This window comes from Flavobacterium sp. B167r, from assembly GCF_056824315.1.
In genome coordinates, this window is sequence record NZ_CP124859.1 from 1,723,112 (window position 1) to 1,953,797 (window position 230,686).

205 protein-coding genes, 6 tRNA genes and 1 riboswitch (2 of these 212 cut by a window edge) are annotated in these 230,686 nt (G+C 33.6%); of the genes, 109 read left to right on the forward strand and 102 right to left on the reverse strand.

Features of this window, described 5'->3' with window-relative positions:
- The 8 genes from QLQ96_RS07715 to ahcY all read right to left on the reverse strand — a co-directional run.
- A protein-coding gene (locus tag QLQ96_RS07715) for a 2OG-Fe(II) oxygenase (RefSeq protein WP_482496045.1) crosses the window boundary here: on the reverse strand, positions 1 to 372 show its 5' portion. Its footprint begins 342 nt before the window's first position; only the first 372 of its 714 coding nucleotides appear in the window; its start codon is at positions 370 to 372; its stop codon lies beyond the left edge, outside the window.
- Positions 373 to 504: 132 nt separating this feature from the next.
- On the reverse strand, positions 505 to 1,347 hold the full coding sequence (locus QLQ96_RS07720; protein ID WP_482496047.1) for a bifunctional helix-turn-helix domain-containing protein/methylated-DNA--[protein]-cysteine S-methyltransferase: 843 nt from the start codon (positions 1,345 to 1,347) through the stop codon (positions 505 to 507).
- A 138-nt stretch (positions 1,348 to 1,485) separates the two neighbouring features.
- Complete coding sequence (locus QLQ96_RS07725) at positions 1,486 to 1,818, reverse strand: DMT family transporter (RefSeq protein ID WP_482496049.1); 333 nt, start codon at positions 1,816 to 1,818, stop codon at positions 1,486 to 1,488.
- A 41-nt stretch (positions 1,819 to 1,859) separates the two neighbouring features.
- Positions 1,860 to 2,939: a WG repeat-containing protein gene (locus tag QLQ96_RS07730; RefSeq protein ID WP_482496051.1), complete on the reverse strand. Its 1,080-nt coding sequence runs from the start codon at positions 2,937 to 2,939 to the stop codon at positions 1,860 to 1,862.
- Between the two features lie 10 nt (positions 2,940 to 2,949).
- Complete coding sequence (locus tag QLQ96_RS07735) at positions 2,950 to 3,234, reverse strand: hypothetical protein (RefSeq protein WP_482496053.1); 285 nt, start codon at positions 3,232 to 3,234, stop codon at positions 2,950 to 2,952.
- Between the two features lie 31 nt (positions 3,235 to 3,265).
- The gene (locus tag QLQ96_RS07740) at positions 3,266 to 3,604 is read right to left on the reverse strand and encodes a hypothetical protein (protein ID WP_482496055.1); all 339 of its coding nucleotides are present in this window, start codon (positions 3,602 to 3,604) and stop codon (positions 3,266 to 3,268) included.
- 264 nt (positions 3,605 to 3,868) lie between these two features.
- Positions 3,869 to 6,184: a patatin-like phospholipase family protein gene (locus tag QLQ96_RS07745; protein ID WP_482496057.1), complete on the reverse strand. Its 2,316-nt coding sequence runs from the start codon at positions 6,182 to 6,184 to the stop codon at positions 3,869 to 3,871.
- Positions 6,185 to 6,403: 219 nt separating this feature from the next.
- The gene (gene ahcY / locus QLQ96_RS07750) at positions 6,404 to 7,720 is read right to left on the reverse strand and encodes an adenosylhomocysteinase (RefSeq protein WP_482496059.1); all 1,317 of its coding nucleotides are present in this window, start codon (positions 7,718 to 7,720) and stop codon (positions 6,404 to 6,406) included.
- 311 nt (positions 7,721 to 8,031) lie between these two features.
- Here ahcY and QLQ96_RS07755 point away from each other — a divergent pair, with 311 nt between their 5' ends.
- Complete coding sequence (locus QLQ96_RS07755; protein ID WP_482496061.1) at positions 8,032 to 8,682, forward strand: 4'-phosphopantetheinyl transferase family protein; 651 nt, start codon at positions 8,032 to 8,034, stop codon at positions 8,680 to 8,682.
- 35 nt (positions 8,683 to 8,717) lie between these two features.
- Here the strand turns inward: QLQ96_RS07755 and QLQ96_RS07760 are convergent, their stop codons facing one another.
- From QLQ96_RS07760 to QLQ96_RS07770, 3 genes are all read right to left on the reverse strand, one after another.
- Positions 8,718 to 9,116 (reverse strand): group III truncated hemoglobin, encoded by a 399-nt coding sequence (locus QLQ96_RS07760; protein WP_482496063.1) that lies wholly within the window; start codon positions 9,114 to 9,116, stop codon positions 8,718 to 8,720.
- The gene (locus QLQ96_RS07765; RefSeq protein WP_482496065.1) at positions 9,113 to 9,400 is read right to left on the reverse strand and encodes a hypothetical protein; all 288 of its coding nucleotides are present in this window, start codon (positions 9,398 to 9,400) and stop codon (positions 9,113 to 9,115) included. Before QLQ96_RS07765 ends, QLQ96_RS07760 begins: the two co-directional genes overlap by 4 nt.
- Before the next feature lie 80 nt (positions 9,401 to 9,480).
- Entirely contained in the window at positions 9,481 to 10,077 is a 597-nt protein-coding gene (locus QLQ96_RS07770; protein ID WP_482496066.1) for a Crp/Fnr family transcriptional regulator, read from the reverse strand.
- A gap of 94 nt (positions 10,078 to 10,171) precedes the next feature.
- On the opposite strand from QLQ96_RS07770, the gene QLQ96_RS07775 reads away from it, so the two are divergent.
- The 5 genes from QLQ96_RS07775 to QLQ96_RS07795 all read left to right on the forward strand — a co-directional run bounded on the left by QLQ96_RS07775 (position 10,172) and on the right by QLQ96_RS07795 (position 16,474).
- The gene (locus tag QLQ96_RS07775; protein ID WP_482496068.1) at positions 10,172 to 10,900 is read left to right on the forward strand and encodes a phosphoglycerol geranylgeranyltransferase; all 729 of its coding nucleotides are present in this window, start codon (positions 10,172 to 10,174) and stop codon (positions 10,898 to 10,900) included.
- Between the two features lie 21 nt (positions 10,901 to 10,921).
- A complete protein-coding gene (gene pnuC, locus QLQ96_RS07780) occupies positions 10,922 to 11,545 on the forward strand; it encodes a nicotinamide riboside transporter PnuC (protein WP_482496070.1) in 624 nt (207 codons plus the stop codon).
- On the forward strand, positions 11,506 to 13,620 hold the full coding sequence (locus QLQ96_RS07785) for a DUF4301 family protein (RefSeq protein ID WP_482496072.1): 2,115 nt from the start codon (positions 11,506 to 11,508) through the stop codon (positions 13,618 to 13,620). Before pnuC ends, QLQ96_RS07785 begins: the two co-directional genes overlap by 40 nt.
- A 1-nt stretch (position 13,621) precedes the next feature.
- Positions 13,622 to 14,026 carry an alternative ribosome rescue aminoacyl-tRNA hydrolase ArfB gene (gene arfB / locus QLQ96_RS07790; protein WP_482496073.1) on the forward strand — a complete coding sequence of 135 codons (405 nt, stop codon included), beginning with the start codon at positions 13,622 to 13,624 and terminating at the stop codon, positions 14,024 to 14,026.
- A 282-nt stretch (positions 14,027 to 14,308) separates the two neighbouring features.
- A complete protein-coding gene (locus QLQ96_RS07795) occupies positions 14,309 to 16,474 on the forward strand; it encodes a TonB-dependent receptor (protein WP_482496075.1) in 2,166 nt (721 codons plus the stop codon).
- 52 nt (positions 16,475 to 16,526) lie between these two features.
- On the opposite strand, the gene QLQ96_RS07800 is transcribed toward QLQ96_RS07795, so the two are convergent.
- Entirely contained in the window at positions 16,527 to 16,943 is a 417-nt protein-coding gene (locus QLQ96_RS07800; protein ID WP_482496076.1) for a Rieske (2Fe-2S) protein, read from the reverse strand.
- Between the two features lie 158 nt (positions 16,944 to 17,101).
- Here QLQ96_RS07800 and greA point away from each other — a divergent pair, with 158 nt between their 5' ends.
- Both greA and QLQ96_RS07810 read left to right on the forward strand, forming a co-directional pair.
- The gene (greA, locus tag QLQ96_RS07805) at positions 17,102 to 17,578 is read left to right on the forward strand and encodes a transcription elongation factor GreA (RefSeq protein ID WP_194138675.1); all 477 of its coding nucleotides are present in this window, start codon (positions 17,102 to 17,104) and stop codon (positions 17,576 to 17,578) included.
- Between the two features lie 62 nt (positions 17,579 to 17,640).
- Positions 17,641 to 18,030, forward strand: coding sequence for an HIT family protein (locus QLQ96_RS07810; protein ID WP_482496078.1), 390 nt, complete (start codon positions 17,641 to 17,643; stop codon positions 18,028 to 18,030).
- 62 nt (positions 18,031 to 18,092) lie between these two features.
- On the opposite strand, the gene QLQ96_RS07815 is transcribed toward QLQ96_RS07810, so the two are convergent.
- Complete coding sequence (locus QLQ96_RS07815) at positions 18,093 to 19,244, reverse strand: sensor histidine kinase (protein ID WP_482496080.1); 1,152 nt, start codon at positions 19,242 to 19,244, stop codon at positions 18,093 to 18,095.
- Positions 19,245 to 19,404: 160 nt separating this feature from the next.
- Between QLQ96_RS07815 and QLQ96_RS07820 the strand changes: the two genes are divergently transcribed.
- From QLQ96_RS07820 to QLQ96_RS07835, 4 genes are all read left to right on the forward strand, one after another.
- On the forward strand, positions 19,405 to 20,280 hold the full coding sequence (locus QLQ96_RS07820; RefSeq protein ID WP_482496082.1) for a flavin reductase family protein: 876 nt from the start codon (positions 19,405 to 19,407) through the stop codon (positions 20,278 to 20,280).
- A 32-nt stretch (positions 20,281 to 20,312) separates the two neighbouring features.
- A complete protein-coding gene (locus tag QLQ96_RS07825) occupies positions 20,313 to 20,684 on the forward strand; it encodes a DUF3127 domain-containing protein (RefSeq protein WP_482496084.1) in 372 nt (123 codons plus the stop codon).
- 186 nt (positions 20,685 to 20,870) lie between these two features.
- Positions 20,871 to 21,509: a leucyl/phenylalanyl-tRNA--protein transferase gene (aat, locus tag QLQ96_RS07830; protein ID WP_482496086.1), complete on the forward strand. Its 639-nt coding sequence runs from the start codon at positions 20,871 to 20,873 to the stop codon at positions 21,507 to 21,509.
- Between the two features lies 1 nt (position 21,510).
- Positions 21,511 to 22,305: an MOSC domain-containing protein gene (locus QLQ96_RS07835; RefSeq protein ID WP_482496088.1), complete on the forward strand. Its 795-nt coding sequence runs from the start codon at positions 21,511 to 21,513 to the stop codon at positions 22,303 to 22,305.
- On the opposite strand, the gene QLQ96_RS07840 is transcribed toward QLQ96_RS07835, so the two are convergent.
- The 12 genes from QLQ96_RS07840 to QLQ96_RS07895 all read right to left on the reverse strand — a co-directional run bounded on the left by QLQ96_RS07840 (position 22,302) and on the right by QLQ96_RS07895 (position 31,930).
- Positions 22,302 to 23,012, reverse strand: a complete 711-nt coding sequence (locus QLQ96_RS07840) for a HesA/MoeB/ThiF family protein (RefSeq protein WP_482496090.1) — start codon at positions 23,010 to 23,012, stop codon at positions 22,302 to 22,304. The genes QLQ96_RS07835 and QLQ96_RS07840 overlap by 4 nt on opposite strands.
- Positions 23,013 to 23,100: 88 nt before the next feature.
- Positions 23,101 to 24,213 (reverse strand): 2-iminoacetate synthase ThiH, encoded by a 1,113-nt coding sequence (gene thiH, locus QLQ96_RS07845; protein WP_482496092.1) that lies wholly within the window; start codon positions 24,211 to 24,213, stop codon positions 23,101 to 23,103.
- Between the two features lie 75 nt (positions 24,214 to 24,288).
- Positions 24,289 to 24,666 carry a GxxExxY protein gene (locus tag QLQ96_RS07850; RefSeq protein ID WP_482496094.1) on the reverse strand — a complete coding sequence of 126 codons (378 nt, stop codon included), beginning with the start codon at positions 24,664 to 24,666 and terminating at the stop codon, positions 24,289 to 24,291.
- Between the two features lie 135 nt (positions 24,667 to 24,801).
- Complete coding sequence (locus QLQ96_RS07855; RefSeq protein ID WP_482496096.1) at positions 24,802 to 25,578, reverse strand: HisA/HisF-related TIM barrel protein; 777 nt, start codon at positions 25,576 to 25,578, stop codon at positions 24,802 to 24,804.
- Positions 25,559 to 26,197, reverse strand: a complete 639-nt coding sequence (locus QLQ96_RS07860; RefSeq protein WP_482496097.1) for a thiamine phosphate synthase — start codon at positions 26,195 to 26,197, stop codon at positions 25,559 to 25,561. Before QLQ96_RS07860 ends, QLQ96_RS07855 begins: the two co-directional genes overlap by 20 nt.
- Positions 26,190 to 26,930, reverse strand: a complete 741-nt coding sequence (locus QLQ96_RS07865; protein WP_482496099.1) for a hydroxymethylpyrimidine/phosphomethylpyrimidine kinase — start codon at positions 26,928 to 26,930, stop codon at positions 26,190 to 26,192. The genes QLQ96_RS07860 and QLQ96_RS07865 overlap by 8 nt, the downstream gene beginning before the upstream one ends.
- Positions 26,888 to 27,496: a thiamine phosphate synthase gene (locus tag QLQ96_RS07870; RefSeq protein WP_482496101.1), complete on the reverse strand. Its 609-nt coding sequence runs from the start codon at positions 27,494 to 27,496 to the stop codon at positions 26,888 to 26,890. The genes QLQ96_RS07865 and QLQ96_RS07870 overlap by 43 nt, the downstream gene beginning before the upstream one ends.
- A gap of 30 nt (positions 27,497 to 27,526) precedes the next feature.
- Positions 27,527 to 29,347, reverse strand: a complete 1,821-nt coding sequence (gene thiC / locus QLQ96_RS07875) for a phosphomethylpyrimidine synthase ThiC (RefSeq protein WP_482496103.1) — start codon at positions 29,345 to 29,347, stop codon at positions 27,527 to 27,529.
- A gap of 137 nt (positions 29,348 to 29,484) precedes the next feature.
- Positions 29,485 to 29,691: a sulfur carrier protein ThiS gene (thiS, locus tag QLQ96_RS07880; RefSeq protein WP_482496105.1), complete on the reverse strand. Its 207-nt coding sequence runs from the start codon at positions 29,689 to 29,691 to the stop codon at positions 29,485 to 29,487.
- Positions 29,692 to 29,756: 65 nt separating this feature from the next.
- Positions 29,757 to 29,853: riboswitch (TPP riboswitch) on the reverse strand.
- A gap of 99 nt (positions 29,854 to 29,952) precedes the next feature.
- Complete coding sequence (locus QLQ96_RS07885) at positions 29,953 to 30,513, reverse strand: DNA-3-methyladenine glycosylase I (protein ID WP_482496106.1); 561 nt, start codon at positions 30,511 to 30,513, stop codon at positions 29,953 to 29,955.
- Between the two features lie 59 nt (positions 30,514 to 30,572).
- Positions 30,573 to 31,253: a hypothetical protein gene (locus QLQ96_RS07890; protein WP_482496108.1), complete on the reverse strand. Its 681-nt coding sequence runs from the start codon at positions 31,251 to 31,253 to the stop codon at positions 30,573 to 30,575.
- 14 nt (positions 31,254 to 31,267) lie between these two features.
- Positions 31,268 to 31,930: a queuosine precursor transporter gene (locus QLQ96_RS07895; protein WP_482496110.1), complete on the reverse strand. Its 663-nt coding sequence runs from the start codon at positions 31,928 to 31,930 to the stop codon at positions 31,268 to 31,270.
- Between the two features lie 170 nt (positions 31,931 to 32,100).
- On the opposite strand from QLQ96_RS07895, the gene QLQ96_RS07900 reads away from it, so the two are divergent.
- On the forward strand, positions 32,101 to 34,164 hold the full coding sequence (locus QLQ96_RS07900) for a M3 family metallopeptidase (protein ID WP_482496112.1): 2,064 nt from the start codon (positions 32,101 to 32,103) through the stop codon (positions 34,162 to 34,164).
- 63 nt (positions 34,165 to 34,227) lie between these two features.
- Here the strand turns inward: QLQ96_RS07900 and tsf are convergent, their stop codons facing one another.
- The 6 genes from tsf to QLQ96_RS07930 form a co-directional block, all read right to left on the reverse strand.
- Positions 34,228 to 35,190 carry a translation elongation factor Ts gene (gene tsf / locus QLQ96_RS07905; protein WP_482496114.1) on the reverse strand — a complete coding sequence of 321 codons (963 nt, stop codon included), beginning with the start codon at positions 35,188 to 35,190 and terminating at the stop codon, positions 34,228 to 34,230.
- A gap of 138 nt (positions 35,191 to 35,328) precedes the next feature.
- The gene (gene rpsB, locus QLQ96_RS07910; protein WP_482496116.1) at positions 35,329 to 36,093 is read right to left on the reverse strand and encodes a 30S ribosomal protein S2; all 765 of its coding nucleotides are present in this window, start codon (positions 36,091 to 36,093) and stop codon (positions 35,329 to 35,331) included.
- A gap of 176 nt (positions 36,094 to 36,269) precedes the next feature.
- The gene (gene rpsI / locus QLQ96_RS07915) at positions 36,270 to 36,656 is read right to left on the reverse strand and encodes a 30S ribosomal protein S9 (RefSeq protein ID WP_008466792.1); all 387 of its coding nucleotides are present in this window, start codon (positions 36,654 to 36,656) and stop codon (positions 36,270 to 36,272) included.
- Positions 36,656 to 37,111 (reverse strand): 50S ribosomal protein L13, encoded by a 456-nt coding sequence (gene rplM, locus QLQ96_RS07920; protein WP_095927953.1) that lies wholly within the window; start codon positions 37,109 to 37,111, stop codon positions 36,656 to 36,658. Before rplM ends, rpsI begins: the two co-directional genes overlap by 1 nt.
- A gap of 194 nt (positions 37,112 to 37,305) precedes the next feature.
- Entirely contained in the window at positions 37,306 to 38,118 is an 813-nt protein-coding gene (locus QLQ96_RS07925; protein ID WP_482496119.1) for a ferritin-like domain-containing protein, read from the reverse strand.
- A 25-nt stretch (positions 38,119 to 38,143) separates the two neighbouring features.
- Positions 38,144 to 38,890 carry a ferritin-like domain-containing protein gene (locus QLQ96_RS07930; protein WP_482496121.1) on the reverse strand — a complete coding sequence of 249 codons (747 nt, stop codon included), beginning with the start codon at positions 38,888 to 38,890 and terminating at the stop codon, positions 38,144 to 38,146.
- Between the two features lie 205 nt (positions 38,891 to 39,095).
- Here QLQ96_RS07930 and QLQ96_RS07935 point away from each other — a divergent pair, with 205 nt between their 5' ends.
- Positions 39,096 to 40,121: a LacI family DNA-binding transcriptional regulator gene (locus QLQ96_RS07935; protein ID WP_482496123.1), complete on the forward strand. Its 1,026-nt coding sequence runs from the start codon at positions 39,096 to 39,098 to the stop codon at positions 40,119 to 40,121.
- 34 nt (positions 40,122 to 40,155) lie between these two features.
- On the opposite strand, the gene QLQ96_RS07940 is transcribed toward QLQ96_RS07935, so the two are convergent.
- Both QLQ96_RS07940 and polA read right to left on the reverse strand, forming a co-directional pair.
- Positions 40,156 to 41,274, reverse strand: a complete 1,119-nt coding sequence (locus QLQ96_RS07940; protein WP_482496125.1) for a hypothetical protein — start codon at positions 41,272 to 41,274, stop codon at positions 40,156 to 40,158.
- A 136-nt stretch (positions 41,275 to 41,410) separates the two neighbouring features.
- Positions 41,411 to 44,260 (reverse strand): DNA polymerase I, encoded by a 2,850-nt coding sequence (polA, locus tag QLQ96_RS07945; protein WP_482496127.1) that lies wholly within the window; start codon positions 44,258 to 44,260, stop codon positions 41,411 to 41,413.
- Positions 44,261 to 44,553: 293 nt separating this feature from the next.
- Between polA and QLQ96_RS07950 the strand changes: the two genes are divergently transcribed.
- The 6 genes from QLQ96_RS07950 (at position 44,554) to QLQ96_RS07975 (ending at position 49,040) form a co-directional block, all read left to right on the forward strand.
- Positions 44,554 to 44,766: a hypothetical protein gene (locus QLQ96_RS07950; protein ID WP_482496129.1), complete on the forward strand. Its 213-nt coding sequence runs from the start codon at positions 44,554 to 44,556 to the stop codon at positions 44,764 to 44,766.
- A gap of 187 nt (positions 44,767 to 44,953) precedes the next feature.
- A complete protein-coding gene (locus QLQ96_RS07955) occupies positions 44,954 to 45,628 on the forward strand; it encodes a response regulator transcription factor (protein ID WP_379700042.1) in 675 nt (224 codons plus the stop codon).
- Positions 45,629 to 45,638: 10 nt separating this feature from the next.
- Positions 45,639 to 46,967: a sensor histidine kinase gene (locus QLQ96_RS07960; protein ID WP_482496131.1), complete on the forward strand. Its 1,329-nt coding sequence runs from the start codon at positions 45,639 to 45,641 to the stop codon at positions 46,965 to 46,967.
- 104 nt (positions 46,968 to 47,071) lie between these two features.
- Positions 47,072 to 47,266, forward strand: a complete 195-nt coding sequence (locus QLQ96_RS07965; RefSeq protein WP_482496133.1) for a hypothetical protein — start codon at positions 47,072 to 47,074, stop codon at positions 47,264 to 47,266.
- A gap of 161 nt (positions 47,267 to 47,427) precedes the next feature.
- Entirely contained in the window at positions 47,428 to 48,663 is a 1,236-nt protein-coding gene (locus QLQ96_RS07970) for a metallophosphoesterase (RefSeq protein ID WP_482496135.1), read from the forward strand.
- A 32-nt stretch (positions 48,664 to 48,695) separates the two neighbouring features.
- On the forward strand, positions 48,696 to 49,040 hold the full coding sequence (locus QLQ96_RS07975; protein WP_482496938.1) for a thioredoxin family protein: 345 nt from the start codon (positions 48,696 to 48,698) through the stop codon (positions 49,038 to 49,040).
- Positions 49,041 to 49,064: 24 nt separating this feature from the next.
- Here the strand turns inward: QLQ96_RS07975 and QLQ96_RS07980 are convergent, their stop codons facing one another.
- Together QLQ96_RS07980 and QLQ96_RS07985 are read right to left on the reverse strand one after the other, a co-directional pair.
- The gene (locus QLQ96_RS07980) at positions 49,065 to 49,706 is read right to left on the reverse strand and encodes a polysaccharide deacetylase family protein (protein WP_482496136.1); all 642 of its coding nucleotides are present in this window, start codon (positions 49,704 to 49,706) and stop codon (positions 49,065 to 49,067) included.
- A gap of 99 nt (positions 49,707 to 49,805) precedes the next feature.
- Entirely contained in the window at positions 49,806 to 53,084 is a 3,279-nt protein-coding gene (locus QLQ96_RS07985; RefSeq protein ID WP_482496138.1) for a glycosyltransferase family 117 protein, read from the reverse strand.
- Positions 53,085 to 53,330: 246 nt separating this feature from the next.
- On the opposite strand from QLQ96_RS07985, the gene QLQ96_RS07990 reads away from it, so the two are divergent.
- Together QLQ96_RS07990 and QLQ96_RS07995 are read left to right on the forward strand one after the other, a co-directional pair.
- Positions 53,331 to 53,401: transfer RNA gene (locus QLQ96_RS07990), tRNA-Gln, on the forward strand.
- Between the two features lie 108 nt (positions 53,402 to 53,509).
- Positions 53,510 to 53,580: transfer RNA gene (locus QLQ96_RS07995), tRNA-Gln, on the forward strand.
- A 65-nt stretch (positions 53,581 to 53,645) separates the two neighbouring features.
- Here QLQ96_RS07995 and QLQ96_RS08000 read toward each other — a convergent pair.
- The 3 genes from QLQ96_RS08000 to QLQ96_RS08010 all read right to left on the reverse strand — a co-directional run bounded on the left by QLQ96_RS08000 (position 53,646) and on the right by QLQ96_RS08010 (position 56,927).
- Positions 53,646 to 54,452, reverse strand: a complete 807-nt coding sequence (locus tag QLQ96_RS08000; protein WP_482496140.1) for a helix-turn-helix domain-containing protein — start codon at positions 54,450 to 54,452, stop codon at positions 53,646 to 53,648.
- 63 nt (positions 54,453 to 54,515) lie between these two features.
- A complete protein-coding gene (locus tag QLQ96_RS08005; protein WP_482496142.1) occupies positions 54,516 to 55,937 on the reverse strand; it encodes an aldehyde dehydrogenase family protein in 1,422 nt (473 codons plus the stop codon).
- 165 nt (positions 55,938 to 56,102) lie between these two features.
- Positions 56,103 to 56,927 (reverse strand): universal stress protein, encoded by an 825-nt coding sequence (locus QLQ96_RS08010; RefSeq protein WP_482496144.1) that lies wholly within the window; start codon positions 56,925 to 56,927, stop codon positions 56,103 to 56,105.
- Between the two features lie 174 nt (positions 56,928 to 57,101).
- Between QLQ96_RS08010 and rimP the strand changes: the two genes are divergently transcribed.
- The 4 genes from rimP (at position 57,102) to QLQ96_RS08030 (ending at position 62,428) form a co-directional block, all read left to right on the forward strand.
- Positions 57,102 to 57,566, forward strand: a complete 465-nt coding sequence (gene rimP / locus QLQ96_RS08015) for a ribosome assembly cofactor RimP (protein WP_482496146.1) — start codon at positions 57,102 to 57,104, stop codon at positions 57,564 to 57,566.
- 19 nt (positions 57,567 to 57,585) lie between these two features.
- Positions 57,586 to 58,839, forward strand: a complete 1,254-nt coding sequence (gene nusA / locus QLQ96_RS08020; protein ID WP_482496148.1) for a transcription termination factor NusA — start codon at positions 57,586 to 57,588, stop codon at positions 58,837 to 58,839.
- A gap of 60 nt (positions 58,840 to 58,899) precedes the next feature.
- Positions 58,900 to 61,773 carry a translation initiation factor IF-2 gene (gene infB, locus QLQ96_RS08025; RefSeq protein WP_482496150.1) on the forward strand — a complete coding sequence of 958 codons (2,874 nt, stop codon included), beginning with the start codon at positions 58,900 to 58,902 and terminating at the stop codon, positions 61,771 to 61,773.
- 145 nt (positions 61,774 to 61,918) lie between these two features.
- Positions 61,919 to 62,428, forward strand: coding sequence for a DUF4920 domain-containing protein (locus QLQ96_RS08030; protein ID WP_482496152.1), 510 nt, complete (start codon positions 61,919 to 61,921; stop codon positions 62,426 to 62,428).
- 126 nt (positions 62,429 to 62,554) lie between these two features.
- On the opposite strand, the gene QLQ96_RS08035 is transcribed toward QLQ96_RS08030, so the two are convergent.
- Positions 62,555 to 62,944, reverse strand: a complete 390-nt coding sequence (locus tag QLQ96_RS08035; RefSeq protein WP_482496153.1) for an SPOR domain-containing protein — start codon at positions 62,942 to 62,944, stop codon at positions 62,555 to 62,557.
- Between the two features lie 220 nt (positions 62,945 to 63,164).
- Between QLQ96_RS08035 and QLQ96_RS08040 the strand changes: the two genes are divergently transcribed.
- The 14 genes from QLQ96_RS08040 to QLQ96_RS08105 all read left to right on the forward strand — a co-directional run bounded on the left by QLQ96_RS08040 (position 63,165) and on the right by QLQ96_RS08105 (position 90,050).
- Positions 63,165 to 64,496: a cytochrome c3 family protein gene (locus QLQ96_RS08040; RefSeq protein WP_482496155.1), complete on the forward strand. Its 1,332-nt coding sequence runs from the start codon at positions 63,165 to 63,167 to the stop codon at positions 64,494 to 64,496.
- Between the two features lie 32 nt (positions 64,497 to 64,528).
- Positions 64,529 to 67,579, forward strand: a complete 3,051-nt coding sequence (locus QLQ96_RS08045) for a TAT-variant-translocated molybdopterin oxidoreductase (protein ID WP_482496157.1) — start codon at positions 64,529 to 64,531, stop codon at positions 67,577 to 67,579.
- Positions 67,580 to 67,613: 34 nt separating this feature from the next.
- Entirely contained in the window at positions 67,614 to 69,017 is a 1,404-nt protein-coding gene (gene nrfD / locus QLQ96_RS08050; RefSeq protein ID WP_008466839.1) for an NrfD/PsrC family molybdoenzyme membrane anchor subunit, read from the forward strand.
- A complete protein-coding gene (locus QLQ96_RS08055; protein WP_008466841.1) occupies positions 69,010 to 69,534 on the forward strand; it encodes a DUF3341 domain-containing protein in 525 nt (174 codons plus the stop codon). The genes nrfD and QLQ96_RS08055 overlap by 8 nt, the downstream gene beginning before the upstream one ends.
- 8 nt (positions 69,535 to 69,542) lie before the next feature.
- Positions 69,543 to 70,088 (forward strand): c-type cytochrome, encoded by a 546-nt coding sequence (locus QLQ96_RS08060; protein WP_482496160.1) that lies wholly within the window; start codon positions 69,543 to 69,545, stop codon positions 70,086 to 70,088.
- A 27-nt stretch (positions 70,089 to 70,115) separates the two neighbouring features.
- The gene (locus QLQ96_RS08065) at positions 70,116 to 71,510 is read left to right on the forward strand and encodes a quinol:cytochrome C oxidoreductase (RefSeq protein WP_482496162.1); all 1,395 of its coding nucleotides are present in this window, start codon (positions 70,116 to 70,118) and stop codon (positions 71,508 to 71,510) included.
- Positions 71,511 to 71,529: 19 nt separating this feature from the next.
- Positions 71,530 to 72,720 (forward strand): cytochrome c oxidase subunit II, encoded by a 1,191-nt coding sequence (locus QLQ96_RS08070; protein ID WP_482496164.1) that lies wholly within the window; start codon positions 71,530 to 71,532, stop codon positions 72,718 to 72,720.
- Positions 72,721 to 72,750: 30 nt separating this feature from the next.
- Positions 72,751 to 74,553 (forward strand): cytochrome c oxidase subunit I, encoded by a 1,803-nt coding sequence (locus QLQ96_RS08075; RefSeq protein WP_194138723.1) that lies wholly within the window; start codon positions 72,751 to 72,753, stop codon positions 74,551 to 74,553.
- Positions 74,554 to 74,660: 107 nt separating this feature from the next.
- A complete protein-coding gene (gene ruvB, locus QLQ96_RS08080) occupies positions 74,661 to 75,683 on the forward strand; it encodes a Holliday junction branch migration DNA helicase RuvB (protein WP_482496166.1) in 1,023 nt (340 codons plus the stop codon).
- 13 nt (positions 75,684 to 75,696) lie between these two features.
- Complete coding sequence (locus QLQ96_RS08085) at positions 75,697 to 77,043, forward strand: cytochrome P450 (protein ID WP_482496168.1); 1,347 nt, start codon at positions 75,697 to 75,699, stop codon at positions 77,041 to 77,043.
- The gene (gene queG, locus QLQ96_RS08090) at positions 77,043 to 77,966 is read left to right on the forward strand and encodes a tRNA epoxyqueuosine(34) reductase QueG (RefSeq protein WP_482496171.1); all 924 of its coding nucleotides are present in this window, start codon (positions 77,043 to 77,045) and stop codon (positions 77,964 to 77,966) included. The genes QLQ96_RS08085 and queG overlap by 1 nt, the downstream gene beginning before the upstream one ends.
- Before the next feature lie 505 nt (positions 77,967 to 78,471).
- Complete coding sequence (locus tag QLQ96_RS08095; RefSeq protein ID WP_482496172.1) at positions 78,472 to 87,069, forward strand: Ig-like domain-containing protein; 8,598 nt, start codon at positions 78,472 to 78,474, stop codon at positions 87,067 to 87,069.
- A gap of 48 nt (positions 87,070 to 87,117) precedes the next feature.
- Positions 87,118 to 88,029, forward strand: coding sequence for a PorP/SprF family type IX secretion system membrane protein (locus QLQ96_RS08100; RefSeq protein WP_482496174.1), 912 nt, complete (start codon positions 87,118 to 87,120; stop codon positions 88,027 to 88,029).
- A gap of 8 nt (positions 88,030 to 88,037) precedes the next feature.
- Positions 88,038 to 90,050, forward strand: a complete 2,013-nt coding sequence (locus QLQ96_RS08105; RefSeq protein ID WP_482496176.1) for an OmpA family protein — start codon at positions 88,038 to 88,040, stop codon at positions 90,048 to 90,050.
- 265 nt (positions 90,051 to 90,315) lie between these two features.
- On the opposite strand, the gene QLQ96_RS08110 is transcribed toward QLQ96_RS08105, so the two are convergent.
- Positions 90,316 to 90,654, reverse strand: a complete 339-nt coding sequence (locus QLQ96_RS08110) for a hypothetical protein (RefSeq protein WP_482496178.1) — start codon at positions 90,652 to 90,654, stop codon at positions 90,316 to 90,318.
- Between the two features lie 89 nt (positions 90,655 to 90,743).
- Here QLQ96_RS08110 and QLQ96_RS08115 point away from each other — a divergent pair, with 89 nt between their 5' ends.
- From QLQ96_RS08115 to QLQ96_RS08195, 17 genes are all read left to right on the forward strand, one after another.
- Positions 90,744 to 90,983, forward strand: coding sequence for a helix-turn-helix domain-containing protein (locus QLQ96_RS08115; protein ID WP_482496180.1), 240 nt, complete (start codon positions 90,744 to 90,746; stop codon positions 90,981 to 90,983).
- 571 nt (positions 90,984 to 91,554) lie between these two features.
- Positions 91,555 to 91,980, forward strand: a complete 426-nt coding sequence (locus QLQ96_RS08120) for a CBS domain-containing protein (protein WP_482496182.1) — start codon at positions 91,555 to 91,557, stop codon at positions 91,978 to 91,980.
- 153 nt (positions 91,981 to 92,133) lie between these two features.
- Positions 92,134 to 94,425: an NADP-dependent malic enzyme gene (locus tag QLQ96_RS08125; RefSeq protein ID WP_482496184.1), complete on the forward strand. Its 2,292-nt coding sequence runs from the start codon at positions 92,134 to 92,136 to the stop codon at positions 94,423 to 94,425.
- Positions 94,426 to 94,503: 78 nt separating this feature from the next.
- A complete protein-coding gene (gene ruvA, locus QLQ96_RS08130; protein ID WP_482496186.1) occupies positions 94,504 to 95,085 on the forward strand; it encodes a Holliday junction branch migration protein RuvA in 582 nt (193 codons plus the stop codon).
- A gap of 25 nt (positions 95,086 to 95,110) precedes the next feature.
- Positions 95,111 to 102,310: a T9SS outer membrane translocon Sov/SprA gene (gene sov, locus QLQ96_RS08135; RefSeq protein WP_482496188.1), complete on the forward strand. Its 7,200-nt coding sequence runs from the start codon at positions 95,111 to 95,113 to the stop codon at positions 102,308 to 102,310.
- A gap of 86 nt (positions 102,311 to 102,396) precedes the next feature.
- Positions 102,397 to 102,777: a glycine cleavage system protein GcvH gene (gene gcvH, locus QLQ96_RS08140; protein ID WP_482496190.1), complete on the forward strand. Its 381-nt coding sequence runs from the start codon at positions 102,397 to 102,399 to the stop codon at positions 102,775 to 102,777.
- Positions 102,770 to 103,153: a VanZ family protein gene (locus QLQ96_RS08145; protein WP_482496192.1), complete on the forward strand. Its 384-nt coding sequence runs from the start codon at positions 102,770 to 102,772 to the stop codon at positions 103,151 to 103,153. Before gcvH ends, QLQ96_RS08145 begins: the two co-directional genes overlap by 8 nt.
- A 114-nt stretch (positions 103,154 to 103,267) precedes the next feature.
- Positions 103,268 to 104,011, forward strand: a complete 744-nt coding sequence (gene deoC, locus QLQ96_RS08150; protein ID WP_482496194.1) for a deoxyribose-phosphate aldolase — start codon at positions 103,268 to 103,270, stop codon at positions 104,009 to 104,011.
- Positions 104,012 to 104,030: 19 nt separating this feature from the next.
- On the forward strand, positions 104,031 to 106,154 hold the full coding sequence (locus QLQ96_RS08155; RefSeq protein ID WP_482496196.1) for an energy transducer TonB: 2,124 nt from the start codon (positions 104,031 to 104,033) through the stop codon (positions 106,152 to 106,154).
- 157 nt (positions 106,155 to 106,311) lie between these two features.
- Positions 106,312 to 107,214, forward strand: coding sequence for a heme o synthase (cyoE, locus tag QLQ96_RS08160; protein ID WP_482496197.1), 903 nt, complete (start codon positions 106,312 to 106,314; stop codon positions 107,212 to 107,214).
- Between the two features lie 2 nt (positions 107,215 to 107,216).
- Positions 107,217 to 107,804, forward strand: a complete 588-nt coding sequence (locus tag QLQ96_RS08165) for a cytochrome c oxidase subunit 3 (RefSeq protein ID WP_482496199.1) — start codon at positions 107,217 to 107,219, stop codon at positions 107,802 to 107,804.
- Positions 107,805 to 107,846: 42 nt separating this feature from the next.
- Positions 107,847 to 108,833: a cytochrome c oxidase subunit 3 gene (locus QLQ96_RS08170; protein ID WP_482496201.1), complete on the forward strand. Its 987-nt coding sequence runs from the start codon at positions 107,847 to 107,849 to the stop codon at positions 108,831 to 108,833.
- A gap of 18 nt (positions 108,834 to 108,851) precedes the next feature.
- Positions 108,852 to 109,202: a cytochrome C oxidase subunit IV family protein gene (locus tag QLQ96_RS08175; RefSeq protein ID WP_482496203.1), complete on the forward strand. Its 351-nt coding sequence runs from the start codon at positions 108,852 to 108,854 to the stop codon at positions 109,200 to 109,202.
- Positions 109,203 to 109,280: 78 nt separating this feature from the next.
- Positions 109,281 to 109,922 (forward strand): hypothetical protein, encoded by a 642-nt coding sequence (locus tag QLQ96_RS08180; protein ID WP_482496205.1) that lies wholly within the window; start codon positions 109,281 to 109,283, stop codon positions 109,920 to 109,922.
- 11 nt (positions 109,923 to 109,933) lie between these two features.
- Positions 109,934 to 110,620, forward strand: coding sequence for an SCO family protein (locus tag QLQ96_RS08185; protein ID WP_482496207.1), 687 nt, complete (start codon positions 109,934 to 109,936; stop codon positions 110,618 to 110,620).
- Positions 110,621 to 110,622: 2 nt separating this feature from the next.
- Positions 110,623 to 111,165: a DUF420 domain-containing protein gene (locus QLQ96_RS08190; RefSeq protein WP_482496209.1), complete on the forward strand. Its 543-nt coding sequence runs from the start codon at positions 110,623 to 110,625 to the stop codon at positions 111,163 to 111,165.
- Positions 111,155 to 111,415, forward strand: coding sequence for a hypothetical protein (locus QLQ96_RS08195; RefSeq protein ID WP_379699155.1), 261 nt, complete (start codon positions 111,155 to 111,157; stop codon positions 111,413 to 111,415). The genes QLQ96_RS08190 and QLQ96_RS08195 overlap by 11 nt, the downstream gene beginning before the upstream one ends.
- Positions 111,416 to 111,434: 19 nt before the next feature.
- Here the strand turns inward: QLQ96_RS08195 and QLQ96_RS08200 are convergent, their stop codons facing one another.
- A complete protein-coding gene (locus tag QLQ96_RS08200; RefSeq protein ID WP_482496211.1) occupies positions 111,435 to 112,841 on the reverse strand; it encodes a DUF4403 family protein in 1,407 nt (468 codons plus the stop codon).
- Between the two features lie 180 nt (positions 112,842 to 113,021).
- On the opposite strand from QLQ96_RS08200, the gene QLQ96_RS08205 reads away from it, so the two are divergent.
- The 7 genes from QLQ96_RS08205 to tsaB all read left to right on the forward strand — a co-directional run bounded on the left by QLQ96_RS08205 (position 113,022) and on the right by tsaB (position 120,853).
- Entirely contained in the window at positions 113,022 to 113,723 is a 702-nt protein-coding gene (locus tag QLQ96_RS08205) for an ABC transporter ATP-binding protein (protein WP_482496212.1), read from the forward strand.
- The gene (locus QLQ96_RS08210; protein WP_482496214.1) at positions 113,716 to 114,960 is read left to right on the forward strand and encodes an ABC transporter permease; all 1,245 of its coding nucleotides are present in this window, start codon (positions 113,716 to 113,718) and stop codon (positions 114,958 to 114,960) included. The genes QLQ96_RS08205 and QLQ96_RS08210 overlap by 8 nt, the downstream gene beginning before the upstream one ends.
- Before the next feature lie 2 nt (positions 114,961 to 114,962).
- Positions 114,963 to 116,228, forward strand: coding sequence for an ABC transporter permease (locus QLQ96_RS08215; protein WP_482496215.1), 1,266 nt, complete (start codon positions 114,963 to 114,965; stop codon positions 116,226 to 116,228).
- Between the two features lie 38 nt (positions 116,229 to 116,266).
- The gene (locus tag QLQ96_RS08220) at positions 116,267 to 117,382 is read left to right on the forward strand and encodes an efflux RND transporter periplasmic adaptor subunit (protein ID WP_482496216.1); all 1,116 of its coding nucleotides are present in this window, start codon (positions 116,267 to 116,269) and stop codon (positions 117,380 to 117,382) included.
- 85 nt (positions 117,383 to 117,467) lie between these two features.
- Positions 117,468 to 118,850, forward strand: coding sequence for a TolC family protein (locus QLQ96_RS08225; RefSeq protein ID WP_482496217.1), 1,383 nt, complete (start codon positions 117,468 to 117,470; stop codon positions 118,848 to 118,850).
- A gap of 6 nt (positions 118,851 to 118,856) precedes the next feature.
- On the forward strand, positions 118,857 to 120,149 hold the full coding sequence (locus tag QLQ96_RS08230) for an efflux RND transporter periplasmic adaptor subunit (protein WP_482496218.1): 1,293 nt from the start codon (positions 118,857 to 118,859) through the stop codon (positions 120,147 to 120,149).
- Positions 120,150 to 120,181: 32 nt separating this feature from the next.
- Positions 120,182 to 120,853 (forward strand): tRNA (adenosine(37)-N6)-threonylcarbamoyltransferase complex dimerization subunit type 1 TsaB, encoded by a 672-nt coding sequence (gene tsaB, locus QLQ96_RS08235; RefSeq protein WP_482496219.1) that lies wholly within the window; start codon positions 120,182 to 120,184, stop codon positions 120,851 to 120,853.
- Positions 120,854 to 120,855: 2 nt separating this feature from the next.
- On the opposite strand, the gene QLQ96_RS08240 is transcribed toward tsaB, so the two are convergent.
- The 3 genes from QLQ96_RS08240 to QLQ96_RS08250 form a co-directional block, all read right to left on the reverse strand.
- The gene (locus tag QLQ96_RS08240; RefSeq protein WP_482496220.1) at positions 120,856 to 121,668 is read right to left on the reverse strand and encodes a mechanosensitive ion channel family protein; all 813 of its coding nucleotides are present in this window, start codon (positions 121,666 to 121,668) and stop codon (positions 120,856 to 120,858) included.
- 86 nt (positions 121,669 to 121,754) lie between these two features.
- Positions 121,755 to 122,162 carry a YtxH domain-containing protein gene (locus QLQ96_RS08245; RefSeq protein WP_482496221.1) on the reverse strand — a complete coding sequence of 136 codons (408 nt, stop codon included), beginning with the start codon at positions 122,160 to 122,162 and terminating at the stop codon, positions 121,755 to 121,757.
- 144 nt (positions 122,163 to 122,306) lie between these two features.
- A complete protein-coding gene (locus QLQ96_RS08250) occupies positions 122,307 to 123,206 on the reverse strand; it encodes a NifU family protein (protein WP_482496222.1) in 900 nt (299 codons plus the stop codon).
- A 143-nt stretch (positions 123,207 to 123,349) separates the two neighbouring features.
- On the opposite strand from QLQ96_RS08250, the gene QLQ96_RS08255 reads away from it, so the two are divergent.
- Entirely contained in the window at positions 123,350 to 124,339 is a 990-nt protein-coding gene (locus QLQ96_RS08255; RefSeq protein WP_482496223.1) for a PorP/SprF family type IX secretion system membrane protein, read from the forward strand.
- 10 nt (positions 124,340 to 124,349) lie between these two features.
- Complete coding sequence (locus tag QLQ96_RS08260) at positions 124,350 to 124,868, forward strand: gamma carbonic anhydrase family protein (protein ID WP_482496224.1); 519 nt, start codon at positions 124,350 to 124,352, stop codon at positions 124,866 to 124,868.
- Between the two features lie 81 nt (positions 124,869 to 124,949).
- On the opposite strand, the gene QLQ96_RS08265 is transcribed toward QLQ96_RS08260, so the two are convergent.
- The 6 genes from QLQ96_RS08265 to QLQ96_RS08290 form a co-directional block, all read right to left on the reverse strand.
- The gene (locus QLQ96_RS08265) at positions 124,950 to 125,663 is read right to left on the reverse strand and encodes a LytR/AlgR family response regulator transcription factor (protein WP_482496225.1); all 714 of its coding nucleotides are present in this window, start codon (positions 125,661 to 125,663) and stop codon (positions 124,950 to 124,952) included.
- 109 nt (positions 125,664 to 125,772) lie between these two features.
- Complete coding sequence (locus QLQ96_RS08270; RefSeq protein WP_482496226.1) at positions 125,773 to 126,483, reverse strand: dioxygenase family protein; 711 nt, start codon at positions 126,481 to 126,483, stop codon at positions 125,773 to 125,775.
- Between the two features lie 13 nt (positions 126,484 to 126,496).
- Positions 126,497 to 127,612: a sensor histidine kinase gene (locus QLQ96_RS08275; RefSeq protein ID WP_482496227.1), complete on the reverse strand. Its 1,116-nt coding sequence runs from the start codon at positions 127,610 to 127,612 to the stop codon at positions 126,497 to 126,499.
- Entirely contained in the window at positions 127,613 to 127,939 is a 327-nt protein-coding gene (locus QLQ96_RS08280; RefSeq protein WP_482496228.1) for a DUF4907 domain-containing protein, read from the reverse strand.
- Entirely contained in the window at positions 127,929 to 128,936 is a 1,008-nt protein-coding gene (locus QLQ96_RS08285; RefSeq protein ID WP_482496229.1) for a Kelch repeat-containing protein, read from the reverse strand. Before QLQ96_RS08285 ends, QLQ96_RS08280 begins: the two co-directional genes overlap by 11 nt.
- Positions 128,937 to 128,950: 14 nt before the next feature.
- Entirely contained in the window at positions 128,951 to 129,793 is an 843-nt protein-coding gene (locus QLQ96_RS08290) for a DUF6268 family outer membrane beta-barrel protein (RefSeq protein WP_482496230.1), read from the reverse strand.
- 231 nt (positions 129,794 to 130,024) lie between these two features.
- Here QLQ96_RS08290 and QLQ96_RS08295 point away from each other — a divergent pair, with 231 nt between their 5' ends.
- Positions 130,025 to 131,353 (forward strand): DUF4270 family protein, encoded by a 1,329-nt coding sequence (locus QLQ96_RS08295; RefSeq protein ID WP_482496231.1) that lies wholly within the window; start codon positions 130,025 to 130,027, stop codon positions 131,351 to 131,353.
- Positions 131,354 to 132,589, forward strand: a complete 1,236-nt coding sequence (bamG, locus tag QLQ96_RS08300; RefSeq protein WP_482496232.1) for a BamG family beta-barrel-assembly machinery protein — start codon at positions 131,354 to 131,356, stop codon at positions 132,587 to 132,589. It abuts the gene before it with no gap.
- A gap of 4 nt (positions 132,590 to 132,593) precedes the next feature.
- Here the strand turns inward: bamG and murI are convergent, their stop codons facing one another.
- The 8 genes from murI to QLQ96_RS08340 form a co-directional block, all read right to left on the reverse strand.
- Positions 132,594 to 133,370: a glutamate racemase gene (gene murI / locus QLQ96_RS08305; RefSeq protein ID WP_482496233.1), complete on the reverse strand. Its 777-nt coding sequence runs from the start codon at positions 133,368 to 133,370 to the stop codon at positions 132,594 to 132,596.
- A 148-nt stretch (positions 133,371 to 133,518) separates the two neighbouring features.
- The gene (locus QLQ96_RS08310; RefSeq protein ID WP_379699214.1) at positions 133,519 to 134,022 is read right to left on the reverse strand and encodes an OmpH/Skp family outer membrane protein; all 504 of its coding nucleotides are present in this window, start codon (positions 134,020 to 134,022) and stop codon (positions 133,519 to 133,521) included.
- Positions 134,023 to 134,036: 14 nt separating this feature from the next.
- Positions 134,037 to 135,071, reverse strand: a complete 1,035-nt coding sequence (locus QLQ96_RS08315) for an OmpH/Skp family outer membrane protein (protein ID WP_482496234.1) — start codon at positions 135,069 to 135,071, stop codon at positions 134,037 to 134,039.
- A gap of 42 nt (positions 135,072 to 135,113) precedes the next feature.
- On the reverse strand, positions 135,114 to 137,861 hold the full coding sequence (locus QLQ96_RS08320) for a BamA/OMP85 family outer membrane protein (RefSeq protein ID WP_482496235.1): 2,748 nt from the start codon (positions 137,859 to 137,861) through the stop codon (positions 135,114 to 135,116).
- Positions 137,794 to 138,534, reverse strand: a complete 741-nt coding sequence (locus QLQ96_RS08325) for an isoprenyl transferase (protein WP_482496236.1) — start codon at positions 138,532 to 138,534, stop codon at positions 137,794 to 137,796. The genes QLQ96_RS08320 and QLQ96_RS08325 overlap by 68 nt, the downstream gene beginning before the upstream one ends.
- 3 nt (positions 138,535 to 138,537) lie before the next feature.
- The gene (porG, locus tag QLQ96_RS08330; protein WP_482496237.1) at positions 138,538 to 139,230 is read right to left on the reverse strand and encodes a type IX secretion system protein PorG; all 693 of its coding nucleotides are present in this window, start codon (positions 139,228 to 139,230) and stop codon (positions 138,538 to 138,540) included.
- Between the two features lie 173 nt (positions 139,231 to 139,403).
- Positions 139,404 to 140,288: an NAD kinase gene (locus QLQ96_RS08335; RefSeq protein WP_482496238.1), complete on the reverse strand. Its 885-nt coding sequence runs from the start codon at positions 140,286 to 140,288 to the stop codon at positions 139,404 to 139,406.
- 73 nt (positions 140,289 to 140,361) lie between these two features.
- Positions 140,362 to 141,021, reverse strand: a complete 660-nt coding sequence (locus QLQ96_RS08340; protein ID WP_482496239.1) for a CBS domain-containing protein — start codon at positions 141,019 to 141,021, stop codon at positions 140,362 to 140,364.
- 115 nt (positions 141,022 to 141,136) lie between these two features.
- Here QLQ96_RS08340 and QLQ96_RS08345 point away from each other — a divergent pair, with 115 nt between their 5' ends.
- From QLQ96_RS08345 to QLQ96_RS08355, 3 genes are all read left to right on the forward strand, one after another.
- Positions 141,137 to 141,850: a pyridoxine 5'-phosphate synthase gene (locus QLQ96_RS08345; protein ID WP_482496240.1), complete on the forward strand. Its 714-nt coding sequence runs from the start codon at positions 141,137 to 141,139 to the stop codon at positions 141,848 to 141,850.
- A 78-nt stretch (positions 141,851 to 141,928) separates the two neighbouring features.
- Positions 141,929 to 144,205, forward strand: coding sequence for a TonB-dependent receptor plug domain-containing protein (locus QLQ96_RS08350; RefSeq protein ID WP_482496241.1), 2,277 nt, complete (start codon positions 141,929 to 141,931; stop codon positions 144,203 to 144,205).
- Between the two features lie 4 nt (positions 144,206 to 144,209).
- Positions 144,210 to 145,076, forward strand: coding sequence for a DUF4249 domain-containing protein (locus tag QLQ96_RS08355; protein ID WP_482496242.1), 867 nt, complete (start codon positions 144,210 to 144,212; stop codon positions 145,074 to 145,076).
- 42 nt (positions 145,077 to 145,118) lie between these two features.
- Here the strand turns inward: QLQ96_RS08355 and QLQ96_RS08360 are convergent, their stop codons facing one another.
- The gene (locus tag QLQ96_RS08360) at positions 145,119 to 146,471 is read right to left on the reverse strand and encodes a hypothetical protein (RefSeq protein ID WP_482496243.1); all 1,353 of its coding nucleotides are present in this window, start codon (positions 146,469 to 146,471) and stop codon (positions 145,119 to 145,121) included.
- Between the two features lie 208 nt (positions 146,472 to 146,679).
- On the opposite strand from QLQ96_RS08360, the gene QLQ96_RS08365 reads away from it, so the two are divergent.
- The 5 genes from QLQ96_RS08365 to clpX all read left to right on the forward strand — a co-directional run bounded on the left by QLQ96_RS08365 (position 146,680) and on the right by clpX (position 151,697).
- Positions 146,680 to 147,444: an alpha/beta fold hydrolase gene (locus QLQ96_RS08365; RefSeq protein WP_482496244.1), complete on the forward strand. Its 765-nt coding sequence runs from the start codon at positions 146,680 to 146,682 to the stop codon at positions 147,442 to 147,444.
- Between the two features lie 55 nt (positions 147,445 to 147,499).
- A complete protein-coding gene (locus QLQ96_RS08370; RefSeq protein WP_482496245.1) occupies positions 147,500 to 147,844 on the forward strand; it encodes a phage holin family protein in 345 nt (114 codons plus the stop codon).
- A gap of 113 nt (positions 147,845 to 147,957) precedes the next feature.
- Entirely contained in the window at positions 147,958 to 149,280 is a 1,323-nt protein-coding gene (locus tag QLQ96_RS08375) for a trigger factor (protein ID WP_482496246.1), read from the forward strand.
- A 323-nt stretch (positions 149,281 to 149,603) separates the two neighbouring features.
- A complete protein-coding gene (gene clpP, locus QLQ96_RS08380) occupies positions 149,604 to 150,278 on the forward strand; it encodes an ATP-dependent Clp endopeptidase proteolytic subunit ClpP (protein WP_482496247.1) in 675 nt (224 codons plus the stop codon).
- A 186-nt stretch (positions 150,279 to 150,464) separates the two neighbouring features.
- Complete coding sequence (gene clpX, locus QLQ96_RS08385) at positions 150,465 to 151,697, forward strand: ATP-dependent Clp protease ATP-binding subunit ClpX (protein ID WP_482496248.1); 1,233 nt, start codon at positions 150,465 to 150,467, stop codon at positions 151,695 to 151,697.
- Positions 151,698 to 151,780: 83 nt separating this feature from the next.
- On the opposite strand, the gene QLQ96_RS08390 is transcribed toward clpX, so the two are convergent.
- Complete coding sequence (locus QLQ96_RS08390; RefSeq protein WP_482496249.1) at positions 151,781 to 152,746, reverse strand: GlxA family transcriptional regulator; 966 nt, start codon at positions 152,744 to 152,746, stop codon at positions 151,781 to 151,783.
- A 140-nt stretch (positions 152,747 to 152,886) separates the two neighbouring features.
- Between QLQ96_RS08390 and QLQ96_RS08395 the strand changes: the two genes are divergently transcribed.
- The 6 genes from QLQ96_RS08395 to serB all read left to right on the forward strand — a co-directional run bounded on the left by QLQ96_RS08395 (position 152,887) and on the right by serB (position 156,601).
- Positions 152,887 to 153,297, forward strand: coding sequence for a VOC family protein (locus tag QLQ96_RS08395; protein WP_482496250.1), 411 nt, complete (start codon positions 152,887 to 152,889; stop codon positions 153,295 to 153,297).
- 22 nt (positions 153,298 to 153,319) lie between these two features.
- On the forward strand, positions 153,320 to 153,724 hold the full coding sequence (locus QLQ96_RS08400) for an SRPBCC family protein (protein ID WP_482496251.1): 405 nt from the start codon (positions 153,320 to 153,322) through the stop codon (positions 153,722 to 153,724).
- A gap of 130 nt (positions 153,725 to 153,854) precedes the next feature.
- A complete protein-coding gene (locus QLQ96_RS08405) occupies positions 153,855 to 154,265 on the forward strand; it encodes a VOC family protein (protein ID WP_482496252.1) in 411 nt (136 codons plus the stop codon).
- Position 154,266: 1 nt separating this feature from the next.
- On the forward strand, positions 154,267 to 154,704 hold the full coding sequence (locus tag QLQ96_RS08410; RefSeq protein ID WP_482496253.1) for an SRPBCC family protein: 438 nt from the start codon (positions 154,267 to 154,269) through the stop codon (positions 154,702 to 154,704).
- A 76-nt stretch (positions 154,705 to 154,780) separates the two neighbouring features.
- The gene (locus QLQ96_RS08415) at positions 154,781 to 155,215 is read left to right on the forward strand and encodes a VOC family protein (protein ID WP_482496254.1); all 435 of its coding nucleotides are present in this window, start codon (positions 154,781 to 154,783) and stop codon (positions 155,213 to 155,215) included.
- Between the two features lie 156 nt (positions 155,216 to 155,371).
- Positions 155,372 to 156,601, forward strand: coding sequence for a phosphoserine phosphatase SerB (gene serB, locus QLQ96_RS08420; protein ID WP_482496255.1), 1,230 nt, complete (start codon positions 155,372 to 155,374; stop codon positions 156,599 to 156,601).
- Positions 156,602 to 156,853: 252 nt separating this feature from the next.
- Here the strand turns inward: serB and QLQ96_RS08425 are convergent, their stop codons facing one another.
- The 3 genes from QLQ96_RS08425 to QLQ96_RS08435 are packed head-to-tail and all read right to left on the reverse strand — an operon-like array spanning position 156,854 to position 159,036.
- Complete coding sequence (locus QLQ96_RS08425) at positions 156,854 to 157,096, reverse strand: redox-active disulfide protein 2 (RefSeq protein WP_379699279.1); 243 nt, start codon at positions 157,094 to 157,096, stop codon at positions 156,854 to 156,856.
- A 10-nt stretch (positions 157,097 to 157,106) separates the two neighbouring features.
- Positions 157,107 to 157,508: a YbbC/YhhH family protein gene (locus QLQ96_RS08430; protein ID WP_482496256.1), complete on the reverse strand. Its 402-nt coding sequence runs from the start codon at positions 157,506 to 157,508 to the stop codon at positions 157,107 to 157,109.
- A gap of 16 nt (positions 157,509 to 157,524) precedes the next feature.
- A complete protein-coding gene (locus tag QLQ96_RS08435) occupies positions 157,525 to 159,036 on the reverse strand; it encodes a GH3 auxin-responsive promoter family protein (RefSeq protein ID WP_482496257.1) in 1,512 nt (503 codons plus the stop codon).
- A gap of 238 nt (positions 159,037 to 159,274) precedes the next feature.
- Between QLQ96_RS08435 and QLQ96_RS08440 the strand changes: the two genes are divergently transcribed.
- Together QLQ96_RS08440 and QLQ96_RS08445 are read left to right on the forward strand one after the other, a co-directional pair.
- Positions 159,275 to 160,069 (forward strand): DUF2797 domain-containing protein, encoded by a 795-nt coding sequence (locus QLQ96_RS08440; protein ID WP_482496940.1) that lies wholly within the window; start codon positions 159,275 to 159,277, stop codon positions 160,067 to 160,069.
- 247 nt (positions 160,070 to 160,316) lie between these two features.
- Entirely contained in the window at positions 160,317 to 161,399 is a 1,083-nt protein-coding gene (locus tag QLQ96_RS08445) for a glycosyltransferase family 9 protein (protein WP_482496258.1), read from the forward strand.
- A 147-nt stretch (positions 161,400 to 161,546) separates the two neighbouring features.
- Here the strand turns inward: QLQ96_RS08445 and QLQ96_RS08450 are convergent, their stop codons facing one another.
- The 3 genes from QLQ96_RS08450 to sppA form a co-directional block, all read right to left on the reverse strand.
- Positions 161,547 to 164,150, reverse strand: coding sequence for an AsmA family protein (locus QLQ96_RS08450; RefSeq protein ID WP_482496259.1), 2,604 nt, complete (start codon positions 164,148 to 164,150; stop codon positions 161,547 to 161,549).
- A 177-nt stretch (positions 164,151 to 164,327) separates the two neighbouring features.
- A complete protein-coding gene (locus QLQ96_RS08455) occupies positions 164,328 to 165,275 on the reverse strand; it encodes an alpha/beta hydrolase family protein (RefSeq protein ID WP_482496260.1) in 948 nt (315 codons plus the stop codon).
- A 10-nt stretch (positions 165,276 to 165,285) separates the two neighbouring features.
- Positions 165,286 to 167,043 carry a signal peptide peptidase SppA gene (gene sppA / locus QLQ96_RS08460; protein ID WP_482496261.1) on the reverse strand — a complete coding sequence of 586 codons (1,758 nt, stop codon included), beginning with the start codon at positions 167,041 to 167,043 and terminating at the stop codon, positions 165,286 to 165,288.
- 138 nt (positions 167,044 to 167,181) lie between these two features.
- Here sppA and folK point away from each other — a divergent pair, with 138 nt between their 5' ends.
- Positions 167,182 to 168,315: a 2-amino-4-hydroxy-6-hydroxymethyldihydropteridine diphosphokinase gene (gene folK / locus QLQ96_RS08465; RefSeq protein ID WP_482496262.1), complete on the forward strand. Its 1,134-nt coding sequence runs from the start codon at positions 167,182 to 167,184 to the stop codon at positions 168,313 to 168,315.
- A 102-nt stretch (positions 168,316 to 168,417) separates the two neighbouring features.
- Here the strand turns inward: folK and QLQ96_RS08470 are convergent, their stop codons facing one another.
- The 3 genes from QLQ96_RS08470 to QLQ96_RS08480 all read right to left on the reverse strand — a co-directional run bounded on the left by QLQ96_RS08470 (position 168,418) and on the right by QLQ96_RS08480 (position 171,693).
- Positions 168,418 to 170,607, reverse strand: coding sequence for an Ig-like domain-containing protein (locus QLQ96_RS08470; RefSeq protein ID WP_482496263.1), 2,190 nt, complete (start codon positions 170,605 to 170,607; stop codon positions 168,418 to 168,420).
- Positions 170,608 to 170,649: 42 nt separating this feature from the next.
- The gene (locus QLQ96_RS08475; RefSeq protein WP_482496264.1) at positions 170,650 to 171,186 is read right to left on the reverse strand and encodes an RNA methyltransferase; all 537 of its coding nucleotides are present in this window, start codon (positions 171,184 to 171,186) and stop codon (positions 170,650 to 170,652) included.
- Between the two features lie 75 nt (positions 171,187 to 171,261).
- The gene (locus QLQ96_RS08480; protein WP_223709533.1) at positions 171,262 to 171,693 is read right to left on the reverse strand and encodes a DUF1573 domain-containing protein; all 432 of its coding nucleotides are present in this window, start codon (positions 171,691 to 171,693) and stop codon (positions 171,262 to 171,264) included.
- Positions 171,694 to 171,850: 157 nt separating this feature from the next.
- Here QLQ96_RS08480 and mutS point away from each other — a divergent pair, with 157 nt between their 5' ends.
- The 4 genes from mutS (at position 171,851) to QLQ96_RS08500 (ending at position 175,330) form a co-directional block, all read left to right on the forward strand.
- Positions 171,851 to 174,457 (forward strand): DNA mismatch repair protein MutS, encoded by a 2,607-nt coding sequence (mutS, locus tag QLQ96_RS08485; RefSeq protein WP_482496265.1) that lies wholly within the window; start codon positions 171,851 to 171,853, stop codon positions 174,455 to 174,457.
- 159 nt (positions 174,458 to 174,616) lie between these two features.
- Positions 174,617 to 174,689 (forward strand) — tRNA-Gly (locus QLQ96_RS08490).
- Positions 174,690 to 174,703: 14 nt separating this feature from the next.
- Positions 174,704 to 174,789: transfer RNA gene (locus QLQ96_RS08495), tRNA-Leu, on the forward strand.
- 157 nt (positions 174,790 to 174,946) lie between these two features.
- Complete coding sequence (locus QLQ96_RS08500) at positions 174,947 to 175,330, forward strand: DUF1508 domain-containing protein (protein ID WP_482496266.1); 384 nt, start codon at positions 174,947 to 174,949, stop codon at positions 175,328 to 175,330.
- A 115-nt stretch (positions 175,331 to 175,445) separates the two neighbouring features.
- On the opposite strand, the gene QLQ96_RS08505 is transcribed toward QLQ96_RS08500, so the two are convergent.
- Together QLQ96_RS08505 and QLQ96_RS08510 are read right to left on the reverse strand one after the other, a co-directional pair.
- Complete coding sequence (locus QLQ96_RS08505) at positions 175,446 to 175,661, reverse strand: PG1828 family lipoprotein (protein WP_008467260.1); 216 nt, start codon at positions 175,659 to 175,661, stop codon at positions 175,446 to 175,448.
- 337 nt (positions 175,662 to 175,998) lie between these two features.
- Positions 175,999 to 177,228 (reverse strand): 3-deoxy-D-manno-octulosonic acid transferase, encoded by a 1,230-nt coding sequence (locus tag QLQ96_RS08510; RefSeq protein WP_482496267.1) that lies wholly within the window; start codon positions 177,226 to 177,228, stop codon positions 175,999 to 176,001.
- 137 nt (positions 177,229 to 177,365) lie between these two features.
- Here QLQ96_RS08510 and QLQ96_RS08515 point away from each other — a divergent pair, with 137 nt between their 5' ends.
- The 4 genes from QLQ96_RS08515 to QLQ96_RS08530 all read left to right on the forward strand — a co-directional run bounded on the left by QLQ96_RS08515 (position 177,366) and on the right by QLQ96_RS08530 (position 180,893).
- Entirely contained in the window at positions 177,366 to 178,496 is a 1,131-nt protein-coding gene (locus tag QLQ96_RS08515) for a DegT/DnrJ/EryC1/StrS family aminotransferase (protein ID WP_482496268.1), read from the forward strand.
- Positions 178,497 to 178,541: 45 nt separating this feature from the next.
- Positions 178,542 to 179,558, forward strand: a complete 1,017-nt coding sequence (gene galE, locus QLQ96_RS08520) for a UDP-glucose 4-epimerase GalE (RefSeq protein WP_482496269.1) — start codon at positions 178,542 to 178,544, stop codon at positions 179,556 to 179,558.
- 85 nt (positions 179,559 to 179,643) lie between these two features.
- The gene (locus QLQ96_RS08525) at positions 179,644 to 180,546 is read left to right on the forward strand and encodes a DMT family transporter (protein WP_482496270.1); all 903 of its coding nucleotides are present in this window, start codon (positions 179,644 to 179,646) and stop codon (positions 180,544 to 180,546) included.
- Positions 180,547 to 180,608: 62 nt separating this feature from the next.
- Entirely contained in the window at positions 180,609 to 180,893 is a 285-nt protein-coding gene (locus QLQ96_RS08530) for a hypothetical protein (RefSeq protein ID WP_482496271.1), read from the forward strand.
- Positions 180,894 to 181,063: 170 nt separating this feature from the next.
- On the opposite strand, the gene fabD is transcribed toward QLQ96_RS08530, so the two are convergent.
- Positions 181,064 to 181,936: an ACP S-malonyltransferase gene (gene fabD, locus QLQ96_RS08535; RefSeq protein ID WP_482496272.1), complete on the reverse strand. Its 873-nt coding sequence runs from the start codon at positions 181,934 to 181,936 to the stop codon at positions 181,064 to 181,066.
- A gap of 70 nt (positions 181,937 to 182,006) precedes the next feature.
- Positions 182,007 to 182,369, reverse strand: a complete 363-nt coding sequence (locus tag QLQ96_RS08540) for a DUF983 domain-containing protein (RefSeq protein WP_482496273.1) — start codon at positions 182,367 to 182,369, stop codon at positions 182,007 to 182,009.
- Positions 182,370 to 182,464: 95 nt separating this feature from the next.
- Here QLQ96_RS08540 and QLQ96_RS08545 point away from each other — a divergent pair, with 95 nt between their 5' ends.
- On the forward strand, positions 182,465 to 183,328 hold the full coding sequence (locus tag QLQ96_RS08545) for a helix-turn-helix domain-containing protein (RefSeq protein ID WP_482496274.1): 864 nt from the start codon (positions 182,465 to 182,467) through the stop codon (positions 183,326 to 183,328).
- Between the two features lie 233 nt (positions 183,329 to 183,561).
- Here the strand turns inward: QLQ96_RS08545 and QLQ96_RS08550 are convergent, their stop codons facing one another.
- From QLQ96_RS08550 to QLQ96_RS08565, 4 genes are all read right to left on the reverse strand, one after another.
- A complete protein-coding gene (locus QLQ96_RS08550) occupies positions 183,562 to 184,095 on the reverse strand; it encodes a YceI family protein (protein WP_482496275.1) in 534 nt (177 codons plus the stop codon).
- Between the two features lie 309 nt (positions 184,096 to 184,404).
- The gene (locus QLQ96_RS08555) at positions 184,405 to 185,121 is read right to left on the reverse strand and encodes a pirin family protein (protein WP_482496276.1); all 717 of its coding nucleotides are present in this window, start codon (positions 185,119 to 185,121) and stop codon (positions 184,405 to 184,407) included.
- Positions 185,122 to 185,600: 479 nt separating this feature from the next.
- Positions 185,601 to 185,954 carry a hypothetical protein gene (locus QLQ96_RS08560; protein ID WP_482496277.1) on the reverse strand — a complete coding sequence of 118 codons (354 nt, stop codon included), beginning with the start codon at positions 185,952 to 185,954 and terminating at the stop codon, positions 185,601 to 185,603.
- Between the two features lie 4 nt (positions 185,955 to 185,958).
- Entirely contained in the window at positions 185,959 to 187,440 is a 1,482-nt protein-coding gene (locus QLQ96_RS08565) for a helix-turn-helix domain-containing protein (RefSeq protein WP_482496278.1), read from the reverse strand.
- 211 nt (positions 187,441 to 187,651) lie between these two features.
- Here QLQ96_RS08565 and aceB point away from each other — a divergent pair, with 211 nt between their 5' ends.
- Both aceB and aceA read left to right on the forward strand, forming a co-directional pair.
- Positions 187,652 to 189,253: a malate synthase A gene (aceB, locus tag QLQ96_RS08570; protein WP_482496279.1), complete on the forward strand. Its 1,602-nt coding sequence runs from the start codon at positions 187,652 to 187,654 to the stop codon at positions 189,251 to 189,253.
- Positions 189,254 to 189,457: 204 nt separating this feature from the next.
- Complete coding sequence (gene aceA, locus QLQ96_RS08575; protein ID WP_482496280.1) at positions 189,458 to 190,738, forward strand: isocitrate lyase; 1,281 nt, start codon at positions 189,458 to 189,460, stop codon at positions 190,736 to 190,738.
- A gap of 204 nt (positions 190,739 to 190,942) precedes the next feature.
- On the opposite strand, the gene QLQ96_RS08580 is transcribed toward aceA, so the two are convergent.
- The 3 genes from QLQ96_RS08580 to purT form a co-directional block, all read right to left on the reverse strand.
- A complete protein-coding gene (locus tag QLQ96_RS08580) occupies positions 190,943 to 191,518 on the reverse strand; it encodes a Crp/Fnr family transcriptional regulator (protein WP_482496281.1) in 576 nt (191 codons plus the stop codon).
- A complete protein-coding gene (locus QLQ96_RS08585) occupies positions 191,518 to 191,838 on the reverse strand; it encodes a DUF6370 family protein (protein WP_482496282.1) in 321 nt (106 codons plus the stop codon). Before QLQ96_RS08585 ends, QLQ96_RS08580 begins: the two co-directional genes overlap by 1 nt.
- Before the next feature lie 191 nt (positions 191,839 to 192,029).
- A complete protein-coding gene (gene purT, locus QLQ96_RS08590) occupies positions 192,030 to 193,190 on the reverse strand; it encodes a formate-dependent phosphoribosylglycinamide formyltransferase (protein ID WP_482496283.1) in 1,161 nt (386 codons plus the stop codon).
- Positions 193,191 to 193,779: 589 nt separating this feature from the next.
- Between purT and QLQ96_RS08595 the strand changes: the two genes are divergently transcribed.
- Positions 193,780 to 194,670, forward strand: coding sequence for a hypothetical protein (locus QLQ96_RS08595; protein ID WP_482496284.1), 891 nt, complete (start codon positions 193,780 to 193,782; stop codon positions 194,668 to 194,670).
- On the opposite strand, the gene QLQ96_RS08600 is transcribed toward QLQ96_RS08595, so the two are convergent.
- The 5 genes from QLQ96_RS08600 to QLQ96_RS08620 all read right to left on the reverse strand — a co-directional run bounded on the left by QLQ96_RS08600 (position 194,594) and on the right by QLQ96_RS08620 (position 200,404).
- Positions 194,594 to 196,462, reverse strand: coding sequence for a peptidase U32 family protein (locus tag QLQ96_RS08600; RefSeq protein ID WP_482496285.1), 1,869 nt, complete (start codon positions 196,460 to 196,462; stop codon positions 194,594 to 194,596). The genes QLQ96_RS08595 and QLQ96_RS08600 overlap by 77 nt on opposite strands.
- Before the next feature lie 139 nt (positions 196,463 to 196,601).
- Positions 196,602 to 197,060 carry a hypothetical protein gene (locus QLQ96_RS08605; RefSeq protein WP_482496286.1) on the reverse strand — a complete coding sequence of 153 codons (459 nt, stop codon included), beginning with the start codon at positions 197,058 to 197,060 and terminating at the stop codon, positions 196,602 to 196,604.
- A gap of 169 nt (positions 197,061 to 197,229) precedes the next feature.
- Complete coding sequence (locus tag QLQ96_RS08610; protein WP_482496287.1) at positions 197,230 to 197,685, reverse strand: ferritin-like domain-containing protein; 456 nt, start codon at positions 197,683 to 197,685, stop codon at positions 197,230 to 197,232.
- A gap of 353 nt (positions 197,686 to 198,038) precedes the next feature.
- Positions 198,039 to 199,229 carry a pyridoxal phosphate-dependent aminotransferase gene (locus QLQ96_RS08615; RefSeq protein WP_482496288.1) on the reverse strand — a complete coding sequence of 397 codons (1,191 nt, stop codon included), beginning with the start codon at positions 199,227 to 199,229 and terminating at the stop codon, positions 198,039 to 198,041.
- 77 nt (positions 199,230 to 199,306) lie between these two features.
- Positions 199,307 to 200,404: a fatty acid desaturase family protein gene (locus QLQ96_RS08620; protein WP_482496289.1), complete on the reverse strand. Its 1,098-nt coding sequence runs from the start codon at positions 200,402 to 200,404 to the stop codon at positions 199,307 to 199,309.
- Between the two features lie 107 nt (positions 200,405 to 200,511).
- On the opposite strand from QLQ96_RS08620, the gene rsmG reads away from it, so the two are divergent.
- Positions 200,512 to 201,141, forward strand: coding sequence for a 16S rRNA (guanine(527)-N(7))-methyltransferase RsmG (rsmG, locus tag QLQ96_RS08625; protein WP_482496290.1), 630 nt, complete (start codon positions 200,512 to 200,514; stop codon positions 201,139 to 201,141).
- 57 nt (positions 201,142 to 201,198) lie between these two features.
- Here the strand turns inward: rsmG and QLQ96_RS08630 are convergent, their stop codons facing one another.
- The 7 genes from QLQ96_RS08630 to map form a co-directional block, all read right to left on the reverse strand.
- The gene (locus QLQ96_RS08630) at positions 201,199 to 201,930 is read right to left on the reverse strand and encodes a hypothetical protein (RefSeq protein WP_482496291.1); all 732 of its coding nucleotides are present in this window, start codon (positions 201,928 to 201,930) and stop codon (positions 201,199 to 201,201) included.
- A 273-nt stretch (positions 201,931 to 202,203) separates the two neighbouring features.
- Entirely contained in the window at positions 202,204 to 203,829 is a 1,626-nt protein-coding gene (gene pruA, locus QLQ96_RS08635; protein ID WP_482496292.1) for an L-glutamate gamma-semialdehyde dehydrogenase, read from the reverse strand.
- A 153-nt stretch (positions 203,830 to 203,982) separates the two neighbouring features.
- Entirely contained in the window at positions 203,983 to 204,369 is a 387-nt protein-coding gene (gene apaG, locus QLQ96_RS08640; RefSeq protein WP_008467225.1) for a Co2+/Mg2+ efflux protein ApaG, read from the reverse strand.
- Between the two features lie 79 nt (positions 204,370 to 204,448).
- Positions 204,449 to 205,702, reverse strand: a complete 1,254-nt coding sequence (locus QLQ96_RS08645; RefSeq protein ID WP_482496293.1) for a type IX secretion system plug protein — start codon at positions 205,700 to 205,702, stop codon at positions 204,449 to 204,451.
- A gap of 75 nt (positions 205,703 to 205,777) precedes the next feature.
- Positions 205,778 to 208,681 (reverse strand): DEAD/DEAH box helicase, encoded by a 2,904-nt coding sequence (locus QLQ96_RS08650; protein ID WP_482496294.1) that lies wholly within the window; start codon positions 208,679 to 208,681, stop codon positions 205,778 to 205,780.
- Between the two features lie 122 nt (positions 208,682 to 208,803).
- Positions 208,804 to 209,577, reverse strand: coding sequence for a class I SAM-dependent methyltransferase (locus QLQ96_RS08655; RefSeq protein WP_482496295.1), 774 nt, complete (start codon positions 209,575 to 209,577; stop codon positions 208,804 to 208,806).
- Positions 209,578 to 209,713: 136 nt separating this feature from the next.
- Entirely contained in the window at positions 209,714 to 210,532 is an 819-nt protein-coding gene (gene map, locus QLQ96_RS08660) for a type I methionyl aminopeptidase (RefSeq protein WP_482496296.1), read from the reverse strand.
- A 246-nt stretch (positions 210,533 to 210,778) separates the two neighbouring features.
- On the opposite strand from map, the gene QLQ96_RS08665 reads away from it, so the two are divergent.
- On the forward strand, positions 210,779 to 212,032 hold the full coding sequence (locus QLQ96_RS08665) for a DUF445 domain-containing protein (RefSeq protein WP_482496297.1): 1,254 nt from the start codon (positions 210,779 to 210,781) through the stop codon (positions 212,030 to 212,032).
- Between the two features lie 125 nt (positions 212,033 to 212,157).
- On the opposite strand, the gene gpmI is transcribed toward QLQ96_RS08665, so the two are convergent.
- Positions 212,158 to 213,675: a 2,3-bisphosphoglycerate-independent phosphoglycerate mutase gene (gene gpmI / locus QLQ96_RS08670; RefSeq protein ID WP_482496298.1), complete on the reverse strand. Its 1,518-nt coding sequence runs from the start codon at positions 213,673 to 213,675 to the stop codon at positions 212,158 to 212,160.
- 139 nt (positions 213,676 to 213,814) lie between these two features.
- Positions 213,815 to 216,244 carry a DUF5916 domain-containing protein gene (locus QLQ96_RS08675; protein WP_482496299.1) on the reverse strand — a complete coding sequence of 810 codons (2,430 nt, stop codon included), beginning with the start codon at positions 216,242 to 216,244 and terminating at the stop codon, positions 213,815 to 213,817.
- Between the two features lie 301 nt (positions 216,245 to 216,545).
- Between QLQ96_RS08675 and QLQ96_RS08680 the strand changes: the two genes are divergently transcribed.
- The gene (locus tag QLQ96_RS08680) at positions 216,546 to 217,271 is read left to right on the forward strand and encodes a murein L,D-transpeptidase catalytic domain family protein (protein WP_482496300.1); all 726 of its coding nucleotides are present in this window, start codon (positions 216,546 to 216,548) and stop codon (positions 217,269 to 217,271) included.
- On the opposite strand, the gene QLQ96_RS08685 is transcribed toward QLQ96_RS08680, so the two are convergent.
- Positions 217,260 to 218,843, reverse strand: coding sequence for a L,D-transpeptidase family protein (locus tag QLQ96_RS08685; protein ID WP_482496301.1), 1,584 nt, complete (start codon positions 218,841 to 218,843; stop codon positions 217,260 to 217,262). The genes QLQ96_RS08680 and QLQ96_RS08685 overlap by 12 nt on opposite strands.
- A 1-nt stretch (position 218,844) precedes the next feature.
- Positions 218,845 to 219,282 carry a GNAT family N-acetyltransferase gene (locus QLQ96_RS08690; protein ID WP_482496302.1) on the reverse strand — a complete coding sequence of 146 codons (438 nt, stop codon included), beginning with the start codon at positions 219,280 to 219,282 and terminating at the stop codon, positions 218,845 to 218,847.
- A 134-nt stretch (positions 219,283 to 219,416) separates the two neighbouring features.
- Between QLQ96_RS08690 and QLQ96_RS08695 the strand changes: the two genes are divergently transcribed.
- A tRNA-Gly gene (locus tag QLQ96_RS08695) sits at positions 219,417 to 219,489 on the forward strand.
- Between the two features lie 97 nt (positions 219,490 to 219,586).
- Positions 219,587 to 219,659: transfer RNA gene (locus tag QLQ96_RS08700), tRNA-Gly, on the forward strand.
- A gap of 138 nt (positions 219,660 to 219,797) precedes the next feature.
- Here QLQ96_RS08700 and pepE read toward each other — a convergent pair.
- Positions 219,798 to 220,505: a dipeptidase PepE gene (gene pepE / locus QLQ96_RS08705; RefSeq protein WP_482496303.1), complete on the reverse strand. Its 708-nt coding sequence runs from the start codon at positions 220,503 to 220,505 to the stop codon at positions 219,798 to 219,800.
- 153 nt (positions 220,506 to 220,658) lie between these two features.
- On the opposite strand from pepE, the gene QLQ96_RS08710 reads away from it, so the two are divergent.
- From QLQ96_RS08710 to QLQ96_RS08740, 7 genes are all read left to right on the forward strand, one after another.
- Entirely contained in the window at positions 220,659 to 221,426 is a 768-nt protein-coding gene (locus QLQ96_RS08710; RefSeq protein WP_482496304.1) for a peptidase associated/transthyretin-like domain-containing protein, read from the forward strand.
- Between the two features lie 61 nt (positions 221,427 to 221,487).
- A complete protein-coding gene (locus tag QLQ96_RS08715; protein WP_482496305.1) occupies positions 221,488 to 222,141 on the forward strand; it encodes a carboxypeptidase-like regulatory domain-containing protein in 654 nt (217 codons plus the stop codon).
- Positions 222,131 to 222,886: a BamP family beta-barrel-assembly machinery protein gene (gene bamP, locus QLQ96_RS08720; protein WP_482496306.1), complete on the forward strand. Its 756-nt coding sequence runs from the start codon at positions 222,131 to 222,133 to the stop codon at positions 222,884 to 222,886. Before QLQ96_RS08715 ends, bamP begins: the two co-directional genes overlap by 11 nt.
- The gene (locus QLQ96_RS08725) at positions 222,883 to 223,389 is read left to right on the forward strand and encodes a DUF6702 family protein (RefSeq protein WP_482496307.1); all 507 of its coding nucleotides are present in this window, start codon (positions 222,883 to 222,885) and stop codon (positions 223,387 to 223,389) included. Before bamP ends, QLQ96_RS08725 begins: the two co-directional genes overlap by 4 nt.
- A gap of 66 nt (positions 223,390 to 223,455) precedes the next feature.
- Complete coding sequence (locus tag QLQ96_RS08730; protein ID WP_482496308.1) at positions 223,456 to 225,699, forward strand: M1 family metallopeptidase; 2,244 nt, start codon at positions 223,456 to 223,458, stop codon at positions 225,697 to 225,699.
- A gap of 151 nt (positions 225,700 to 225,850) precedes the next feature.
- Positions 225,851 to 226,198: a Sec-independent protein translocase subunit TatA/TatB gene (locus tag QLQ96_RS08735; RefSeq protein ID WP_008467194.1), complete on the forward strand. Its 348-nt coding sequence runs from the start codon at positions 225,851 to 225,853 to the stop codon at positions 226,196 to 226,198.
- Between the two features lies 1 nt (position 226,199).
- Entirely contained in the window at positions 226,200 to 226,763 is a 564-nt protein-coding gene (locus tag QLQ96_RS08740) for a phosphatase PAP2 family protein (RefSeq protein ID WP_482496309.1), read from the forward strand.
- A gap of 220 nt (positions 226,764 to 226,983) precedes the next feature.
- On the opposite strand, the gene QLQ96_RS08745 is transcribed toward QLQ96_RS08740, so the two are convergent.
- From QLQ96_RS08745 to QLQ96_RS08765, 5 genes are all read right to left on the reverse strand, one after another.
- Positions 226,984 to 227,703 carry a phytanoyl-CoA dioxygenase family protein gene (locus QLQ96_RS08745; protein WP_482496310.1) on the reverse strand — a complete coding sequence of 240 codons (720 nt, stop codon included), beginning with the start codon at positions 227,701 to 227,703 and terminating at the stop codon, positions 226,984 to 226,986.
- A 65-nt stretch (positions 227,704 to 227,768) separates the two neighbouring features.
- Positions 227,769 to 228,410 (reverse strand): O-methyltransferase, encoded by a 642-nt coding sequence (locus QLQ96_RS08750; protein ID WP_482496311.1) that lies wholly within the window; start codon positions 228,408 to 228,410, stop codon positions 227,769 to 227,771.
- A gap of 110 nt (positions 228,411 to 228,520) precedes the next feature.
- A complete protein-coding gene (locus QLQ96_RS08755) occupies positions 228,521 to 228,919 on the reverse strand; it encodes a hypothetical protein (RefSeq protein ID WP_482496312.1) in 399 nt (132 codons plus the stop codon).
- Positions 228,920 to 229,095: 176 nt separating this feature from the next.
- The gene (locus tag QLQ96_RS08760) at positions 229,096 to 229,647 is read right to left on the reverse strand and encodes a hypothetical protein (RefSeq protein ID WP_482496313.1); all 552 of its coding nucleotides are present in this window, start codon (positions 229,645 to 229,647) and stop codon (positions 229,096 to 229,098) included.
- A gap of 11 nt (positions 229,648 to 229,658) precedes the next feature.
- Positions 229,659 to 230,686, reverse strand: the 3' portion of a protein-coding gene (locus QLQ96_RS08765) for a hypothetical protein (RefSeq protein WP_482496314.1). It continues 421 nt past the right edge of the window; 1,028 of the gene's 1,449 nt are visible here — the last part of the coding sequence; the start codon falls outside the window, past its right edge; it ends in the stop codon at positions 229,659 to 229,661.

Sequence of the window (230,686 nt, forward strand, 5' to 3'; positions counted from 1 at the left end):
TGCTTTCAGCTGATTATTGTCGTGACATTGTTGTAGTAATTCTGAATGATTTATTGGAAAAGCGGTATTTATATTTAGCGCTTTCATCCAAGAATTGGCAATTGGAGCCAATTTAGGATAAATTGAAGTTCGAATGTCCTGAATCAAATTGGGAAGAGGATAATTAAAATATTTATATTCCCCTAAACCAAATCGATAGCGTTCCATGACAACGGTTTTTCGATATAAATTTGGATTATCATAATCGAATTTTAAGTCTTCACATTGTTCGTTATTCAAGACATTTGGGATAATAGCGAAGCCATTTTCGTGCATAGATTCGGTAATGCTTTCCCAGTTTTGAGAAGCAATTTTTGATTGTATATTTTGCATAAAGAAGTTTTAGATTGAGATTTTTTTCGCCACGAATTCACGAATTATTTTTAAAATCTATGCGCATAGATTTTGTTTAATTCGTGAATTGCTTCGCCTGTTCGCTATCGCTCGAGTCGTGGCGGAAAAAACTTAAAGATTTATTTGCGCGCCTTCCCAGCCGATTATCGCTGTTTTTCGGGTATTTCCCCACATGTAACCGCCAAATGTTCCTGAAGATTGGATAACACGGTGACACGGAATTAAAAACGCAACAGGATTACTCCCAATCGCTGTTCCAACGGCGCGGGATGCATTTGGCTTTTGAATTTGATTTGCAATGGAACCATACGTAGAAAGCTGTCCCATTGGGATTTTGAGTAAAGTTTCCCAAACTTTCAGCTGAAAATCGGTTCCTTTTAAATGTAGTTTTATTTCAGATAATTTGCTCCAATCGTTTTGGAAAATGAATAAAGCATTTTGTTGTGATAAATCTAGTTTTTTAGAAAATTGAGCATTTTGGAATTTGTCTTTCAAAGCAATAAATCCTGCCATTTCATCTTCGGCGAAAGCCATAAAACAAACGCCTTTTTGCGTTGAAGCAACAACAATATTCCCAAACGGACTTTCGGCAAAACTGTAATTTATTTCAAGGTTTTTTCCTCCGTTTTTATATTCCGCAGGCGTCATTCCTTCTATATTTACAAATAAATCATGAAGTCGGCTTGTTCCTGAAAGACCTGTTTCAAAAGCAGTTTCAGAGATTGTCGCCTGATTTTCTTTGAGTAATTTTTTGGCGTGTTCGATACTTGTATATTGTAAAAACTTCTTCGGACTCGTTCCTGCCCATTCGCTAAAAAGTCGTTGAAAGTGAAACGGACTCAAATGTACTTTTTCCGCAACCTCATCGAGATTGGGCTGATCTTTAAAATTAGCTTTGATATAATCTATGGCTTCAGCGATACGATTATAATTGATGGTTTCCTGTGTGTTCATCTTCTTTCCATTTTACAGTACAAATATCGATTGGTTTTAGAAGGTATAAAATCCGAAACTTGCGGAAATGCTTTTTTGTTTCAGGTTTAAAGTTTCACGTTCCAAGTTGTAACCTGAAACTTTAAACCTGAAACTCTTTTAATGTGCAGTTGTTTTAGAAAAAACATTAATAACTATAACACCAATTACAATTAATGCCAAACCAATAATTGCTGGTAAATCTGGAATTTCTTTGAAGAAAACAGCGCCAATAATTGTGATTAAAACGATCCCAACGCCAGACCAAATAGCATAAGCAAAACCAACAGGAATGGTTCTGATGGCAAAACTTAGAAAGTAAAATGCACCGCAATAGCCAATAACAGTAATAATGCTTGGAAGTAATTTGGTAAATTCTTCAGACTTTTTTAATGCCGATGTGGCAATGATTTCGAAGATTATAGCAAGGCCTAAAAATAGAAAATTCTTCATAGTTCACTTTTTTACAAAGGTAAACTTTAAAGCCAAAACAATTATTTTAGATTATCTTTTCTATCAGAAACAGAGATCAATTTATATCCATTTTCGGTTCGTAAAAACTGAATATGATCTTGTTTAAAATCGGATTTGTTTTTTGGATTTATTACAATGTTTTTAACCGGAAACATCCAATCTTTGGATTCATTACAATTATTGAAATAAATGTCGTATTCAGTAGATTCAAAAATAAACTGATTTAGCCCGTCAGTTGATACGAAATAATCGGTTTTTGGATTTTTGAGCTCCTGAAATTTTAATTTTAAATAAGAATAATTTTGTTCAATAAATTTAGTCTTTGGCGAATTTATCCAACCGTCTGGTTCTTTCCAGTAGGTGATGTTCTCAAAAGAATGTTTCTCCAAATTTGCTTTGGATAAATCTGCTAACAAGGTGTTTTTTAACCAATATTTAAATTCCTTATCATAATTAATGAATGAATAATATTGACCGTCTACACCAAGAAAGCTGTCTCTTGTTTCGTCTTTAGTTTGCGTTTTGGATTTTTCCAGAGAATGAAAATTCAAATCATCATTGTAGTGGAAATTTTCAATCAGGATTTTATTGTTGGTGTCAATTAGTAAATCATCTCCGCCAGTCCAGAAAAAATATTCGCCATCTTTTTTCTTTTCTGCATTTTTTAATGCGATTATCATTCCGTTTCTAACTTTGGTTAAATTGCTATATTCTGCTGGAATTACAATTTTTCCTTCTCCATTAAAAATTCCCATTTTATCGGTTTTAGGATCTCTAAATCTGATAAAACCTTCGTTTTCGCAATCTGGTCCGTTATCAAAAACATACAGACTGTCGCGGCCCACTATTTTTCCTTGTTTGGTTAAATAATAACTTTTCCAGTTGCCTTTTTCTTCTTCGGTAACCGCAATTATATTTTCAAATTCTCGTGCAATTGTATAGCCAGAAAATTTAGGTTCGATTTTTATGGCTCCATTTTTGTCTTTGAAACCTGTAAGTGTGGTGTCTTTGTTCCAAAATGAAGTCCAAATGTCTTTGTTTTGAGAAAATGCCGAAAAATTTAAACAGACAACTAAAGTGGTGATAATAACTTTTTTCATAAAAATATATTTATCTAATGTGAACTTCTGTTTCGTTGTTTTTTGCTTCGTCAAAACAATCGGAACATAACATTTTGAAATCGGCTAAGGTTTCAAAAGAATCGGTCCATTCTTCGCCATTATCCAAAATATATTGCTCGCAGGAACCACACCACGCAATTTGTGGAAGATCTCCTTCGGCTTCTGAATAGTAAAAGCCAACTTGATTTTTGGAATCTATTGCAGTTGCAATATGAATGCAGGCAAAAGACATTTCTTTGGAACCATGTATGTCACACAGAATTTCTTCAATCATTTTTAATGTTTTTTGAGTTTAAAAAGCAGAATTACATTACTTCAATTAACTTAAATCTTAAGTTATTATTGCAGAATTCGGTGTGTAAAGTCAGTTCGGTTTCTTTATTTTCAAGAGTGAAAATTTTTGCTTCGATGCCAAATCCTTCGATAGAATCGTATTTGAAAATGCTGAAATGGGTTTCTAGAATTTTCAATTTTGGTAAATTCTCAGTTTCAAAGTATTCAAACAATTCTTCTTTGATTTCTTCAAAAACAGCTGAATTAATTCCGAAGTCATTTTTTAAGTTTTCGAAATCCATAGAATTGATATTTTCTAATAATTCGGAATTTAATTTGAATGCAATTGGAGAGATGTTTTCTGCGGTCATTTTATGAATTTGAACTTCAAATTTAAAGTTATAAACCAATAAAGCTGTAAATGTCTTGTTAAATTAATCGGTTCTTGGCCTACGTGTGCGTGAGGGATAGGAGCAGTCCGCCGCGGCGGAGCGGATAGCCCGACAGCATGCCGATAAGAGGGCGAATAAATGCAAAGTATTTTGGCCCTCTTATCGGGATGGTGGCACGCCCTAATTATTTTAGATTATAGATTTCTGATTTTAGATTTAAAAATGGCTTCGATTTAATTTGTTTTACGGATTTAGTGACAATCCGACGCTGAAAAACAACCTTACCTTATCGATGTTGTTGATCCATGAAGTATCAAAATGAATTGGGCCTAAAATGGATTCATAAGAAACTGCGGCTCCTCCAGATATTACTAGGCTCGGTTCTATGTTTTCATCCCATTTTCCTTTTGGATTGAAGGCGTGATCAATATAATTGTTAAAAGTATCAAAGCCCACGGTGGCTATATTGAAATGAGGTGTCAGGTAAATTTTTCCGATAAGATTTACTTGAGAAGCAAGTTTGAGTCCCATGTATTGAGTAACATTAAGTTCGTCTTCATGAAGGCCTGGCAATAAAAAACGGTTACTGCCAGAGCTTGGAATTATTCCGCCTAAGAAATATTTTGAAGCATAGCCAAATTCTGAAAATGAAATCTGATCTTTGAGCTTATCCTGAAAAATAAAATAAGAATCAAATCCTACGATTCCTGTGATTTTCTTTTTTATAGTTAATCTTTTTTCAAAAGTAAAGCCAAATTTAGTGTAGTTATTTGTTGAGCCAGAAATGCTTGTTAAATTTGGGTCGGAGAAGGAAGCGTTAATATTGGCAAGGAAGGATCGCGCTATATTCGATTTTATAATGGTTCCGTTTGTTGCAAAATATACTTTATTCATATCATTGTAGGAATAATGCATATTGAATTCGATGTTGTTGAAATTGTAATCGTTTATGGAAATGGAATTAGGATTATATTCTCGATCGTATTTTGGTTTTACATGGGTATAATGATAGTTTAGACCAAAGCCAAAATAGCTTTTGAGGGAGTTTAAATTTCTATTTATTTCATTGTTGAACTCAAAAGTATTATAAAGCATATTATCTGAGGCCTTACCATTGATGTAAAATTCTTGTCTTAGAAAAGCTCCATAAGCTTCAGTTACCCACCACCATTCTCTGTGTCCTCCAAAATTTTTCTGATAATTGATTCTGGCTTTTGGCTGTTCTGCAATATCGGCAGTTATTAAAAGACGGGAAGCGTCTGCGAGAACATTTCTCCCAGTATAATTGAAAATAATTCCAACGCCTCTATAAGTGTCGTAATGGATTGATGTGTTCAGCTGATTTTTAGCGCGTTCAAATCCGAATAGGGTAATTCCGAGTTTGTCTTGGTCTTTTATGAAATAACTGTATGATATCTCTTCAAAAAGATTGGTGCCCATAGCTCTGTTAAGTCCTGCAATTAAATCTTTTGTGGTGTATTTTACATGTGTTTTAAGATTTGCTCTTCCAATTACTAGAGGAAGGTTTTCCGGACTTATTTTTTTATAAACGATGGTATCAAGAATAAAATCTTTGGGCATATCGGGCAGTTTGTGAATTCGCTGAGGAAATGCTTTTAGCTTTTCGGATAAGGCAATTAAAGCAGGAAGATTTTTATTTGTGGCTATTTTTCCGTCTTTGTAGATTTCGTAACTATCGGCAAAATCAGCGGTTGAGAAACGCAGATTGGGCAAGTGATCGACTAATATGGTACACAAATCACGATTTGCTGGGTTTTTAATATTACTCGGAAACATGCTGGTTTGCATTAATACGGTCATAATATTATTTAGTTTATCAACGGGTTCCATTCCGCCACCCACGTCACTGCCGATAATAATATCAGCGCCCATTTGTTTGGCAACGTCGGTTGGAAAATTATTTAGTACCCCGCCATCTACCAATACTGATTTTTCATAAGGCATTGGTTTGAAAATAGCGGGCAAAGACATACTCGCTCTCATGGCATAAGCCAAGCTTCCTCTGCTTAAAATAACTTCTTTTCCTTCGGCGAGATCAGTTGCCATTGCTCTAAAAGGTATCGGAAGACTGTCAAAATTTTTAATGTTATAAACTGGAAAGGTTAATTCAGAAAGATATTCTCTTAGATTTTGATCATTTAAAAGAGAACCGATACTGTTCAATTTTCCATCTTTAATGCCAATTCCGACTAAATATCTTTGAAATTCTCTTTTTTCTTCGGCACTTACAGATCGCAATGCTTGACCTCCGCCAAGGAGTTTGTCCCAATTGATGTTTTTGGTCATTGTTTCGATGCTATCTCCAGAATAACCCATGGCATACAAACCACCAATGATGCTTCCCATACTATTTCCGACAATAAGATCGGGTACAATGTGCAAAGAATCGAGTTTTTGTAAAAGCGGAATATGTGCAATTCCTTTTGCCCCGCCACCGCTTAAGACTAATACGACTTTAGGTTTTTTTTCCTGCGAAAAAATAATTTGTGGAAGAATTAGTGAAAACAGAAAGATGAATAAATAAGAAGTTTTTTTCAAGTTTACAGTGTTTATGTAGTTGAGAAATAGGAACTTATTTTAATTCTTAAAATTAAGTAGTTATTCTTTAAAAAGCATATTTTTTGGTAGAAATCTTTTTTACTCGAAATTGACATTCAGAAAAGCATATAAAAAACAAAACCCGACAGATTTTTTAAAATCTGTCGGGTTTGAATATGTAACTAAATCTAAGATCTACAATCTTAAATCTAAAATAGATTAGTATCTGTAGTATTCTGGTTTAAATGGACCTTGAACTTCAACACCAATGTAAGCAGCTTGATCTTCTCTTAAAACTTCAAGTTCAACGCCTAATTTAGCTAAGTGTAAAGCAGCAACTTTTTCATCTAAATGTTTTGGTAACATGTAAACATCATTGTTGTAAGCAGCGCTGTTATTCCATAATTCGATTTGAGCTAAAGTTTGGTTTGTAAATGAGTTACTCATTACAAAACTTGGGTGACCTGTAGCACAACCAAGGTTTACTAAACGACCTTCAGCAAGAATGATGATGTCTTTTCCAGCGATGTTGTATTTGTCAACTTGTGGTTTGATTTCGATTTTAGATGCACCGTGGTTTTTGTTCAACCAAGCCATATCAATTTCGTTATCGAAGTGACCAATGTTACAAACAACAGTTTTGTCTTTCATTTGCTCGAAGTGCTCTCCAAGAACGATATCTTTATTTCCTGTAGTTGTAATGATGATATCAGCATTAGCAATTACAGTGTTTAATTTTTTAACTTCATAACCGTCCATTGCAGCTTGTAAAGCACAAATTGGATCAATTTCAGTAACAGTTACGATAGAACCAGCACCTCTGAAAGAAGCAGCAGTTCCTTTTCCAACGTCACCGTATCCACAAACAACAACTCTTTTTCCAGCTAACATTAAGTCAGTTGCACGACGTACAGCGTCTACAGCAGATTCTTTACATCCGTATTTGTTATCAAATTTAGATTTAGTAACAGAATCGTTAATGTTGATTGCAGGCATTGGAAGAGTTCCAGCTTTTACTCTTTCGTAAAGTCTGTGAACACCAGTTGTAGTTTCTTCAGAAAGACCTTTAATTCCAGGAACCAATTCTGGGAAACGATCAATAACCATATTAGTTAAATCTCCACCATCATCCAAAATCATGTTCAATGGTTTTCTGTCTTCACCAAAGAATAAAGTTTGCTCAATACACCAGTCAAATGACTCTTCGTCAAGACCTTTCCAAGCGTAAACCTGAATTCCTGCAGCAGCAATAGCAGCAGCAGCCTGATCCTGAGTAGAGAAAATATTACAAGAAGACCAAGTAACTTCAGCACCAAGAGCGATTAAAGTTTCGATCAAAACAGCAGTTTGAATCGTCATGTGCAAACATCCAGCAATACGAGCACCTTTAAGAGGTTGTTCGTCTTTATATTCAGCACGAAGCGCCATTAAACCTGGCATTTCAGCTTCAGCTAGTTCAATTTCTTTTCTTCCCCAAGCCGCTAGAGAAATGTCTTTTACTTTGAAAGCCACATAAGGCGTAGTTGTAGTACTCATTTATATTATATTTGTATAAGTGTAATTTTTTTGCAAATTTAAGGAATAGCTTTTGAATTTTACTATTTTCTGTGAGATTTGTGAAATCTTTAATTTCTTAATCTCTAGAATGTTAGTTTGCAAAACGTTTTTGAACCATATAAGTTATATAAGTTCATTTAAAAAAGGTTTCTTACTATTTATTGCTAATTGCTTATATTTACTAATACATTTTTTGAACCAGTTTATATTTCCTTACATGACTTATATGGTTTAAAATTCAAAAGGAAACGATTTATAATTCACCATCCATAATTTACAATTTAAAAGAAATGCCTTTATTTCAGACCATACAATTCAACGAAACTACTAAAATTTTAATTTGGGAAATAACCGAACCTTTTGACGAGCTATTGAGAAAAGTGGCGTTAAAAGAAAAAACCCAAAAGAGATTGGACGGAATGAAGTCTCAAATGCATCAGCGTGCTTTTCTGAGTGTTCGTATGCTAATTCAGGAAATGGGTTTTACAGATAAAGATCTGCATTATGATGAATTCGGAAAACCGTATTTCGATTGTCACAATCATATTTCAATTACGCATTCGTACCATTTCGCAGCAATTATAATAAGCCACGAAAAGGTTGGAATTGACATGGAATTACAGCGAGAAAAGATTCAGAGAATTGCAGATAAGTTCACAGATTTTGAATGTGATTATTTAGATCCTTCAACAACAGAAGAATACGTAAAAAAACTTACCGTAATCTGGGGAGCCAAAGAGGCGATCTTTAAAATTAGAAATGAAAAAGGTATCAGTTTTAAAGATCATATTAATGTGAGCAACTTTTCTTTAGGAGAAGCCCAAACTCAGGCAAGTCTTCATTTTGATAATTTGATTAAGGACTTTGATGTACATTATCAGGAAGTCCAATCAGATAATTTTGAAGGGAAGTTTACTTTGGTCTATGCTTTTGAGAAATAATTTTTAGTCTCAGTCATAGTGGCAGTTTTCAGTTTTTAAACTTCACTTTCTTTTTGACGGTGCTGAAACATACTCATATACAAAAAAGTGCTCATTTTTCTGGCACGTCTTTTTAATGTTTCTGCGTTTTCACCTTCAAAATGTTCTTCTATGGTTTGAAACCAATGATTCAACCAAATTCCAAATTCGTTTGATGTGATTTTTTCATCAAAATGAGCATCAACTTCATTGTGCACTGCATGCGGATTTCCTTTGTATTTGCGAACACCGAATAAATTGGTTTCCCAAAAATCAGTTAGTTTTTCGAGATGCGCGTCCCAATCAGAAATCATTTCATTAAAATAAAAGCCGATTTCTTCATCGGCTCTTATTTTAGCATAAAACTGATGAACTAAAAAAGAAACATCAGCTCTATTTTCTATTTGTTTTTTCATAGAATAAAACTATTTAAAAGTATAAAGAACACACTTAAGAATCCGCTTAACATAATAAGGTTGAAAACTACTTTATGTTTCATTTGTGCTAAGATTGATGTATTTGCAAAAACACAAGCTAAAACAATAATTCCTAGTTGAATCATTTGCGGAATTGAAGTTCCGTTAGCTAAAACGTACATTGCAGCAGCGCCTCCTAAACAGCTTTGTCCAATTACTGCCATTGCAGCAGAACCCATATAATTTCTATTGAAAATGTTGAATGTTGTTTGATATAGTGTCATGATATTCAGTTTTATATCAACAAAATTACGCCGACAATAGAGCTGCATTTTATGACTTTAATCATAAAATGGGAATTTTTTTATCTGTATACTTTTCGGTTAATAATCTTTAATTCGCCTTTTTTTTCCAATGCTTTTATGGTTCTAATGACGGTTTCAACTCGTAAACCAGTTAAATCTCCAATTTGCTGTCTCGTAAAACTAATTAAATACCCGTTTTTGTCTTTCTGAAAATTGAAATACGCAATTCCGTGATCTATTAATTTTAAGACACGATGTTCTGGTTCGTGTGTTGATATTTCTGCCGCCATAACCGATTTATAATACAATCGTTGCGCAAGATTTTCAATCACTTTAATGCTGAATTTTGGGTTTTCTTCTAATAGCTTCATGAAGCTTTTCTTTGGGAGAATAAAAATCTCAGTGTTTTCTACAGCAACTGCATTTGCAGGATATTTTTGATTTAAGAATAGGGGAGGTTCGCCAAAAGATTGTTCTTTATAGAATATACCTTGGATGAATTCGCGTCCGTCATCATTATAATTGCTCATTTTTACTTCGCCAGAAATAATTTGATAATAATATAATGGAAGATTTCCTTCTTCGAAAATAATATCATTTTTGGCAAATGATTTTTTTAGAACACTATACTTTTCTAGTAATTCAACTGTAATCATAATATATTATTTACGTTATCAAAAAACGTTCAACAAATATAATTCATTCAAGATAGTTCTTCTGCATTAAAAAACTTTTACTTTTACACCTTGTATGCAAGAACAATTACTCACGATTAGACAACAGATTTTAGAAGCTAAAAGCAATGGCCAAAAATTATTGGCAGTGCTTTTGGATCCTGATAAGATTGTGTTGGAAAATTTAAATCATTTAATTGAAAAAATTAATCTATCTCCGGCAACACATATTTTTGTTGGGGGAAGTATTGTTCAGAACAATATTTTAGAAGAATTAATTACTGCATTAAAACAAAAAACAATTCTGCCAGTTATTTTGTTCCCTGGAGATCCTTCTCAAATTTCGCCAAAAGCAGATGGCATTTTGTTTTTATCTTTATTGTCTGGACGAAATCCAGATTATTTAATTGAGTATCAGGTTCAAGCGGCTCCAATTCTTAAAAAGACAAATCTTGAGGTTATTTCTACGGGTTATATTTTAATAGAAAGCGGTAATGAAACTGCAGTTGCCCGTGTAAGTAAAACAAAACCTTTAAGTAGAGAAAATCTTGATTTGGTTTTGGCAACAGCTCAAGCGGGAGAAATGTTGGGTAATCAATTGATTTATTTAGAAGCGGGAAGTGGCGCAAAACAGCCTGTTCCAGCAGAAATGATTGAGATGATTTCTCAAAATATTGAAATTCCTATTATTGTTGGTGGAGGAATTGTAGATTTGCAGGGAATTCAAAAAGCATATAAGGCTGGTGCAGATTTGGTTGTTATTGGAACTGCTTTTGAAAACAACAGTCATTTTTTTGAACAATAAACGCCAAATACCACATTCCAGATGATAGATTTTTTTCTAGAAAGTTACAAAAATGCACCGCTATGGCATATTGCTTTAGAGTTTTTAGTTTTTGTCTGCGGAATTTTGAGTGTTTGGTTTGCAAAAAAAGAAAATATTTGGGTATATCCGACAGGATTAATCGCCACAGTTATATCCGTTTATCTGCTTTATGTTGCAGGTTATATTGGAGACATGATTATTAATGCTTATTTCTCAATAATGAGCATTTACGGTTGGTATCTATGGGGAAAAGGAGCAACTGCTGAAGACAATTTGCCGATTAGCCGTACAAGTTTTAATGAAAAAATAATCGGAATCTTACTGTTTATTGTGACCGTTTTTGTAGTTTTCGGCATTTATAAATATTTTGATTATGAAATTCATAAAGACAATTATGTTGATATGATTTCGTCTGGAATATTTTTTGCTGGAATGTGGTACATGGCCAGAAAAAAAATAGAAAACTGGACACTTTGGATTATTGGTGATATTATTGTTGTGCCTCTTTATGCTTATCGCGGCTTAGGGATGCTGTCACTTCAGTATATAATTTTTACAATTTTAGCTATTTCAGCTTATTTAGAATGGAGAAAGATCTTAGACAGCAAAAAACAACAATCATAAAAATTGCTTTGTTTGGTCCTGAAAGTACAGGCAAAACAACGTTGGCAAAACAACTTGCAGATTACTACGAAACAGAATGGGTTCCTGAGTTTGCACGTGATTATTTGCAAGAAAAATGGGAGGAAAATAAGCATATTTGCGTGGCAGATGACATGATGCCTATCGCTTATGGGCAGACTGCATTAGAAAACGAAAAATTGGCAAACGCAAATAAATATTTGTTTTGTGATACCAACTTGATGGTTACTAAAGTATTTTCTGAAATGTATTACGGTTTTTGTGATCCGCTTTTGAATGAAGCGGCATTAAAACACGAATATGATTTGTTTTTCTTGACCGATATTGATGTGCCTTGGGAAAAAGATGATATTCGTGATACTGCTGAAGGACGTGAAACCGTTTTTTCTGCTTTTAAACAAACCTTAATAGATACAAAAAAGCCTTTCATAATCTTATCTGGTGATAAAGAAACGAGATTGGCAAAAGCAACCGCAATAATTGATAATTTAACTATTGCTAAAGAAAATGATTTCTCTCCAAATGATTTTGTGCAGATATACAATAGAGGAATTTCTTTTGATGCTATTTTAAAACAGCTAAAAAGTTTTAAAAAAGGTATCGCTAAAAGTAATCTTCTTAGACCCGCCACTATAAATGATGGTATTTTAAATTTATCGGATAACGAATTTCAGCAGAAAGCTTTGTTTTTTGACGAACAAAAAGATAATTTTAAAATTAAAAAATTTGTTCCTGCTTCTGGCGCTGCCACAAGAATGTATAAGTTTTTAACAGCGTTTCTGAATGATTTTGATATTAAAAAAGAAACTATAAATGCTTACGTCAACAGAAAAAACGATAAAGAGCTTGCTATTTTTATTGTTGGTATGGAGAAGTTTCCTTTTTTTGAAACAGTAGATAAAAAGCTAAGAGAAATTTATCCTGATTTTGAGACTTTAGAAAGAGATTATAAAAATTATTATTTTATAAAATTGCTTCTGTCTCCAGATTATTTTAATTCAGCAAATAAACCAAAAGCTGTTTTGCCTTTTCATCAATACAAAACTCATATTGCCAATCCGATTGAGGAACATTTGAACGAATGTGTGCATTATGCTTCATCTAAAAACATTTCTAACTTACATTTTACGGTTTCAGAAATACATCAGGATTTGTTTGAAAAAGCTGTTATTGAAGTAAAAGAAAAAATTGAAAAACCATCTGGAATTAAGATCAACATAGGATATTCTTATCAAAGCAAAAGCACAGATTCGATTACAATTGATACAAAAAACAAACTGGTAAAAGATAAAGAGGGTAATCTGATTTTTAGACCTGGAGGACATGGGGCTTTGATTGAGAACCTGAATAATCTTGATGCTGATGTCATTTTTATTAAAAACATAGACAATGTAATTCAAAATCATATTGATCAAATTACCTTATATAAAAAGTCTTTGGCAGGCATTTTAATCGAAATGCAACAAAAAGTTTTTGAAAATTTAAGATTAATCGACCAAGGGAAAATTAAAGAAGAGAATATTGAAGGAATACTTCGTTTTTTGGAGAAAGACTTTAATGTAGAAATGACTACAGACTTCAATAAATTTACTTTTGAAAATAAAATAAGCAAACTTAAAGAGCTTTTGAATAGACCAATTCGCGTTTGTGGAATGGTTAAGAATGAAGGAGAGCCTGGTGGAGGACCTTTTTGGGTTTTGAGTGGAAAAGGAATAAAGTCGCTTCAAATTGTTGAAACCTCACAAATAGATCTGCAAGATAAAAAACAAGAAAAAATCTTGGCAGAAGCAACGCATTTTAACCCAGTAGATTTAGTTTGCGGAATCAAGAATTACAAAAACGAAAGATTTGATCTATTAGAATTTGTTGATCAAAAAGCTGGTTTTATTGTAGAAAAAAGTGTTGAAGGTAAGCCTGTTAAAAATTATGAATTACCAGGTTTATGGAACGGTTCAATGTCAGATTGGCTGACTATTTTCGTGGCTGTTCCTTTGATTACTTTTAATCCAGTAAAAACAGTAAATGATTTATTGAAAGCGGCACATCAGCCACAATAATATGGATGCAGAAAAAATTATATCAGAATTAAATTTTAAAGCCGTTAGAAGCAGTGGTTCGGGCGGACAAAACGTAAATAAAGTTTCGTCAAAAGTAGTTTTGAATTTTGATTTGAATGCTTCTCAAGCTTTGTCTGATGAAGAAAAACTGCTTTTGCAAGACAACATATCGGCAAGATTAACTTCTGAAAATATTCTGATTTTAAATTGTGACGAAGACCGAAGTCAGCTTAAAAACAAAGAAATTGTAATTAAACGATTTCTGGAAATTATCAAAAAAGGTTTGTACGTTCCGAAAGTTAGAAAGGCTACAAAAATCCCCAAATCGGTAATTAAAAAGAGAATTAAAGACAAAAAGAATGTTTCTGATTTAAAACAATCCCGAAGAAAACCAAACTTGGAATAAATCCCAATTTTAAAAATTCCAAATTCAAAAACAATCTTAATAAGTCTGTTTTTGAATTTGGAATTTCTTTTTTGGAGTTTTAAATATTTTAACATTACCTTTGCACTGTCTCAAAGGGGTGCTCTAAATAACGAGCTGAGATCATACCCAAAGAACCTGAGCGAGTAATGTTGCTAAGGGAAAAAACGACACTATCGAGCGTGCACACTTTATTTTGTCGTGAAACAAATTTATTAATTTAACAAAAGAATAATTCCCCCTTTTATTCGTAATTCTTTACGAATGAAAACTATTTTTGAAGGTACTAAGGTACTAAGTTGCAAAGGTTCTAAGGTTGAAAATCTCAATAGAACCAAATCTGTTTTATTTCTTTCTTCTTTCTTCTTTACTCTATTATCTTTTGCGCAACAGCAGCAGAAAGATTCTACAAAAGTAAATTCTCTAGATGAGGTTTTGGTTTCTGCTGTTCGTGTTACTTCAAAGACTCCAGTGAGTTTTAGTAATATGGATAAAAAAGAAATTAAATTTAGAAATTTAGGTCAGGACATTCCTGTTTTGATGAATTATCTTCCTTCGGTTGTAACAACTTCAGATGCTGGAAACGGTGTTGGTTATACCGGAATTCGTGTGCGTGGAAGTGACGCCACACGTGTAAACGTTACCATTAACGGAATTCCGTACAATGATGCAGAAAGTCAGGGAACGTTTTGGGTTAATATGCCCGATTTTGCTTCTTCTGTAGAAAGTCTTCAATTGCAGCGTGGAGTTGGAACATCTACAAATGGTGCTGGTGCATTTGGTGCAAGTTTAAATTTACTAACAGACAGCTATGCTAATAAAGCTACGGGCGAAATTTCAAGTTCTGCAGGATCTTTCAATACATTTAAAAATACTGTGAAATTCAGCACAGGTTTAATGAATGATCATTTTGAAATTGCGGGGCGTTTGTCTACAATAAAAACAGATGGGTATATTGATCGCGGTAGTGCAGACTTAAAATCATATTTTCTTCAGGGAACTTATGTTGGCAAAACCACTTTGATTAAGGCGTTGGTTTTTGGAGGAACTCAAAAAACATATCAATCTTGGAACGGAATTGATGGAGAAACTTTAAACAGCGATCGTACTTTTAATTCTGCGGGAATGTATACGGATGAAGCTGGAAATGTTCGTTTTTACGATAATGAAACGGATAATTATAACCAAGATCATTATCAATTGCATTGGAGCGAATCTATTTCTGATAAATGGAGTACAAACTTTGCGCTTCATTATACAAAAGGAAAAGGTTATTTCGAAAATTATAAAGAAGATTCAGATATGGCGGAGTACGGTTTAAATCCTGTTGGAGCTGTAACAACGACAGATTTGATTCGCCAAAAATGGTTGGATAATGACTTCTACGGAACTACTTTTTCTGCTAAATATGTAACAGAAGATTTGAATGTTATTGTAGGCGGAGGCTGGAACAAATACGAAGGTGATCATTTCGGAAAAGTAATTTGGGCAAGATATGCTTCCCAATCTGAATTAGGAGATCATTATTACGATGATTACTCTGCAAAAACAGACGGAAATATTTTCGCGAAAGCAAATTATCAATTCACAGAAAAATTAAGTTTCTATGGAGATTTACAATATAGAAATGTAACCTATAAAGCCAATAGTGCAGAAACAGGTTTGGTAGATGATAATTTCAATTTCTTCAATCCGAAAGCAGGTTTGAATTATGCTTTTACTCAAAATAGCACTTTGTATTTTTCTTATGCTAGAGCGAATCGCGAGCCAAACAGAACCGATTATGAAGGCGGAAATGTAAAACCAGAAAAATTAAACGATTATGAGTTAGGATGGAGATTCAATACAGAGAAATTCCAACTAAATTCTAACGTTTATTATATGGCTTACAAAGATCAGTTAATTTTAACGGGAAGATTAGACGATGTTGGAAATCCGATTCGTGCGAATACGGAAAAAAGTTACCGTTTAGGTTTTGAGTTTGATGCAACAATTGCACTTTCTGAGAAATTTACTTTAAGACCAAACTTTACTTTAAGCTGCAACAAAAATGTTGATTTGGCAGTTGATGGAGAATATTACGGAACAACTAAAATCGCGTATTCTCCAGAAGTTATCGCAGGAAACGTTGTGGTTTATAAGCCAATTGAAGGATTGTACCTTTCGTTATTGCAAAAATATGTTGGTGAACAATACATGAATAATATTGAACTTCCGGCAGCAAAATTGGCAGATTACTTTGTAAATGATTTTAATGCTTCTTACGAAATAAAACCAAACAAGATATTTAAATCAATAACTATTACGGCTTTGGTTAATAATATTTTCGACAAAAAATATGTTTCAAACGGAGCAATGTATGATGTTTATCCTTATTACTATCCTCAAGCAGGAACAAACTTCTTAATTGGTTTGAATTTGAAATTCTAATTAAGTTAAAACATATAAAAAAGCCTGAAAATTTACTTTCAGGCTTTTTGTTTTAATTGTATACGTGAATGACAGTTCCAGAAGATTCTACACGATATTGTTTCATTGGATATTCTTTTTCTCCAAGTCCTGTAAATAAATTGTATTGAGCTTTATCGCAAGAGCAGACAGCATAAATTCCGTCTAATGTCATGGCTGTACAAGAAGTTAGCGCTTGATTTGGACAGGCTGCATCAAAAGCAGTATAGGTTCCTTCTCCGGTTTTCATTACTATAATTCCTTTTGCGCCATAATTGGAAACATAAACAGGGTTACTAGGATACAACAATTTGTTATATGTTGGCAAATTGGTGTCAAGATATGCGTTTATAGAATAATTAGGGATGTAAGGATTGCTGTTGCTTCTGTTGTTGTCACTGCAAGCGAATAAAACAGCAGTAAATGCGATAAAAAACCAGATTTTTTTCATTATTTGAATAAGAATTAGTTAAAAACAAAAATAATTTATTTAGATTTGAAATCTATATGATTAACATATAATTATGTACTATTAAAAATTATAGTATATTTGTGGTAAGAAAATCCCGTCGCGATGGGATTTTTTGTATTTATATAAACGATGAAGTTATGAGTAAAGTATCTTATTATACAGCTGAAGGATTAAAAAAATTAAAAGATGAATTGGAGCACCTGAAAAGTGTAATGCGTCCAAAGGCATCCCAAGATATTGCAGACGCAAGAGATAAAGGTGATTTGTCTGAAAATGCAGAATATGATGCGGCAAAAGAAGCACAAGGTTTATTAGAAATGAGAATTGCTAAACTGGAAGAAGTTTACTCAAACGCAAGATTAATTGACGAATCTCAATTAGACGTTTCTAAAGTTTTGGTTTTATCAAATGTAAAAATCAAAAATCAAAGCAATGGAATGGAGATGAAATATACGCTTGTTGCTGAAAGCGAAGCTGATTTAAAAACAGGAAAAATCTCTGTAACTTCTCCTATCGGGAAAGGTTTACTAGGGAAATCGGTTGGAGAAGTAGCTGAAATTACAGTTCCAAACGGAGTTTTAAAATTCGAAATCCTTGAAATTTCAAGAGACTAAATTTTAGTTTAACTGGTTAATCGTTTATTCGTTTAACCGATTAACGATTAAATAAATAAACAATGAGTTCAATATTCACTAAAATAGTAAACGGAGAAATTCCTGCATACAAAATTGCTGAAGACGAAAACTATTTAGCATTTTTAGATGTAAATCCAAATGCAAAAGGACACACACTTTGTATTCCAAAACAAGAAATCGATAAGATTTTTGATATGGATGAAGAACTGTATTTAGGTTTAATGAAGTTTTCTAAAAAGATTGCAGTAGCTTTAGAAAAAACAGTTCCATGCAAAAGAGTAGGAATTGCAGTTGTCGGACTTGAAGTGCCTCACGCGCACGTACATTTGATTCCGTTAAACGAAATGGATGAAATGCGTTTCATAAATAAAGTTTCGCTTTCTAAAGAAGAATTCGAAGCTTTAGCAAAAGATATTCAATCTAATTTGTAATGCAGAATTGTCAGGCTGAGCGAAGTCGAGCCTTAGTTATATTTAAAGTGCAGTAAAATCAATTACTGCACTTTTTTATTTAATGCTATTTGAAAAGTAGTTCCTTTTCCAATTTCAGAATGCAGCACTTTAATTTTTCCAGCGTGATATTCTTCGACTATCCTTTTCGTTAAAGAAAGACCAAGTCCCCAACCGCGTTTTTTGGTAGTGTATCCTGTTTCGAAAATAGTTTTAAACTGTTTTTTAGGAATTCCAGTTCCCGAATCTTTAATGTTGATTTTTATCTGATGGGCATCTTGTTCAATTTGAAGATCAAGAGTTCCTTTTCCTTTCATGGCATCAATTGCATTTTTAACCAGATTTTCTATAGTCCAACTGTGCAATGTTGGGTTTATCATTCCTAAAATAGGTTCGTTTGGCGCTTGAAGCGAAAATGCAACTTGTTTAGAAAAACGAGATTGCAAATATTCATAAGCCGTTTTTGTTTCTTCAACAATATCATGAAGTTCTAAGACAGGTACAGAACCAATTTTAGAAAAACGATCTGTAATAGTCTGCAGGCGTTCTATATCTTTTTCGATTTCAATGCTAATAGAAGGATCAATCTCTTCAGTTTTTAAAATTTCAACCCATCCAATTAATGAAGAAAGCGGAGTTCCTATTTGGTGTGCCGTTTCTTTTGCCATTCCTGCCCAAAGTTTGTTTTGTGTCGCCATTTTGGTGCTTTTGTAAAAATTGTAAATCAAAGCAATACACAAGAATATAATCAAAAGCAATGCGATCGGATAATATTTAAGTTTGTTTAACAGCGCAGAATTACCATAATATAAGGTTTGGTATTTTCCTGGTGCGTATTCAAAAGTAATAGGTTCGTTTTCGTTTTTTAGCTTATTTAAAAAAGCCGTTCTTTTTTTCTTATCATTAAGAATTTCATCAGGAACGTTTACAGAGCTCACGACGTTATCATAAAGCATTATAATACCCGGAATAGAAGTGTTATTGCTAAAAATCTGGAGAGGTAGCTCTACATCGGTATTTTCATTTGCATTTACAAGGGTAATCTGGGCATTTACAAAAAGGTTCATTTTTAAACGTTCCTCATTTTTAAAAATTTGGAAGAAAGAATAAGTGTTCCAAAGAATTAGAGAAATGATTATAAAACAAACAGAAATAATAATCCAGCGGATTGTATTTGTTCTTTCAGAAAAAGACATATCAGATATTTTGAGGTATAAATATAACGAAATATACACATTTTATATTTTGCGAAAGCCTAAAGATTTTTTGTTTTATCTACAAAACTATTTCTTCTAATTAAACGATTTCTATACTTTTGTAACAGAATAAAGTGAGATTCTGTTTAAATAAAAAAGTATGATTAGCATTAATCCAAAAGAAATTCCAACGGCCAAATTGCAAGGCTACCTGCAGAGTTCAATTGGGCCGAGACCGATTGCTTTTGCGAGCACAATTAGTGAAGCAGGAATTCCGAATTTATCTCCGTTCAGTTTCTTTAATGTGTTCAGTGCCAATCCGCCAATTTTGGTTTTTTCGCCATCAAGACGTGTTCGCGACAATACAATTAAACATACTTTAATTAATGCCGAAGCGACTCGCGAAGTAGTAATTAATGTTGTAAATTACGATATCGTACAGCAAACTTCTTTGGCAAGTACAGAATATGGAGATGGTGTAAACGAATTTATTAAAGCGGGACTAACGCAAATTCCTTCAGATTTGGTAAAACCATATCGAGTAAAAGAATCTCCAGTTCAGTTTGAATGCAAGATTACACAGATTATTCCGTTAGGAACAGAAGGAGGAGCAGGAAATTTGATTTTGTGCGAAGTAGTAAAAATTCATATCGCCGAATCTATTTTGGATGAAAACGGAGCTATCGACCAGCACAAAATTGATTTAGTCTCACGACTTGGAAATAACTGGTATTCAAGATCAAATCAAGGACTTTTTGAAGTAGCAAAACCCTTGACAACACTTGGAGTAGGGGTAGATGCGATACCTACTTTTGTAAAAGAAAGCGATGTTTTTGATGGGAATGATTTAGGAAAATTAGGCAATATAGAATCCTTGCCTACAAAAGAAGAAGTTACTATATTTGTGAAAGAAAATTTCGCGGTCAAAGGAGTTTTAAGCTCAGATGACCAGAAAAAAGTACACTTAGAAGCCAAAAAATATCTGGATAGTGGCGATGTAGAATCGGCTTGGAAAGTGCTTTTAGCTAAGAAATAAAGAAATAGAAACAATAATTAATATAGACGAAGATGGAAGTTACAGGAAAAGTAAAAGTGGTTAACCCAGAGCAGCAAGTTAGTGCCTCATTCAAAAAAAGAGAGTTAGTTGTTACTACTGAGGAGCAGTATCCACAACATATTTTAATCGAATTTACACAAGATAAATGCGATTTATTGAGTAGCTATAAACAAGGAGATGCAGTAAAAGTTTCTATCAATTTAAGAGGAAGAGAGTGGGTTAATCCACAAGGAGAAACTAGATATTTCAATAGTATTCAAGGTTGGAGAATCGAAAGATTAGCTCCAGAAGGACCTAGCCAAGGTGCACCAATGCCAGCAGCAGAAACTTTTGCGCCAGCAACAAGTATAAACGAAGATGAACCAGACGATTTACCGTTCTAAGAGTTTAGAAATCACAATATTTTAAATTCCAAATTCCAATTCATTCGACTGAATTTGGAGTTTGGAATTTTATTTTTGATCTAGTTTTGTCATTTTGACTAAAGGAGAAATGGTAAAACTAAAGAAAATTGGAATTTCAGCATTGAAATTTTGAGATTGGAATTTAAAATTTGATTATTTTAAAAGATGTATTATTTATTCAACGATTTATTTTTTCCGCCAGTTACCGAAGCAGATGAAGAAGGTATTTTGGCAATCGGTGGCGATTTAAGTACAGAACGTTTGTTGCTGGCTTACAAAAGCGGTATTTTTCCTTGGTTTAATGAAGGAGAACCTATTCTTTGGTGGGCTCCAGATCCGAGAATGGTATTGTTTTTTGATGAATTGGCGATCTCCAAAAGCATGAAAAAGATTCTCAATAAGAAAATCTTTAAGGTTACTTATAATAAAAACTTCAGAGAAGTAATTTCAAATTGCCAGAATATTAAACGAGAAGGTCAAGACGGAACGTGGATTTCTGACGAAATGATCGAAGCATACTGCAAATTAAATGCAGAAGGAATTGCTAAATCTGTTGAGGTTTGGCAAGACGATGTCTTGGTTGGCGGTTTGTACGGAATTGATTTGGGGAATATTTTTTGTGGAGAAAGTATGTTTTCTAAAGTTTCAAATGCTTCAAAAACGGCATTTATTGCTTTAGCCTTATATTTGAAAAAGGAAAATTATAAACTATTAGATTGTCAGGTTTATAATCCGCATTTAGAAAGTTTGGGTTGTCGCGAAATTGATCGTGAGGAATTTATGTCTATTTTAAAAAGTAAATAAAATGAGTGGAGTTCATGTTGTAAAGGAAATTTACATTTATCCGATAAAAAGTTTGGCCGGAATTAGCTTAAAAAGCGCTTCCGCAGAAGAAATGGGATTTGAAAATGACAGAAGATGGATGCTGATTAATGCTGAAAATGTTCATGTTACGCAAAGAGAATACCCAATAATGAGTCAGTTTTATCCGGAGATTTTAGGTGATAAAATCCAGATTAGTTTTGAAGGAGAAACGCATGAATTTTCTATAAAAGAACACTTAGAAAAAGCAATAGAATCTCAAGTTTGGGATGACAAAAGTGAGGTTTTCGAAGTAAATAAAAACTCTTCGAAATGGTTTAGCGATAAATTAGGTTTCGAATGCAGATTGGTAAAAATCAATAAAATTGGTGCCCGTAAACATGAAAGTTCGAGAACAAATGAAACGTATAATGTTAGTCTTGCCGATGGATACCCGTACTTATTAATTGGAACTGAAAGTCTTGATTTTTTAAATGGAAAATTAGAAGAAAAAATTACCATTAAAAGATTTCGTCCAAATATTGTTGTGAGTACAAAAAAAGCTCATGAAGAAGATGATTTTAAGTCTTTTACAATTGGAGAAGTTCAATTTAAAAATATAAAACCCTGCGGAAGATGCATCATGGTTAACAACGATCCGCAGAAAGGAATTGTAAAAAAAGAACCTCTAAAAACCTTGAGCAAATACAGAAACGTTGACAATTCTGTTTTATTCGGAACTAATCTTGTGAGTCTGAATTCGGGAATTATCAGCGTAGGAGATGAGGTTGTTTTTTAAAAATCCAACTTTGTCAAATTCCAGTTTATCGTATTAAAAATCAATATTTCATTTTTTAAAGTCGGCAATTCTAAAATCAATTTTAGCGTTTCGTGCGCCATCATATTTCCGATAATTCCGGGCAAGGTTCCTAAAACACCATTTAAGCTGCAATTCGGAACATCTTTTGGATCCGGAGATTCCGGAAATAAATCGCGTAAATTTTTGCTTCCCTCATGATTGAAAACAGCAATTTGTCCTTCAAATTTTAAAATACTTCCGTAAACTAAAGTCTTTTTTAATGCAACGCAAGTATCGTTTACCAAATAACGAGTAGAAAAATTGTCCGATCCATCGACAATAATATCATATTTTTCAATAATTTGAGATGCATTTTCAGCGGTCAATTTTTTATTAATCGCCACAGTTTCAATCAAAGGATTTAGTTCCGAAATTACTTTTTGAGCCACAATTGCTTTGTGCTGACCAATTTCTTTTTCGGTATATAAAATCTGTCGGTGAAGATTATGAATTTCGATAACATCAAAATCCATAATTCCAATAAATCCAACTCCAGCGGTTGCAATATATTGTAAAATCGGACAGCCCAAACCGCCCGCTCCAATTACTAAAACCCGTGCTTTTTTTAGTTTTTCCTGACCTTCGTCTCCAATTTCAGGAAGAATAGTTTGTCTGTTGTAACGAAGGAATTCTTTTATTATACTCATTTTGAAATTTTAGATTTCTGATTTTAGATTTTAGATTGATGTTGGATTTTGGAATTTGGAATTTGTCCCGAAGCTTCGGGATTGGAATTTAAACAAAAGCTTTTGTCCAATCTTTCCAAACTGGTTCGTAGCCAGCATTTTTTATAATTTTTGAAATTTCTTCTGCGGAGCGTTCATCACTGATTTCGAATTGTTCCAAAGATTGCGGATCAACAACATAACCACCCGGATTTGTTTTAGAGCCCGCACTCATACTCGTAACACCAATTGGGATAATATTGTTTCTGAATTTTTCATTTTCGCGCGTTGAAATGGAAATTTCTAAATCTTCGTTCCATAATCGGTAAGCACAAATTAGCTGTGTCAAATCTTTGTCGTCCATGATAAAATTAGGTTCGATAATTCCTTCAGCAGGACGAAGACGCGGAAAAGAAACCGAATACTTAGTCTTCCAATATTTCTTCTGCAAATAATCTAAATGCAAAGCATTGAAATAACTATCTGTACGCCAATCTTCCAAACCTAATAAAACGCCTAAACCAATTTTATGAATTCCGGCAGTTCCAATTCGGTCAGGAGTTTCCAAACGAAAATCGAAATTTGATTTTTTACCTTTTGTATGATATTTTTTGTAAACTTCCTGATGATACGTTTCCTGATAAACCAAAACAGAATATACTCCAGCATCGTGTAAACGCTCGTAATCCTCTGTAGAAAGTGGTTGCACTTCAACAGAAATAATCGAAAATTCTTCTTTGATTAAATTAATCGCATTGAGGAAATAATTAATGTTTACGGTATAATTTGCTTCGCCTGTTACCAGTAAAACGTGATCGAAACCAGTGTTTTTTAAGGCTTCAACTTCCAACTTAATTTCAGCATCTGAAAGTGTTTTTCGTTTGATTTTATTGTCCAGACTAAATCCACAATAGGTGCAAATGTTTTGGCATTCGTTGCTCAAATAAAGAGGCGCATACATCTGGATGGTTTTCCCGAAGCGTTTTTTTGTGATTTCATGGCATTTTTGCGCCATTTGTTCTAAATAATTTTGAGCAACAGGTGAAATCAAAATCAAAAAATCATCGAGATTGTATTTGGTTTTTGCCAAAGTTCGTTCGACATCTTTTGATGTGGCTTTGTATATCTTGGATTGGACTTCATCCCAATTATATTGCTCGAAAATGGATTTGAATGTTTTCATATTTTTATTTTGGTTTCACGCAGATTTTGCAGATTTAAGCAGATTAATAATGATTTTATTTTTATCATCTGCCGATTAGATTTTATTGGCGATTCTTTTAATATCATTAAGAATGTTTGTTGTATTGAAATTTACCAGCAAGCCTAATTTCTTTTGCGTTAATCTTAAATATGTTTCTAATTGTTTATAGTGAATTGGCGCTAAATCTTCTACTGATTTTAATTCAATTATTACTTTGTCTTCAACTAAAATATCAATCCTAAATGCTGGATCTAATGTTATTTCTTCATATGGAATTATAATTTCAACCTGTTTCTGAATTTCTAATTCCAGTTTCTCTAATTCATAAAACAAAGCACTTTCATAAACAGATTCAAATAAACCCGGTCCTAAATTGTTATATACTTTAAAAATTGCGCCTCTTATTAAATATGATATTTCATTCTCAGTCATAATTCTTTAATTTTTACTAATATCAAAAATAAAGAATTTTCTTTCTTTTCTAAGCTTTTGTTTTGCGCAGATTTAAGAGAAATAAAATCATTATTAATCTGCTTAAATCTGCCAAATCTGCGTGAAACAAAAAAATCACTCATAGAGAAAAGAAGTCAAAGGACTAGAAGCCGAAGCATAATTTTGCTGATTAGCAACTTTAGCTTCAAAAGCTTTTCTTCCTGCAATAACTGATTCTCTAAAAGCCTCAGCCATCAATTTCGGATTACCGGCAACGGCAATAGCAGTATTCACTAAAACAGCATCGGCACCAATTTCCATGGCTTTAGCGGCATCGGATGGAGCACCAATTCCGGCATCGATAATTACCGGAACATTACTTTGTTCGATAATAATTTCTAAGAAATCAATCGTTTTTAATCCTTTATTACTTCCAATTGGGGAACCTAACGGCATAACGGCTGAAGTTCCGGCGTTTTCTAAATGTTTGCACAAAACTGGATCAGCATGGATATACGGAAGTACAATAAAACCAAGTTTCGCCAATTCTTCCGTTGCTTTTAAAGTTTCAATCGGATCAGGCATCAAATATTTTGGATCAGGATGGATTTCGAGTTTTATCCAGTTGGTTCCTAATGCTTCGCGCGCTAGTTGTGCTGCAAAAACAGCTTCTTTCGCATTTCGCGCGCCCGAAGTATTGGGTAATAAATTGATATTCGGATGATTTAAGTGCGATAAAATGGCATCAGTATCGGTTTCGAGATCGATACGTTTTAGTGCTACAGTAACCAACTCACTTTCTGAAGCTAAAATGGCGCTTTCCATTTCTTCATTCGAACCAAATTTTCCCGTTCCAAGAAACAAACGGGATTTAAAGGTTTTATCTCCGATATTAAACAATGATGTTTGCATATAATTTTTCGTTTAGTTGTTGAATTAATTTTTCTTTTTCATCACTTTCCGTAATGATTCCAGAAACGGCAATTCCATGAATTCCAGTCTCCATTAACGAACTCACATCTCGTAATGTGATTCCTCCAATGGCATAAACAGGAATCTCTATTTTATTTTTTTTCAATTTTTGAAGTATGTCAAAATAGCCCGATAATCCTAAAATCGGACTTAGTTTTTCTTTTGTAGCAGTAAATCGAAAAGGCCCCAAACCAATATAATCACAGCCATTTTTAACATGATTTTGAATGTCTTCAAAAGTATTAGCGGTTCCTCCAATGATTTTTGAGGTTCCTAAAAAAGCTCTAGCTTTGTCGATTTTAGTATCGGTTAAACCTAAATGAACACCGTCAGCATCAATTTCTTTAGTAAGATGCAAATCATCATTTACAATAAAATGGGCATTGTACTTTTCGCATAACGGTTTTACCGCTTCCGCTAAAGTGAAGGTGTCTTTTTTTGTCTGATTTTTAAAACGCATTTGCACCCAATTACAGCCTGCGTCAAGCGCCTTATGAATGTTGTACAATTGTTTTTCGATAGTTTCGCCCTGCGAGATATATTGAAGTTTGCTATACATAATGATATCCGATTAAAGTTGATGTTGAACTCAGGTAATTTTCGATATAGATTTTGGCATTTTTGCAGGCTTCTTTAAGCGTTTGATTTAAAGCCAAATTAGAAGTAATTGCAGAAGAAAGCACACAACCTGAACCGTGTTTTTCGAAACATTTTTTTTCTGACGGAAGTAATTCTAAAACTTCATTTTTTAGAAATAAACGATCTGTTCCCAAGGCTTTTTCGTTATGTCCGCCTTTCAGCAAAATGTTCGTTGAAAAATCCTTTTCTTTCGAAATAAAATCTGGGAACAGAATTTTGGCCTCATGATAATTTGGCGTTATCAAATCGATTTTTGAAAGTATTTTATTTAAATCCAACCGATCTTCAATATTCATAAATTCAAATTTTGTGGTCGATTTCAAAACTGGATCCCAAACAATTTTAGTCGAAGGAGAAAGCATTTTTATAGTCGAAATAATTCGGTTTAAATCATATAAAGAAGAGACAATTCCAACTTTTACAACACTGATTTTATAGTTTAAAAACATTGTTTCGATAGAGCGAATTACAAAACTTAAATCTGTCCACTGAATCTCGTAAAACTGATTTTCAGTCTGAATCGTATTCGCTGTCGAAATAGCAAAACCAGTTACTTTGTGCTGTTCAAATGTTTTGACATCAGCTAAAATCCCAGCTCCACCTGATGGATCTAGACCTGCGATTGTGAGTACGAAAGGACGATCTTTTGACATAATTTAAATTGTTTTAATGGATTTTCATTCTTCCAAATACTGCCTAAAAGCGCGACATCATCAAAACCATTTTCAAGTGTTTTTTGAATGTTTTGAGAATCAATTCCGCCTAGAGCGACCATTTTTGTTTTATGATTTGTTCTTGATTTTATTTCTTTAAAAAGATCAATTTTAGGATGATAATTTTCTTTAGAAATGCTCGTATAAACTGGACTTAGAAACGCATAATCAAAATTTTCTAGAGAATTAAAATCTTCAATTGAATGTGTTGATGTTGATTTAGACTTACAAGGTTTTGAAAACCTTACAGGGAAATCATTCAGATTTTTTCTTTCTTTTTCAGAAAAATGAAATCTTTCAATTCCAAAATCTTCCGCTAATTGATGATGATTATGCAAAACCAGATTAGCTCGAAATTCTAATTTTGTTTGATGAATAAATTGCGCCATTTCCAACTCAGAAAAATCAGGTTTCCGAACATGAAGCAAAGACAATCCTTCCTCCAACAAAGAATGAAGGATATCTATTTCATCTTCAACAAAAAAAGGATTCGTAATCAAAATCATATCTTTCTTCTAGCTTCTTTGCTCTATTCTCTAAATATAAATCTCTTTCCCTTGTTCAATAAATTCCTCTGATTTCTCCTGCATTCCTTTTTCCGCGGCAGCGACATCTCTAATTTCCTGAGATATTTTCATAGAACAGAATTTTGGTCCGCACATCGAACAGAAATGAGCGACTTTTGCACCATCGGCTGGAAGTGTTTCATCATGGAATTCTCTTGCCGTATCTGGGTCTAAAGCCAAATTGAACTGATCTTCCCAACGGAATTCAAAACGTGCTTTACTCAATGCATTGTCGCGATATTGCGCTCCCGGATGACCTTTGGCCAAGTCGGCAGCGTGAGCAGAAATTTTATAGGTGATTACACCGTCCTTTACATCTTTTTTATTTGGCAAGCCAAGATGTTCTTTTGGAGTAACATAACACAACATCGCGCAACCGTACCAGCCAATCATAGCAGCACCAATCGCTGAAGTGATATGATCGTAACCCGGCGCAATATCAGTCGTTAAAGGGCCTAAAGTATAAAACGGAGCTTCATGGCAATGTTCTAATTGCTTGTCCATGTTTTCTTTAATCATGTGCATCGGAACGTGGCCTGGGCCTTCAATAAAAACCTGAACATCATGTTTCCAGGCAATTTTTGTCAATTCGCCTAAAGTTTCTAATTCGGCAAATTGAGCAGCATCATTAGCATCGGCAATCGAACCCGGACGCAAACCATCTCCAAGAGAAAAAGCAACATCGTATTGCTTCATGATTTCGCAGATTTCCTCAAAATGCGTGTACAAGAAATTTTCTTTATGATGAAATAAACACCATTTTGCCATGATCGATCCACCGCGTGAAACAATTCCTGTAACGCGGTTTGCTGTTAAATGAATGTAACGAAGCAAAACGCCAGCGTGAATTGTGAAATACGAAACGCCTTGTTCAGCCTGCTCGATTAGCGTATCGCGGAAAATTTCCCAAGTTAAATCTTCGGCGATTCCTTTTACTTTTTCCAGAGCTTGATAAATCGGTACGGTACCAATTGGAACAGGAGAATTTCGAATAATCCATTCTCTCGTTTCGTGAATGTTTTTCCCTGTTGATAAATCCATAATCGTGTCAGCTCCCCAACGGCAAGCCCAAACGGCTTTTTCAACTTCTTCTTCAATGCTCGAAGTCACAGCGCTGTTTCCAATATTAGCATTGATTTTCACCAAAAAATTACGTCCCACAATCATCGGTTCACTTTCCGGATGGTTGATGTTGTTGGGAATTATAGCTCTTCCGCAAGCAACTTCAGAGCGGACAAATTCTGGAGTAATTTTGCTTTTTGGAGTATTCGCGCCAAAACTATGTCCGCCATGTTGACATTGCATTGCTTTGGTTTGCTCGTTTAAAAGTTCAATTCTTTGATTTTCGCGAATTGCGATATATTCCATTTCAGGAGTGATAATTCCTTGCTTGGCGTAATATAATTGTGTTACGTTTGCACCATTTTTGGCTCTTTTTGGCTGATGTAAATATTCAAATCGAAGGTGATTTAAGCTTTCATCTTTCAATCGGCTTTGACCATAATCTGAGGTTATTTCGTCTAGAATTTCAACGTCATTTCGGTCTAGAATCCAACTTTCGCGTAAGCGTGGCAATCCTTTTCTAATATCAATTTCGATGTTTGGATCTGTATAAGCGCCCGAAGTATCGTAAACAGTTACAGGTGGATTTTTCTCAATTCCGCCATTAGAAAGTTTGGTATCGCTTAATGCAATTTCACGCATCGCTACTTTTATAGGGTGAATTTCTCCGTCGATATATACTTTTTTAGAATTCGGAAACGGGGTTCTGGATATTTGTTCTTCTTTCATTTTTTTGATTTTGTTTCAGGTTTCAAGTTTCAGGTTTCAAGTTTCAAGTTTCAGGTTTCAAGTTGATTTTTATTGTGTTTATTTGCAACGATAAATTGGAATTTGGAATTTTTATATTGGAATTTCAAATTGAAATTTTACCCGCCTTGAGTAGCAGAAATAATCAATATTTCGTCGGTTTCTTGTACGAAGAATTCGTTCCAAGTGGATTTTGGAACAACAGTATTGTTGATAGCAACGGCGATTCCGTTTTGTTTGTGCGGAATTTCGAGATCGAGCAATGACTGAACGCTAAGTGATTCAGCATTGAAATTTTTGATTTGTTGGTTGATTTTTAGTTCCATTCCTTTTAAGTTTAGTGTATAGTAACACCTTAGGAATGGCTACAAGAACGCATAAAAATGCGCGCAGAAGTCATCTTACTTTTCCCTACGCTAGTATGAACTAGATCAGGTTCAGAGGGTAAAATCTCAGCCTACAAGTTGTAGACACCCCTAAAGTGTGAAGCAAATATAGATAAATTTTTTAAAGTTTTCAGTCTCGGTTTTCAGTTTTCAGTTTTTAACTGGGTTTAAAAGACTGAAAACTGCGACTGCGACTGGCAACTATTTTTTACGGGTAAAGCAATCTTCCGCGTGATCATTGACCATTCCGGTGGCTTGCATGTGTGCGTAAATTACGGTTGAACCGACGAATTTAAAGCCTCTTTTTTTTAAATCTTTGCTGATTTCGTCTGAAAGTGGAGTAGTAGCAGGCACATCTTTTGACGTTTTCGGATTGTTTATGATTGGTTTTCCGTCAGTATATTTCCAAATATAATCAGAGAAACTTCCAAATTCGTCCTGAACTTTCATAAAAGCCTGAGCATTTGAAACGGCAGCTTTAATTTTTAATTTGTTCCGAATAATTCCGGTATTCTGCATTAAATCTTCGATTTTATCTTCCGAGTAATCGGCCACTTTTTTATAATCGAAATGATCAAAAGCATTTCTGAAATTTTCTCTTTTATTTAAAATAGTAATCCAGCTTAAACCAGCTTGAAAGGTTTCCAAAATTAAAAATTCAAAAAGCGTTGGGTCGTCATAAACGGGAACGCCCCATTCTTCGTCATGATATTTTTTATATAAATCGCTGGAAGTGCACCAACCGCATCTTATTTGTTCCATTTTTTTCAAAAATAAACCTCTAACTGTTTAGTTTGAGGTTTTATAAAATTATATTATTACTATTTTCCAATTTGCCAGCTATACCCTTTTACACTCGGAATATAAGCTGAACGCCCAACTATGACCAGATTATTATAGGTTTTTCTATTGTATTTAATTCCAATAGCATTTCCAGAAGTATACATTTTGTTGGCTTTAAACATTACTTTCATTTTGCCATCTTCAAGTTCCGCGTCAGATACTTTTTCGATAAGCCAAGTAGATTGCCATTTTACAGATATTTCATTTTCAGCAGTTTTGGTTATGCTTTTTACTAATTTTACAGCTTCTTCTGGTATTTCAAAATGTTCCGTTAATTGCTTTTGAGTCATAGTCTGGCCCATTTTGCACTTTGTCAATATTTTGCGAATATTGACAAAGTTTAATAATTCTTCATTGACTTCCTTTTTTACTGAAACTGACTGACTTGCAACATGATGCGTTATTTGAGGATTTAATGCATTAACATTTATCGGGTTTTTAACTGAAAAAGGATTTTTTTGAGCAACAGTTTTTTTTGAACCTAACTCTTTTGGAGCGGTAATGCTTTTTGAAGAAACTTTACGAGTTATCTTCACAGGAGCTGGTTTCAACTTATTGACAGGCTGAATGACCTTTTTTGGCTGTTTTTTTTCATCATTGCCACAGCTTAAAAAGAAATAGGTAACAGAGAATAAAATAAGCAAATATTTTTTTTTCATAACCTAAATATTTTTTATCCTTTATCAGCAGGATCTTCGTCTAAATATTTTTTAATCAAATAATGTCCTAAATAAATTGCTGGCGTTAATAAAATAGCTATTGCTAACTTAAAAGTATATCCTATTAAACCTGAAGATATAAAGGTGTCAAAATCTATTTTCCCTGGAAGCCAAAAAGCGATTCCTAAAACAATAAATGAATCAAATAATTGTGAAATCACGGTAGAACCAGTTGCTCTCAGCCATATTTTCTTTTCTCCAGTCCTATTTTTGAAAAACCAAAAAATCCAAACATCAATAAGTTGAGAAACCATAAAAGCAATTAAACTTCCAATTATAATCCACATACTTTGTCCAAATACCGCCTGAAATTGATCATCATTTACAGGACTGATTCCTTTCGCGGCCGGAATGGTAATGGCCATAAAAAGTATTAGAAAAGCATAAGCAATTAAGCATGCAGTTATGAAAGAGAGTTTTTTTACGCCTTTTTCGCCAAAATGGTCATTAATCAAATCGGTAGTTAGAAACACGATTGGCCAAGGCAGAATTCCTATACTCATTACAAAAGGGCCAATCTGAATTAGCTTTCCTCCAATTAACTCAGCAACAACGGCATTGGTTATAAATATCCCTGATAAAATTACAAAAACAATTTCTTTTCTGGTTTTAAACATTTGATTTTTAGTATTGATATTTCAAAAATAAACTATTTCTTTTAAATCTTAGAACCAGATTAATTTTATAATCTGTTAGAATATGAAGTTTGCTTTCGATTGGTTAATTTTGAGATTCTGTTCATTTTTTGCTAATCGAATTTTGTTCAGAATTAATTAATGTATTTGTTATGAAAACACCAATAGAGTTAGATAATCCATTGTTGAAAGATTGGACAGGTCCTTATGGAGGCGTACCGGACTTTACAACATATAAAGTGTCAGATTTTAAGCCTGCAATAGCATTTGCTATTAAAGAAAAATTAGAAGAAATTGATGCAATCACAAATAATCCAGAAAAGCCAACTTTTGAAAATACAATCAAAGCTTTGGAACTTTCTGGCGAAAAATTAGATCGAATTCATGCTGTTTATGGAATTTACAGATCCAATTTAAGCACTCCAGAATTTAATATCGTTGATACCGAAATGTCACCAAAACTGGCTGATATTAATGATAAACTGTATCAAAATGAGAAACTATTTTCTAGAATTGAAGCTTTGTATAAATCCGATGAAAAGAGTAGTTTAACGAAAGAACAGCAACGTTTGCTTTGGTTGTATTACACTGATTTTGTTAGAGAAGGCGCAGAGCTAAAGGAGTCTGACAAAGATAAAGTTGCTAAAATAAATCAGGAATTGGCGGGGCTTTTTACTTCTTTTAGTCAAAAATTGCTAGCAGAAGAAAACGATCAATTTATAGAATTAAAAACAGAAGCTGATTTTGACGGCTTGCCTGAAGAATTTAAGAATGCGGCTATAGCTGAAGCGAAAGAAAGAAATTTGAGTGTTATAGGGTGTATTGGAAACACAAGATCTTCGATAGAACCTTTTTTGACTTTCTCGAATCAAAGAAATTTAAGAGAAAAAGCATTCGATGTTTTTGTAAAACGAGGTGATAATAAGAACGAAAATGATACAAACGAAACTCTTGTTTCTATTTTAAAATTAAGAGCAGAAAAAGCGAAAATTCTGGGCTTTGCTAATTTTGCAGAGTGGAGTTTGTCCAACAAAATGGCTAAAGATCCGTTGAAAACGCTTGATTTAATGCATTCTGTATGGAAACCTGCAGTAGAGAAAGTAAAAAATGATGTTACAACGATGCAAGAAATGGTTAATAATGAAGGAGGAAATTTTAAAATTCAGCCTTGGGATTATCGTTTTTATGCAGAAAAAGTGAGAAAAGCAAAATACGATTTAGATCAGAATGAAATTAAGCAGTATTTGCAGCTAGAAAATTTACGTGAAGGAATGTTTTGGACAGCTGGCGAATTATTTAATTTAGGTTTCAAACAATTATTTGATGTTCCGGTGTATCACGCAGATGTTCGTGTCTGGGAAGTTAATAATAAAAATACAGGAGAACCAATTGGGTTGTGGTATTTTGACCCATACGCGCGCGTTGGAAAACGTTCAGGAGCATGGATGAATTCGCACAGAGACCAACAAAAAATAAAAGGAAATGTGCTTCCTATTGTGTCGAATAATTGCAATTTTATTAAAGGAAATAGTGATGAGCCAGTTTTAATTTCATGGGATGATGCCACAACTTTGTTTCATGAATTTGGTCACGCGCTGCACGGATTATGTTCTAATGTTACTTATCCAAGTCTTTCAGGAACTTCGGTTGCTAGAGATTATGTAGAGTTTCCATCGCAATTATTGGAGCATTGGTTGGCAACTCCAGAGGTTTTAAACAAGTTTGCGCTTCATTACAAAACAAATGAACCTTTGTCTCAATCATTAGTGGAAAGAATTGGAAAAGCGGCTAATTTTAATGAAGGTTTTGCTACAGTTGAAACGATTTCAAGTTCGTTTGTTGATATGAAACTGCATTTGACAACCGAAACTATCGATCCGCATGCATTTGAGTATAAGGTTTTAAGCGAAATTAATATGCCATCTGAAATTGTGATGCGACATAGAATTCCACAATTTGCTCATATTTTTTCAAGTGATGGGTACGCAGCAGGATATTATAGTTATTTGTGGGCAGATGTAATCAACGCAGATGCTTATGAAGCTTTTCTAGAAGCAGGCGGGCCATTTGATAAGAATATTTCAGAACGTCTTTTTAATACTGTTTTAAGTGTTGGGAATACTATTGATAATGAAGAAATGTATGAGAATTTCAGAGGACATGCTCCAAAATCAGATGCTTTGATGCGTGCGAGAAACTTTCCGGTTGAAAGCTAAGAGAAAATAAAAAAAGCCCGAATAAATAAATATTCGGGCTTTTTAATATTGAAAAATAATATATTAGCCTAAAGTAACTCTTTTGAAACCAGTGATTTCAACGTTGAATCCTTTAACGTAATCACCAACTTTTTTACTGTCATCTTTGATGAAGTTTTGATCTAATAACGCTTTTTCTTGATCTAAAGTTGTGTTATCAGAAATGAAACGTTGAACTTTTCCAGGAATAATTTTATCCCAAATTTGTTCTGGTTTACCTTCAGCTTTTAATTCAGCTTTAGCATCTTCTTCAGCTTGTTTGATAACTTCCTCAGTTAATTGAGAGAAAGAAATGTATTTAGGAACATTTTTTAAAGTTTTTCCTAAACGTTTTGCCTCTTCATTATCTTTTTCGATTACAGCAATACGAGCAGCAAGTTCAGATTCAACGAAAGCAGGATCAAAATCTTTGTAAGATAATGTATCAGCTCCCATAGAAGCAACTTGCATAGAAATGTCTTTAGTTAAAACATCAGCGTTTGCAACTGGAGAAGAAATAGCTGTTAAAGCAGCAATTTTGTTAACGTGAACGTAAGATCCAACGAAAGCACCTTCTAAAATTTCAAAACCACCGATTTCGATTTTTTCACCGATAACACCAGTTTGCTCGATTAATTTTTCAGCAACAGTAATTCCGTTGAAATCTGAAGCTAAGAATTCTTCTTTAGAAGAGAAGTTGATCGCTTTTTCAACTAATTGTTTAGCTAAAGTTACGAAAGCTTCATTTTTACCTACGAAATCTGTCTCACAGTTTAAAGTGATGATAGCTCCTTTAGTGTTGTCTGCGTTAATGAAAGAAACAGCAGCTCCTTCAGAAGACTCACGGTCAGAACGGTTAGCAGCAACTTTTTGTCCTTTTTCTCTAAGAACTTGAATTGCTTTATCGAAATCTCCATCAGCTTCAACTAAAGCTTTTTTACAGTCCATCATTCCGGCACCTGTAGATTGTCTTAATTTATTTACGTCTGCAGCAGTAATTGTTGCCATAATATTTTGAATTTTAATGTTAAAAGTAAAAATTCCATCTTCTAAATCCCAAACTCCAATTTTATTAAATTATCAACATAACGTTTTTAATTTTGTATTTGGAATTTGGAATTTAAAATTTGGAATTTAAAATTTGATTTATTCTTCAGTAGCAGGAGCAGCTTCAGCTTCAACAGCAGGAGCTTCTTCAGTAGCTTCAACTTCTTTTTCAGCACCTCTGTCAGAAAGACCTTCGATTACTGCAGAAGTCACTAAAGATAAAATTTTGTCAATTGATTTAGAAGCATCATCATTTGCAGGAATCACGTAATCAACCTCTCTTGGGTCAGAATTCGTATCAACCATCGCGAAAACTGGAATGTTTAATTTTTGAGCTTCTTTTATTGCGATGTGTTCAGCTTTGATATCTACTACGAACAATGCTGCAGGTAGTCTAGACATATCAGCAATTGAACCTAAGTTTTTCTCTAATTTAGCACGTAGACGATCAACTTGCAAACGCTCTTTTTTAGAAAGAGTCATGAAAGTACCATCTTTCTTCATTTTATCAATAGAAGACATTTTTTTAACTGCCTTTCTGATAGTTACGAAGTTAGTTAGCATTCCACCAGGCCATCTTTCAGTGATGTAAGGCATGTTTGCAGCTTTTGCTTTTTCAGCAACGATATCTTTTGCTTGTTTTTTGGTAGCTACGAATAAAATTTTTCTACCTGATGCAGCGATTTTTTTCAAAGCTTCGTTAGCTTCTTCAATTTTTGCTGCAGTTTTATATAGATTGATAATGTGAATACCATTACGCTCCATATAAATGTAAGGGGCCATATTTGGATCCCATTTTCTAGTCATGTGTCCAAAGTGAACACCTGCTTCTAGTAAGTCTTTAACTTCTATTTTGTTTGCCATTTTTGTACTAGTTTACGTTCTGTTGATTAGCAATGTATAAATGGCGGTTTCCCAGGCTTTATACATTTAGATGCTAAACTATATCCTACCTCGATAGGAGAGCAACAATAACTGTGTTTTTTAATTTCAATAAATAATTGATAATGTCTTGTCCCATTTGAACAAGACAGGTAATATTAACGTTTAGAGAATTGGAATCTCTTACGAGCTTTCTTCTGACCGAATTTCTTACGTTCAACCATTCTTGGGTCTCTTGTTAATAAACCTTCTGGCTTAAGGATTGCTCTGTTTTCAGCGTTAACTTCACACATTACACGTGCTAATGCCATTCTTACAGCTTCTGCCTGACCAGTTGTACCACCTCCGTAAACGTTTACTTTTACGTCAAAGTTACTAGCATTTTCTGTCATAGAAAGTGGTTGTAAAACTTTATACTGTAAAGTTGCAGTTGGAAAGTAAGTTGCGAATTCTTTTTTGTTTACAGTGATGTTTCCAGTTCCTTCAGAAACGTATACACGTGCAACAGCGGTTTTTCTTCTACCGATTTTGTGAATAACTCCCATTACTTAAGATCATTTAGGTTAACAGTTCTAGGTTTTTGAGCTCCGTGAGTGTGCTCTGATCCTACAACAACATTTAGATTTCTAAAAAGTTCTGCTCCTAATTTGTTTTTAGGTAACATACCTTTTACAGCTTTTTCTACTAATAATGCAGGGTTTTTTGCTTGCAATACTTTAGCAGTTAAAGTTCTTTGTCCTCCTGGGTAACCTGTATGACGCATGTAAATTTTGTCATTCAATTTTGTACCTGTAAGGTTAATTTTTTCTGAGTTGATAACAATTACGTTATCTCCACAGTCAACGTGAGGTGTGTAGCTTGGCTTGTACTTACCTCTTAAGATCATAGCAACCTTAGAAGCAAGACGTCCTAAGTTATGACCTTCAGCGTCAACAACAATCCACTCTTTAGTTACAGTGGCTTTACTTGCTGAAACTGTTTTGTAGCTTAATGCGTCCATAATATTATTTTAATTAAACATTCCATCCCCAATAAAGGGGATGCAAAAGTACAATTAATTATTTTAAAACCAAATACCTGAAAGAATATTTTATCTGCTGAAAATCAGGGCTTCAGTTTTTTAATTAATTAGTCAATAAAAAAACCGCCTCTACAATAAAGTAAAGACGGTTAAATATTTAGAAAAAAAATCGATTATACAATAAATATATTAGCAATATCAACTACTTGTTGTGTTGTAAGTGGTTCATCATAAGCTTCTGAGCCTGCGGCTGCGCCAAAAGCGGCTGCGGTATTAAAACCCGCTTGCGTCGTTACGCCTTCGCCATCATATACTGCTTGTGTTGCAGCTGGCATTCCCGCGCCTCGTTCTGCATTAGAAATCCATCCTTTTAAACCTCGTAACCTTCTTACTTCAGAAGCGTGTCTTGCTTCAACAGAATGGATCTGCAAGGCAGCCGTCAATAAATCGGGTGTAGTGATTAAATTAGCGGCTTGACCTTTATAAGCTCTTACGCCTGTATCTTCAAAGGCTTGTGCCAATGCCAAAAACGTTGGGTAATCATTAAAAGGATCAAAAGCGCCTCCAACTGTAAAATCGAAAGTTGGTTTAGCGACAAAGTTGGCACTCATCGTTCCTCCCAATCCTGCAATTAAGAATTTTACGTGATCGGCTTCATGATCGGCAATCTGTTGAAAAACTTTTAAATCGCGTCCGCCATTTTCAGAAGCTGGAATTACTCCAGAATCTAATGCCATGGCATAAAATTCGTTTTCAAGATATTCTAAGGTCAAAGCAAATTGCAAAGCACCGATTGGAGTTGCAGGTGTTGCCGTAATATCTTTGGCAAAAGCCTTATTAGTAAGAGCGGACAATCCAAAAGGAATGGAAGCTAAAGCTAAATTTTTCCCGATATTCCCAAACTGTGAAAAACTGTCTCTTCGAGAACCAGTACTATTCATTAAATTGTCATCAGTAAAGGATTCTATAAATTTTAAAATGTTCATAATTTCTAAGTTTTAGCAGTTAAGATTAAGGTAAGTATTTAGCTGTAAATTTCGTAGTGATAAAACCAGCAGCAATCGGCAGGATTTTAGAAGGATCTTTTGCATCATCTAAACCTGTTGACATATTTACGATATCATCTCCGGCAAAATCTTTAGAATTCGGATTAATCAAACTTCTTATAGCTGCGGCATGTCTTGCTTCAACAGAAACAATTTTTCCTGCTAATAATAAGTAATCTGCTGTTTTAATCAATTTACCCGCACCATTATAAGCGGCGACTCCGGTATCTTCTAAAGCTTTTGCAGTTGCTAAAACTTCGGTACGACTGTTGAAATTTAAAGAACCATAATTAAACGCTAGGGAAGGAAGTAATTGTGTGCTAGGATTGGGAAGCACTCCAGTTAAAGCAGCTTTGAAAAAATCTCTATGAACTACCTCATGATGATATAGATCGGTTAGAACTTCGCGCTCAACACTGCTAAATACGGTGTTAAAACCGCTAGAATTGACTACTTTAGTATAAAAGTCAGCTTCTAATTGTTCTAGAGCGTATGCGTAACTTAATACTCCAAAATCTCCAGAGCCTAAATCAAAAACGCCATTTCTTATTCCAGGTAAAGAATTGTCTGGCATGTCATTATCATTGTCATTGTCGCTGCAGCCAGCTAGAACTAAACCTGTGGTCACTAATGTTAATCCACTGAGCTTAAGAAAGCTCCTTCTGCTATTCAGTGAAGGGTCAACTTCATGAATTTTAACTTCGTTTTTCATAATCAAGTTTTTTATTAGGTTAACAACATTGGTTAGTTGATTGGTATTTAGATATTAACGAGATTTTAGTAAGAGCGGTTTTAAAATATCTGTTTAATTAATTATTATTTCGAAATGGCTTACATTTTTAAATACTAATAGCTTCTTTTTGTTTTATTTTCGGTAATTCTACTATATTTGTATTAATTACATAAAATTCAATTGGATGAAAGCTAAAGCAACTCTAAAACAAATTGCGAAGGAACTGGGCGTTTCTGTTTCGACTGTGTCTAAAGCATTGAATGACAGTCCAGAAATTAGTGAACAAACCAAGGTGAAGATTAAAGAGTATGCCAAACTCAAAAATTATAAGCCGAATGTTATTGGTTTGAATCTTAAGAATCGTAAGACAAAAACGATTGGGGTAATTATTCCTAATATTTTAAATTCTTTCTTTGCGAAAGTTTTTAGCGGTATTGAGAAAGTAGCTGATAAAAAAGGTTATAATGTAATTACCTGTATTTCTAATGAGTCTTTGGAAAAAGAAATTCATACACTTGAAATGCTGAGTAACGGAACTATTGACGGGTTTATCCTTTCGGTTTCACAAGAAGCTCAAAAGCTTCAAGACTATAATCATTTCTCTGAAATAATTAGCGACGGAACACCAATTGTGATGTTTGACCGTATTGCGGATGAAGTAGATTGTGATAAAGTTGTTGTAGATGATTTTGATTCGGCATTAAACTCAACACAGCATTTAATTGATTTAGGTTGTAAAAATATCGCACTAATTTCTTCTGTAGATAATATAAGTGTAGGAAAACTTAGAACAGAAGGATATTTAAAAGCTTTAAAAGACAATAATATTCCGGTTAACGAAAAAATTATTCTTCGTACTGATTCGGAAGAAGATATGAAAGCAAAAATCGAAGGAATTTTTGATCATAAAATTGACGGAATTTTTGCTTTGGATGAAAATGATTCGGTTGCGGCCTTAAGAGTAAGTTTGAAAAAAGGCTATAGAGTTCCAGAAGATATTTCGATTATTGGTTTTGCAGATGGTATCTTAGCTTCAAGACGTTTATCGCCAAGTTTGACTACAATCAGTCAGCATGGTGTTGAAATTGGAGAAGTGGCTGCAAAAAGATTGATCGAAAGATTGGAAGAGCCGGAAGGAACAGTTTCTGAATACGAAACAATCGTAATCAAAACAAAATTGAAAGAAAGAGAATCAACTCGAAAAAAATAAAACTGAAAAATCCCTTCCTAGCGAAGGGATTTTTTTATTTAAACTCATAAGGAAATTTCGAATTCTTGTAGTTTTTTAGCTTTTCAAACGGAACTAAAAAAGATTCTTCACAGGATCTTGCAGCTCTATAAAAGATAGGAGTAAATTCAATTCCTTTTTCTGTATAGTTCCAAGATGGAAAATCCCAATATTCTTCATTGGTGTAATCACAATAATCATCTTCATTTTTTGGCTTTTCAAAATGTTGCTGAGAATTAATTACAGCAAGTAATTTAGGCGCAAAATAATCACTTCGGTATTTAGAATAAGCATCAAAATTATTTTCGCTGTCTCCAGTTACACTTTTATCAAAAGCAAGAATATCATCAATTCCATATTTTTTTCCGTTATTCAAATCGATTAAATAGCCGCTGCTTCCAAAATCTGGATGCGCGCCTCCACAGTCCCAATAATCAGAAGTTTGAAAGCCTAACAAATTTGCATTTAAATAATTTATTGTGGTGTTGCTTTCTATTCCTTGCCCATTGCTATATTCAAAACTAGAAGAACAACCAAGCTGACTTAAGGTGTTTTCGATATGAATTTGCTCTAAAATCGGATTAATCAAGGTTTTGTTTTTCTCAGAAAAATTAGTTCCCAATCTAAAGAAATCTGAGGTACAATGTTTTTCAGAGTACCAAATAAATTCTTTGTTGTTGTAAAGTGTGGTCTTCTGTTTTTTAAATTCAAGAAATTTATATTTCACCAAATTTAAACGTTCGTCATCAAATCTAATTTTGATGTTCGATTTGTAATTGTCAAAATTTACAGGCTTAAGAGTAACAGCCAATTGTTTGTTTTTCGAATCATACCAGAAACCGTCAAAAGTATTGCCAGATTTTTTCAGATAAAATTTTTCACTAACAATATCTCCAGGCTTAAAATAGAAAGTAAAATTATTGCTGTCTTTTAGTTTCCCTTCCAGTTTAATGTCTTTCAGTGAGTTTTTATAGAAATAAACCGCATTTAAACTAGTTTCTCTATCCGATTTATAAACTTGCACTGTCATGAAAATAGTGCTTTTGCCTAGAGTTCCTTCCAAATAATAAATTTTCTCTTGACAAAATGAAATTGTCGAATAAAGTATAAATAGGTACAGCAACCTTTGTTTCATTTTGACTTCTTTTTAATTTAAGTCGCAAATGTAATAAAAGTAAAAATCTTACATATTTAAAAGGCACTTATTTTGTTGAATAAAAAAAACCATTCGAGTGGAATGGCTTTTTTATAATATTCAGGTAATTTAATTTTTAGTGCGCTTCTAACCAATCTTTACCAAGACCAATTTCAACTTCCAAAGGAACAGACATTTTAAATGCATTTTCCATTTCGTGTTTAATCATAGGCTGAATTTTTTCGAGTTCATCGTTGTGAACATCGAACACAAGCTCATCATGTACTTGAAGTAACATTTTAGACTTCCAGTTTTCGTCACGAAGTTTTTTATGGATATTGATCATTGCAATTTTAATCACATCGGCAGCACTTCCTTGAATTGGTGCGTTTACAGCATTTCGTTCCGCGGCGCTTCTTACAACGGCATTGGCAGAGTTAATATCTTTTAAATAACGGCGACGTCCTAAAATAGTTTGTACATAACCTTTTTCTCTTGCAAAATCTACTTGCTCTGAAATGTATGATTTAAGACGTGGATATGTTTTGTAATAAGCATCGATCAAAGCGGCGCTTTCGCTTCTAGAAAGCGAAGTCTGATTACTTAAACCAAAAGCAGAAACACCATAGATAATTCCGAAATTTACTGTTTTGGCATTGCTTCTTTGTTCGCGCGAAACTTCTTCTAAAGCTACGTCAAAAACTTTTGCTGCTGTAGCCCTGTGAATATCTTCTCCGTTTTGAAATGCGGCAATCATATTTTCTTCTCCGCTCAAAGCGGCAATAATTCGCAATTCAATTTGAGAATAATCGGCAGAGATTAAAGTATAATTTTCATCGCGAGCGACAAAAGCTTTACGAATCTGACGTCCTCTTTCGGTACGAATTGGAATATTCTGCAAGTTCGGATTATTAGAACTCAAACGTCCAGTTGCTGCAACCGCCTGCATATAATCGGTGTGAACGCGCAAAGTCTTTTTGTCAACCTGTTCTGGTAAAGCCAAAATATAAGTACTCTGAAGTTTTACCATTTGGCGCCAATCTAAAATCTCTTTTACAATTGGGTTGTCATTTGCCAAATAAGTCAAAACTTCCTCTCCAGTTGCATATTGCCCGGTTTTAGTTTTCTTTTGTTTTGCTCCGCCAATCTTCATTTTTTCAAATAAAATATCTCCTAATTGCTTTGGAGAAGCAAGATTAAATTTCTCACCAGCTGTTTCGTAAATTTTTTGTTCTAAAGATTTGATTTCAATGTCCATTTCAGAAGACATTGCTTTTAAGAATTCAACATCCAAACGAATTCCTTCTGTTTCCATGTCGGCTAAAACGCTTACTAGTGGAATTTCGATTTCGTCAAATAACTTTTTAGTTTCGGTTTTGTCTAATTCTGTGGTGAATATTTCTTTTAATTGTAAAGTAATATCGGCATCTTCGGCAGCATATTCTTTAATATCTTCTAAAGGAACATCACGCATGTTAAGCTGATTTTTTCCTTTTTTACCAATTAAAGTTTCTATAGATTTTGGAGAATATTTTAAATACGTTTCCGCCAAAATATCCATATTATGACGCATATCTGGATTAATCAGATAATGTGCAATCATGGTATCAAAAAGTTTTCCTTTTACAGTAACGCCATAATTAGAAAGGATTTTTAAATCATATTTTAAATTTTGTCCGATTTTCTCAATGCTTTCATTTTCAAAAAACGGAACAAATTTATCAACTAAAGCTTGAGCTTCTTCCTTGCTTTCAGGAAAGGGAACATAAAAGGCTTTTCCTTTTTCATAGGCAAAAGACATTCCGACCAATTCTGCATGAAGTGCGTCAATTCCTGTTGTTTCAGTATCGAAACAAACTGAAGTCTGTTTTTCTAAATTCTGCAAAAGCAATTTAATCCCTAAATCACCTTGAACGGTTTGATAAGAATGCTCCGTATTTTCTAGAGTGCTGTAAAATGAATTCCTTGCTGCTTCGGCACTTTCGTCAAGAGTTGTTCCTCCACCGCCAAAAAGATCAAATTGATCTTCATTTTTTGGTTGTGTTTTTTTATAGAGTTTGGCATCAGAAGCAGGATTATTGTTTGGTTCATTTCCTCCACCAACTTTAAATAAATTATCAAACTGCTCTGCCATTCTTCTAAATTCTAATTCTTGAAAGATAGCATCGGTTTTTTCGATGTCAGGACGTGTTAGTTCGTAATCGTCTTCATTAAAAGTAACATCACAATCGCACATAATAGCCGCCAGTTTTTTAGATAAAATACCTTTGTCTTTATTTGCCTCGATGTTCTCTTTCATTTTGCCTTTCAGCTTATCTGTATTGGCCAAAAGATTTTCCATTGAACCAAATTCTTTCAGGAATTTTTTAGCAGTAACTTCGCCAACTCCTGGTAATCCTGGGATATTATCTACGGCATCGCCCATCATTCCAAGAAAATCAATTACTTGCTCAGGTCTTTCAATTTCAAACTTTGCCAAAACTTCAGGAACGCCCCAAATTTCGATTCCGTTACCCATACGGGCAGGCTTGTACATAAAAATATTTTCAGAAACCAGTTGTGCAAAATCTTTATCTGGAGTTACCATGAAAACTTTGTAGTTTTGTTTTTCTGCTTGTTTAGCAATTGTTCCAATTAAGTCATCGGCTTCGCAGCCAGCAAGCTCAACAATCGGAATATGCATGGCTCTTAATAATTCTTGAATATAGGGAACAGCAATTTTAATTGCTTCTGGCGTTTCGTCACGGTTGGCTTTGTATTCAGCAAACATTTCTGTTCTTGCGTGGCTTCCTTCTTTATCGAAAGCAACGGCCAAATGATCTGGTTTTTCTCTTTTAATAACATCCAAAAGTGAGTTCATAAAACCCATAATTGCAGATGTATCCATTCCTTTTGAGTTGATTCTCGGGTTTTTTATAAAAGCATAATAACCACGAAAAATTAGTGCGTAAGCATCTAGAAGAAAAAGGCGTTTTTGAGTTGACATATTAAAAATATTAGTCTGTAAAAATAAACAATTGGGTTTTAAAAAACGATTTGGTTTTAGAAAATTAATTTTTTGAACCATATAAGTTATATAAGTTCATTTTAGTAGAGGCGCACTGCAGTGCGTCTAGATCTGTACCGTTTAATTTAAATGAACTTATATGGTAGAAAGCCAGCAAAGCGTTAATATCAAGTTAAAATTTTTTATTCAGTGATTTCTTCATTTTAGCTTCATTTTCAGAAGGTAATTTTGATCTGTAAAATAAAATTATTAATTCATAAATATTAGAAATCATGAGAAATTTATTAATGTTACTAGTAGCAGTTTTAGGAACAAGTGCAATGGTTCACGCATTTCCTGCAAAAGACGGAAAAATGGCTCCAGCAAAAGAAGTGAAAGCAACCAAACATCCTAAACACAAATCTGATAAAAAAACAAAATCAGTAAAAGCTGAAGCTGCAAAAACAGAAGCTGCAAAACCAGAAGCAACAAAAGCTAAAAAATAAGAATTGCTTCCGTTTTGTTTTCGAAGCATTGTAACGAAGGCAAAACAGGAATAATGATTATGAGAATGCGATTGAAAAGGGCTGATGAAGAAATTTGTCAGCTTTTTTGCATTCGTTAATTTTTTAATAATGCGCTACTCAATTTTTTACAATTGATTAATTTTAATTGCGCTTAAATGTTAGGTTTATGAATGTTTTAATTGTTGAAGATAATAAAGAGCTTGCTGTAGAAGTTTACGACTTTTTATGCAATGCAGGATATATTTGTAAAATTGCAAATAATTGTGCCGATGCTTTAGACGAATTTGGAAGTAATGATTATGATGTTATGCTTTTGGATCTTGGTTTGCCTGATGGCGATGGTTTTGAGGTTTTGCAGGCAATCAGAAAAACAAAATCGAAAATTGCGGTAATTGTGCTTACTGCGCGTGGAGAATTGGATGACAGGATTAACGGACTTCATTTGGGGGCCGATGATTATTTGACAAAACCTTTTGCTTTGACAGAATTAGCAGCTAGATTATTTGCGGTTATCCGCAGAATTCATGGTTTTACTTTAAATAATTTGAGTATTCACGGTTTTTTGTTGCAGCTTCAGGATTATAAAGTAAGTTTTAGCGATCAGCCGATCAATCTAACTAAAAAAGAATTTGATATTTTTCAGTATTTGGTTCTCAATAAAAATCGTGTTATTACAAGATTACAGTTAACAGAGCATATTTGGGGCGATATTTTGGAAGTTAATTCAGATTCCAATTTTATAGATGTGCATGTTCGTAATCTCCGAAAAAAACTGGATAAACATACGGCTATAGATTGGTTCGAAACTGTTCGAAATGTTGGGTATCGTATAAACGAATAAATCGATTCTTGTGAAAATAAAACATCAATTAGCCATTTTTAATGCCTTGACCAGATTATTGGTCATTTTGATTTTATGGCTGATGCTTCCTATTTTGGTAGAAAATGTGGTTTATCATCATATTAATAACACTTTATTAGAAAAAAAGAAAAAGTTTATTGAGCATCTTAATAAAGAAGAAATAAATGATTTTATAGAAGATCCAAACGATTCAACTGATGCTTTCTCTGAGTTTTCGACGCTTCACAGTGAGTTTTTGGTGTTGTCTAGAGTTTCAATACAACCACATCAGAAGAAAACAACCTTCAGTAATGAATACCGAAAAATAGAAGGAGAAGAAAGCGAGTATCGAATCTTGCAGCATCATTTTACGTACGAAGGCGAAGATTATCAGCTTGAAATAGGAAGCAGTTTGAGCGAGGTTAACGATTTGACTTTTGTTATCAAGCTCTTCATTATAATTGTTTTTGTGGTCATTCTTCTTTTTACTTTTTTGGCTGATACTTTTTATATCGAATATCTTTTAAAACCGTTTTATAAAATTATTGACACCAAAATCAGGCGTGTAAACGAACCCGAAACATTTGATCATACTCCGATAAAAGCAACTTCAAGAGATTTTAGAGAATTGGATTTTGTTTTAAACCAAATGATGGATCGAATTACGGAAGTTTTTAAAAAAGAAAAACAATTTATTTCGAATGTTTCACATGAGCTTTTAACGCCAATTGCACTCCTTAAAAACAAACTTGAAAATTTGTTGCAAAATGAATCTTTAGACGATAATGCAGTTGATAAAATTGCAGGTTCGCTGAAGACCTTAGACATGCTGAAAAAAATCATTAATAATTTGCTGTTGATTTCTAGAATAGATAACAATCAATATGAGGCAAATGAAGAAATTAATCTTAGAGAAATCGTTTCTGATTTGCATGAAGATCTTCAAGATCGAATTGAGGATAGAGATATTCAATTCATGAATGAAATGGAAAATGATTTTGTTTTTATAGGAAATAAAACCTTGGTTCACATTCTTATATATAATCTCGTGACGAATGCTATAAAATATAATAAGCCTAAAGGATGCATAATTATAGAGGACGGTTTTTCTGATGAGCATTATTTTATTTCGGTAAAAGATTCAGGAATAGGAATGGATGAGTCACAACTTGAGAAAATATTCAGTCGCTTTGCCAGAATCAGTTCAGATCAAGAAGGACAGGGGTTGGGGCTTGCCATTGCACAAAGTATTGCTGCTTTTCATCATATTCAAATCAAAGTTAAATCAGTTCTAAATCAAGGAACTACTTTTACATTGTTGTTTGAAAAAGCCAATTAAAAGTTAAAATTTCTTGTAAGACTTTATCTTCATTTCGTCTTCATTTTACCATTATACCTTTGACTTATAAATAATGAAAATAACAATCATAAAAATTTAAAGTCATGAAAAAATTAGCAATTTTAGCAGTAGCAGTTTTAGGAACATTTGCAATGGCAAACGCACAAACAACCCCAGCGCAAGCAAAAGAAACCAAAACTGAAAAACACGATAAAAAAGTAGAAAAGAAAGCAGAAAAAAAAGCTAAAGGTGAGAAAAAAGCAGAAACTGCAAAACCAGAAGCCCCAAAAGCAAAATAAAACAAGATTTTAAGTCTTAAGATTAAATAGTTTTAAAAGGTTGGTAGGTTAAAGCTGAAAGAGCCATCTTTCAGCTTTTTTATTTTACAGCGTTAAATTTTTTATAATAAAAAGAAATAGAATTCCCATTCTTTGTTACTTTGTTTAAAACTATAAATTAAATGATCTTTCGTTTTATAATTCTATGCGCTCTTTTATTATTTATTGAGTTCTATTCATATCAGGCTTTTCGAACTTTAATCAAAACACGCTGGGTTTTGATTAGCTATCAAGTTATAAGCTTACTTATTTTAATCTATATTATATATTCTTTTTCTCAAGTAGACCGATCTGTTGGTCAGACTAGACAATTTATGTTTACCACAGGTTTAATGCTGGCGGTATATGTGCCTAAAATTGTACTTACTTTGGTAATGTTTGGCGAAGATATTATTAGAATAGGAGCCAGTATACTAAATTATTTTGTGTACAATACTCGACGTAAGGAAATGATGCCAGATCGAAGAAAATTTGTTAGCCAAATCGCTTTAGGATTGGCTGCGATTCCGTTTCTGTCTATTATTTACGGAATTTTTGAAGGGAAATATAACTTCAAAGTAATCAAACAAACGGTATTTTTTCCAGATCTTCCAGATGCTTTTGATGGTTTTAAAATCACTCAGATTTCTGATGTTCATAGCGGAAGTTTTGATAATCCGGAGAAGATTAATTACGCAATTGATTTGATCAACGCGCAAGAAGCAGATTTGATTTTATTTACAGGAGATATTGTAAATACGCATGCCACAGAAATGCATCCTTGGTTGGAAACTTTCAAACGTATAAAGGATTATAAATATGGAAAATTTGCTGTTTTAGGAAATCATGATTATGGCGAATATGTGACATGGCCATCGGAGAAAGAAAAAGACGAAAATTTTCATCAAATTAAAAGTTTATACGGTCAGATTGGTTTTAATCTTATGCTGAATGAACACACTTATATTCAAAAAGGTGATGACAAAATTGCTTTAATAGGTGTAGAAAACTGGGGTGTGAATTTTAAGAAAGCGGGCGATTTAAACAAAGCATCTGAAAATGTGCATCAAGACGATTTTAAAATTTTAATGAGTCACGATCCAAGTCATTGGGATGCTGAAATTAAAGATCACCCAAAGAATTTTCATTTGACATTTGCGGGTCATACACATGGAATGCAATTCGGAATCGAAATTCCAGGATATTTTAAATGGAGCCTTGCACAATACATTTATAAACAATGGGCTGGATTATACGAAAACGTCGGAAGATACGTTTATGTTAACCGTGGATTTGGTTTTCATGCTTATCCAGGACGAGTTGGAATTATGCCTGAAATAACGGTTATTGAACTAAAAAAAGGCCGTAATGTCGCTTAATTCGTTAAAAATGCTAAATTTGTATTATATTTATTTCTTTTAATAGATTTAAAAAACTTAAATTTTTTGGTTTTATGTCAAAATTTGGAGAACTAATAAATGCCCAAGTTCCAGTGTTAATTGATTTTTACACAGATTGGAATGAATCTTCAGTTTCTATGCATCCTGTTATCAAGGATGTAGCTGCTGCCCTTGGCGATAAAGCCAAAGTAATCAAAATAGACGTAGATAAAAATCAGGAACTAGCAGAAGCACTTCGTATTAAAGGACTTCCAACTTTAATGATTTACAAAGAAGGACAAATGATCTGGAGACAATCTGGAGAACTTGATGCGAATACTATTATCGGAATTGTTCAGGAACAATTTAGCGTCTAAATAACTTCTTTTTATTGGTGTTATTTAGTGAATAATGTCAAATTTATATCCGTTTTCTTTTAAAAAATGCAGTGTTCTAGGCAAGGCAAATCTTAAGTTTGGAGAAGCCTTAATGCTGTCATGAAATACAATTACACTACCTGATTTCACATTCTTTGTTACATTTTCAAGACATTTTTCTGGCGTAATGCTTTGGTCAAAATCAGCGCTTAAAACATCCCACATAACAATTTTGTAGCCTAAACTTCTAAGGATTTTAGACTGTGCTTTTTTGATTTTCCCGTAAGGAGGACGAAATAATAGACGGTGAGAAGTCTTTTCTTGCTCGTCAAGAATAGCGGCGCAGTTTTTTACATTTTCGATATATTCGTTTGTGTGGCTTTTCCATCCATTAACATGGTTCATGGTATGGTTCCCAATAGAATGTCCATCTGTAATTAACTTTTCAAATAAAGCTAAGTTTGATTTAATGTTTTTTCCAATGCAGAAAAAAGTAGCTTTTGCATCAAATTTTTTTAATTCAGATAAAACCCAGTCTGTGATTTCTGGGGTAGGGCCATCATCAAAAGTGAGGTATATTTTCTTTTCGTTGTTAGGAATGTCCCAGCAATATTTAGAAAATACCTTTTTGATAAATGCGTTAGTTTTTACCCAATAGAAGCTCATTTGAATTAAGATTGTATTATATGTATAAAATTAAAAAATGCAGCGCTATTTATCAAACAGTGCTGCATTTTTTTAATAAGTAAGATTTTCGTATATTATTTATTCTTTTTCACGTCCAAAACGCTCAAAAACATTTACATAAGTATTAAATGTAGTTTTGTGCTGGTTGTAAAAAGAAGTGTCTTTATTTTCATCCATCACGTGTAACAAGCTTCTGTAACGCTCAATATCAGTAATAATATCTACTGCTAAATCTGTTTGATCAGAAGGAGTCAACGTGCTGTAATAGTTTAAATTCTCTTTATATTTCTGAACCAATTTGTTTAGAAGATCTTGCGCTTTAGCTTTTTCTCCAACTTTATAATAACCATCGGCAAAAGCTTCAACTAATGAGTAGTAACCATATTTGTCTAAAGGCAATTTGGTCATCGCTAAATTTATTACATTTTTAGCTTTGTCAATTTTACCTTCAGCAATAAGCTGATTCATTAATCTTGAAAGATTTGTACGGTAAGTAATGCTGTTTCTTCTTGTTTCAGGATCATGATAAATGTTTCCATTACTATTGCCCCAATCCCATTTCATTACAATATCATACATTTTCTCAGCATCAATTTGTCCCATATCTAATGGTCCGCCATTTTTAGAAGGAGCATTTTTTACGGGAACCAGTTTGTAAACCATTCCGTCTAATTGCAGATAATCTTTTAACCATAAATAATCTTCATCATCAAAAGCACCGCCACTAAAGTAGATTGGCCTTTTCCAGTTGTTATTTGCTAAGATATCAAGCATCATTAAACGATTTTTGTATAATGCGCTTCCTTTGATGTCAATGTCTAAATAAGGAACAATAGAATCGTAATATTTAGGATTAACGACTTTGTTTTGAATAATAACGTTTTTATCAACATTTACTCTAATCTTGTTTGTTGGGTAGAAATGAATAGTTTGTCCGTTTTGTAAACCAACAGTCGATTTAGGGTTTTTGATGAAATCGATGAAATCTTTAATGTTCCAGCGAGTATCAATTTTTTGAATATAAGCAGTGTAGTCCAAATTATCCCCCACATATTGGCTATGTTGGAACGAAATTGGCAACGGATTAGACTCATAAGATTTAGCCTTCATTTGATCGATGTACCAATCTGTCATAAATAAACTCGTATTTACAATCTTCACATCGGTTCTGAAATGCTCTATTTCTTGCGCATACCAAAGAGGGAAGGTGTCATTATCACCAATTGTAAATAAAATGGCATCTTTATCGCAAGAACTTAAATAAGCTTTTGCCATTGCAACTGCTGTATATTTTCCAGATCTATCGTGATCATCCCAGTTTTGAGCGGCCATTAATACAGGTGCAGCCAATAAACTTCCTGCAATAATTACTGGTCCAGCAATTTTTGGAGCTAGATATTTCTGTAAACTTTCATAGAGCGAATAAACACCAAATCCGATCCAGATGGCGAAGACATAGAACGAACCTACAAGAGCATAATCTCTTTCACGAGGTTCAAAAGGTCTTTCATTTAAATATATTTTTAGTGCAATTCCTGTAAATAAAAATAAAGCCAAAAGAACATAGAAGCTTTTTAAATCTTTATTAGCGTGGTACATTATACCAATTAATCCTAAAATGAATGGAAGGAAATAATAAGCATTGCGACCTTTGTTGTTTAATACATCAGAAGGCAAATTGTCTTGAGAACCTAAATGAACAGAATCTAAAGCTTTAATACCGCTAATCCAGTTTCCGTCAAGGTTATCATATTTACCTTGAACATCATTTTGGCGTCCAACAAAATTCCACATTAAATATCTCCAGTACATGTATCCGAATTGGTATTCAAACATAAAACTGAAGTTGTCAGCAGTAGTTGGTTTTTCGATAAGTAAATACTCGCCGTAGCTTCTTAAGAATTTTACGTAACCTTCGTTGTCAATTTGTTTTTGAGCATAAGCTTTTCTGAATTCAGAAACTGTTTTTTCAACTTCATTACGCAATTGAGCTGTAGCTTTATTGTATTCATCTTCACTTAATTGACTTGCATCAATTCCGTATTTTGCCAAATCGTCATCATAATTATGATTCGGATCTATTCTAAATTTCGGAGGATTTGTAAAGTTGATATAGTTTTGAATATGACCAGTTTCGGTACTCCACATTCTTGGTAGAACTGCTTTCTGATTGTCATCAGAATTTTGTTCCGCATTCTTATAATTATTGGTAATAATGTATTTACCAGTTTTATAGTCTCTTTCGTAGTTTGGTTTTTTGTCTAAATAAGGAGTTTTAGCATCAAGACCAGCAAAAAGTTCAGTGTATTGAGGTCCGTAAAACAAAGGATTCACGCCATATTGCTCACGATTATAGTAAGCCAAAACTTCGGTAGCATCTGATGGTTTGTTCTCGTTAATTACTGTATTTGCATTTGCACGAACAGGAAGCATTAACCAAGTTGAGAAACCAATCAGGATGAATAAAATACATAATATAATAGTGTTGTAAAATATAAAACCTTTTTGTCTAGTGTATTTTAATCCAAAATAGAAAAACGCAATAAATAATAATGCTACAAAGATAGTTCCCGAGTTGAATGGAAGTCCCATGCTGTTTACCATGAAGATTTCGGTTTTTCCGAAAAATGCCATAGTAAGAGGAAGAAGCAATTTGAAAATGAATAATAAAATCCCAATAACTACAACGTTAGCAATAATGAAATTCTTGATTGTAACTTTTTCGTAATGTTTGAAATAGTATAAAAACCCAATTGACGGAATAGTTAAAAGAGCCATAAAGTGAACTCCAAACGAAAGGCCAACAACCAAAGAAATGATTAAAAGCCATTTGTTTCCTTTAGGTTTGTCCATGTCTTGTTCCCAACGCAAACCAAGCCAGAAAAGCAATGCAATTAACAAAGAAGCCATTGCATAAACTTCAGCTTCTACTGCGTTAAACCAAAAACTATCAGAAAATGTATAAGCTAAGGCTCCTACAAGAGAACTTCCTAGAATAACGATCGAATTGTTTTGGTCAATTTCTGCAAAACGACCTACGATCTTTTTCAAAATCATAGACGATGACCAAAATAAAAATAATATGGTAAATGCGCTAGAGAAAACCGACATCATGTTAACCATTACAGCCACATGCTGGGCATCTATTGCAAACATTGCAAAAAATGCACCCATCATTTGGAAAAGCGGAGCTCCTGGTGGGTGACCTACTTCAAGTTTGGCTGCGGTAGCAATATATTCTCCGCAATCCCAAAAGCTCATTGTAGGTTCAACTGTTAATGTATAAGTTATTAAAGCGATTGCAAATGCAAACCAACCAATAATTGTATTCCATTTATTGAAATTGAATTGTGCCATATTTAGGTGTTAAAAATTTGAATGTTTTTCTATCCTACAAAGAAAATGTTTTTTTATGTAAAGAAACGAGCATTAACAAAAAATTCTACAAAACTATAAGTTGAAAGTAATGCATTGGCTATGAGATGTTTTCGGTAATGAAGCAGTTTTTAATGAGAAAAAAACAAAAAAAAATGATTTTTTTTGCCCAAAAAGTTTGCACAAACTAAATAAAGACTTAAATTTGCACTCGCTTAACAGCACTGCTGGTCTATGGTGTAATGGTAACACAACTGTTTTTGGTGCAGTCTTTCTAGGTTCGAGTCCTAGTAGACCAACATAAAGCCTCTCAGAAATGAGAGGCTTTTTTTATTTAAAAAAAAATGCATTTAAAGCTTGCGTAAGTGAAATAAAGTTTTAATTTTGCACCCGCTTAACAGCACTGCTGGTCTATGGTGTAATGGTAACACAACTGTTTTTGGTGCAGTCTTTCTAGGTTCGAGTCCTAGTAGACCAACATAAAAGCCTCTCAGAAATGAGAGGCTTTTTTTATTGAGAAAATTTATAGTAAGTTTTAGTTTTTTATTTGTGATTTAAAGATGAAGGAACGATTCCGAATTTCTTTTTAAATGAAAATGAAAAATGCGAAAGATCTTCAAATCCAACTCCTATATATACATCAGATGGTGGATTTCCTTGACTGATTAAATAATAAGCCTCTTGAAGTCTTTTGTTTAATAGCCATTTCCCAGGCGTTTGCTGAAATATTTTTTGAAAATCTCTTTTAAATGTAGCTAAACTTCTACCTGTGAGATAAGCAAAACGATGCATTTGAACATTAAAATGAAAGTTTTTATTCATAAAAGCTTCCAAATCGATTTTTCCGGGTTCGTTAAAATCAAATAAAATGTCTTTCAGTTCTGGATTTACTTTTAATAAGAGAAGAATAGCTTCTTTGATTTTTAAATTGAATAAGTCTTCGTTGTTTTCTTGTTCGACTTCAAGGTAAGATAGCAGTGAATCCATGAAGGATTTATAAAGTGGGTTAGTAGCCAATGAAAACATCGCTTCTGAATCAAATTTTTTGTCTGATTTTAAATTGTATTCTTTGCTGATTTCTCTCAAAATGTCCTGGTCGAGAAAAAGAGAAATCGTTTTGAATTCCCCTCCTTCGGGCGGAATTTTAGTAAATTTTGCCAAATGATTTTTTCTGCTGAAACGAAAATCTCCGGGTTTGCTGTGAAAAGTATTTTTGCTGTCAGAAGCTATCATTTCTCCAGATATCTGATAACTAAAAACATGTTCAGGTATAAAATGCTCGCCTTCGCGACTGCGTGAATAATAACACGAGTAGAGAATTTTGGGCTTTATATTTGGTTTAGTGTTCATAATTGTAAAAATACTAAAAGATCTGGAAATCTTTGTGTTTAAAGATTTCCAGATTGATGGGAATTATTTTTTCTGAATTAAGGTTCTAGGTTCTAAATAAGCTTCAAGTCCAATTGTTCCGAATTCACGCCCGATTCCAGATTGTTTAAATCCTCCAAAAGGAGCCATCGGGTCGTGGCTGATTCCATTTATCTGAATGCGCCCGGCATTAAGTTGTGAGGCTACATTGTATGCTCTTTCTGTATTTGAAGAGCTTACGTAAGCTTGTAATCCGTAAGTGGTGTTGTTGGCGATTTCAATTGCTTCTTCTTCTGTTTTATAAGTAATGACAGATAATACAGGTCCGAATATTTCTTCTTTTGCAATACGCATTTGGTTGTTTGCATGAATGAAAACAGTTGGCTTAACGAAATTTCCGTTTTCTAATCCTTCTGGTTTTCCTAATCCGCCAGTAAGTATTTCTGCGCCCTCGTTAATTCCTGTTTGAATGTAATTTTGAACTCGATTGTATTGTTTCGTACTGACCATTGGGCCGACAGAGGTATTTGGATTTTTAGGATCGCCAACAATAATATGTGAAACAGTTTCTTTAATTAGGAGTTTTGTTTCTTCTAATCTGTTTTCCGGAATCAATAATCTAGTTCCGGCGATGCAAGCTTGCCCGCTGTTCATAAACGCTGCGGCCATTGCAAGCGGAATGGCTTTTGAGAAATCGGCATCGTCTAAAATGATATTTGGTGATTTTCCTCCAAGTTCAAGAGTAACTCTCTTCATGGTGTTGACAGCTTCTTTTGCAATAATTTTTCCGACATTGGTTGATCCTGTAAAAGAGATTTTGGCAATGTCTGGATTTGTACTTATTTCTGCTCCGACAACTTCGCCTAATCCATTTACAATATTAAATACACCTTTTGGAAGATTTGCCTCGTGAAGACATTCTGTGATTAATTGTGTTTGCTGGGCGCTCATTTCACTTGGTTTTATTACCGTTGTGCATCCTGCTGCGATTGCGGTAGATAATTTGCTGCAGATAAATCCATTGCTTGAGTTCCAAGGGATGATAATTCCGACAACGCCAATTGGTGTCATTTGAACTTCAGATTCTCCCATTGTTTTGGTAAAAGCGTAACTGTTAAGCAGGTCGATTGCTGAATCAAAACTTTTTAGTATATAATCATAGCTTACGCTTGCAAATTGAAATGTTCCGCCGTATTCTTCAATCATTACATTGATAAAATCGTCTTTTCTTTTTTCGACAGAAGATTTAATGTTTTTAAGGTATTGAATTCTTTCTGAAGCTGTTGTTTTTGAAAAAGTTTTGAAAGCATTTTTAGCAGCTTCGATTGCTTTTTGAGTGTCTTCAGTATTTCCTAAAAGAACCTGTCCTAGTTTTTTGTTTGTTGTCGGGCTAATAAGGTCAAAATATTCTTTTCCTTGAGGAGTTACAAATTTGCCATTAATGTAAATTTTGTCTATTGTTTTCATATTGTTGTTTTTTAATGAATTTCTTTTGACAAATTTCTGCATTATATGCGCTGGCAGTTTTGTTGTGAAGCTCAGTTGTGCTTTGTTGAGAAGCTCATGTTTTTTGTATTTTTTGCAAAAAAAAAGCTTCTCATTTGAGAAGCTTTTGAAAATATTTTGAACTAGTTAGATTTTTAAAGTTATAACGGGTTTGACTGCGTGATTAACCAAGCCTTCGCTAATGCTTCCATTAAAGAAATGCGCGAAACCAGTTCTTCCATGTGTGCACATTCCGATAACATCTGCTTCTATTCTATTAGAGAAATTGATGATTCCTTTTTCAATATTGGTGTCGTTGTAAATTTGAGTAGTGTAATTGGTGATGTTGAATTCGGCTATAAAATCGTTCATTGCTTTTTCGCTAACGTGAGTTGGTTTGAAGCTGTTAGGTGTGCAGATGGTAACTAAGTGTAATTTAGAATCGAACGCTTTTGTGAAATTTAGAAGTTTTTCGAAAGGTTTTTTCGCTTCTTCTGAAAAATCTGAGGCAAAAACAATATTAGATGCGTTAAAATTTGGAATGTTTTTCTTGATAACTAAAACAGGGATTTCTGAGTTTCTAACTACTTTTTCTGTGTTAGAACCTATTAATAGTTCTTCAACGCCAGATGAGCCATGAGAGCCCATTATGATTAGATCGACATCGTAATCTTTGCTTATTTGTGTGATTCCGTGTATAGGCTTGTCCATTTTTACAACTTCTGTAACTGGAATTTCTTCTAGATAATCTCTAGAGGCAACTTCGTCAAGCGTTTCGTTTGCTTTTTTCATAAAAAGCATTGTCTCAGGAATGCTTGCTCCGCCCAATACAGCGTCGTTTGATTGCTGTGGCAATTCAAGCATGTGAAGAAGAATGATTTCTGAATTGTTTTTTTTTGCGATTTGAGCGGCAACTTTTAAAGCGTCTTCTGCATGTTCTGAGAAGTCGGTAGGTACTAAAATTCTTTTCATGATTTGAGGGTTAAAAATTATGAATAATTCTGTGTTTTAATGCTATTATAAAGATAAGAAATTATTTTAGAGCAATCTATTTATTTGATTTATAAAAAAAACACTATATTTGCACTGTTATTTATTAAAATCTAAATAATGAGGGGACTAAGTGTCCCCTCTTTTTATAAAATTATGACATTTAAAGAAAAAGTAAACGGATTAATTACAGAAGCTCTTCTGGAAAAACCATCAATCTTTTTGATTGATCTGGCTATTTCTGATTCTTTTAAAATTAGTGTTGGTTTAGACGGAGATAATGGAGTGGCGTTGCAGGATTGTATTGACATTAGTCGTGCAATCGAAAATAATCTAGATCGTGAAGAACAGGATTTTTCGCTTGAAGTAGCATCGGTTGGAGTAGGATCGCCTTTGAAATTGATAAGACAATACAAGAAAAATATTGGTAGAACGCTGATTATTACTACAAATACTGAAAAAATCGAAGCAGAATTGATAGAAGCTAACGATGTTTTTATAATTTTGTCTTGGAAAGCAAGGGAACCTAAAAAAGTAGGAAAAGGAAAAGAAACAGTTCAAAAAGAACAACAAATACCTTATGCAGAAATTAAGGAAGCAGTTGTTACAGTAACATTTTAATTTTAATTAAAGAATTCGCATGGAAAATTTAGCATTAATCGATTCATTCTCAGAGTTTAAAGACAATAAACTTATTGATCGTGTAACGCTTATGGCAATTTTAGAGGATGTGTTTAGAAATGCATTGAAGAAAAAATACGGATCTGATGATAACTTCGATATTATTATAAATCCTGATAAAGGAGATATGGAGATATGGAGAAGAAGAGTAATCGTTGCTGATGAGGATCTTGATTTTGAAAACGAAGAAATTACCTTGACGGAAGCAAGAATGATCGAAGCGGATTTTGAAATTGGTGAAGAGGTTTCTGAAGAAGTAAAATTGATCGATTTAGGAAGAAGAGCTATTTTAGCACTTCGTCAAAATCTTATATCTAAAATTCACGAACACGATAATACAAATCTTTACAAACAATTTAAAGATATTATTGGTGATATTTATACAGCTGAAGTACATCACGTACGTCCAAGAGTAGTTATCTTAGTTGATGACGAAGGAAATGAAATTGTGCTTCCAAAAGAAAAACAAATTCCATCTGACTTTTTCCGTAAAGGAGATAATGTTCGTGGAATTATTGAAAGCGTTGAATTAAAAGGAAATAAACCTCAAATTATTATGTCTAGAACATCAGAAAAGTTCTTAGAAAAATTATTTGAGCAAGAAATTCCAGAAGTTTTCGACGGATTGATTACTGTGAAAAATGTAGTTCGTATTCCTGGTGAAAAAGCAAAAGTGGCTGTTGATTCTTATGATGATAGAATTGATCCAGTTGGAGCTTGTGTGGGAATGAAAGGTTCTCGTATTCACGGAATTGTTCGCGAACTTGGAAATGAAAATATTGATGTAATCAATTATACAAACAATATTCAATTATTTATTACAAGAGCATTAAGCCCTGCAAAAGTTTCTTCTATCAAAATTGATGAAGAAAGTAAAAGAGCTGAAGTTTTCTTGAAATTGGAAGAAGTTTCTAAAGCGATTGGTAGAGGTGGTCACAACATCAAATTGGCAGGTCAATTGACAGGTTATGAATTAGATGTTATCCGTGAAGGAGATGTCGCTGGAACTGTTGCAGATGAAGACGATGTTGAATTGTCTGAGTTCTCAGATGAAATCGAAGAGTGGGTAATTGAAGAGTTTGCAAAAATAGGTTTGGATACTGCAAAAAGTATCTTGAAACATGACGTAGAAGATTTAGTAAGAAGAACAGACTTAGAAGAGGAAACTATTCTAGATGTTATGAAGATACTAAAAGAAGAGTTTGATAGCTAGGCGATAGCTGACCATCTGCTCTAACAACACAACTAAAAAAGGTAATAATAAAAAGGTTATATGTCTGAAGAGAGAGTAATAAGAATAAACAAGGTTTTAAGGGAGTTAAATATCTCGTTAGAAAGAGCTGTTGATTATCTAAAAGATAAGGGAATTGCTATTGATGCAAATCCAAACGCTAAAATTTCTGATAGTGAATTTAATATCCTACAAAGCCAATTTGCGGGCGATAAGGGGAATAAGGAAGCTTCTAAAGAGGTTGGAGAAGAAAAAAGAAAAGAAAAAGAAGCATTGCGTGTAGAACGTGAGAAAGAAATTGAAGACAAACGCAGACAAGAAGAAGAGCGTCAAAAACAGCAAGAAATAATTAAAGCTAGAGCGGTTGTTTCGGGACCTGTACAAGTCGGTAAAATTGACTTGAATCCTAAAAAACCTGCAGTTACTCCTTCTGAGGAACCAGCTAAGGTTGAAGAGCCAAAAGCTGTTGTTGCGCCTGCGCAACCAGAAAAACCTGTTCAAAAAGAAACAGTAAAATCTGAACCAGTTGTTTCAACTCCTGTTTCTGAAAATAAAAAAGAACAACCTATTATTACGGAGAAAAAAGAAGTTAAAGCAGAATCTAAAGTTGCTCAGGAGCCAATCGTGTCTACTGATCCAACAACTTCGGAGGAAACTATTACAACTCAATATCAAAAGCTTACAGGAACAACTCTTACAGGTCAGACAATTGATTTATCTCAATTTAATAAACCTAAGAAAAAGAAAGAAGATCCTAAAGCGACTCAGAATAAGCCTGGAGCTCCTGGAGTTGGTAATAACAACGCAAATAACAAAAATAAGCGTAAAAGAATTGCTCCAAAACCTGGTACGCCTGGTGCGCCAAAACCTGCTACTGGTGGTAATGCGCCTGGAACGCCAAATGCAAATCGACCTCAAAATAATAGTGGTGGAGGTTATAATGCTAACAGAAGTCAGAGACCTGGTTTCGTAAAAGGAAACCGTCCTGCAATTGTTGCTAAAGTTGAGCCAACAGAAGAAGAAGTAAAAAACCAAATTAGAGAAACTCTTGAAAAACTTCAAGGTAAAGGAGGGAAATCTAAAGCGGCTAAATATAGAAGAGATAAAAGAGAAACACACCGTCAGAAATCTGATGATGAGCAAAGAGCTCTTGATGAAGGAAGCAAAACTATTAAAGTTACGGAATTCGTTACTGTAGGTGAAATTGCAATCATGATGGATGTGCCGATTACTAAAGTAATTGGAACTTGTATGTCTCTTGGTATCATGGTTACAATGAACCAACGTCTAGATGCGGAAACATTAACTATTGTAGCAGATGAATTCGGTTATGATGTTGAATTCATTACAGTAGATATTGAAGAAGCAATAGAGGTTGTAGAAGATAAAGAAGAAGATTTAGTAACAAGAGCGCCAATTGTAACGGTAATGGGTCACGTTGACCACGGTAAAACATCTTTACTGGATTATATTCGTAAAGAAAATGTAATTGCTGGAGAGTCAGGAGGTATTACGCAGCACATTGGAGCCTATGGTGTTACTTTAGATAATGGACAAAAAATTGCATTCTTAGATACTCCGGGTCACGAGGCGTTTACCGCGATGCGTGCACGTGGAGCTCAAGTTACAGATATTGCAATTATCGTAATCGCTGCCGATGATGATATTATGCCACAAACAAAAGAGGCGATCAGTCACGCTCAAGCAGCAGGTGTTCCAATTATTTTTGCAATCAATAAAGTAGATAAGCAAAATGCTAACCCTGATAAGATTAAAGAAAGATTAGCAGGTATGAATTTACTTGTTGAAGATTGGGGAGGTAAAATTCAATCACATGATATTTCTGCAAAAACAGGTTTAGGTGTGAAGGAATTACTTGAAAAAGTATTATTAGAGGCAGAGATTTTGGATTTGAAATCTAACCCAAATAAAGCTGCTCAAGGAACTGTAGTTGAAGCTTTCTTAGATAAAGGTAAAGGATATGTGTCTACGATTTTAGTTCAACACGGAACTTTGAAAATTGGAGATTATATGCTAGCAGGAAAACATCATGGAAAAGTTAAAGCAATGCATGATGAAAGAGGGCACACAATTTTATCTGCTGGCCCTTCAACTCCTGTATCTGTTTTAGGTTTGGATGGAGCTCCAACAGCGGGAGATAAGTTTAATGTATTTGAAGATGAAAAAGAAGCAAAACAAATTGCATCAAAACGTTCTCAATTAATGCGTGAACAATCTGTACGTACACAAAGACATATTACACTTGATGAAATTGGACGTCGTATTGCTCTTGGTCAGTTTAAAGAATTAAATGTGATCCTTAAAGGAGACGTTGATGGTTCTGTAGAGGCATTATCAGATTCGTTCTCTAAACTTTCTACTGAAGAAGTTCAAATCAACATTATTCATAAAGGAGTTGGTGCAATTACAGAAACCGATGTTAACTTGGCTTCTGCATCAGATGCGATCATCATCGGATTTAATGTTCGTCCTGCTGGAAATGCGAGACAGCTTGCTGATAAAGAAGAAATTGATATCCGTTACTACTCTATTATTTATGCTGCTATCGATGACTTGAAAGATGCGATGGAAGGAATGCTTGCTCCAGAGATGAAAGAAGAAATTTTAGGAAATGCTGAAATTCGTGAGATATTCAAAATTTCTAAAGTTGGTTCAATCGCTGGTTGTATGGTGACAGATGGTAAAATCTTAAGGTCTTCTAGAATTAGAGTTATTAGAGATGGAGTTGTAGTTCATACAGGTGAATTAGTTGCTTTAAAGCGTTTCAAAGACGATGTTAAAGAAGTAACTAAAGGTTACGATTGTGGTATCCAGATAAAAGGATTCAACGATATCGAAATTAGTGATGTTATCGAGGCTTATCATGAAGTAGCGATCAAAAAGAAATTAAAATAATATTCAATTATATAATTAAAAGTCCCAATGCAAATTGGGACTTTTTTTATTTGTGGAATTTGAATTAAAATTGATAAGGAAAGATTCGGGGTAAATGTGTATTTTAGTTTTCAAATTGGATTGTGTTGAATAAAAATAATTAAATATGAAAAAAGGATTTTACTCGGTGATTTTATTTATGTGTTTTTCAGCTTTGTCTTTTGCTCAAGAGGCCGTTGAGAAACCTGCTCCGCCATCAGGAAATGCATTGGTTGGAGATTATTATGGAGAAGATGTTTCGAATGCTTTGATAAATAAGGCAATTTCGGTTGGTGAATTAGAGAAAGATCTAAAAGTTGCTAATAAAATAGAAAACGTTGCTGTAAAAGGAGAAGTGATGGACGTTTGTCCGAAAAAAGGTTGCTGGGTAAGCGTTAAAACTGAAGATGGAGCGTCTTTCTTCGTTAAAATGAAAGATTATGCTTTTTTTGTCCCAACAGCATTAAAAGGTAAAAACGTGGTTTTAGAAGGGAGTGTGGAAAGAAAAGTTACGTCTGTAGAGGAGTTAAAGCATTATGCAAAAGATGCTAAAAAAACCAAAACAGAAATAGAAGCTATTAATGCACCTAAAGAAGAGATTCATTTTTTAGCAAGCGGTATTAAAGTGGTAAACTGAAATTAAAATTGAATTGATTTTTAGCAAGTGAACTTTATTTAAACATTGGAGAAATAGTTGGAAATATCTTAAAAAAAACAAAAAAAGGCGAGATGTAAATCTCGCCTTTTTTTGTTTTTGGATGGATTATTTTCCGGGTTTAAGTAAGAAAACGCTTTTGTATTTTTTTTTGATTTCTGCCAAGTTTCTTTCGGCTTCTATTCTAGTTTTGAAGTTTCCAACAAGCACTTTGTAATTTGGAGTGCTAAAAATAATGGTTCCATCAATATTTGAATTTTCTCTTTTAAAATCCGATAAAGTTTTTTTGGCTTCGTCGCTTTTACCGCTAAAGATTTGGATTCTATAAGTATCGTTTGTATTTATTGACGTGTTAATTTTACGCTTCTCGTTTAGTAATTGCTCAAATTTAGGATCTTGATTCAATGTTAAATTTTGGTCTTGAGCATGAATGTTGTGTGCGAAAGCAATCGTTGCAATTGTTAAGAAAAGGTTTTTCGAAGGACTTAAAATTCTCATAATGTGATGGTTTTTATGCAAAAATACTATTTAAAGTTTGAGTGTAAAATTTTAATATTATTTAGAATTGATATAAATTGATAATTAAGACTATTTTAAGGTTTTGAGAATAGTTCATAAGTCGTATTTTTGTGCAAGTTTTAAAAGAAGGTGTAGATTTTTACTGGATTTAGTACAGAAAAAATCATACCAAAAATTAGTAGACAATTATTTATACTATATGAAAAAGGTGGGTAACCATAATTCGATCTCAAGAAAATTGCTGTTTGGCTTATCGCTAACGTTAATTTTCTCCCTAACTTCATTTGCTCAAGATGCTGCTGCTCCGGCGGCGCCTGAGGCTGCTGCTGCTCCAGCTGCTGGTGGCGGTGATCCAGTAAAAGGGAAGGAACTTTTTAATGCAAATTGCGCTGCATGTCACAAATTAGATGCTAAATCAACTGGTCCTGCTTTAAGGGGGGTTGCTTCTAAGCATGATATGGCTTGGATTTACAAGTGGGTGCATAACAGTTCTGACATGATTAAGTCAGGTGATCCTGTTGCTGTTAAACTTTTTGAGGAAAACAACAAAGCAGTTATGACTTCGTTTCCTCAGCTGTCTGAAGGAGATATTGATAATATTATAGCTTATACGTCTGAAGTAAAAGCTGAGCCTGCTCCAGGTGCAGCGGGTCCTGCAACTCCTCCTGGTACAAATGTTCAAGAAGGTGCTATTTCAAATAACATTATTTTAGGGGCTCTTGCTCTTGTAATGGCTATTTTGGTTGTGATGTTGTTTATGGTAAACAAGGTTTTGACTAAAGTTGCAAACAAAAACGGTATTGAGGTTGCTCCAAAAGAAGCAAGGGTTCCAATTTGGAAAGCTTTCGCTAAAAATCAATTCTTGGTTTTGGTAACTGCAATCTTCTTGCTTTTGGCTAGTGGTTATTTTGTTTATGGATACTTAATGCAAGTAGGTGTAGATCAGAATTATGAGCCAATTCAGCCAATTCACTACTCTCATAAAATTCACGCTGGTGATAATGAAATCAATTGTAAATATTGCCACTCTGCTGCTCGTGTAAGTAAAACAGCTGGTATTCCTTCATTAAATGTTTGTATGAACTGTCATAAAAATATTTCTGAAGTTGCTGAAACAACTGCTACTCCTGAATACAGCAAGGCATTCTATGATGCTCAAATTCAAAAATTATATGATGCGGTTGGATGGGATAAGACTAAACAAGCTTACACTGGAAAAACACAGCCTGTAAAATGGGTTCGTATTCATAACTTGCCTGACTTTGTTTACTTCAATCACTCTCAGCACGTTTCTGTTGCTGGTATTGAATGTCAAACTTGCCACGGTCCAGTACAGGAATTTGAAATCATGAAGCAATATTCTAAATTAACAATGGGATGGTGTATTGATTGCCATAGAAAAACTGATGTTAAGATGGAAGGTAATGCTTACTATGACAAAATTCATGCTGAACTTTCTAAAAAATACGGTGTAGAGAAATTAACTGCAGCGCAAATGGGAGGTTTAGAGTGTGGTAAATGCCACTATTAATCGATTTATTAAGATTTTAATATATATATACAATGTCATCAAACAAAAAATACTGGAAAAGTGTTGAAGAGCTAGAAAATAGCTCTATTGTTGAGGCGCTTAGAAATAACGAGTTTGTTGAAGAGATTCCTACTGATGAGTTTTTAGGTAACGCTGATGCTTTATCTACATCTGGGACTTCACGTCGTGACTTTTTAAAGTACGTAGGGTTTAGTACGGCGGCTGTAACGTTAGCTGCTTGCGAAGGTCCTGTTCACAAGTCTATACCTTATGTGTTACAACCAGAACAAATCATTCCTGGTGTTGCAGATTATTATGCAACTACAGTTTTTGATGGGTTTGATTTTGCTAATCTTTTGGTGAAAACTCGTGAGGGTCGTCCAATTAAAATTGAAAACAATACAATTGCGGGTGCTAAATTTTCTGCGAACGCTAGAATTCATGCATCTATCTTAGGATTGTATGATAGCGCTCGTTTAAAAGAGCCAAAAGTAGATGGTAAAGATTCTTCTTGGTCAGCTGTTGATTTAAAAATTAAATCAAGTTTAGCAGATGCAAAAGCTAAAGGTGGACAAGTAGTATTGTTGACTAATACTTTGGCAAGTCCTTCTACGGAGAAATTAATTGCCGATTTTATTGCAAAAAATCCAAATGCTAAGCATGTTGTATATGACGCGGTTTCATCATCAGAAGCTTTAGATGCTTTTGAAGCTGTTTATGGTCAAAGAGCTTTAGTTGATTATGATTTTTCAAAATCTTCTTTAATCGTATCTGTTGGTGCTGATTTCTTAGGAGACTGGCAAGGTGGAGGATATGATTCTGGATATGCGCAAGGACGTATTCCTCAAAATGGAAAAATGTCTCGTCACTTCCAGTTCGAATCAAATATGACATTATCTGGAGCTGCTGCTGATAAGCGTGTTCCAATGACTGGAGCTGATCAAAAACAAGCTTTAGTTCAAATATATAATATAGTTGTAGGTGCTTCTGTTCCTGTTACTTTGGATGGTAAGTTTAAAGCTGAAGTAGTAAAAGCTGCTCAGCAATTAAAAGCTGCTGGTTCAAAAGGAGTTTTGGTATCTGGAATTGAAGATAAAAATGCTCAATTATTAGTTTTGGCTATCAATCAAGTATTGGCAAGTGAAGCTTTTAATACTGCTGGAGCTAGACAAATTAGAAAAGGTTCTAATGCTGTAGTTGCACAGTTAATTAAAGATTTGAATGCAGGAAGTGTTCATACCTTAATTATGAGTGGAGTTAATCCTGTTTACACTTTAGCTGATTCAGCTTCTTTTGTATCTGGATTGAAAAAAGTTAAAACGTCTGTTGCTTTTTCATTAAAAGAAGACGAAACTGCATCAATTGTTTCAATTGCTGCTCCAGCTCCTCACTACTTAGAATCTTGGGGAGACCTTGAACTTACAAGTGGAACGTACAGCTTAACTCAGCCTACAATACGTCCTATCTTTAATACTAAACAATTTCAAGATGTTTTATTGTCGGTAAATGGTACAGCAGGTACTTTTTATGACTACTTAAAAGTAAATTCTGGAGCTTATACTGCAGGTGCTTCTTGGAATAAAGTATTACATGATGGTGTAGCTGTTCTTGGAGCTTCAGTATTATCTGGAGGTGCTATTGATGTAGCTACTGCTGCAAATGCACTTTCAAAATCTAAAGCTGCTGGTGATTTTGAATTAGTATTGTATACTAAAACAGGATTAGGTGATGGGCAACATGCTAATAACCCCTGGTTGCAAGAGTTTCCAGATCCAATCACAAGAGTTTCTTGGGATAACTATGTTACAGTTTCTAATGCAGATGCTAAAAAACTTGGATTATCAAACGAAATTGTTGCGAACGGAGGTTTGAACGGTAGTTATGCTACTATTACTGTTGATGGAGTTAAATTAGAGAATGTTCCAGTTATTGTTCAGCCTGGACAAGCAGTAGGAACTGTAGGTCTAGCTCTTGGATACGGACGTAAAGCAGCTCTAAAAGAAGAAATGCAAGTAGGTTTAAACGCTTACGCTTTATATAAAGGTTTCAATAATGTTCAATCGGTGTCTATCGTTAAAGCTGGTGGAGTTCATGAGTTTGCTTGTGTTCAGGGTCAGAAAACTTTAATGGGTAGAGGAGATATCATTAAAGAAACAACTTTAGAAATATTTAATACTAAAGATGCTGAACATTGGAACGAACAACCAATGGTATCTTTAGATCACCAAGAAGTTGAAGCTACTACCGTGGATCTTTGGGAATCATTTGATCGTACAACTGGTCATCACTTCAACCTTTCAATTGACTTAAATGCTTGTACTGGATGCGGAGCTTGCGTTATCGCTTGTCACGCCGAAAACAACGTTCCAGTTGTAGGTAAAGCAGAGGTAAGAAGAAGTCGTGATATGCACTGGTTACGTATAGATAGATATTATTCTTCTGAAAGTACTTTTGAAGGTGATAATGAAAGAAAAGAAGGAATTGCTGGTTTGTCTAGTTCATTATCTACATTTAATGAAATGGAAAAAGCAGGAGATAATCCTCAAGTTGCATTCCAACCTGTAATGTGTCAACACTGTAACCACGCACCATGTGAAACAGTTTGTCCAGTTGCTGCAACTTCTCACGGTCGTGAAGGTCAAAACCATATGGCTTACAACAGATGTGTTGGTACTCGTTACTGTGCTAACAACTGTCCATATAAAGTACGTCGTTTTAACTGGTTCTTATACAACAAAAACACTGAGTTCGATTATCATATGAACGATGATTTGGGCCGTATGGTATTAAATCCAGACGTTAATGTACGTTCTCGTGGTGTTATGGAGAAATGTTCTATGTGTATCCAAATGACGCAAGCGACTAAATTGAAAGCTAAAAACGAAGGTCGCCCAGTTAGAGATGGTGAATTCCAAACAGCTTGTTCAAGTGCTTGTTCTTCAGGAGCGATGATATTTGGTGATGTAAATGATAAAGACAGTAAAGTTGCTAAATTAGCTGCTGACGAAAGATCATACCACTTACTAGAGCATGTAGGTACAAAACCTAATGTGGTTTACCATGTTAAAGTTAGAAATACTTAGTAAAATTATTAATTAAGAAACAATATAAAGGATTATGTCGTCTCACTACGAAGCACCCATTAGAAAACCTTTAGTTATAGGTGATAAATCTTATCACGATGTAACTGTAGATGTAGCTGCACCTGTTGAGGGGCCTGCAAACAAGCAATGGTGGATTGTATTTTCAATCGCATTAATAGCCTTCCTTTGGGGGTTAGGTTGTATAATTTACACCGTATCTACCGGTATCGGAACATGGGGATTAAATAAAACAGTTGGCTGGGCTTGGGATATTACTAACTTCGTTTGGTGGGTTGGTATTGGTCACGCTGGAACATTAATTTCTGCGGTATTATTACTTTTCCGTCAACGTTGGAGAATGGCCATTAACCGTTCTGCAGAAGCTATGACTATCTTCTCAGTAGTTCAAGCAGGTTTATTTCCAATTATTCACATGGGTCGTCCATGGTTAGCATACTGGGTATTGCCTATTCCAAACCAATTTGGATCTCTATGGGTTAACTTTAACTCTCCATTACTTTGGGACGTATTCGCGATTTCAACGTACCTTTCAGTATCATTAGTTTTCTGGTGGACTGGTTTATTGCCTGACTTTGCAATGCTACGTGATAGAGCGATAACTCCTTTTAACAAAAGAGTTTATTCTATCTTAAGTTTCGGATGGAGTGGTAGAGCTAAAGATTGGCAACGTTTTGAGGAAGTATCTTTAGTATTAGCTGGTTTAGCTACTCCACTTGTACTTTCTGTACACACGATTGTATCTATGGACTTTGCTACTTCTGTAATTCCAGGATGGCATACAACAATTTTCCCTCCATACTTCGTTGCTGGAGCAGTTTTCTCAGGATTCGCGATGGTAAATACATTGTTGATCGTTATGAGAAAAGTATCTAATCTTGAAGCTTACATCACATTACAGCATATTGAGTTAATGAACATCATTATCATGATTACTGGATCTATTGTTGGTGTGGCTTACATCACTGAGTTGTTCGTAGCTTGGTATTCAGGTGTAGAGTATGAGCAATATGCATTCTTAAACAGAGCTACTGGACCTTACTGGTGGGCATATTGGTCAATGATGACATGTAACGTGTTCTCTCCTCAGTTCATGTGGTTCAAAAAACTAAGAACAAGTATCATGTTCTCATTCATCATTTCGATTGTTGTAAACATCGGTATGTGGTTTGAAAGATTCGTAATTATTGTTACTTCTTTACATAGAGATTACCTTCCATCTTCTTGGACAATGTTTTCACCAACATTTGTTGATATTGGAATTTTCATTGGAACAATTGGTTTCTTCTTCGTATTGTTTTTATTATACTCTAGAACATTCCCTGTAATTGCTCAGGCAGAGGTTAAAACAATTTTGAAAGGTACTGGAGATAATTACATTAGAGAAAGAGCAAATAGTAAAGATTCACATCATGAGTAATAAAGTAATATACGCCATTTATAATGACGATGACGTTTTGATGAATGCAGTAAAGAAAACTAGAGCTGCTCATCATCATATTGAAGAGGTTTTTACTCCATTCCCAGTTCACGGATTGGATAAAGCCATGGGTTTAGCACCAACAAGATTAGCGATATGTGCTTTTTTATATGGATGTGTTGGTATTTCTGTTGCAACAACTATGATGGGGTACATCATGATTCATGACTGGCCACAGGATATTGGAGGTAAACCAAGTTTTAGTTTCATCCAAAATATGCCATCTTTTGTGCCAATTATGTTTGAGATGACTGTATTCTTTGCAGCTCACTTAATGGTAATTACTTTTTATATGAGAAGTAGATTATGGCCTTTTAAAGAAGCTGAAAACCCTGATGTTAGAACAACTGATGACCACTTTTTAATGGAGGTCGCTGTAAATGATAACGAAGCTGAATTAGTTTCTTTCTTTGAAGGGACTGGGGCTGTCGAAGTTAAAGTAATAGAAAAGAATTAATTGTAGCTATGAAAAGGATATATAAAATAACACTTTTAGTTGGTATAACTATTTTAGTTTCATCTTGCCACAATAATTCGGCACCGAACTATCAATATTTCCCAAATATGTATGAGTCTGTAGCTTACGAGCCATATTCAGAAGCAAAAATATTTAAGGGAGGAAAAGAAGGACAGCTTCCTGTTGCAGGAACTATCAATAGAGGTTTTGAACCTTATGAATATGAAAATTCAACTGCTGGTTATGAATTAGCAAAATCTAATTTAAAATCACCTTTGACTGAAGAAGAAAAAAATTCTGGAAAAGGTAAAGAGCTTTTTGAAATTTACTGTATCAGCTGCCATGGTGCTACTGGTAATGGTAAAGGTAAATTGGTTGAAAGAGAAAAATTTCTTGGAGTACCTAGCTATAAAGACAGAGAAATCACAGAAGGAAGCATCTTTCATGTTGAGACTTATGGTTTAAATGCAATGGGTTCACATGCAAATCAATTAAGTTCTCACGAACGTTGGTTAGTTGCTGACTATGTTCTGAAACTAAGAAGCCAATTATAATTGTTGAACAAACTGATCGTAATAGATATGTATACATTTTCAAGTAAATTAAAAACTTTTTCTATCATCTTAATGGCTGTTGGTCTATTAGGAATTGGGTATGGTTTTTTAAGTGCACCAAAAGATATTAAAGAAGTTGAAAAAATACTAGCTGCAGATGAACATGGTTCTCATGGTGCGGCGCATGAAGAAAAAGCGGAGGCATCTCACAAAGAAGCAGGTCATCATGAAGCTGCTGAAGTTGCACATGACTCTCATAAAGGAGCTGAGCATGCAGAAGTTTCTGGTGCAAATGAGCACGAAAAACATTTAGAACATGTATTGCACCAATTGCAAAATAAGCCTTGGTCTGCTTTATATGTAGCTTGTATTTTCTTTTTACTGCTTTCTATGGGAGTTTTAGCTTTCTATGCTATTCAACAAGTTGCTCAGGCAGGTTGGTCTCCAGTTTTATTTAGAGTTATGCAAGGTATAACAGCTTACTTACCAGCTGGTTCTATCATCTTTTTCATAATCTTAGTTTTATGTGGATTGCACTTCAATCATATTTTTGTATGGTTAGGTGAAGGTGTAACAGATCCTAAAAGCCCTAATTATGATGCTATTATTGCTGGTAAATCGGGTTATTTAAACTTTCCTTTCTGGATTGTAAGAGCGGCTATCTTTTTATTAGGATGGAACTTATACCGTTATTATTCTAGAAAAAACTGTTTAGCTCAAGACGAAGCTAATGATGATCTTTACTACAAAAAGAACTTTAAAGCTTCTGCAGGATTCTTAGTATTCTTTATTGTTTCTGAATCTATTATGTCTTGGGACTGGATTATGTCTTTTGATCCTCATTGGTTCAGTACACTATTCGGATGGTATGTATTTGCTTCTTTCTTTGTAAGTGGTATTACATCTATCGCATTGGTAACTGTTTACCTAAAATCTAAAGGATATTTAGAGTATGTAAATACTAGCCATATCCACGATTTAGCAAAATTTATGTTTGGTATTAGTATTTTTTGGACTTATTTATGGTTCTCTCAGTTCATGTTGATCTGGTATGCTAATATCCCTGAAGAGGTTACTTATTTTATAACAAGAATTCAGTTATATAACCTTCCTTTCTTTGGAGCGGTTGTTATGAACTTTGTTTTTCCACTATTAATATTAATCAACACAGATTTCAAACGTCTTAACTGGATTATTGTTATGGCTGGTGTTGTGATATTACTAGGTCATTATGTTGATTTCTTTAATATGATTATGCCAGGTACTGTAGGAGACAAATGGTTTATTGGAGTTCCTGAAATTGCATCGATTCTTTTCTTCTTAGGTTTATTTATATTTGTTGTATTTACTGCATTAACTAAATCTCCTTTGCTTGCAAAAAGAAATCCTTTCATCGAAGAAAGTAAACATTTTCATTATTAATATTTAAAGAAGTAAACAGATGACAAGTTTGTTGGTAATTATAGTTGTAGTTTTATTAGCAGTTGCATTATGGCAATTGACGAAGATATTTGATCTTACTCAGGTTGGTGCTTCTTCGAACGATTCTCAGGTTGCGTCTGATAATGATAATAACATTCAAGGATATATTATGTTTGGCTTTTTAGCTTTCATTTATATATTCACTATCTACGGTCTATTAAAATGGGGTGGATTAGCTTTACATACTCCTGCATCAGAGCATGGACTTTTAGTAGACAATTTAATGAATATCACTTGGGTTTTAATTTTCCTAGTTCAATTTATTACACAAGGTTTATTATACTGGTTTTCTTTTAAGAATAGAGGTAATAAGGATAAAAAAGCATTGTTTTTTGCTGATAGTAATAAATTAGAAGCGATCTGGAGTATTATTCCATCGGTTGTTTTGGCTTGTTTAATTCTTTATGGATTATATGCTTGGAATAACATTATGTTCGTTGACAAAGATGAAGATGTAATTGAAATCGAATTATACGCTCAACAGTTTAAATGGACAGCAAGATATGCTGGACAAGATAATGTTTTAGGAAAAGCTAACGTACGTTTAATTGAGGGTATTAATACTTTAGGTGTTGATATGTCAGATAAAAACTCTCAAGATGATATCGTAGTTTCTGAATTGCATATTCCTAAAGGGAAAAAAGTTCACTTTAAAATGCGTTCTCAAGACGTATTACACTCAGCTTATTTTCCTCATTTTAGAGCACAAATGAACTGTGTTCCTGGTATGGTTACTGAATTTGCTTTTGTTCCAACTTATACTACTTCTGAATACAGAGAGTTACCTTTTATGGTTGAAAAAGTTGCAAACATCAACAAGCTTAGAGCTGAAAAAAGTGTTGAGTTAGTTGCAAAAGGAGGCACAGCTTTAGATCCTTATACATTTGATTATTTATTATTATGTAATAAAATCTGTGGAGCTTCTCACTATAACATGCAAATGAAAGTTGTGGTTGATACTCCAGAAGATTATAAAAAATGGTTAAGTGAAAAGACTACTTTAGCTCAAGACATTGCTACTGCAAAAGCTTCTGAGAAACCAGCTGAAGGAACTGCACCAGCAGGTGATAGTGCTTCTAAAGTTATTGATACCGTTAAGGCGGTAGTTGATACTGTAAAGGCAGCTGTAGCTAAAGTTGCAATGAAATAATATTATTAAGAAAATTTAAAGTACACATATATGTCAGCAGAAGCGCACGATCACGATCACGGACACGATCACGAGCACGAACATCATCATAAAGATACGTTCATTACTAAATATATTTTTAGTATTGATCATAAAATGATTGCTAAGCAATACTTGATTACTGGTATTATTATGGGGATCATTGGTATTGCAATGTCCTTGCTTTTCAGAATGCAATTAGCGTGGCCAGAAGAGTCTTTCAAGATATTCAATGTTTTATTAGGAGATAAATTTGCACCTGATGGTGTAATGGCAAATGATATTTATCTAGCTTTAGTTACAATTCACGGTACCATTATGGTATTCTTTGTACTGACGGCTGGTTTGAGTGGAACTTTTAGTAATTTACTTATTCCACTTCAAATTGGAGCAAGAGATATGGCTTCTGGATTCATGAATATGATTTCATACTGGTTATTTTTCTTATCAGCTGTTATAATGTTATGTTCTTTATTTGTTGAAGCTGGACCAGCATCTGCAGGTTGGACAATTTACCCTCCTTTAAGTGCATTGCCACAAGCAATTCCAGGATCAGGAACAGGTATGACATTATGGTTAGTATCTATGGCTATTTTCATCGCATCTTCTTTGATGGGATCTTTAAATTACATCGTTACTGTACTTAACTTAAGAACTAAAGGAATGTCTATGACTAGACTTCCTCTTACAATCTGGACGTTCTTCGTAACAGCTATTATTGGTGTTATCTCGTTTCCAGTTTTATTATCTGCAGCTTTATTATTGATTTTTGATAGAAGTTTTGGTACTTCATTCTTCTTATCTGATATTTATATAGCTGGTGAAGTTTTACATTACCAAGGAGGATCTCCAGTATTGTTTGAGCACTTATTCTGGTTCTTAGGACACCCTGAGGTTTACATCGTAATCTTGCCTGCAATGGGTCTTGTATCTGAAATTATGGCTACTAACTCTCGTAAACCAATCTTTGGTTACAGAGCGATGATTATGTCAGTTCTTGCAATTGCGTTCTTATCTACAATCGTTTGGGGTCACCACATGTTTATTTCAGGCATGAATCCTTTCTTAGGGTCTGTATTTACATTTACAACATTATTGATTGCAATTCCATCGGCTGTAAAAGCATTTAACTGGATTACAACTTTATGGAAAGGTAACTTACAGTTTAACCCTGCAATGTTATTCTCTATCGGAATGGTTTCTACTTTCATCACTGGAGGTTTAACAGGAATCATTTTAGGAGATAGTACTCTAGATATTAACGTTCACGATACTTACTTCGTAATTGCTCACTTTCACTTAGTAATGGGTATCTCTGCACTTTACGGAATGTTTGCTGGTATCTACCACTGGTTCCCTAAAATGTACGGAAGAATGTTGAATAAAAACTTAGGTTATATTCACTTTTGGATTACAGCAGTTTGTGCTTACGGAGTTTTCTTCCCAATGCACTTTATCGGATTAGCTGGTTTACCAAGACGTTATTATACAAATACAAACTTCCCATTATTTGATGATTTACAAAATGTGAATGTTTTAATTACAACATTTGCTCTTGTAGGAGGTGCGTTCCAATTAGTATTTTTATACAACTTCTTTAGTAGTATTTTCTACGGTAAGAAAGCAGTTCAAAACCCATGGAGATCTACAACTTTAGAGTGGACTACTCCAGTTGAGCATATCCACGGTAACTGGCCAGGAGAAATTCCTCATGTATATCGTTGGCCGTATGACTATAGTAACCCAAATCATGATGTAGATTTTGTTCCTCAAAATGTACCAATGAAAGAAGGTGAAGAAGTTCTACACCACTAGAAATATCAAAAGACTATCAGAAATGATAGTCTTTTTTTGTTTAGTTAAAGTTTTAAACGTTCAGTTTTACTATTTTACAAACTAATTACTTTCTATATCTTTGTAGGATGAATGAAAATCTTGATCCTACTACTAAAGGATATAACTCAGAAGAATTAGATCTTGAAAAAAAATTACGTCCACTGTCATTTGATGATTTTGCGGGCCAAGATCAAGTTTTGGAAAACTTAAAAGTTTTTGTTGCCGCTGCGAATCAGCGTGGCGAGGCACTTGATCATGCTCTTTTTCACGGACCTCCCGGTCTTGGTAAAACTACATTGGCAAATATATTAGCCAATGAGCTTGAAGTTGGGATAAAAATTACTTCAGGACCTGTATTGGACAAACCTGGAGATTTGGCTGGTTTACTTACTAATTTGGATGAACGTGATGTTTTATTCATTGATGAAATTCATCGACTGAGTCCGGTTGTTGAAGAATATTTATATTCAGCAATGGAAGATTTCAAGATTGATATTATGATTGAATCGGGACCGAATGCGAGAACTGTACAAATCAATTTGAATCCTTTTACTTTGATTGGAGCTACTACGCGATCAGGATTGTTGACGGCTCCTATGCGTGCTCGTTTTGGAATATCTTCACGCTTACAATATTACACTACTGAACTTTTAACTACTATTGTAGAAAGAAGTGCGTCTATATTAAAAATGCCTATTGATTTGGAAGCAGCAATAGAAATTGCGGGAAGAAGTCGTGGAACTCCTCGTATAGCAAATGCGTTATTAAGACGAGTTCGTGATTTTGCGCAAATTAAAGGAAATGGAAGAATTGATATAGAAATTTCAAGATATGCCTTAAAAGCATTAAATGTGGATGCTCATGGTTTGGATGAAATGGACAACAAAATATTGCTGACCATTATCAATAAATTTAAAGGAGGACCAGTTGGACTATCAACTTTGGCAACGGCAGTTAGCGAAAGTAGCGAAACAGTAGAAGAAGTATACGAACCCTTTTTAATTCAAGAAGGATTTATAATGAGAACACCCCGTGGAAGAGAGGTTACAGATAAAGCATATAAACATCTGGGGAAAGTGAATACTAATAATCAGGGAGAGTTATTTTAAGACTGATAGGAATATGTCTATAAGCAAAAAATATAATTACCCGCAAAGTCTCTCTATTTTTAGGTTTTTAGTTGATGCAGAAGGAGTTCGTAGAAATCCGATACCATATCATAAAAAATATTTTGAGTATTTTGGCGATTCTTTTTCCATAAAAATTGGTAAGTCAAAACACATTGTGCTATCAAGAGACAATGATGTTGCTCAATATATACTTCAGAAAAACCATAAAAATTACAATAAATCTAAGTTTCAGTCTGTTTATCTATCAAAATATTTAGGTAAAGGACTTCTAACTGTTGATGGAGAATATTGGCTAAAACAAAGAAGACTTATTCAACCTGCATTTCATAAACAAAAAATGAATCAGCTGGTTGAAAATATGAAAACTACAATTGTTTCTGAGTTGGATGGAATGGTTGTAAATGTAAGTGTTGATCTTTTTCCTTTAATGAGTGAATTGGCTTTTAATATAGTTGCTAAATCATTATTTCAATTTTCGATTGAAGAAAAGAAATTAGATCGAATTAAATATATTATTGAAGCGGTTCAGAATTTTCTAATTAAGGAAATTAGGCTTCCACATAAAGTGTGGTGGTTTTCTATTACTGGTCAAGTAAAGAAACATCTTGAACTAGCAGAAGAAAATAATGAAATCATTAGAGGAATTATTGAAGAAAGAACGGCTTCAAAAATTGAACTCAATGATTTGCTTAACATGCTTTTGGAAACTCGTTACGAAGACACTGGCGAGGGTATGTCTATTGAACAATTAATAGACGAAATCAAAATTCTTTTTATTGCAGGGCATGAAACAACTGCCAATGCTCTTACTTTTACATTGCATTTATTAGGAAATCATCAGGATGTTCAGCAAAGGGTGCTAGAAGAAATCCTTAGGGTTGAATCTGAGAGCAACGACATTGTTGAACAACTTCAAAAAATGACTTATATAAATGCAGTTTTGAATGAGTCAATGCGCTTGTACCCTCCAGCATGGATTACAGATAGACAAAATGTTGAAGATGATACTTTAGGAGATTTTAATATAAAAAAAGGTACTTTAATTGGTGTTTCTTTTTATGAATTACATCGAAATCCGAAATATTGGGAAAATCCAGATGATTTTAATCCAAATCGTTTTTTAGGAGAACAGAAAAAGCATTCTATGCAATATTTTTATCCTTTTGGAGCAGGGCCAAGAATGTGTATTGGAGCAGGTTTTGCTATCTATGAAATGTGTCTGGCAATTTCTTATATTGTCAAAAAATATAAGATTGTTTCAGTAAGGAATACTGTAAATTTTAATCCGTTGATTACCTTAAAACCTGTTGGCATTGAAGTTGTTTTTTCTGAAAGATAATGATTAATTCTAAAGAAAAATATTCGAAATTTATAAAAGAAGAAGCCAAAAGACTTGGCTTTCTTTCTTGTGGAATATCTAAAGCAGGTTTTTTAGAAAAGGAAGCTCCTCGGCTTGAAAACTGGTTAAAGAATAATCGAAATGGTCAAATGGCTTATATGGAAAACCATTTTGATAAACGTCTAAATCCAACTTTATTGGTTGATGATGGTAAAAGTGTGGTCTCACTTTTACTTAATTATTACCCAGATTCAATACAGAACGATGAAAGCTTTAAGATTTCTAAATATGCTTACGGACAAGACTACCATTTTGTAATTAAAGATAAACTAAAAGAATTTCTCCATTCGATTGAAGAAAATATTGGAGAAGTTTCGGGACGTGCTTTTGTTGATTCTGCACCTGTTTTAGACAAAGCTTGGGCTGCTAAAAGCGGTTTGGGCTGGATAGGAAAAAACAGCAATTTGATTACTCAAAAAGTCGGCTCTTTTTACTTCATTGCCGAACTTATTATTGATTTAGAATTGGAATACGATCATGCCGTTACAGATCATTGTGGGTCTTGCACAGCTTGTATCGATGCGTGTCCTACGCAAGCGATTGTGGCTCCTTATATTGTAGATGGTAGTAAATGTATTTCTTATTACACCATTGAATTAAAAGAAAATCTTCCTGAAGAAATGAAAGGGAAATTCGACGAATGGATGTTTGGTTGCGATACTTGCCAAGATGTTTGTCCATGGAATCGATTTTCTAAACCGCATTCAGAACCTTTGTTTAATCCTAATCCAGATTTACTTTCTTTTGCAAAAAAAGACTGGATAGAGATTACCGAAGAAACTTTTAAGCAAGTCTTTAAAAACTCTCCTATTAAAAGAACAAAATTTGATGGGTTAAAACGTAACATCAAGTTTTTGCAATAGTATACTTATTTTTTAATTGTTTATATTGTTGTCTATCAGTTGTTTGTGGTTTTTCTCATTCCCCGTATTTTAACTTCTTATATTTGTTATTTGTCAATAAATTCTGTAGGAATTTAAATTTACCGCAATTATTTAAGAAAATTCCCCTGTTTCTTTGTCAAATGTTTATACTTTTTTGATTTTCAATAGATAAACAGGTGTTAAAAACTGTTGTTTGACGAGTATATGTGCACTTCATCGGAATAATGACGCTCGTTTTCAATTCTCGATATACTTTCGCACTTTCCAAATCTGCTTAATTTAAAACCTGAGAGACTTTTATAGTCTTTACGTTACTATATGTCAATGGTCTGCATGATGTCTTTTTTATGTGTAAGTCTTGAAAAAACTTTTTTAAGTTTTTTAAAATCCAATATATATATTTTCACGTATCTCCTCAAGATGCTAAAAACGATCATCTGTTTTTTTGCATTCAAAATTTCTTTTCCACAAACCCAAGTTGTCTATGTGTAACTCTACTTTTTATAAGTCTGGATTTTCTAGGCTAATTTTTCTTATTGTTTTTTTCTTACTAAACTCTTACAGTGTTTCGGCTCAGTTTTATTCAAAACACTATATTGCGCCAGCTCCTTGGCAGTATTTTAGTAAAGCGAATGAAATTGTAATATCTACAAATTCGCTTGTAGATATTGATATTACAATCACAAAAAGTGATGGTACAGCTGTAACAACTTTGACGGCTAAAAAAGGAAAACCAGCAGTTTATAGGTTTACGCTTTTGGCAAGAAATCTTCCAATGAATGCTTTAAATACTGTTCTTAACGGAGCGGGACTAATCGTAACAAGTACTGGACCTACAGCAGTTAATTTGAGAAATATTGCTTCTGATGATTATAAGGATGATGAGAATAGAGACGCCAATATTAAAGGAAATGCCGCTCTAACAAGCTTTGGAGATGCTGGACTTGGAATAAGATTTAGAGTAGGTTATTACAGAGATGGATCATTGGGCAGTTTTAGCACTTTCGGTGAGCAAAGGCCAATATACAGTATTATGGCGACTGCTAATAATACTACTATAAAAATTAATAATGCAGTTGTAACGACATTAAATCAAGGGCAAAGTTATTTATTTAAAGCGAATATTGGAACCTTAGTAGAATCTTCAAATCCAATAGTTATGAATACGTCAGCAGCCATTGATATGCCTGGTGGTTGTGGAGATGGAGCTTTCAACCAAATTCCTCCAGAATCGGTTTTAGGAACAGAATATTTTCTTGAAAGAGGAACAGGAAATGATACTGCAGAACAAACTACTGTCGTGGCTACAAAAGATGATACAGCACTAACTGTACAAAGCTTTACAACTGCAGGAGTTTTAGTTCCTAGTTTGACTAAAACAGTAATTTTAAAAAAAGCAGGTGATTTTTTTACTTTTGTAAATGGAGTTTCAGTTACAAATTTTACAACATCTCGAATTTCTGCAGATAAAAGAGTTGCAGTCTACTCAGGGACTGCACAAAATTGTGAAGTTGATATTTCTAGTATTGCACCAGTATCAGAGTGTGGAGGATCAGAGTTTGTAGAAACTACTAAATTTAAGAGCTATAGCTCAGGCAATTTAGATTATTTTGGATATATTTTATTAAGAAGTGCATCTGAGGATGTAAAGATTAATGGCGTAAAAACCACGGATATATCTGGAATTGGAGCTCGTTTTCAAATTGGCTCAACTGGATGGTATATAATAAATTTTAATAGTGAGAAAATAGGAAGACCTGAGGTTCTTTCTATTGAAAGTAAAGCTAAACTAACGGTTTCGATAGTACAGCAAGCAGGAGGTTTCTCGATGGCTGGTTTTTTCTCAACTTTTGCCGCGTTACCAGGAGATCCAGGTTTGACTTATATTGAAGGAGGAGGTTGTACCAATAACTCAGCGGAATTAACGACGCCACCTGGTTTTGCGCCATATCAGTGGTATTACAATGGAACAGCAATTAGTGGTGCTAATTCTCCAACATATGTTGCAACAAAAACGGGTAATTATTCAGTTTCTTCGACATTAGTATGTGGGGCTCAGACTCCTTCTAAAACAGTTGCAGTAGCGTTATGTACTGATTTAGGAATTACTAAAACAGTGGATAATGCAACACCATGCGTTGGATCTAATGTAGAATTTACAGTTAAAGTTAGTAATTTGGGAGGAAACAATGTTTCTGGAATTTCAGTGACTGATTTACTTCCTTCAGGTTACACTTATGTAAGTTCAACACAATCAGTTGGAGTGTATAATTCTACAACAGGAGTTTGGACGATTGGTGATGTAGAAGCTCAAACATCAATGACATTAAAAATTGTTGCCACTGTAAATGCATCTGGAAATTATACCAATACAGCATCATTACCAAATGGAATAGATACAAACGCAGCAAACAATTCTGCAAGTGCAGCAGTAAGTCCAAAATCTCCGAATCTTGTGATAACAAATCCTGCTTCAGTTTGTGCACCTTCAACTATAGATTTGACAGCTTCTAGTATTACAGCAGGAAGCTCTTCTGGCTTGACACTTTCTTATTGGACAAATGCAGGAGCTACAACTGTGTTATCATCATCAAATGCTGTTGTAGCTTCTGGAACATATTACATAAAAGCAGTTTCATCTGATGGATGTTCAGTTGTAAAGGCAGTTGTAGTTACAGTAAATCCGCAACCTAATACGCCTAGTATTACTTCAAGAACTACCAATGCTACTATAGTCGATGGCTCAATCAGTTGTTTTGGAGGAAGTAGCATTACATTAAGAGCGCCTAGCAGCAGCGGATATTGGTGGTCAACAGGTGATACTACACGTGATATTACTGTTACTACAGATGGAACTTATTCAGTTAAAGTATCAAATAGTTCAAATTGCATAAGTGATAGCTCTTCTGCAGTTTCTGTTACATTTGCCCCAGCGCCAGTAGCTTCTGATCAATCATTCTGTGCTTCTGAAAACAAGAAAGTAAGTGATTTAGTCGCGACAGGAACCAATTTAAAATGGTATAGCGCTGCAACAAACGGAACGCAATATGCAGCAAATGCTTCATTGACTGCTGGAAATTATTTTGTTAGCCAAACTCCTGCAAATGGATGCGAAAGTACAAGAACCCAAGTAAAAGTTACAATAAGTTCTTCATCTGCACCAGTTGCTTCTGCACAAACATTTTGCTTTGCAGAAAATAAAAAAATAAGTGATTTGGTAGCGACAGGAACCAATTTGAAATGGTATAATGCTTCAACAAATGGAACACAATATTCAGGAACAGAAACATTAGTTACAGGAAATTATTACGTAAGCCAGACGGCTGGCACTTGTCAAGAAAGCGCTAGAACATTGGTTGCAGTAACAATAAATAATATTCCATCTCCACCAACTGCATCATCTCAGACTTTTTGTGGAACAGATTCGAAAACAGTAAATGATTTAATAGCTACTGGTACTAATTTAAAATGGTACAACGCTTCAACAAATGGAACACAATATTCAGGAACAGAAACACTATCGTCAGGCAATTATTATGTGAGTCAAACTAATAGTTGTGGAGAGAGTACAAGAAGAACTGTCTCTGTAACAGTAAATAATACAGCAGCCCCTACAGTTTCTGCTCAGACATTCTGTTCTGTAGAATTAAAGAGAGTAAGTGATTTATCTCCTTCAGGATCATCATATAAATGGTATAGTGCTAATACAGGTGGTACTTTATATATTGGAAATGAAATACTTGTGACAGGAAGTTATTATTTAAGCCAGACAGCAAACGGATGTGAAAGTTTAAGAAGAGCCGTAAGTGTAACGGTAAATGAAACTCCAGTAGCACCATCAGCAGTAAATCAAGTTTTCTGTTCAGGAGAAAATAAAATAGTAAATGACTTAAAAGTTACTTCAGGAAGTATTTTGAAGTGGTATAATGCCAGTACAGGTGGGACACAATATTTAGGAAGTGAAATTTTAACTTCGGGTAATTATTACGTAAGTCAAACAATTAATAATTGTGAAAGCGGAAGAACTTTGGTGGGAGTTACAGTAAACCCAACACCAGCAACACCAACAATATCAACAGAACAATCAACAACATTCTGTCAGGGAGAAAGTATAACTTTAAAGTCAAGCGGAGGAAGTGCTTATTTATGGTCAACAGGAGCGACAACAGAATCTATTATTGTATCAGCTTCAGGAAATTATAGTGTTCAGGTAACAAATGCTACTGGGTGTCCTAGTTCATTCTCATCTCCAATTACTATAACTGTAAATCCAATACCGACTCCACCAACTGCATCGACTCAGACATTCTGTTCATTAGAAAATAAAAAAGTAAGCGATTTGACGGTTACTTCAGGAAGCGATATAAAATGGTATGCAGCGTCGACAGGAGGAAGCGTATTGGATTTGACAGATGTTCTGACAACAAAAACTTATTATGTTAGCCAGACAACAAACGGATGCGAGAGTTCAAGGACTTCAGTATCGGTTACAGTAAATCAGACACCTACTTCGCCAGCATTGAGCGCTATTACGCAACCAACATGTTTAGCATCTACTGGAAGTTTTATTATTAATAATTATAACCCAGCTTATAATTATACAATAACTCCTTCAGCTGGAGTTAAAAATAATTCAGGAACAATTACTGCGCCTACAGGGAGTTATACTATTTCTGTATCGTCTAATGGATGTTCTTCTGATGATGTAAGTTTCGTTATTAATTCAATCTTATGTGCTAATGAAGATCAATTTGGAACAAAAGCTTCGGAATCTATTGCCGTAAATATTGGTAATGTTAAAACAAATGATACCTTAAACGGAGTAGCCGTTACAGACGCAAATACAGTTGTAAAGATGGGCAGTAATGGACCATTAAGCGTTGATACTAATGGTGATATAACCCTTGCTGCTAATACACCAAGTGGCACATACAGTATTATCTATGAGATCTGTGAAAAAGGAGCAAATCCTGCAAATTGTAAAACAGCAACTGCAGAGGTTAAAGTTGTAAATGCAATAGATGCAGTAATAGATAGTATTGATCCAATAAACGGAAACATAGGAGGAACTACAATATCATTAATATCAAACGATACTTTTAAAAATACTAAAGCTGTAATTGGAACTAATGCGGGAGAAGTAGCAATAAGTATTGTTGGAACTTTACCATCAGGATTGGCGTTAAATGCAAATGGTACTATTACAGTTAGTCCAAATACGCCAAAAGGAAATTACAGTATTGAATATAAGATATGTGAAGTAGGTGCAGTTCCTGCAAACTGTGACTCAGTAACTATTACTGTGCCAGTTACAGCAGGAAATCTAGTGGCAAACGCAGATGAGATTCCATCAGTTTTAGGTTCGGATGTTCCTCAGACTTTAGGAAAAAATGTTTTTGATAATGACACTAAAAACGCACAGCCGTTAAACCCATCAGATGTTACGCTGAAAACTACAACGTCAGATCCAAAAGGCTATCTGACATTGAAGCCAGACGGAAGCATTGTTTTAGGCGCTAATCCGCCAGCAGGAGAATATGAATTGACATATGAAATCTGCGAAAAATTAAATCTGGACAACTGCAGCTCGAATACTGTAAAAGTAACAGTTAGCTTGCCTGTAATCGATGCGGTTGAGGATGTGATTGCATCAATAAACGGAAATATCGGAGGAAAAACCATTTCATTAATTGGAAATGACACTTTAAACGGAAATCCAATTACAGTTGGAACAGCAGCAGGAGAAGTTAAGTTTGAAATTATCGGAACGCTTCCAACGGGACTTTCATTAAATTCAGATTACACAATAAGCGTTGCGCCAAATACGCCAAAAGGAGATTATGAAGTAGAATATAAAATCTGCGAAAACACCAATCCGTTAAACTGCGACTCAGTAACTATTACTGTGCCAGTTACAGCAGGAAATCTAGTGGCAAACGCAGATGAGATTCCATCAGTTTTAGGTTCGGATGTTCCTCAGACTTTAGGAAAAAATGTTTTTGATAATGACACTAAAAACGGACAGCCATTAGACCCAGCAGATGTTACGCTTAAAACTACGACGTCAGATCCAAAAGGATATCTGACATTGAAGCCAAACGGAAGCATTATTTTAGGCGCTAATCCGCCAGCTGGAGATTATGAACTGACTTACGAAATCTGCGAAAAATTAAATCTGGACAACTGCAGTTCAAATACTGTAAAAGTAACAGTGAGCATTCCTGTAATCGATGCGGTTGAAGATGTGATAGCTTCAATAAACGGAAATATCGGAGGAAAAACCATTTCATTAATTTCAAATGACACTTTAAACGGAAATCCAATTACAGTTGGAATAGCAGCAGGAGAAGTTAAGTTTGAAATTATTGGAACTCTTCCAACGGGACTTTCATTAAATTCAGATTACACAATAAGCGTTGCGCCAAATACGCCAAAAGGAGATTATGAAGTAGAATATAAAATCTGCGAAAACACCAATCCGTTAAACTGCGACTCAGTAACTATTACTGTGCCAGTTACAGCAGGAAATCTAGTAGCAAACGCAGATGAGATTCCATCAGTTTTAGGATCGGATGTTCCCCAGACTTTAGGAAAAAATGTTTTTGATAATGACACTAAAAACGCACAGCCGTTAAACCCGTCAGATGTTACGCTGAAAACTACAACATCAGATCCAAAAGGCTATCTGACATTGAAGCCAGACGGAAGCATTGTTTTAGGCGCTAATCCGCCAGCTGGAGATTATGAACTGACTTACGAAATCTGCGAAAAATTAAATCTGGACAACTGTAGTTCAAATACTGTAAAAGTAACAGTGAGTATACCTCTAATCGATGCGGTTGAAGATGTGATTGCATCAATCAATGGAAATATCGGAGGAAAAACCATTTCATTAATTTCTAATGACACTTTAAACGGAAATCCAATTACAGTTGGAACAGCAGCTGGAGAAGTTAAGTTTGAAATTATCGGAACGCTTCCAACGGGACTTTCATTAAATTCAGATTATACGATAACTGTTGCGCCAAATACGCCAGCAGCAAATTATAATGTAGAATACAAAATCTGTGAAAATACTAATCCGTTAAATTGTGATTCGGTAATTTCAGTTGTACCAGTTAAAGGAAGTAAACTTGTAGCAAACGAAGATCTTGTGCCAGCAGTTGGGGTAAATGTTCCTCAAGAAGTAATTAATGTTTTTGCAAATGATACAAAAGATGGAAATGCATTAGTGCCTTCAGATGTAAATCTGAATGTGACTAAAACAGATCCAAAAGGATATTTAACTGTAGATGCAAACGGAAATGTTACACTAGCACCTAACGCACCTGCAGGAGAATATGAACTAACTTATGAAATCTGCGAAAAATTAAATTCAAATAACTGTGATTCAAATGTTGTAAAAGTAACGGTAGCAGAACCAAAAATGACAGTTGTAGCAAACAGCTATTGTTCAAACAATGCTCCTTATGTTAATTACACCGTTACGCCAGATAATTTTACAACAAATAATTTACTAACGATTAAGTGGATTGATAGTAATAATAATGTTGTTGCGACTCAGACAAATCTGCAATTAAGCGGAAATATTTTATGGCCAGGAGCGCAAATTGATACCAATGGAAATGGAGTTGATTGGCCAGGATGGATTTTAAATAATGGCATATGGATAGAAGGTGTCGACGGATTTGAAGCTACCAGAAATGGAGTGAGAATGGAGTTTTCATTAAACCCTACTGTGACGGTTACTGTTGCTTATCCGCCTACTAAACCAGATTGTAATGCACGTCCAACATTTTCTATAAAAGCAAATAATGATGAGACAGGACCAATAAATGTGAAAAAAGGAGCAAATGCTACGGTTAATATTTTTGAAAACGACTTATTGAATGGAGCGGAAATTAAACCTTCAGATGTTATTTTATCTGTGCCAGTAGTAAATCCAAACTTCTCATTAAATGCAAATGGTTCAATCAACATTGCGACAAATACGCCAGATGGAGTTTACGAATTGACTTATCAGATTTGCGAAGCTGCAAACACATCAAATTGCAGTCAGGCGGTAATTAAAATTACAATTGATAATGTTGCAGATCCAGTTTCGCCAACGGCAAATGAGATTACTTTAAATAATGACAATGATGTAAGTGCCGACGGAATTAACGGTTCTTTAGAATTTATCAATGTTTTAGAAAATGATTTAATAAACGGACAGCCAATTAATCCAGCAGATGTTATTTTAAAACCATTAATACCTGACGCCTATTTTGAGTGGAATGCAGACGGAACAGTAAGCGTAAAACCAAACACACCAGGGAATACGTATACATTAACATATCAAGTTTGCGAAAAGGCAAATCCAACAAATTGTTCTACGGCGACATTAAATGTTTTTGTTGAAGTTCCAGCTATTTCTGTTGTTAAAACCGCAGTTTTCAATGACGAAAATAAGAGCGGTTTTGCAAATGCAGGAGAAACAATCACATACAAATTTACTGTAACAAATACAGGAAATGTGCCTCTTGTCGGAATCACAATAAACGATCCGTTGCCTGGAGTAGTTGTTTCAGGACAAGCAATCAATTTGGGAGTTAACGAATCTAACGAAACTAATTTTACAGCAGTTTACAAAATAACTCAGGAAGATATTAATCGAGGAAGCGTGAGTAATCAAGCAACTGTAAAAGGAAGCAGTGTGAGAGGAATTGTGGTTGAAGACAAGTCAGACGATGCAAGCAATAGCGGAGACAATCCAACAGTCTTAGACTTAAACGGATGTTCTATTAAAGTATTGAATGCTTTCTCTCCAAACGGAGACAGCAAGAATGCAAGGTTTTATATAAGAGGAATAGAATGTTATCCAGACAATACCGTTGAAATTTATAACCGTTGGGGAGTTCTGGTTTTCAACATAGATAAGTATAACAATAACGATCGAGTTTTTGTTGGATATTCTAACGGACGTTCTACAATCAAACAAACTGATGGTCTTCCGGTTGGAACGTATTTCTATGTTTTAAAATACAAAGACGGCACTCAAAACTCTCACCAAGAATCAGGGTATTTATATCTTAATAAATAAAATTGGACTACGGCTTAGTGCTAACTAGGCCGTTCTAAAGCTTAATAAATGAAAAAATTAATTTTAGTTTTTATGTTTTTTTCGATTGTGTCATATGCGCAGCAAGATGCACAGTATACACAATACATGTATAACACAATCGAAGTCAATCCAGCGTATGCAGGTTCGCGAGGAGCTTTAAGCGTTTTTGGGTTGTATCGTACACAATGGGTTGGGTTAGATGGAGCGCCAGAAACGAGTACATTTTCTGTTAATACACCTTTGAAAAATACTGATTTAGGACTTGGAGTTTCTTTGGTGAATGATAAAATCGGACCAACGGTAGAAAATACCTTATCGGCAGATTTGTCTTATACAATTCCGACTTCAGATACTTGGAATTTGTCTTTTGGAATTAAAGGGACAGCCAATCTTTTCAATATCGACATGAATAAATTGAGTTACGAAGATCAGGACGATCCGCAGTTTCAGAATCTTAAAAATAAATTTTCGCCAAATGTTGGAGCTGGACTTTACCTCCATTCAGATAGAGCATATGTTGGATTGTCAGTTCCAAATTTTATAGAAACAAACCGTTATGACTCAGACGATGTGGCTATTTTTAAAGAAAAAATCAATTATTATTTAATAGCAGGTTACGTATTTAATTTAGATCGATTAGAATACATAAAATTCAAACCAGCTTTAATGGCAAAAATGGTAGAAGGAGCACCTTTGCAGGTTGATGTTTCAGGAAATTTTATGTTCAATGACAAATTCGTTTTAGGGCTTGCTTACCGTTGGAGCGCATCTGTTAGTGCAATGGCAGGATTTCAAGTTACAAAAGGAATGTACGTAGGTTACGGTTACGATCATGAAACGACGCAATTGAGAAAATACAATTCTGGATCTCATGAGATTTTCCTAAGATTCGAATTCTTCAATAATTACAATAAAATGATATCTCCAAGATTCTTTTAAGACAACCTATGAAAGCTAGAAAATTAATTTTGATCGTTTTACTGTTTAGTTTTGTTTTCAATGTAAATGCGCAAAATCCATTTACTACAATGAACATAAAATATGCAGATAAAAAATACGAAGAGTACGCTTACGCGGATGCCATAAAAGTATACGAGACTTTAGTAAATGCTGAAACAACAAATGAAGGCGTAATTCAGCGTTTGGCAAATTCATATTATTTTAATGGAGAATTAAAAAATGCATTAAAATGGTACGAACAATTATTCGTGATAAACGAAAACCAAGATGCGGAATATTTATATCGATATGCACAATCATTAAAATCGGCGGGGAATTATCGTAAATCTGACGAGATTTTGCAGAAATTCAATCAAAAAGCAACTTCAGAAAAAAGAGCAGATCTTATTAGAAGTGACAAAAATTATTTAGAAGATATAAAAGAAAATTCAGGCCGATTCCAAATTGCCGATGCTGGAGTTAATTCTCGATATTCCGATTACGGAAGCGCTGTTTACAACAATAAAATCGTTTTTACTTCTGCGCGCGATACAGGCGGAGTTGTTAAAGCCAATTTTCAGTGGACAAACACATCTTTCTCTAGATTATATACAGCAGATTTACTTCCAGACGGAAGCGTTGGTAAACCTGAACTTTTAGTAAAAAGAAAAAAAGATAATTTCAATGAGTCAAGTCCGATTTTTACAAAAGACGGTCGAACAATGTATTTTACCCGAAACAACTTTACAGATGGTAAAAGACGCAGCAATGACAAAAAAGTAACATTATTAAAGTTATATAAAGCAGAATTTATCGATAACGAATGGAAAAATGTTGCAGAACTTCCTTTCAATAGCGATCAATACAGCACGGCACATCCAGCTTTAAGCGTAGACGAAAAAACGCTTTATTTTGCATCAGATATGCCAGGAACGTTGGGGCAGTCTGATATTTATAAAGTTACAATTAATAATGACGGAACTTTCGGTACGCCAGAAAATTTAGGTCCAGCTATTAATACAGAAGGAAGAGAAACTTTTCCTTTCATTTCTGGAGAAAACGAATTGTATTTTGCTTCTGACGGACGTCCAGGTTTAGGCGGGCTGGATATTTTCGCTTCGCGCATTAAAGCAAACGGAACTTACGATGACGTTCTAAATGTTGGAGAACCTGTAAATGGCAAGCAAGATGATTTTGCTTTCAGTATTGACAGTAAAAGCAGAAGCGGTTATTTTTCTTCAAATAGAGAAAACGGACTTGGGATGGATGATATTTACAGATTTGCAGAAACCAGAAGATTAATCTGTGAACAAAATTTATCAGGAACCGTTACCGATGCAGAATCAAACGCAATCTTGGCGAATACTTCTCTGACTTTATTCAATGAAAAATTTGATCCAGTTGGAACTATCACAACAGACGAAAAAGGAAATTATGTTTTTCCTGATTTAAGATGTGGTAAAAAGTATACGATTAGAACTGCGAAAGACGATTATAATGCAAAAGAAGTTGCAGTAACTATTAGCAGAGAAAAAGGAGAAACGACTCAAATGATTGGATTAAATAAAGTATTTAAACCGCTTGCAGCAAAAACGGTAGCGATCAAAAAAGTGGCAATTAGTCCAGTAAAATTGAGTTCAATGCGAGTAGGAGTAGATATTGCAAAATTGCTAAACCTTCCTATGAATTTCTTCGATTTGGGTAAAGCGACAATTAAAAAAACATCAGAACCGCAATTAATGAAAGTGGTAAATCTATTAAACGATTATCCAAACATGAAACTAGATATTCGTTCGCATACAGATAGCCGTTCTTCTTCAGAAAGCAATCAGATTCTTTCGGAGAAAAGAGCACAATCAACAAAAAACTGGCTGATTCAAAAAGGAATTACCGAAGACAGATTAACAGCCAAAGGTTACGGAGAAACGCAATTGGTTAACAAATGTGCTGACGGAGTAAAATGCTCAGAAAAAGAACACATGAAAAATAGACGAAGCGAATTTATTATTGTAGCAATGTAAAAAGACTTTAATTAAGATACACGAAAACCCTTTTCTAAATTTCAGAAAAGGGTTTTTTAATGTCTGCAAAATAACTCCGCTAGGAGTTAATCGTTGGTAGAAAAAAAATGTATCGTTTTGAGTCGTGTTCCAGAGGAACACCTGATTTTATGAAAATTGGATGTTTGCCGAATTAATCAAACGTTCCTCTGGAACGTATTGAATTGCAATTCAAATTCAATTCTACCGACCAGAAATTCCTACAGAATGAATTAAAGTTTTTTACTTATTCTTTAGTAATAGAATCTTGAGCAAGCAAATAATTAATTTCACTTAAAAACTCAAATTCATGTAAAGGAATTAGTTCAAGGATATTTTCCAAAATAAGACTCACATTTATTGCTCCATTTTTGTTAGTTTGTGAAGTTTTATGAGCGTCTTGCTCTAAAGCTAGAATGCAAAGTTTTAGCATATCAACAATAACGTAGCCCAATTCTGCATAGTTTAAAAAGCTTATTTGAGCAATATTAGTTTTTGTTTGATCATTCACAGGTTTTAAAGTTCGGAAATATAAAGATGTTAGTTTTTTCAGTTGATCTGAATTTTTGATTTCATTTGTATCCATTGTAAGATTTTTTTAGCAAATATAGCATTATTTCAAAACACGACATATATGTCGCTCGATTTTTTTCCTTACTTTAATAAATTTGATATGTGGAAAATAATAAATACGAGTTAGAGATTATCAAATTAGGTTTGCTCATCAAAGAACTCAGAAAAAAGGAAAAGATTACTCAAAAAAAATTGTCAACATTATGTAATGCTGATGTACGCACTATTCAACGAATTGAAAAAGGAGAACAAAATATTTCCATCAGTTTACTTTTTTCAATAGCAGATGCATTAAAAATAGAATCAGCAACTTTAGTAAGTAAAATATTTTCTGAAAAATAAATGCAATTATTACAGAACCCTTTTCTAAATTTTTAGAAAAGGTTTTTTTGATGTTTAAGAAATAACTCCGCTAGGAGTTTATGATTGGTAGAAAAATAATGTATGGTTTTGGGTTGTGTTCCAGAGGAACACCTGATTTTATGAAAATTGGATGTTTGCCGAATTAATCAAACGTTCCTCTGTAACATATTTAACCGCAATTCAAATTTAATTCTACCGACCCGTAACTCCTAGCAGAGTTTTCAGTACCATCTTTAATTTTTCCACGAAATAACTCCGTTAGGAGTTTATGGTTGGTAGCCCAATTGGACAAAATCGATATATATTTATGTCCCATAGGCACATTTGAATGTGCGCTAAACAATTTTTATTGCTTGTGCACAAACGTTAAAAAATCTAATTTTCTTCAAAAAAACATTCTAAACAATTTCATTCTTTACGTTATAATATTGGAAATTCAATTTTTGATTTATTATGTTTAAAATGAATAGGTTATGATTTTAATAAAACGTTTTCGTTGCAGATTGTGTTGGTTTTTATTATAACTTTATAAACCTAAAAATTTTTCATTATGACTGTAGATCAAATACTTAAAGCAAAAGGAAGAAATGTCTATTCGATTGTCTCCAATTTAACGGTTTATGATGCGTTAAAAGTTATGGGAGAAAAAAACATTGGAGCAATTTTAATTATTGATGATAATGTTTTAAAAGGAATATTATCGGAAAGAGATTATGCCAGAAAAATTGTTCTGAAGGATAAATCTTCTAAAGAAACTTTTGTTCATGAGATTATGGAAAGTAATGTTTTTACAGTAAAACTTTCAGATAATCTTGAAGATTGTATGGAACTTATGAGCGAAAAAAGAATAAGACATTTGCCTGTTCTCGAAGACGGAATCGTAGTTGGAATCATTTCAATCAGCGATGTAGTAAAGTCGATAATAGAAATTCAAAAAGACACAATCAACCATTTGAATTCTTATATTTCTCAATAAACGGTATCTAAAAACGATAAAAATTCAAACGAGTCCAATTTCTATTGGACTTTTTTTATTTATTCGAATGGATTTTAAAAAAAGAAAACGCTAAAAAGACTCCATTTTAAAACAAGACTTATATCTTTGTAAGCTAGAATAAATGCTAAAAAAATGAACAAAGAGAGTAAAAGAAGAGAAGCGTTACTGTATCACGCAGAACCAACTCCAGGAAAAATTCAGGTAGTTCCAACAAAAAAATATGCAACCCAGAGAGACTTGTCATTGGCTTATTCGCCAGGAGTTGCAGAACCATGTTTAGAAATCGCAGCAAACAAAGAAGACGTTTATAAATATACAGCAAAAGGTAATCTAGTAGCCGTAATTTCAAACGGTACAGCTGTTTTAGGACTTGGAGATATCGGTCCAGAAGCAGGGAAACCCGTAATGGAAGGAAAAGGATTGTTGTTTAAAATATTCTCTGACATTGACGTTTTTGATATCGAAGTTGATACAAAAAATGTTGAAGAATTTATTCAGACTGTAAAAAATATTGCTCCAACTTTTGGAGGTATTAACCTTGAAGATATCAAAGCTCCAGAATCTTTCGAAATCGAAAGAAGATTGATCGAAGAATTGGATATTCCAGTAATGCACGACGATCAGCACGGAACAGCAATTATCTCTTCTGCAGCTTTAATCAATGCTCTTGAATTGGCAGGAAAAAAAGCTGAAGATGTAAAAGTAGTAGTTTCTGGTGCAGGATCTGCAGCAATTGCTTGTACAGATTTATATGTTTTACTTGGAGTAAAAGTAGAAAATGTTTTAATGTACAACAGTAAAGGACTTTTAACAAAAGACAATCCTGCTTTATCAGATTTACAATTAAAATACGCTATTGACGGAGCTAAAATTCCTTTGGACGAAGCCGTAAAAGGTGCAGATGTTTTCATCGGATTATCTTCTGGAGACATTTTATCGCCAGAAATGTTATTGACAATGGCAAAAAATCCGATTGTATTTGCAATGGCAAATCCAAATCCGGAAATCGATTATAATTTAGCTGTAGAAACGAGAAAAGACGTTATTATGGCGACAGGACGTTCAGATTTTCCTAATCAGGTAAATAACGTTTTAGGTTTCCCTTATATTTTTAGAGGAGCACTAGATGTAAGAGCGACAAAAATTAATGAAGAAATGAAAATGGCGGCTGTAAAAGCTTTAGCTATTTTGGCAAAAGAACCAGTTCCAGAGCAAGTAAACGTTGCTTATGGTGAAACAAAAATTGGTTTTGGCCAAGAATATATCATTCCAAAACCATTCGATCCAAGATTGATTACAGTTGTAGCTCCAGCGGTTGCAAAAGCTGCAATGGATTCTGGAGTAGCAAAAAATCCAATTACTGATTGGGCAGCTTATGAAGATGCGCTTCGTGAGCGTATGGGTAACGACAATAAAATGGTGCGTTTAATTACAAACCGTGCTAAAGTAAATCCTAAACGCGTTGTTTTTGCAGAGGCAGATCAGTTAAATGTTTTAAAAGCAGCACAAATTGTTTACGAAGACGGAATCGGATTCCCTATTTTATTAGGAAACAAAGAACAGATTTTAGAATTGAAAAAAGAGCTTGGTTTTGATGCCGATCTTGAAATCATTGATCCTAAAATGGATGAAGAAGAAGAAAGACGTAACAAATTTGCAAAATCATTCTGGGAAACGAGAGGAAGAAGAGGAGTTTCTAAATTGGATGCTGAAAAATTCATGCGCGAAAGAAACTATTTTGCAGCAATGATGGTAAATGAAGGAGAAGCAGATGCTGTGGTAACAGGATATTCTAGAAGTTATCCATCAGTTGTAAAACCAATGTTACAGTTAATCGAGAAAGCGCCTAATGCTTCTTTGGTAGCAACTGCAAACATGATGCTTACTTCTCGCGGACCAATGTTCTTATCAGATACTGCAATAAACATTGATCCTTCTGCACAAGATTTGATCAATATCGCAATTATGACTGCAAAAACAGCTAGAATGTTTGGTGTTGAGCCGGTTATTGCAATGGTGTCATTCTCAAACTTTGGTTCTTCAACTAGCGAAAGTGCTGGAAAAGTAAGAGAAGCTGTAGCATATTTGCATAAAAACCACCCAGATTTAATTGTTGATGGAGAGATTCAAGCAGATTTTGCTTTAAATCCAGAAATGCTTCAAGAGAAATTTCCATTTTCAAAATTAGCAGGAAAAAAAGTAAATACATTGGTTTTCCCTAATTTAGAGTCAGCAAATATCACTTACAAATTATTAAAAGAATTGTATAAAGTGAATTCGATTGGACCAATCATGATGGGTATGGGTAAACCAGTTCACATTTTCCAATTGGGTGCTAGCGTTGAAGAGATGGTCAATATGGCTGCTATTGCTGTTATTGATGCACAAGAAAAAGAAATTAAAAAGAATAAAATAGCGCAATAAACGCTCTAACAAGGATTGAACAAATTTGTCGTAGTTTTATTGCATTTTTGTTATATTTGATACTAAGAAATTACATTTATGATAGCACATTTGCAGGGAAGATTAGTAGAAAAAAATCCTACAGAAGTTGTAATTGATTGCGGAGGGGTTGGTTATCAGGTGAATATATCGTTGCATACCTTCTCCTTAATTCCAAATTCTGAAAATATAAAATTGTATACGCATCTTCAAATTAAAGAAGATGCGCATACTTTATATGGTTTTGTTGAAAAATCGGAGCGCGAAATCTTTAGAATGCTGCTTTCTGTTTCAGGAATTGGAGCAGGAATCGCAAGAACAATGCTTTCGTCAATAGAACCAAAGCAAATTATAAATGCCATTGCATCGGGAGATGTAGGCGTAATCCAGTCTATCAAAGGGATTGGAAACAAAACAGCACAAAGAGTTATACTTGATTTAAAAGACAAAGTTGTTAAATTATATGATTTAGACGAAGTTTTTGCTGTTCATAACAATAGAAATCGAGATGAAGCGTTATCTGCTCTAGAAGTATTAGGTTTTGTCCGAAAAGCTTCCGAAAAAGTAATAGAAAAGATCGTTAAAGAAGATCCTGAAGCTACTGTAGAAACAATCATCAAAAAGGCTTTAAAAAGCTTATAAATTTCATTTTATATAAAAGAATTCTATGCGTAAAATTTGTATTTTGGTGCTGGTATTGCTCTGCGGTAATGTTTTGCGTGCACAGGTTGCACCGGCAGCACAAGATACAACTAAAACTCAATTTTCAGTCGGTAAGATAGAGATCGGAGATCCTCCGAGCGTACTTTCGGCATATAGATACGATCCTATTACAGATCGTTATATCTACACCAATTCAGTAGATGGTTTTTCTATTAATTACCCTTTAATTTTAACTCCAAAAGAATACGAAGATTTAGTTCTAAAAGAAGCCAGACGAGATTATTTTAGAAAAAAATCTGATGCCATTGACGGTAAAAAAGCAGGAGCTGAAGCTGCCAAAAAAGATTTATTGCCCAGATATTATATCAATTCGAGTTTATTCGAAAGTATTTTTGGAAGTAATACTATTGATGTAAAACCCACAGGATCAGTTGAAATGGACTTGGGGATGCGCTACACCAAACAAGACAACCCTTCATTTTCACCAAGAAACAGATCCAGCTTGACTTTCGATTTCGATCAAAGAATCAGTATGAGCTTGATGGGGAAAGTTGGAACTCGTTTGGAGGTAAATGCCAATTACGATACACAATCTACATTTGCTTTTCAGAATTTATTTAAATTGGCTTACACTCCTTCAGAAGACGATATTGTTCAGAAAGTTGAGGTAGGTAACGTAAGCATGCCTTTAAATAGTACTTTAATTAGAGGTGCTCAAAGTTTATTTGGGGTTAAGGCGCAGTTGCAATTTGGTAAGACAACTGTAACTGGAGTTTTCTCAGAACAAAAGTCCCAAACCAAAAGTATAGTCGCAGAAGGTGGAGGAACAGTGCAAAACTTTGATTTGTTCGCATTAGATTATGATAATGACCGACATTTTTTCTTATCACAATACTTTAGAAATAAGTACGATGCTTCTCTTAGAAATTATCCATTAATCGATAGCCGTGTTCAAGTTACAAGAATTGAGGTGTGGGTAACTAATAAACAGAATAGAGTAACTACATCAAATAATAACTTAAGAAACGTTATTGCGCTTCAAGATTTAGGAGAAGGGCAGGTTGCAGGCGTACCAGACAATCAAGTTGTTGTAATTACAGATCCAATAGGGTTTTTTAATAATCCTATAGATTCTCCGACTGATAATACAAATAACAAATATGATCCTGCAGCAATTGGTAAAGCAGGAAGTTATTTAAATTCTAATATTAGAGAAATTGTAACAGCAAAATCTGGATTTAATAATACCAACGTAAATGAAGGAACAGATTATTCTGTTCTGGAAAATGCTCGAAAATTAACAACAAACGAATTTACTTTCAATGCACAGTTAGGTTATATCTCGTTACAGCAACGTTTGGCTAATGATGAAATTCTAGCGGTTGCTTTTGAATATACAGTTGGAGGGAAAACATATCAAGTAGGGGAGTTTGGTAGTGATGGTGTGGACGCGACGGTAGTTACAGGAAATAACAATGCCAACCAGGCAATCGTTACGCAGAGTTTGGTTTTGAAAATGCTGAAGAGCAGTTTGACAAATGTGCAAAATCCAGTTTGGAACTTGATGATGAAAAACGTGTATCAGATTCCGCAGGCTTATCAGATTAAGCAAGAAGATTTCAGACTTAATATCCTTTATACAGATCCTTCGCCAATAAATTATATTACGCCAGTATCAGGAAGTACTTTCCCTGCAAACCCGTCAGCAGATGATAAAGTAGAGCAAACGCCTTTGTTAAATGTCTTTAATCTTGACCGCTTAAATTACAATAACGATCCGCAGACAGGAGGAGACGGATTCTTTGACTACGTTCCTGGAGTAACTGTTGATGTACAGAATGCACGAATTATTTTTACAACTAAAGAGCCTTTTGGAGAACTTTTATTTAGAAAATTAAACACCAATTCTGGAGAGAGCTATAATGATCCAACTACATACAACGCGAATCAGAGAAAGTATGTATTTAGAAACATGTATAAGAATACTCAGGCTGGAGCATTGCAGGATAGTGATAAAAACAAATTCTTGTTAAGAGGAAAATATAAATCTTCTGGAAGCAACGGTATTCCAATCGGTGCATTCAATGTTCCGCAGGGATCTGTTGTTGTGACAGCTGCAGGACGTGTTTTAGTAGAAGGTATTGATTATAGTGTAGATTATCAATTAGGAAGAGTACAGATATTAGACCCTTCACTTCAAGCTTCAAATACGCCGATTGAAGTTTCATTAGAAAATAATTCAATCTTCGGTCAGCAGACAAGAAGATTTATGGGATTTAATGTTGAACATAAAATTTCTGAAAAGTTTGTTGTTGGAGGTACATTCTTAAAAATGACTGAACGTCCTTTTACTCAAAAATCAAGTTACGGACAAGAATCTGTGAATAATACGATTTTTGGTTTTAACGGAAATTACTCAACAGAAGTTCCGTTTTTGACAAGATTAGCAAACAAATTGCCAAATATAGATACAGATGTTCCTTCTAATCTTTCGATTCGTGGAGAGGTTGCATTTTTGAAACCTGACGCTCCAAAAGCAAGTGATTTTGAAGGAGAAGCTACAATTTATATTGACGATTTTGAAGGTACTCAGACTACAATTGATATGAGATCTGCTTATGCATGGAGTTTGGCTTCAACACCATTTATTAATTCTGCTACAGATAACACTTTTAACGCAAGTGCAAATACATTAGAGTATGGTTATAAACGTGCTAAGTTATCTTGGTACACTATTGACCCAATTTTCTTTACTTCAAAACCATCTGGAATTTCAAATGATGATTTATCTTTAAATTCAACGAGAAGGGTTTATAGTAGAGAACTTTATCCAAATACAGATATTGCACAAGGACAGATTCAGGTTATTAATACGCTGGATTTAACCTATTATCCATCAGATAGAGGGCCTTATAATAATAATCCAAATTTTGCAGCTAGTAGTCCGTCAACAAATTTTGGCGGAATTATGCGTGCGCTTAACTCTACAAACTTTGAGCAAGGAAATGTCGAATACATTCAGTTTTGGGTGCTTGACCCATATGTTGGAACAGGTCAGGCTCAAGGGGCTAATAATGGAAAAATTTATTTCAATTTAGGAGAAGTTTCCGAAGACGTTCTTAAAGACGGAAGAAAACAATATGAAAACGGTTTAGGACCAGATCAAGTGATGGTAAATCCTCAGCCACTTTGGGGAGATGTGCCAGCTTCTCAGTCTTTAATTTATGCATTTGATACTAATGCTGATAATCGTAAAAATCAGGACGTTGGTTTAGATGGTTTGCCAGATGGAAAAGAGGGATCAATCTATACCAATTATGCAGGAGAGCCAGATCCTGCGGCGGATAACTATAAGTATTTCTTAAATACAGAAGGAGGCGTATTACAGCGTTATAAGCAATATAACGGAACAGAAGGAAACTCTGCTGTAAGCATAGATGATCCAAATCGAGGTTCTACAACTCTTCCAGACGTTGAAGATATTAATCGCGATAATACCATGAGTACAATCAATGCTTATTATGAATACAGTATTGATGTAAGGCCGGGTATGCAAGTTGGAGAAAATTATATTACTGATATTAGAGAAGTTCAAAATGTAGAACTTCCAAATGGAGCTTCAACTAATGCAAGATGGATTCAGTTTAAGATTCCTGTTTCGAAACCTCAAAATACGATTGGAAATATTAGCGATTTTAGATCAATTCGTTTCATGCGTATGTTCATGACTGGATTTAACGATCAGATGACAGTTCGTTTTGGAGCATTGGATTTAGTTAGAGGAGAATGGAGAAAATACACGGGAACATTAGATGCAAATGATACAAATCCTGATGATGACGGAACTCAATTTGATGTTGCGGCTGTAAACATTCAGGAAAACGGTACAAAATGTCCAGTAAATTATGTTATCCCGCCGGGAGTTCAAAGAGAGCAATTGTACAATAACAATACAATTATCAATCAAAATGAACAATCTTTAGCGTTGCGAATAGCAGGTTCTGGATTGGAATATCAAGATTCTAGAGCGGTTTTCAAAAATGTAAGTGTTGATATGCGTCAGTACAAAAAACTGAAAATGTTCCTTCACGCAGAATCACTTCCAAATGAAACTCAACTTTTAGACGATGAGATGGTCGGATTTATCCGTTTTGGTAATGACTTTACACAGAACTTTTATCAAATCGAAATTCCATTAAAAGTGACAAGAGCGGGTGGTACATGTACTATCAGTCCAGATCAAGTTTGGCTTGAAGAAAATAATATTGATGTCGCTCTGTCATTACTGACAAGAATGAAAATTTTAGGAATGAATATCGATATTAACTCACCGAAAAGAGATATAAATGGTATTTATTATCCAGACCGAGATCCTGATGTAGATGGTGGTGACCAGGACGGAAAATTAACTTTAGGTATTAAAGGAAATCCGAATTTTGGTTTAGTTCGAAATTTAATGGTTGGAGTAAAAAGTGCAGCAAATCATAAAGATATTATGGGTGAAGTTTGGTTTAACGAACTTCGTATGTCTGATTTGGAAAACAAAGGAGGTATGGCTGCATTATTAAATGTAGATACCAATATGGCCGATTTGATGACATTGTCTGCTTCTGGTAAAAAGAGTACAATTGGTTTTGGTTCTCTTGAACAAGGTGCTAACGAAAGAGATCGTGAAGATATCCAGCAATATAATATTGTTACAAATATTAATTTAGGAAAACTGCTTCCTCCAAAATGGGGAATTAATCTTCCATTCAATTATGCAATTGGAGAAGAAGTTATTACCCCAGAATATGATCCTTTTAATCAAGATATTAAATTAGATCAGTTAATAAGAGAAACTACAGATCCAGCAGAAAAAGAGAATATCAGAACGCGAGCAGTAGACTATACTAAGCGTAAAAGTATCAACTTTATTGGAGTAAGAAAAGATAGAGCGCCAGAGCAGAAACCTCATGTTTATGATGTAGAAAACTTTACATTCTCTCAATCATACAATCAAGTAGAAAGACACGATTATGAAGTTGAAAGCTATGATGACGAGCAATCAAATACTTCGGTTAACTATGCTTATACTTTCCAACCGAAAGAGGTAGTTCCGTTTAAACAGACCAAATTCATGAAAACAAGTGAATACTGGAAACTGTTAAGCGATTTTAATATCAACTATCTTCCTTCGAATGTTTCGTTTAATACAAATATTTTAAGACAAAGCAATCGCCAGCAATATAGACAAGTAGACGTTGAAGGTATTGGACTTGATCCTCTTTACAGAAGAAACTTTGCGTTTAATTATCAATATGGCTTTGGATTCAATTTGACAAAATCATTAAAACTAAATTATACAGCAGCGTCTAATAATATCGTAAGAAACTTTTTGAACGACGATAATACGCCAAAAGAAGATTTTAATATTTGGGATGATTATTTTGACACCGGTATACCAAACCAGCATTTGCAGCAATTGGTTTTAAATTATGATATTCCAATTAATAAGATTCCAATATTTAGTTTCGTAAAAGCTACCTATTCGTATACGGCAGATTACAATTGGCAAAGATCGTCAACGGCGCTTTCGCAATATGTAGATGAAAGTGGAGTATCATGGGATTTAGGAAATACGGTTCAAAATGCCAATTCGAATACTTTGTCGACGACATTAAATATGAATATGCTGTACAAGTATTTAGGACTGACACCAGGAGGAAAACCAGCAAAACCAAAACCGGCTGCACCGCCAAAACCAGGAGAAAAAATTGTAAATATAGCTAAACCAGTTACAAGCAGTAATCCTTTTTATGATGGTTTAATTGGAGTTTTGACAAGTATTAAAAATGTTCAGATTAACTATACCAAAAATAATGGTACAGTTTTACCGGGATATATTCCAGGGGTAGGTTTCTTCGGTACATCTAAGCCTTCGCTAGGATTTGTGTTCGGTAGCCAAGATGATGTGCGTTTTGAAGCAGCGAAGAACGGATGGTTGACTAGCTATCAGAATTTTAATCAAAACTTTACGCAAGTAAGCAACAAACTTTTGAAAGTGACAGCAAATGTAGATTTGTTGCCTGATTTGAAAATTGATCTGGCTATGGATCGCGCGTATTCTGAAAACTCATCTGAACAATATAGTGTGGACCAAAATACAGGCGAATATTTGCCATTGTCACCATACAGTTATGGAATGTTTTCTATTTCAACAGTATTAATTAAGACCAGTTTTTCAACAAGTTCAGAAACAGAGTCGGCTGCGTTTGATGATTTTAGAAGTAATCGTTTAGTTATTGCAAACCGTTTGGCAGAGCAACATTATGGCGGAGCGGAAATTCCTAGATATGGAGACGTGAATAATCCAATTCCGGCTGAAACAGATCCAAACTATAAAATTTATGTAGCCAATCAAGGATATCCAATCGGTTTTTCAAAAAGTAATCAAGCTGTACTGTTGCCTTCATTTATGGCAGCTTATACAGGAGGAGATGCTTCGAGTAGTTCAACAAGTATTTTTAGAAGTTTTCCTATTCCAAACTGGAATGTGAAATATAATGGTTTAATGCGTTATAAGTATTTCAAAGATCATTTTAGACGTTTTTCATTACAGCATAATTATAGAGCTTCTTACACAATTAGCCAGTTTAGATCGAACTTTGATTACTTTGAAAATCCAAATGGTCAGGACGTAAATACAAACTTCTTTAATAAAACGATTATGTCGAATGTTAACTTAGTGGAGCAGTTTAGTCCGCTTATAAGAGTTGATTTCGAATTAAAAAGCTCATTCCGTTTATTAACAGAGGTTAAAAAAGACCGTGCTTTGTCTATGAGTTTTGATAATAATTTATTGACAGAAGTAAGAGGGATGGAGTATGTTGTAGGATTAGGATATCGATTTAAAGATGTAATTATTTCGTCAAGATTGGCAGATAATCCAACGGGAATTATTAAAAGTGATATCAATATAAAAGCTGATTTTTCATATAGAAATAATGAGACTTTGGTTCGATATTTAGATTACGACAATAATCAGTTGGCAGCAGGTCAGAATATCTGGACTTTAAAATTAACGGCCGATTATGCTTTCAGTAAAAACTTAACAGCAATATTTTATTATGATCATTCGTTCTCGAAAGCAGTTATTTCAACTTCTTTCCCATTAACAAATATCAGATCAGGTTTCACACTTCGTTATAATTTCGGAAATTAAATTTAGGTTTCTAAACTAGATTTTATTAGAAGATTATTACATTTGTGACTTAAATATTAAACAATCAATTTTCAAACACAACGATTATGAGCATACCAGCAAATTTAAAGTACACAAAAGATCACGAATGGGTTAGCATCGAAGGAGATGTTGCGACTGTAGGAATTACTCATTTTGCACAAAAAGAGTTAGGAGATATCGTGTATGTTGAGGTAGAAACTTTAGATCAGACCCTTTCAAAAGATGAAGTTTTTGGAACTGTTGAGGCTGTAAAAACAGTTTCTGATTTATTTTTACCATTAACAGGTGAGATCATTGCTTTTAATGAAGATTTAGAAAGTGCTCCTGAAACTGTAAATTCAGATCCTTATGGAGCTGGGTGGATGATTAAATTAAAAATTGCCGATGCTTCAGAAATTGATACTTTATTGTCTGATCAAGCTTATAAAGAATTAATCGGTGCCTAAACAACTATTGTTAATTTGGGCAATTATCTGCTCCGGAATCATTACTTATTTTTGTCTGACAGATTCTAGTAATATACCGGTGGTTAGTTTTCCAAGTATTGATAAAATTGTACATTTCTGTTTTCATTTTGGATTTACAATTTCATGGATTTTGTTTTTCAAAAAAGAATTGAAAGGGAAAGATTCAGACGAATATAAAGCGTATTTAATTTCGTTTATATTTTCTGTTTTTTTTGGAATTACTATCGAAATTCTTCAAAATGCTCTTACAGTAACAAGAACTGCAGATGTCACAGATATTTTAGCAAATGCACTTGGAGCCTTTGTTGCGGTTTTTTCGGCAATCGGATTTAAAAAGCAAATCGATAAAATATAATTTAAGAAACCCACTTCGGTGGGTTTTTTATTACAAGAAAATCAAGCGTTTAAATACTATGTTTTATCAATTTAAAATGTACTTTTGTGCTGGTTTTCTGCAACTTCAAACAAAATGAATGTAAAGCAATATTTAGACTCCACGTATTTAAAAACTGCATCGCAAGCTGGTCTTTCGGAAGCAGAAAACGCTATTGTGGTTAAAAATGCAATTGCCGAGGCCATTCAAGAAGGTTTTAAATTGATCATGATTCGTCCAGAATATGTTTCTTTAGCAAAAAAAATGATTGTAGAAGCCAAGTCTGTTTTGTTAGTTGGCACTGTAATTGATTTTCCAGAAGGAAAGTCAAGTCTCGAAATCAAAATTAAGGAAGCAAACGAAGCTATTGCAAACGGAGCCGATGATTTAGATTTTGTTTGTAACTACGAAGCATTCAAGAATGGTGATCTAGATTTAGTAAAAAAGGAAATATTAATCGGAACACAGATAGGATTAGCAAATGATAAAACAGTAAAATGGATTATCGAAGTTGCGGCTTTAACAGATAAAGAAATTATTCAGCTGTCTGCTTTGATAAAACATGTTGTAGTTTCTAATTTTAAAGAAGATGAATTTGATTCTGTTTTTGTGAAATCTTCTACAGGTTTTTATAAAACAGATGATAACCAACCAAATGGCGCGACCGTTCCAACAATAATTATGATGCTCGAAAATGCTTCGCCGCTTTCAGTAAAAGCAGCTGGCGGAGTCCGTTCATTTGAAGAAGCTGAAGAAATGATTCGTTTAGGAGTAAAGCGCATCGGTACTTCAGCTGCAAAAGCAATTGCAAACGGAGAAATTTCCCCAAATCAATATTAAATAAATACCCCAATTTTAAGTGAATAAGTTTTTTTTATCCTTTGTTTTAATTTCTTCTTTCTTTATTGTTTCTGCTCAGCAAAATAGTAATTCTTCAGTTCAGCCAGGTTTTACGGCAGAAATGTTTCCGGTTTTTCCTAACTGTGAAAATTTAGAAGCTAAAAAATTAGAGAATTGTTTTTATAAAGAAGTTCAAGATTTTGTGTTTAACAATTTTCAAATCCCTCAAAGATTAAAAGAAAACAATTATAAAGGAGCGGTAAAAGTACTTTTTGAAGTAAATGCAGAAGGAGAATTTAAAGTGATTTATGTTTCTGCTGAAACCGAAGAATTGTCTGAAGAGGCAAAAAGAATATTTGGGGCATTTCCAAAAATTAAACCTTCAACTTATAATGGAAAGCCAACTTATTCAAAATATACTATTTCTATTGCTATTCCATTAAAAAGTGCTGCAGAACTTGAAGCAGAAGCTTTGGCAGCGGCAGAAATTTTAAAACCTGCTGAAAAGCCAATGACCGAACTGGATAGTATTGTGTATAAAAAATATAATAATCCAGAATTTGATAGTCATTTAAATATTCCATTTTCGCACAGTTATTATTCGCAATTTGATGCTGAAATGAATCAGGTTGGAAGTAATAATCATACGGCATCTAAGCCTTATACTTATGCTGAGGTTTCAAAATATTACAATTTAAGAGCAGTTAATGAATCACTGCAGAAAAAAACTTCAACTTGGTTGGGAAGAAAATGGTGGAATGAAAATCTAGTGCAGATTCAGGGAGAAGATTATTGGTTTGCCTTAAACCCGATTGTAGATTTACAATTAGGAAAAGCCTCAGATCTTGATGCTTCATACACTTATGTGAATACTAGAGCGCTGAACTTTAGAGGAGGTTTAGGGAAACAAATCAACTTTACGACAACATTTTTTGAAAGTCAAGGAAGATTTGCAGGATATTATAATGATTATGCAGAATCTCTTAAGCCATCTGGAGGAAATCCAGCAATAATTCCGGGAATTGGAATTGCTAAAAATTTCAAAACAGATGCTTATGATTTTCCTTTAGCAGAAGCAAATATTACTTTTGCTCCAGGTGAAATCTTTGATTTTCAATTAGGTTACGGACGAAATTTTATAGGTGATGGTTATCGCTCTTTATTAGAAAGTGATGGAGCAAGTCCGTACCCATATTTTAAAATTAACACCAAATTTTGGAAAATTAAGTATACCAACACTTATATGTGGATGAAAGATGTTCGTCCAGACGTGACTGCCGAAAGAACATATGCAACAAAATTCATGGCTAATCACTATTTGAGCTGGAACGTTTCAAATAGATTGAACTTAGGATTTTTCGAATCTGTAGTATGGACAGATACTAATAATAGAGGCTTTGATGCTAATTTTGTTAATCCGATTATTTTTTACAGAGCGGTAGAATTTGGTTCTTCTTCTAGAAGCGGTAATGCACTTTTAGGAATAACTGGTAAATACAAATGGAACAATAGCTTGAATCTTTATTCGCAATTTTTGATTGATGAATTTTCTGTTTCTGATGTAGGAGCTGGAAATCAAAGCTGGAAAAACAAATTCGGATTTCAATTAGGAGCGAAATACTTCAACGCGTTTAATGTTAAAGACCTTTTATTGCAGGTTGAATTGAACAGCGTGCGTCCTTATGTGTACTCGCACAGTGCTGTTATTACAAATTACGGGCATAACAATCAGAGCGTAGGACACCAATGGGGTGGGAATTTCAATGAACTTATTGCAATTGCGAGATATCATAAAGGACGTTGGCTTGCAGATGCGAAATTGACCGTTGGAAAAAGAGGTCTAGATTTTGATACAGCAGAAAATTCGTTTAATTACGGAGGGAATATTTATAAAAGTTATGATGTAAAACGCCCGTATGATACAGGAGTGAAAATTGGGCAAGGAAATAAGACCAATGTTTTTATTGCTGATGTGCAAGGAGGGTATTTGATTAACCCGATGACAAATCTAAAATTATTTGGAAGTTTAATCTATAGAAATTTTGATCCAACCCAAGAGACGGCAACAACTTTTAAGCAAAGCACCACTTGGTTTAGTGTTGGTTTACGTTCAGATATTTTCAATATGTATTTTGATTACTAGCTTTTAATAAGATTTTTCGAAATAATAGTGTTGAAGAATGCTGAGATCTTAATTTGTATAGGTTTTATTGAAAAAAATCTAAATTTATAGGCTTAAGTTCTACAATCTAATTTGTACATTTGCACCACTCAAAAAAAATACACAAAATACAACGGTATTGAACGCTGCAAAAAATACATTATCACTCAAATCAATATTTCTAGATTTTAAAGAGATTACTAAAGCTGGTTTAGCTATTAGTGTGTTGTTCTCTTCTATAGCTGGATATTTATTAGGAGTAGATTCAGAACATCCTTTTAAATGGAGTGTTTTGGCAGTTTTAGTAGTTGGAGGTTACTGTATGGTGGGAGCTTCAAATGCTTTTAATCAAGTAATAGAGAAAGATATTGATTCTTTAATGGATCGTACCAAAAACCGTCCAGTTCCTTCAGGACGTATGTCTCCTAGAATGGCATTATTGGTGGCGAGTCTGCTTACTATCATTGGTATTGCACTCCTTTATACTATAAACGCTAAGTCGGCAATGTTTGCTGCAATTTCTATATTCTTATATACAAGTGTTTATACGCCATTAAAAACAGTAACGTCATTGTCTGTTTTTGTTGGAGCTTTTCCTGGAGCGATTCCGTTTATGCTGGGCTGGGTAGCGGCTACAGGAGAATTTGGTATCGAAGCAGGGACATTATTTTTAATTCAATTTTTTTGGCAGTTTCCGCATTTTTGGTCTATTGGGTGGTTTTTGTATGAAGACTATGAGAAAGCGGGTATTTTTATGCTTCCTACAGGCAAAAAAGATAAAGGAACTGCATTACAGATCATATTGTACACAATTTGGCTTATAATAGCATCGTTATTACCTGTACTAGGTTTTACAGGCCAATTATTTATTTCTCCAATTGCGGCAGTTTTGGTGTTTCTATTAGGGATTTGGATGCTTTTTTATGCAGTTCGTTTGTATAAGCTAAGAACAGCAAAGGCAGCGAGAACATTAATGCTAGTGAGTGTTTCTTATATTTCGCTTTTACAAATTGTATTTATAGTAGATAAATTTTTAAGATAGTTATGGAAATGACATTGAAAACAAATGAAGAACAAGGAAGAAAATCAAAATCAGCAAAACTGATTCTGCTTTTCGCGATGGTTAGTATGACCATGATGTTCGCTGGATTAACAAGTGCTTTTGTAGTAAGTAAATCAAGAGCAGATTGGTTGAAGAACTTTGAGCTTCCTTCTGCATTTTACTGGAGTACTGCAGTGATTATTGCTTGCAGTGTTACTTTTCATTTGGCAAAAAAAGCAATTCAAAAAGACAACAGGAGCGCAGTTACTGGTTTGCTTCTTGGAACTTTGGCTTTAGGGATTTTATTTATAGTACTTCAATTTCAAGGATTTGGACAAATCGTTGCACAAGGGTATTATTTTACAGGAGAAGGTAGTTCAATTACTACAACTTTCCTTTATGTTGTGACAGTTACACACTTGTTACACTTAGCTGGCGGATTAATTTCACTTTTAATTATAATTTATAATCATTTTAAACAAAAATACAATTCGACTCAAACTCTTGGTATAGAACTAGGTGCGATGTATTGGCACTTTTTGGATTTATTATGGGTATATTTATTTTTATTTTTATATTTCTTTAAATAAGAAAAAAACGTAAATTTGGGAACTTTTTAACGAATATCTTTTATGGGAGCGACAGTTACTACTGCAAACAACGACGAAAAAACTTGGGGAGGCGGTCATGAGATCCAGCCATTAGGATCAAGTTATGGTAAAATGATGATGTGGTTTTTTATCGTATCAGATGCCTTAACATTCTCTGGATTTCTAGGAGCTTACGGTTTTTCTAGATTTAAATTTATTGAAACTTGGCCTTTGGCTGATGAAGTGTTTACTCACTTTCCATTTATGCATGGTGTTGCGGCTCCAATGTATTATGTAGCATTAATGACTTTTATTTTGATCTTTTCTTCTGTAACAATGGTTTTGGCTGTTGATGCAGGACACCAATTGAAAAAAGGAAAAGTTGCAGTCTACATGTTTTTAACTATTATTGGAGGTTTAATTTTCGTTGGTTCTCAAGCTTGGGAATGGAAAAACTTCATTAAAGGTGAATATGGAGCGGTTGAAACTGTTGGAGGTAGTTTACTTCAATTTGTTGACAAAGACGGCAAAAGAGTAGCTTTAGCTGATTTTGCTGTTAAATTGCCAGAACAAAGAGAAGCTTTAACAAGAAGCCATTCAACTTGGTTCATGGAAGATACAGAATCTCTTCCAACTTATACAGTTGCTGAAGTTCAGGCTGGTTTTAAAGCACATCCTGAAGTTTTAATCAGAACAGAAAAACTTACAGATAAAAAGAAAAAAACGATCTTATCAAGAGAAGAATCAGAAAAACATTTAGCTAGTGCTAAATATGTTGTAGAAGGAGCTAACTTGATCAGAAACGAGTACGGTAATAAATTATTTGCTGATTTCTTCTTCTTTATTACAGGTTTCCACGGATTCCACGTATTCTCTGGAGTTATTATCAATATCATTATTTTCTTTAATGTATTATTAGGTACTTACGAGAAGAGAAGAAGCTACGAAATGGTTGAAAAAGTTGGATTATACTGGCACTTCGTAGATTTAGTTTGGGTATTTGTATTTACAGTTTTCTACCTAGTTTAATTTTAGAATTTAATTATTATGTCACACGAGCACGTATCAAATACAAAAAGAATCTGGTTTGTTTTCGGATTACTTTCATTAGTAACTACAGTTGAAGTTATTTTAGGTATCTACAAACCTGCATCATTAGAATTTACTCATTTTGTTGGTTTAAATTTGTTAAACTGGATTTTCTATATCCTAACAGTTTTTAAAGCATATTATATTGTATGGGCATTTATGCACATGGAAGGTGAAAAAAGCAGCCTTAGATGGTCTGTTGTTTCTCCTGTTATCTTCCTAGTTTTATATTTATTGTTTATTCTGTTAACAGAAGGACATTATATTTATGGGGTTTTTAAAGATTCTACTATTAAATGGAATTTTTAACATGATATTAATTCGAAAAGAAGCTCCGATTTACGGAGCTTTTTTTATTTTTGTACCTCAATAATTTCCGTTATTACAATGAAAAAAAATATAGTTCTCTTTGTACTTTTTGTTTTGCCAATTGTTGCTTATTTATTTTTTGCTTCTGGTGTAAATAGTTTTACAACTCTTCCTGTAGTAACTCCTAAAGTGGCCGATTTTGGAAATTGGAATTCATTAAACGGAAAAAAAATTTCCCTTGATAAAAAGATTACTGTTCTTGGTTTTGCAGGAACTAATATTCTTGAAAATAGAGGAAATTATTTTAACTTAAACGAAAAGATCTATAAACGTTACAATGGTTTTGAAGATCTTCAGTTTGTAGTTCTTTGTCCAATCGGAACAGAAAAAGAAGCTCAGAAAATAGTTGACGCTTTATCTCCTTTTACAGATGTTAAAAACTGGAATTTTGTATTTGCTTCAAAAGAAGATATTCAGAAATTCTATGATGGACTGCATTTGAAAGAAAAACTAAATGAGAATCTTGGAACTTCTAATGTTTACATCATCGATAAAGAACGTAATCTAAGAGGAAGAAAAGATAAGAAAGAGTATAAAGAAGGTTATAATACTTTTCATCCGTCTGAGTTAAGCAATGAAATGCTGGATGACTTCAAGATCATTTTATACGAATACCGCGCAGCTTTAAAGAAGAATCATAACGCTACAAAGCAACTTTAAAAATCATTATAATGTTTAAAAATAAATCATACATCGGAATCTCTTTTATTATTCTGATTTTTGGGATTTACGCTATTCCTAAAATTGTTGATCGAATTAAAAATGGAGACGTTGTAAAAGGAAATCGTTTGGACAATGTTGGAACAAAAACTTCAAGAGATACTAAACTTTTGACAATTGGTCCAGCTCCAAAATTTGAATTAACAAATCAAGACAATGTCAAAGTTTCTAATGAAACGTATAAGGGAAAAGTGTATGTTCTGGAATTCTTTTTCACAACATGTCCTTCGATCTGTCCAAAGATGAACATGAGTATGTTGGAAATTGAAAAGACTTTTTTCGGAAACCCTAATTTTGGAATTGTTTCTATTACAATTGATCCGAAACATGATACACCACAGGTTTTGAAAGATCATGCAAAATTACTTGGGGTAAAATCTTCTAATTGGAATTTCCTGACTGGAGATAAAAACGTAATTATGGATTTGTCAAATAAAGGTTTTAATCTTTATGCAGGAGAAAATGATAAAGTAAGCGGCGGATTTGAACACTCTGGTTTATTTGCTTTAATTGATAAAGATGGAAATATTCGTTGCAGAAAAGACGAGTTCGGAAATCCGAGTATTTATTACGATGGTTTAGATAAAAAAGGAGTAAGAGATATTCAAGAAGACATTAAAATTTTATTAGCAGAATAAAAATGGAAGATAATACTTTAGAGAAAAAATATAATAAATTCATCATTGCAGTTTCAATTGTAATTCCAGTTGTTGTGGCAATTTTATTTGGAGTTAAGCTTAAAGATTTTGGTTTTAATGTTGAGCCATTGTCATTTTTGCCACCAATTTATGCAACTACAAACGGAATAACAGCTGTTGTTTTAGTTTGGGCTGTGTTGGCTATAAAAAACGGAAAACAGAAACTACATGAACGATTAATGACTTTTGCGATTGCTTTATCGGTTGCTTTTTTGGTTATGTATGTTGCATATCACATGACTTCGGATTCTACAAAATTTGGAGGAGAAGGAGCAATTCGTTACATCTATTTCTTTATTCTTGTAACACACATTTTACTGTCAATTGCTATCATTCCTCTTGTTTTAATAACGTATGTAAGGGCGCTTGCACAGCGTTTTGACAGACATAGAAAAATAGCTAAAATTACGTTTCCTCTGTGGCTGTATGTTGCTGTAACGGGAGTTGTAGTTTACTTAATGATTTCACCATATTATGTACACTAAAAATAAAATACAAAAGTCAAATTCCAAATTTCAAAGTTTTATTCTTGGAATTTGTATTTTTTTAATTGGGATTTCTGCCAATGCACAGTGCGCCATGTGTCGTGCGGCTTTGGGAGGGGATTCTAATACAAAAAAAGCTGAAGCTGTAAATGACGGAATTGTTTACTTAATGGTGATCCCGTATTTACTCGTATTAATAATAGGATATTTGATTTATCGAATGTATTCTAAAAAGAAAAAAGCAGTGTAATTTACACTGCTTTTCTTTTTTATTTAAGTCCGTTAACAGAAACATTTACCGTTCCGTTTATTTTGATGAAAGCTATAATCGCTTGATTGGTTAACTGTATTTTGTCAAACTGAATGTCTTCCATTTTTCCGTTGACAAATACGCCTGGCATTGGTGAGTAATTCTTTAAATAGCTCGCCATGCTTTTTTTACCTTCTTCTAAGTTCGGCTGAATTGAATAGCGGCAACTCTCTTCCATTTTTCTTAGAATGTATCCTTGGGCTAGCCAATTTGCAGTTCTCATTAATCTGCTTTTGGTGTCTAGGACATAATCTAGTTTTTCGAAATAAATTTCTTTTGTTTGTGCGTTGTATGAAGGAAATCCATTTAAATAAAGCGTTCCGTTTATAGATCCCAAAACGTCTAGCGCAATAACCATTTTTCCGTCTTTATGCCAGATTGAAACATTTTTTACGGTTACTTTTTTATTTCCAGTGCCAAATTCCTGACCTGCAAAATTCTGAGTCATAATCTTTGATGCATCTAAATAGCTTGAAATTGCAGCAATATTAGCAGTAATCTGATTTGGAATTTTAGCAACTGGCTTTATCGCAATTTTGCTAGCATTGTATTTTGATTGTGGCTGTTTGCCAACGATAGTTTCCATGTTGCATTTCATCCCCATATCAAGTAAGAAAGAATCATTTTTAAGTTTGGCATTTGTAGAATAAATTTCAATTGGTGCAATTCTCAGCCAGCTTTCGTATGTGTCGCTCATCTGAAAAGGAGTAGAGATTTTTTCAACAGCTTGAAGTACATTAGGCTTAAAATCCATTGATTGTTCAATTGCGTTGTCAATTTCCTTTTCTATTTTGCTTTTAAAAATAGAAACCGCTGGATTTATTAAATAAGTTATCGGCATGTTTTTGCCAAATATGCTCATTGTTGGGCTTTCATTCCAATTTAGAGACCTGAATTCCGTTTTTGTAGTTAGTTTCCAGTTGGTTAAGGTGGTTTCGCTTGATAAAGTTATAACACCATTTAAGTTAAATTCTCTAATATCGTAGAATTCTACTCCCATTTTTTTTGTTCCAATTCGATATTTGATATTCGCTTTAAGCGGTAAAATTGTTCTAATTTTTTTATCAGGATTTGATGGGTCATTTTGAATTTTAATAGGAGCCTGTTTCCAAATTTTCATTTCAATATCGTCATCTTCGATATTATTGTCTTCATAAATTAGTCCAGTAAGAAGAGTATTTGTTTGGTTTTCAATATCCTTTAACTTTATTGTAATTGGAAGATTGATAAATGAAGGACTGCTGTCATAAACTAATGGGCTAGCATCATCTGGTTCGGGTTTTAAGGTTTCTAATTTTTGAGTTGAAGAACAGCTTGTTAATACGGCAAGCACCGAAAACATTACAATAATGGAATTGAGTTTCATTTTAATATGAATTTTTAGACAAAGCAAAAGTATAAAAACAATCATATTTTATAAAAAAAAGTGTAACAATAACTAAAAAAGAAAGTCTAATAGAGAATAGAGAGCAAAATTATTAACTTTTTATTATCATAAATTACTTAATAAAAATGTTATTATTGTCAAAAAAAATTAACAATACTCATGATTGAAATTAAAGATTTACACAAATCCTATAAAATGGGAAGCTCACAATTACATGTATTAAAAGGTATTAATTTTAATATAGAAGAAGGAGAATTAGTTGCAATCATGGGTTCATCAGGGTCTGGTAAATCTACGCTTCTTAATATTTTAGGAATTTTGGACGAAGCTGATTCTGGAAGTTATATTTTAGATAAAACACCAATTAAAAAATTAAACGAAACCATTGCTTCAAAATATCGTAACAAATTTTTAGGTTTTGTTTTCCAGTCTTTTAACTTAATTAATTATAAGACAGCATTAGACAATGTTGCAATGCCATTGTATTATCAAGGCATCAAAAGAAAGGAACGTTACGAGATTGCAATGAGGTATTTGGAAAAAGTAGGATTAGGTTCTCATGCTCATCACTTGCCAAATGAGCTTTCTGGAGGTCAGAAACAACGTGTGGCTATTGCAAGAGCTTTGGCATCCAATCCGAAAGTACTACTTGCCGATGAACCGACAGGTGCATTAGATACCAAAACTTCTTATGAGGTGATGGAGCTTATTCAAGGAATTAATGACGAAGGAAAGACAATTTTAATTGTTACGCATGAACCTGATATTGCCGCAATGTGCAAAAGAAATGTAGTCCTAAAAGATGGATTAATTATCGATGATAAAAAAGTAGAACAAGTTAGAGCTTCGTCTTATGTTTAATATTGAACGTTGGCAGGAAATATTTGAAGCCATTTCTAAAAACCGCTTAAGAACCTTCTTAACAGGAATTTCTGTGGCTTCTGGAATTTTTATTTTGGTAATCCTGCTTGGTGCTGGTAAAGGACTTCAAAACGGAATTGAAAAACAATTTGAACGTGATGCTGCGGGCATTATTGAGGTTTGGTCTGGAGCAACTACTAAAGAATACAAAGGATTAAACCCTGGAAGGCAGATTCAATTTCGCAATAGCGATTATAATCAATCGGTACAGAAATTTGAAGACAAATTAGACCTGAGAGCTTCAACAAATAATTATTGGGGACAGTCTTTTGCTTATGGCAAGGAATCTGGGAGTTATCAGTTTAGAGGTGTTGATCCAGATTATGGAGGAATAGAAAATTTGACCATAGTGCAAGGGCGTTATATAAATGCTAGGGATATGGAGAGCAATGCAAAAGTTGCCGTGATTGGAATGAAATTAAAAACCGATCTTCTTAAGGATAAAAATGCAATTGGAGAGGAAATCTTAATTAATAAAATTAGTTTTAAAGTAGTCGGTGTTTTTACTGATCCAGGTGGAGAAAGAGAAGAAACACGTGCTTATCTGCCATTGACAACCGTTCAGAAAACATTTGGAGGCGGTGATAAAATTAGCAATTTGTTTTTTACACTAAAAAAGACAGACAATTATGATGAAGCATTGGCTCAGTCAGAAAAATTCACACAAGATTTAAAGGACTTATTAAAAAGTAAAAATGTGGTAGCCCCTGATGATGATGGTGGTATAGGTATTTATAATTCTGTTAAAGATGCTAAACAGGTTTACGATTTAAATTTATATATCAGGCTATTTTTTTGGTGGGTTGGTATTTGTACCATAATAGCGGGAGTAGTTGGAGTTAGTAATATTATGCTTATTATCGTAAAAGAAAGAACAAAAGAAATCGGAATTAGAAAAGCATTAGGAGCTTCTCCTATTTCGATTATCTCAATGATTTTGCATGAGTCTATTTTTATTACCACAATTGCTGGTTTTGTCGGATTATTGGCGAGTCTTCTTTTATTAGAATTTGTTGGTCCGATGGTGCAGAGCGAGTATTTTAGAAATCCCGAAGTAGATTTTAGTGTAGCTTTAACTACTTTAATATTACTTGTTTTTGCTGGAGCAATGGCTGGTTTTTTTCCAGCTTACCGAGCAGCCAAAATTAAACCTATTGTAGCACTTAGAGACGAATAACTATGTTTAGTAAAGATAATTGGGACGAAATATTACAAGCTTTAACAGCAAATGTCTTCAGAACAGTTCTGACTGCTTTTGGTGTGTTTTGGGGAATATTTATTTTGGTAATATTACTTGCTGCTGGTAAAGGATTGGAAAATGGCGTAAAAAAAGGGTTTGACGGAATTGCAACAAATACCATGTTTATGTGGAGTCAGACGACATCAAAAGCGTACAAGGGTTTGCCAAAAACGAGACGTTATGATTTTAGAAATAGTGACGTTGCAGCATTAAAACAAGCACTTCCGGATTTGTTGTACGTTTCTCCTAGAAACCAGCTTGGAGATTTTAACGGAACCAACAATGTTGTTAGAGGAACTAAAACTTCTGCATTTACAGTTTATGGAGATTATCCTGAGTTGATCAAACAACAGCCAATGGATATTATCAAAGGCCGTTTTGTAAATCAGCAGGATATTGAAGGAAGAAGAAAAGTTGCGGTAATTGGTAATGGTGTTATTAACGAACTTTATGGAAAAGCTGAAGAATGTATAGGAACGTACATTAAAATTAATGGCATCAACTTTATGGTGGTTGGAGTTTACAAATCCAAACAGCAAGGTGGAAATGCGGAACAGGATCAAAAAAATATTTTTATTCCGTTTACAACTTTTCAACAGGCTTTTAATTATGGAGATAAAGTGGGTTGGATGGCGCTTACAGCAAAAGATGGATCGTCTATAACGGATTTGAAACCTAAGATATTAGAAATAATTAAAGCACTGCATTATGTAAATCCTGCAGATGATCGTGCTGTTGGAAATTTTGACCTGTACGAACAGTATAATAAAGTACAAAGTTTGTTCAATATTCTGCAAGTGATCGCCTATTTTGTGGGAACATTGGTATTGATTTCGGGTGTAATTGGGATTTCTAATATCATGTTGATCGTAGTTAAAGAACGAACAAAAGAAATCGGAATCAGAAGGGCTTTAGGAGCAACGCCATCAGCAATTAGAGGGCAAATATTATCAGAATCTATATTTTTAACCATTATTTCAGGTATGTTTGGAATTGCTGTTGCAACCGGAATTATAGCGCTTTTAAATATGGCGTTAGATTCGATGCCGCCAGGTAGTGACACCATGTTTGCCAATCCGACTGTAGACTTAGGGGTAGTATTTGTGGCACTATTGATATTAGTTGGCTCAGGATTACTTGCAGGTTTTATTCCGGCACAGATTGCAATTAGCGTTAAGCCTGTAGATGCTTTAAGAACAGAATAAATTATCAATCAAAATAAATCGATTAAACCAAAAACAAAATGAAAAAAGGAGTAACCGTTACCATTTTAATATTTATCGCAATTGTTTTTTTTGGCGCGCTTTACTATTTGTATGCTAAAAATCAAGAATCGCCGATTGTATTTAAAACGGAAAAAGCAGAATTGAAGACTATCGTAAAAAATACTATTGCGACAGGTAATATTCAACCTGATGAAGAGGTTCTAATCAAACCAAATATTTCAGGTATTATTGAAGAAGTGTATATCAAAGCTGGAGAAAAAATCAAAGCGGGTGATATGATTGCAAAAATTAGAGTTGTAGCGAATGTTTCGAATGTAAGCAGTTCTCAAAATCAGGTTACGACAGCTAAAATTGCTTTGGATAATCAGGAAAAGCTTTATAAAAGACAAAAAACATTGTTTGAAAAAGATGTGATTTCTGCAAATGATTTTGATGCAGCTCAAGTAGCATACAATCAGGCTAAACAAACTTATATGGCAGCGAAACAAGGATTGGATATTGTTAAAACAGGAACAACTTCTTCTTTAGGTAATTATGCTAATACTTTAATTCGCTCTACAGTTAACGGAATGGTTTTAGACGTTCCTGTAAAAGTGGGTAACCAAGTTATTGAAAGTAATAACTTTAACGAAGGAACTACAATTGCTAGTGTTGCAGATGTTGGGAAAATGATTTTTATTGGAAAAATTGATGAATCTGAGGTTGGAAAAATTAAAGAAAAAATGCCAATTGAAATCACAGTTGGTGCTATCGAAAATAAAAAGTTTGATGCAGTTTTAAATTATATTGCGCCAAAAGGAGTTACAGAAAATGGTGCAATCCAATTTGAAATAAAAGCACAAATGATCAACAGAGACGATACTTTTATTAGAGCAGGTTTAAGTGCCAATGCTTCTATTATTTTGGAAAAAGCAGAGAAAGTGCTCGCAATAAAAGAATCTTTGGTTCAATTTGACAAAAAAACACAAAAGCCTTATGTAGAAGTTGAAAATGCTCCACAGAAATTTCAAAGAAGGGATTTGGTTCTTGGAGTTAGCGACGGAATCTACGTTCAAGTTAAAAGCGGTATAAATGATACAGATAAAATTAAAATCTGGAATCAGGGCTTGATTACTGAAGGGGAGAAAAAATAATTTAATTTGAGAGTTTAAGGATCTTTTTGGTTTTAAAAATGTTAAATTTGCGTAGTTCGGTTTACTGCGCTTTCATTAAAAGTATATGAAAATAAATAAATTTAGTAGTCTGGTTTTTGCAATGTTATTCGGTTTCGGATTAACTGGACAGGCGCAATCAAAACAATGGACTTTAGAAGAGTGTGTTAGATATGCACTCGAAAATAATATCACGGTAAAATTATCTGAATTAGATGTAAAAAATGCTGATATCGATAAAAGAGCAGCTTTAGGAAATTATCTTCCATCTGTAAACGGTACAGCTTCTCACTCTTGGAACATTGGTTTGAACCAGGATGTTACAACAGGTATTTTACGTAATCAAACTACACAATATTCTTCGATAGGGTTAAATGCTGGAGTAGACATCTACAAAGGTCTACAGAATCAGAATACTATGAGAAAAGCAAAATTAACAATCATTGCTTCTCAATATCAACTGTTAAAAATGCAGGAAGATATTTCTCTAAACGTGGCTAGCGCATTTTTACAAATTTTATCTAATAAAGAAGATTTAAAGGTAAAAAAAGAGCAATTGCTAATTGATGAAAAACGTTTTGCTCGTTCTGAAGAAATGGTAAATGCAGGAACTATTCCTCGTGGAGATTTGTTCGATTTGAAAGCAACTGTTGCAACAGACAAACAAAACATTGCAGTTTCTGAAAATAATTTATTGATTTCTAAATTGAGTTTAGCACAACTTTTACAATTAAAAGAATTTGCAGATTTTGATGTAATTGATGATACTAATGTAAAAGATGAACACAATATTCTGGCGCAAACTCCTGTTGAAATTTATAATAAAGCAAAAGAAACTAGAACAGAATTAAAATTAGCGCAAACAAATCTTGAGATTGCAGAAAAAAATGTAACTATTGCTAAAGGAGCTTATCAGCCAACACTTTCTGGTTTTTATGGATTTAATACTAGAGCAAGTTATAGTGATCAGATTAGGTTAGATGCAAGTGGAAATCCTTATACAGTAGGACCAGATCCAATATTTCAACAATTTAGTGACAATAAAGGACATAATTTTGGTTTACAATTGAATGTTCCTATATTCAACGGTTTCTCAGTTAAAAATAATGTAGAACGTAATAAAGTAAGTTTAGAAAAATCTAAAATAGATTTAGAGCAAAAAAGTTTAGATTTGCAACGTAACGTCTATACTGCTTTTACAGACGCAAGAGGAGCTTTAAATACATACGAATCTTCTACTGTGACTTTAGAAGCAAGACAGCAGGCTTACAATTATGCAAAAGAAAAATATGATGTTGGTTTAATGAATTCATTTGATTTCACTCAAGCTCAAACATTATTGACCAATGCACAGTCTGATGTTATCAGAACAAAGTACGATTACATGTTCAAAATTAAAATATTAGAATTTTATTTCGGAATTCCAATTGTTCCAATTATTACAAAATAATTTACTATGTCAAAAAAAACAGTTTATTTCTTATTAGGTGGTGCAATAGTTATTATTGCTGCTTTGGTTGGTCTTTCTAAGGCTGGAATAGTAGGAAATAAAGACGAAGGAAAAGAAGTGGAAATTACAACAGTAAAGGCTTCAACTATTGTTGAAACCGTTTCTGCAACAGGTAAAATTCAACCAGAAATAGAAGTGAAAATTTCTCCAGAAGTTTCTGGGGAAATTATTCTTCTTAATGTAAAAGAAGGACAAGTTGTAAAAAAAGGTGATTTATTAGTTAAAATTAATCCCGATTTATATACATCTAGTTATAATCGTTCTGTTTCAAATTTATCAGGTTCTAAAGCAGGTCTGACACAGTCGGAAGCTAGTTTTAAAGAAGCAAAAGCAAATTATGAAAGAAATAAAACTTTGTATGACAAAGGTGTAATATCAAGGTCAGATTGGGATAAAGCAATTGCTTCATTTGAAGTTGCTAAAGCTACCAAACAAAATTCTTATTATAATGTTCAAAGCGCATCGGCTTCTGTAAATGAAGCTCGAGACAATTTAGGACGTACTACAATCTATTCTCCAGCTGATGGAACTATTTCTGTACTAAATGTTGAATTGGGAGAAAGAGTTTTAGGAACACAACAAATGGCTGGAACAGAACTTTTGCGTGTTGCCAACCTAAACAATATGGAAGTTGAAGTTGATGTAAATGAAAATGACATCGTAAAAATTAAAATTGGAGACGAAGCAAATGTTGAAGTTGACGCTTATTTAAAAAAGAAATTTAAAGGGGTTGTAACAAGTATTTCTAACTCTGCAAGTACAACATTGACTTCAGATCAAGTAACGAATTTTAAAGTTAAAGTTCGTATTGTAAAAGAATCATATCAAGATTTATTAGAAGGAAAACCAAGTACCTATTCTCCTTTCAGACCTGGAATGACGGCTACAGTTGATATTATTACAACAACAAAAACAAACGTTTTGGCGGTGCCAATTAGTTCTGTTGTAGTAAAATCAGATACTACAGCTGTAAAAGATTTTAAGGTTGAAGATCCAAATGAAGACAAAAAAGCAACTCCAAAAAACGATAAAAAGTTCGAATGTGTTTTTGTTAAAGCTGGAGACAAAGCTAAAATTAGAGTTATTAAAACTGGAATTCAAGACGATACCAATATCGAAGTAATGTCTGGTCTAAAACCTGGAGATGTGGTTATAACAGGCCCATATACAACAGTTTCTAAAGATCTTAACTCTGGAGATAAAGTAAAGCTCAAAAAAGCCGAAGCTCCAAAGAAATAATATAATACCACAATCATTTAAAATTTAATATTTTGTCTTTTATTCTTAATATCGAAACGGCTACTAAAAATTGTTCTGTATCTATTGCAAAAGATGGTCAGACCATTGTTTGCAATGAATTGGCGGATGAAGGATATTCACATGCTGAAAAACTTCATGTTTTTATAGAAGAAGTAATATCAAAAGCAGGAATAGCGGCACGGGATTTAAATGCTGTTGCTGTTAGCCAAGGCCCCGGATCATATACAGGTTTGAGAATTGGCGTTTCGGCGGCAAAAGGCTTGTGTTATGCTTTAAATATTCCGTTAATTGCGGTAGATACATTGCAAACTCTAGCTTCTCAGGCAGGAGTTGCAGATGGGAGAATTATACCCATGTTAGATGCACGCCGTATGGAAGTTTACAGCGCCATTTTTAATTCAGATTTGACACTTGAAAGAGCTGTCCAAGCAGAAATTATTGATGAAAATTCGTTTCAAGAATATACTGACAAACTTTACTTTGTTGGCGATTGTGCAGAGAAATGCAAACCTGTTTTGACTAAAGACAATTTTGTATTTTTAGAAAATGTAAAATATCCTTCAGCACAAGCAATGAGTAAAATAAGTTTTGATAAGTATCAAAAAAGCGACACTGTTGATGTCGCTTATTTTGAACCTTATTATTTAAAAGATTTTATGATTGCTCCTCCAAAGAAACAATAATCTTATTTCTGAATAGTGTATGGTTGAATTGCAATTCCAGCTTTATCCAAAGCTATTTTGCAATCCTCTAATGTTTCAGAGAAAACAGCTCCGTAATTAGCATTTTTTGCCCACGGACGAACAGCAAAATCAATAGAACTTGCCGATAGGTTTTTTACAAAAACTTCAGGTGCAGGTTTTTTCAATACATTAGGATTGTTGTGCAATACTTCCAATAGAATTTCTTTTGCTTTTTTAATATCAGAATCATAAGAAATGGCAAAAGTCAAATCAGCTCTTCTTTCTCCTTGCATTGAGTAATTGATGATATTTCCGTTAGATAAAGAACCGTTAGGAACAAATACAGTCTGATTGTTTCCTGTAAGCATTTTGGTTACAAAAATCTGAATTTCAAGAACTGTTGCAACAACACCTTGCGCTTCTATTGTATCTCCAACTTTAAAAGGTTTAAAAACAATAATAAGCATTCCACCAGCAAAATTAGAAAGAGATCCTTGCAATGACAAACCAACAGCAAGACCCATTGCTCCTAAAATAGCTACGAATGAAGAAGTTTCTATTCCTAATTTAGAAATAAAGGTTACAAACAATAATATTCGCAGCGCCCATAATAAAATATCGGATAAGAATTTGGTTAATGTCGGATCTAGATTTCGCTTAATCATTACTTTTCTAATGATGCGATTAATCAATCTGATGGCGTATAAACCAACAAACAAGATTAAAAATGCAGAAATCAGTTTTGGTGAATAATCGACTAAAATATCAATAAATCGAGCAACGTATTTACTGACTTGTTCTGGGCTAATGTTCATGATTTTAAAATAAAAAAACCTTCTCAAAAGAGAAGGTATATTAGTGGTGCAAATATAAAAATATTTACATTATCAAGAAAGTTTGTTTATGCTTTGTCAGCAGCTTTGTCGGCTATTTCTTCTACTTCTGCAGCCGAATTTTCGCTTACATCAACAACAGTTTCAGAAATAGTTTCTGGCGTCTCTACACCCAAAGAAGCCATTTTTTCTTTAACAGAATCAACTACATCATTTACTACTTTAGCAGCTTTATCGGCATATTCGCTTACGGTATCTTTTGCTTTTTCAGCATAATCTGCAGCTTGGTCAATAATAGGCTCCGAAACTTCTTTTACTTTTTCAATTATTTCTTCTGCAAAAGCTTCAGCTTTCTCAATATATGGTACGGCAGCTTCTTTCGCCTGTTCAAAAGTACTTTCGGCATTAGTTGCCAATTCAGTTACAGACTCTTTGGTTGAGCCAAATAAATTTTTAAAAAATGAAGATAATCCCATGGTTGTTAATTAATTGGTTAAGGATACAATATTAATTAATTTTATAGAATTACTCGTTTTTTTAATGGTAAATAATTGATCACTAGTGGTTAATAATGAAAAAAGCGCCTCAGTGAGACGCTTTCTATAGAGTTTTTTGTGAAATTAAGCATTTACCGCTTCTACCTTAATAGCTTCATCGTTTAGCATGCTTTTCAGCATATTTTCGATACCGCTTTTTAAAGTAAATGTAGAGGAAGGACAACCGCTGCAAGCACCTTGCAATAATACTTTTACAGTTTTATCTTCTTCATTATAAGATTCAAAAGCAATATTTCCACCATCTGCAGCTACAGCTGGTTTTACATATTCTTCCAAGATATTTATGATTTGCTGTGAAGTAACATCCAATTTGTCAAAAGCTTCATCTTTTGTTGAATCATCTTTTTTGGCAGTTTGAATTAAACTTTCATCCAAAACGGTTCCGCCATTTTCAATAAATTGTTTAATGAATGTTCTTAATTCTAAAGTAATTTCATCCCAGTTATTGATTTCATATTTGGTAACAGAAATATAATTTTCATCGATAAAAATTTCTTTCACATAAGGGAATTTAAACAATTCCTGAGCCAATGGAGAAGAAGCAGTCTGATCAATGTTTTTATATTCTATAGCATTGCGAGTCAGCATTCTGCTCACAACAAATTTCAATGCAGAAGGATTTGGAGTTGTTTCTCCATAAACTGTAATAGGCTGTTTTTTTGGTTTTGTTTCATCAATGTTAATGATAACACCGCCTTTTTCAACAAATGCACTAATTTGCTCTGCAACAGCATCTTTAACATCATCCCAATCCACAATGCTGTATCTTTCGATAGCGATGAAGTTTCCAGAGATATAAACTGTTTTAACAAAAGGTAAATAGAATAATTGTTGTGCTAGAGGAGAAGCCTGAGCTTCATCAATATTTTTGAACTCAAAGTTTTGATTTTGAGTGATGAAATCCTCAAACTCAAACTTTAAAATAGTTGGGTTTTGGGTTTCTTTTATAGTGATTTTAGTCATGGTAATATATTTTTTGCAAATTTACTAAAGTTATTTTCTACTAATGGCTATATTTGATTTTTTAATAAAATAATTAAGACTCTTTTCAAATAAATCGTGTTAAATTGCGAGAGTGAAAATTATAGAGAAACAAAATTGTCTTTATGAAATTTAAAATCAAGGTTTTATTAATTTTTCTCATTACAACTTTTTACTCTTATTCCCAAGAGGGAATACCCGTTTATTCGGATTATTTGTCTGACAATTATTACTTAATTCACCCTTCAATGGCTGGCGCGGCTAACTGTGCCAAAATAAGATTGACAGCCAGAAAACAATGGTTTGGAGAAGAAGATGCTCCATCACTACAGACTTTAAGTTTTAACGGAAGAATCGGCGAACGTTCTGGAGCTGGTATCATTGTTTTTAATGATAAAAATGGATATCATTCTGAAAAAGGTGTTAAATTGACGTACGCACACCATATTATGTTTTCAAGAGATGAATTGGATTTAAATCAGTTGTCTTTTGGAATTAGCGGAGGTTTAATACAAAACCAATTAGACGAAACAAAATTTGGAGGAACTTTTGATCCAATTGTTTATGGCTCGATTCAGAAAGATTCTTATTTCAATGTTGACGTTGGAGCTTCTTATAATTATTTGAATTTCTATGCACATGCAACGGTTCAAGGATTATTAGAAACCAGAAGAGAGTTGTACACAGATTATGAAAGTGACAATCTTAGAAAGTTTTTATTGAGTGCAGGTTATGTATTTGGTAAAAACGATAATTGGACTTGGGAGCCTTCTATTCTTTTTCAGCTTTTTGATCAGACGAAAGAAAAAACACTTGACTTGAACATGAAAGCCTACAAAAATATGGATTTTGGAAGTCTATGGGCGGCTTTGTCCTATAGAAGAGGTTTTGATGGCGCGCAATATATTTCAGGAAGTGGCGTAGCCTCTCAAAAATTACAATATTTTACACCGATTGTTGGAATTAATTACAAGAATTTCATGTTCGCTTATACTTATTCTCAGGTAATGGGAGATGTTAAGTTTGACACAGGCGGTTACCATCAAATTACTTTAGGAATTAATTTATTCTGCAAAAAAGAACGCTACGACTGTAATTGTCCTGCAATAAACTAAATTTATTATTATGCTGATTAAATCTGTAAACGGAAAATCACCTCTTATTCCAGAGGATTGTTATGTTGCCGAAAATGCAACTATTGTAGGAGATGTTACTTTTGGAGAATCTTGCAGTGTTTGGTTTAATGCTGTTATTAGGGGAGATGTTCATTTCATTAAAATCGGAAACAAAGTAAACATTCAAGATGGTGCTGTAATTCACTGTACGTATCAAAAGCATCCTACAATTATAGGGAACAACGTTTCGATAGGGCATAACGCAATTGTGCACGGCTGTACAATTCACGATAATGTTTTAATCGGAATGGGAGCCATTGTAATGGATAACTGCGTAGTAGAAAGCAACGCGATTATTGCTGCTGGAGCTGTAGTAACTCAAAATACAGTTGTAGCTTCTGGAAGCATTTATGCTGGTGTTCCTGCCAAAAAAGTAAAAGATATTGACCAGTCTAATTTTGCTGGTGAAATCGAACGTATTTCAAATAATTACGTGATGTATTCTAGCTGGTTTAAAGAAGAAAAATAAAAATTCAAATAAATAAAAAAATCCAAATTCCAAGAGTTTGACCTTTTTGGAATTTGGATTTTTTTATTTGAATTTAAAAAACTAGAGGTTAATTTTTTCGAAGAAAGTATTTTTATAGCTTTCGCTGATTGGAATTCTTTTGTCACTAATTAAAACCTTATTTTTCTGAATTGATTTTACATGTTTGATATTGATAATATACGATCTGTGAACTCTCGCAAAACCTTTGCTAGAAAGAAGATTTTCAAGTTTGATTAAACTAATTAACGTCAACGTAAATTTATTGTCTGTGGTGTAGATTTTGACATAATCTTTCAATCCTTCAATAAAAAGAATATCGGCAAAATTCAATTTTACATTTTCATATTCAGCCCTGACGAACATAAAATCTTGCTCAATTTCAGGAGTATTATTGTTTTCTGCAATTGTTGGATTTGCTGCAGGCTGTAAAACTTGCTGTGCTCTTACAACAGCTTTTAAAAATCGATGAAACGGAATAGGTTTTACCAAATAATCAACAGCGCCAAGATTAAATCCTTCTACGGCATAATCAGAATAAGCGGTTGTAAATATAACCAAAGGCTTTTTTTCTATTGTATTTAAAAAATCAATTCCAGAAAAATGGGGCATCTGAATATCCAGAAAAACCAAATCAACATTATTCTGATTGATAAATGAAACAGCATCAATAGCATTGTTGAAAGTGTTTACTAGATCAAGAGTTTCTACTTTTTTGACAAAATCCTGTAATAAGTCTACTGCTAAAGGTTCGTCATCAATAATTACACACTTCATTTCTTCAGAATTAAATTTATAATTGTTTTGGTATTCAAAAGTAATTTTAAACCAGTAAATTAAGTTTTAAAATTTTCTTAAAATACTGGTTCCACCTAATCAAAAAAAGTTATGCGTTTACAGTGATGGTTTTTGTGAGTGTAAAACCATCTGTTAAATTACCAGTTATTGTGGCCAATTCATCGGCTAAACTATCAGCAAAAACATTGTCTTTTGTATTTGCCGTATCTGCTTGTCCGTGTGCTGCATAATTAGTGCTTGAATATACGTCACTTGAAATTGTTTCAGGAAAAGCAATCTGCGTTACCAATAAAGAACTTCCAGCACTTGATAAAACTTCTACATGCACGTGCGGCGCTCTTCCTTGGTACCAACCAGGATAAATGGAGATAAAAGAAACTTCTCCGCTGGTATTTGAAGTTTGTCTTCCTCGCAAGAAATGAACAGAAGTATAATCTGTCTGCTGCATTTGTGTGCCACCGTATTCCGAATAGTTTCCGTCTTTGTCGCAATGCCAAACGTCTACTAATGCTCCCGAAAGAGGTTCGCAATTGTTGTTTTTATTTTCAATTTTTAAATTAATCAATAAAGCAATTCCGACACGGTCAGATTTGATGTTTTCTAAAACCAGCTGACTTGGCGTTTTGATAGGAAACGGACCTTTTGTTTCTGAAGGAGAAACCGTGCAGCTTCCATCTCCAGAATTGCTAGTATCGGTATCATCATTGTCGCTTTTAGAACAAGATTCTAGTAATTTTGTAGCAGTTGCCAATGATGCAATGCCTAAAATGCCATTTCGGATGAATTTTTTTCTGTCCATAATCAGTTTTTGTTTAATGTGTTCCGGTTTTAATCTCGTCTAACTTTAAATTCAAATGAACTCGGTAATATTCATTATCCTGAGTAATGGTTAGTTCGTGTGCGTTAGGATATAAAAGATCAAGACGGCTTTGAATGTTTACTAATCCAATTCCTGAGTTTTCAGGGTCTTTTACATAATTCTCAATCGTGTTTTCAATCCAGAAATCCAGATTATGATCTGTAATTAGAATCTTAATTTTTACATGGGCTGCGCCTTTGTAATCTGTTCCGTACTTAAAGGCATTTTCAACAAAAGAAATCAACAATAAAGGCTCAATAAACTTGTTTTTGGTATCGCCATGAACATTAATGACGATGTCTTCGATATTGTTTAATCGAAGTTTTTGCAATTCGATATAATTCTGAATATAATTGACCTCTTTTTCTAAAGCCACCGTTTTGTTATCTGTTTCATACAGCATGTAGCGCATAAGTTCAGATAAGGTCACGATGGCATCAGGGACCAAATCAGATTTTTTGTGTGCCAAAGAATAAATACTGTTTAATGAATTAAATAAAAAATGCGGATTGGTTTGTTTGCGCAAATAGATTAATTCGGTATTTGTTCTATGTGTTTCGGCAATCAGTTTATTTTGCTGATTATTATAAAACTCAGTTAATGTTCTAATAATTGCAGAGATTGTGATAATCAAAATATAGAAAAATGATGGGCCAAGTTTAAAGAAAAGCGGCTGTCTCATTTCTATTCCGTGAGGCATCCTTTCTCTTCTTGGAAAAAAATTTGGATCATGCGGGATCATTCGCGCAGGAACTACATTTTCAGGTCTTAAATGTCTAAATTCAGGAATAAAATAATGTAACCTGATAATCATAAATATGGCAATTAGACCAACGGCAAATGAAAAGTAGAGCCAGTATTTCTTTTGAAGCAAATAATTAGGAACCAAATAAAAGTAATTCAGATAGAACAAAACAATTCCTGTTAACCATTGCGCATAGAAGTCATTATTCATCTTAAAAGGACTTTCGTAAAACTGAATTAGAGAAGTCAAAATAAAGAAAACCCATATTGCAAAATGGAATAATATTTTGTTGTAGCCGGTATTTTTAATGGTATCTATCTGCATTTACAATTTTATTTTTAATAAAATTAATTCATTTTTGGTTACCGCTGGAGATAAGTTTTGTTTGAGCTTTTGTTTAACAAGATCTGCAACCTTCATGGCGTCATCTTCTGTTTCGAAACTTTTGCTATTGCTTATCACGGGAATAATCGACTGTTTAATTAAAATTTTTTCTTTATAGGCAATTGTATATCCCCAACCAGAATTTGTCTTAAAAGAAGCCGTTGTTAATGTTTCTTTTTTTGCACAGGCAGCAAAAAGAAGAATTGCAAAAACTATCAAATACTTCTGGATGTTACTCCAGAAGTATTGTTTATTATTAATTATCATCGTCACTTTGTTCATCTAAAGGTCTAAATTCCCAAGCGTCATCAAAATAAGTAGAACCTAATCTTCCTAACATGTAGAATCCACGGTTATTGATAGCAAAACCAAGAGCATCTGTTCTTGTTGCACCTTCCATTGGAGTTCTTTCTGTCCATAAATCAGTAGTTGGATTGTATTCCCAAACTGTTTTTATGTTTTCACCTCCAACAACATATCCTAAACCATTCATAGCGAAGCTTGATGCATTAGAACGTACAATTGCATAATCGTCGTTGTAGCTGTAATCGTCGTCTGTATCTTTGTCGATGTCTCTTTTTCTGGTCCATACATCCGTTGAAGGATCAAATTCCCAGAAATCTTCCTGATAAACGCCATTATTTACGCCAGTTACTAAATACGCTTTGTCTGCAATTGTAAAAACAGTTGCATTACGTCTTTTGTTTCCACTGAAACCATTTACCAAAGTCCAAGTATTTGCTAGATCATCGTATTGATAAAAATCTTTTAAATAATTTCCGTCATAACCTGTTCCAAAATAAGCCTTGCCACCAACCTGAAAACCTACGGCTGCATAGCGTGCAGTTCCTGCAAAGTCTGCTTTTTGTGTCCAACTGTTTGCAGAAGGATCGTATTGATAAAAGTCTTTCAATTTGTTTGTTCCATCATAGCCAAGACCAACATAACCTTTTTCATTTAGTGCAAAACTAGAAGAAGAACTTCTTCCAATTCCTCCAAAATCTGCTTTTTGCTCCCAGTAATCTCCGTTTGAGTTGTAAACCCATAAATCTTTTAAATATACATCTCCAGTATAACCGCCAACTACATAAGCATAATCCCCGATAACGAAACTTGTAGCACTAGATCTTGCAGGACCGTCAAAAGCCGATTTTTTAATCCAGTTTCCTACTAAATCATCATCATCGTCATCATTACTGCAGCTTATGAAAAAGAGGCTTGAAAAAAGCGCTGTGAATAAAATTCCTTTTTTTAGATTAATCATAGTGTATTTAATATTTATTGTTTGTATTTGATCCCTATTCCTAAAACGTAACCATTTCCGCTATTGTAGTCGTATATTTTATGGTCACTGCTATCTAGTAAATTGTATTTTTTATTGAAATCATAACCCGCTTTAAAATTTAAAAACCAATTAGGAGCTACATTTCTTTCATATTCTAGAGCCGATGTCATTTGCGATAAAACTGCTTTCTCGGCATTTTTATCTGTATTAGTTGTTTCGTCTAAATGATAAAAATTTCCATTAAAACTATTCGTCAGACTGAATTTGTTTCTTTCATTATTTGAATAAGAAATTTTCGAATCTGGAAATCCAATTTTAAAATCGGTTTCATCATTCATTTTATAATCAAAAGCAACAATCGGCGTGATTTTTGGCGCTCCAAAAATTGTTGTTCTGCCAGCTCCGAGAATTACATTTAATTTCGAATTCAACTGCTGGTTAATCGCTAAACTTCCTAGAACTGTCACATCAGAAATATCCAATTTGCTTTGGAAATTTGCTGTAGGAACAATAGAAAGTTGCCATTTTGTTTTTTCTGTTATTTCAGATGAATATTCAAACTTGTTTTGAACTTGGTTGAATTTTTCTTGATCCGCATAAAAATTATAGGGATTGAAATCGTAATTCACCTTCAAATTAGAATATTCTAACGTGTTCACTATTTTGCTTTTTGTTCCTAGTTTCTTTTGATAAAAAATAGCAATGTTCGTTTCGCTAAAATTTATTTTATCTGTCGGCACAGTTTTGAAATTTACAGCAGCGCTAAAATTTTCCTGAGCTTTTAAACTTGAAAATGAAATCAAAAAAAGAGAACAAATTAAAAACCTTACTTTCATTATTTATTTTATTGGTTCAAAATTAGATGGATGACGCCCTTAAAAAAAAGAAGATATATATATGAGGTGTTTTGATAGACAAAATCGCTGTTTTTAAGGTCGAATTAGAATTTGAACACAGAATTCAGATTATAGATCGTATTGTACAATTTGTAGCTTAAAAAGGCGTGGTAGTATATGTTATAGTGTGTTGCCAAAGTGCGCAATTTATATTTGCTCAAAAATTAAATTATGCACAAGTTTATATTGCTATTGCTTTTTGTACTTACCTTATTTTCATGTGGTACAGATACAGACACTGGAGAATTTACTGTTGGGTCAGATTATCTGGCTTTAAGCAATAAAGTGATTATGATAGATACGGTGACAGTAGAAATGTCAACTATCAATTTTGACTCGCTGGTAACTTCAAACCGAAGTAGAATCTTAATTGGAAATTATGATGATCCTATTTTCGGAAAAGTAAAATCGGATAGCTATTTTCAACTTTCAGGTGGTAGTTATGCATTAAATAGTGCAGGTTCTGACACAGAATCTGTAAATTATGTTTTCGATTCTATCTCGATGATTCTTAAATATGATAAATATTATTATGGAGACACTACAAAAGTTCAAACATTTGATATCCATCGCTTGCTTCAAAAAGTTAAACCTAATACAGACGACAGTAACTTTTATAACAATTCTACTTTAAGTTATAGTTCTGAAAGCTTGGGAAAGATTTCTTTTATACCAAGACCAACCCAAAAGGACTCTATAAATATTAAAATGGATAAAGAATTTGGAGAAGCTCTTTTTCAGAAAATTAAGAAAAGAGAAATTACAGATTTTGACAGTTTTACAGAATATTTAAAAGGACTTGTTTTAGTTCCAGAAACATCTAATTCTTCTAATATTATAGGATTTAGTGCAGGAACCAGTAAAGTGAGATTGTATTATTCAAAATATATGGCCGACGAAGATGAGGTGTCTTATATTCTCGATTTCACAATTGTAGACAAAACAAAACAATTTAATTCTATTTCTTTAGACAAAACAGGAACACTGATTCAAAATCTTCCCATCTCTAGCAGTTATTTATCCAGTAATTTGACCAATAATCAAGGTTTTATTCAGTCAGGAACCGGAGTGGCTTGCAGAGTAGATTTTCCGAATATTAAACAGTTTAAAAACATCTCTACTAACGGAGCTATTGTAAACGCAGAACTAGTTTTAAAACCCGTCAATAATTCTTATTCGGAGAAATATCCACTGGCAGATTCTTTGGCAGTTTACATTGGAGATAATTTAAATCGAATAAGCGGAACTTTAGTAAATTCTGCAGGAACTACTGTTTACGGAATATTGAATAAAAAAAGCGATGAGTTTAATGAAAATATCGGATATACAATTCCGATCGGAACTTTTCTTCAAAAAGAAATGCTTAAGGCAGCCGATTCAAGATCATCTCTCATTTTAACATTACCTACAATTTCTAAAGCTGTTGATAGAATTGTTTTAGGGAATCAGAAAAATGCCGACAATAAAATTCAGCTGAAAATTTATTACATCTCTTACTAAATGAAAAATAAAATTGTTTTATGGAGTTGCTTCATTTTAATGTCGCTGACTTCCTTTTCTCAAAGCATCTCAAGTTCTCCATATTCGCTTTATGGCGTTGGAAGTTTGTATGAATCAGATTTTGGTTATTTGCCCTCAATTGGAGGTTCTGGAATTGCATTGCCTTCAGATACTTTTATTAATAATTTAAATCCAGCATCTTTAGGATTCATGTATCAGAATCATTTCCTTTTTGATATTGGAGGAAAAGCTATTGCTACAACTTATCAGAGCAGTACTCGTTCAGAAAAACGAAATAATTTTCAATTTTCTCACTTGGCTTTTGCTTTTCCAGTTACTAAAAATTCTGGTTTTAGTTTGGCACTTCGCCCGTATTCTAGTTCAGTTTTTAAAATCTCAAATTTAAAACTTCAAATCGCTGATAGTCAAGAATATTATTATGTAACGGCACAAGGATCTGGAGGTTTAAATAATTTGGATTTTTCATACGGTTATAGATTTGGGAAAAAGCTGACAATAGGGGCGACTGCCACGGTACTTTTTGGAAATACAGTTGATGATCGCGCTTTTTTAATTTCGAATGCAGTTACAACCATACACAAAAAAACAGATTATGGTGGAGTGCGTGCAACATTGGGAGCTCAATTCAAAATAGATTCAACGTTCACAATAGGAACTACTGTCAAAGTTCCATCTAAAATAAACGCTTCCAAAGTACAATCGGTAAACAGTATTGCAGATGAAGTCGTGTCTTCAATAGAAACCGACAAAGCTACAGCTACAGACGATTATTATATGCCTCTAGAAATTGGTTTTGGAGCTAGTAAGCGATTTAAAAATAATTTGAATATGACTTTAGATTACGAGAAAAGTTTCTGGAATAACACGAAACAGTCTGATTTATATGGCGAATTTGTAAATCAGGATCGTTTTGCACTTGGTTTCACTTATAGTTCAAAAAAGAATGTAAGAAGATATTGGGATAGAGTAGGATATGCGGCAGGTGTAAATTTTGATAACGGTTATCTTGAAGTCGATAAACAGCGTGTCAATAATGCATCTATTTCTATTGGGTTAAATCTGCCAATTGAAAATACATTTTCATCACTCAATATTTCATATTCTTACGGACAGAAAGGTAGAATTGCAAATGATTTGATAAAAGAAAATTACCATAAAATATCATTCAATTTATCGCTGGACGGAATTTGGTTCGTCAAGCGAAAGTTTGAATAATAATTTAAAAATCTTTTTTGATTACCGGATATTTATATTCTAAAATTGACTCTAAAACTTTTGGGTCTGAGTTAACATAGAATATAGGATCATGATCTGTATTTTCAGAAAAACCAACTTTATCGCGAAGCAGATTTTTAGTCTGACGCGCAACAGCTTCTCCTGAATCTATTATTTTAATATGATCTGGGAGAATTTTTTTTATCTGAGGAATAAGATAAGGGTAGTGGCTGCATCCTAAAACCAAATAATCAATATTAGCTTCAATCATAGGTTGAAGATACGATTCTAATAGCTGAGTCATTTCTGTTGAGTACAAATTACCGTCTTCAATAAGCTGTACAAGTCCGTGGCCAACCTGCTCAATGATTTTAGTATTCTGAAACATTTCGGCAGTCTTATTAAACAACTCGCTGTTAAGAGTTCCTTTTGTAGCTAGAATTCCGATTACTTGTGTTTGAGAGTTATTTGCTGCAGGTTTAATAGCAGGCTCAATTCCAACAAACGGAACATCATAATCTGCACGAAGTTCTAATATGGCATTTGTTGTAGCAGTATTGCAGGCAACAACGATTAATTTGCAATTATTCTCCAGTAAAAATTCTACGTTTTTTTTACTTAATGCAACAATCTCTTCTTTGCTTCTTTGACCGTAAGGCGCATTCTTGCTATCAGCCAGATAAATGGTTTTTTCATTTGGAAGAAGATCATGAATGGCGCTCCAAATGGAAGTTCCGCCAATACCAGAATCAAAAACGCCTACAGGATTATTGTTTGTCATAAAGCAAATTTAGTATTTTTTAGATATAATTCGTTATTCTAAGTTAAATCAAATTTGAAATAATTTCAAAGATTACCTTTAAATTTTTGTAAAAAAAAACTGCTCAAATTATACAAATTGAGCAGTTTAGTTATAGGGATTTAATTTCTTAGAATCCTAAATCTTTTTTAACGTCAGCAGTGATGTTTGGACCATCAGCTAATAATAAAGTAGAACCGTCTAAAATGTATTGGAATCCTTTAGCTTTTCCAACTTTTTGGATAGAAGCTCTAACTTTTTCCATTAAAGGTTTTACGATATCAGTTTCTTTTTGTTGTAATTCTTTTTGAGCATTGTCTCTGTAATCAACAATTCTCTTTTGCATATCTTGAACTTCTTTAGAACGCTCACCGTTTACAGCATCAGTTACAGTTGCAGCTTCAGCTTCGTACTTTTTGATTTTTACTTGATATTCGTCAACCATTTTTTTGTATTCAGCATCATATGTACCACTTAATTTTTGCAGTTGATTTTGAGCATCTAGCATAGCAGGCATTTTTCCCATGATCTCGCTTACATCAACATGTGCTACCTTCGCTTGTGCGTTCATTGTGTTACTTGCTCCTAAAATAAGAATTGCAGCAATTAGTAAAGTTTTGATTTGTTTCATCATTTTTAAAATATTAATTAATTATTGGTCGTATTTGTTTTTTGTGTTTCGGCTTCTTTTGCTTTTTTAGCCGCTTCTCTTTCTTCTATAATTTTCTTTCTTCTTTCTTCCAATTCTTTTTTACGTTGTTCGTAAAGTAATTGTCTTTCTTCTGCTTTTGTCATTTCTGGCTGTTCAGCAGCAGGAGTTTCTCCTGTAACAGGCGATGTGGTTTTAGCTGTAGAACCATTTGCAGCTGGACTCGCTGTTGTTGCGGCAGGAACGGCTGTTGATGTTGCTGTTCCAGAAACCGTGCCATTTTTTTTAGCGTCTCTTTCTTCTTGTAAAGCTTTTCTTCTGTCTTCGTATTCTTTTCTTTTAGCCTCTTGCTCTAATTTTCTATCCTGAATTAACTTTTCTCTAGCAGCTCTTTTTTCATCAAGTGCTTTCTGGCGATCGGCCATTGCTGGATTTTCATCAATTGCATTTTCAATATTCTCTTTAGCTTCCTGCTCTTTCAATTGTTTTTTGGTCAGCTGTTCACGTTTTTCAGTACGGTTTAAAATCCTTAAAACCTGATCGCTAATATCAAATCTTTTATTGCTAAAAAGCATTGTAAGATCTGATGATTTATCAAAAACAAAATCATAGTTTTTTGCTTCTGCTATATCTTGCACAGCAGTAAAAACCTGATCTTGTATAGGCTTCGCTAAAGCTGCTTTTTGTCTCATTAGATTTCCGTCAGAACCAAATTGTTTCTGCTGATAATCCATCATTTCTTGTTCAAGAAACTTAATTTCAGTTTCTCTTTCTTCTATTAATTCCTTTGTCAGTAAAGCTTTTTCTGTTTTTAAGCTTTCTTTTAAATTGTTAATATTTAATTTTTTAGCCTCAACTTCCTGTTTCCACTTTTGAGCTTTTTGCTCTAATTGTGATTTGGCTTCTTTATAATCGGAAACATTTTCTAAAATATATTCCATGTCGATGTAGCCAATTCGAGTAGTCCTTCCTTGTGCCTGACTTGTATTTGCTACAATCAAGGCTAAAAATATAAATAAAAATTGTTTTCTCATAACATAACTTTATTTGATGATTTTTAACCAAACGTAAATTCACTAAAATTGTTGTCCAATGATAAAGTGAGTTTCCCAACCATTAGCTTTTGTTTGTCCTGGAAGAGCATCGAAACCGTAACCAAAGTCGATACCCAATAATCCAAATGCAGGCATGAATACACGTAAACCAGCACCAGCAGAACGATTTAAGTCGAATGGGTTATAATCTTTGAACGTAGGGTATGATGAACCTGCTTCTAAGAACGTTAATGCAAAAATAGAAGCCGATGCTTTTAATGTAATCGGGTAACGTAATTCCATAGAGAATTTGTTGTAAATCGTTGCTCCAATTGCTTCACTATTTGCATTTACAGGAGTTAAAGAGTTGTTTGGATAACCTCTTAACTGAATAGTCTCTCTACCATCCATTGAATAGTTCGCCATACCATCACCCCCTAAGTAAAAACGCTCAAACGGAATTACACCTCTTTCTTGGTTGTAAGCTCCTAAGAAACCAAACTCAGTAAGTGTTCTTAATACTAATTTTCCATAAACTTTAGTGTACCAGTCTCCTTTAAATTTAACTTTATAGTACTCTAGCCAGTTGTATTTTTTCTGATCGACTTTTGCTACATCAGTATCAGCACTTGCATAGTCTGATCCAACACTTACATAACCAGTTGATCCATTTACAGTTTCTGTTTTAACATAATCGCCATTGTTAAGTGGTTTTCCGTCTATACCGCTTCCTGATGTTCCTGTATATTGTGATTTATATTCTTTTTGGTTTTGCAAATCACCATAATCAACTCCATTAAATAATGAGTAAGGAGGTGTAACTTTAGCAGTAATACTAAATTCAGAACCATAAGTAGGGAATATCGGGTTTACCCCTTTATTACTTCTTGAAAGTCCTATAGTATAAGCCAAGTTTCTTGATGCACCATTACCGAAAGTAAACAAACCGGTGTTATAATTATTCAAGTCATAGTGCTGATAACTTACAGATTGTGATAATACGAAGTAGTCATCTGGCACTGTTAATCTTTTTGCTAAACCAACTTGGATTGTAAAAATATTAAAACTTTTGCTTTTATCAACACTTCTAGTAATGTAATTGTTAAGAAATTGCTTACTGTATGAAATAGATGAACTAAACTGTACAGGTTTTTTTCCTCCAAACCAAGGTTCTGAGAAAGATAAACTATAAGTTTGGAAATAGGTACTTCCTTGTAAACGAAGAGCAACTTTTTGTCCGTCTCCCATTGGTAAAGGCTTGTATGCTTCTCTGTCGAAAATTTTACGTGCCGAGAAGTTGTTGAACGAAAGCCCTAATGTACCGATGAAACCTCCACCGCCATAACCTCCTTGAAGTTCGACCTGGCTAGATCCTTTTTCTACTACATTGTATTCAATATCAACAGTTCCAGCTCCAGCATCTACGTTTTTAAATTTAGGATCAATTGCCTCAGGATCGAAGAAACCTAATTGTCCAATCTCACGAATGGTTCTAACTAATTGTTCTTTACTATATTTTTCACCTGGTTTTGTTCTTAACTCACGGTAAATAACGTGGTCATTTGTTTTGTCGTTTCCAACAACAGTAATTTTGTTAAAATAGGCAATAGGACCTTCAGTAACTCTAATCTCAAAATCGATAGTGTCATTAACAGTTCTCACCTCTACAGCATTGATGTTTGAGAACAAATAGCCATTGTTTTGGTATAAATTCGTAATGTCTTCTGCGTCTGGTTTTGTCTTATCAGCTATCCTTTTTTCTAGTAAAACTCCATTGTAAGTTTCCCCTTTTTTGATTCCTAAATAACGGCTTAAAAGTTGATCTGAATAAACAGTATTACCCAAGAATTTAATATTTCCGAAGTAATATTTGTTTCCTTCTTCTACATCAATTTTAATGGCAAGAGTATTTTTTTGCTTGATATATTTTACAGAATCGTAAATAATACGTGCATCACGATATCCTTTTTCTTTATAGGCAGCGATTACTTTTTCTAAGTCAGCTTTGTATTTCTCAGGAATAAATTTAGAAGCTTTAAATACACGAATGAAATTTTTCTGTTTCGTGTCTTTCATTGCGGCGCGCAATTTATTGTCTGTGAGTTGTTTATTTCCAGTAAAATCAATGCTGCTGATTTTTACTTTATCTCCTTTATCGACCCTCACAAGCATGTTAACTTGATGTCCATTGATAGTATCAGGAGTATTGGTAATTGTAACTTTTGTGTTATAATAACCTTCTTTTTTGTATTTGTTTTCGATGTAATTTTTAGTGGTTGTAATTAAGTTTTCGTTGACAATTTTGTTCTTTGTCAAGTTGTTATCCTTAATTAATCCTTCGACTTTACCTTTCTTAATACCAACGAATTTAACCTCATTCAATTTAGGAAGTTCAACGATATCTAGATCTAAATAGATACTATCGTTTTCTACTTTATTAACGTAAAAAGCTATTTCGTCAAATAACCCCAGTTTACCTAATTTTTTAATAGCGCTACTAATTTCTTCTCCAGGCACAGTGATTTCCTGGCCTTTTTGAAGACCTGAAAAGGTTACAACAGTCTGCTCATTGAAGCTTATTTTACCAATGACAGAGACTTTAGCTAGAATATATTTTTTCCCTTGATCAAAAGGAACTCTTTCTTGTGCTTTAATTTGTGAAAAACTACCCAAAAGTAATAGGGTAAAGACTATTTGTATTTTTTTTTGCAACACTAAAAAATTATTTAATTTGTTCACTGGTTTTTCCAAATCTACGTTCTCTTTTTTGATAACTAATAATAGCCTCATATAAATCTTGGTCTTTAAAGTCTGGCCACAAGACATTAGTAAAATACAATTCTGCGTAGGCTATCTGCCATAGCAAAAAATTACTTATTCTATGTTCTCCACTTGTTCGTATTAATAAATCTACGTCAGGTAAATTTTGCGTGTAAAGATGCTCATTTATAATTGAATCGTCAATAGTGTCTATTGAAATTATATTATTTTTAACTTTATCACTAATTGACTTTACGGCATTTACCAATTCTTCTCTAGAGCCGTAGCTTAAAGCGAGAGTAAGAGTTAAGCGAGTATTATTTTTAGTTTTTTCAATAACGTCCAAAAGTTCTTTTTGGGCTGTTTTTGGTAATTTATCAAGATTTCCAATTGCATTTAGGCGTATATTGTTTTCTTGAAGAGTAACTAACTCTTTTTTTAATGAATTGATCAATATTTTCATTAACGCCTGAACCTCAAGTTTTGGGCGATTCCAGTTTTCTGTAGAAAATGCATATAAGGTTAGATACTCAATTCCAAGCCTAGCCGAGGTTTTGATTATATCTTTTACAGATTTTGTTCCATTTTCGTGGCCAAACGCGCGCAAAAAACCTTGTTGTTTTGCCCAGCGTCCGTTACCGTCCATAATAATGGCCAGATGTTTAGGTAAGTTTGTGTGATCTATTGATTCTAGTAAATTCATTTTTTAGTATGCGCAATAGCATGGTTTTTTTCCAAAGGTATATGTTAAAGTCATACCCGAAAAAATATACCAGTCATTATTATTTAAATTTCCAAATTTCATGATATTTGGATTGGTTGTATTTGGATTGCTTCCGTCAATGTTATCCGTAAAAGTATAGCGTGCGCCAACTTCGGCAGCTAAAACAAAACGCGGAGTTATATTAGATTTTATACCTAATATAATAGGTATAGCCATTGAGCTTCGATTTTTTAATTCGTATACGGTATTTGGGCTTGTAGTATATCGGTATAGATTATTGAATAAAAAGTAATTTAGGCCAGTAAACACATAAGGGGTGATTTTTGTGTGATAATCGTGAAGATTAAAATCAAAAAAATTGAATTCTAGACCGCCAGAAAGCTCTTTAATATCATTGTCAAAACGGTAACCTCTCTGATTTCTTCCAGTTTCATCTGATTTGAAGTCGTTTCCGCTAATATTTGATTGTGTGTATGAAAAGCGCCATGCATGTCTAGGACTTCTGTTCCATTTATAAAGAACACCAAAAGCTAGTTTTTCTGGAGCGATATATGCTGTTTTTCCAACATCACCTACAAAGTTGCTTCCGCCAAGAAAAACACCAATCTCATTGATTTGAGCATTAAGTGTAATAAAGGGGAAAAAACATAACAATAAATTAAAAATTTTCTTCATTTAATTAAAAATTGCGTGCAAATATAATAATTATCAATACGAATCAAAGTTCCTTTGGTTAAATGTGCTTTTTTTTCAATTTACATTATGATTTTGAGCCATTTAATGATGATTCACTACATGCAGAACGAGAAAATGTGGTATTATCGTATAGTGAAGAATCAGAAAAGAGTTTAATTTCTTTTATCTTCTCCCCAGAGCAGTTTATTTCTCAAGGTCTTTAAGAAAGTCTCGCCTGGTATTTCAACCATTTTAATTTTGTAATCTGTTTTTTTAATCTTTAAAATAGATTCGTTTTTTACAGAAGAAATTCGCGAATCAAGAGAAACCAAATATTGGTCTTCTCTTCCAGTTACGCGTAGTGTGATTTCTGTATCGTCTGGAATGACAAGTGGTCTGGCGGTTAAATTGTGTGGAGCAATAGGCGTAATTACTAAACTTTTGACATCTGGCGTTAAAATTGGTCCGCCACAGCTTAAAGAATATCCTGTAGAACCGGTTGGCGTAGAAATAATTAATCCGTCAGCCCAATAAGAATTTAAATATTCGTTGTTCAAATAGGTTTCAACGGTAATCATCGAGGTTGTATCTTTTCTACTCACTGTAACTTCGTTCATTGCGAAATTAAGTTCTTTGAAAGCTTCATTATAAGGTTCGCATGTAATTCCCAATAAAGTTCTTTCAGAAGTAGTGTAGTTTTGATCAATGACATATTCTAGTAAACTTTCGATATTTTCTTTCTGAACTTTAGCAAGAAATCCTAATCGTCCAGCATTTATTCCTAATAAAGGAACACCAGAATTACGAACAAAAGCAGCGGCTCTTAAAATCGTTCCGTCACCTCCAATACTAATCAGCATTTCGAAACTATCATCTAAAGCAGTACTTGGCGAAAAAGTTTTGTATTCTTTTTTTATAAGCTGTTTATCATAAAGCATGTTCAGGAAATTTTCTTCAATTACCATTTCAACGTTGTTGGAATTGAAAAATGCGAAAATGTCTTTTATAATAGGTTCAGTGCTATTCTGATAGTATTGTCCGTAAATGGCTATTTTCATTCTTTCTAATTAGAGAATTTGGCAATGAGAAAATTATCTAATTAACTAATTTTCTCATTGGCACATTCATAATTTATATGTTAAGATACTTGTCTAAATAATCTGATCGCTCTTTTAAGCTGTTTATATAGTTGTCTTCTTGATGTTCTGAAATAATTTCGTAACCATATCTTCTATAAGTCTGGATAATTTCATTGATTGCACCTAAGCCAATTTTTACAGTAATCTGAACATTTTCTAAGTCAGCTTCAGAAACAAAACAGCCTAAAACTTTGCCGTTATTGCTTTCTACAATCTGAGTTACCTCACTCATAGAATAATCCAAAAGTCCTTTTTGCACAATAATAATTGCGCCAGGTTCTTTTAAAAATGGAGTTTCCTGAAAAAACTTCATGATGTCTTCCATTTCATAGTATCCTATGTAATTATTGTTTTCATCAAGGATAGGGAGGATGTTAGTGTGATTTTTTGCAAAAACTTCTAAAACATCAAGCCAAATCATCGATTTTCGGGCAAAAAAACGTTCTAAAGTATATTTGTAATCAATCGCTTTTTTATCAATATCAAACGTTTCAACATCATCAGAAGAGATGCTTCCGATAAAAATACCATCTTCTAAAATCGGAAAATGAGAAAAATTTACATCGATAAAAAAGTCCTGAATCGAAGCAATCGTTTCCTGACTGTCAATCGCTCTGAAATCGTTTGTGATATAGTTTATAATTTCTGTCATAAATCAATTGCGGATATTTGATGCAAAATAATCAAAAAATACCGAAAACTGCTCTGTTTTACTTTGTATTTTTGTCGTAACAAATATAAGATTACTAGAATTAATATCTATTTATATGACAAAATTAAGTGTAAATATCAATAAAATAGCAACTCTTCGAAATGCACGAGGCGGAAATGTTCCTGATTTATTAAAAGTAGCCGCAGATATTCAGCGATTTGGAGGGCAAGGAATTACAATTCATCCACGTCCAGATGAGCGCCATATTCGTTACCAGGACGCGCGTGATTTGAAAGCAGTTGTTACCACAGAATATAATATTGAAGGAAATCCGCAACATAATTTTATTGATTTGGTTTTAGAATGTAAACCAGATCAGGTTACTTTGGTTCCAGATGCAATTGGTGCAATAACTTCGTCTGCAGGTTGGGATACCATCAAAAATCAAGAATATTTAACTGAAGTAATTCAGGAATTTCAAAAAAACGGAATTAGAACTTCCATTTTTGTTGATCCAATTTCAGAAATGATTGAAGGCGCTAAAAAAACAGGAACAGATAGGATCGAATTATACACAGAATCTTTTGCGCATCAATATAGTTTAGGAAACGAAAGAGGAATTGATCCTTATACAAAAGCTGCAATATTGGCAAATGAATTAGGTTTAGGAATCAATGCAGGACATGATTTGAGTTTAGATAATATTAAATTTTTCAAAGAAAATATACCAGGCTTATTAGAAGTTTCTATTGGCCATGCTTTAATTTCAGAGGCACTTTATCTAGGTTTGGATAATACTGTTAATATGTATTTAAATAAATTGAAATAATATTCAGCTTAAAAACAATTATAACCTATATAATTGGGTTATAATTGTTTATTTTCGCACTTTTCTTATTAAAACCAAGTGTCGAAAATAGTTACCTTCTTCTTCTGTTTTATCTGTTTTTCTGGTGTATTTGCGCAATCAAAGGCCACTATTTCGGGTAATATAAAATCTTCTGAAAATGAAAATTTAGTTGGCGCAACTTTAGTTTTTGCATCAAACGATTCTCAAGTTTTTTCCACAGCCGATTCTTTTGGCAATTTTTCGGAAACTATTCCTTTAGGGCAAGTAAAAATTAAAATCGATCAAACAGGATATATTCCACAAAACATTCAATTTGAAGTGAAGAAAGATACTTTCATTTCAATTATTTTAGAAAAAGACATAGCGCATTTAAAAGAAGTTGTGATTGCTAACAATAAAAAAAATGCAATAACAAATCTTTCTAACGGAAAACTTTCTTTTAATGTGAAAGAATTATCGGCTGTTCCAAGTGTTATGGGGACAACGGATATTCTGAAAATTTTGCAGTTAACTCCTGGCGTTCAAAATTCGGGTGACGCAAATGGCTATTTTTATGTGAGAGGAGGAGATCCTGGCCATAATGCAATCTTGTATAACGGAACTCCGATTTATGGAATGTCTCATTTGCTAGGAATTTTTCCTTTTTATAATGCAGATCATATAAAAGATGTGGAGTTTGATAAATCAAGTTCGAATGCAAAATATGGCGGAAGATTAAGCTCTACAACTTTGCTGAATTCAAATAGAAAAATGCCTTCAGAATTTGGCATTCAAGGAAACGTAGGTATTTTGGCTTCTCAATTAAGTCTTGCTGTTCCGTTAAATGATAAAAATGCATTTTATATTTCTGGAAGAAAAACATACATTGATGAAATCGTTGGGCCAATATTAAAATCAGGATCAAAAAACAAAGATGTTAAGGATATGAAATATGGTTTTTCTGATGCCAATTTTACTTTCCTTTCTCAATTGTCTAAAAATAATTCGTTTGTTGTTGAAGCATTTGCCAGTGGCGATGAATTAAAAATAAAAGATGATAATCTAGCACTTAGAACGAGTTTAAAATGGAGTAATTTTACCATATCTCCCTCTTTGAACACCACAATTTCGCCGAATGTCAGCATGTCAAATGCGGTTTATTTTAGCCAATATTCTAATGATTTGAACATGGAACAGGCTACAATTCAATTTGCAGTTTCTTCCTATGTGAAAGATTTCGGATTTTCCAATTCGGTGAAATATTCAATAAAAAACATTCCTGTAGAATCTGGTCTGCAATATGTTTATCATAATTTACAGCCGCAAAAAGTAAATGTTGACAATTTTGCAACAATCGATAATGAGTCTCCAAAAATTATTAATGCTAATGAAGCAGCTGTTTTTACTACATTAAAACCTAAATTATCAGAAAAGCTATATGCAGATTTAGGACTTAGAATTAATTATTATGCATCTGGAGCAGATTCTTATTTGCATTTTCAGCCGCGCTTAGTTTTGAATTATTTGCCAACTGAGAAATATTCTTTTTATGCTTCTTACAATAAGCAGTATCAGTATTTAAGTTTGGTCACTACTTCGAGTGTGGGAATTCCGACTGATTTTTGGATTGCAAGTTCTGATGGAATAAAACAGCAATCGTCAAATGAATTTTCTATCGGTTCCAATCAAAATTTATCAAAAAATTGGTCGTCTTCATTGGGAGGATTTTATCGTTTGATGAAAGATTTACTCGAATATCCTTATGGTGTTACGCAATTTAATGAAGTTACAACTTTCAAAAACGATTTGTATGTTGGAGAAGGAAAGGCTTACGGGTTTGAAACGATGGTTAAAAAAAGCAACGGAAAATTTACTGGTTGGCTGAGTTACACGTTAAGTTGGTCTGATCGAAATTTTGACGAATTGAATAATGGCAAAACTTATTTTGCGAAATACGATAGACGTCATAATCTCTCTTTGGTCGGAATGTATGATTTGAATTCAAAATGGAATTTTGGACTTACTCAAGTATTCAGTTCTGGAAATCGATTTACAATGCCTACTTCATGGTATTTCATCAACAATAATCCGGTTAAAGAATATTCAGGATATAATAATGCACAAATGCCTAATTATATTCGAACAGATATTTCGGCTAATTACTATTTTATCAAAACGGCTAAAAAAGAAAGCGCATTAAACTTTTCAATTTATAACACTTTTAATATTGGAAATCCGATTTACGTAGTTTTGGATGTTGAAGTAAATAAAAATAAAGATAAAGTAGTGGTGAAGCAGGAAGAAAAAGTATTATATCGAATATTGCCTTCAGTTAGCTGGAGATTTAAATTTTAAAAGCATGAAAAAGCATTTACTCTTTCTATTGGGTTTAATTTTAGTAAGCTGTTCAAATGATAATTTTAGCAGTGAGAAAAGCTTGGAATCTAAAATTGTTGTGGAAGGCTGGATTGAAGAAGGCGATTTTGCAAATGTTCTTTTGTCAAGCAGTATTCCAGTTACAGATGTAATTGATTCGACAAATGTATTGAATCGCGTAATTAGGTCCGCAAAAATCACAATTTCAGACGGGCAAAATTCAGAGGTTTTAAGGGTTAAAAATGATAAAAACCGAATACCGCCGTTTGTCTATTTTGGTTCTGTAATAAAAGGTGAGGCTGGAAAAGAATATTCATTAAAAATAGAATATTTAAATCGTGTTGTTACAGCGGTAACAAGAGTTCCAGAAACGGTAACGTTAAAAAGCGCGGAGTATATAAAAACAAATCCTTCTGATACGACTGGCTATGTGTTTGTGAAATTTGATGATCCGCCGAGCCAGAAAAACTATTACCAGCTAGCAACAAGAATTGAAAAAGAAGAACCTATTTTTGTACCTGCTTTTTATGGCAATTTGGATGATAAAAATTTTAAGGAATCTTCAGTTTCACTTCAAATTAATAGAGGCGTCTTACTTTTTCCTAAAACTAAATTTACACCCTATTTCTCTGACGGAGATTTGATTCATGTAAAATTAAGAACTCAAACCAAAGAATCTTTAGACTTTTGGAACAGTTGGCAAAATGAAATTGTGAATAGTCAGAATCCAATTTATCCAGCGAACATCAGTTTGAAATCAAATATAAATGGAGGAATAGGAATTTGGGCCGGATATGGGCAAAGCACTATAACTGTAGAAACTCCTCCTAAAAAACAAAAGCCGATTTGAATTACTCAAATCGGCTTTTAAATTTATTGTACTTTAAAAGTATTATTTATCGAAAGCTGCAATAAAATCCTCGAATTTAGCTTCAAATTTATCAAAACCTTCAGAGAAATACACGCTCATTTGAACTTCTGTATTATCGCTAAATTTTAAGTAATAAACTTCATCTAAATATGGTTGTGAAAATATCTCGCCTTCATTGCTCCATTGCCAATATTTGTATTCTGCGTCCCAAACTGGTAAATGTCTTTGGTAAGCTCCATCTTGCTCAGAATGTTGAACGATGTCAGCGATTTTAGTTCCATCTTTTTTAGAAACTAAACTTAATTTTAAGTTTTTGTTGAAATTAGCTGCAGTACCTTCAGAGATTTTTTTCTCATATGCATTTAAAGCAGTGTAGAATGCTTTAAAATCACTTTTAGCATCGTAATAACTTGGCTCAGTTGGGCGAACGTTACCTTTTTCTAAAGCAGCATCGTCAGTAGCTTCTGTAGCTAAATCCATATTAGCAACAATTACAAAATTGTCCATTAATTGGATTAATCCATTAGCTTTTCCTCTGTATTGAACAAGTTCATCGTTATCAATTAATTTGTCGATTTCAGCAGAGCTTCCAGCGTTAAATGTAATTAAATTTTTTCCATTGTAAGAAAGTGTAGCTTTTGAAGTATTTGTAGTCGCTTTTGCACCGCTCATTTCCCATGAATAACCATCATTTACGCTCATTTTGTATGAGAATTCAGTTGGCACTTCTTTTCCATTAGCATACTTTGCAGTTTGACTAATTACAGCAGCTTCTTTACTATCGATTGTTAAAGTTGCGTCTGAAGTATTAGGAAGGAAGAACCAATCGTTTACTTCTACAGTTCCGTTTCCACTATAAATATAACTGTCATTGTATTTTACTTTAATGTCAGAAGAAGTGCTTTTAGTAGATAAAATTGCATTGTTTGCAGTTTGAGATTCCTTAGCAGGGAAAACAAATTTCAATTCAGTTGTTGAAGCAGTTTTAATCCATTTTTTTCCAGCATTATCCCAAGTGTAAACACCGTAAACACCAGATACATTTAAGATATCTTCAACTTCATTGTCATTTTTTCCGTTAAAAATATCAATGCTGCTTACATCAAGTAGACGATTTAAATTCTCTAAAGCTTCGACTGCGCTAGAAGATTTAGATTTGTCTAATTGAACCAGCATTTCATTAGCTTCTGCTTCTAATTTAATCTTTTGCTCAGCAGGAGTCAATTTAGAATACGGCTGTTTTGCCAAGTTTGCAATTTGCTCTTCAAGAGTTAATTCTTTTTCTGGTTCTGTTGTTGGATCGTCATTGTCACTAGAACAAGAGATTGCTAGTTGTGAAACAACTAACGACATTAAAATAATTTTTTTAATCATGATTTTGGTATTAAAAAATTAAAGGTTGAAATTTTGGCGAAAGTACCGAATGTTTTCTACATAACTTTACGGCTTTCCGTAAAAAACTGTAAATTTTTCTTTATTAAATAAAATATAAAAAGATTTACCATTAGAACTCATTCACTTACGGATTAAAATGGATAAGTTAACTACATTTGTAATTATAATTTTTTTTAAAAGTAAATAGATGTTATACTCAAAAATAGAAGGCGAAGGAAAACCATTTGTCATAATGCACGGATTTCTAGGAATGTCTGATAACTGGAAAACTTTGGCAGGACAATATGTAGAAGCTGGATTTCAAGTTCATATTTTAGATTTAAGAAACCACGGACGCAGTTTTCATTCAGATGAATGGAGTTATGAAGCGATGGTTCAAGATGTGTACGAATATTGTCAGGCAAATAATCTGACTCGAATTGATATTCTTGGACATTCGATGGGAGGAAAAGTGGCTATGCTTTTTGCAACGACACACCCCGAGATTGTAGATAAGTTAATTGTGGCAGATATTGGACCGAGATTTTACAAACAGCATCATCAGGATATTTTGGCGGGATTAAATGCAGTTGATTTTTCTGTAAAACCAAGTAGAAATGATGTTGAGGCAATTTTAGCGGAATATGTTTCAGATTTTGGAACACGTCAGTTTTTATTGAAAAATCTATATTGGAAAGAACCAGGACAATTGGCTTTTAGATTTTATTTGGAAGCTTTTAATAATAACCTTGATGCAATTGGAAAACCTTTGGCAGAAGGTTTGGTTTTTGATAAACCTACATTGTTTATTCGCGGAGGAAATTCGGGTTACATTCAAGATGGAGATCTGGAGGAAATTCGTCTGCATTTTCCAGATTTAAAACTAGAAACAATTCCAAATGCAGGTCACTGGCTTCATGCCGAAAATCCGCAGCTATTTTTTGAATTTACAACGATGTTTTTAAAAGAATAAAAGAGTTTTGATAAAAAATTATTACTTTTAAATAAATTTTTAAACCTTAAAAACTATGAAATTATTACTTAGACTTCTTGTTACGGCTGCCTTGGTTTTGTTATTGTCTAACATTCTAACTGGTGTTACGGTTCCTAGTTTTGGAAAGGCAGTAATCGTTGCAATAGTTTTGGGTCTTCTAAATGTCTTTATAAAACCAATTTTAGTAGTTTTAACTTTGCCGGTAACAGTCGTTACGTTAGGCTTGTTTTTATTGGTTATAAATGCTTTAATGATTATATTTTGTACTTATATAGTAGGCGGTTTTAAAGTCGATTCATTTTTGACAGCATTAATATTCAGTGTAATTTTATCAATTCTGCAATCAATCACTTATAAAATACTCGGAGACGATAAATAAAACAAATTGAGCAGATTAAAACTGCTTCAAATACAATAGATTAAAAACTTGGTTGGGTTGCAAAAATTTTATAATTTTGCAACCCAATTTTATTATGTAAATTAAAGAAGAAGATGGATATTAAAAGAGTAGCAATAGACGCTGTTAACGAGACGATTGTTATGAACGTTGTTCATATGGATTATAAAGGTCAAGTAGCAAAAAGAATTAACGAAAAAATGCCTTTAGCGCAAGTAAAAGGATTTAGAAAAGGGGCAGTGCCTAAAGATCTTGTTGAAAAACAATACGGAAAAAGTATTAAACAAGAAGAGATTAAAAAAGTAGTTGATTTGGCTTTAGAGCGTTATATTCAATCTGAAAGATTGAATCTTTTAGGAACTCCTCTTGCTAAAGAAGACGCAAATATTAACTGGGATGCAGAAGAATTAACTTTTGAATTCGAAATTGGTTTAGTGCCAAACTTCGAAATTGATTTAGAAGCTAAAAATGATATCGTAAAATATATCGTTACTGCTGATGATAAATTAATCGACGGACAAGTAGAGCGTATCCAAAAACAATTTGGAAAAGCAATTCCTCAAGATAAAGTTGAAGCTGATTCAGATTTAACTGGAACTTTCTCAAACGAAGAAAACGGAATCAATAACACTACGACAATTTCAGTTGGAGCTTTCAGTAAAGAAGCTGGAAAAAAATTCGTAGGTAAAAAAGTTGGAGATGTTGTTACAGTAAGCACAAAAGGTTTATTTGATGACGATCACCAATTAATGGATTACTTAAAAGTAAGTCATGAAGGTGTTCACGGTTTAGATGTTGAAGTAAACTTCACAATCGAGGCAATCAACGGTTCTGAGCCAGCTGAATTAAACCAAGAATTATTTGATAAACTTTTTGGTGAAGGAAATGTAGCTTCTTTAGAAGACTTAAAAGCTAAAATTAAAGAAGATGCTGAGGCGCAATTTGCACAGCAAGCAGACCAAAAATTATTATTAGATGTTCAAGATTTCTTAATCGAGAACACTAAATTTGATTTACCAGCTTCATTCCTTAAAAAATGGTTGCAAACTGTTGGAGAGAAAAAATTAACTCCAGAAGAGGCTGAAGTAGAATATGCAAGATCTGAAAAAGGTTTGCGTTTCCAATTAATCGAAGGAAAAGCATTAGCTCAAAGTAATATCCAAATTAATTTTGAAGATTTGAAAGAGTTTACATCAAACGCTATCAGACAGCAAATGGCTCAATTTGGTCAAACAAACCCAACTGAGGAAGAAGTTCAAGGAATCGTGGCTAGAGTTTTATCTAACCAAGACGAAGTGAAAAGACTTTCTGAGCAAGTTGTAGCAGCTAAAATGTTAGATATCTTCAAAGAAAAAGCTAACCCAACAACTAAAGAGGTTACTTACGAAGAATTTATCGCTGCATCTTACGGAGAATAAATTTTAGACTGAAAGTAGAAAGTTATAAGGTCGAAAGTTAAGAAATATACTTTTTTAAAAATTAAGATTTTATTACAGAAACTGAAAGATAAAAATAATTATATTTGAACGTCAATGGAAGTTTTTCTTCTGTTGACGTTCTTTTTTTGTTTCAAGTTTCAGGTTGGTAAAAGTTTCTAAAAAAACTTAGAATCTTAGCGACTTAGAATCTTAGCATCTTAAAAAAGAAGACAAATTGGCATCCTTTATAAAAAGGTATGAACTTTGTTTTATCCGTTTAAGTCAGTTTCTGACTTTAGACTTTTCAACTTTAAACTAAAAATATGAACTACGGTAAAGAATTCAAAAAATTTGCTACAAAGCACCAAGGAGTAAACGCAATGTATTACGATAAAATCGTAGCAGCAATGACTCCAACAAACATGACTCCATATATTATCGAAGAGCGCCAATTGAATATTTCTCAATTAGATGTTTTCTCAAGATTAATGATGGACAGAATCATCTTTTTAGGAACAGGTATCGACGATCAAATCGCAAATATCGTTCAAGCTCAGCTATTATTCTTAGAAAGTGCTGATGCTTCAAAAGATATTCAAATTTATTTAAACTCTCCAGGAGGAAGTGTTTATGCAGGTTTAGGAATTTATGATACAATGCAATATATCAAACCAGATGTAGCCACAATCTGTACAGGAATGGCAGCTTCTATGGGAGCAGTTTTATTATGTGCAGGAGCAGCAGGAAAACGTTCTGCATTGCCTCACTCAAGAGTAATGATTCACCAGCCATCTGGAGGGGCACAAGGAGTTGCAACAGATATGGAAATCAACTTACGTGAGATGCTGAAATTAAAAGATGAATTGTACAACATTATTTCTCAACACTCTGGTCAGACTTTCGAAAGAGTTCACAAAGACAGCGAGCGTGATTACTGGATGAAAGCTGATGAAGCAAAAGAGTACGGAATGATCGATGAAGTGTTAAGAAGAGGATAATTCAATTCTTAAAGTTAAAGTTTGTTTCAGGTTTAAAGATTCAGGTTAATCAAGCAACTTGGAACTTTAAACCTGAAACTTTAAACAAAAAAATAAAAATATTAAGCTGTAAAGAGCTAAGTTTTTAAGTTTTAGGTCAAAAAGCTCAGAAACTTAGTATCTTTGCAGCTTAGTAACATAAATAGAATGGCAAAAGTAGTATTAGAATGTTCGTTTTGTGGAAGAAAAAAGCCAGAAACTAATTTATTAATTGCGGGTATCAATGCGCACATTTGTGATAAATGTATTGAACAAGCACACGGAATTGTTTTAGAAGAATTAAAATCTAGCGGAAGCGCAAAACTGGTTGGAGACTTAATTTTAAAGAAACCAAAAGAAATCAGAGCTTTCTTAGATCAATATGTTATTGGTCAAGATCAAACTAAAAAAGTAATGTCAGTTGCAGTTTACAATCACTACAAGCGTTTGATGCAGCAGCAATTAGACGATGAAGTTGAGATTGAAAAAAGTAACATCATCATGGTTGGTCAAACCGGAACAGGAAAAACATTAGTAGCAAAAACGATTGCTAAAATGTTAGACGTTCCGTTGGCAATTGTTGATGCAACTGTTTTAACAGAAGCTGGTTATGTTGGAGAAGACGTTGAAAGTATTTTGACGCGTTTACTTCAAGCTGCAGATTATGACGTAGCAAAAGCAGAAAGAGGAATCGTATTTATTGACGAAATTGATAAAATTGCTCGTAAAAGCGATAATCCGTCTATAACTCGTGACGTTTCTGGAGAAGGTGTTCAGCAAGCATTATTGAAATTATTGGAAGGAACAGTTGTAAACGTACCGCCAAAAGGAGGACGTAAACACCCAGACCAAAAATTTGTTGAGGTAAATACTCAAAACATCTTATTTATTGCTGGTGGAGCTTTTGATGGAGTAGAGCGTATTATTTCAAAACGTTTAAACCGTCAGGCAGTTGGTTACTCAACTTCTAAAAATGTAGACAATATTGATAAAGATAATTTGTTGCAATATATTATCCCCAAAGATATTAAAGACTTTGGTTTGATTCCTGAAATTATTGGTCGTCTGCCAGTTTTAACTCACATGGATCCTTTGGATAAAGAAACGCTTCGTGCAATTTTGACACAACCAAAAAATGCATTGATCAAACAATATCAGAAATTATTCGCAATGGATGATGTTGAATTTACGATTACAGACGAGGCTCTAGATTTTATTGTAGATAAAGCTTTAGAATATAAACTTGGTGCTCGTGGATTACGTTCTTTATGCGAGGCAATCTTAACAGATGCAATGTACGAACTGCCAACTTCAGACGATACAAGTTTGACAATCGACAAAGAATATGCAGAACATACATTAAGTAAAAACTTATTGAAGCGTATGGAAATTGCTTCTTAATTATTGAAAATATATTTTCTAAAACCTGTTCATTTTTTGGACAGGTTTTTTTATGTTTTGAAAAAAGAGTTTTGTCTGCAAAATTATTGAACTCTAAATTTTTCTCGATATTCAACAGGTTTCATGCCAACCATTTTATAAAATACTTTCCTGAAAGCTTTAGGATCATTATAACCTGTTTTTTCGATAATTTCCGAAATTGAAAGCTGGGTTTCTTCCAAATATTTCTTCGAACTTTCAACTCTAATATTTTGCAGGTATTCTATTGGAGGAATTCCAGTCACTTGTTTAAAACGTCGCGTCATATTTCTGGCGCTCGTCGGAATGTCTTTAGTAATTTCTTCGAGTTTTTCTATTGAATGATATTGGCTTTCGATTTTTTGCTGCAGCATGGCAACCAAAGTGTCATTGTGTAAATGATTGGGCCTGAAAGTGCTAAAATAGCTTTGTTTGTATCGGTTTAAATCGATAGAAAATATTTTGGCAATCTTGACAGCCATTTCATTTCCACAGAATTTCTGAACCAAAAGTATCAATAAATGAAAAGTTGAGGTCGATCCTCCACTTGTATATAAACTTCCGTCAGCGGTCAAAGTTTCTTCTGGTTTTAATTTTACCATCGGAAAAGCTTTTGTAAAAGCACTGCAAGCATCAACATGTGTTGTGGCTAATTTTTCGTTTAGTAAGCCTGATGCAGCAAACAAAAAAGCTCCAGTGCAAAAACTTGCTAGTTCAGCTCCAGTTTGATGCTGTTTTTTTAACCACGGAATAAAATTTTTATTCTTCTTAATCATCTCGCTCATATTCTCAGTTGTGAAAGCTGGAATTAAAATGAGGTCTAATACAATATCAGAAGTCTCAATTTCGTTTGAAGTATAACCAAAAATATTTCCCTGATCCGATTGTTCTTTGGATTGAAAAATCATGATTTCGAATGGTTTTTCTGTTCCCGAACTCAATTTGTTGGTCGTTTCAAATACTTCTAAAATTGCAGCAATACTCAATAATTTGTAGTCGTGAGGTACGATTAATCCTAATTTCTTGCTCATGGTATTATCGTTTTTTAGAGTTTCAGTTTAGACAAAAATAAGCAAATTGTCTTAAATGCCCCTAAACTTGACTTTTATTGTCATTTTAAACTAATCTTAAAATTTTACATTTGCTTTGATTAATTTGTAAATTTATAAACATGAAAACAAAGATATTCTTAAATCTTGCGGTAAAAGATTTAAATCGTGCAGTGAAATTTTTTAATGAACTTGGCTTTTCTACGAATCCAAAATTTACTAATGAACAAGGAGCTTGCATCGTAATTAGTGATGACATTTTTGTGATGCTTTTGGTTGAAGAGTTTTATCAAACCTTTACCAAAAAACAAATTTGCGATTCTACTACAACAAGCGAAGTTCTTATTTCTCTTTCTACAGAATCGCGTGAGAAAGTAGACGGAATAATGGAGAAAGCAATAAAAGCTGGAGGAACAGATTATCAAGAAGCGAAAGATTATGGTTGGATGTACCAAAGAACGTTTCTAGATTTAGACGGACATCATTGGGAAGTTTTCTTTATGGATGAAAGTCAGATTCCAAGTAATATGTAACAACTAATTTTAAAAAGATATAATGATCACAATAAAAAATACAGTAAAAGCATCTGCAGAGAAAGTTTGGCAGTTTTGGAACACGCCAGAACACATTACAAAATGGAGTTTTGCTTCTCCAGATTGGCATACGCCTTACGCTGAAGCGGATTTAAGAGAAGGAGGAAAATTTAAATCGACTATGGCTGCAAAAGATGGAAGCATGAGTTTTGACTTTGAAGGTGAATTTACTTTGGTAAAGTCAAACGAAGCGCTTTCTTATGTTATGGCAGACGGAAGAAAAGTCGAAATTACTTTTACAGAAACTCCAGACGGTGTAGAAATCGTAGAAAGTTTCGATCCAGAAACTCAAAATCCAGAAGAAATGCAACGCGCAGGGTGGCAGGCGATTTTGGATAATTTTAAAAACTACGTTGAGGCGAACTAGTTTTTAGGTTCAAAGGCTCAAAGTTACAGAGTGACAAAGGTTGAAAGATTTCGCATACTTAAATCTACTTACATTACTTATATGGTTTAAAAAGAAGAAAAAAATATCTAACCCAACAAAAAAACAAAAAATGACAAAACAAATATGGTTGAATCTTCCTGTAAAGGACGTAGCAAAAGCGAAAGATTTTTTCTGGAAAATAGGTTTTTCGTTTAATGAACAGCATGACACACCAAGTTCGACGTGTATGATTGTAGGTGAGGGACATTTTGTAGTGATGCTTTTTGAAGAAATGCTTTTTTCTAGTTTCTCTCAAAATAGTCTTACCGATACTAAATCGAGTTCAGAAATCTTGATTTCGATCGATGCAGAAAGCAGAGAAGAAGTTGATGAACTGGCTGAAAAAGTGAAAGAAGCTGGCGGAACTGTTTTTGCTCCTCCTGCAGAAAGCCAAGGATGGATGTATGGCTGTGGTTTTGCCGATTTGGATGGTCATCGTTGGAATGTTTTATTTATGGACTTTAGTAAATTACCAGATTAATATGGAAAAATTGATTTTTGATATCGATGTAAAGGCTTCCAAAGAAAAGATTTGGAGGGTCTTATGGGACGACGAAACATACAGAAAGTGGACAAGCTCTTTTTGTGGAGAAAGTTACGTGCAAACAAGTTGGAACGAAGGCGATAAAATTTATTTTTTAGGGTCAGGCGGAGAAGGAATGAATAGCATCATTGAAAGTAAAATTCCAAACGAATATATGGCGTTTAAGCATATGGGAGAACTAAAAGATTTTAAAGAAGTTCCGCCAAATGAAGAAACACAAAAATGGGTTGGAGCAATGGAAACCTATCGTTTAGATCAAAAAGGAGATGTGGTTAATCTTCATGTGGAAGTGGATGTGATCGAAAAACATATAGATTTTTTTAAAGAAGCTTTTCCAAAAGGATTGGATACGATTAAAGAGTTGTCTGAGAATTAGAGATAGAAGAAACAAGCAAGAATAAAGGGTAGATTTTGAATTGACAATTTATAATTAACAATTAATAATTTAAAAAATGGCAGCAATAAATCCATATTTAATGTTTAACGGAACTTGCGAAGAAGCGTTCCTGTTTTATAAATCGGTTTTTGGAGGAGATTTTCCGTATATCGGAAAATATAAAGATGCTCCAGCAGAAGAAGGAGAAGTACTTTCAGAAGAAGCATTGAATCGCATAATGCACGTTTCGCTTCCAATTGGAAATACTATTCTGATGGGAAGTGACAGTCATCCTAGATACGGAGATGTAGGTTTTGGAGATAATTTCTCGATTTCTATCAATGCAGAAAGCACAGAAGAAGCAGATAGAATTTTCAACGGACTTTCAGCTGGAGGGAATGTTGAAATGCCAATGGACAATACTTTCTGGGGATCTTATTTCGGAATGTTTAAAGATAAGTTTGGTGTAAACTGGATGGTGAGTTTTGATAAAAATGAACCAATGAAATAATCAAAAAGTTAAGTTATTTTAATAATAAAACAGAAATGTTAAATTACTTGAAAAAGCACATGAAAATGTGCTTTTTCATTTCAAAAAAACAAAGATTATTCTTTTTTATCAACGAGAGATTGCCGATTTTTGTCGCTTCAAAATCAAGAAAGAAAAATGGAAGCAGAAGATAAAGAAATAATTTTATTAAAAGTTTCAGGACACGATAAAATTGGGGTTACAGCAGGTTTAACAGCTGTTTTGGGAGCGTACGATGCTAATATATTAGATATCGGTCAAGCCGATATTCATGACACACTTTCTTTAGGAATTTTGTTCGAAATTGCTGCTGGTTCTTCATCAGCACCAGTTTTAAAAGATCTTCTTTTCAAAGCTTATGAATTAGAAATCAAAGTAAAATTTATTCCGATTTCTATTGAAGATTACGAAACTTGGGTAAAATCACAATCTAAACAACGTTATATTATCAATATTTTGGGCGAAAAACTAGCAGCTTCTCAATTGGCAGCAGTTACCAAAATCATGTCAGATCAAAACTTAAATATAGATTCTATTATCCGCTTGACGGGAAGAACCTCAATCGTTGAGAAAGAAGAATATCCGCGTTCTTGCATTCAATTGTCTGTAACAGGCGAGATTGTAAACAAGATTATCATGACAGCAAGTTTTATGGAAATCTCTAGAACGCTGAATGTTGATATCTCCTTCCAAGAAGATAATATTTATCGAAGAAACCGCCGTTTGGTTTGTTTCGATATGGATTCAACTTTAATCCAAACCGAAGTAATCGACGAATTAGCAGAATTAAATGGAGTTGGAGACCAAGTTCGCGCCATTACAGAATCGGCAATGAATGGAGAAATCGACTTTAACGAAAGTTTCAAAAAGCGTATGGCTCTTTTGGAAGGTTTAAGCGAAGAAGTTTTGCAAAAAGTTGCGGTTAATTTGCCAATAACGCAAGGAGCACATCGTCTGATGAAAGCCTTAAAATATTATGGTTACAAAACTGCAATTCTGTCTGGAGGATTCACTTATTTTGGAGAATATCTTCAAAAAGAATTAGGAATAGATTACGTTCACGCCAACCAACTGGAAATAAAAGATGGTAAACTGACAGGTAAATATTTAGGTGATATTGTTGACGGTCAGAAAAAAGCCGAACATTTAAAAGCAATTGCCGAAAAAGAAGGAATCCATATCAACCAAACTATCGCAGTGGGAGACGGAGCAAACGATTTGCCAATGCTAAACTTAGCAGGTTTAGGAATCGCTTTCCACGCGAAACCAAAAGTAAAAGAAAGCGCTTCAACATCAATCTCAAGTTTAGGCCTTGACGGTGTTTTGTATCTTTTAGGATATCACGACAGGTATATCGATATGATGTAATTAGCTTTGTCACCCTGAGCGAAGTCGAAGGGCTCAACTCAATTTTTGTTATTTCGACGAAGGAGAAATCTCCGCCAGTAGCTCGACAATCAAATAAAAAACAAAACCTCAGTTCTTCAAAAAAGAGCTGAGGTTTTTTTATATGGGCATGCCCCTCCGGGTCGGGCTATCCGTTCCAATCTTTTGTGCCGAACCCCGGCACAAAAGGATTTCCACTTCTATCCCTCATGCGGGTTTAGTGGAATTAACGTTCTATTCTCGAGATTCCAATTCTCGTTTAATCTCTTTTAAGTTTTTCAGATTTAAGTAAAGAATAGGCAATAAAGCAATAGGAATAATATTCATTGCGCTAAAACCTTTCATAAAAACAATAAATAAATTAAGAACGAATAACATAAAAAGCACAACACAAAAAATAGTGTTCACAGTTTTTAATGTTTTCTGATTCTTAATCAGTTCTTCAGTAGTCATATCGCTGAATTTCGTATCCTTCATTTTATAGTAATTATTTGTAATGAGTAATTTTTAAAACTTTAGCATTCCTTGCGTCAATTATAATTAAAAATGTTCCGCCTTGTTCTCCCACCAATAACGTTCCGTTAATAACATAATGATTATTAACTAGATGTACTTCGTAAGGCTTTTGATGTTTGATTTTATCCTCACCATAAATCTCAAAAAGAATAGGTTCTGCAATTTTAATAGCAGTTTGGCCGTCGTTAATGAGTAATTTTTTGTTATCAACTAAATTATCCCGACTTGGATTTTCAAGAGCACGTTTTAATTCAAATTCTGCTTGATCACTTCCAAACTTTGAATGAGAACAGCAACTGAAAATAAGAATTAAAAAAAGGCCAATTAAAATTTTAAACTCAATTTCTCTTTTGGATAAAACTTTCCTTATCAAATGACTAAGATATAAATTAACACATTTCCTTCAACTGCTCCAAATAATCTCTCTGATTCGATAATCTCGGAATCTTATGCTGACCGCCTAATTTGTCTCTTTCTTTCAACCAATCGTAAAAAAGATTCTCGCGAGCAACATTAATCACCAAAGGATTTAAAGTCATATTGTTGTAGCGTTTTGCTTCGTAATCTGAATTTAATGTTTGTAAAGTTTCATCTAACACTTTTTGGAAAAGACCAACGTCAGCTGGATGTTTCTTAAATTCGATCATCCATTCGTGAGCACCTTTTTCTTTGTCCTGCATAAAAATAGGAGCAACCGTATAATCGATAACTTCGGTTTGCGTAACTTGACAAGCTTTTGCAATCGCCTGATCGGTGTTTTCGACCATTAATTCTTCGCCAAAAACATTAATATGATGTTTGGTTCTTCCCGTAACTCTAATTCGATAGGGATTTAAAGAGGTAAATCGAACCGTATCTCCAATCAGATAACGCCACAAGCCAGAATTGGTAGTAATAACAATCGCGTAGTTTTTATTCAATTCGACATCTGCCAAACGAATTACTTTTTGGTTTGTAGTTCCAAAAGTGTCCATCGGAATAAATTCATAGAAAATTCCGTAATCAAGCATCAATAGTAAATCGTTTGAATTATTCAAATCCTGAATGGCAAAAAAGCCTTCAGAAGCGTTGTATATTTCGTAGTATCTAAAATCTTTGCGTGGAAGTATATTTTTATATTGGTCTTTATATGGAGAAAAACTCACTCCGCCGTGAAAGTAAACTTCCAAATTAGGCCAAAGTTCCAATAAGTTTTGTTTTCCAGTATTTTCCAAAACCTTATTCATCAAAACCAGCATCCAAGACGGAACTCCTGCAAAACTGGTTACGTTCTCATTTTTGGTTTCGTTGATAATCGCGGCCATTTTAGTTTCCCATTCGCTCATCAGTGAAGTTTTACTGCTTGGCGTACTGCTGAATTCTGCCCAAATTGGCATATTTTCAATCAAAATTGCTGATAAATCTCCGAAGAAAGTATTGTTGTTTTCATAAATCTGAGAGCTTCCGCCTAAGCGAAGGCTTTTTCCTAAGAACAATTCAGAATCTTCATTATTATTCAAATAAAGGCATAACAGATCTTTGCTTCCTTTATAATGGCAATCTTCCAGCGCTTCGTTACTTACCGGAATAAATTTGCTCTTAGCATTTGTAGTTCCACTTGATTTTGCAAACCACTTAATTGGCGTTTCCCAAAAAACATTTTGTTCGCCCAAACGCGTGCGTTCAATCAAAGGCTGCAATTCTTCGTAAGTTGCAATAGGAACTCTTTCTGCAAAAGTCTGATAGGAATTGATGCTTGAAAATTCGTATTTTTTTCCAATAACCGTATTTTCAGATGCCGTCAATAAGTTGTGCAATAATTCTTCCTGAACTTCATTTGGGTATTTTAAAAAAAGTTCTATTTGATGAATCCTTTGTTTTAGGACCCAAGATGCAAACGAATTGATAATTGATAAAGGCATGAATCTGGTTTTTGGTTAATTGATTTTAGGTTTTAAATCTCACAATCTATAGTAAAACTAAAAACTTAAAATTTGAATATCGAGAGACAAATAGTAACTTTGTCTTCATATCAAAAATAATATTTTTTTGCAAAAAACAATTCGATTTGAAGTAAAGATTCTACCTGATAAGTAGAATTTAACACAAAAAAATAATCTTTTGATAAATTTTAAATCAGCAATTATAAATAAAATACAAATGCAATATCAAGGCGTACTGACAAAAATGCAAACAGAACTTGGAAGTCCAATTCAATATTATTTGGTCTTTGAAGATAGTTTTCTAAATGTTAATCAATTATTAGATAAAGAAATTGAAATCAATTTTGTAGGCTGTCAATGTTTGAATTGCGGTAAAAAGAAAAAAATATACCGACAAGGTTTTTGTTACGAGTGTTTTTATTCAAGTCCCGCAGTTGGAGATTGGATTATGAGGCCAGAATTGAGCACAGCACATTTGGGTATTGCAGATAGAGATTTAGAATATGAATCAAAAGCTCAGTTGCAGCCACACATTGTATATTTGGCTTCGGCTTGTGAAATAAAAGTAGGAGTAACTCGTAAAACCCAGGTTCCAACTCGTTGGATTGATCAAGGTGCTTCTCAAGCCATTGCAATTGTTGAGGTTCCAAACCGATATTTGGCAGGAATAACTGAAGTTGCATTAAAAGATTACTATACAGACAAAACCAATTGGAGAAAAATGCTGCAGAATTCTGTTGAAAATTTTGATTTAATTGCAGAAAAAGCTAAAATTGAAAGTTTGATTCCGGCAGAAGCCAGAGATTATTTTTATGCTGAAAAAAATGATCTTTATGAACTTCAATATCCTGTTTTGAGCTATCCTGCAAAAGTGAATAGTTTGAATTTAGATAAAACACCTTCTTTCAGCGGAAAATTAACTGGAATTAAAGGGCAGTATTTATTGTTTGAAAACGGAACTGTCTTTAATATTCGTGGATCTGAAGGTTACGTGGTTTCAATAAATGTCTAGGTTATTCTAGGGTTAGTCGATATTTATTAGCTAACTATCTATTAATTTGTTAATTACATGATAATTTGTTGTAATTTTAACTCAATTCCAAAAACAGAAGGATGTAAATAATGATACATTTGATTACAATTTTGTAACAAATGCTTATTGGAAGAATTTATTTTTAGAATATAAAAGAAGGTACATTTGAAACTGCCACTATTTCTAAATTAATTAAGATTTATATAATCAGTAAATTATTCCATAAATGAGTGTTTTAAGTAAAATAAATGTACACAGACGTAGCATAATGCGTAATCTGACTAAGAATGTTGGAAAAGCAAATATGCAGGACGATTTTATTTTGGTCGATAAAAGCGAAATCAAAAGAGTTCTGATCTGTAGACCAAATGGAAGGCTAGGAAACCTTTTATTGATTACTCCGCTTGTTCAGGAAGTGTCTGAAATGTTTCCAAATTGTAAAATTGATTTATTTGTAAAGGGAACACTAGCTCCAATTATTTTTGAAAAATACGACGTTGTTGACAAAATAATTCATTTGCCTAAAAAGCCATTTAAAAGTTTGCTGGCTTATTCAAAAGTTTGGATTTCGTTAAAGAGAACGCCTTATGATTTAGCGATTAATGTAGATCAAAATTCATCTTCGGGGCGATTAGCGGTTCAATTTTCAAACGCCAAATACAAGTTTTTTGGTGATTCAAATGAAGAGACAACAGAACATAAAAGTGATTTTGAACATATTGCAAAGTATCCGGTTTATAATTTTCGAAATTATTTGTCAAAACTGAGAATGCCAACAAACAGCAATAAAATAATTGCTCCTTTAGACCTTAAATTAACTGCCTCTGAAATTGCAGAAGGAAGAAAAATATTAGGAGATCTTACAAATAACAATAAAAAAACGATTTGTATTTTCACTTATGCAACAGGTACAAAATGTCTTTCAGAAGAGTGGTGGGAAAAGTTCTATTCTCAACTTACTGCCGAATATAAAGATTATAATATTGTTGAGATTTTGCCTGTAGAAAATGTGTCGCAAATTGGATTTAAAGCACCGACATTTTACAGTAAAGATATTCGAGAAATAGGATCTGTTATTGCAAATGCCGATTTGTTTATTGGTGCCGATAGTGGAATTATGCATTTATCGAGTTCGGTACACACACCAACTTTTGGGCTGTTTTCAGTGTCTAATTTGAAAAAATACGAGCCTTACGATAACAGCAGCATTGGAATAGATGTGAATGTGTACAAGCAAAAAGAATACATAAAAACGATAAATTCTATTTTGAATAACGGTAGACTAAATAGTTATTCAAAAGCAATATAAAACAAAAAAATCCTGTTCTTTTCGAACAGGATTTTTTTGTTAAGTTTCTAAGTTTCTAAGTTTCTAAGTTTCTAAGTTTCTAAGTTTCTGAGATCCTAAGCTTTTAAATAACTCAGGATCTTAGCATCTTAGTCACTTAGTATCTTATTATGGATTCTTCTTCTTAAACAATCCATTCAACAAATCATTAGCTTTTTTAGTTACTTCTTGAGTTTTTTGCTCTTTCTCAGTTTTAGCAGCCTGAGTAGTATCTTTTGCTTTTGTGTTTTTGTTGATCAAATCAGTAAGTGCTGAAGTTCCTTTTTGAGTCAGTTTTTCTTTTTGCTGATTAACCAATTGTGTAGTTAAATTGCTTACAGCAGCTTTCATATCTGTACTGATTTTCGGATTTGAAAAGTTACCAGTCATTAAAGCATTAATTGGAATATTCTCCAATTTTGCAGCATCAGCAGGAGATAATTTTGCAATTAAATTGTTTGCTTCAGTTCCTAAATATTTAGCAGGAACATCAAGTTTAATTGTATAATTCATATTTTGGTCAAAACCGTGAGTTCCGCCAATTGTAGCTTTAATGTCTTGATATTTAATATCAAATGGTTTTACATTTACCTTTCCGTTGTCAAATGTCAATGCCATTTTCAAATCGTTTAGATTCAATTTGTTTAGATCAAGAAACTTAACATTTGAAGTAAGCGAATTTAAAACAGTAGAGTTTTTGGCATTTACAGTAGTCGATAGCAATTGTCCTAACAAATCTCCTGAAATTGATTTAAGATCTGGAGTCAATTCTTTAGCATCCAAATTACCATTCAATTTGATAGTCGAATTTAATTTTCCGTTAATGATTCCAGCAATTGGCGCAATTTTTTTCATCATTTCCAATTGGGTAAAAGTCTGTGCAATATCAACTTGATTGAAGCCTAAGTTCATATCAAAAGTTGGTACTTTTTCTTTTGTAGAAACAGCTCCATTAAGACCAATTGATCCGCCAAAAATATTTGTTTTAAAGTTTTGAAGAGTTGCTTTCTCGTCTTTAATAATCAATGTTCCAGCAACATCTTGAAGTTTTAAATTATCGTATAAAACTGTCGTTGCTTTAGCATTTAAAGTGCAGTTTAAGAAAGCTGGAATCTTCATTGCTTCCGCTGGCTTTGCTGCAGTTTTTGTTTCTGCTTTTGCAGGTTCGCCAGAAGTCATAAAATCATCAACCGCCAATTGTTTCGAGCTCATGTTGAAATTCCCTTTAAGTTCTTGTTTTTTAAACATAAAACCATAGAAATTCTCTAAAACTCCATTGATGCTTATATCACTTCTTCCAGTTGTAGCATCAAATTGTTTTAAGTTGATTTTACTCGGATTGAATTCAACCAACGCTGTGCTGATGTTCATCGATTTATTGTTTTCGTCAGTATATTTAAATCCAGACAGACTCATTGTACCAGCGTTTTTGATGTTTTGATATTCGCTTTTTTCTACAGAAGCCATATCAAAATTCGTTGTAACGTCAGCTTTTAAAATACCAGCCAAAGGCTTGTCCAATTTAATAGGATATGCTTTTGAAAGATTAGCCAAGTTGATTGTTCCTTTTAAAGCCGCATCGACAATCGGATTTACAGTTATGTTTTTAATATTCGCTTTAGCGCTAAAAACATCTTGATCAATTTTAAAAGATAACTTATCTAGATTTACATAAGTATCATTCAAGATTCCCGTTTCGTTGATGATTTTAGTATCAATGACAATATTCTGAACCGATTTTGGTAGGTTAGGATATTGGAAAGAAGAATTGTTTGATGCAATTTCGATTTTGAATTTAGGAACAGTTGTATCTGTCAGTTCCCCTTTTGCAAAACCATTTACCGTAAAATCTCCAGTCGTTTTTACGCCTTCTAGGCTAGATGCGTATGCCGAAGGAATTAAACCTAAGAAATTGGTAAACGATGAAGTAGGAGTTTTGAATTTCAAATCGTAAATCTGAGCTTTTTCAGCCATTTGAATAAATCCGTCAAACTCCAAAGGCAATTGATTGATTAAAGCTTTGTTCTCTTTGAAAGTATATTTGCTCTTCTCTAAATCAATTCCAAGAACTGCGTCTAAAGTTAGTTTTACATTTTTCATGTAATTCATTTTATCCATGTCTAATGAAACTTTTGCAGTAGATTTTGTTGTCAAATCTAATTTTGAGTTGGTAAAATCTCCAGTTCCTTCGTGGTTTAAACTGTCAATTACCATTTTAATTTTAGAACCTTGATCGATGTATCTAAAAGTAAAATTCTCAATTTTATATTTTTGGATTTTCAACGCAAGTGGTTTGCTTGCTTCGTCTTTCTTGTCTTCTTTTTTGTCTTTTAAAGCAATATCGAAGTTTCCGACACCATCTTTATTGAAAATAATATTGATTAATCCGTTTGTAGAACTAATTCCTTGAATGCTTAAAGGCTCATCTTTTCCTTTGAAAAGTTCTTTTACACTCATTTTTAAATTCAATTCACCTAAAGAAACTAATGTATCGCCTTCAAAGGGAGCTTTGTTGATGATAACCAATTTCTCGATTCCAACCGTTGCATTCGGAAAATTTTTAAATAAACTTAAATCGGCATCTGCAAAACTTACTTTGGCATCAACACTTTCATTGATAGCTTCGACGATTTTAGCCTTAATTTGGTCTTTAAATAAAAACGGAATGGCAAATAATGCCGCAACAAACACCACAAGAACTATGGCGCTTATTTTTAAAACTTTTTTTAGCATATATTAATAGATTTGAGGGTTTAAGGTTTAAAAATCAACTCTTGCAAAAATAGTTTTTTTTACTACAGCTTGCATATAAAGTTTTCTTAATTTTGTAAGAATTTTATTAAAACTATTAAATAGAAAAAATCCGTTGTGAAATACTTTCAAAACGGATTTTTAACTGAATTTATTTTATTATTTCTGAATAAATGATATTATTTTCTCAACCATAACTTCTGAAATAGGAAGTGTTTCATTACTGTAACTCGCTAAATTAGCTTCTGGATTGCCGTCGATAATTTTCATAATATGATTCATCTTGTCGATAATCTGCAAATCTGCATTTTTATTCGCTTGTTTTAAATTCTCGGCATCTTTTACAGCAATCTGAATATCATTGTTTCCTTGCAATATTAAAACAGGAATAGTAAGCTTTTGTATTTCTGTCTGCGGATTGTATTTGAACCAAGAAATTAAATAAGGCTGAATGCTTGGTCTGAAAAGAGAGTTCAGCATTGGATCAACTTTTTTAACCTGGAATCCGTTTTTTAAACTATCAATAATCGGAAAAGTCAGATCGTTAAGCTGTTTCATCGATTTTGCGCCGATCTGTGTTTTTAGGATCTGATCTGCTGGTTCGCCTGCACCTGCAATAGAAACGAATTTGTCTGCTTTTGTACTGGCAACCATTCCGATCAAAGAACCTTCGCTGTGGCCGATAATGATTATTTTAGAAAAATGTTTGTCTTGTTTCAAGTAATTAATCCAGCTTTTGGCATCTTGAATATAATTTTCAAAAACCAGACTGCTTTCAGATCCGCCTGCGGCTTTGCTTTCTCCAATAGCTCTTTTATCATATCGTAAAGATGCAATTCCGTGTTTTGCCAAAGCTTCAGCCAACATTTTTAATGAATTGTTTTTCATCATCGGATTATTTCCGTTTCTATCCGTTGGGCCAGAACCTGCAATAATTAAAGCAACCGGAAATTTTTTGGTCAAATCTGGAGTTGTCAGCGTGCCAAAAATTTGATCGTTGTTTATCTTTAATGTAGCTGGAGTTTCCTTAAAAGTGATTTCTTTTGTAGTTTGAGCATTTATAAAGCTCCAAAACAAAACCGTTAAAAAAAGAATTACTTTGTTCATCTTGATTCAATTAATAAATATTGATTCCGTAAGGCAATATTGCTTGCACTCCTTTTTGTTTCTGGAATTTTTTAACCTGTTCGATAAGAAGATAATTTTCTTCACCGATTTCTTCTTTTATGAAAGCTTCTTTTGATTTTGCAAAAGGAAGATTTCCAAGCAAGTCATTTAACGTTTTTTCGTATTCAGGATAATTTTGAGTGCTGTATTTTTTTAGTTTAGCAATTTTAGCCGCTTCAGCAATGGCATCATTCAATCCTCCGATTTTATCGACTAAACCAATTTTTAAAGCTTCAGTTCCAGACCAAACTCTACCTTGTGCGATTGAATCGACTTGTGCGAAAGTCATTTTACGGCCTTCCGCAACGTGAGTTACAAAAGTGTTGTAGATTGTTTCAACTCCTTCTAAAGTAAAAGCTTTGAATTTTTCATCAACAGGCAAAAATGGACTGTAATTTGCTGAATTCTCGTGAGTTTTAACTTGTTCAGAATTAATTCCTAATTTGTTAGCCAATGGACTGAAATTTGGCAACAGTCCGAAAACTCCAATAGATCCTGTAATAGTGTTGTTTTCAGCAAAAATTTTATTAGCGTTGCAAGCAATATAATAACCGCCAGAAGCTGCGTAATTCCCCATAGAAACTACTACAGGTTTAACTTTTTTAGTAATTTCGATTTCTCTCCAGATTAAATCAGAAGTCAGCGCGCTTCCGCCAGGACTGTCAATTCTAAGAACGATAGCTTTTACATCTTCATTTTTTCTAGCTTCTTGCAAAGAACGTCGCATAGAGCCTTCTCCAATCGTATTTACGTCGCCTTCACCGCTTCCAATTTCGCCTTGAGCGTAAATAATAGCAATCTGATCGCTTGAAGTATCGGCTAAAGCTGTTGTAACATGATTTTGAGTATAATCTGAAATCGAAATTTTGTTGTAATCTTCGTCTTTATCTACTTTTAGCACTTTTCTAATGGCATCGTGATAAACGTCTTCGTATGCCACAATATCTACTAAATGCTGTTGTTTCGCCATTTCTGGAGTTCTTGCTAAAAGACCGTTTGCAATTTCGTTCAATTTAGGAAGAGGAATATTTCTGCTTTTTGAAATATCTGCAGAAACAGTTGCCCAAATAGAATTTAAAAGTGCTGTAATCTGTTCTCTATTAGCATCGCTCATTTTATTTTCTAAGAAAGGCTCAACGGCACTTTTATATTTTCCGTGTCGAATTACTTCCATATGAATTCCAGATTTATCTTGAAAATCTTTGAAAAACATGATTTCAGAAGAAAGACCTTTAAAATCTAAATCTCCAGCAGGGTTCAGATAAATAGTATTGGCAACAGAATTTAAATAATATTCTTTTTGAGAATACGTATTGGCATAAGCCCAAATATATTTTCCTGATTTTTTGAAGCTTTCCAAAGCGTTTCTCAAATCTTTATACTGCGCCAAACCAAGAGAAGATTGATCATTTAAGATCGAAATTCCTTTGATGTTATCGTCTGTTTTTGCCGCTTCAATAGCATTAATTACATCAGTTAAACCAATGCCTTTTTGGTCAGAAAAACGAGTTACCCAAGGATCTTTATATTTCCCTGCATAATCATTTTTAATTTCTTTTAAATTCAATTCAATAACCGAATCAGATTTAACAGAAACGCTATCGTCTCCGCCAAAAACAACTCCGATAAAGATAACTCCAAAAAAGAAGAGCATGATAAAAACAAAAATACCGATTACTGTGGCAATTACATTTCCTAAAAACTTCATATGTATATTTTTTTAATAAGTAGCGAAAAAGGGCAAAATGTTACAAACTAGACATCTAAATTTAGGATTGGATTTGAGACGTCGTTTCACAAATATATTGGTTAATTCTAAAATAGTTTTAGTTAATTTGCATTAATTATGAAATTACAGCATCAAGTCGTTTTATCGATAGGCAGCAACCAAGGCAGCAGACTAGAAAACATTCAAAATTGTATTGATTTAATACACCAAAATGTTGGGACTGTTATTCAGGTTTCAAAACTTTACGAAACTCCGGCTTGGGGTTTTGAGAGTGATGCTTTTTATAATTGTGCGCTTCTTTTGCACACCAATTCATCTGCACCGAAAATACTCAGTCAAATTTTAAAAGTCGAAAAAGAATTAGGAAGAATCCGCTTGAACCAAGAAGGATATCAATCTAGAATTATTGACGTTGATTTGATTGCTTTTGATAATGAAATAATCAATACCGAAAAACTGCAAGTTCCGCATCCGCTAATGCAAAACAGGAATTTTGTATTGCTTCCAATGAAGGATTTAAAGTTAAATTGGAAACATCCGATTCTACAAAAGACAATTCCGGAACTAATTGCAGTTACTCCTGACGAAAGTATATGTACGATTGTGCAAGATTTGAAAAGTCCAATTAGTGAAATTTCGCTGAATCAATTTAATTATGTTGCTTTTGAAGGCAATATTGGAGCTGGAAAAACTACTTTAGTACATAAAATAGCGGAAGATTTTAACGGAAAAACAATTTTAGAAAGATTTGCAGATAATCCGTTTCTGCCAAAGTTTTACAAAGATCAAAACCGATATGCGTTTCCGTTGGAAATGTCTTTTTTAGCCGATCGTTATCAGCAATTGGCGGATGATTTGGCGCAATTTGATTTGTTTAAAGATTTTATAGTTGCCGATTATCATATCTTTAAATCGCTGATTTTTGCAAAAATAACGCTTGCAGAAGATGAATATCGTTTGTACAGAAATCTATTTGATATTATTTACAAAGAGATGCCAAAACCAGATTTGTATATTTATTTGTATCAGAATACCGAAAGGCTTTTGCAAAACATTAAAAAGCGCGGACGTATTTATGAACAGAATATTGAATCGGATTATTTAGAAAAAATCAATAACGGCTATTTGGAATATATTAAAACTCAAACCGATTTAAATGTTTTAATAATTGACGTTTCTGATCGCGATTTTGTAAAAAAACACGAAGATTATCTTTATATAATGAATGAGATCAAGAAGAAGCTTGGTTGATGTGATAATGAGAAAATATGCCAATTAGAGAATTCTCTAAATACGTTGTTTAGGATTATCTAATTATCAAATTGGCATATTGACATATTGACACATTAAGATTTATCTTTTTAATGTAAAATGCCCTCTTAAAACTGGCATTGAGTCATCTACTTTTAAAGCATACCAATAATCTGAAGCAGGAAGCGGAACTTGATTTAAAGTGCCATCCCAACTCATTTTGAAGCGACTTAATTGAGCAATAAGTTTTCCGTAACGATCAAAAATGGTAACTACTGCTTGAGGATAATTTTCCATTCCGGTTACTTCCCAGACATCGTTGTAAGTATCATTGTTTGGAGTAAAAAAGGCCGGAAAAACAAGGACTACAAATTGTTTGGCTGTACCTCCGCATCCGTTTTTTTCTCGTGCATAAGCTGTCTGCAATCCTCCAGGAACATTGTAAAATGTCGTAGAATCTTGAAAATTAACGCCATCTACAGAATATTCAAAATAATCTTCCGCTTTTACGGGATAAATTATAGCTCTCGTTCCTTCCACATCAATGCGTTCAATCTGCGGAACTTTGTGCTCTTCGACAATGATTGTTTTTATGCTTGTGCAATTTTCAGGTGACGGACTCGTAACAGCAACGGTATAGGTGCCGCTTTTGTTAACTGTAATAGTCTGAGTGTTTTCATTGTTATTTGACCATAGATAAGTCATGCCAGATATTCCTGCATCCAATGTTATATTCTGAAATTGGCACAAAGGTAAAGTCTCGTCAGTAACAGCTGGAGGCGTATAGATTACAATATTTATTGGAGTTCTAGTTGGGTTTACACATCTATCATTTGATGCCTCGGCATAATAAGTTGTATTTGAAGAAATTGTTGGAGTTGTAAAAGCCGATCCCATAAAAAGGCTTTGTCCTCCTGCTGATGAAGCATACCAGTTAATAGAGCCAATATTTGAAGAGGCTTTAATGGTTAAAGTTCCTGAACCACATTTAGTATAAGTAGTTTGTTCTGCAATAGGAGTTGAGGGAGTTGTGTTTACAGTTGCAGTTACTGATTTACGGTTTGATTCGCAACCGGCATCTGCATAATAAGTTGTAGTTGCAGTTAATATTGGTGTAGTATACGATGTGCCAGTTCCTAATTGATTACCGCCAACTGCAGCATCAAACCATCTAATTGTTGCCCCAACTGTTGCTATTGCATTCAGAGTAAAACTTCCAGAATCACAAACGGGAGTCGGGTTAATAGCTGGTATTGCCACAGGAATTGTGATTTTAGTGCTGGTAGCAATTTCTAACGGAGCCTCACCAGGCATTCCTCCATATTCAACAATATATCCTTTTGGCTGATAATTACCTGTAGCATCTCCAGTGTTTGATAAATCATTCCAAGAACCTCTTATTCCAGCACCTGGTTGAGTAATGTGTGCATAATCTTCATCGCCTTGCTGATTAGGTTCGTTTGTATTCCAAAAAGCAAAATTTGGCGTCGAGCCATTTGCGTTTCCGTTCCAAAAAATTCTTCCTGCTTCAGGACCAGTAACCCATTTCCAAATACCTTCTGTTTCGGCATCACTTCCTCCAATCCATCCAGTTCCTGATGCTTGTTCGCCAATTAATTTTGCTTCATCGGCAGATAGAATTGTTGCTAAATATCCTTTAAGACCGTAATAAGTACGAGCGGCTGCAGCATCTCGCGCGGCTGTCCACGTAATGGCAATGCTTGGAACGTATTCATAGTAATGCTGCGTAGAAGGTAAATAATTGGCCTTGCCCATTGTTATAGAAAATGTTCTGATGCCAAAAGCTGTAGCAGAGGAATTTGAAAAAACAACATCCTTAACGGCGTCAACAAGTTCAGAATATGAAACATTGGCTCCTGTTGGATTATATAATGTTAGTTTTCCAGCCGTAACATCCCAATTTTTGGTAATAGTTGGGTGTGAGGTGGTATTTAAGAGTTCGAGTTTGTCAAAACCATTTGAATATCCTGAAGAAATCTGAATATGAATTGCCTCAGTTCCGTTTTCGGCAAGGTCATGATCAATAGTAAAATCAGTTACAATATTGAGTGATGTTTGCGGACAGTAAAGCTGATCTCCTTTTGCAGCAAGTTTTGGTGGATCAATTACAAAATTAGTTTTGTTTTCTTTTTTGGCTTTTTGCTTTATAGATGGCTTTGAGATGTATGTGTTTTTTTTGTTAAAAGTTTTTAAATTTTCATTTGCATTAGAAAAATTAAAACTTAAAACGAAAAATAAAAGAGAAATAGTTGTTAAATTGATATTTTTCATTTGCTAAAAATATCAATTAATTGATAATAAAAAAATTAATTTTTATTCAGGCCAGTTTAATTTCTGAAATAAATCCCAAACTACAATTCCGGCGCTTACAGAAATGTTAAGCGAGTGCTTTGTTCCGAGTTGAGGAATTTCGATGCATCCATCACAAATTGCAACGGCTTCTTGCGAGACTCCGTAAACTTCATTTCCAAAAACCAAAGCATATTTCTGGTCTTTTTCAATCTTAAAATCTTGAAGAAAAACGGAACTTTCAACTTGTTCAATGGCCATTGTAAGAACATTTTCTTTCTTTAGGTTTTCGATAACTTCTAAAACACTTTCGTGATGTTCCCAAGCAACAGTTTCAGTTGCGCCAAGAGCAGTTTTATGAATTTCTTTGTTTGGAGGAGTTGCAGTAATACCGCATAAAATTATTTTTTCAATCAAAAACGCATCAGCAGTTCTAAAAACAGAACCAATATTGTGCAGACTTCTAATATCGTCTAAAACTAATATTAAAGGTGTTTTCTCCGATTTTTTAAAATCTTCAATTGATTTGCGGTCTAGTTCGCTGTTTTCGAGTTTTCTCATTGTTTTTGAATTGTAGTCATAAAAAAAGCTTCCAAAGATAAGGAAGCTTTTTGATTATTTTAAATGTTTTTCAGATTAGCTTTTTACTGGATCTGGTAAAACAGTACCTTTAATAGTAAGGATTTTTGTTGGTTGCCCTTCAGCATTAGAAGTTACAGTTACAGTTTTTGTAAAAGCACCAACTCTGTCTGTAGCATATTTTACACCAATAACACCTTTAGCTCCTGGAGCGATTGGCTCTTTTGGAGTAGTTGGAACAGTACATCCGCAAGATCCTTGAGTGTTTGTAATGATTAATGGTTTAGTTCCGTTGTTTACAAAAACGAACTCACGTTTACCGTCAGCATTGTGAGCGATAGTTCCGTAATCAATAGTTTCAGTTTCAAAAGCCATTCCAGCTCCTTCAACTTTAGCAACTTTAGTTGCTTTAGCTTTTTTAGTTGTTTGTGCATTAGTAGCCGTGATACCAGCAACAGCTAACATAGCGAATAAAATTATTTTTTTCATCTTAAGGGTCTTTTTTTAAATGATAAACAAAGCTATGTAAAAATCTTAAATCACAACCTAAAAATATCTTAAAAATATTTTAATTTTTGAAGCTTTCGATATTCTTTCAAAAAATCATAAATTCGCTGTCTTAATTTTTCATTTAAAACATATCAATTTGGCAGCTAAAGAGAAAGTGGTGAAGGAAACACCTTTAATGAAACAGTACAACGAGATCAAGGCTAAGTATCCTGATGCATGTCTGCTTTTCAGAGTAGGAGATTTTTATGAAACTTTTGGAGAAGACGCCATTAGAGCTTCAAAAATTTTAGGGATAACGTTAACTAAAAGAGGGGCAGGGTCTGAAACCGAAACGGCTTTAGCTGGATTTCCGCATCATTCTGTAAATACTTATTTGCCAAAATTGGTAAAAGCCGGGCTTCGTGTAGCGATCTGCGATCAGCTGGAAGATCCGAAAATGACAAAAACAATCGTAAAAAGAGGAGTGACTGAGCTTGTGACTCCTGGAGTTTCTTTAAACGATGAGGTTTTGCATTCAAAATCAAATAACTTCCTAGCATCTATTTACTTTGCTAACAAAAATATTGGAGTTTCTTTTTTAGACGTTTCGACTGGTGAGTTTTTAACGGCTCAGGGAAATGCAGAATATATCGACAAATTATTGCAGAACTTTAATCCAAGTGAGGTTTTAGTTCCAAAGAATAATAAGAATGATTTTAAAGCAGCTTTTGGAGAAGATTTTCATAGTTTTTACTTAGAAGATTGGATTTATAAAGAAGATTATGCTTTAGAAACTTTGACAAAACATTTTCAAACTAATTCTTTAAAAGGATTTGGTATTGAAGAGCTGAAAGAAGGAATTATAGCTTCTGGTGCAATTTTGTACTATTTGTCAGAAACGCAACATAATCGGGTACAGCATATTACGGCAATTCAACGTATTGCAGAAGACGCTTACGTTTGGATGGATCGTTTTACCATTCGTAACTTAGAATTATATCATAGCTATAATCCAAATGCTGTAACGCTTTTAGATGTTATCGATAAGACGCTTTCTCCAATGGGAGGGCGTTTGTTGAAGCGTTGGTTGGCTTTGCCTTTAAAAGATGCTAATGAAGTAAAAGGCCGTCATGAAGTTGTGGCTTATTTAAAATCGAATCCTGAAATTCTGCATAATATTCAATATCAGATCAAACAGATTTCAGATTTAGAGCGTTTAATTTCTAAAATCGCTGCAGGAAAAGTTTCGCCAAGAGAAATTGTTTACTTAAAAGAATCTTTAGATGCCATTATTCCAATTAAAACATTGGCGCTTGAAAGTCCGCAGGAAGCGGTGAAAGTAATTGGAGATAGTTTGCATGCTTGTGATTTGCTTCGCGAAAAAATTAAAACTACTTTAAATCAAGATGCTCCTGTTGCTATTTCAAAAGGAAATGCGATTGCAAAAGGGATTAACGAAGAGTTGGATGAATTGCGAGCTATTTCAACTTCTGGAAAAGAATTTTTAGAAGGAATTGAAAAAAGAGAATCGGAAAGAACAGGAATTTCTTCATTGAAAATCTCTTTTAATAATGTTTTCGGATATTATATCGAAGTTAGAAACACGCACAAAGATAAAGTTCCAGAAGAATGGATTCGTAAACAGACTTTGGTAAATGCAGAGCGTTATATTACGGAAGAATTAAAAGAATACGAAACTAAAATCTTAGGTGCAGAAGAAAAGATTTATAAAATAGAAAGCGAACTTTTCGAACAATTAGTAGCTTGGATTGGAACTTACATTAAACCAGTTCAAATGAACGCGTATTTGATTGCGCAATTGGATTGTTTATGTTCGTTTACGCAAATGGCTGTCGAAAATCAATATGTATGTCCGGAAATTGATGATACATTTGAATTAGATATTAAAAATGGAAGACACCCTGTAATTGAAAAACAATTGCCTGTTGGAACTCCGTATATTGCAAATGATGTTTACTTAGACAGAGAAACACAGCAGATTATTATGATTACTGGACCCAACATGTCGGGTAAGTCGGCAATTTTAAGGCAAACGGCTCTAATTGTGCTTTTGGCTCAAATGGGAAGTTTTGTTCCTGCGGATAGCGTTAGAATGGGAATTGTAGATAAGATTTTTACCAGAGTAGGAGCTTCAGATAATATCTCGATGGGCGAATCTACTTTTATGGTCGAAATGAACGAAACGGCTTCGATTTTGAACAATCTCTCAGACAGAAGTTTGGTGTTGTTGGATGAAATTGGAAGAGGAACAAGTACCTATGACGGAATCTCGATTGCTTGGGCAATTGCTGAGTTCTTACATGAGCATCCAGGAAGAGCAAAAACGCTTTTTGCAACGCATTATCACGAATTGAATGAAATGACAGAATCGATGCCTAGAATTCAGAATTTCAATGTTGCAGTGAAAGAACTTAAAGACACTGTTTTATTTGTTAGAAAACTGGTTAAAGGAGGAAGCGCGCATAGTTTTGGAATTCACGTAGCTAAAATGGCTGGAATGCCGCAATTGGTTGTTTCGAAAGCGCAAAAGCTTTTGAAGAAATTAGAAAAGAATCATTCGAGCGATGCTTTAAACGGAATTAAATCTACTAATGAAGAAATGCAGATGAGTTTCTTTAATTTGGATGATCCTTTGTTGGAAGAGATAAAAGAAGAGATTCTAAATCTCGACATTAATGCAATTACACCAGTTGAAGCATTGATGAAGCTGAATGAGATTAAAAGAATGCTGGTTAAAAAATAATTTTAAATAAATTTCAAATTTAAAGTTTAGGTTATCAGAATGTTATAAAATAAGTAGATTTTTTTTTGAAAAAACGCTTGTGTAATTGAATAAATGTCCTAAATTTGCACTCGCAATACGAAACAAATAAGTGTTGCGGTTCTTAATAAATTTGAAAATGCGAAAATAGCTCAGTTGGTAGAGCGCGACCTTGCCAAGGTCGAGGTCGCGGGTTCGAGCCCCGTTTTTCGCTCAAAACCATACAATGCTCGGATGGTGAAATTGGTAGACACGCTGGACTTAAAATCCAGTGAACAGCAATGTTCGTGCGGGTTCAAGTCCCGCTCTGAGTACTAAAGCCTCTTCTTTTGAAGAGGCTTTTTTTTATGGAAGAAATTCAAGTTTCTAAGTTTCTGAGCTTCTGAGTATTTTTGGGAAGTTGAACTTTTTGGGAAAATTTACTATCTTAGAATTTAAGAAAATCTAAAATCAACAATCTAAAATTTATAAATGGGTGCTTTTGTAATTAGCAAGCGATTTAATGATGAATATAAATTTACTTTTACTTCTAGAAGAGGGAAGGTTATTTTTACGAGTTTGAGTTATGAGTTGAGGTTTGAGTGTGAAGAAGATATTGAAAAATTTAAAGCAAATATTGATCTTGCGAAGTTTTTGAAATTTAAAGGCTCTGGAGGGAAGTATTTTTTTAAGTTGATGCTTGGGGAAGTTCATTTTGCAACGAGTCGTAAATACAGTACTGAATTGCTTTTACAAAAGGGAATAAAAGAAATTGTAACATATGCTTCTAGGTCGGAGATTTTGGATTTCTCTTCAAGTGAATCGATTTTTGGTGATGAAGAGGTTGAAGAAGAATTGGAAGAGGTAGCTGAATAAAAAAAAGCGTTCGCAATTGCGGACGCTTTTTTTTGTGTGTGTATTAATGGAAAATTAATCACAAAAAAAAACCATCTAAAAAGATGGTTTTAAAATCGTTAGAACTTGGTTCTAATTATTTTTTTACTTCTTCTACTTTAGCAGCAGCAGAATCAACTTTAGCAGCAGCAGAATCAACAGTTGCAGCAGCAGAATCAACAACAGCAGCAGCTGAATCAACAGCAACAGCAGTAGAATCTACAGCAGGAGCTTCAGCAGCAGCGTCAGCTTTTTTACAAGATACAACAGTTAAAACAGCAACAACAGCTAAACTTAAAAATACTTTTTTCATCTTACTTTATTATAAAAGGTTAATTATTAATTCGTGGCAAAGATATAAATTTTTTAATATGTAAAATATTTTTTCACTTTTTTTTTAAAATATTTTCCTTACTCACGTTTATCTTATTTATCAAAGAATATGCCAAAAATACAAAATTTTCTTAAATTATCTAATTTCTATACTAAATAATTTTTTGTTGAATATTCTTTATAAAAATTGGCTATTTTATTTCTCTGATTTATGTTTTATCTTGTTTTTTAAGACTATTTATTCAAGTGTCTCGAGAGAAAAATGCTCTTATTTGTGTCCTTTTTTTGAATTTAACGCTTTTTTATTGTTACAAAGGTTACGAAACGAGCTTTATAATGGTTTCGGTTGCTCCTTTGTTATCTTGAATAAATGATCTGCAGATTTGGCTTTTTTCTTCTAGGAACTTTTTTTCGTTTAATAATTTATCAAAAATCTCTTTTAGTTCTGTATTCGTTGCTATTGGCATGCAACCGCCAATTTCAACTAATGCAATTGCTTCCGCAAAATTCGAATAATTAGGTCCAATCACAATTGGCATTCCGAAGGTTGCTGGTTCTAAAATGTTATGTATTCCAGGATTCCCAAATCCGCCACCAACGTACGCAATCGTTCCGTAGCTATAAATTTTGGTTAGAATCCCGACTATGTCAATTATAAAAACAGTGTAGCCAGATAAATCTTTATTTTCTTTTTCTGAAAATAAAACTGTTGCTTTTGTAATTTTTGATTGTAGATCTGAAATCTGATCCGGTTTTATATTATGAGGCGCAATGATGAATTTTACATTTTCAGGCGCCTGATTGATGTATTCTGCTATCAAAGCTTCATCTTTAGGCCATGAACTTCCAATAACAATCGTTGGCTGGTTGTTTTTGAAGTTTTCAATATAATCTAAACTATTGTCTCTTTCTAAAATAGCATTTACACGATCAAAACGAGTGTCGCCTGAAACAATTACGTTTTTAAAGCCAAGACTTTCTATTTTTTCTTTTGATTTTTCGTTTTGAAGAAAGAAATAAGTAAAAGCTTTTAAGGTTTTTCTATAAAATCCGCCATACCATTTAAAGAACATTTGATTGTCTCTAAAAATTCCTGAAATTAAATAAGTTGGAGTTTTGTGGTTTTCTAGCTCTTTTAAATAGTTTAGCCAAAATTCATACTTAATAAAGAAAGCTTGTTCTGGATGGACTAATTTGATGAATTTTTTCGCGTTACTTTTAGTGTCCAAAGGGAGGTAAACAGTAACATCGGCTACTGTGTTATTTTTACGCACTTCGTATCCAGATGGTGAAAAAAAGGTTACAATGATTTTATGCGAGGGATATTTCTCTTTGATTTTTTCAATGACAGGAAGTCCCTGCTCGTATTCGCCCAAAGAAGCAGAATGAAACCAGATAGTCTTGTCTTCAGGTTTTATTTTTTCTTTTAGTGTGCTGAAAACACTCTTTCGGCCTTCCATAAAAAGTTTAATTTTTGGACTAAATAAGGCTATGATTCTTAGGGAAAATCCTGTGATGTATATGGCTAAATTATATAAAAAAAGCATGTATTTTTTTTTGCAGCTAAATTACATTTCTTTCGACTATTTTCATTGGTTTGAAGGTATTAATAACTATTTTTGTTCCTGCTTTTAGAGATTTCTGTCTAAAAAACAGTGTCTTTGATTTTTAAATACATTCAAAAATGAAAAAAATTCAAATGGTTGACTTAAAAAGTCAATATGAAAAAATAAAATCTACTGTAGATGCTTCAATTCAGGAAGTTTTAGATACTAATACTTATATCAACGGACCTTTAGTTCATCAGTTTCAAAAGAATCTTGAAGATTATTTAGGTGCAAAACACGTTATTCCTTGTGCAAACGGTACAGATGCTTTGCAGATTGCTATGATGGGATTGGGTCTTCAACCAGGAGATGAAGTAATTACCGCTGATTTTACTTTTGCAGCAACTGTTGAGGTTATCGCTTTATTGCAATTAACACCAGTTTTGGTTGATGTTGATATGGTAAATATGAACATCGATATCGATGCTGTTAAAAAGGCGATCACTCCAAAAACAAAAGCAATTGTTCCGGTTCACTTATTTGGACGTGCTTCTAATATGGATGCGATTATGGAAATTGCGGCTCAATATAATTTATATGTAATTGAAGATAATGCTCAAGCAATTGGAGCTGATTATATTTCGAAATCTGGTGCAAAATCTAAAGTCGGAACTATTGGGCACATAGCAGCAACTTCTTTCTTCCCATCTAAAAACTTAGGATGCTACGGAGACGGAGGAGCAATTTTTACAAATGATGATAATTTGGCTCATATCATCCGCGGAATCGTAAATCACGGAATGTACGAGCGTTACCATCATGATGTTGTGGGTGTTAATTCACGTTTAGATAGTATTCAGGCTGGGGTTTTAAATGCAAAATTGCCTTTGTTGGATGAATATAACGCAGCTCGTCGTTTGGCGGCAACAAAATATAATGCTGCTTTCGCTGGAAATGCACATATTATTACGCCAGATTTTAATGCAAACGAAAATGATCACGTTTTTCATCAATATGTTTTAAGAATTATTGATGCAGATCGTAATGCTTTGATGCAGCATTTATTGGATAAAGGAATTCCATGTGCAATTTATTATCCAATTCCGCTTCACTCTCAAAAAGCATATTTAGATCCTCGTTATAAGGAAGAGCAATTTCCTGTAACTAATCAATTGGTTCAAGAAGTTATCGCATTGCCAATGCATACAGAACTTGATGATGAGCAAATTAAATATATTACAGATAGCGTAATTGAATTTTTAAAATAAGACAGCTTAAATATTAGCTATAATTTAACTACAAACAACCACAAAATGAAAGTATTAGTAACGGGAGGATTAGGGTTTATCGGTTCTCACACCGTAGTCGAGTTGCAAAATGAAGGCTTCGAAGTAGTGATCATTGATAATCTTTCAAATTCTTCAGAAGATGTTTTAAAAGGAATTACAACGATTACAGGAAAAACGCCTTTATTCGAAAAATTAGATTTAAGAGAAAAAGCGTCAGTTAGGGATTTCTTTAAAAAACACAGCGATGTTACAGGAGTAATTCATTTTGCGGCTTCAAAAGCAGTTGGTGAAAGTGTTGAACAGCCTTTGTTGTATTATGAAAACAACATTAGCAGTTTAATTTATCTTTTGCAAGAATTACAGCAAAAAACAGAAGCAAGTTTTATTTTCAGCTCTTCTTGTACGGTTTACGGTCAGGCCGAAAAAATGCCGATTACAGAAGATGCACCGGTTCAAACGGCAATGTCTCCTTACGGAAATACAAAGCAAATTGGCGAAGAAATTATTACAGATACAGCTAAAGTGACTAATATAAATGCTATTTTATTACGTTATTTCAATCCAGTTGGAGCGCACGAATCGGTAGAAATTGGAGAATTGCCTTTAGGAGTTCCTCAAAATTTAGTTCCATTTATTACACAAACAGGAATGGGATTACGTCAGGAATTGTCTGTTTTTGGAGATGATTATCCAACTCCAGACGGAACTGCAGTTCGTGATTATATTCATGTTGTTGATTTAGCAAAAGCGCACGTAATTGCCTTACAGCGTTTATTCAATAAAAAGAATTTAGCGAAAGTTGAAACTTTTAACCTTGGAACTGGAAAAGGAAGTTCGGTTTTAGAAGTCATTCATAGTTTCGAAAAAGTAAGTGAGAAAAAATTACCATACGTCATTAAGCCTCGCCGTGAAGGTGATATTACTGAAGCTTACGCGAATACTGATAAGGCAAATAATGTCTTAGGATGGAAGGCTGAACTAAGTCTGGATGAAGCAATGGCAAGTGCATGGAAATGGGAACAAAAAGTGAGGAATAAATAGTTTTTTAAATAAAATTATAAATTTTTAAAGTCCCAGATTATAGCAATATAGTTTGGGACTTTTCTTTTAATGACATTTAATTTTTATGAAAAAAGATTTAGATTATAAATTAATTTTTGCCCTTACAGCAGTTGGAATTATCTGGGGCACAACGTTTTTAGGAATTAGAGTTGCGGTAGAAACGATTCCGCCTTGGTTTGTGACCTCAATTCGTCAGGGACTGGCGGGTTTAATTATGATGACTATTTTGCTGTTCAAGAAAGAATTAAAATGGATTGGCTGGGGAAATTTCAAACAGCAACTTATTCCTTCAATTTTAATGATTGTAATAGCAAATGGTTTTACAACAATTGCAGAAAAGACTTTACCAAGTGGATTAGCATCTGTAATAAGTGCCTTGTCTCCAATTCTAATTTTTCTAGGAAGTATTTTAGTTGGTTTGCAAAAAATGAGTTTAAGAGGGTTTATTGGAGTGATTATAGGATTTTCGGGAGTTGTTTTTATATTTAAAGACGGACTCGGATCATTTCTTGATGCCGATTATAGGAGCGGAATGATATTTATGGGATTTGCTATTTTGGCTTGGGCGGCAGGAACAATTTATACCAAAACGCACGCTAACAAATCGAATAATATTGTACTCAACTTGTTTTATCAATTTACGATGGCATCTATTATTCAGCTGGTTTTAGCGTCTATTTTTTCTCCAAATCCTGATTTTAGCACTTGGAGTTCAAGAAGTATTTTTGCTGCCTTGTATTTATCTATTTTTGGCTCGGTGATTGCTTTTTTTAGTTACAATTATGCATTGAAACGCGTGTCGGCTGTACAGGTTTCCATTTTGTCTTACGTTAATACAATAATTGCGGTATTTCTGGGCTGGTTGCTTTTAGATGAAGTGATTACATTTGATTTTATAATTGCAACTGCGCTTATTATTCTTGGGGTTTTTATTGTGAATTACAAAAAGAAGGAGAAGAAAGCTTAGAGAATATAATATTTTTTGATTTGATTTATTTTGTAAATTTGTAAGAATTAAAAGTAGGAATTATGAGTTCGGATAAAGAAAATAAGAAGAAAGATAAGGTGGAAGAGCCTGCAACTGAATATCAAATTCAAAAACCGAAAATTCAAGGTATAGATCGCGAGACTTTTGATTTTGATGCAGAGTTTGCAAAAGGATTGAACGTTGAAGAAGCAAAAAAAGAATCAATTAGAAGAATTCGAAAATGGTGGCCAGATAATTTTGATTGTGAGTTTGAAAATGGCTTAACACCGGAACAATTTAAGATTGAAATGTCTAAAAGAATTAAAAGTTATCCTTGGAAAAAATAACTTAGTACATAAAAAAACAAAATCCTCATAAACTGATTAAAGTTTATGAGGATTTTTTGTTTTTTGTTGTCCTGCAAGGTTTACAAAACCTTGTAGGTCTGTATTTTTAAAGCTTAAATACCTACAAGGTTTTGGAAACCTTGCAGGAGTTGCGACTGAAAACTTAAAAATTAAGCATTAGCAGTAGCCGCTTCTTTATCAATTTTATTAATCAATCCAGCTAAAACTTTTCCAGGGCCAACTTCAGTAAACAAAGTAGCGCCGTCAGCGATCATTTGTTGTACAGATTGCGTCCATTTTACAGGAGCAGTTAATTGAATGATTAAGTTCTTTTTAATTTCGTTTGCATCAGAAACCGCATTTGCAGTAACGTTTTGATACACTGGGCAACTTGGAGTTGAGAATGTAGTTGCTTCAATTGCAGCAGCCAATTCTTCTCTTGCCGGTTCCATCATTGGTGAGTGAAATGCTCCTCCAACAGGTAAAATTAAAGCACGTTTTGCTCCGGCAGCTTTCATTGCTTCACAAGCTTTTTCAACAGCAGTAGTTTCTCCAGAAATTACCAATTGACCTGGGCAATTGTAGTTTGCAGCAACCACAATACCGTCGATAGAAGCGCAAACTTCTTCCACAATATTATCCGCTAAACCTAAAACAGCAGCCATTGTAGATGGAGTAATTTCGCATGCTTTTTGCATTGCTAAAGCACGTTGAGAAACCAATTTAAGTCCGTCTTCAAAAGATAAAACTCCATTTGCAACCAAAGCAGAGAATTCTCCTAATGAGTGTCCTGCAACCATTTCCGGTTTGAAATCTTCTAAAGTTTTGGCCAAAATAACAGAATGTAAAAATACAGCTGGCTGTGTAACTTTAGTTTCTTTTAGTTCTTCGGCAGTACCTTCAAACATAATATCTGTAATTCTGAAACCTAATATTTCATTAGCTTTTTCGAATAATTCTTTGGCTAAAGCCGAATTTTCATACAGGTCTTTGCCCATTCCTGTGAATTGTGCACCCTGACCCGGAAATACGTATGCTTTCATTTGTCTAATTTTATTTTTATTTTTTTTGGAATTGAATTAGTTTCAATTGAAAGGCAAAAATAACACTTTTTTATTTCGTATAATCCTTAAACATGTAAATCCATGCTAATCTGGAAAATCGGAGATTAAAAGAAGTCATTAAAGTAATCACAACAGCGATAATAGGAATAATTCTCAAATCGAAATTTTTCTCAAAGAAAAACTGTGCAATACAATATGTTGCAATTCCCTGAGCGACTGTTAATCCGTAGTTTACGTACATGGCTCCAAAGAAATAGCCAGGTTCTTTTTGGAATTTATAATTACAATGACTACAATACTCATTCATTTTTGGTAAACCAAAATTGAAGAAAATATTTTTGTCTGTAAAAACTTTTCCTTTATGACAAATAGGACATTCGTTGCTTAAAATATGAGTTAATGCGCTTGACATGACTTTGTTGTTTTTTATTTATACAAAGGTAATTTGTAACCTATTAAAAGTCTTTTTTATATCTTCGCTTATTATAGCACAATAAAGACATTTTTATGAAAAGATATCCCATTTATAGTGTTCAGAATTTTAGCTGTAACGATATTCACCGCGATTTTTACGTCAATACTTTTAAAGAACATTTAAAAAATCACAGTTTTGTCGAAGAACCGCACCGTCACGACTCGTATTTAATGGTCTTTTTTACCAAAGGTTCGGGATTGCATGAAGTCGATTTTGATCAGTTTGAAATAAAAAGAGGAAGTCTTTTTGTGCTACAGCCGGGACAAATGCACCATTGGAATTTATCCGAAGACATCGAAGGCTTCGTCATTATCTTTTCTCAGGAAATGTATAATCTGTATTTCGGACAGAAAAAAATCAACGATTATAATTTTTATCATTCTATTCATAACCGACCAGAAATGGTTTTTGAAGAAAATGAAATTCCGAAAATCCTTCCGTATTTTAATTTATTAATTCAGGAAAATAGTCAAGATAACAAATATCAATTAGATAAATTGCTGAATTTATTAGATTGCATTCACATTGAAGTAGCGAGAAAATACAACGAAACCTATTCGCATCAAGCGCATTCATACAACATCAAAATCAATACATTCGAATCGCTTTTAGAGGAATATTTCAAAACCGAAAAACTGCCTTCTTTCTACGCAGAAAAACTAAATATTACACTAAAACATTTAAACAGAATCTGCAACGAAATCCTCCAAAAAACAGCAACTGAAGTAATCACTGACCGCGTAATCCTCGAAATCAAAAGAATGTTGATGGACAAACAATTAGCCATAAACGAAGTAGCGTTAAAAGTCGGCTATGAAGATTACTCGTACTTCTCCCGCTTCTTCAAAAAACAAACCGGAATGTCGCCAACAGAATTTAGAAATACTGTACGTTGAGTTTTTTTGTTTGCCACGAATTGCACGAATTTTCACGAATTATTTTTTATAGCCACAGATTAAAGGATTATATGGATTAAAAAATCTGTGAAAATCTTTTTAATCTGTGGCAAAAAATATTTAGCGTTTTTGAGAAAAAAAATTAGTGGAAATTCGTGGCAACATAAAAAAAAAGCCCTGCGAGTAAACGCAGAGCTTTCAATCAACCAATTAAATCTAATCTAAACCAAAGATTAAGCTTGTTTTACGAATTGTAATTCGATATTTAATTTTACTTCTTCACCAACTAAAACACCTCCTGTTTCAAGAGCTGAGTTCCAGTTTAAACCCCAATCTTTACGATTGATTTTTCCTTCTATGCTTAAACCAACTTTAGTATTTCCCCAAGGATCAGTCATTGTTCCGCTAAATTCTACTGGGAATTTTACTGTTTTAGAAATTCCTTTAATGTTTAAATCTCCAGTTAATTCGTAATCTCCGTCATCGATTTTTTTGAAAGAAGAAGCTTTGAAAGATAATTTTGGATGATTTTCAGCATCAAAAAAGTCACCGCTTCTTAAATGTCCGTCTCTGTCTGCATTTGCAGTATCGATTGATGAAATATCGCCAGAAAATTCAATTGCAGCGTTCTCGAAGTTTTCTCCGTCTGTAGTGATTGTAGCGTCGTAAGTTCCAAATTTTCCTGAAACGTTTGTAAACATCATGTGTTTAACTTTAAAACCAATTTCAGAGTGTGTTGGGTCAATTGACCATTTTGTAGTTGCCATAATTTTATTTTTTTAAATAATTAATTTGTTTCATTTTGATAGGACAAAGTTACGGTGATAGTTGTCTTGAAGCACTTAACCTAGATTAAGAAATGAAAAATGTGATAAATAATGTGATTTATTTTTCCCGCAGATTTTGCAGATAAAGCAGATTTTTGTTTTTATAATCTCCTGAATCTGCAAAATCTGCGGGAGACTTTTAAAACTTCCAATAATTTAAGTTTTTTTTAAAAAAAAAGAAACGATAACAATCTGATCTACAGAATTATTATCGTTTCAAAGTACAGGTATTAATTGTTTTTGTTTGAATTAATAATTCATCGGAATATCCATCAATAAAAATTCAGCGTCAGTATTTGCTGTAATGTTTAAAGTATCAGTTCCTGAAATTCCAACTGCATCACGAGTGTTCAATTCCTGACCGTTGATCGTTACATTTCCTTTTAAAATGAAAGCATAAACTCCGTTTCCTTCTTTTTTGATTTTGTATTCAGTTGACACACCTGAGTCAAAATTACCCATATTGAACCAAGCGTCCTGGTGAATCCAAACTCCGCTATCATCAGCATTTGGAGATAAAACTTGCGACAATTTATTGTGTCTGTCCGCAACATCCAAAGTAATTTGTTGGTAACGCGGCGTAACATTTCTTTTATTTGGAAACAACCAAATCTGCAACAATTTAGTCTGCTGATCAGCATTCGGATTAAACTCACTATGCTGAATTCCAGTTCCAGCACTCATCACCTGAATGTCACCATTTTTAATGATTTCCGTATTTCCCATGCTGTCTTTATGAGCCAAATCACCTTCAAGAGGAATCGTAATAATTTCCATATTATCGTGAGGGTGAGTTCCAAAACCCATTCCAGCAGCAATTGTATCATCGTTCAAAACACGAAGCGCCCCAAACTGAACTCTATCCGGATTATACCAGCTCGCAAAACTAAAGCTATGGTAAGCGTTTAGCCAACCGTGATTTGCATTTCCTCTTGTTTCTGCTTTGTGCAATACTATATTTTCCATGATTTTGTCCTTTTGTTATTTTATAGTACAAAGATACGGTCAACGTGAAGGAAAAGCACTTAATCTAGATTAAGAAAGGTTCTAAGGTTCTAATATGCTAAGTTTCTAAGGTATTCCTAGTGTGATTTAATTTTCTAATTGGCATATTCCCAAATTATCTAATTGATTTTTTTTGAAGCAGAAATTTAAGTTTTCAAAAGACGTCTAGTCCCGCTATCCGTTTCAATCTTTTGTGCCGAACCCCGGCACAAAAGGATTTCCACTTCTATCGGGGCTAATTTAGAAGTTTTTGTTTTCAGAAGAATATGTGTTTTAACACAAAGTAAGCGCCCAGTTTGTCATCTCGACGAAGGAGAGATCACACGCGAAATTCCGCAAAAATTGGCGATCCACTTTGTAGAACTACTAGTGTGATCTCTCCTTCGTCGAGATGACAAGTTTGCGAGGAATATTGTCAATGAAATTCAAGAAAAATAAAACTATTTAATTCTAATCAATTTCCCTTTTCCAGTCACTATATCCAGGTAATTAGCATCATTCTTATCATGCATATAAAATTGAATAGTATCCTTTTGAATCTGATCTTTCGGAATAGTTATAACTAAATCAGTATTGATGAAATTATCCAATATGATTTTATTTCCGTAAGAAACCTTTCCTTTCGGCATAAACTTGTTATCAAAAACAAAAACACTATCCTTAAAAGTAATTTTATCTTTCTGAATATATTGATTGTCGTTTTCAATTAAATAATTGTAACGACCAGTTAGTTTATCTGTTTGCTGAATTAAGCTAACAGAAAGTATAGTGAATAGCAAAGCAAAGTATTTCATAATTCTAACTGTATTGATTTATAAACTGTTGTACAACCGCATCGGTGTTCTCATGGCGTTTCTTTTTCTCCAAAGCAATAGGAGGAGAAGCGCGCTCCAGACAATCCTGAACGGAACAAGTTTCGCAAGTTACACCTACAATTCTTTTCACCAAAGGTTTTCCTTCAATGAATTTAAATTTCTTTTTCATTGCCGAATTTATTAAAATTCCAACTGAAATACTTCGGATATAATTTTCCGCAAAAGGATCTTTTGTAGCCGATGAAAAAACTAAATATTCGTTCCCGCTGTTGGCATAACTCGAAATTTGAGCATCAAAAAAATGCGGTTTATTTTGTTTGATGGCTTCGTCAATGGTTTTTACCGAAACCCATCTTCTGCAATAATGTTCATTAGTTTCGTTGGCATGCGGTTCCTGTTGATTGGTAATGTGTAATTCTTTGTTTATCTGATAAAAATCACTTCCGGGACGATGTGATAATCTTAAAAAGAATAAGTTTTTCAGATGAAAATCTTTTGGTAATAAATTGGTTAATCGCTGATAAAAAGATTCAGGTGAAACTTCAAAGCTTTCAATTAATGAAACAAATTCTTCCGGTTTCGGATTTTCGTTTTCCAAGAAATTATTGATTTTATCTACAACTAATTTTCGTGGCAACAATAAAGCGCCAGCAAAATATGAAGCATAAAAATTGTTCAAAACCTGATCAAAATTTTCAAACTTAATCCAGCTGAAAGTCAATAAACGTTCAGAAATTTTCAAATAATTGTATGCAATTTCTTTAGCTAAAATAAAAGCTTTTTGTGGTGCATCAATTTCAGTTGAAAGCAATAAAGTTTTACTTTTCGGAACATAAATCGAACGCAAATCGTCTAAAGCTTCCTGATCTATAAAAGCAATTTCTTTGATGTTGTATTCGTATTCTTCTTTTAAAATCGCTTCCAATTCTTCAATGCTAATTTTAGAATCTAAATTGATTTGAAATGACTTCGAAAAAGCGATTACTTTGTCTTCTAAATCTTCAAAATAATTGCTGTGTGCTTCCTGATACGAACGCAAAGCGGCAAGGAAAAAACTTTCCCGACTTAAATTATAATGCTGTGCAATTTCGATAATCGTACTGATAAATGCATTGACTTTAGCCGGAGCATTAGCAATAATATCAATTAAATCGGCTTCCTGAATTCCGAAAAGTTCCAGCGGAATTTCTTTTAAAATTCCAGATTTCAAGATTTCGCCAATCGGAGCGAGGTTGTTATCGAGTTTTAAAGACACCATTTGGTCGTAAGTCACGTCCAAATGTTCGCATAAAAGTAAAATTTTATCTGTTTTTGGATATTTTTTTCCCTTTTCAATTTCGTTTAAATACGATTTTGAAAGATTGGTCAGTTTGGCCAAACCAAAAAGTGACAAGTTTTTTTGTGTACGAACTTGCTTGAGTTTTAGCCCAAAAATCAGCTTTATATAGTCTTTTTCGATATCCATAATTCAAATATAAGTATTCTAAAAAACAATCGCAAAATAAATATTTTTTAAATTTAGCGAACGTTCGCTTGTTTTGTAAAAAACTTTTTTATAACATTGTACTGTTGAAACGAATTAATTATGAGTTAGTTATGATTTATTGGTTTTGATCAAAAGAAAAATGATTGAGAAGAAAAGCTTTTCAATTAAATAAAAAATAAAATCTGCAGCTATGAAAAACCAATTAGAGATCACTGAAATGGCTTTAGAAATTCTGGCCGACAAGAAGCTTTCTTATCCAACAATCTGGACAGAAGAAGCGATTGCATTCATCACCGAATTGCACAAAAAATTCAAATCACAACGAAAATTATTGCTTTTGCAAAGAGATCAAAAACAAGTCGCTTTTGATCAGGGTGTCATGCCGGTTTTTACTCCAGAAACAAAAAGCATCAGAGAAGGTAATTGGACGGCTGGAGAAATTCCGAAAGATTTGCTGGATCGAAGAGTAGAAATTACCGGACCAGTTGACCGCAAAATGATTATCAATGCTTTGAATTCGGGTGCCAAAACTTTCATGGCCGATTTTGAAGACAGTACTTCGCCAACCTGGAAAAACCTAATGGACGGACAAGTGAATTTGATCGATGCAGTTAATAAAACTATTTCGCACAGAGATGAAATTAAGGATAAAACCTATCAGTTAAATGAAAAAATAGCCACTTTAATTGTGCGTCCGAGAGGGTTGCATTTGCCAGAAAAACATCTTTTGATTGATGGAAATGAAGTTTCTGGATCGTTGGTCGATTTTGGATTGTATGTTTTTCACAATCATAAAAATCTTTTAGAAAACAATTCAGGACCTTATTTCTACATTCCGAAATTAGAACATTATTTAGAGGCAAGATGGTGGAACAGCGTAATTGATTTTACCGAAGATTATTTGAAATTGAAACGCGGAACCATAAAAGTGACGGCTTTAATCGAAACGATTACGGCAAGTTTTCAGTTGGATGAAATCATTTTCGAATTAAAAGAACATATCGTTGGCTTGAACTGCGGACGCTGGGATTATATTTTCTCTTACATCAAAAAGTTTAGAAAAAATCCAAAATTCATTGTTCCGGATCGCGATCAGGTAAATATGACTTCGCCTTTTATGAATGCATATTCGAATTTGGTAATTCAGAGATGTCACAAACGCGGAATTCATGCGATTGGCGGAATGGCAGCTCAAATTCCGATCCGAAATAATGATGAAGCCAATGCAGTCGCTTTCGCGAAAGTAAAAACCGATAAAGAACGCGAAGTTAAAAACGGTCACGACGGAACTTGGGTAGCGCATCCGGATTTGGTTGTTTTGGCCAAAGAAATTTTTGATAAAGTAATGCCAACTCCAAATCAAATTCATATAAAAAGAGAACATCAAAAAATTACGGAAGCAGATTTGATTGAACCACCAATTGGATTGATTACAGAAAATGGTGTTCGAAAAAATATCAATGTTGGAGTTCTATATTTAGCTTCATGGCTGAATGGGCAAGGTGCTGCTGCTTTGCATAATTTAATGGAAGATGCAGCAACTGCCGAAATTTCAAGATCGCAATTGTGGCAGTGGCTTCAAAACAAAGTGGTTTTAGATAATGGACGAAAATTAGATTTGGCTTATTATCACGAATTGGCTTTGGATGAATTCCAGAAAATCAAAACGGAATTAGGGGAAGAAAATCACGAAAAACAGCAATTTCCATTAGCAGAAAAAGTTTTGGAAAGATTAGTTGTAAATCCAGATTTTGTTGATTTTTTAACGATTCCGTGCTACAAATATTTATAAAATCAATTTTAAACACACAGAAACATAGATTTTAGTTTTAATAAAAAAGGTAAGAAAAAACTAGTTTTCACACATAGCTATGTGAATTGAAACAAGTGAAACGCCTTTATGCATAAAGTAAAGCTATGATTCTATGTGTTTGGAAAAATTGCGTCCAGTTAAAAACTGAACACCATTACTAACAAACCACTTAACTATACATTTATGAAAACAACAGAAGACAGAATTCAGGAATTGATTAATGATTGGATTTCGAACCCAAGATGGAAAGGTGTTGAACGTCCTTATACTGCGAGTGAAGTTGTGACGCTTCAGGGTTCGTATCAAATTGAGCATTCTATTGCAAAAATGGGAGCGCAAAAATTATGGAGAAAGTTAAAAAGTCAGGATTATGTAGCGGGTTTGGGGGCGTTGACTGGTAATCAGGCTATTCAGGAAGTGGATGCCGGTTTAGAAGCGATTTATTTGAGCGGATGGCAAGTTGCGGCAGATGCAAATTTGGCAGGCGAAATGTATCCAGATCAATCGCTATATCCGGTAAACAGTGTGCCGATGGTGGTAAAAAAGATCAACAATGCTTTATTGCGAGCTGATCAGATTCAGACTGTAAATGAAGTGAAAGATAAAAAAGATTATTTGGTTCCGATTGTGGCTGATGCCGAAGCTGGTTTTGGCGGAAACCTAAATGCTTTCGAATTAATGAAATCGATGATTGAAGCCGGAGCTTCTGGAGTTCATTTTGAAGATCAGTTGAGTTCTGCTAAAAAATGTGGGCATTTGGGCGGAAAAGTTTTGGTACCGACGCAAGAAGCGATTAATAAATTGATTGCAGCTCGTTTGGCTTCGGATGTTATGGGAGTTCCGACTTTAATTGTTGCCCGTACAGATGCAGATGCGGCGAATTTGCTAACAAGCGATGCTGATCCGAGGGATGCAAAATTTATTACGGGAGAAAAAACTAATGAAGGTTTCTTTTATGTAAAAAACGGAATTGAGCAAGGAATTGCGCGAGGACTAAGTTACGCTCCGTATGCCGATTTAATTTGGATGGAAACCAGTAACCCTGATTTGGCTTTCGCTAAAAAATTTGCGGATGCCATGAAAAAGGAATTTCCGGATAAAATGTTGGCTTACAATTGTTCGCCTTCTTTCAACTGGGCTGCAAAATTATCAGTTGCCGAAATGGAAACGTTTAGAGAAGATTTGGCTGCAATGGGTTATAAATTCCAATTTATCACTTTGGCAGGATTCCATGCTTTGAATACAAGTATGTTCGAATTGTCTAAAGCCTACAAAGAACGCGGAATGGCAGGTTATTCTGAATTGCAGGAAAGAGAATTCGCTTTACAAAAAAATGGATTTAGAGCTGTAAAACATCAGGCTTTCGTGGGAACTTCTTATTTCGATGCTGTTCAAAATACGGTTACAATCGGAAGATCTTCAACAACCGCAATGAAGCATTCTACGGAGGTGGAGCAGTTTTAATTCACAAAAAAACACGGTTCGATTTGCGGGCCGTGTTTTTGTTTTTTTTGCCACAGATTTCAGAGATTAAAAAGATTTAAAAAATGTTGCCACGAATTTCACAAATTCGCACGAATTTTTATTCAAATTTAATTCGTGGAAATTTGTGAAATTCGTGGCTAAAAAAAAAAATCCTTTTAATATCTGAAATCTGTGGCTAGAAAATTATTTCTTCAAAAGCCTAGCTTTCATTTTGCTGAAAAATTCAGGTGTTACGCCAATGAAAGAAGCGATTTGTTTTTGAGGAACTTTATGAACTAATGTTCCGTATTTTTTAGTGAATTTCTCAAAACGTTCTTCGGCAGGTAAACTTAAATTGTCCATTAATCTTTGTTGATTTGCAATTAAAGAATTTTCAATTAAAATTCTGAAAAAACGCTCTAGTTTTGGAATTTCAAGATACAATTGTTCTTGATTTTCTTTGGATAACGAAACTACTTCTGCTTCTTCTAAAACCTCAATAAAAAGTTGTCCCGGTTTTTGAGAAAAGTAACTGTACATATCGCTCATCCACCAACCTTCGCAGGCAAACGAAAGCACATGTTCGACAATATTGTCGTTTATGTTGAAACTTCGTAAAATACCAGAATTTACAAAATACGAATGTGTACAAACTTCGCCCGCATTCAATAAAATGGTTTTAGGTTTGTACGTATTAGTTTCCAGTTTAGATAAAAAAAGCGCCTGTTCCTCTGGCGTCAGCGAAACATGTTTGGCAATATTTTCAAGAATTAATGCCATTATTTTTTATCTTCAATTAGTGCAAATGAAGTTGCTTTAAATCGGTCACCAACAATTTCTCCGGTAACAGTAGCTTTACTGATGGCGTTGCAAAAACCTTTTTCAGCGTGTGCATCTCCGTGATCATGAATTGTTGTTCCATCAACAAAATAAGATTTTCCGTCAATGCGGACAGCCAAATCACAGCTTTTTCCTTTCATCCCGAATTGACATTCTCCGCATGAAGCTTCTACGATTGTTGGTTTATCGAATTTCTTTTTGCTCTGAGCTTGAACTGCGATTCCAATAAAAAGGAAAGTCGCCAATAATATATTTTTCATAGTTAAGAATTTACAGTTAATCTGTTGTGTGTATCATTTAAACACATAGAAACATAGTTCTGCTTTGTATATAAAGGCGTTTCACTTGTTTCAATGCACATAGCTATGTGTGAAAACTTGTTTTTTCTTTTCCCTTTTTATTAGAATTAAAATCTATATTTCTATGTGTTAAAGATTTTTTATATTTAATTCTACGAATTTACAGTTATTAATTTTGCGGTTTCTTTGGCGCGTTCTGTTACTTCGTTGATTGGAGTTGAAAGTGTATCGTGACTTAAAACGACACCCATTCTTCGGTGAGGTCTTGAAGTTGGTTTCCCGAAAATTCTGAAATCGGTTTTTGGTAATGCCGCTACTTTTTCGATTCCGGTAAAAGTTGGATTTGTTGAGTCTTCTGAAGCTAAAATTACAGCGCTTGCTCCAGCTTTTTCTAAAGTGATTTCGAAAATGGGAAGACTTAAAATAGCTCGTAAATGCAATTCGAATTCGTTGAAATTCTGTGTTCCAGCCAAAGTTACCATTCCCGTATCGTGTGGACGCGGAGAAAGTTCAGAGAAATAAACGCCTTCGTTAGTCAGGAAAAATTCAACACCAAAAAGTCCTGCACCTCCAAGTGCTTCGGTAATTTTTTCAGCCATATCTTGCGCTTCGTACAAATCTTTGTCTGAAACTAAAGCAGGCTGCCAACTTTCCTGATAATCGCCTCTTTCTTGTCTGTGGCCAATTGGTGCGCAGAATAAAGTCGGATTATTATTTTGAGTAATCGTCAAAAGCGTAATTTCAGAATTGAAATCTACAAAAGCTTCTACTATCACTTCGATAACGTCTCCACGTGAACCTGCGACAGCGTATTGCCACGCTTTTTCAATATCACTTTCGGTTTTGATTGTCGATTGTCCTTTTCCGGAAGAAGACATTAATGGTTTTACAACGCACGGAATTCCGACTTCCTGAACTGCTTTTTGAAGCTCCTCTGCCGATGTCGCGTATTGGTATTTTGCGGTTTTTAATCCAAGTTCTTTCGAAGCTAAATCGCGGATTGCTTTACGATTCATGGTAAAGTTGGCCGCTTTCGCAGAAGGAACAACGGTAATGCCTTGCTTTTCGTAATCGTAAAAACGTTCGGTGCGAATGGCTTCTATTTCGGGAACGATAAAATCTGGTTGGTGTTTGGCTACGATTCGGTCAAGTGCTTCGCCGTCAAGCATGTTGATGACTTCAAAGCCATGAGCGACTTGCATTGCCGGTGCGTTTTCGTAACTGTCAACTGCAATTATGGTTTGTCCGATTCGTTGTGCTGCAATGACAAATTCTTTGCCTAATTCGCCTGAACCTAGAAGTAATATTTTCATTTTGGAGTAGTGTATTGTTGAGTAGTAAAAGTAAAGAAAAAGCTTCTTTTAACCGCAAAGTTCGCAAAGATTTACGCAAAGAACGCTAAGCTTTTGTTTTTAAGTTAAAAGGAAGAACGCGGAGAGTTTTCTCGCAGATTTGCTTCGCCTGTTCGCTGTCGCTCGGGTTGCAGATTCGGCGGATTTTTTTTGCGATGAATTGCCTCAAGCTTTAGCTGGAGGAACTTTAATGAGAATATTTGGGGCTTTAGCCAAACTTGATTTTTTGGCTAAAGCCTTCTTGTGGACTATTGTTTTACCTCCAGCTAAAGCTGGAGGCAATTGATGTTTTTTCTTTTGAAAATGACATTTTCTTGTTAACCGGTTTGCGTGAGGGATAGAAGTGGAAAGCCCACAGCCGTGAGGAACGAACAGGCGAGGACTTGTAACGGATAGCCCGACCCGGAGGGGCACGCCCAAATTTTGATGTTCTTACTTATTAATGACCTCTACAGGTATGTGTAGTAAATTCAGGTTAAATTTATTCGGAATTTCTATGTGAGCTTTACTATATTTCTATATTTTCGCGCAAAACAAATATAATCATAGGATGAGAATAAATTTTATTTTAATACTGATTGCTTTATGCATTACATCTTTAGTTCATTCACAATCAGCTGGAATTACTTTTAAATTTGGAATGGGAGAACAAAAAGCTAATGCTGTAATTTTTAAAAAAGACCAACAAAAAATTAGTGGAATAGTTAATTTTCCTTCGTTTACCGATAAAAAAGTAAAAATTAAAGTTGGCGAGGAGAATGAAAAGTACGCTAGCGCCGATATCGATTCGATTCAGATTTTTGATGATAATAAAAAACTGTCTTATACTTTTGTTAGAACCAAAACAAAGGTTTATAAAAAGAAGGGAACGGAATTTAAAGTTATTGATGAAAACTGGATCTGCAAAATTATTACAGGCAAAGCTTCTCTGTATTTAGGCGGTGAAGAATACGGAATAAAAGAGGTTAAGGTTGAGGATGAAAAATCGCAAGATAAGAGTAAAGTAAAGAAAATGCAGGTGGTTTCGAAAGATGTAAATCATTATTTAAAAAGAAGTAATGAAGATTATCCTGTTTTGGTTTCTTTGAGTTCCAATGCTCTTTCTGCTGGATATAATGCTTTTTTTAAAGAGTACGGAGTCTACTATTTTAGCGACAATACCGAAATTGCTAAAAAAATTGAAGATAAAGAATATAAATATGATGATATTGAGAAGGTTGTGAATTTGTATAATGCTAAAAAAGAGAAAAAAGCGGAGTCAAAATCAACATTAAAGGCTACAAAAATAAAGATTACGCCACACAAAAACTACAAAGAAGAAATAATAAAAAAGCGATACTTAATTGAGTATCGCTTTTTTTATATTAATGATATTGATCTTCTTCGATTTCGAATTCAGCATCTTTTTCCCAGATTTCCATTTCGCAGGGTTTGCAGTTGAATTTAAGTTTGTATTCTAGCTCGCCCTGTTTTAAAACCAAAGGTTCTTTTACTTTGACACCAACAATGTCTTTTTGGTGTATTGGACATTTTTTTAATTCGTATTTGATGCAATATTTGGTTGTCATTACACGAGATTTTCCTGGATCCCATTGTAATTCGAATGCTTTTTCGATTTCGGTAACACCGTGGCGTTCGTAGAATTTACGAGCGGTTTTGTTGGAAACGTTGTACATGAAATCCAGCTTGGTTTCTGGGTAAGGATGTGACGTTTTTACCAATTGGTGTTCTTCGCGTTTGTAATTTGCTAGACGAATTTCTGATAATTGTTCGAAAACATTTCTTCTCATTTCGTTGATTTTTGAAATAGGAAGGAACCAGTTTTGAGAAAATACAACATTAATTTCATCGGCGCTGTAAGGTGTGAAACCTGTTTTTGCCAATTGAACTTTAATGTTTTCTTCTATCGATTCGCCAGTTTTTGTCTGCTCTTTTGCGTGCTCTAATGTTACTGTACTTACGTTTCCGTCTTCGTCGGTTGCGATTAATTCGAAACCATTTTCGTTTTCGGTAAGCAATAAAGTCGTTCCGATTTTACGGATCGCACTGTCTTCTCTTTCAACAATTTTGATGAAAGCAATATCGTTGTTGCGGTAAATGAAAGTTCCGTCTTTTACTTCTTTTAGAACGTTTGGATAAACTTTTCCGTTTTCGGCTTTGTTAACGTAGATTCCGTCGGCTTCGTTGTTTTCGTTGATGAAACAAAGTCCGTCACCGTTGTTTAGCAATTCGCCGTTTTCGATTTCGTAAGCGTCTCCGATTGTACGGATTAATTTACCAATATATTGACCTTTTGATTTTGGACTTTCCCAAGAACCAATACTAGCGTGTCTTTCGTTTACGAAATAATCGGTATAACCACGATTGAAGGTTCTGTTTAAAGTAGAATCGAAAGTATAGGTACATTTTCCAGAAGAAGCTTTTGTGTATTTATCGCTACCTTCTAAATAACTGTCTAATTTTTGACGTAAATATGAAACGTTGTTTTTAACGTAAGCCACATCTTTTAGACGGCCTTCAATTTTGAAAGAAACGATTCCCGCTTCGATCAAATTCGGAATTTGGTCTGAAACGTCTAAATCTTTAATCGAAAGCAAGTGACTGTTTTTGATTAAAGTTTCTCCGTTTCCGTCGATTAAGTTATAAGGTAAACGACAGTTTTGAGCGCAAGAACCACGGTTGGCGCTACGTTCTCCGTTTGCTACACTCATATAACAGTTTCCGCTGAAGGATACGCAAAGTGCACCCGTTACGAAAAATTCTAATTCAACATCAGCTTCGTCGTAGATAGTTTTAATTTGATGCAAGTTCAATTCACGCGCTAAAACAACACGTTTGATTCCGGCATCTTTTAAGAATTTAATTTTGTCTGCATCACGATTATTGGCTTGCGTGCTTGCGTGAAGTACGATAGGAGGCAAGTCCATTTCCATAATCGCCATATCCTGAATAATCAAGGCATCGACACCAATGCCGTATAATTCCCAAATCATGGCACGACACGTATCTAATTCGTTATCGTATAAAATGGTATTCATTACCACAAAAACCTGAGCGTTAAATAAGTGCGCGTATTTTACTAATGCAGCAACATCTTCAATTGAGTTGTTGGCATTAGAACGGGCACCAAATTGTGGTGCTCCAATATATACTGCATCTGCACCGCTGTTAATAGCTGCCATTCCACCGATTAAATCTCTTGCTGGAGCTAATATTTCTATTTTCTTCTTCATTTCTAAAACTTTAGCCTTTTGTGGTATTCACGGAAAAAAGTGTGCAAAGGTCTAATAAATTATTTGAGTTTGCTAGAGATGAAGCGATTTTTTTGAAATTGTTAACTTAATATGGAATAATGATGGTTAAGATTTTTGTTTATTGATGTAACCTATTATATATGTTTCTTTCTTTTTCAGAGAAATAAAATTTAAATCCGGTTTGTTTTATCTCAATATCAAAATCTCGTTTGATAGAAAAACTGGTTTCAAAAACTATTGCAAATGATACTTCAATTGCGAATAGTACTATTGCTGTTATATAAATGGTTATGAGTAGTTTTTTATTTAGTTTTATTTTGAGTCCAAATTTATCTGTCAAAAATAACAATGTAAAGGCGATTAAAAAATAGGTAAGAAAATCAATAAAGAATTCCATTATAAAAAATTGCTGCGCTAGGGAAGTATGAAATGCTGGCGCTTTGTATATTAAAGGAAATCCATATGTGACACAATCAGAACCGTCAATAACATCAACAATCCACCATTTTGTGAAAAGTATAAATAAGATAACAGTTAAAGGCAAAGCCAAACTTAGCAATCTTTTTTTGTTTGTCATTTTTATTCTATTGAATTAAATAGCTTCTAAAGTAATAAAAATTTTATTAAATTGATATGTTTAGTTTTTGGTGAAAAGACTTGCTTTGGTAAGCATGTTTTAAACAAAAAAACCGCCCGATCCGAAGACCGAGCAGTTTTCAAAAAAAAAGCATGAATCGATCGATCGACTAATTTGCTCTCATTTTAATTTGTGATAAAGTATTTTGAATACTATTCAATTGTTTTGAAACGATATAAATTTGATCATGTTCCAAATGATTTTCTTCGAGTGCCATTTTGTATTTTTCAATTGCGGCTTCTTCACCAGTAATGCACGCATTTATAATGGCTTCGGTATCGCCTCCTGTAAAAGCTGATTTGATATCTATCCAAGTTCGGTGTAAAGCTCCAAGTGGGCCACCGCCAGAAGTATCTGTCGATTTTCCTAGTTTATTGATTTGGTTTTGCAACTCTACAATAAACAAAGCTCGTTCGCGGGAATACTCAAGGAAATCAGTTTTCATTGCTGGATTTTCTACATGCTCTGCTGCATTTGTATATCCTAATTTTCCATCTTCAAGAATTGAAATTAATCCTTCTAAAGTTTTAATTGTTTCTGTGGTGGTTTCTTCTGCATGTGTCATGACATATAATTTTTTGAAATTAATATGTTACAAAGTTTGCAATTATAAAATGCTTTGTTTTACAGGATTACATATGATGTTTTATAATATTGTAGAATGGGAATTTTGAAACTAAGAAAAAAGTTTCACGCAGATTTAAATTGATTTGAGCAGATTTTTGTTTTTGAAAATGATACTTCTCGTTTGCCGATTTGCGTGAGGGATAGGAGCGATATCCTTTTATGGTGGGGTTCACCATAAAAGATATAGCGGATAGCCCGGCCCTTGGGACACGCCCATAAAAAAACAGCTTAAAGTATAAAAGTGATGAAACTTTTGAACCTTAAGCCGTTTTAGTAAAACTTAAAATATTGTTATGCAGTCAAAGCTTCTTTGATTCTGCGTAATGCTTCTTTTAAAATATCGTTGCTTGTTGCGTAAGAAAAACGGATACAGTTTGGATTTCCGAAAGCATCTCCAGTTACTGTAGCAACGTTTGCTTCAGCTAAAAGATACATCGAAACGTCGTTTGCATCTTTAATTTCTGTTCCTTTTAATGTTTTTCCGAAGTAAGAAGAAACGTCTGGGAATACGTAGAATGCACCTTCTGGAACGTTGATTTTTACGCCTGGAATTTCTTTTAATAATCCAACAACTAAATCTCTACGTCCGTGGAAAGCTTGAACCATTTCGTTTAATACGCTTGGATCTGCATCTACAGCTGTGATTGTAGCTCTTTGTGCCACAGAATTTGCACCAGAAGTTACTTGTCCTTGAATTTTTGTACACGCTTTTGCGATGAATTCTGGAGCTCCGATGTAACCAATTCTGTATCCTGTCATTGCAAATGCTTTTGCAACTCCGTTTACAGTGATTGTTTTTTCTAACATTCCTGGGATAGAACCGATACTGCAGAAAGTTCCAGAGAAATTGATGTGCTCATAGATTTCGTCTGCAACTACGTAAATATTTGGGTGTTTTTCTAAAACTTTAGCTAAAGCTGTTAATTCTTCTCTGCTGTAAACAGATCCTGAAGGATTACATGGAGAAGAGAACCACATCATTTTTGTTTTTGGTGTAATTGCAGCTTCTAATTGCTCTGGAGTGATTTTGAAATCTGTTTCTACAGAAGTTGGAACTTCTACAGGAACTCCGCCAGAAAGTTTTACGATTTCGAAATAAGAAACCCAGTAAGGTGCTGGTAAAATAACTTCGTCACCGTCGTTTAACATTACCTGTGCAATGTTGTATAAAGATTGTTTTGCTCCTGTAGAAACTACAATTTGAGATGGTTTGTACTCTAAATTATTGTCTCTTTTGAATTTTCTGCAGATTGCTTCTCTTAGTTCAAGATAACCTTCTACTGGAGAATATGTGCTGTAATTTTCGTCAATTGCTCTCTTTGCAGCTTCTTTGATAAAATCAGGTGTATTGAAATCTGGTTCACCTAAACTTAAGCTGATAATGTCTTTTCCTTGTGCTTTTAATTCGCGTGCTAAAGCAGCCATTGCTAATGTTTGCGAAGTCGCTAATTTGTTGATTCTGTCCGAAAGAATATGATTCATTATAAAAATTTTGAATGTCCTTAAATTTGCTGTGTTGTTTAAGGATTGGTTAATTATTAATAGATTTTTTTAGTTTTTTAAACTGCTAATTCTGGTTTCATTCCTAAATCACGTAAATGCTTAAAGTGAGCAATAATAGCACTTCGCATTGTTTTGTATTCGTAATAGGGCAGATTGCATTCTTTTGCTGTTTCTTTTACAATTTTTGCGATTTTACCGTAGTGAATATGACTGATATTTGGAAAAATATGATGTTCGATTTGATGATTCAACCCGCCTGTATACCAATTTACAATTGCATTTTTTGGAGCAAAATTAGTTGTAGTGTACAGTTGGTGCACAGCCCAAGTGTTGTCCATTTCTCCTAATTCATTTGGAGTTGGATTTGTAGTATGATCTACAACGTGTGCTAATTGGAACACAATGCTTAGAATTAATCCAGCGGTATAATGCATTACGAAAAATCCTAAAAGCACTTTCCACCATGTAATTCCGATTAAAATAGGAAGAACAATCCAGATTGAAAGATAAATAATTTTTGTGATGATCAAAGTTGTCCAAAGAATCTTAGGATTTTTTGCTTCACCATATGATAATTTTCTTTTCAAGTAATTGCGCATTTGCTTAAAATCGGTTGTAATTGCCCAATTGAAAGTTAGTAAACCATATAAGAATACAGAATAATAATGTTGAAAACGGTGAAAACTATGCCATTCAGCATGTTCTGTAAAACGAATAATTCGACCAGCATCAAGATCTTCATCATGTCCAGGAATGTTGGTATAAGTATGGTGAAGTACATTATGCTGCACTTGCCAGTTATAAACATTTCCAGCTAGAATATAAATCGTTCCGCCCATAAATTTATTAATCCAGTTTTTTGTAGAATAAGATCCGTGATTTCCGTCGTGCATTACGTTCATTCCAATACCGGCCATTCCAATTCCGATTACGATAGATAATAGAAGCATTACCCAAAACGGCATGTTAAGTGTAAGGATTAAAAAGTAAGGAGTTAAAAATACAGCAAACAGAATCACAGCTTTTAAATGTAATTGCCAGTTTCCGGTTTTTTTGATATTATTTTCTTTGAAATAATTGTTTACCCGAGAGTTAAGTGTTCTAAAGAACTTCAAATTGTCTTGCCTTGCAAAAGTTGGAGCAGTGTTATTCATACTTAATTTAAATAGTTTTCAAAGATAATTATTATAAATTTTCAATTTGCAAAATTGAGTTAAATATTTCAATCGTAAAGTAGTACTTTTGTTAAAAAATTATAGCAATGGATGAGATATTGAAATATTTTCCCAATTTGACCGATCTTCAAATCGAACAATTTCAAAAATTAAACTTTTTATACCACGATTGGAATGAAAAAATCAATGTTATTTCACGTAAAGACATTGATTCATTATATACAAAACATATTTTACATTCATTAGGAATTGCTAAAGTGATGAAGTTTGAACCTGGAACAATGGTTTTAGATGTTGGAACAGGGGGAGGTTTTCCTGGAATTCCGTTAGCGATTCTTTTTCCTGAAACCCGTTTTTATTTGATCGATGTTATCGCAAAAAAAATAAAAGTAGTTCAAGGAGTTGTAGATGGATTAGAATTAAAGAACGTAAAAGCAGAGCAAAAACGTGCAGAACTGGTAAAAGGTGATTTCGATTTTATTGTAAGTAGAGCTGTAACGAATATGCCAGATTTTGTTTCATGGATTAAAGATAAAATCAAGAAACAGAACAAACACACTCTGAAAAATGGAATTCTTTATTTAAAAGGAGGTGATTTGACTGAAGAATTGAAAGATTTTCCAAATGCCACTTTATATGACCTTGCAGATTTTTTTGAAGATGAATTTTTTGAAACAAAAAAAGTAGTACATCTGCCTTTGAAGTTTAAGGCTTAATTAAAAAAATAACCCGTTAAAAAAATAATTTTAACGGGTTGTTTTTTTTGATTTAGCTTATGAAGCTTTTTGGGACAAAACCAAAAACGGATTTGCTTTATGATTTAAATTCTCAATAAATTCCTGCATTGCATTTTCTGATGCCTCGGCTGAGTATTTAAATTCTGAATCAAAGAAAAACGCTCTGCAAATCACAGGTTCTTTTGATGAATCGTAAACAGCTTCATCCGTTTCGTCAATTTCTTTATTTTGATATTGGCAAGGATATAAACGGACTAAATCTTTTATAACAAAATGAATCCATTTATCGAAAACCTTTTTTTTAGGAGTAATATGTCTTGCAAGTAATACAAGTCCAAGAATTTCATTTTGCAAAAAATAAGATCCTTTGCGATATCTAATGTCAATCATTCTGATATTCATAAGAGCAATCCATAAAACACCATCAATTGGGCCTGAAGCTGGTATTTCAAGGTTAGTATCAAACAATAACGGATTAGTTTGTTCGCAATTGTTTATAGAACACCATAAAGCTTCGATTCGTTTTTGTGTATCGTGTGTCGCTTGTGTGTGACCTGTAAAACGCCAGTAAATCCATTCTAAGAGTACTGCGCTTAATCCTACAGTTGCCTTATGATTTATTTGCAGCAAATAATTTTCTAAATTGTCATTTGCTCCTAAAGGGTCTAAAAATAAATTTATTTTTTTTTTGTTCCATTTAAAGTCAATTGGGTGACCGATGCTTTTAGATTCCATTATAACTTTTGGAACGTTGTTTAAATTTCTCATACTTATGCTGTTAATTTTATTAGATTTATTAAAGTTGTTTAATATGATGCAAAATTATAAGGATGAGTCTTTTTGAAAAAGAACAAGAAGTCTTTAAACTATCAAAATAAGTCATTTCTAATAATTAATGAGTTGATATTTAAATAACTAAGAAAAGTATTACAAAAAAAACAAACATTTAGCTAGGAAAATAATAAAGCCGATTCTTTTTTAAGAATCGGCTTTATTTATATAATTCAGATTTACAAAAGAAAACCTGAAACTTGAGTCTAATTAACCTAAGAAAGGATATCTGTAATCTTCTGGAGTTACAAATGTCTCTTTTATAGTTCTTGGAGAAGCCCAACGTAATAAGTTTAATGCAGAACCTGCTTTATCGTTAGTTCCAGAAGCTCTTGCTCCACCAAATGGTTGCATTCCTACAACAGCTCCAGTTGGTTTGTCATTAATGTAGAAGTTACCCGCAGCATTTTGTAATTTAGTTGTAGCTACTTCAATAGCGTAGCGATCCTGGCTAAATACAGCTCCTGTCAAAGCGTACTCAGAAGTAGTATCAACTAATTCAAGAGTTTCTTCCCACTTAGCATCTTCATAAACATAAATAGTGATAACTGGTCCGAACAACTCAGTTTCCATTGTAGTATATTTTGGATTTGTAGTTACAATAACCGTTGGCTCGATAAAGTATCCTACAGATTTATCGTAATTTCCTCCAACGATGATTTCAGCGTCAGCATCTTTTTTAGCTTGGTCGATATAACTAGCTAATTTATCAAAAGAGCCTTCGTGAATAACTGCTGTAATAAAGTTTCCAAAATCTTCTGGAGAACCCATTTTCATAGATTTCACATCAGCAATTAATTGTTCTTTTACAGCTGGCCATAAACTTTGAGGAATATAAGCTCTTGATGCTGCAGAACATTTTTGTCCTTGGAATTCAAATGCTCCACGAGTAATACCAGTAACTACTTGTTTTACATTTGCGCTTGGGTGAGCAATTATAAAATCTTTACCTCCAGTTTCTCCAACGATTCTTGGATACGTTTTATAATTGTGGATGTTTGCACCAATTTTTGCCCAGATATCTTTAAATACGTGAGTTGATCCTGTAAAGTGAACTCCAGCAAAATCACGACTTGCTAAAACAGTATCTGTAATCATTAAAGCATCTCCAAAAACTACATTGATAACTCCGTCAGGAACACCAGCTTCTTTGAAAACATCAAGAATAATTTTTGTAGAGAAAACCTGGCTATCACTTGGTTTCCAAACTACAACGTTACCCATCATTGCAGCACTTGCAGGAAGATTTGCAGCAATTGCAGTAAAGTTAAATGGAGTAATTGCGTAAACAAATCCTTCAAGAGGTCTGTATTCTAAGCGATTCCAAACAGATGAATCTGATTTTGGCTGATCGTTGTAAATTTGAGTCATGAATTCTACGTTGTAACGTAAAAAGTCAATTAATTCACAAGAAGCATCAATTTCTGCTTGGTGAATATTTTTTGATTGACCAATCATTGTTGCTGCATTAATACGGGCTCTGTAAGGACCAGCAATAAGTTCAGCAGCTTTTAAGAAAATAGCAGCACGTTGTTCCCATGCCATATTTGCCCATGCTTTTCTTGATTCAAGTGCATTTGCAATTGCTTTTTCAATATGTTGTTTTTCAGCTAAATGATATTTTCCAACTACGTGTTGGTGATCATGAGGTGCTGTAATGTTTCTAGTGTTTCCAGTTCTGATTTCTTCGCTTCCAATATGCAAAGGAACGTCAATTTGAGAATTCCACATTGTGGTGTAAGCTGCCTGAACAGCTGCTTTTTCTGGTGAGTTTGGTGCGTAGCTTTTTACTGGCTCGTTTACCGCTTTTGGTACATGAAAAAATCCTTTAAGCATGTTATAAAAATTAGATTATTAGATAATTTAATAGTTAGATAATTTGATTTGTTACGAATAATCTAACGTTGCACAAAAGTACAAAGGATAAATTAATAAATTGACAAATTTATGATTAAGATAACGATAAAAGCTATAGATGTAAACTATACCTTAATTTAATGCAAAAGGAGCGCACATTCTAAAAGTAGGAACAATTACTTTGAATGTTTTGGTTGTAGTAAAATTGATCATATTAAAATGACCTTTCATAGCACCATAAGGAGAAGATAATAAACAGCCAGAACTATAAGTGTGGTTTTCGCCAGGCTTTAGAACTGGTTTTTTTCCGATTACGCCTTCACCGTCTACTACTTCTAAATCATTTAAAGAATCAAAAATTTCCCAATGACGAGAAGTTAATTGTACAGAATCTTTGCTATGATTTTCGATGGTAACTACGTAACTAAAAGCAAAATGAATCTTGTAGTTTTTGAAGTATGTACCTTCAAAACTAGTTAAAACAGATATTTTTATGCCTCGTGTAATTTGAGAAACCATACTAACGCCGTATATATGTGAGTGTTATAGAGGCAAAGCTACGAAAAAAAATCGTTTAACCTAAAACCTTAACATTGTTTTAATTGACTATATTGATAGAGTTTGCATTTCCTTTTCCAATTACGCGCTGATATCGGTCGGTTGCTTCTTTGTAATATACTAAGATGGTGTACTCGTTTTCAGTCTGATAAAAGTTTCCGTCAATGGCATTTTCAAAATCAATAACCCCTTTTTTGTCTGCCACAGTATACTGAAAATTAGTAAAACCTTGCTTGATCATAATGGCTTTTTCAAAAACACCTTTGTCATTGTTGTAGTCCATTTTGTATTCTGGCGAAAGGCTGTAATTATTGAACATTCCCGTAATATAAATGTCTTTGTTCATTCTAAAAGCAGGTGCAGAAAGCGTAAAATAAACCCAAGCATAATCAGCTTCAATATCGTTGTTAGAACCATTAATATTCTTTACGACAAAGTTTCCGTTTACATCTTCATAATTAGTATAAATCTGATTTCCTCTTGCCGCATTGGTGTATAAAAACGCATTATAAATATCATTATTAGAGCCTATTTTAGCAACATTGTTACTAGCCGCACGAATGTCTTTATTTTCAAAATACAAATATTCGTTTCCGCCCCAAAACTGAGTTTCTTTATCGTATTTATAAATCAGTTGATTGCCGATAGTATATTGAGGAACAATGTTTTTTATCTCAGTATGAAAGTTTCCATTTTGCAATAAAAGCACTTTTACATTTTGCAATGGCGTTTGAAAAGCAATATCATTAGATAAAATCGTGAATTCTAGATTTTGTTTATAGTCAATGTTGCTCAAATTACGGCTTCTTTTTACTAGAGCGCCAACGGTACAGTGGCTTTCATACAAAATAAATTTTCTGGAAAAAACGGGTTCTCTGTCTTCATTAAGAATTCTCAGCATATAATTTCCCGAAAGGCGTATTAGCTGTGTAAACTGATTTGGAAAAGTAAGTCGGTAATGCGTATATACCTGAAGCGTATTAAACGAATTGGAAAAGTCTGTAATTCTCTGATTATCCATTCCGACAACATAATCTGTTTTTGGAATAGCCGTTGGAATCCAATTGTAATCGCAATGAATGATTTCAAAATAATAGTTGGCTTCGTTGCCAAACAAATCATCAAATTGAAATGTAAATCCAGAACCTAATTCAAAAATAGGCGGAACATTACTGCCATTTTGAATAAAAGAAACCGTTTTAATATTATATGGAGGATCAATTTCTTTTTCTTGAGCTTTCGCTAAAGTGAAAATAAAAAGGAAAATAAAGCTTGTATATAAAAATTTTGGCATCGTATTTCGTTGTAAGATTTGTAAATATAACAATTTTATACAACGAAAAAGATGCCAATCTATTGGGTTTAATAATTAAGAGCCCAAAATATATTCTAAGTTGCCTTCAATTTCATCATTGATGTAACTTTCCTCTAAAAGAGAATCAGACAATAATTTTTTGTTTTCTTGCAGTTTGATGATTTTCTCTTCAACCGTGTTTTTCGAAATAAATCGAATCACGTTTACTTTATTCATTTGCCCGATTCTGTGCGCTCGTCCAACGCCTTGTTTTTCTGCGAAAGGATTCCACCAAGGATCTAAAAATAAAACATAAGAAGCTTTTGTAATATTCAAACCAACTCCGCCGGCTTTTAGCGAAATAAAGAATAACAGCGGATTTTCTTTTTCCTGAAATATTTTTACTTGTTGTTCTCTTTTGTCTGAAGGTGTTCCTCCAGTAATTTCACAAAACTCTATTTTGTTTTCTTTACACCAATCAGTATAGAAATTCAAGTTGGTAACAAACGAACTGAAAATGATCACTTTTTGTTTTGCCTTTACTAAGTTTTCCAAATAATTCGTAACGGCAATAAATTTTCCAGAATCAATTTCTGAATCTGCATCGACCATTTTCGGGTGATTACTCAACTGGCGCAACTTCATCAAAGTGTTGATAATGCTAATTTTATCAGGAGATCCGTCTGTTTTAAGCAAGAAATTACGAGCTTTAGATTTTTCTTTTTCGTATAATTTTTCCTGTTCAGGATCCATGTCGCAGTAATAAATCTGCTCGGTTAATTCTGGTAAATCTTTTAAAACTTGTTCTTTAGTTCGTCTTAAAATATAAGGCTGAATAAGATTTTTTAATTCTGCTAAAACTTCCTCATTCTGCTTTTTCTCAATCGGATTTTTGAAATTTTCCATAAAGAAAGCATAACTTCCTAAAATCTCCGGATTGATAAACTGCATTTGTGACCATAAATCGTCAAGCGAATTTTCGATCGGTGTTCCACTCAAAGCAATTTTATGCCCCGTACTGATTTTATTTATCGCTTTAAAAATCTTAGAATTTTTGTTTTTGATGTATTGACTTTCGTCCAAAATCAAATAACGGAAATCGTATTTTTCTAAAATTGAAATATCTCTATGAATGATGCTGTAACTGGTAAAAATCAAATCGGTCGAATCGATTCTACTCGCTAAAGACTTTCTGTCATTCCCAACATATTGTATTTTCGAAAAGTGTGGCGTAAACTTTCCAGCTTCATTAAACCAGTTAAAAACCAATGAAGACGGTAAAACGATTAAAGCTTTTAATGGTTCTCTTTCAATCGTAGTTTCGTTGGCGAACAAATCAAAATTGGTAGTTTTCGTTGTAAAACCCAACTGTTCTTGCACCGAAACCAAAACAGACAAAGTTTGCAACGTTTTTCCAAGTCCCATATCATCTGCTAAACAAGCTCCCATATTAGAATTGAAGTGTCCTAAAAGCCATTTTACTCCATCAACTTGATAAGGTCTTAAAGTTGCTTTGATTAAACCTGAACCTGTAAATTCGGCTTGATGAATTTGGTCTAAATCATTATCTATTTCTGAAATTCCGTCTAGAGCCGTAAAATTGCTTTTTCTTAAAAGTAAAGCACCATTTTCGGTTTTCGCCAATTTTGCCAAAGAACCATATTTGCTAAACCATTCTAACGGAATCAAAAAGTAGTTTCCGTCAGGCAAAGTGAAAAGCCTTTCTTTGCTTTTTATATTTGGAATAATTTCGCTGAAATTAATCTTATAATTTCCAACTGTAATGATGATTTTAATGTCAAACCAATCTCCAGTTGTTTCTTTAGATGCAGAAATAGTATGACTTTCAGTAATGATTTCTTTACTGTCCAGTTTCAGGTTTTCAATGTTAAAACCTAAATCTTTCAGTTTTTCTTTATTGTCAATAATCAATTGAATGTTGATGTAAGGATCTGAACTTTCAACATCAGAATTTAATCCAAACAATTCATTTTTGATTTTTTCTAAACCAATTTCGGATAGCTTTTCGATATATAAATTTTCGTCAGCGCTTCGTTTAAACTGAATTATTTTAGGCTCATTAGCTACGCTGAAATCTACAAAAGAATGTGTTTTTTTAGTTTTGCTTCCGTCAAAAATATATCCGTTATAATCAAAATAAAGATTGAGATAATAACAGTTTTTAAAGAAATCAAAAACAGGCTGAATTGTACAAGAAGCAATTTCGTCACGAAGTTCAATTTCAAAACCATTAGCTTCAATGTCAATTTTTTTAGCTATTTCGGGAATGAAATTCTTAAAATAATCATCTACTAATTTTGACGGAATTTCGATTGATTTTTTCTTTAAAAACGGAGTCAGTTTTTTACCATTAAGTTCTTTTAATTGTCCTAATTTTTTATTGACAATCAACCAACCCGGTTCATCAGAAAGAATGACTACTTTATTGTCCATTGGCAAAAAAGTAGTTTCGTTTTCTTTTAAAGAAAGGGTATAAGTGATTCCTTCTGAATGCTTATCGAAGTGAATCTGAGGTTCAAAATCCAATGGATCAATGCTGACTCTCGAACGATAAAAATCTTTTTCTGGTCCTAAATCAATAGATAATGGATATTGTTCCTGAACAATTAAACTATAAAACGGACTCAAATTGATTTTTAAATGCTGACGAATCGCAAAATCAATTTTAGAATCTTTCTGTAAATCGGCAATTGTTTTAGCTGATTTTACTTTTGCGCTGAACTTTTTAAATACAAATTCAGGTTTTAAAGATTCGCAAATGGTAAGAATCTTTTTTGAATTATGATCTAAAGTTTCATAATCAATTCCGAAACTTTCAATTATAGTTTTGGTTGCTTTTTTATCAAGATATTTGATTTCGATGGTGTTTTCAACAATATACGCTGTTGGGATATAGGCATTCAGATTTTTTTCAAAACTGATGTCAAAACAGAACTGAAATGGTTTTGTAGGCTGCAAAATATTGGGATTTGGTTAGGCTTGTATTCTGAGATTTGGGCTTAAAAAAAGCGTTCCCAAATTATTTCTATTTTGAAAACGCTTTTTAAATGAACTTATATCACTTATATGGTGAAAAAAAATTAGTTTTCCTGTTTAAAGCAAAGCGGAATAATTTCGCCTTTTGCCAAACAGTATTTTTCAACCAATTCTGGTGCAATTTTATTGGTGTAATCTTCTTCGATAACTATAAAACCAATGCTTCTTAATTTATCGAAATAATCGCGGCCGTAAACACGTACGTGATCGTATTGTCCGAAGATTTTAGCACGTTCTTTTTGATCTGTAATCGAATCGTCTGCAAAAGTAATTTCACGAGATAAATCCTGAGGAATCTGTAAAATCGCCATTCCGCCTGGTTTTAAAACTCGGTATAATTCCTGCATCGCTTTAGTATCGTCTGGAATATGTTCTAAAACGTGATTACATAAAATAACGTCATATTCATTGTCTTTGAAAGGTAAATTACAGATATCTGCTTTCACATCTGCCAAAGGCGAAAGTAAGTCAGTTGTAGTGTAATCAAGGTTTTTCTGCTTGCGGAATCTTTTGTAAAAAGCTTGTTCCGGAGCAAAATGCAATACTTTTTTAGGCGCTGTAAAAAAATCAGTTTGATCGTTTAAATACAGCCAAAGCAAGCGATGTCTTTCTAAAGAAAGCGTACTTGGCGAAAGCACATTGTTACGCTGTTTTCCGTATCCATAAGGAAGAAAAGATTTAAAGCTTCTCCCATCAATAGGATCTGTAAATTTATCTCCTTTTAATGAGAAAGCTAAAATCGGGCGAGCCACATAACTTAAACGAATTAATAATGGGCGTGGGATTGTATTTAAAACTAATTTGAAAAGTTTTTTCATGGGGTTATTCCAAAATATTTTTTGTTCTCCTGCAAGGTTTTCAAAACCTTGTAGGTATTTAAGTTTGAAAAAAGATACCTACAAGGTTTTGAAAATCTTGCAGGAGTTTGAATGTTTTATCTCGGAGGAATAACTCTTACAACACTAAAGGAACTTGTCTGAATTCGTCTTCTTCGTTGCTTTCGATTCCTAAAGCTTTGTAGATGTATTGGAACGTCGACAACAATTCCGGTTTTCCATCAACTAAAGCTACATCGTGCTCAAAATGCGCACTAGGTTTTCCGTCAGCAGTCAAGATTGTCCAGCCGTCTTTCAGTTGTTTGATGTTTTTAGTTCCCATGTTGATCATTGGTTCGATTGCTACAACCATTCCTTCAACAAAAAGTTTTCCACGTCCGCGTTTTCCGTAGTTTGGCATTTCTGGTTCTTCGTGCATTTTTTGCCCAACACCATGTCCAACCAATTCACGAACTACACCGTAACCGTGAGCTTCAGTATATTTTTGAATCGCGTTTCCAACATCTTCCACACGATTTCCTGCTTTAAATTCTCTAATTCCAACGTAAAGAGATTCTTTCGTTACCTGTAAAAGTTTTTTAACTTCCGGCGCAACTTCTCCAATTTCGAAACTATAAGCGTGATCTCCATGATAGCCATTTTTGAACGCACCACAATCAACCGAAATAACGTCGCCATTTTTAAGAGGAACATTATTAGGAATACCGTGAACAACTTGAGCATTTGGACTCATGCAAAGCGAATTCGGGAAATCGTACAATCCAAGGAAACTTGGAACCGCACCGTGATCACGAATAAATTCTTCTGCTAATTTGTCAAGATATAATGTAGTCACTCCTTCTTTAATTTCAGAAGCAATCATTCCTAATGTTTTTGATACGATTAAAGCACTTTCGCGCATTAATTCGATTTCCTCTCTAGTTTTTTGGATAATCATATTTTTCCCATTTTCAGTTCGCAAAAGTACAATTTTTATCTCAATTTTTATGTGATTTTTTTTCGCCACGAATTCACGAATTTACTCAATTAAAAAAACTTAAAAATCAAATTTCACAAACTTCAATATTGAAGATTTTGAGATAAAGTTTTAATATAATTCGTGAATTCGTGGCGATTAAACATTCAATAGAGTTAATATGTTTCCGAAAAAAGCCATAAATTAGTAGTAAAAACGTTTTGAATCATGGAAACTATTACGGATCAGGATATATCCAAAGTAAAAGCTTTGAAGAAAATGAAGAGAAGTGCTTTGGCTCTTTTGGGTTTTGCAGTATTACTTTTTATAATTGCGATTTACTTTAAAATCCCAATTTTGCAGGCTTTTAGTGAAGCGGCAATGGTAGGTGGAATTGCTGATTGGTTTGCTGTTGTTGCATTATTTCGTCATCCGATGGGAATTCCGATTTGGCATACTGCGATTATTCCAACCAAAAAAAATGAGATTGGAGAAAATCTTGGAAATTTTGTTTCAGAAGAATTTCTAAATCGGGAGAAATTAGAAATTAAATTAGATGAATTCAATTTTGCAACTAAAGCTTCGGATTGGCTTTCGCAGGAAGAAAATGCCAACAAAATAGCAAATGTTGTTGCAATAAATATCATTCCTGGAATTTTAAGAACCATTAAAGATGAAGATGTTAAAAGATTTATTCAGGTTCAATTTGCGGCAAAAATGGAAGGGATAAATTTCGGGAACTGGGTTGCAGTTGCTTTAGAACCTTTGCAGAAGGGAAATTTGAAAAATGAAATGTTGACAAATCTTCTCGAAGTTATGAGCAGCGAATTGACTAATAATAAAGATTTAATCAGGCAAAAAGTAAAAGCTTCGACTCCGCTTTTAAGTTTTGGATTGGCTGATAAAAGCATTACGGAAGGTGTTTTTAATGGCTTGCAGGATTTTCTAAATGAGGCCAAAAAACCAGAAAGTGCCGTTCGTTTAAAAATTGACGAATACATTTTTAATTTCTTAGAAAAAGTAAAAAACTCAGAAGAAATGCGAATTAAAATCAACGATATGATTTTAGGATTTGTCGGAAAAAAAGAAGTGCAAGATTACATCAACGGAATTTGGGATGAAATAAAATTGTCCATTACAAACGATTTGGATAAAGGCGACGATTCTTCGATAAAGAATAGTATCGCTGGATTAATTCAGACTTTTGGAAACGGATTGAAAGAAGATTCAATTATGATTGATAAAATTAATAATTTCATCAAGAATGATTTATTGTCGATGCTTTTGAATAACAAAAAAGTAATAGGAGATTTAATTTCTTCAACCGTAAAAAGTTGGGATGGAAAAGAAGTTTCAGAGAAATTAGAATTAGAAATTGGGAAAGATCTTCAATACATTAGAATCAACGGAACCTTAGTTGGCGGTTTTATTGGACTTGTGATTTATGGGGTTGAACAACTTTATCATTATTTATTGGTCTAAAAAAATAATCTCGCAAAGTCGCAGAGACGCAAAGTTTATAATTTCTTTCGACTTAGCGTCTTTGCGAGATTTTTTTAAGTTCTGCTTTTAAATGAACTTATATCACTTATATGGTTTCAAAACTTTTACAAAAGCGAATGACAAGTCATTGCATTTGGCTGTTGAACGCCCATTAATTCTAAAATTGTTGGAGCGATATCACCTAAAACACCATCTTGAATACTTTTCAATTGTTTGTCAACTAAAATAATCGGTACTGGGTTTGTTGTGTGAGCCGTATTTGGAGAACCATCAGGATTAATCATTGTTTCGCAGTTTCCGTGATCAGCAATTACGATTGTAGTGTAATCATTTGCAAGAGCTGCTTCGATAACTTGTTTTACGCAAACGTCAACCGCTTCACAAGCTTTAATTGCTGCTTCCATAATTCCAGTATGACCAACCATGTCTCCATTTGCGAAGTTTAAACAAACAAAATCAACTTCACCTTTATTCAATTCAGGAACAAGAGCATCAGTAAGCTCAAAAGCACTCATTTCTGGTTTTAAATCGTAAGTGGCTACTTTTGGAGAGTTTCTCAAAATTCTTGATTCACCTTCAAAAGGAACTTCTCTTCCTCCAGAAAAGAAAAAAGTTACGTGAGGATATTTCTCAGTCTCAGCAATTCTGATTTGTTTTTTACCAGCTTTTTCTAAAACTTCGCCAAGAGTTTCCGTGATATTATCTTTATTGTAAACTACTTTTACGTTTTGATACGTTTCGTCGTAGTTTGTCAATGTTACATAATACAAGTTCAGTTTGTGCATGTTTTGCTCGTGGAAATCTTGCTGAGAAAGGGCCTCAGTTAGTTCGCGACCTCTGTCTGTTCTAAAGTTAAAGAAAATTACCACATCACCTTCAACAATTGTAGCAAGCGGTTTTGCATTTTCATCAACGATAACAACTGGCTCAATAAATTCATCTGTTACATCTTTTGCGTAGCTGTCTAAAACACTTGCAACAGCATTTTTAGATGGAGTTCCAACACCGTTTACAACTAAGTCGTAAGCTAATTTTACGCGCTCCCAACGTTTGTCACGGTCCATTGCGTAGTAACGTCCGATAACAGAAGCGATTTTTACAGGAGTATCTTTAATATAATCTTCTAAATCGTGAATGTATTTTCCTCCAGATTTAGGGTCAACGTCACGTCCGTCTGTAAAAGCGTGAACATAAACTTGATCCAAACCGTATTCTTGAGAAGCATCAATTAATCCGCGAAGGTGTGAAGTATGTGAGTGAACACCACCATCTGAAACTAATCCTAAAAAGTGTACTTTTTTATTGTTGTCTTTAGCGTAAGTAAAAGCGTCAATTAAAACTTGCTCTTTTGCTAAAGTTTTGTGCTCTACAGCTAAATTTATTTTGGCTAAATCTTGATATACAATTCTTCCCGCACCAAGATTCATGTGTCCAACTTCGCTATTTCCCATTTGTCCTTCTGGCAAACCAACATTTAATCCGTCAGTTCTAAGTTGAGCGCTTGGGTAATTTTTGTATAGACTGTTTATAAAAGGAACATTTGCATTGTCTATTGCAGATACTTTAGGGTCAGGAGATTTTCCCCAACCATCTAAAATCATAAGGATAACTTTTTTGTTCATTACTTTTTGTTTTCTACAAAGATAAGTCATTTCTAAAATAGGCAAGAAACGATTGTTACATTTATATTTAATAAAATGAAGCTTGACAAAAAATATTGATTTAATTAAAGAACCCTTTATTTTTTAAAATTAATTCACGCTAAGCTCTCTTTCTGACTTTATTTTTGACGGCATTATAGTCAATAAAATATTTGACGCTAATAGAAAATATATGTTTTAAGGCGTCATTATTTAATAATCCCGCCACATTGTGTCTGTAATTTTTATCAATAACTCGTTCAAAATTAGCAGCATTATTTCGATACAAAGCAGAAAGCTGGCTTCCAGGCGCAAACCACCAAGAATATGATAAATCGGCATTCCAAGAATAAAAACTCGAATTTTTATTGTCAGTATACTGTGGATAAGGACTAAAATTTCCGTTTGACTCTAAAGCCAAAATATCTTTATTATCTGCATAAGACCAATATTGACGAACAGCAAGATTGATAGTCATTGCGCTGTTTATCGCATATTTACCTCCTAAAGTATTAGAATAAGTAATGACATTTCGATTTGCAAAAATGAGATCATTCGGAGTACTTTCATTATCGTCGCCATCAATCTGATCGATGTAACCTTTATTGTTGTTTTTTCTGATATAACTAAAGAAATAAGTCAGCAAAAGTTTATCGCTGAAACGATATCTCGGACCAATATCAAATCCGTATGTCAAACGATCAGATTCATCAAATACATTAAAAGTACCATTTAAATCTATCGCAAACTTATGATTGTAGTTTGTCGAAATACTTCCCCAAGTTTCTATTTTTCTCGGAATTGTAACATATCTGTTTTCAGCACGCGGCTCGTAATAATCGTTAATTTCTAAAGGATAAAAAGTGATTCCGCCTCCATAATAATTGTTTTTTACGGTAGTCAGATTTAAATTAGCATTAATGCTGTTGTCCTGCAATTTTCCAGATTCTTTGTTGAATTCTGTATACACATTATAGTTAATCCTAAAAGTGTTGAAACGCTTGGTTGGATTTAGAATTCTATAATTGGCATTTCCATAAAAATTATAATAATTAGTGTAGAAATTAATTCCTAAATCATTTGGATCATAATCTTTTGTAACAAAATCAGAGCCTATGCTATATCTGTAATTTCCGCTTGTTTCCGCTAAACTTAGTGTAGAATAAAAACCGTTTTTATCTTCAAAATCATTAATATGACTGTATTTTACATTTCCAAATAAACTATAAGTATTTGCTTTTGTGTTTAAATCCCAAGCAAGACCCGTTACATTTGCATCTCTTGTATGGCCATTTCGAGTTACATTGGTATTAATAAAGGTAACAGACGAGTTTTTTCTAAAACGCTGATCCAAAACCAAAACATTATAATTGGTAAGCGGTTCAACAATTATTTGTCTCGTTTCGCCACTTTCGGTATTTTTTATGGTAGCAAAAGTTTTTTCTGTAACCGCATTTAGAACCCCAATTCCTAGTCCATCTTTTGTTCTTCCTGATAATTTTAAGGCATTAACCAAATTTACAGCTGCTGGCAATTCTGTAATTTCTTCATTTTCATTTAATGAAGAATCGATCGATGGAGTGCCACCAATTCTGCGTGAATAGAAAATTCCACCCTTACTGAACAAATCTGTTCCTTCAGTAAAAAAGGCTCTATTTTCGTTAAACTGCTGTTCAAAAGGGCCAAGATTTAAAATTTGATCGTCATATTTTGTCTGTCCAAAGTCAGGAACCAAAATGGCATCAACTGTAAAAGCATCTGTTATACCATATTTAATATCCATTCCGCCTTTTATCGTTCCGTATGTTTTTTGTCCTTCGGAAGCATTTAGATAATACGATGCATAAGGCATAAAAAACAATCGAGTAGGAGGTTTGATGTTTTCGATTCCGTCTAAAGTTCCTGCTTGTTGCGTAAAAGTTCCTATTTTTCTATCGATAAAATTCCAAGTGTATTTGTAGCGATCACGCTTAATTTCTCTAAAGAAATTGATTCCCCAAATTTGTTTGTTTTCTCCAGAAAAACGTAGCGCAGAGTACGGAATTTTCATCTCCACAATCCATCCATTTTCTGTCAAAGTAGCTTTACTGATCCAAACGGCATCCCAAGAATAATCTTCGCCATTAGCATCGGTCATAATACAATCGCCCTGGACATCAGCTGCAGAAACATAAAACATAAAATCCTGCTGGCCATCATTAAAACCATTTATGAAAACGCCAAAGAGATCTGCTGTTCCAAAATTATCACGCTGAGAGATTTCTTTTAAGATTTTAGAAGGCTCATTGTCATACATCATTGCGCCAATGTAAACGGCATCATTATTATAGACGACTTTAACTTCGGTTCGCTTTTCATACGGAATAGCTTTGCCATTGTCTGGTTCTAACATGATAAAATCTCTGGCAATTGGTACATTTTCCCAAGCTGGTTCGTCTAGTTTTCCATCAATAGAAATGGCATGAGAAGTTACTTGTGCCTGAATTGATTTTTTCTGGCCGTAACTCCACATAGAGAATAATAATAGACTAAAGAAAATGATTTTTTTCATTTATTTTTTGATGCGAAATAAATTACAAATGTATTTTTTATAGAAACAATAGACTCAATTTTGTTCGATTTGTTACAGTTTTAAAATCAAGATTTATATTTTGTTCATGTTTTTTTAAGAAAAAAGGCCAAAATGTTATGACTTTTAGCGTAAGATAAAATCTTACAGAAATAGCTGAATTATGTTAATAATGTTAAAGTTTAAGCAAAAAAAGCCTGAAAATCAGGCTTGTATTTTGCAAGGAGTGAATTTTTTATACTTTTGTGATACCCAAATTTTTTGTTTAACCTAAAGAAATTCAATGATTTACAAAATTTATCCATTATTTGTGTTTTTGCTGTTGTCTTTTGGAAAAGATTCAAAAAACACTACCGATCTTAAAAAAAATGCCACTGTAAAGTCGATTGCTAAAGTCGAAAAGTTTACAGTAGATTCTAGAATCGAGAGCGTTTATAACTCATTAAATTCAAACAATTTTAAAATGCCTGAGCTTAAAACTTTTTCGGAAGCTTTAAAAGGATTTTACTTGTTGAAAGACAGAGGAGTGATCAAGAAAAATATTCTAACACTAATTGATTTTAGTTTGTCATCAAACACTAAACGTTTGTGGGTGATTGATTTAACTAGTAATACAATTTTGTTTAATTCACTTGTAGCTCACGGAAGAAATACTGGAGAAGAATTTGCTTCAGCATTCTCAAATCTTAATTCATCATTTAAAAGCAGTTTAGGATTTTATTCAACTGGTGAAATTTATCAAGGAAAACATGGCGCTTCTTTACGTTTAGATGGCTTAGAAAATGGCGTAAATGACAATGCTCGCGAAAGAGGCGTTGTAATGCACGGTGCAGACTACGTATCTGAATCTTTTATTAGAAATCACAAAAGATTAGGTAGAAGTCAAGGCTGTCCTGCAGTTCCAGTTGAATTGACAAATGAAATTATTCAATTAATAAAAGACAAATCGTGTTTATATATCTATCATCCGTCAAGAAGTTTTACGATGGAGGAAAGGCTAATTTCTTAATTGCGCATATAAATCCGAATCTAAATCATAAATATCAGCTCTGAAAATGAGCTGATTTTTTTTGCTCCATGCTGTCCAATACCACTGATATAAAGCATACTTTTTCTTAATCTTGAAACTCATTGTAGTTTTGCTTGCGATAATAGTGTCAATTCTATCTTGAGGCCAGTTTCCGTCAACATCTAAAATATGCTGTGCAAGTTCCAATGGGTTTTCGACGCGAACACATCCAGAACTCATAGATCGATTGCTTAATCCAAAAATATTACGGTGATTTGTGTCGTGTAGATAAACGCTATGATGATTTGGAAATAAGATTTTCATTAAGCCCAATGAATTGTTATAGCCAGGACTTTGTACATAACGATAATTATTTGGCTTCTTTTCATTCCAATCCGCTGGAGAAACTACTTTTCCTGTAGTATCATAAATAGTGATGTTTTTCTTAGCTAAATAATTTCGATTTCTCTTCAGTGCTGGAACAACATCTTCTTTTAATATAGTTGGAGGAACAGTCCAAGTTGGATTAAAAACAACTGTTTTTAAGAAAGAAGTAATTATAGGAGTTCTTCTTTTACTAGTTCCCACAACGACATTTCGAACTAAAGTAGTGTCTTGGTTTTCAACAACATTTAAGCTGTAATCAGGAATGTTAATAATGAAATAGTTTTCTGCCAATTCTGACGGATACCATCTCCAACGTTCCAAATTAGCAATTATCTGTTTTTTTCTACTTTCTTTTGAATAGTTTAAAGCGCGAATAGTCCCGATTCCGATAACTCCATCTGCCGCTAAACCATGTCTTTCTTGGAAAATTTTAACCGATTCAAAAGTTTTTTTGTCGTAAATTTTTGAAAGATTCTCTTTTCCAGCCATGTCATTCCAATACAAAAGCCTTTTTTTTATGTTTACTAAAGCAGGATTTGTATCGTTTAAAACAATCTTTTCCGCAGATTCAATAATATCTATACTATCATTTGGAAAAGTATTTATGAGTTCAAGTGCCTTTAGTAGCTCTTTATAAATTTGTGTTTTAGGCTGAATATTTTCGACAATGCTGTCTAATTTATTTTTATTGAAACCTTTAATTAAGACAGAATTTACATCAAATGTTTTTTCGTCCAAATCCCAATTGCGATATAGTTTTTTAGGATCTAGTTTTCCTTTATAGATATGATTTAGATATTTTTCAAAATTATAAGTCAATAAAATATCATAAGCAGCCAAGTCTTTATCGCTAAGCGAAGCGACCTTGTTTTCGAATTTTTTTAATTGAGATATTTTGTAATCTTCTGGTTCTAAGCCTAATTCATCTGAATTTTCTAAATGAGATAAAACAAAAGTTCTTTTTTCAAGATTTCCCCAAACCGTTTGATTTTCAGATGCAATGTAAAACTGTTTTAGGGTTTCGCTTTTAAAAACGCCTATTGCCGCAGTATCTATTTCAACTTTTCTCTCGTCTGAAAGTATAATTGCTGGCACCTTTTTTTTGACAAGAGGTGTCAGTTTCGGACTTTCTTTTTTACACCCCACAAGAATGCATAGTACTACTAAAAAGTAGATTTTTTTCATATTATAAATTTTTAAACATCAAATAATGTTCGCCAACATCTTTAATATCAAATGCTTCACCTTGGGGCTGGTAATTCATTTTTTTATAAAAGCCTACAGCGGCTATTCTGGCATTAAACCAAATCAAATCAACTTGATTATCATTGCAGTAGGTTTCGCAATGTTTAACCAAAGCTTCTCCAAATCCCTTTTTTTGATGGGTGTCTAAAACAGCCATCCCTCGAATTTGGGCTTGATTTTTTTCGGCAAATATAGTATTGATTTTATCAAATAACGAAATAATTCCTATTAATTCTTCTCCATCAAATAAACCAAAGTGATGAGTAGACTCTAAATCATCGCCTTCAAATACGCAACTTTCTATAGGTTTTCCTTTTCTTAAAACAGGTTGGCGAACAGTATAAGTTTCTTTTGACGTAATTTCTCTAATTGTGATCATAATTTTTTTAAAAATATTGCATTTATAACTTTTTAATTTTAAATCAGTTATAAAAAAATGTTGTTTTTTATTAATTTTTTTTGCCGAAAAGCTTGTTTTTAACTGAACTTTCTTTCTATCTTTGCCGAACCAATGCGAAAGTAGCTCAGTTGGTAGAGCTCCAGCCTTCCAAGCTGGTTGTCGCGAGTTCGAGCCTCGTCTTTCGCTCTAAAAACAAACTTTTTAGTTTTGTTTTTGTGAAAATAAAATTTTTGATTTTTATTTGTTTTTAAAATTAAAATTTTTAAATTTGCACCCGGTTAATGCGAAAGTAGCTCAGTTGGTAGAGCTCCAGCCTTCCAAGCTGGTTGTCGCGAGTTCGAGCCTCGTCTTTCGCTCTTCAAAAGCCTCAAACATTGTGTTTGAGGCTTTTTTGTTTTTATTCGTTTTTTAAGCCATATAAGTGATATAAGAAATTGTAAGTTTTTTAATTTTAGCTTTTAAAATGAACTTATATCACTTATATGGTTCAAAAATTACTTCAGATTACTTAAGTCGCTTTCTGTTTCTAACTCCGTCGGAATTTCGTTTTGTTTGAACAAACGAGCAGACAGGTCTCCTTTTAAAGTAATTTTTTGACCTTTAACTTCCAGCCAGCTTCCTTCTCTCAAACCTAAAACCGGAATAGAATTGAATGCGTGAAATTCTTTTATTCTTGTTTCGCGAGTTTCTCCCATGTGTTTAGATTGCAAATCGGCATCTAAATAATGCGGATTTAAATTGAACGGAATTAATCCTAAAGTTTGAAAACTTGGAGGATAGATAATAGGCATATCGTTTGTAGTTTGCATAGATAATCCGCAAATATTGCTTCCTGCACTTGACCCAAGATAAGGAGTGCCATTTTTCACAGTTTCAGAAAGTAATTGCATAACATTGTTTTTGTAAAGCTGAGTAACCAATAAAAAAGTATTCCCTCCGCCTGTAAAAATTCCTTCAGCATTTTTTAGTGCATCTTGTGCATTTTCAAATTCATGAATTCCTTTAACATCAATATTAATTGTTGCAAAAGCCTCTGCCGCTTTTTTGGTATACTCGTCATGCGAAATTCCGCCAGGTCGCGCATACGGAATAAATAAGATTGTTTTACAGTTTTTAAAATGTGTTTTTAAAGTAGGTAAAAGATATTCTAAGTAGTTGCCTCCGTGCAAAGTAGAGGTGCTTGCAATGATAACGCTTTTCATGATTTTTAAACTCAAAATTTGTTTGTTAAAGGTATTAAAACTCTGTTTTCGTTGAGTTTTTAATTAACATATTTTTACCATGTCATTAATATTAAATTTGGAACGACTTGAGATATTTTTACCGTTTTAAGAATATTTTTAAATTATTTCATTTTGTTTCAGAAAATTACTTGTTTTTTAATTGTTGTGGCGGGTCAAGCATGCTGGTCTCAAAGTCAGGATCGATCTGTTTTTAATGCTAAAGTGGTTTCGAATACCTCTGATCTAGAAGGTGTTTATGTAATCAATGCGCAAACAGAAGAAACGGTCTCAACAAATGCATCGGGATCTTTTTCGATTTCAGCAAAAGCAGATGATGTTCTGGTATTTTCTTCGATAAGCTTCAAAGAAAAAAGAGTTATGCTGAAACAAGAAGATTTTTCAAATCTTAATTTTATCGTCAATCTTACTATGGTCATGTACCAATTGCAGGAAGTTGTGATAAGACGGTATGATAATATTAATGCCGAAAGTTTGGGTGTGATTCCGATGGGGCAAAAAAAATATACTGCAGCAGAACGTAAATTACAAACAGCCACGGCATTAAACGCAACAGCAAATGGAGGTTCAATGGCAGGAGGTTCTATTTCGGCAGATCCTTTGTTGAATTTTTTCTCAGGAAGAACAGCGATGCTTAAGAAAGAAGTTGCGGTAGAGAAAAAAGAATTTTTCATGAGACTTTTGGAAAATATGTTTAGTCTGGAACATTTTATCGACCGATTAAAAATTCCGGCAGATTACGTAAAGGGTTTTGAGTATTATGCTGTAGAGAATGAGAAGTTTACTGTGATTTTGAATTCTAAAAATAAGACTTCTACAGAATTTCTTTTAGGAGAATTGGCTGTAAAATATAAAGAAATGATTGCTGGTGAGGGTAAGTAGAATTATATCAATTTTTGTTTTTCTTTTTTTTGTTCAGATTGGTTTTGGGCAAAAAACTGATATGAAGCTATTGATGGGGAAAGTCCAGGAACAGTCAACTTTTGTGGAAGGAGTAAATATTATTAATAATGCCACACAAGTTGCTACGGTTTCAGATTCTGACGGTAATTTTTCTATTGCTGTAAGAGAAGGAGATGTTTTGGTTTTTTCTGCTGTAAACTTAGACCCCGTTAATCGTCGAATATCAGCAGAAGATCTGGCTGTAAATTCTTTAGTTGTGAAAATGACTGCTAAAGAAGTGGAATTAAAAGAAGTTGTTGTAAATGAAAACGCCAATATAACGGCTGAAAATTTAGGAATAATTCCATACGGGCAAAAAAAATATACGCCTGCAGAGCGAAAGGTTTATACAGCTACTTCAACATCGATTGACAAGCTGTTGAATAAAATTTCGGGACGAACAGCGATGCTGAAAAAAGAAGTGAATGTAGAGAAAAAGGAAGCTCTTTTTAGAAAACTAGAATATCTTTTCGACGAGAATTATTACACAGAACGATTGAGAATACCTGTAGATTATATAAAAGGATTTCAATTATTTTGTGTAGATGATGCTGAATTTGCTGTATCTTTGAATACTAAGAACAAAACAATGAGTATGTTTTTAATCACAGATCTAGCAAGAAAATATCTAACAATTCTCGAAAATGAAAAATAAATTAGGAGTACTCGTTGTATGCTTATTTTGTCAAATTATATTAGGGCAAAACGGTTTTAGGAAACCATTACACGGTCAGGTTATAAATGATTTTTTAGCCATAGAAAGTGGTTATGTGATGAATGTCAATGCTAATGTTAGAACCTTTATTGGCGCTGGCGGTTTGTTTGATATTGCTGCACAGCCAAAAGACACTTTGCTATTCTCTGGCCTGACATTTCAATCAAAAAAAATAGTTTTAACTGAGCAAGATTGTGCTCAGATTCTTTTAAAAGTAAAATTGGATTTGGTTAACAATCAGCTTAAAGAAGTTGTTGTTCATAAAGATTTAAAAGTGAAATCTTTACAAGGTGGTTCTCAGAAATATGTAGACACGCAGTTTGAAGACGACAAACAATCTGTTGCGAAAAATAATGCAATGATGTCGGATCAGACTATAAAATACGGAACCGATTTTGTTCGAATCTTTAAAGATGTCAAAAAACTTTTGAGTAAAAAAGACGAGGTAAGAGAGGAAGAAGTTACAGATATTGCTTTTGTAGAATATGCTAAGGACAATTTTACAAAAGATTTTTATTCTAAAACGCTTAATCTTAAAGACGACGAAATTGAGCTTTTCCTGATGTACTGCTCAAACGATCCGCATTCTAAACAATTAGTAGATCCAGATCAGAAATTCCAGTTAATGGACTTTATGATCAATAAGAATAAAGAATTTAAGAAAGCTGAGGCTGCTCAAAAATGAAAAAAGAGTTAGTTTATCCTTTGCTGGGAATTTTCTTTGTATTGTCTTCAGCATTTGCTTTTCATAAATTTTATGTGGGTGTTTTTCAAGTAAATTATGCTGCCGAAAAGAAGATGCTGCAAATTACTTCCCGCATTTTTATTGATGATTTGAATAATGCAATGGAGAAAAAGTATCACAAAAAAACGTTTGTTGGTACAAGCAATGAAACCCCGGCAGATGTTGAATTATTAAAAAAATATTTATCAGAACACTTTTTAATTAAAGTAAATGGGCAGTCGAAAGCCATAACTTTTTTATCGAAAGAAGTAGAAGCTGATGATGTTTTGGTTTGTTATTCAAGAATTAAAGATGTAGATAAATTCAAAACCATTGAGATTTCAAACGCAATTTTGGTAGATTGGAATTCAGAACAGCAAAACATTACACATATTTCAGCATTTGATACTAAAAGAAGTGTTCTTTTTACAGAATCTTCAAGGAAAGAATTGTTAAAATATTAATGTATGGATAAAATTAATGTTTTAATTACTATTTTCACAGCCTAAAGAAATTACCATTAAATTTTTATGAAAAAACTTTCATTATTATTACTTTTTCCTGCAATGTTAGTGGCACAGGATAAAGCAACAACCGCACCTGCTAAACAACAAGGAAAGTACGATACTAATAAGTTTAGCCAAATGTATGACTTGCTGGCGACGCCAAATATGTTTCGTACTGCTTCTGGAGCTCCAGGACCAGCTTATTACCAACAGCAAGCAGATTACAAAATTGATATTGAATTGGATGATAAAAATTCAAAATTAAGCGGATCTGAAACTATTACCTACACAAATAATTCGCCAGACAGTCTGGAATATTTATGGATACAGCTAGATCAAAATCAGGCAAAAGCTAATACGCAGAGTACATTGGCAGAAAGTGATAAGATTAGTCAAGTTCTTCCATTGGATGGTTTTTCTTCTAAATATTTGAAAAAAGATTTGGAGCGCGGTTTTAATATTGAACAAGTTAAGGATGCTAAAGGAAGCGAATTGTCTTATACGATCAATGAAACAATGATGCGTATTAATTTGACTTCACCATTAAAGCCTGGAGAAAAAATTTCTTTTTCAATCAAATGGTGGTACAATATCAATAACTACAGAAAAGAAGGCGGCCGTTCTGGATATGAATTATTCGAGAAAGACGGAAATAAATTATATGTAATTGCACAATTCTACCCAAGAATGGCAGTTTACAACGATGTTGAAGGATGGCAAAATATGCAATTCTGGGGAAGCGGAGAGTTTGCTCTTCCTTTCGGAAACTTTGACGTAAACATTACAGTTCCTGCAGATCATGTTATCGATGCGACAGGAGAATTAACAAATAGAAGCGAAGTATTTACTGCTGAACAAGTAAAAAGATATGAGCAAGCTCAAAAATCATTTGAGAAACCTGTTGTTATTGTAACTCAGGCAGAAGCAGAAGCAGCAGAAAAAGGTTTCTCTGAAAAGAAAAAAACTTGGAAATTCAGTGCTAAAAATGTTCGTGATTTCGGAATTGCTTCTTCTAGAAAATTCATTTACGATGCAATGGCAGTGAAAATTGGAAATAGAACTGTTATGGCAGAATCTGTTTATCCGAAAGAAGCAAATCCACTTTGGGGAGAAACTTCTACAATGGTTGTAGCACATACTTTAAAAAGCTATTCTGCACATACTTTTGATTATCCTTATCCGAAAGCAGTTTCTGTTTCAGCTGAAGATCAAGGTATGGAATATCCAATGATTTGTTGGAATTTTGGTCGTCCTGACGAAAACGGAGTGACAAGCAAAGAAGTTAAAAACGGTATGATTGGTGTTGTTATCCACGAAGTTGGGCACACTTTCTTCCCTATGATTGTGAATTCAGATGAGCGCCAATGGACTTGGATGGATGAAGGTTTGAATTCATTTTTAGAATATCTAGCAGAGCAAGAATTAGATCCAAATTTCCCTTCAAGAAGAGGGCCTGCAAAAAATATTGTTCCTTATATGAGTGGTGATCAAAAGTTCTTAGAGCCAATTATGTCAAACTCTGAGACAATTCATCAATTTGGAAATAACGCTTATGGAAAACCAGCTACAGGTCTTAATATTCTAAGAGAAGTAGTTATGGGAAGAGAATTATTCGATCACGCATTCAGAACGTATGCAAACAGATGGAAATTTAAGCACCCGACTCCAGAAGATTTCTTTAGAACAATGGAAGATGCTTCTGCAGTAGATTTAGATTGGTTTTTTAGAGGTTGGTTCTACTCAACAGATTTCGTAGATATCGGAATTAAAGAGGTAAAACAATACTACGTTTCAGATACTCCAACTGCAGATATTAAAGATGTTAAAGTAAGAAAAGGACGTTTTGGATATGATAAAGGACCTTTTGTTTACTTAGTTGCTGGAGATAATGCAGAAGTTAACAGTTCTAAGAAAAAAGCTTTAAAAGTAGAAGATTTCAAACCTTTGGCTGATTATGTAGATCAGACTTTCACTGCTGAAGAAAAAGCTTCTATTAAATCTCCTAAATATTTCTACGAAGTAGAATTTAATAAACCAGGCGGAATGATTATGCCTATTTTAGTGGAGATTACTTACGAAGACGGATCTAAAGACAATTACAAATACCCAGCGCAAATCTGGAGAAAAAGTAATGAAACCGCTAAAAAAGTTTACGCTACAACTAAAGCAATTAAAAGCATTCAAATTGACCCACAATTGCTAACGGCAGATATTGATGTGACAAACAACTCTTGGCCAAAAGTAGAAACAAAGTCAAAATTTGACTAAATAAAATAAAGATAGAATGAAAAGTTCATCAGGTTTAAAAGCTTGATGGACTTTTTCTTTTTAGGAAATGTATTTTAAAGGACTTTTTAAGTTAATTTTAAAACTCTAAGCTGAAAAGTTTAATATCTTTGCGACAACAAAAATAAAAGTTATGTTTGGTATAGGAGGAGGAGAACTAGTTTTCATACTGTTTATAGTGCTAATGCTTTTTGGTTCTGATAAAGTGCCAGAAATCGCTCGTACAATGGGGAAAGCTATGGCTCAATTAAAAAATGCAACTAATGATATTAAAAGTGAAATTCAGAAAGGGGCAGAGGCTAATGGTCTTGATTCTAAGTCTTTGAATGATATTACAGGAAATATTAATGCAGAAATTAATAATGCAAAATCTAATTTACTTGGAGATACAGGAAATCTTTTAGGAGATACTGCAACTGAAATTGAAAAAGTAAAAGAAGACATTGATACTCTTTCTGGACCTATAAAACGCCAAATGTAATATGCTTGAAAAAATAAAGGAATTAGATAAAGATCTTTTAATCTTTCTTAACGGATTAGGTTCTGAAACATACGATAAATTATGGCTTATTATTACCAATCAATTGTATTGGACGCCATTTTTCTTACTTGTATTCTATTTTATTTATAAAAAAATAGGAGGAAAACAAACCTTGTATTTATTGCTTTTTATAGCCATTCTGATTGCTTTTACAGATCAGACTTGTAACTTATTCAAACACACTTTTCAGCGTTTGCGCCCTTGTAATGATCCTGAGGTTAACTCAATTATTAGGGTGGTTCAGGTTAGAAAATCTTTTAGTTTTTTCTCTGGGCATGCGGCAAATACTATGGCGGTGGCAACATTCTTGTTCTTAGTTTTAAAACGCCACTTTAAATATTTAGGATTTTTATTCCTTTGGCCTTTAATTTTTGCTTACAGCCGAATTTATTTAGGATTGCATTTTCCAGGCGATATTCTTGCTGGATATTTCTTCGGAGCAATTTTCGGATCACTTCTTTATTTGGTGTATCGTAAACTGAAACCGCAGTATTTTCCAGGGTAAATTTTAAAGATGCTAAGGTTCTGAGATACTAAGATTCTAAGTTTTTCCTTTATAATACTAAAAGGCTTTAGTCAAAATACAAATGTATTTCGCTAAAGCCTTTTCTTTTTAAGCTTTTAATAACCTTCAGCTAAAGCTGAAGGCAACTCAAAATATACTTTAATTCAATTCAAAAAACTTAGAATCTTAGTATCTCAGAACCTTCGCATCTTTAAAAAAACTAATTCAGAATTGTTTTTTCGCTCCATTCTAAACCATTTGGGAGTTGCTGTCTGCTAAATTCAATATGGATTACTCTTCTGCGTTCGTTATTTGTGGTTTTATTTGATGCATGAAATAATAAAGGTTTCATAATCATGATGCCACCTTTTTCGATTTCACAAATTGTTTCTTTTTCAGTTTCAAAATCAAGGTTCTCAATTCTCAAAATTCCTTTTGAATGCGAGTTATTGATCACTTTTAAAGCACCATTGTCTTTAGTAGTTTTGTCAATATGAATTCTGATAGTGAAATTATTCTCTAATATTTCTGTTGGAGGTTGAACTGCAAATTGATTTTGTTTTACTGTCCAATTTTCGAAATTTTCTATTTCAGCTTTTCGATCAACAGAAATCGTTAAATCCTGATGATAAGCCACAAACCAATTCGATTTTTCTGGTTTATCAAAATAAATTGACTTCGTTATGAAAAATCCTTCTCCAAAAGTAGATTTTATAATTTCCTGCAGATTTTTATTAAAAACAAAAGGAAGAGTTTCTGGAATTTCTTTATGAAATTGCCTAATCGCAAATAAATCTTGAGACTTTCTGAAAGTCGCATGTTCTTGATTATCTGTAGTTTTGTTTTCAATCAACGAAATTATATTTTCAATTTCAGTTTCTGTAAAAACATTATTTATAATTGAAAAACCTTCAGTATCAATCTGATTTGAATGAATCATTTTAATTGCTTTTAAAAAGAAAAACTTAAAATCTTAGCGCCTTAGCAACTTAGAATCTCAAAAATCTATAATACTCTAGAAACCGTCAATCCATCACGAATTGGCAATAAAACCGTTTCAACTCTTGGGTCGTCTTTTAATAATTGATTGTATTCTAAAAGTACTTTTGTACTCACATCGTTTGGGTGAACTGGATCAAGGATTTTTCCGCTCCATAGAACATTATCAGATAAAATAATACCGCCTTTATTCATTTTTGGAACAATCATTTCCCAGTAGTTTAAGTAATTTTCTTTGTCGGCATCAATAAAAACCAAATCAAATTTTAGGTTTAAATCGGGAATAATGTTTACGGCTTCTCCTAAATGCTGAAAAATTTGTTTTCCCCAAGGAGACATATCAAAATATTTTCGCTGAAAATCGACCAATTCTTCTTTAATATCAATAGTATGTAATTGCCCATTTTCTTGCATTCCTTCGCATAAACACAAAGCTGCATAACCTGTATAAGTTCCTATTTCAAGAATATTTACAGGACGAATCAATTTAGAGAGCATACTTAAAACGCGACCTTGAAAATGACCGCTTAGCATTCTTGGTAAAAGTATTTTTTGGTAAGTTTCTTTATTGAGTTTTGCCAACAATTCTGGTTCTTTTTCAGAATGCTGTTCAATATAATCTTCTAATTCTTGAGATATAAAATGCATGTTGTAGTATCTTGTAATTTAGCTACAAAAATACAAAAATATACCCTTAGTATTGGGCATAAAAAAACCATTCGTTTTGCGAATGGTTTCTGTTTAGATTTAGATGAAATTTATTTTTTCAAAGCTGCATCTACATCTTTAGCAGTTTTTACAGTTCCGTCTTTAGCAGCTTTGGCAGCATTTTCTACTTTTTCTGCTCCTTTTTTAGTTGCGTCTTTCACGTCAGTTGCTGTTTTTTTAGCTGCATTTTCAACGTCATTTGCAGCTTTTTTAGTTGCATCTTTTACATCGTTAGCCGCATTTTCTGTAGCATCTTTTGCTTTTGCAGCAACATTTTCCGCTTTGTTTACCACGGTGTCTTTTACTTCTTCGATATCAGAAGTAAGCGTATCCACTTTGTTTCCAAGAGTTAATTCGTCTTCTGCAGTTTTGTTCTCTTTTTTCTCACATGATTGAACAGCGAATGCTAATAAAGCAATTACAGCTAAACTCAAAATCTGTTTTTTCATAATTTAATTTTTTTAGGTTGATAAAACTTAAAGGTTAAATGGCTGAAAAATAAAGTTACAAATTTTAAAATGATTGAGCTCTTTGTAAGGTTATGTTTTCTTTTGAGAGCAAAACAATTCTTGTGCCAAATTTTGATTTTTGTGTTCTTGCTGTTTATTTTTTTTAATGCGGAAAATTAGTTTTTATATAAGCTGAAATTAATTACAATATCGTCTTTAACTTTAATTAATCCCGCCATCTTTACGGGAGCTTCTAATTCAATATCAGAGAATTTTAAACTTAGAGTTCCTTGAATTTTTTCGTCAGTATTATATAAGATGAAATCTTTGTATTTAAGTGTTTTATCGGTGATGTAAAAGTTTAGTCTGCATTTGTAATTTTTTCCAACAGGTTTTATGTCACTAATAGAAACAGTGCTGTTAGGAAATTTTTTAGCCTTTACGGTTCCTTGTAAATCTTTGGTCATTACTTTATTGCCACAATCAAAGTTTGACATTTTGATTTCGGTATTAAACGTGTTTTTTTTAACTGAATTTACAAAGACAGTATCTTTTATAGGAAAGGTATTAGAGCAATTGTATTTGCCAACAGTTGATAGTCCTGTGATTTCTATTTTTATTTTATTTATTACCACAGCCGTATCTTCTGCAAAAAAAGTGGGTTTAGCACTTCCTAAGAAAAAGAAAACTACTAAACCCATAATTAATATTGAAAATCTTGTTTTCATTTTTTCTTATATTAGAAAGCAATTGTTGCTTCGAATACTAAACCTTCAAATTTACCACCGTAGAAGTTGTTTACATTACCAGTAGCAGGATCCCCTACAAATTGTGAATAATCTTTATATTTTTGATTAACGTAGTTTAATTTAGCTAAAATGTTTTTGGTCATAAACCAACCAGCGCTTGCTTCAAATTTATCTACGGTAACCTTTTTAGCATCAGCATTAGATAATTTTCCAGATACTGTATTGTATTTTCCTCCAATATAGAATTGTTCGGTTCCTCCAAATCTGTAAATAAGTTCTGAAGCATATTGATTAGCAGTACGTTTGTCGTCTGTGCCAGCTTTATCTCCTCCTGAAGCTAATTCGATAGTTCCAAAGAATTCAAGTCCTTTATATTTTACAAAAGGGTTAATCATGTATGTTGTAGCCCAATTTTTGAAATTAGGGTTGAACGTTGCCTCTGGAGTAGATGTTTTACTGAAACTAGTAGCTACATCAGTAGTAGTTGTAGTAACATTGCCGTTAGCATCGGTCTTAGTGATAGTATTTTTATAAGGGTTATTATTCAATATGCCCCAGTAACCAAATCCTGATCTATTAGCAGAATATATGTTTGCGTTACCAAGATTTGCATTATGGTAATAAGAACCAGTTAATCGTACTCTTAAATCGTCATTAAGCTGTTTATCATAACCAAATTTAGCTAAGACTGAAGGACTATGTGTTGTGTTAGTGTTTGGTCCAGTAGTGTAAAAAACTTCTTCATTACTTTGATTTAAATTACCATTTGTAACACCTAACATGCTTACCCATCCGCTTCTGTTGTAGTAAACCTCCATACCCATTTCTGTAGTGAAAGAATACATGATGTTGTTTCCAACAAATGCGTTTCTGATTGTATTACCATTATCAGATCCTCTGAAGTGGGCATCACCAAAATTGTTTTCCATTTGTCCAATTTTAATTGTAGCATATTTCATTACATCAGCCAAGAAATCTTTTTTGATGAAGTCTAACTTGTCGATTTGCAAGTATCCAC

Excerpts from the sequence above, each read along its gene's own strand:
- QLQ96_RS08030 (WP_482496152.1), top strand. The coding sequence starts at position 61,919 with ATGAAAAAAGGATTTTACTCGGTGATTTTATTTATGTGTTTTTCAGCT.
- QLQ96_RS08605 (WP_482496286.1), bottom strand. The coding sequence starts at position 197,060 with ATGACAAACAAAAAAAGATTGCTAAGTTTGGCTTTGCCTTTAACTGTT.
- QLQ96_RS08260 (WP_482496224.1), top strand. The coding sequence starts at position 124,350 with ATGCTGATTAAATCTGTAAACGGAAAATCACCTCTTATTCCAGAGGAT.
- QLQ96_RS08550 (WP_482496275.1), bottom strand. The coding sequence starts at position 184,095 with ATGGCAACTACAAAATGGTCAATTGACCCAACACACTCTGAAATTGGT.
- rsmG (WP_482496290.1), top strand. The coding sequence starts at position 200,512 with ATGGATGAGATATTGAAATATTTTCCCAATTTGACCGATCTTCAAATC.
- QLQ96_RS08210 (WP_482496214.1), top strand. The coding sequence starts at position 113,716 with ATGTTTAATATTGAACGTTGGCAGGAAATATTTGAAGCCATTTCTAAA.
- QLQ96_RS08215 (WP_482496215.1), top strand. The coding sequence starts at position 114,963 with ATGTTTAGTAAAGATAATTGGGACGAAATATTACAAGCTTTAACAGCA.
- QLQ96_RS08470 (WP_482496263.1), bottom strand. The coding sequence starts at position 170,607 with ATGAAAAATATCAATTTAACAACTATTTCTCTTTTATTTTTCGTTTTA.
- QLQ96_RS07810 (WP_482496078.1), top strand. The coding sequence starts at position 17,641 with ATGAGTTCAATATTCACTAAAATAGTAAACGGAGAAATTCCTGCATAC.
- QLQ96_RS08010 (WP_482496144.1), bottom strand. The coding sequence starts at position 56,927 with ATGAAAAGAATTTTAGTACCTACCGACTTCTCAGAACATGCAGAAGAC.
- rplM (WP_095927953.1), bottom strand. The coding sequence starts at position 37,111 with ATGGACGCATTAAGCTACAAAACAGTTTCAGCAAGTAAAGCCACTGTA.
- QLQ96_RS08100 (WP_482496174.1), top strand. The coding sequence starts at position 87,118 with ATGAAAAAATTAATTTTAGTTTTTATGTTTTTTTCGATTGTGTCATAT.
- QLQ96_RS07985 (WP_482496138.1), bottom strand. The coding sequence starts at position 53,084 with ATGGCACAATTCAATTTCAATAAATGGAATACAATTATTGGTTGGTTT.
- QLQ96_RS07925 (WP_482496119.1), bottom strand. The coding sequence starts at position 38,118 with ATGAACATTTTAAAATTTATAGAATCCTTTACTGATGACAATTTAATG.
- QLQ96_RS07840 (WP_482496090.1), bottom strand. The coding sequence starts at position 23,012 with ATGAGTATAATAAAAGAATTCCTTCGTTACAACAGACAAACTATTCTT.
- rpsB (WP_482496116.1), bottom strand. The coding sequence starts at position 36,093 with ATGGCAAACAAAATAGAAGTTAAAGACTTACTAGAAGCAGGTGTTCAC.
- QLQ96_RS08755 (WP_482496312.1), bottom strand. The coding sequence starts at position 228,919 with ATGAAAAAACAGATTTTGAGTTTAGCTGTAATTGCTTTATTAGCATTC.
- QLQ96_RS08310 (WP_379699214.1), bottom strand. The coding sequence starts at position 134,022 with ATGATGAAACAAATCAAAACTTTACTAATTGCTGCAATTCTTATTTTA.
- QLQ96_RS08170 (WP_482496201.1), top strand. The coding sequence starts at position 107,847 with ATGGGAGCGACAGTTACTACTGCAAACAACGACGAAAAAACTTGGGGA.
- QLQ96_RS07800 (WP_482496076.1), bottom strand. The coding sequence starts at position 16,943 with ATGAAAAAAATCTGGTTTTTTATCGCATTTACTGCTGTTTTATTCGCT.
- bamP (WP_482496306.1), top strand. The coding sequence starts at position 222,131 with ATGAAAAATAAATTAGGAGTACTCGTTGTATGCTTATTTTGTCAAATT.
- QLQ96_RS08655 (WP_482496295.1), bottom strand. The coding sequence starts at position 209,577 with ATGAAAAAACTTTTCAAATTAGTTTTAAATACAATCCCACGCCCATTA.
- QLQ96_RS08445 (WP_482496258.1), top strand. The coding sequence starts at position 160,317 with ATGAGTGTTTTAAGTAAAATAAATGTACACAGACGTAGCATAATGCGT.
- QLQ96_RS07765 (WP_482496065.1), bottom strand. The coding sequence starts at position 9,400 with ATGACACTATATCAAACAACATTCAACATTTTCAATAGAAATTATATG.
- QLQ96_RS08390 (WP_482496249.1), bottom strand. The coding sequence starts at position 152,746 with ATGAGCAAGAAATTAGGATTAATCGTACCTCACGACTACAAATTATTG.
- QLQ96_RS08240 (WP_482496220.1), bottom strand. The coding sequence starts at position 121,668 with ATGAACATTAGCCCAGAACAAGTCAGTAAATACGTTGCTCGATTTATT.
- QLQ96_RS08285 (WP_482496229.1), bottom strand. The coding sequence starts at position 128,936 with ATGATTAATCTAAAAAAAGGAATTTTATTCACAGCGCTTTTTTCAAGC.
- rpsI (WP_008466792.1), bottom strand. The coding sequence starts at position 36,656 with ATGGGAGTTATTCACAAAATCGGTAGAAGAAAAACCGCTGTTGCACGT.
- QLQ96_RS08510 (WP_482496267.1), bottom strand. The coding sequence starts at position 177,228 with ATGCTTTTTTTATATAATTTAGCCATATACATCACAGGATTTTCCCTA.
- clpX (WP_482496248.1), top strand. The coding sequence starts at position 150,465 with ATGGCAAAAGTAGTATTAGAATGTTCGTTTTGTGGAAGAAAAAAGCCA.
- folK (WP_482496262.1), top strand. The coding sequence starts at position 167,182 with ATGAAATTACAGCATCAAGTCGTTTTATCGATAGGCAGCAACCAAGGC.
- QLQ96_RS07775 (WP_482496068.1), top strand. The coding sequence starts at position 10,172 with ATGCAAGAACAATTACTCACGATTAGACAACAGATTTTAGAAGCTAAA.
- QLQ96_RS08425 (WP_379699279.1), bottom strand. The coding sequence starts at position 157,096 with ATGAAGGATACGAAATTCAGCGATATGACTACTGAAGAACTGATTAAG.
- QLQ96_RS08070 (WP_482496164.1), top strand. The coding sequence starts at position 71,530 with ATGACAAGTTTGTTGGTAATTATAGTTGTAGTTTTATTAGCAGTTGCA.
- purT (WP_482496283.1), bottom strand. The coding sequence starts at position 193,190 with ATGAAAATATTACTTCTAGGTTCAGGCGAATTAGGCAAAGAATTTGTC.
- QLQ96_RS08715 (WP_482496305.1), top strand. The coding sequence starts at position 221,488 with ATGAAGCTATTGATGGGGAAAGTCCAGGAACAGTCAACTTTTGTGGAA.
- QLQ96_RS08585 (WP_482496282.1), bottom strand. The coding sequence starts at position 191,838 with ATGAAAAATATATTATTGGCGACTTTCCTTTTTATTGGAATCGCAGTT.
- QLQ96_RS08280 (WP_482496228.1), bottom strand. The coding sequence starts at position 127,939 with ATGATAATTAATAATAAACAATACTTCTGGAGTAACATCCAGAAGTAT.
- murI (WP_482496233.1), bottom strand. The coding sequence starts at position 133,370 with ATGACAAACAATAATCCTGTAGGCGTTTTTGATTCTGGTATTGGCGGA.
- QLQ96_RS08500 (WP_482496266.1), top strand. The coding sequence starts at position 174,947 with ATGGGTGCTTTTGTAATTAGCAAGCGATTTAATGATGAATATAAATTT.
- gcvH (WP_482496190.1), top strand. The coding sequence starts at position 102,397 with ATGAGCATACCAGCAAATTTAAAGTACACAAAAGATCACGAATGGGTT.
- QLQ96_RS08245 (WP_482496221.1), bottom strand. The coding sequence starts at position 122,162 with ATGGGATTATCTTCATTTTTTAAAAATTTATTTGGCTCAACCAAAGAG.
- QLQ96_RS07825 (WP_482496084.1), top strand. The coding sequence starts at position 20,313 with ATGGAAGTTACAGGAAAAGTAAAAGTGGTTAACCCAGAGCAGCAAGTT.
- QLQ96_RS07815 (WP_482496080.1), bottom strand. The coding sequence starts at position 19,244 with ATGTCTTTTTCTGAAAGAACAAATACAATCCGCTGGATTATTATTTCT.
- QLQ96_RS08200 (WP_482496211.1), bottom strand. The coding sequence starts at position 112,841 with ATGAAACTCAATTCCATTATTGTAATGTTTTCGGTGCTTGCCGTATTA.
- QLQ96_RS08480 (WP_223709533.1), bottom strand. The coding sequence starts at position 171,693 with ATGAAAAAAATAATTTTATTCGCTATGTTAGCTGTTGCTGGTATCACG.
- clpP (WP_482496247.1), top strand. The coding sequence starts at position 149,604 with ATGAACTACGGTAAAGAATTCAAAAAATTTGCTACAAAGCACCAAGGA.
- QLQ96_RS07835 (WP_482496088.1), top strand. The coding sequence starts at position 21,511 with ATGAGTGGAGTTCATGTTGTAAAGGAAATTTACATTTATCCGATAAAA.
- QLQ96_RS08035 (WP_482496153.1), bottom strand. The coding sequence starts at position 62,944 with ATGAGAATTTTAAGTCCTTCGAAAAACCTTTTCTTAACAATTGCAACG.
- thiC (WP_482496103.1), bottom strand. The coding sequence starts at position 29,347 with ATGAAAGAAGAACAAATATCCAGAACCCCGTTTCCGAATTCTAAAAAA.
- QLQ96_RS07895 (WP_482496110.1), bottom strand. The coding sequence starts at position 31,930 with ATGTTTAAAACCAGAAAAGAAATTGTTTTTGTAATTTTATCAGGGATA.
- QLQ96_RS07940 (WP_482496125.1), bottom strand. The coding sequence starts at position 41,274 with ATGAAACAAAGGTTGCTGTACCTATTTATACTTTATTCGACAATTTCA.
- QLQ96_RS07900 (WP_482496112.1), top strand. The coding sequence starts at position 32,101 with ATGAAAACACCAATAGAGTTAGATAATCCATTGTTGAAAGATTGGACA.
- nrfD (WP_008466839.1), top strand. The coding sequence starts at position 67,614 with ATGTCGTCTCACTACGAAGCACCCATTAGAAAACCTTTAGTTATAGGT.
- QLQ96_RS07770 (WP_482496066.1), bottom strand. The coding sequence starts at position 10,077 with ATGATTACAGTTGAATTACTAGAAAAGTATAGTGTTCTAAAAAAATCA.
- QLQ96_RS08065 (WP_482496162.1), top strand. The coding sequence starts at position 70,116 with ATGTATACATTTTCAAGTAAATTAAAAACTTTTTCTATCATCTTAATG.
- QLQ96_RS08405 (WP_482496252.1), top strand. The coding sequence starts at position 153,855 with ATGACAAAACAAATATGGTTGAATCTTCCTGTAAAGGACGTAGCAAAA.
- ruvB (WP_482496166.1), top strand. The coding sequence starts at position 74,661 with ATGAATGAAAATCTTGATCCTACTACTAAAGGATATAACTCAGAAGAA.
- QLQ96_RS08685 (WP_482496301.1), bottom strand. The coding sequence starts at position 218,843 with ATGAAAAAAATCTACTTTTTAGTAGTACTATGCATTCTTGTGGGGTGT.
- QLQ96_RS08580 (WP_482496281.1), bottom strand. The coding sequence starts at position 191,518 with ATGGCATTAATTCTTGAAAATATTGCCAAACATGTTTCGCTGACGCCA.
- QLQ96_RS07755 (WP_482496061.1), top strand. The coding sequence starts at position 8,032 with ATGCCTTTATTTCAGACCATACAATTCAACGAAACTACTAAAATTTTA.
- QLQ96_RS08320 (WP_482496235.1), bottom strand. The coding sequence starts at position 137,861 with ATGAGGCTATTATTAGTTATCAAAAAAGAGAACGTAGATTTGGAAAAA.
- QLQ96_RS07865 (WP_482496099.1), bottom strand. The coding sequence starts at position 26,930 with ATGTCAAAAGATCGTCCTTTCGTACTCACAATCGCAGGTCTAGATCCA.
- QLQ96_RS08085 (WP_482496168.1), top strand. The coding sequence starts at position 75,697 with ATGTCTATAAGCAAAAAATATAATTACCCGCAAAGTCTCTCTATTTTT.
- QLQ96_RS08735 (WP_008467194.1), top strand. The coding sequence starts at position 225,851 with ATGTTTGGTATAGGAGGAGGAGAACTAGTTTTCATACTGTTTATAGTG.
- QLQ96_RS07870 (WP_482496101.1), bottom strand. The coding sequence starts at position 27,496 with ATGATTTTGATTACGAATCCTTTTTTTGTTGAAGATGAAATAGATATC.
- QLQ96_RS08415 (WP_482496254.1), top strand. The coding sequence starts at position 154,781 with ATGGCAGCAATAAATCCATATTTAATGTTTAACGGAACTTGCGAAGAA.
- QLQ96_RS08365 (WP_482496244.1), top strand. The coding sequence starts at position 146,680 with ATGTTATACTCAAAAATAGAAGGCGAAGGAAAACCATTTGTCATAATG.
- QLQ96_RS08195 (WP_379699155.1), top strand. The coding sequence starts at position 111,155 with ATGTACACTAAAAATAAAATACAAAAGTCAAATTCCAAATTTCAAAGT.
- serB (WP_482496255.1), top strand. The coding sequence starts at position 155,372 with ATGGAAGCAGAAGATAAAGAAATAATTTTATTAAAAGTTTCAGGACAC.
- QLQ96_RS08220 (WP_482496216.1), top strand. The coding sequence starts at position 116,267 with ATGAAAAAAGGAGTAACCGTTACCATTTTAATATTTATCGCAATTGTT.
- QLQ96_RS08505 (WP_008467260.1), bottom strand. The coding sequence starts at position 175,661 with ATGAAAAAAGTATTTTTAAGTTTAGCTGTTGTTGCTGTTTTAACTGTT.
- map (WP_482496296.1), bottom strand. The coding sequence starts at position 210,532 with ATGATTATCCAAAAAACTAGAGAGGAAATCGAATTAATGCGCGAAAGT.
- QLQ96_RS08125 (WP_482496184.1), top strand. The coding sequence starts at position 92,134 with ATGAACAAAGAGAGTAAAAGAAGAGAAGCGTTACTGTATCACGCAGAA.
- QLQ96_RS07930 (WP_482496121.1), bottom strand. The coding sequence starts at position 38,890 with ATGAAAAACGAAGTTAAAATTCATGAAGTTGACCCTTCACTGAATAGC.
- QLQ96_RS07725 (WP_482496049.1), bottom strand. The coding sequence starts at position 1,818 with ATGAAGAATTTTCTATTTTTAGGCCTTGCTATAATCTTCGAAATCATT.
- bamG (WP_482496232.1), top strand. The coding sequence starts at position 131,354 with ATGAAAAATAAAATTGTTTTATGGAGTTGCTTCATTTTAATGTCGCTG.
- QLQ96_RS08730 (WP_482496308.1), top strand. The coding sequence starts at position 223,456 with ATGAAAAAACTTTCATTATTATTACTTTTTCCTGCAATGTTAGTGGCA.
- greA (WP_194138675.1), top strand. The coding sequence starts at position 17,102 with ATGAGTAAAGTATCTTATTATACAGCTGAAGGATTAAAAAAATTAAAA.
- QLQ96_RS08370 (WP_482496245.1), top strand. The coding sequence starts at position 147,500 with ATGAAATTATTACTTAGACTTCTTGTTACGGCTGCCTTGGTTTTGTTA.
- QLQ96_RS07785 (WP_482496072.1), top strand. The coding sequence starts at position 11,506 with ATGGAGAAAGATCTTAGACAGCAAAAAACAACAATCATAAAAATTGCT.
- QLQ96_RS08740 (WP_482496309.1), top strand. The coding sequence starts at position 226,200 with ATGCTTGAAAAAATAAAGGAATTAGATAAAGATCTTTTAATCTTTCTT.
- pnuC (WP_482496070.1), top strand. The coding sequence starts at position 10,922 with ATGATAGATTTTTTTCTAGAAAGTTACAAAAATGCACCGCTATGGCAT.
- polA (WP_482496127.1), bottom strand. The coding sequence starts at position 44,260 with ATGTCAACTCAAAAACGCCTTTTTCTTCTAGATGCTTACGCACTAATT.
- QLQ96_RS07955 (WP_379700042.1), top strand. The coding sequence starts at position 44,954 with ATGAATGTTTTAATTGTTGAAGATAATAAAGAGCTTGCTGTAGAAGTT.
- QLQ96_RS08345 (WP_482496240.1), top strand. The coding sequence starts at position 141,137 with ATGACAAAATTAAGTGTAAATATCAATAAAATAGCAACTCTTCGAAAT.
- QLQ96_RS08185 (WP_482496207.1), top strand. The coding sequence starts at position 109,934 with ATGTTTAAAAATAAATCATACATCGGAATCTCTTTTATTATTCTGATT.
- QLQ96_RS08760 (WP_482496313.1), bottom strand. The coding sequence starts at position 229,647 with ATGAAAACAAGATTTTCAATATTAATTATGGGTTTAGTAGTTTTCTTT.
- pepE (WP_482496303.1), bottom strand. The coding sequence starts at position 220,505 with ATGAAAAGCGTTATCATTGCAAGCACCTCTACTTTGCACGGAGGCAAC.
- QLQ96_RS08555 (WP_482496276.1), bottom strand. The coding sequence starts at position 185,121 with ATGGAAAATATAGTATTGCACAAAGCAGAAACAAGAGGAAATGCAAAT.
- QLQ96_RS08435 (WP_482496257.1), bottom strand. The coding sequence starts at position 159,036 with ATGCCTTTATCAATTATCAATTCGTTTGCATCTTGGGTCCTAAAACAA.
- nusA (WP_482496148.1), top strand. The coding sequence starts at position 57,586 with ATGGAAAATTTAGCATTAATCGATTCATTCTCAGAGTTTAAAGACAAT.
- QLQ96_RS08565 (WP_482496278.1), bottom strand. The coding sequence starts at position 187,440 with ATGGATATCGAAAAAGACTATATAAAGCTGATTTTTGGGCTAAAACTC.
- ahcY (WP_482496059.1), bottom strand. The coding sequence starts at position 7,720 with ATGAGTACTACAACTACGCCTTATGTGGCTTTCAAAGTAAAAGACATT.
- QLQ96_RS08190 (WP_482496209.1), top strand. The coding sequence starts at position 110,623 with ATGGAAGATAATACTTTAGAGAAAAAATATAATAAATTCATCATTGCA.
- QLQ96_RS08630 (WP_482496291.1), bottom strand. The coding sequence starts at position 201,930 with ATGAGAAATTTAAACAACGTTCCAAAAGTTATAATGGAATCTAAAAGC.
- arfB (WP_482496073.1), top strand. The coding sequence starts at position 13,622 with ATGGATGCAGAAAAAATTATATCAGAATTAAATTTTAAAGCCGTTAGA.
- sov (WP_482496188.1), top strand. The coding sequence starts at position 95,111 with ATGCGTAAAATTTGTATTTTGGTGCTGGTATTGCTCTGCGGTAATGTT.
- QLQ96_RS08000 (WP_482496140.1), bottom strand. The coding sequence starts at position 54,452 with ATGAACACTAAACCAAATATAAAGCCCAAAATTCTCTACTCGTGTTAT.
- pruA (WP_482496292.1), bottom strand. The coding sequence starts at position 203,829 with ATGCTTAAAGGATTTTTTCATGTACCAAAAGCGGTAAACGAGCCAGTA.
- QLQ96_RS08450 (WP_482496259.1), bottom strand. The coding sequence starts at position 164,150 with ATGCTAAAAAAAGTTTTAAAAATAAGCGCCATAGTTCTTGTGGTGTTT.
- QLQ96_RS08360 (WP_482496243.1), bottom strand. The coding sequence starts at position 146,471 with ATGATTAAAAAAATTATTTTAATGTCGTTAGTTGTTTCACAACTAGCA.
- QLQ96_RS08690 (WP_482496302.1), bottom strand. The coding sequence starts at position 219,282 with ATGATCACAATTAGAGAAATTACGTCAAAAGAAACTTATACTGTTCGC.
- aceB (WP_482496279.1), top strand. The coding sequence starts at position 187,652 with ATGAAAAACCAATTAGAGATCACTGAAATGGCTTTAGAAATTCTGGCC.
- fabD (WP_482496272.1), bottom strand. The coding sequence starts at position 181,936 with ATGAAAGCATACGTATTTCCGGGTCAGGGTGCACAATTCACAGGAATG.
- QLQ96_RS08325 (WP_482496236.1), bottom strand. The coding sequence starts at position 138,534 with ATGAATTTACTAGAATCAATAGATCACACAAACTTACCTAAACATCTG.
- QLQ96_RS08060 (WP_482496160.1), top strand. The coding sequence starts at position 69,543 with ATGAAAAGGATATATAAAATAACACTTTTAGTTGGTATAACTATTTTA.
- QLQ96_RS07890 (WP_482496108.1), bottom strand. The coding sequence starts at position 31,253 with ATGAAAAAAAAATATTTGCTTATTTTATTCTCTGTTACCTATTTCTTT.
- QLQ96_RS07980 (WP_482496136.1), bottom strand. The coding sequence starts at position 49,706 with ATGAGCTTCTATTGGGTAAAAACTAACGCATTTATCAAAAAGGTATTT.
- QLQ96_RS07965 (WP_482496133.1), top strand. The coding sequence starts at position 47,072 with ATGAAAAAATTAGCAATTTTAGCAGTAGCAGTTTTAGGAACATTTGCA.
- tsf (WP_482496114.1), bottom strand. The coding sequence starts at position 35,190 with ATGGCAACAATTACTGCTGCAGACGTAAATAAATTAAGACAATCTACA.
- QLQ96_RS08165 (WP_482496199.1), top strand. The coding sequence starts at position 107,217 with ATGGAAATGACATTGAAAACAAATGAAGAACAAGGAAGAAAATCAAAA.
- QLQ96_RS08675 (WP_482496299.1), bottom strand. The coding sequence starts at position 216,244 with ATGAAAAAAATCATTTTCTTTAGTCTATTATTATTCTCTATGTGGAGT.
- QLQ96_RS08275 (WP_482496227.1), bottom strand. The coding sequence starts at position 127,612 with ATGCAGATAGATACCATTAAAAATACCGGCTACAACAAAATATTATTC.
- QLQ96_RS07760 (WP_482496063.1), bottom strand. The coding sequence starts at position 9,116 with ATGAAAAAACAAATAGAAAATAGAGCTGATGTTTCTTTTTTAGTTCAT.
- QLQ96_RS08230 (WP_482496218.1), top strand. The coding sequence starts at position 118,857 with ATGTCAAAAAAAACAGTTTATTTCTTATTAGGTGGTGCAATAGTTATT.
- rimP (WP_482496146.1), top strand. The coding sequence starts at position 57,102 with ATGACATTTAAAGAAAAAGTAAACGGATTAATTACAGAAGCTCTTCTG.
- galE (WP_482496269.1), top strand. The coding sequence starts at position 178,542 with ATGAAAGTATTAGTAACGGGAGGATTAGGGTTTATCGGTTCTCACACC.
- QLQ96_RS08045 (WP_482496157.1), top strand. The coding sequence starts at position 64,529 with ATGTCATCAAACAAAAAATACTGGAAAAGTGTTGAAGAGCTAGAAAAT.
- QLQ96_RS08440 (WP_482496940.1), top strand. The coding sequence starts at position 159,275 with ATGCAATATCAAGGCGTACTGACAAAAATGCAAACAGAACTTGGAAGT.
- QLQ96_RS07820 (WP_482496082.1), top strand. The coding sequence starts at position 19,405 with ATGATTAGCATTAATCCAAAAGAAATTCCAACGGCCAAATTGCAAGGC.
- QLQ96_RS08255 (WP_482496223.1), top strand. The coding sequence starts at position 123,350 with ATGAAATTTAAAATCAAGGTTTTATTAATTTTTCTCATTACAACTTTT.
- aceA (WP_482496280.1), top strand. The coding sequence starts at position 189,458 with ATGAAAACAACAGAAGACAGAATTCAGGAATTGATTAATGATTGGATT.
- thiS (WP_482496105.1), bottom strand. The coding sequence starts at position 29,691 with ATGGAACTAAAAATCAACCAACAAATCAAAAATTTCAATGCTGAATCA.
- QLQ96_RS08375 (WP_482496246.1), top strand. The coding sequence starts at position 147,958 with ATGGATATTAAAAGAGTAGCAATAGACGCTGTTAACGAGACGATTGTT.
- QLQ96_RS07855 (WP_482496096.1), bottom strand. The coding sequence starts at position 25,578 with ATGCAAACATCATTGTTTAATATCGGAGATAAAACCTTTAAATCCCGT.
- QLQ96_RS08540 (WP_482496273.1), bottom strand. The coding sequence starts at position 182,369 with ATGTCAAGCGCATTAACTCATATTTTAAGCAACGAATGTCCTATTTGT.
- QLQ96_RS08270 (WP_482496226.1), bottom strand. The coding sequence starts at position 126,483 with ATGGACAGAAAAAAATTCATCCGAAATGGCATTTTAGGCATTGCATCA.
- QLQ96_RS07970 (WP_482496135.1), top strand. The coding sequence starts at position 47,428 with ATGATCTTTCGTTTTATAATTCTATGCGCTCTTTTATTATTTATTGAG.
- QLQ96_RS07730 (WP_482496051.1), bottom strand. The coding sequence starts at position 2,939 with ATGAAAAAAGTTATTATCACCACTTTAGTTGTCTGTTTAAATTTTTCG.
- QLQ96_RS07860 (WP_482496097.1), bottom strand. The coding sequence starts at position 26,197 with ATGTATAGCAAACTTCAATATATCTCGCAGGGCGAAACTATCGAAAAA.
- deoC (WP_482496194.1), top strand. The coding sequence starts at position 103,268 with ATGAATGTAAAGCAATATTTAGACTCCACGTATTTAAAAACTGCATCG.
- aat (WP_482496086.1), top strand. The coding sequence starts at position 20,871 with ATGTATTATTTATTCAACGATTTATTTTTTCCGCCAGTTACCGAAGCA.
- QLQ96_RS07950 (WP_482496129.1), top strand. The coding sequence starts at position 44,554 with ATGAGAAATTTATTAATGTTACTAGTAGCAGTTTTAGGAACAAGTGCA.
- QLQ96_RS08205 (WP_482496212.1), top strand. The coding sequence starts at position 113,022 with ATGATTGAAATTAAAGATTTACACAAATCCTATAAAATGGGAAGCTCA.
- sppA (WP_482496261.1), bottom strand. The coding sequence starts at position 167,043 with ATGAAGTTTTTAGGAAATGTAATTGCCACAGTAATCGGTATTTTTGTT.
- QLQ96_RS08750 (WP_482496311.1), bottom strand. The coding sequence starts at position 228,410 with ATGCATTTTATATCTCAAGAATTAGAAGATTATATTGAACAGCATTCT.
- QLQ96_RS07795 (WP_482496075.1), top strand. The coding sequence starts at position 14,309 with ATGAAAACTATTTTTGAAGGTACTAAGGTACTAAGTTGCAAAGGTTCT.
- QLQ96_RS08075 (WP_194138723.1), top strand. The coding sequence starts at position 72,751 with ATGTCAGCAGAAGCGCACGATCACGATCACGGACACGATCACGAGCAC.
- QLQ96_RS08525 (WP_482496270.1), top strand. The coding sequence starts at position 179,644 with ATGAAAAAAGATTTAGATTATAAATTAATTTTTGCCCTTACAGCAGTT.
- QLQ96_RS08475 (WP_482496264.1), bottom strand. The coding sequence starts at position 171,186 with ATGAGAAAACTCGAAAACAGCGAACTAGACCGCAAATCAATTGAAGAT.
- QLQ96_RS08175 (WP_482496203.1), top strand. The coding sequence starts at position 108,852 with ATGTCACACGAGCACGTATCAAATACAAAAAGAATCTGGTTTGTTTTC.
- QLQ96_RS08560 (WP_482496277.1), bottom strand. The coding sequence starts at position 185,954 with ATGAAATACTTTGCTTTGCTATTCACTATACTTTCTGTTAGCTTAATT.
- QLQ96_RS08455 (WP_482496260.1), bottom strand. The coding sequence starts at position 165,275 with ATGAACAAAGTAATTCTTTTTTTAACGGTTTTGTTTTGGAGCTTTATA.
- QLQ96_RS07740 (WP_482496055.1), bottom strand. The coding sequence starts at position 3,604 with ATGACCGCAGAAAACATCTCTCCAATTGCATTCAAATTAAATTCCGAA.
- QLQ96_RS08595 (WP_482496284.1), top strand. The coding sequence starts at position 193,780 with ATGAGAATAAATTTTATTTTAATACTGATTGCTTTATGCATTACATCT.
- gpmI (WP_482496298.1), bottom strand. The coding sequence starts at position 213,675 with ATGAACAAAAAAGTTATCCTTATGATTTTAGATGGTTGGGGAAAATCT.
- QLQ96_RS08665 (WP_482496297.1), top strand. The coding sequence starts at position 210,779 with ATGGAAACTATTACGGATCAGGATATATCCAAAGTAAAAGCTTTGAAG.
- QLQ96_RS08410 (WP_482496253.1), top strand. The coding sequence starts at position 154,267 with ATGGAAAAATTGATTTTTGATATCGATGTAAAGGCTTCCAAAGAAAAG.
- QLQ96_RS08725 (WP_482496307.1), top strand. The coding sequence starts at position 222,883 with ATGAAAAAAGAGTTAGTTTATCCTTTGCTGGGAATTTTCTTTGTATTG.
- QLQ96_RS08395 (WP_482496250.1), top strand. The coding sequence starts at position 152,887 with ATGAAAACAAAGATATTCTTAAATCTTGCGGTAAAAGATTTAAATCGT.
- QLQ96_RS08530 (WP_482496271.1), top strand. The coding sequence starts at position 180,609 with ATGAGTTCGGATAAAGAAAATAAGAAGAAAGATAAGGTGGAAGAGCCT.
- QLQ96_RS08180 (WP_482496205.1), top strand. The coding sequence starts at position 109,281 with ATGAAAAAAAATATAGTTCTCTTTGTACTTTTTGTTTTGCCAATTGTT.
- QLQ96_RS07720 (WP_482496047.1), bottom strand. The coding sequence starts at position 1,347 with ATGAACACACAGGAAACCATCAATTATAATCGTATCGCTGAAGCCATA.
- QLQ96_RS07935 (WP_482496123.1), top strand. The coding sequence starts at position 39,096 with ATGAAAGCTAAAGCAACTCTAAAACAAATTGCGAAGGAACTGGGCGTT.
- QLQ96_RS08265 (WP_482496225.1), bottom strand. The coding sequence starts at position 125,663 with ATGAAGTGTGTAATTATTGATGACGAACCTTTAGCAGTAGACTTATTA.
- QLQ96_RS08355 (WP_482496242.1), top strand. The coding sequence starts at position 144,210 with ATGAAAAAGCATTTACTCTTTCTATTGGGTTTAATTTTAGTAAGCTGT.
- QLQ96_RS08295 (WP_482496231.1), top strand. The coding sequence starts at position 130,025 with ATGCACAAGTTTATATTGCTATTGCTTTTTGTACTTACCTTATTTTCA.
- porG (WP_482496237.1), bottom strand. The coding sequence starts at position 139,230 with ATGAAGAAAATTTTTAATTTATTGTTATGTTTTTTCCCCTTTATTACA.
- QLQ96_RS08615 (WP_482496288.1), bottom strand. The coding sequence starts at position 199,229 with ATGAATCATATTCTTTCGGACAGAATCAACAAATTAGCGACTTCGCAA.
- QLQ96_RS08335 (WP_482496238.1), bottom strand. The coding sequence starts at position 140,288 with ATGAAAATAGCCATTTACGGACAATACTATCAGAATAGCACTGAACCT.
- QLQ96_RS08610 (WP_482496287.1), bottom strand. The coding sequence starts at position 197,685 with ATGACACATGCAGAAGAAACCACCACAGAAACAATTAAAACTTTAGAA.
- QLQ96_RS08040 (WP_482496155.1), top strand. The coding sequence starts at position 63,165 with ATGAAAAAGGTGGGTAACCATAATTCGATCTCAAGAAAATTGCTGTTT.
- thiH (WP_482496092.1), bottom strand. The coding sequence starts at position 24,213 with ATGAAAACATTCAAATCCATTTTCGAGCAATATAATTGGGATGAAGTC.
- QLQ96_RS08120 (WP_482496182.1), top strand. The coding sequence starts at position 91,555 with ATGACTGTAGATCAAATACTTAAAGCAAAAGGAAGAAATGTCTATTCG.
- QLQ96_RS07885 (WP_482496106.1), bottom strand. The coding sequence starts at position 30,513 with ATGGAACAAATAAGATGCGGTTGGTGCACTTCCAGCGATTTATATAAA.
- QLQ96_RS08290 (WP_482496230.1), bottom strand. The coding sequence starts at position 129,793 with ATGAAAGTAAGGTTTTTAATTTGTTCTCTTTTTTTGATTTCATTTTCA.
- queG (WP_482496171.1), top strand. The coding sequence starts at position 77,043 with ATGATTAATTCTAAAGAAAAATATTCGAAATTTATAAAAGAAGAAGCC.
- QLQ96_RS08545 (WP_482496274.1), top strand. The coding sequence starts at position 182,465 with ATGAAAAGATATCCCATTTATAGTGTTCAGAATTTTAGCTGTAACGAT.
- QLQ96_RS08005 (WP_482496142.1), bottom strand. The coding sequence starts at position 55,937 with ATGAAAACAATAGACAAAATTTACATTAATGGCAAATTTGTAACTCCT.
- QLQ96_RS08110 (WP_482496178.1), bottom strand. The coding sequence starts at position 90,654 with ATGGATACAAATGAAATCAAAAATTCAGATCAACTGAAAAAACTAACA.
- infB (WP_482496150.1), top strand. The coding sequence starts at position 58,900 with ATGTCTGAAGAGAGAGTAATAAGAATAAACAAGGTTTTAAGGGAGTTA.
- QLQ96_RS08400 (WP_482496251.1), top strand. The coding sequence starts at position 153,320 with ATGATCACAATAAAAAATACAGTAAAAGCATCTGCAGAGAAAGTTTGG.
- QLQ96_RS08225 (WP_482496217.1), top strand. The coding sequence starts at position 117,468 with ATGAAAATAAATAAATTTAGTAGTCTGGTTTTTGCAATGTTATTCGGT.
- QLQ96_RS08600 (WP_482496285.1), bottom strand. The coding sequence starts at position 196,462 with ATGAAGAAGAAAATAGAAATATTAGCTCCAGCAAGAGATTTAATCGGT.
- QLQ96_RS08645 (WP_482496293.1), bottom strand. The coding sequence starts at position 205,702 with ATGCCAAAATTTTTATATACAAGCTTTATTTTCCTTTTTATTTTCACT.
- QLQ96_RS08095 (WP_482496172.1), top strand. The coding sequence starts at position 78,472 with ATGTGTAACTCTACTTTTTATAAGTCTGGATTTTCTAGGCTAATTTTT.
- QLQ96_RS08250 (WP_482496222.1), bottom strand. The coding sequence starts at position 123,206 with ATGACTAAAATCACTATAAAAGAAACCCAAAACCCAACTATTTTAAAG.
- apaG (WP_008467225.1), bottom strand. The coding sequence starts at position 204,369 with ATGGTTTCTCAAATTACACGAGGCATAAAAATATCTGTTTTAACTAGT.
- QLQ96_RS08315 (WP_482496234.1), bottom strand. The coding sequence starts at position 135,071 with ATGAGAAAACAATTTTTATTTATATTTTTAGCCTTGATTGTAGCAAAT.
- QLQ96_RS08340 (WP_482496239.1), bottom strand. The coding sequence starts at position 141,021 with ATGACAGAAATTATAAACTATATCACAAACGATTTCAGAGCGATTGAC.
- QLQ96_RS08620 (WP_482496289.1), bottom strand. The coding sequence starts at position 200,404 with ATGAATAACACTGCTCCAACTTTTGCAAGGCAAGACAATTTGAAGTTC.
- QLQ96_RS08055 (WP_008466841.1), top strand. The coding sequence starts at position 69,010 with ATGAGTAATAAAGTAATATACGCCATTTATAATGACGATGACGTTTTG.
- QLQ96_RS07735 (WP_482496053.1), bottom strand. The coding sequence starts at position 3,234 with ATGATTGAAGAAATTCTGTGTGACATACATGGTTCCAAAGAAATGTCT.
- QLQ96_RS07850 (WP_482496094.1), bottom strand. The coding sequence starts at position 24,666 with ATGACTGAGAATGAAATATCATATTTAATAAGAGGCGCAATTTTTAAA.
- QLQ96_RS08680 (WP_482496300.1), top strand. The coding sequence starts at position 216,546 with ATGATTTACAAAATTTATCCATTATTTGTGTTTTTGCTGTTGTCTTTT.
- QLQ96_RS08745 (WP_482496310.1), bottom strand. The coding sequence starts at position 227,703 with ATGATTCATTCAAATCAGATTGATACTGAAGGTTTTTCAATTATAAAT.
- ruvA (WP_482496186.1), top strand. The coding sequence starts at position 94,504 with ATGATAGCACATTTGCAGGGAAGATTAGTAGAAAAAAATCCTACAGAA.
- QLQ96_RS08515 (WP_482496268.1), top strand. The coding sequence starts at position 177,366 with ATGAAAAAAATTCAAATGGTTGACTTAAAAAGTCAATATGAAAAAATA.
- QLQ96_RS08105 (WP_482496176.1), top strand. The coding sequence starts at position 88,038 with ATGAAAGCTAGAAAATTAATTTTGATCGTTTTACTGTTTAGTTTTGTT.